At 68.1% G+C, this 227,002-nt stretch carries 207 protein-coding genes, 1 tRNA gene and 2 pseudogenes (2 of these 210 running past the window's edge); 68 read left to right on the top strand and 142 right to left on the bottom strand.

Annotation, left to right across the window (positions count from 1 at the left end):
• Together truA and HWY45_RS01235 are read right to left on the bottom strand one after the other, a co-directional pair.
• Positions 1–742, bottom strand: the 5' portion of a protein-coding gene (gene truA, locus HWY45_RS01230; RefSeq protein ID WP_059563515.1) for a tRNA pseudouridine(38-40) synthase TruA. It extends 71 nt beyond the left edge of the window; only the first 742 of its 813 coding nucleotides appear in the window; it begins with the start codon at positions 740–742; its stop codon lies beyond the left edge, outside the window.
• Positions 742–2,748, bottom strand: a complete 2,007-nt coding sequence (locus tag HWY45_RS01235) for a FimV/HubP family polar landmark protein (RefSeq protein WP_059884286.1) — start codon at positions 2,746–2,748, stop codon at positions 742–744. The genes truA and HWY45_RS01235 overlap by 1 nt, the downstream gene beginning before the upstream one ends.
• 968 nt (positions 2,749–3,716) lie before the next feature.
• On the opposite strand from HWY45_RS01235, the gene flgE reads away from it, so the two are divergent.
• Positions 3,717–4,961, top strand: coding sequence for a flagellar hook protein FlgE (gene flgE, locus HWY45_RS01240; RefSeq protein ID WP_059884287.1), 1,245 nt, complete (start codon positions 3,717–3,719; stop codon positions 4,959–4,961).
• 104 nt (positions 4,962–5,065) lie between these two features.
• On the opposite strand, the gene asd is transcribed toward flgE, so the two are convergent.
• From asd to HWY45_RS01275, 7 genes are all read right to left on the bottom strand, one after another.
• Positions 5,066–6,187, bottom strand: a complete 1,122-nt coding sequence (gene asd, locus HWY45_RS01245) for an aspartate-semialdehyde dehydrogenase (RefSeq protein WP_059566036.1) — start codon at positions 6,185–6,187, stop codon at positions 5,066–5,068.
• Between the two features lie 82 nt (positions 6,188–6,269).
• A complete protein-coding gene (locus tag HWY45_RS01250) occupies positions 6,270–6,389 on the bottom strand; it encodes a hypothetical protein (RefSeq protein ID WP_059884288.1) in 120 nt (39 codons plus the stop codon).
• A gap of 95 nt (positions 6,390–6,484) precedes the next feature.
• A complete protein-coding gene (gene leuB / locus HWY45_RS01255; protein ID WP_059884289.1) occupies positions 6,485–7,552 on the bottom strand; it encodes a 3-isopropylmalate dehydrogenase in 1,068 nt (355 codons plus the stop codon).
• 74 nt (positions 7,553–7,626) lie between these two features.
• Entirely contained in the window at positions 7,627–8,277 is a 651-nt protein-coding gene (gene leuD, locus HWY45_RS01260; RefSeq protein ID WP_059884290.1) for a 3-isopropylmalate dehydratase small subunit, read from the bottom strand.
• 68 nt (positions 8,278–8,345) lie between these two features.
• Positions 8,346–8,456 (bottom strand): entericidin A/B family lipoprotein, encoded by a 111-nt coding sequence (locus HWY45_RS01265; RefSeq protein WP_059566047.1) that lies wholly within the window; start codon positions 8,454–8,456, stop codon positions 8,346–8,348.
• Between the two features lie 36 nt (positions 8,457–8,492).
• Entirely contained in the window at positions 8,493–9,902 is a 1,410-nt protein-coding gene (gene leuC, locus HWY45_RS01270; RefSeq protein ID WP_059808516.1) for a 3-isopropylmalate dehydratase large subunit, read from the bottom strand.
• A gap of 23 nt (positions 9,903–9,925) precedes the next feature.
• Entirely contained in the window at positions 9,926–10,186 is a 261-nt protein-coding gene (locus HWY45_RS01275; RefSeq protein WP_150998211.1) for a hypothetical protein, read from the bottom strand.
• A 497-nt stretch (positions 10,187–10,683) separates the two neighbouring features.
• On the opposite strand from HWY45_RS01275, the gene HWY45_RS01280 reads away from it, so the two are divergent.
• From HWY45_RS01280 to HWY45_RS01315, 8 genes are read left to right on the top strand one after another with little or no spacing between them, the layout of a single operon-like run.
• A complete protein-coding gene (locus tag HWY45_RS01280; RefSeq protein WP_196483095.1) occupies positions 10,684–11,664 on the top strand; it encodes a 3-oxoacyl-[acyl-carrier-protein] synthase III C-terminal domain-containing protein in 981 nt (326 codons plus the stop codon).
• Positions 11,661–12,674: an NAD-dependent epimerase/dehydratase family protein gene (locus HWY45_RS01285; protein WP_059884291.1), complete on the top strand. Its 1,014-nt coding sequence runs from the start codon at positions 11,661–11,663 to the stop codon at positions 12,672–12,674. The genes HWY45_RS01280 and HWY45_RS01285 overlap by 4 nt, the downstream gene beginning before the upstream one ends.
• Positions 12,652–13,458, top strand: coding sequence for an MBL fold metallo-hydrolase (locus tag HWY45_RS01290; RefSeq protein ID WP_059884292.1), 807 nt, complete (start codon positions 12,652–12,654; stop codon positions 13,456–13,458). Before HWY45_RS01285 ends, HWY45_RS01290 begins: the two co-directional genes overlap by 23 nt.
• Positions 13,458–14,759 (top strand): F390 synthetase-related protein, encoded by a 1,302-nt coding sequence (locus HWY45_RS01295; RefSeq protein ID WP_059884293.1) that lies wholly within the window; start codon positions 13,458–13,460, stop codon positions 14,757–14,759. Before HWY45_RS01290 ends, HWY45_RS01295 begins: the two co-directional genes overlap by 1 nt.
• A complete protein-coding gene (locus HWY45_RS01300; protein WP_059884294.1) occupies positions 14,756–15,358 on the top strand; it encodes a phosphatase PAP2 family protein in 603 nt (200 codons plus the stop codon). The genes HWY45_RS01295 and HWY45_RS01300 overlap by 4 nt, the downstream gene beginning before the upstream one ends.
• Complete coding sequence (locus HWY45_RS01305) at positions 15,358–16,470, top strand: sterol desaturase family protein (RefSeq protein WP_059884295.1); 1,113 nt, start codon at positions 15,358–15,360, stop codon at positions 16,468–16,470. The genes HWY45_RS01300 and HWY45_RS01305 overlap by 1 nt, the downstream gene beginning before the upstream one ends.
• The gene (locus tag HWY45_RS01310; protein ID WP_059884296.1) at positions 16,470–17,582 is read left to right on the top strand and encodes a fatty acid desaturase family protein; all 1,113 of its coding nucleotides are present in this window, start codon (positions 16,470–16,472) and stop codon (positions 17,580–17,582) included. Before HWY45_RS01305 ends, HWY45_RS01310 begins: the two co-directional genes overlap by 1 nt.
• A gap of 11 nt (positions 17,583–17,593) precedes the next feature.
• Complete coding sequence (locus tag HWY45_RS01315; RefSeq protein WP_081069874.1) at positions 17,594–18,631, top strand: TetR/AcrR family transcriptional regulator; 1,038 nt, start codon at positions 17,594–17,596, stop codon at positions 18,629–18,631.
• 28 nt (positions 18,632–18,659) lie between these two features.
• On the opposite strand, the gene HWY45_RS01320 is transcribed toward HWY45_RS01315, so the two are convergent.
• The 3 genes from HWY45_RS01320 to HWY45_RS01330 form a co-directional block, all read right to left on the bottom strand.
• Positions 18,660–19,676, bottom strand: coding sequence for an NADP-dependent oxidoreductase (locus HWY45_RS01320; protein WP_196482920.1), 1,017 nt, complete (start codon positions 19,674–19,676; stop codon positions 18,660–18,662).
• A gap of 77 nt (positions 19,677–19,753) precedes the next feature.
• Positions 19,754–20,038 carry an antibiotic biosynthesis monooxygenase family protein gene (locus HWY45_RS01325; protein WP_059884298.1) on the bottom strand — a complete coding sequence of 95 codons (285 nt, stop codon included), beginning with the start codon at positions 20,036–20,038 and terminating at the stop codon, positions 19,754–19,756.
• A gap of 24 nt (positions 20,039–20,062) precedes the next feature.
• Positions 20,063–20,815 carry an acetoacetate decarboxylase gene (locus HWY45_RS01330; RefSeq protein WP_347468739.1) on the bottom strand — a complete coding sequence of 251 codons (753 nt, stop codon included), beginning with the start codon at positions 20,813–20,815 and terminating at the stop codon, positions 20,063–20,065.
• Positions 20,816–21,034: 219 nt separating this feature from the next.
• Here HWY45_RS01330 and HWY45_RS01335 point away from each other — a divergent pair, with 219 nt between their 5' ends.
• From HWY45_RS01335 to HWY45_RS01350, 4 genes are all read left to right on the top strand, one after another.
• Positions 21,035–21,979: an AEC family transporter gene (locus HWY45_RS01335; RefSeq protein ID WP_059884299.1), complete on the top strand. Its 945-nt coding sequence runs from the start codon at positions 21,035–21,037 to the stop codon at positions 21,977–21,979.
• A gap of 369 nt (positions 21,980–22,348) precedes the next feature.
• Positions 22,349–23,389: an NADP-dependent oxidoreductase gene (locus HWY45_RS01340; protein ID WP_059884300.1), complete on the top strand. Its 1,041-nt coding sequence runs from the start codon at positions 22,349–22,351 to the stop codon at positions 23,387–23,389.
• A 51-nt stretch (positions 23,390–23,440) separates the two neighbouring features.
• Positions 23,441–24,124 (top strand): type 1 glutamine amidotransferase domain-containing protein, encoded by a 684-nt coding sequence (locus tag HWY45_RS01345; protein ID WP_059884301.1) that lies wholly within the window; start codon positions 23,441–23,443, stop codon positions 24,122–24,124.
• Between the two features lie 229 nt (positions 24,125–24,353).
• Positions 24,354–26,567, top strand: coding sequence for an FUSC family protein (locus HWY45_RS01350; protein ID WP_059884302.1), 2,214 nt, complete (start codon positions 24,354–24,356; stop codon positions 26,565–26,567).
• Between the two features lie 37 nt (positions 26,568–26,604).
• Here the strand turns inward: HWY45_RS01350 and actP are convergent, their stop codons facing one another.
• The 6 genes from actP to HWY45_RS01380 all read right to left on the bottom strand — a co-directional run bounded on the left by actP (position 26,605) and on the right by HWY45_RS01380 (position 34,548).
• The gene (actP, locus tag HWY45_RS01355) at positions 26,605–28,275 is read right to left on the bottom strand and encodes a cation/acetate symporter ActP (RefSeq protein WP_059884303.1); all 1,671 of its coding nucleotides are present in this window, start codon (positions 28,273–28,275) and stop codon (positions 26,605–26,607) included.
• Positions 28,272–28,589 (bottom strand): DUF485 domain-containing protein, encoded by a 318-nt coding sequence (locus tag HWY45_RS01360; protein WP_059884304.1) that lies wholly within the window; start codon positions 28,587–28,589, stop codon positions 28,272–28,274. Before HWY45_RS01360 ends, actP begins: the two co-directional genes overlap by 4 nt.
• A 344-nt stretch (positions 28,590–28,933) precedes the next feature.
• Positions 28,934–29,326 carry a BON domain-containing protein gene (locus tag HWY45_RS01365; RefSeq protein ID WP_059566022.1) on the bottom strand — a complete coding sequence of 131 codons (393 nt, stop codon included), beginning with the start codon at positions 29,324–29,326 and terminating at the stop codon, positions 28,934–28,936.
• Positions 29,327–29,383: 57 nt separating this feature from the next.
• Entirely contained in the window at positions 29,384–30,340 is a 957-nt protein-coding gene (locus HWY45_RS01370; protein WP_059884305.1) for a LysR family transcriptional regulator, read from the bottom strand.
• Positions 30,341–30,518: 178 nt separating this feature from the next.
• Positions 30,519–31,517, bottom strand: a complete 999-nt coding sequence (locus HWY45_RS01375; RefSeq protein ID WP_059884492.1) for an NAD(P)H-quinone oxidoreductase — start codon at positions 31,515–31,517, stop codon at positions 30,519–30,521.
• Positions 31,518–31,758: 241 nt separating this feature from the next.
• On the bottom strand, positions 31,759–34,548 hold the full coding sequence (locus tag HWY45_RS01380; protein WP_059884306.1) for a winged helix-turn-helix domain-containing protein: 2,790 nt from the start codon (positions 34,546–34,548) through the stop codon (positions 31,759–31,761).
• A gap of 332 nt (positions 34,549–34,880) precedes the next feature.
• Here HWY45_RS01380 and HWY45_RS01385 point away from each other — a divergent pair, with 332 nt between their 5' ends.
• Complete coding sequence (locus HWY45_RS01385) at positions 34,881–35,300, top strand: nuclear transport factor 2 family protein (protein WP_059884307.1); 420 nt, start codon at positions 34,881–34,883, stop codon at positions 35,298–35,300.
• Between the two features lie 13 nt (positions 35,301–35,313).
• Here the strand turns inward: HWY45_RS01385 and HWY45_RS01390 are convergent, their stop codons facing one another.
• A complete protein-coding gene (locus tag HWY45_RS01390; protein WP_059884308.1) occupies positions 35,314–36,993 on the bottom strand; it encodes a fatty acid--CoA ligase in 1,680 nt (559 codons plus the stop codon).
• Between the two features lie 392 nt (positions 36,994–37,385).
• On the opposite strand from HWY45_RS01390, the gene hchA reads away from it, so the two are divergent.
• Positions 37,386–38,267 (top strand): glyoxalase III HchA, encoded by an 882-nt coding sequence (gene hchA, locus HWY45_RS01395; RefSeq protein ID WP_059884309.1) that lies wholly within the window; start codon positions 37,386–37,388, stop codon positions 38,265–38,267.
• An 81-nt stretch (positions 38,268–38,348) separates the two neighbouring features.
• Here the strand turns inward: hchA and HWY45_RS01400 are convergent, their stop codons facing one another.
• Entirely contained in the window at positions 38,349–38,759 is a 411-nt protein-coding gene (locus HWY45_RS01400; protein ID WP_059884310.1) for a hypothetical protein, read from the bottom strand.
• A 10-nt stretch (positions 38,760–38,769) separates the two neighbouring features.
• Positions 38,770–40,155, bottom strand: a complete 1,386-nt coding sequence (locus tag HWY45_RS01405) for an MFS transporter (RefSeq protein ID WP_059884311.1) — start codon at positions 40,153–40,155, stop codon at positions 38,770–38,772.
• Positions 40,156–40,402: 247 nt separating this feature from the next.
• On the opposite strand from HWY45_RS01405, the gene HWY45_RS01410 reads away from it, so the two are divergent.
• A complete protein-coding gene (locus tag HWY45_RS01410; RefSeq protein ID WP_059884312.1) occupies positions 40,403–41,317 on the top strand; it encodes a LysR family transcriptional regulator in 915 nt (304 codons plus the stop codon).
• 9 nt (positions 41,318–41,326) lie between these two features.
• Here the strand turns inward: HWY45_RS01410 and HWY45_RS01415 are convergent, their stop codons facing one another.
• The 10 genes from HWY45_RS01415 to HWY45_RS01460 form a co-directional block, all read right to left on the bottom strand.
• Positions 41,327–42,859: an amino acid permease gene (locus HWY45_RS01415; RefSeq protein WP_059884313.1), complete on the bottom strand. Its 1,533-nt coding sequence runs from the start codon at positions 42,857–42,859 to the stop codon at positions 41,327–41,329.
• 124 nt (positions 42,860–42,983) lie between these two features.
• Positions 42,984–43,448, bottom strand: a complete 465-nt coding sequence (locus HWY45_RS01420; RefSeq protein ID WP_059808572.1) for an Lrp/AsnC family transcriptional regulator — start codon at positions 43,446–43,448, stop codon at positions 42,984–42,986.
• A gap of 99 nt (positions 43,449–43,547) precedes the next feature.
• Positions 43,548–44,306: a dimethylarginine dimethylaminohydrolase family protein gene (locus tag HWY45_RS01425; RefSeq protein ID WP_059808909.1), complete on the bottom strand. Its 759-nt coding sequence runs from the start codon at positions 44,304–44,306 to the stop codon at positions 43,548–43,550.
• Between the two features lie 282 nt (positions 44,307–44,588).
• On the bottom strand, positions 44,589–45,890 hold the full coding sequence (gene gltA / locus HWY45_RS01430) for a citrate synthase (protein ID WP_059884314.1): 1,302 nt from the start codon (positions 45,888–45,890) through the stop codon (positions 44,589–44,591).
• Positions 45,891–45,944: 54 nt separating this feature from the next.
• On the bottom strand, positions 45,945–46,217 hold the full coding sequence (locus HWY45_RS01435) for an FAD assembly factor SdhE (protein ID WP_031400668.1): 273 nt from the start codon (positions 46,215–46,217) through the stop codon (positions 45,945–45,947).
• A 12-nt stretch (positions 46,218–46,229) separates the two neighbouring features.
• The gene (locus tag HWY45_RS01440) at positions 46,230–46,931 is read right to left on the bottom strand and encodes a succinate dehydrogenase iron-sulfur subunit (RefSeq protein ID WP_010089182.1); all 702 of its coding nucleotides are present in this window, start codon (positions 46,929–46,931) and stop codon (positions 46,230–46,232) included.
• 21 nt (positions 46,932–46,952) lie between these two features.
• Positions 46,953–48,728, bottom strand: a complete 1,776-nt coding sequence (gene sdhA / locus HWY45_RS01445; protein WP_059566009.1) for a succinate dehydrogenase flavoprotein subunit — start codon at positions 48,726–48,728, stop codon at positions 46,953–46,955.
• 3 nt (positions 48,729–48,731) lie between these two features.
• A complete protein-coding gene (sdhD, locus tag HWY45_RS01450; RefSeq protein WP_006487767.1) occupies positions 48,732–49,100 on the bottom strand; it encodes a succinate dehydrogenase, hydrophobic membrane anchor protein in 369 nt (122 codons plus the stop codon).
• 3 nt (positions 49,101–49,103) lie between these two features.
• Entirely contained in the window at positions 49,104–49,520 is a 417-nt protein-coding gene (gene sdhC, locus HWY45_RS01455; protein WP_059566008.1) for a succinate dehydrogenase, cytochrome b556 subunit, read from the bottom strand.
• A 172-nt stretch (positions 49,521–49,692) separates the two neighbouring features.
• Positions 49,693–50,496, bottom strand: coding sequence for a GntR family transcriptional regulator (locus tag HWY45_RS01460; protein ID WP_059566044.1), 804 nt, complete (start codon positions 50,494–50,496; stop codon positions 49,693–49,695).
• A 297-nt stretch (positions 50,497–50,793) separates the two neighbouring features.
• Between HWY45_RS01460 and HWY45_RS01465 the strand changes: the two genes are divergently transcribed.
• The 6 genes from HWY45_RS01465 (at position 50,794) to HWY45_RS01490 (ending at position 60,255) form a co-directional block, all read left to right on the top strand.
• On the top strand, positions 50,794–51,777 hold the full coding sequence (locus HWY45_RS01465; RefSeq protein WP_059566007.1) for a malate dehydrogenase: 984 nt from the start codon (positions 50,794–50,796) through the stop codon (positions 51,775–51,777).
• 182 nt (positions 51,778–51,959) lie between these two features.
• Complete coding sequence (locus HWY45_RS01470; RefSeq protein ID WP_059884315.1) at positions 51,960–52,964, top strand: HpcH/HpaI aldolase/citrate lyase family protein; 1,005 nt, start codon at positions 51,960–51,962, stop codon at positions 52,962–52,964.
• A 179-nt stretch (positions 52,965–53,143) separates the two neighbouring features.
• Complete coding sequence (locus tag HWY45_RS01475; protein ID WP_059566005.1) at positions 53,144–53,656, top strand: hypothetical protein; 513 nt, start codon at positions 53,144–53,146, stop codon at positions 53,654–53,656.
• A 23-nt stretch (positions 53,657–53,679) separates the two neighbouring features.
• The gene (locus HWY45_RS01480; protein WP_059808582.1) at positions 53,680–55,131 is read left to right on the top strand and encodes a bifunctional 2-methylcitrate dehydratase/aconitate hydratase; all 1,452 of its coding nucleotides are present in this window, start codon (positions 53,680–53,682) and stop codon (positions 55,129–55,131) included.
• A gap of 52 nt (positions 55,132–55,183) precedes the next feature.
• A complete protein-coding gene (gene acnA / locus HWY45_RS01485; protein WP_059884316.1) occupies positions 55,184–57,901 on the top strand; it encodes an aconitate hydratase AcnA in 2,718 nt (905 codons plus the stop codon).
• A gap of 620 nt (positions 57,902–58,521) precedes the next feature.
• Positions 58,522–60,255: a S53 family peptidase gene (locus HWY45_RS01490; protein ID WP_059808586.1), complete on the top strand. Its 1,734-nt coding sequence runs from the start codon at positions 58,522–58,524 to the stop codon at positions 60,253–60,255.
• Between the two features lie 72 nt (positions 60,256–60,327).
• Here HWY45_RS01490 and HWY45_RS01495 read toward each other — a convergent pair whose 3' ends face one another.
• The 4 genes from HWY45_RS01495 to HWY45_RS01510 form a co-directional block, all read right to left on the bottom strand.
• Positions 60,328–61,167, bottom strand: a complete 840-nt coding sequence (locus tag HWY45_RS01495; RefSeq protein WP_059566001.1) for an ABC transporter permease — start codon at positions 61,165–61,167, stop codon at positions 60,328–60,330.
• A gap of 31 nt (positions 61,168–61,198) precedes the next feature.
• Positions 61,199–62,461, bottom strand: coding sequence for an ABC transporter permease (locus tag HWY45_RS01500; RefSeq protein ID WP_059566000.1), 1,263 nt, complete (start codon positions 62,459–62,461; stop codon positions 61,199–61,201).
• A 107-nt stretch (positions 62,462–62,568) separates the two neighbouring features.
• The gene (locus tag HWY45_RS01505) at positions 62,569–63,615 is read right to left on the bottom strand and encodes an ABC transporter substrate-binding protein (protein WP_059565999.1); all 1,047 of its coding nucleotides are present in this window, start codon (positions 63,613–63,615) and stop codon (positions 62,569–62,571) included.
• Positions 63,616–63,688: 73 nt separating this feature from the next.
• Complete coding sequence (locus tag HWY45_RS01510) at positions 63,689–64,807, bottom strand: ABC transporter ATP-binding protein (protein WP_059884317.1); 1,119 nt, start codon at positions 64,805–64,807, stop codon at positions 63,689–63,691.
• 108 nt (positions 64,808–64,915) lie between these two features.
• Here HWY45_RS01510 and pdxR point away from each other — a divergent pair, with 108 nt between their 5' ends.
• Entirely contained in the window at positions 64,916–66,442 is a 1,527-nt protein-coding gene (gene pdxR / locus HWY45_RS01515) for a MocR-like pyridoxine biosynthesis transcription factor PdxR (protein WP_059884318.1), read from the top strand.
• Between the two features lie 24 nt (positions 66,443–66,466).
• Here pdxR and HWY45_RS01520 read toward each other — a convergent pair whose 3' ends face one another.
• The 5 genes from HWY45_RS01520 to HWY45_RS01540 all read right to left on the bottom strand — a co-directional run bounded on the left by HWY45_RS01520 (position 66,467) and on the right by HWY45_RS01540 (position 72,123).
• A complete protein-coding gene (locus tag HWY45_RS01520; RefSeq protein ID WP_059884319.1) occupies positions 66,467–67,513 on the bottom strand; it encodes a lipase secretion chaperone in 1,047 nt (348 codons plus the stop codon).
• A gap of 3 nt (positions 67,514–67,516) precedes the next feature.
• Entirely contained in the window at positions 67,517–68,611 is a 1,095-nt protein-coding gene (locus tag HWY45_RS01525) for a triacylglycerol lipase (RefSeq protein ID WP_059565995.1), read from the bottom strand.
• Between the two features lie 231 nt (positions 68,612–68,842).
• Positions 68,843–70,981: a TonB-dependent copper receptor gene (locus HWY45_RS01530; RefSeq protein ID WP_059884320.1), complete on the bottom strand. Its 2,139-nt coding sequence runs from the start codon at positions 70,979–70,981 to the stop codon at positions 68,843–68,845.
• Between the two features lie 80 nt (positions 70,982–71,061).
• Positions 71,062–71,427, bottom strand: coding sequence for a DUF2946 domain-containing protein (locus HWY45_RS01535; protein ID WP_059884321.1), 366 nt, complete (start codon positions 71,425–71,427; stop codon positions 71,062–71,064).
• A 159-nt stretch (positions 71,428–71,586) separates the two neighbouring features.
• On the bottom strand, positions 71,587–72,123 hold the full coding sequence (locus HWY45_RS01540) for a cytochrome b (RefSeq protein WP_059808605.1): 537 nt from the start codon (positions 72,121–72,123) through the stop codon (positions 71,587–71,589).
• Positions 72,124–72,353: 230 nt separating this feature from the next.
• Between HWY45_RS01540 and HWY45_RS01545 the strand changes: the two genes are divergently transcribed.
• Positions 72,354–72,992, top strand: a complete 639-nt coding sequence (locus HWY45_RS01545; RefSeq protein WP_059884493.1) for a Pr6Pr family membrane protein — start codon at positions 72,354–72,356, stop codon at positions 72,990–72,992.
• Between the two features lie 46 nt (positions 72,993–73,038).
• Here HWY45_RS01545 and HWY45_RS01550 read toward each other — a convergent pair whose 3' ends face one another.
• Positions 73,039–73,782 carry a peptidoglycan DD-metalloendopeptidase family protein gene (locus HWY45_RS01550; protein ID WP_059808608.1) on the bottom strand — a complete coding sequence of 248 codons (744 nt, stop codon included), beginning with the start codon at positions 73,780–73,782 and terminating at the stop codon, positions 73,039–73,041.
• Between the two features lie 397 nt (positions 73,783–74,179).
• Here HWY45_RS01550 and HWY45_RS01555 point away from each other — a divergent pair, with 397 nt between their 5' ends.
• Positions 74,180–74,500: a hypothetical protein gene (locus HWY45_RS01555; protein WP_059808611.1), complete on the top strand. Its 321-nt coding sequence runs from the start codon at positions 74,180–74,182 to the stop codon at positions 74,498–74,500.
• A 140-nt stretch (positions 74,501–74,640) separates the two neighbouring features.
• On the opposite strand, the gene HWY45_RS01560 is transcribed toward HWY45_RS01555, so the two are convergent.
• Positions 74,641–74,991 carry a DUF4148 domain-containing protein gene (locus tag HWY45_RS01560; RefSeq protein ID WP_059565989.1) on the bottom strand — a complete coding sequence of 117 codons (351 nt, stop codon included), beginning with the start codon at positions 74,989–74,991 and terminating at the stop codon, positions 74,641–74,643.
• Positions 74,992–75,197: 206 nt separating this feature from the next.
• The gene (gene gndA, locus HWY45_RS01565) at positions 75,198–76,610 is read right to left on the bottom strand and encodes an NADP-dependent phosphogluconate dehydrogenase (protein WP_059884322.1); all 1,413 of its coding nucleotides are present in this window, start codon (positions 76,608–76,610) and stop codon (positions 75,198–75,200) included.
• On the opposite strand from gndA, the pseudogene HWY45_RS36680 reads away from it, so the two are divergent.
• Positions 76,599–76,691: pseudogene (locus HWY45_RS36680) on the top strand (6-phosphogluconate dehydrogenase); the annotation flags it as partial. The gene gndA and the pseudogene HWY45_RS36680 sit on opposite strands and share 12 nt — an antisense overlap.
• A gap of 14 nt (positions 76,692–76,705) precedes the next feature.
• Here HWY45_RS36680 and HWY45_RS01570 read toward each other — a convergent pair.
• Positions 76,706–77,344, bottom strand: coding sequence for a DUF938 domain-containing protein (locus tag HWY45_RS01570; RefSeq protein WP_059884323.1), 639 nt, complete (start codon positions 77,342–77,344; stop codon positions 76,706–76,708).
• Entirely contained in the window at positions 77,341–78,246 is a 906-nt protein-coding gene (locus HWY45_RS01575; RefSeq protein WP_059884324.1) for an NAD-dependent protein deacetylase, read from the bottom strand. Before HWY45_RS01575 ends, HWY45_RS01570 begins: the two co-directional genes overlap by 4 nt.
• Positions 78,247–79,704: 1,458 nt before the next feature.
• On the opposite strand from HWY45_RS01575, the gene HWY45_RS01580 reads away from it, so the two are divergent.
• On the top strand, positions 79,705–80,661 hold the full coding sequence (locus HWY45_RS01580) for an LLM class oxidoreductase (protein WP_059884325.1): 957 nt from the start codon (positions 79,705–79,707) through the stop codon (positions 80,659–80,661).
• A 43-nt stretch (positions 80,662–80,704) separates the two neighbouring features.
• Here HWY45_RS01580 and HWY45_RS01585 read toward each other — a convergent pair whose 3' ends face one another.
• From HWY45_RS01585 to HWY45_RS01605, 5 genes are all read right to left on the bottom strand, one after another.
• A complete protein-coding gene (locus HWY45_RS01585) occupies positions 80,705–81,634 on the bottom strand; it encodes a LysR family transcriptional regulator (protein ID WP_059808625.1) in 930 nt (309 codons plus the stop codon).
• Positions 81,635–81,728: 94 nt separating this feature from the next.
• Complete coding sequence (locus tag HWY45_RS01590) at positions 81,729–82,097, bottom strand: GNAT family N-acetyltransferase (protein ID WP_230946923.1); 369 nt, start codon at positions 82,095–82,097, stop codon at positions 81,729–81,731.
• Positions 82,098–82,231: 134 nt separating this feature from the next.
• Positions 82,232–82,447, bottom strand: a complete 216-nt coding sequence (locus HWY45_RS01595; RefSeq protein ID WP_150998218.1) for an SGNH/GDSL hydrolase family protein — start codon at positions 82,445–82,447, stop codon at positions 82,232–82,234.
• Positions 82,440–82,880: a nuclear transport factor 2 family protein gene (locus tag HWY45_RS01600; RefSeq protein ID WP_059884327.1), complete on the bottom strand. Its 441-nt coding sequence runs from the start codon at positions 82,878–82,880 to the stop codon at positions 82,440–82,442. Before HWY45_RS01600 ends, HWY45_RS01595 begins: the two co-directional genes overlap by 8 nt.
• Positions 82,881–82,922: 42 nt before the next feature.
• The gene (locus tag HWY45_RS01605; RefSeq protein WP_059884328.1) at positions 82,923–84,944 is read right to left on the bottom strand and encodes an oxidoreductase; all 2,022 of its coding nucleotides are present in this window, start codon (positions 84,942–84,944) and stop codon (positions 82,923–82,925) included.
• A gap of 154 nt (positions 84,945–85,098) precedes the next feature.
• Between HWY45_RS01605 and HWY45_RS01610 the strand changes: the two genes are divergently transcribed.
• Positions 85,099–85,635, top strand: a complete 537-nt coding sequence (locus HWY45_RS01610; RefSeq protein ID WP_059808637.1) for a PadR family transcriptional regulator — start codon at positions 85,099–85,101, stop codon at positions 85,633–85,635.
• 14 nt (positions 85,636–85,649) lie between these two features.
• Here the strand turns inward: HWY45_RS01610 and HWY45_RS01615 are convergent, their stop codons facing one another.
• Positions 85,650–86,108 (bottom strand): Lrp/AsnC family transcriptional regulator, encoded by a 459-nt coding sequence (locus tag HWY45_RS01615; RefSeq protein WP_059565978.1) that lies wholly within the window; start codon positions 86,106–86,108, stop codon positions 85,650–85,652.
• A 133-nt stretch (positions 86,109–86,241) separates the two neighbouring features.
• On the opposite strand from HWY45_RS01615, the gene HWY45_RS01620 reads away from it, so the two are divergent.
• Positions 86,242–86,871 (top strand): LysE family translocator, encoded by a 630-nt coding sequence (locus HWY45_RS01620; RefSeq protein WP_059884329.1) that lies wholly within the window; start codon positions 86,242–86,244, stop codon positions 86,869–86,871.
• A 59-nt stretch (positions 86,872–86,930) separates the two neighbouring features.
• Here the strand turns inward: HWY45_RS01620 and HWY45_RS01625 are convergent, their stop codons facing one another.
• Together HWY45_RS01625 and HWY45_RS01630 are read right to left on the bottom strand one after the other, a co-directional pair.
• A complete protein-coding gene (locus HWY45_RS01625) occupies positions 86,931–87,911 on the bottom strand; it encodes an NADPH:quinone oxidoreductase family protein (protein WP_059884330.1) in 981 nt (326 codons plus the stop codon).
• Positions 87,908–89,596: a long-chain fatty acid--CoA ligase gene (locus tag HWY45_RS01630; protein WP_059884331.1), complete on the bottom strand. Its 1,689-nt coding sequence runs from the start codon at positions 89,594–89,596 to the stop codon at positions 87,908–87,910. Before HWY45_RS01630 ends, HWY45_RS01625 begins: the two co-directional genes overlap by 4 nt.
• A gap of 106 nt (positions 89,597–89,702) precedes the next feature.
• On the opposite strand from HWY45_RS01630, the gene HWY45_RS01635 reads away from it, so the two are divergent.
• Positions 89,703–90,521, top strand: coding sequence for an IclR family transcriptional regulator (locus HWY45_RS01635; protein ID WP_059884332.1), 819 nt, complete (start codon positions 89,703–89,705; stop codon positions 90,519–90,521).
• Positions 90,522–90,549: 28 nt separating this feature from the next.
• Here HWY45_RS01635 and HWY45_RS01640 read toward each other — a convergent pair whose 3' ends face one another.
• The 5 genes from HWY45_RS01640 to HWY45_RS01660 all read right to left on the bottom strand — a co-directional run bounded on the left by HWY45_RS01640 (position 90,550) and on the right by HWY45_RS01660 (position 96,030).
• Complete coding sequence (locus HWY45_RS01640) at positions 90,550–91,335, bottom strand: SDR family oxidoreductase (RefSeq protein WP_059884333.1); 786 nt, start codon at positions 91,333–91,335, stop codon at positions 90,550–90,552.
• A gap of 34 nt (positions 91,336–91,369) precedes the next feature.
• Positions 91,370–93,196: an acyl-CoA dehydrogenase gene (locus tag HWY45_RS01645; RefSeq protein WP_059884334.1), complete on the bottom strand. Its 1,827-nt coding sequence runs from the start codon at positions 93,194–93,196 to the stop codon at positions 91,370–91,372.
• A 422-nt stretch (positions 93,197–93,618) separates the two neighbouring features.
• A complete protein-coding gene (locus HWY45_RS01650) occupies positions 93,619–94,050 on the bottom strand; it encodes a PaaI family thioesterase (protein ID WP_059884335.1) in 432 nt (143 codons plus the stop codon).
• A gap of 315 nt (positions 94,051–94,365) precedes the next feature.
• Entirely contained in the window at positions 94,366–95,631 is a 1,266-nt protein-coding gene (locus tag HWY45_RS01655; protein WP_081069877.1) for an MFS transporter, read from the bottom strand.
• Between the two features lie 6 nt (positions 95,632–95,637).
• A complete protein-coding gene (locus tag HWY45_RS01660) occupies positions 95,638–96,030 on the bottom strand; it encodes a RidA family protein (RefSeq protein ID WP_059565969.1) in 393 nt (130 codons plus the stop codon).
• Between the two features lie 115 nt (positions 96,031–96,145).
• On the opposite strand from HWY45_RS01660, the gene HWY45_RS01665 reads away from it, so the two are divergent.
• Positions 96,146–96,988: a TrmB family transcriptional regulator gene (locus HWY45_RS01665; RefSeq protein WP_059808658.1), complete on the top strand. Its 843-nt coding sequence runs from the start codon at positions 96,146–96,148 to the stop codon at positions 96,986–96,988.
• A 93-nt stretch (positions 96,989–97,081) separates the two neighbouring features.
• On the opposite strand, the gene HWY45_RS01670 is transcribed toward HWY45_RS01665, so the two are convergent.
• From HWY45_RS01670 to HWY45_RS01710, 9 genes are all read right to left on the bottom strand, one after another.
• Entirely contained in the window at positions 97,082–97,396 is a 315-nt protein-coding gene (locus HWY45_RS01670; RefSeq protein WP_059565967.1) for an H-NS histone family protein, read from the bottom strand.
• A 64-nt stretch (positions 97,397–97,460) separates the two neighbouring features.
• Positions 97,461–98,747 carry an MFS transporter gene (locus tag HWY45_RS01675; RefSeq protein WP_059884337.1) on the bottom strand — a complete coding sequence of 429 codons (1,287 nt, stop codon included), beginning with the start codon at positions 98,745–98,747 and terminating at the stop codon, positions 97,461–97,463.
• Between the two features lie 135 nt (positions 98,748–98,882).
• The gene (locus HWY45_RS01680; protein ID WP_059565965.1) at positions 98,883–99,785 is read right to left on the bottom strand and encodes a LysR substrate-binding domain-containing protein; all 903 of its coding nucleotides are present in this window, start codon (positions 99,783–99,785) and stop codon (positions 98,883–98,885) included.
• Between the two features lie 586 nt (positions 99,786–100,371).
• A tRNA-Ile gene (locus tag HWY45_RS01685) sits at positions 100,372–100,447 on the bottom strand.
• A gap of 125 nt (positions 100,448–100,572) precedes the next feature.
• Positions 100,573–102,984 carry an RNA polymerase sigma factor RpoD gene (rpoD, locus tag HWY45_RS01690; protein ID WP_081067786.1) on the bottom strand — a complete coding sequence of 804 codons (2,412 nt, stop codon included), beginning with the start codon at positions 102,982–102,984 and terminating at the stop codon, positions 100,573–100,575.
• Positions 102,985–103,072: 88 nt separating this feature from the next.
• Complete coding sequence (dnaG, locus tag HWY45_RS01695; protein WP_059884339.1) at positions 103,073–104,959, bottom strand: DNA primase; 1,887 nt, start codon at positions 104,957–104,959, stop codon at positions 103,073–103,075.
• 72 nt (positions 104,960–105,031) lie between these two features.
• Positions 105,032–105,478 (bottom strand): GatB/YqeY domain-containing protein, encoded by a 447-nt coding sequence (locus tag HWY45_RS01700; RefSeq protein ID WP_059884340.1) that lies wholly within the window; start codon positions 105,476–105,478, stop codon positions 105,032–105,034.
• Positions 105,479–105,641: 163 nt separating this feature from the next.
• Positions 105,642–105,854 carry a 30S ribosomal protein S21 gene (rpsU, locus tag HWY45_RS01705; protein ID WP_006479415.1) on the bottom strand — a complete coding sequence of 71 codons (213 nt, stop codon included), beginning with the start codon at positions 105,852–105,854 and terminating at the stop codon, positions 105,642–105,644.
• A 76-nt stretch (positions 105,855–105,930) separates the two neighbouring features.
• Positions 105,931–107,172, bottom strand: a complete 1,242-nt coding sequence (locus HWY45_RS01710; RefSeq protein WP_375782222.1) for a BaiN/RdsA family NAD(P)/FAD-dependent oxidoreductase — start codon at positions 107,170–107,172, stop codon at positions 105,931–105,933.
• Between the two features lie 94 nt (positions 107,173–107,266).
• Here HWY45_RS01710 and tsaD point away from each other — a divergent pair, with 94 nt between their 5' ends.
• Complete coding sequence (gene tsaD / locus HWY45_RS01715) at positions 107,267–108,307, top strand: tRNA (adenosine(37)-N6)-threonylcarbamoyltransferase complex transferase subunit TsaD (protein ID WP_059565960.1); 1,041 nt, start codon at positions 107,267–107,269, stop codon at positions 108,305–108,307.
• Positions 108,308–108,413: 106 nt separating this feature from the next.
• Here the strand turns inward: tsaD and folE2 are convergent, their stop codons facing one another.
• From folE2 to HWY45_RS01735, 4 genes are all read right to left on the bottom strand, one after another.
• Positions 108,414–109,223 (bottom strand): GTP cyclohydrolase FolE2, encoded by an 810-nt coding sequence (gene folE2, locus HWY45_RS01720; RefSeq protein WP_059808669.1) that lies wholly within the window; start codon positions 109,221–109,223, stop codon positions 108,414–108,416.
• A gap of 154 nt (positions 109,224–109,377) precedes the next feature.
• Positions 109,378–111,282, bottom strand: coding sequence for a 1-deoxy-D-xylulose-5-phosphate synthase (gene dxs, locus HWY45_RS01725; RefSeq protein WP_059884341.1), 1,905 nt, complete (start codon positions 111,280–111,282; stop codon positions 109,378–109,380).
• An 81-nt stretch (positions 111,283–111,363) separates the two neighbouring features.
• A complete protein-coding gene (locus HWY45_RS01730) occupies positions 111,364–112,248 on the bottom strand; it encodes a polyprenyl synthetase family protein (RefSeq protein WP_059884342.1) in 885 nt (294 codons plus the stop codon).
• Positions 112,245–112,538 carry an exodeoxyribonuclease VII small subunit gene (locus tag HWY45_RS01735; protein ID WP_059565957.1) on the bottom strand — a complete coding sequence of 98 codons (294 nt, stop codon included), beginning with the start codon at positions 112,536–112,538 and terminating at the stop codon, positions 112,245–112,247. The genes HWY45_RS01730 and HWY45_RS01735 overlap by 4 nt, the downstream gene beginning before the upstream one ends.
• 270 nt (positions 112,539–112,808) lie before the next feature.
• Between HWY45_RS01735 and HWY45_RS01740 the strand changes: the two genes are divergently transcribed.
• Together HWY45_RS01740 and HWY45_RS01745 are read left to right on the top strand one after the other, a co-directional pair.
• A complete protein-coding gene (locus HWY45_RS01740; RefSeq protein ID WP_059884343.1) occupies positions 112,809–113,915 on the top strand; it encodes an aromatic ring-hydroxylating oxygenase subunit alpha in 1,107 nt (368 codons plus the stop codon).
• A gap of 110 nt (positions 113,916–114,025) precedes the next feature.
• Complete coding sequence (locus HWY45_RS01745) at positions 114,026–114,895, top strand: sulfurtransferase (protein ID WP_059884344.1); 870 nt, start codon at positions 114,026–114,028, stop codon at positions 114,893–114,895.
• Positions 114,896–114,938: 43 nt separating this feature from the next.
• Here HWY45_RS01745 and HWY45_RS01750 read toward each other — a convergent pair whose 3' ends face one another.
• The 3 genes from HWY45_RS01750 to polA form a co-directional block, all read right to left on the bottom strand.
• Positions 114,939–115,814, bottom strand: coding sequence for a dienelactone hydrolase family protein (locus tag HWY45_RS01750; RefSeq protein WP_059884345.1), 876 nt, complete (start codon positions 115,812–115,814; stop codon positions 114,939–114,941).
• A gap of 271 nt (positions 115,815–116,085) precedes the next feature.
• Positions 116,086–117,420, bottom strand: a complete 1,335-nt coding sequence (locus tag HWY45_RS01755; RefSeq protein WP_059565953.1) for an NAD(P)/FAD-dependent oxidoreductase — start codon at positions 117,418–117,420, stop codon at positions 116,086–116,088.
• Positions 117,421–117,703: 283 nt separating this feature from the next.
• Complete coding sequence (polA, locus tag HWY45_RS01760; RefSeq protein ID WP_059884346.1) at positions 117,704–120,457, bottom strand: DNA polymerase I; 2,754 nt, start codon at positions 120,455–120,457, stop codon at positions 117,704–117,706.
• Between the two features lies 1 nt (position 120,458).
• Between polA and HWY45_RS01765 the strand changes: the two genes are divergently transcribed.
• Both HWY45_RS01765 and HWY45_RS01770 read left to right on the top strand, forming a co-directional pair.
• Positions 120,459–121,211: an LOG family protein gene (locus HWY45_RS01765; protein ID WP_059565951.1), complete on the top strand. Its 753-nt coding sequence runs from the start codon at positions 120,459–120,461 to the stop codon at positions 121,209–121,211.
• Positions 121,212–121,597: 386 nt separating this feature from the next.
• Positions 121,598–121,888, top strand: coding sequence for a hypothetical protein (locus HWY45_RS01770; RefSeq protein WP_059808679.1), 291 nt, complete (start codon positions 121,598–121,600; stop codon positions 121,886–121,888).
• 457 nt (positions 121,889–122,345) lie between these two features.
• Here HWY45_RS01770 and HWY45_RS01775 read toward each other — a convergent pair whose 3' ends face one another.
• Together HWY45_RS01775 and HWY45_RS01780 are read right to left on the bottom strand one after the other, a co-directional pair.
• Positions 122,346–122,498: a PA0050 family protein gene (locus tag HWY45_RS01775; RefSeq protein WP_167361397.1), complete on the bottom strand. Its 153-nt coding sequence runs from the start codon at positions 122,496–122,498 to the stop codon at positions 122,346–122,348.
• Between the two features lie 349 nt (positions 122,499–122,847).
• Positions 122,848–124,374: an AMP nucleosidase gene (locus tag HWY45_RS01780; protein ID WP_059566041.1), complete on the bottom strand. Its 1,527-nt coding sequence runs from the start codon at positions 124,372–124,374 to the stop codon at positions 122,848–122,850.
• Positions 124,375–124,505: 131 nt separating this feature from the next.
• Between HWY45_RS01780 and HWY45_RS01785 the strand changes: the two genes are divergently transcribed.
• The 5 genes from HWY45_RS01785 to HWY45_RS01805 all read left to right on the top strand — a co-directional run bounded on the left by HWY45_RS01785 (position 124,506) and on the right by HWY45_RS01805 (position 127,995).
• Complete coding sequence (locus HWY45_RS01785; protein WP_059565949.1) at positions 124,506–124,901, top strand: hypothetical protein; 396 nt, start codon at positions 124,506–124,508, stop codon at positions 124,899–124,901.
• Between the two features lie 113 nt (positions 124,902–125,014).
• On the top strand, positions 125,015–126,013 hold the full coding sequence (locus HWY45_RS01790) for a homoserine kinase (RefSeq protein ID WP_059884347.1): 999 nt from the start codon (positions 125,015–125,017) through the stop codon (positions 126,011–126,013).
• Entirely contained in the window at positions 126,004–126,816 is an 813-nt protein-coding gene (locus HWY45_RS01795; protein WP_059808687.1) for a BPSS1780 family membrane protein, read from the top strand. The genes HWY45_RS01790 and HWY45_RS01795 overlap by 10 nt, the downstream gene beginning before the upstream one ends.
• A 168-nt stretch (positions 126,817–126,984) precedes the next feature.
• On the top strand, positions 126,985–127,437 hold the full coding sequence (locus tag HWY45_RS01800; protein WP_059884348.1) for a MarR family winged helix-turn-helix transcriptional regulator: 453 nt from the start codon (positions 126,985–126,987) through the stop codon (positions 127,435–127,437).
• Between the two features lie 138 nt (positions 127,438–127,575).
• On the top strand, positions 127,576–127,995 hold the full coding sequence (locus HWY45_RS01805) for an organic hydroperoxide resistance protein (protein WP_059565945.1): 420 nt from the start codon (positions 127,576–127,578) through the stop codon (positions 127,993–127,995).
• Positions 127,996–128,103: 108 nt separating this feature from the next.
• Here HWY45_RS01805 and HWY45_RS01810 read toward each other — a convergent pair whose 3' ends face one another.
• Together HWY45_RS01810 and HWY45_RS01815 are read right to left on the bottom strand one after the other, a co-directional pair.
• The gene (locus tag HWY45_RS01810; RefSeq protein ID WP_006399432.1) at positions 128,104–128,280 is read right to left on the bottom strand and encodes a DUF3563 family protein; all 177 of its coding nucleotides are present in this window, start codon (positions 128,278–128,280) and stop codon (positions 128,104–128,106) included.
• 81 nt (positions 128,281–128,361) lie between these two features.
• Positions 128,362–129,477: an extracellular catalytic domain type 1 short-chain-length polyhydroxyalkanoate depolymerase gene (locus tag HWY45_RS01815; RefSeq protein ID WP_059884349.1), complete on the bottom strand. Its 1,116-nt coding sequence runs from the start codon at positions 129,475–129,477 to the stop codon at positions 128,362–128,364.
• 251 nt (positions 129,478–129,728) lie between these two features.
• Here HWY45_RS01815 and HWY45_RS01820 point away from each other — a divergent pair, with 251 nt between their 5' ends.
• The 4 genes from HWY45_RS01820 to HWY45_RS01835 all read left to right on the top strand — a co-directional run bounded on the left by HWY45_RS01820 (position 129,729) and on the right by HWY45_RS01835 (position 132,772).
• On the top strand, positions 129,729–130,427 hold the full coding sequence (locus tag HWY45_RS01820; RefSeq protein WP_059884350.1) for a phosphatase PAP2 family protein: 699 nt from the start codon (positions 129,729–129,731) through the stop codon (positions 130,425–130,427).
• Positions 130,428–130,578: 151 nt separating this feature from the next.
• The gene (gene modA, locus HWY45_RS01825; RefSeq protein WP_059808699.1) at positions 130,579–131,379 is read left to right on the top strand and encodes a molybdate ABC transporter substrate-binding protein; all 801 of its coding nucleotides are present in this window, start codon (positions 130,579–130,581) and stop codon (positions 131,377–131,379) included.
• 15 nt (positions 131,380–131,394) lie between these two features.
• Entirely contained in the window at positions 131,395–132,069 is a 675-nt protein-coding gene (gene modB / locus HWY45_RS01830) for a molybdate ABC transporter permease subunit (RefSeq protein ID WP_059565941.1), read from the top strand.
• 1 nt (position 132,070) lies between these two features.
• Positions 132,071–132,772, top strand: a complete 702-nt coding sequence (locus HWY45_RS01835) for a sulfate/molybdate ABC transporter ATP-binding protein (RefSeq protein WP_059884351.1) — start codon at positions 132,071–132,073, stop codon at positions 132,770–132,772.
• 70 nt (positions 132,773–132,842) lie between these two features.
• Here HWY45_RS01835 and HWY45_RS01840 read toward each other — a convergent pair whose 3' ends face one another.
• From HWY45_RS01840 to HWY45_RS01850, 3 genes are all read right to left on the bottom strand, one after another.
• Positions 132,843–133,679 carry a TOBE domain-containing protein gene (locus HWY45_RS01840; protein WP_059884352.1) on the bottom strand — a complete coding sequence of 279 codons (837 nt, stop codon included), beginning with the start codon at positions 133,677–133,679 and terminating at the stop codon, positions 132,843–132,845.
• 51 nt (positions 133,680–133,730) lie between these two features.
• A complete protein-coding gene (locus tag HWY45_RS01845; RefSeq protein ID WP_059884353.1) occupies positions 133,731–135,362 on the bottom strand; it encodes a CHAD domain-containing protein in 1,632 nt (543 codons plus the stop codon).
• Positions 135,363–135,488: 126 nt separating this feature from the next.
• On the bottom strand, positions 135,489–135,872 hold the full coding sequence (locus HWY45_RS01850) for a tautomerase family protein (RefSeq protein WP_059565937.1): 384 nt from the start codon (positions 135,870–135,872) through the stop codon (positions 135,489–135,491).
• Positions 135,873–135,981: 109 nt separating this feature from the next.
• Between HWY45_RS01850 and HWY45_RS01855 the strand changes: the two genes are divergently transcribed.
• From HWY45_RS01855 to HWY45_RS01875, 5 genes are all read left to right on the top strand, one after another.
• Entirely contained in the window at positions 135,982–136,839 is an 858-nt protein-coding gene (locus tag HWY45_RS01855) for a LysR family transcriptional regulator (RefSeq protein WP_059565936.1), read from the top strand.
• Between the two features lie 39 nt (positions 136,840–136,878).
• Positions 136,879–137,808, top strand: coding sequence for a DMT family transporter (locus HWY45_RS01860; RefSeq protein WP_059884354.1), 930 nt, complete (start codon positions 136,879–136,881; stop codon positions 137,806–137,808).
• A gap of 64 nt (positions 137,809–137,872) precedes the next feature.
• Complete coding sequence (locus HWY45_RS01865; protein ID WP_059884355.1) at positions 137,873–138,652, top strand: sensor histidine kinase; 780 nt, start codon at positions 137,873–137,875, stop codon at positions 138,650–138,652.
• An 82-nt stretch (positions 138,653–138,734) separates the two neighbouring features.
• On the top strand, positions 138,735–140,078 hold the full coding sequence (locus tag HWY45_RS01870; protein WP_059565933.1) for a hemolysin family protein: 1,344 nt from the start codon (positions 138,735–138,737) through the stop codon (positions 140,076–140,078).
• Positions 140,075–140,656: a thiamine phosphate synthase gene (locus HWY45_RS01875; RefSeq protein WP_059884356.1), complete on the top strand. Its 582-nt coding sequence runs from the start codon at positions 140,075–140,077 to the stop codon at positions 140,654–140,656. Before HWY45_RS01870 ends, HWY45_RS01875 begins: the two co-directional genes overlap by 4 nt.
• A gap of 117 nt (positions 140,657–140,773) precedes the next feature.
• Here HWY45_RS01875 and HWY45_RS01880 read toward each other — a convergent pair whose 3' ends face one another.
• Positions 140,774–142,408: a DUF3459 domain-containing protein gene (locus tag HWY45_RS01880; RefSeq protein WP_059884494.1), complete on the bottom strand. Its 1,635-nt coding sequence runs from the start codon at positions 142,406–142,408 to the stop codon at positions 140,774–140,776.
• A gap of 602 nt (positions 142,409–143,010) precedes the next feature.
• On the opposite strand from HWY45_RS01880, the gene HWY45_RS01885 reads away from it, so the two are divergent.
• Complete coding sequence (locus HWY45_RS01885; RefSeq protein WP_059884497.1) at positions 143,011–143,718, top strand: class I SAM-dependent methyltransferase; 708 nt, start codon at positions 143,011–143,013, stop codon at positions 143,716–143,718.
• A gap of 82 nt (positions 143,719–143,800) precedes the next feature.
• Positions 143,801–144,469, top strand: a complete 669-nt coding sequence (locus tag HWY45_RS01890) for a glutathione S-transferase (RefSeq protein ID WP_059808726.1) — start codon at positions 143,801–143,803, stop codon at positions 144,467–144,469.
• Positions 144,470–144,497: 28 nt separating this feature from the next.
• Here the strand turns inward: HWY45_RS01890 and HWY45_RS01895 are convergent, their stop codons facing one another.
• Complete coding sequence (locus tag HWY45_RS01895) at positions 144,498–145,151, bottom strand: DUF1345 domain-containing protein (protein ID WP_059565929.1); 654 nt, start codon at positions 145,149–145,151, stop codon at positions 144,498–144,500.
• A 136-nt stretch (positions 145,152–145,287) separates the two neighbouring features.
• Between HWY45_RS01895 and HWY45_RS01900 the strand changes: the two genes are divergently transcribed.
• On the top strand, positions 145,288–146,019 hold the full coding sequence (locus tag HWY45_RS01900; protein WP_059884357.1) for a metallophosphoesterase: 732 nt from the start codon (positions 145,288–145,290) through the stop codon (positions 146,017–146,019).
• Between the two features lie 12 nt (positions 146,020–146,031).
• Here the strand turns inward: HWY45_RS01900 and HWY45_RS01905 are convergent, their stop codons facing one another.
• Both HWY45_RS01905 and HWY45_RS01910 read right to left on the bottom strand, forming a co-directional pair.
• A complete protein-coding gene (locus HWY45_RS01905; RefSeq protein ID WP_059884358.1) occupies positions 146,032–146,739 on the bottom strand; it encodes an RES family NAD+ phosphorylase in 708 nt (235 codons plus the stop codon).
• Positions 146,730–147,149, bottom strand: coding sequence for an MbcA/ParS/Xre antitoxin family protein (locus HWY45_RS01910; protein WP_059565926.1), 420 nt, complete (start codon positions 147,147–147,149; stop codon positions 146,730–146,732). Before HWY45_RS01910 ends, HWY45_RS01905 begins: the two co-directional genes overlap by 10 nt.
• 255 nt (positions 147,150–147,404) lie before the next feature.
• On the opposite strand from HWY45_RS01910, the gene HWY45_RS01915 reads away from it, so the two are divergent.
• Positions 147,405–148,187 (top strand): ABC transporter substrate-binding protein, encoded by a 783-nt coding sequence (locus HWY45_RS01915; RefSeq protein ID WP_059884499.1) that lies wholly within the window; start codon positions 147,405–147,407, stop codon positions 148,185–148,187.
• Positions 148,188–148,286: 99 nt separating this feature from the next.
• Here HWY45_RS01915 and HWY45_RS01920 read toward each other — a convergent pair whose 3' ends face one another.
• From HWY45_RS01920 to HWY45_RS01990, 15 genes are all read right to left on the bottom strand, one after another.
• Positions 148,287–149,258, bottom strand: a complete 972-nt coding sequence (locus HWY45_RS01920; protein ID WP_059808735.1) for a type II secretion system F family protein — start codon at positions 149,256–149,258, stop codon at positions 148,287–148,289.
• Between the two features lie 52 nt (positions 149,259–149,310).
• Positions 149,311–150,288: a type II secretion system F family protein gene (locus tag HWY45_RS01925; protein ID WP_059884359.1), complete on the bottom strand. Its 978-nt coding sequence runs from the start codon at positions 150,286–150,288 to the stop codon at positions 149,311–149,313.
• A 48-nt stretch (positions 150,289–150,336) separates the two neighbouring features.
• Entirely contained in the window at positions 150,337–151,701 is a 1,365-nt protein-coding gene (locus HWY45_RS01930) for a TadA family conjugal transfer-associated ATPase (protein ID WP_059808920.1), read from the bottom strand.
• Positions 151,702–151,721: 20 nt separating this feature from the next.
• The gene (locus HWY45_RS01935) at positions 151,722–152,930 is read right to left on the bottom strand and encodes a CpaE/TadZ family protein (protein ID WP_059808741.1); all 1,209 of its coding nucleotides are present in this window, start codon (positions 152,928–152,930) and stop codon (positions 151,722–151,724) included.
• A 21-nt stretch (positions 152,931–152,951) separates the two neighbouring features.
• A complete protein-coding gene (locus HWY45_RS01940) occupies positions 152,952–153,413 on the bottom strand; it encodes a TadE/TadG family type IV pilus assembly protein (RefSeq protein ID WP_059808743.1) in 462 nt (153 codons plus the stop codon).
• Positions 153,410–153,913, bottom strand: a complete 504-nt coding sequence (locus HWY45_RS01945; RefSeq protein WP_059808746.1) for a TadE/TadG family type IV pilus assembly protein — start codon at positions 153,911–153,913, stop codon at positions 153,410–153,412. Before HWY45_RS01945 ends, HWY45_RS01940 begins: the two co-directional genes overlap by 4 nt.
• 44 nt (positions 153,914–153,957) lie before the next feature.
• On the bottom strand, positions 153,958–155,214 hold the full coding sequence (locus tag HWY45_RS01950) for a pilus assembly protein TadG-related protein (RefSeq protein WP_059884360.1): 1,257 nt from the start codon (positions 155,212–155,214) through the stop codon (positions 153,958–153,960).
• Between the two features lie 24 nt (positions 155,215–155,238).
• Complete coding sequence (locus HWY45_RS01955) at positions 155,239–155,538, bottom strand: hypothetical protein (protein WP_059884361.1); 300 nt, start codon at positions 155,536–155,538, stop codon at positions 155,239–155,241.
• Between the two features lie 20 nt (positions 155,539–155,558).
• Positions 155,559–157,595, bottom strand: a complete 2,037-nt coding sequence (locus tag HWY45_RS01960; RefSeq protein WP_059884362.1) for a type II and III secretion system protein family protein — start codon at positions 157,593–157,595, stop codon at positions 155,559–155,561.
• 101 nt (positions 157,596–157,696) lie between these two features.
• Positions 157,697–158,539: a Flp pilus assembly protein CpaB gene (cpaB, locus tag HWY45_RS01965; protein ID WP_059565916.1), complete on the bottom strand. Its 843-nt coding sequence runs from the start codon at positions 158,537–158,539 to the stop codon at positions 157,697–157,699.
• A gap of 35 nt (positions 158,540–158,574) precedes the next feature.
• On the bottom strand, positions 158,575–159,975 hold the full coding sequence (locus HWY45_RS01970) for a P-loop NTPase family protein (RefSeq protein ID WP_059808754.1): 1,401 nt from the start codon (positions 159,973–159,975) through the stop codon (positions 158,575–158,577).
• Positions 159,976–160,015: 40 nt separating this feature from the next.
• Positions 160,016–160,555, bottom strand: a complete 540-nt coding sequence (locus HWY45_RS01975; protein ID WP_059565914.1) for an A24 family peptidase — start codon at positions 160,553–160,555, stop codon at positions 160,016–160,018.
• 31 nt (positions 160,556–160,586) lie between these two features.
• The gene (locus HWY45_RS01980) at positions 160,587–160,769 is read right to left on the bottom strand and encodes a Flp family type IVb pilin (protein ID WP_059566038.1); all 183 of its coding nucleotides are present in this window, start codon (positions 160,767–160,769) and stop codon (positions 160,587–160,589) included.
• 111 nt (positions 160,770–160,880) lie between these two features.
• Positions 160,881–161,093 carry a Flp family type IVb pilin gene (locus tag HWY45_RS01985; RefSeq protein WP_059884363.1) on the bottom strand — a complete coding sequence of 71 codons (213 nt, stop codon included), beginning with the start codon at positions 161,091–161,093 and terminating at the stop codon, positions 160,881–160,883.
• A gap of 90 nt (positions 161,094–161,183) precedes the next feature.
• The gene (locus HWY45_RS01990; protein WP_017330183.1) at positions 161,184–161,354 is read right to left on the bottom strand and encodes a Flp family type IVb pilin; all 171 of its coding nucleotides are present in this window, start codon (positions 161,352–161,354) and stop codon (positions 161,184–161,186) included.
• 1,055 nt (positions 161,355–162,409) lie between these two features.
• On the opposite strand from HWY45_RS01990, the gene HWY45_RS01995 reads away from it, so the two are divergent.
• The 4 genes from HWY45_RS01995 to HWY45_RS02010 are packed head-to-tail and all read left to right on the top strand — an operon-like array spanning position 162,410 to position 166,523.
• Positions 162,410–163,648 (top strand): glycosyltransferase family 87 protein, encoded by a 1,239-nt coding sequence (locus HWY45_RS01995; protein ID WP_059884365.1) that lies wholly within the window; start codon positions 162,410–162,412, stop codon positions 163,646–163,648.
• Complete coding sequence (locus HWY45_RS02000; protein ID WP_081069878.1) at positions 163,645–165,027, top strand: glycosyltransferase family 87 protein; 1,383 nt, start codon at positions 163,645–163,647, stop codon at positions 165,025–165,027. The genes HWY45_RS01995 and HWY45_RS02000 overlap by 4 nt, the downstream gene beginning before the upstream one ends.
• Before the next feature lie 23 nt (positions 165,028–165,050).
• Complete coding sequence (locus HWY45_RS02005) at positions 165,051–166,115, top strand: glycosyltransferase family 2 protein (RefSeq protein ID WP_059566169.1); 1,065 nt, start codon at positions 165,051–165,053, stop codon at positions 166,113–166,115.
• A gap of 9 nt (positions 166,116–166,124) precedes the next feature.
• Positions 166,125–166,523, top strand: a complete 399-nt coding sequence (locus tag HWY45_RS02010; protein ID WP_059884366.1) for a GtrA family protein — start codon at positions 166,125–166,127, stop codon at positions 166,521–166,523.
• Between the two features lie 59 nt (positions 166,524–166,582).
• On the opposite strand, the gene HWY45_RS02015 is transcribed toward HWY45_RS02010, so the two are convergent.
• Positions 166,583–168,076: a sigma-54 dependent transcriptional regulator gene (locus HWY45_RS02015; RefSeq protein WP_059808760.1), complete on the bottom strand. Its 1,494-nt coding sequence runs from the start codon at positions 168,074–168,076 to the stop codon at positions 166,583–166,585.
• Between the two features lie 444 nt (positions 168,077–168,520).
• Complete coding sequence (locus HWY45_RS02020; protein WP_059884367.1) at positions 168,521–169,441, bottom strand: metal-dependent hydrolase; 921 nt, start codon at positions 169,439–169,441, stop codon at positions 168,521–168,523.
• A gap of 474 nt (positions 169,442–169,915) precedes the next feature.
• On the opposite strand from HWY45_RS02020, the gene HWY45_RS02025 reads away from it, so the two are divergent.
• The 4 genes from HWY45_RS02025 to HWY45_RS02040 all read left to right on the top strand — a co-directional run bounded on the left by HWY45_RS02025 (position 169,916) and on the right by HWY45_RS02040 (position 173,522).
• Entirely contained in the window at positions 169,916–170,257 is a 342-nt protein-coding gene (locus HWY45_RS02025; RefSeq protein WP_059808766.1) for an FKBP-type peptidyl-prolyl cis-trans isomerase, read from the top strand.
• A 23-nt stretch (positions 170,258–170,280) separates the two neighbouring features.
• Positions 170,281–171,054, top strand: coding sequence for a helix-turn-helix transcriptional regulator (locus tag HWY45_RS02030; RefSeq protein ID WP_059808769.1), 774 nt, complete (start codon positions 170,281–170,283; stop codon positions 171,052–171,054).
• 344 nt (positions 171,055–171,398) lie between these two features.
• Positions 171,399–172,451 (top strand): GNAT family N-acetyltransferase, encoded by a 1,053-nt coding sequence (locus HWY45_RS02035; protein ID WP_230946916.1) that lies wholly within the window; start codon positions 171,399–171,401, stop codon positions 172,449–172,451.
• Positions 172,452–172,514: 63 nt separating this feature from the next.
• Positions 172,515–173,522 (top strand): fatty acid desaturase family protein, encoded by a 1,008-nt coding sequence (locus HWY45_RS02040; RefSeq protein WP_059808775.1) that lies wholly within the window; start codon positions 172,515–172,517, stop codon positions 173,520–173,522.
• Positions 173,523–173,570: 48 nt separating this feature from the next.
• Here the strand turns inward: HWY45_RS02040 and HWY45_RS02045 are convergent, their stop codons facing one another.
• Positions 173,571–174,041: a winged helix-turn-helix transcriptional regulator gene (locus HWY45_RS02045; protein ID WP_059884369.1), complete on the bottom strand. Its 471-nt coding sequence runs from the start codon at positions 174,039–174,041 to the stop codon at positions 173,571–173,573.
• 153 nt (positions 174,042–174,194) lie between these two features.
• On the opposite strand from HWY45_RS02045, the gene HWY45_RS02050 reads away from it, so the two are divergent.
• Positions 174,195–175,427 (top strand): MFS transporter, encoded by a 1,233-nt coding sequence (locus HWY45_RS02050; protein ID WP_059884370.1) that lies wholly within the window; start codon positions 174,195–174,197, stop codon positions 175,425–175,427.
• Positions 175,428–175,437: 10 nt separating this feature from the next.
• Here HWY45_RS02050 and HWY45_RS02055 read toward each other — a convergent pair whose 3' ends face one another.
• The 10 genes from HWY45_RS02055 to HWY45_RS02100 all read right to left on the bottom strand — a co-directional run bounded on the left by HWY45_RS02055 (position 175,438) and on the right by HWY45_RS02100 (position 188,243).
• On the bottom strand, positions 175,438–176,601 hold the full coding sequence (locus tag HWY45_RS02055) for a glycosyltransferase family 4 protein (RefSeq protein ID WP_059808782.1): 1,164 nt from the start codon (positions 176,599–176,601) through the stop codon (positions 175,438–175,440).
• Positions 176,601–177,785: a glycosyltransferase family 4 protein gene (locus HWY45_RS02060; protein WP_059884371.1), complete on the bottom strand. Its 1,185-nt coding sequence runs from the start codon at positions 177,783–177,785 to the stop codon at positions 176,601–176,603. Before HWY45_RS02060 ends, HWY45_RS02055 begins: the two co-directional genes overlap by 1 nt.
• Positions 177,782–179,251 carry an O-antigen ligase family protein gene (locus HWY45_RS02065; RefSeq protein WP_059884372.1) on the bottom strand — a complete coding sequence of 490 codons (1,470 nt, stop codon included), beginning with the start codon at positions 179,249–179,251 and terminating at the stop codon, positions 177,782–177,784. The genes HWY45_RS02060 and HWY45_RS02065 overlap by 4 nt, the downstream gene beginning before the upstream one ends.
• 11 nt (positions 179,252–179,262) lie before the next feature.
• Positions 179,263–180,399 carry a glycosyltransferase family 4 protein gene (locus HWY45_RS02070; RefSeq protein WP_059884373.1) on the bottom strand — a complete coding sequence of 379 codons (1,137 nt, stop codon included), beginning with the start codon at positions 180,397–180,399 and terminating at the stop codon, positions 179,263–179,265.
• 43 nt (positions 180,400–180,442) lie between these two features.
• The gene (locus HWY45_RS02075; RefSeq protein ID WP_059566182.1) at positions 180,443–181,402 is read right to left on the bottom strand and encodes a glycosyltransferase family 2 protein; all 960 of its coding nucleotides are present in this window, start codon (positions 181,400–181,402) and stop codon (positions 180,443–180,445) included.
• Positions 181,403–181,468: 66 nt separating this feature from the next.
• Complete coding sequence (locus HWY45_RS02080; protein ID WP_059884374.1) at positions 181,469–183,694, bottom strand: polysaccharide biosynthesis tyrosine autokinase; 2,226 nt, start codon at positions 183,692–183,694, stop codon at positions 181,469–181,471.
• Between the two features lie 65 nt (positions 183,695–183,759).
• Positions 183,760–184,941, bottom strand: a complete 1,182-nt coding sequence (locus tag HWY45_RS02085; RefSeq protein WP_059566184.1) for a polysaccharide biosynthesis/export family protein — start codon at positions 184,939–184,941, stop codon at positions 183,760–183,762.
• Positions 184,935–185,378: a low molecular weight protein-tyrosine-phosphatase gene (locus HWY45_RS02090; protein WP_059884375.1), complete on the bottom strand. Its 444-nt coding sequence runs from the start codon at positions 185,376–185,378 to the stop codon at positions 184,935–184,937. The genes HWY45_RS02085 and HWY45_RS02090 overlap by 7 nt, the downstream gene beginning before the upstream one ends.
• Positions 185,379–185,394: 16 nt before the next feature.
• Positions 185,395–186,807, bottom strand: coding sequence for a UDP-glucose dehydrogenase family protein (locus tag HWY45_RS02095; RefSeq protein ID WP_059884376.1), 1,413 nt, complete (start codon positions 186,805–186,807; stop codon positions 185,395–185,397).
• A gap of 59 nt (positions 186,808–186,866) precedes the next feature.
• Positions 186,867–188,243, bottom strand: a complete 1,377-nt coding sequence (locus tag HWY45_RS02100) for an undecaprenyl-phosphate glucose phosphotransferase (RefSeq protein WP_059808935.1) — start codon at positions 188,241–188,243, stop codon at positions 186,867–186,869.
• 426 nt (positions 188,244–188,669) lie between these two features.
• On the opposite strand from HWY45_RS02100, the gene HWY45_RS02105 reads away from it, so the two are divergent.
• Entirely contained in the window at positions 188,670–190,196 is a 1,527-nt protein-coding gene (locus HWY45_RS02105; protein ID WP_059884377.1) for a mannose-1-phosphate guanylyltransferase/mannose-6-phosphate isomerase, read from the top strand.
• 95 nt (positions 190,197–190,291) lie between these two features.
• On the opposite strand, the gene HWY45_RS02110 is transcribed toward HWY45_RS02105, so the two are convergent.
• The 12 genes and pseudogenes from HWY45_RS02110 to rrtA form a co-directional block, all read right to left on the bottom strand.
• Positions 190,292–191,239 (bottom strand): transposase, encoded by a 948-nt coding sequence (locus tag HWY45_RS02110; protein ID WP_059566188.1) that lies wholly within the window; start codon positions 191,237–191,239, stop codon positions 190,292–190,294.
• Positions 191,240–192,061: 822 nt separating this feature from the next.
• A complete protein-coding gene (locus tag HWY45_RS02115) occupies positions 192,062–192,643 on the bottom strand; it encodes a DUF3501 family protein (RefSeq protein ID WP_059566189.1) in 582 nt (193 codons plus the stop codon).
• A gap of 26 nt (positions 192,644–192,669) precedes the next feature.
• The gene (locus HWY45_RS02120; RefSeq protein WP_059884504.1) at positions 192,670–194,007 is read right to left on the bottom strand and encodes a heterodisulfide reductase-related iron-sulfur binding cluster; all 1,338 of its coding nucleotides are present in this window, start codon (positions 194,005–194,007) and stop codon (positions 192,670–192,672) included.
• Positions 194,008–194,134: 127 nt separating this feature from the next.
• The gene (locus HWY45_RS02125; protein ID WP_059884506.1) at positions 194,135–194,557 is read right to left on the bottom strand and encodes a rubrerythrin family protein; all 423 of its coding nucleotides are present in this window, start codon (positions 194,555–194,557) and stop codon (positions 194,135–194,137) included.
• A gap of 142 nt (positions 194,558–194,699) precedes the next feature.
• Positions 194,700–194,903: a hypothetical protein gene (locus HWY45_RS02130; protein ID WP_059884378.1), complete on the bottom strand. Its 204-nt coding sequence runs from the start codon at positions 194,901–194,903 to the stop codon at positions 194,700–194,702.
• 80 nt (positions 194,904–194,983) lie between these two features.
• Positions 194,984–198,253 carry a filamentous hemagglutinin N-terminal domain-containing protein gene (locus tag HWY45_RS02135; RefSeq protein WP_059884379.1) on the bottom strand — a complete coding sequence of 1,090 codons (3,270 nt, stop codon included), beginning with the start codon at positions 198,251–198,253 and terminating at the stop codon, positions 194,984–194,986.
• 127 nt (positions 198,254–198,380) lie between these two features.
• A complete protein-coding gene (locus HWY45_RS02140) occupies positions 198,381–200,078 on the bottom strand; it encodes a ShlB/FhaC/HecB family hemolysin secretion/activation protein (protein ID WP_059884380.1) in 1,698 nt (565 codons plus the stop codon).
• Between the two features lie 583 nt (positions 200,079–200,661).
• Positions 200,662–201,930 carry an RNA polymerase sigma factor gene (locus HWY45_RS02145; RefSeq protein WP_059884381.1) on the bottom strand — a complete coding sequence of 423 codons (1,269 nt, stop codon included), beginning with the start codon at positions 201,928–201,930 and terminating at the stop codon, positions 200,662–200,664.
• Positions 201,927–202,343, bottom strand: a complete 417-nt coding sequence (locus tag HWY45_RS02150; RefSeq protein WP_059884382.1) for a VOC family protein — start codon at positions 202,341–202,343, stop codon at positions 201,927–201,929. Before HWY45_RS02150 ends, HWY45_RS02145 begins: the two co-directional genes overlap by 4 nt.
• 26 nt (positions 202,344–202,369) lie before the next feature.
• The gene (locus HWY45_RS02155) at positions 202,370–202,792 is read right to left on the bottom strand and encodes a YciI family protein (RefSeq protein ID WP_059884383.1); all 423 of its coding nucleotides are present in this window, start codon (positions 202,790–202,792) and stop codon (positions 202,370–202,372) included.
• Positions 202,793–202,916: 124 nt separating this feature from the next.
• On the bottom strand, positions 202,917–203,270 hold the full coding sequence (locus HWY45_RS36685; protein WP_059566196.1) for a YciI family protein: 354 nt from the start codon (positions 203,268–203,270) through the stop codon (positions 202,917–202,919).
• Positions 203,271–203,441: 171 nt separating this feature from the next.
• Positions 203,442–203,966 (bottom strand): annotated as a pseudogene (gene rrtA / locus HWY45_RS36690) (rhombosortase); the annotation flags it as partial.
• Between the two features lie 208 nt (positions 203,967–204,174).
• Here rrtA and HWY45_RS02165 point away from each other — a divergent pair.
• From HWY45_RS02165 to HWY45_RS02180, 4 genes are all read left to right on the top strand, one after another.
• A complete protein-coding gene (locus HWY45_RS02165) occupies positions 204,175–206,118 on the top strand; it encodes an ExeM/NucH family extracellular endonuclease (protein WP_059884384.1) in 1,944 nt (647 codons plus the stop codon).
• 315 nt (positions 206,119–206,433) lie between these two features.
• A complete protein-coding gene (locus HWY45_RS02170; protein WP_059884508.1) occupies positions 206,434–206,820 on the top strand; it encodes an ElaB/YgaM/YqjD family protein in 387 nt (128 codons plus the stop codon).
• Between the two features lie 49 nt (positions 206,821–206,869).
• A complete protein-coding gene (locus tag HWY45_RS02175; protein WP_059884385.1) occupies positions 206,870–207,454 on the top strand; it encodes a BPSL1445 family SYLF domain-containing lipoprotein in 585 nt (194 codons plus the stop codon).
• Positions 207,455–207,633: 179 nt separating this feature from the next.
• Complete coding sequence (locus HWY45_RS02180) at positions 207,634–208,686, top strand: AI-2E family transporter (RefSeq protein ID WP_059810548.1); 1,053 nt, start codon at positions 207,634–207,636, stop codon at positions 208,684–208,686.
• Positions 208,687–208,723: 37 nt separating this feature from the next.
• Here HWY45_RS02180 and HWY45_RS02185 read toward each other — a convergent pair whose 3' ends face one another.
• The 17 genes from HWY45_RS02185 to HWY45_RS02265 form a co-directional block, all read right to left on the bottom strand.
• A complete protein-coding gene (locus HWY45_RS02185) occupies positions 208,724–209,197 on the bottom strand; it encodes a hypothetical protein (protein ID WP_059884386.1) in 474 nt (157 codons plus the stop codon).
• Positions 209,198–209,344: 147 nt separating this feature from the next.
• Positions 209,345–210,361, bottom strand: a complete 1,017-nt coding sequence (locus HWY45_RS02190) for an NADP-dependent oxidoreductase (protein WP_059566229.1) — start codon at positions 210,359–210,361, stop codon at positions 209,345–209,347.
• Between the two features lie 64 nt (positions 210,362–210,425).
• Entirely contained in the window at positions 210,426–211,214 is a 789-nt protein-coding gene (locus HWY45_RS02195; RefSeq protein ID WP_059566202.1) for an SDR family oxidoreductase, read from the bottom strand.
• A gap of 147 nt (positions 211,215–211,361) precedes the next feature.
• Positions 211,362–212,678: an Nramp family divalent metal transporter gene (locus HWY45_RS02200; protein ID WP_059810550.1), complete on the bottom strand. Its 1,317-nt coding sequence runs from the start codon at positions 212,676–212,678 to the stop codon at positions 211,362–211,364.
• Between the two features lie 80 nt (positions 212,679–212,758).
• Positions 212,759–213,568: a polysaccharide lyase family 20 protein gene (locus tag HWY45_RS02205; protein WP_059884387.1), complete on the bottom strand. Its 810-nt coding sequence runs from the start codon at positions 213,566–213,568 to the stop codon at positions 212,759–212,761.
• A 103-nt stretch (positions 213,569–213,671) separates the two neighbouring features.
• Positions 213,672–214,160: a glycosyltransferase gene (locus tag HWY45_RS02210; protein ID WP_059884388.1), complete on the bottom strand. Its 489-nt coding sequence runs from the start codon at positions 214,158–214,160 to the stop codon at positions 213,672–213,674.
• Entirely contained in the window at positions 214,157–214,597 is a 441-nt protein-coding gene (locus HWY45_RS02215; RefSeq protein WP_059884510.1) for a glycosyltransferase family protein, read from the bottom strand. The genes HWY45_RS02210 and HWY45_RS02215 overlap by 4 nt, the downstream gene beginning before the upstream one ends.
• Positions 214,597–215,712 (bottom strand): glycosyltransferase family 4 protein, encoded by a 1,116-nt coding sequence (locus tag HWY45_RS02220; RefSeq protein ID WP_059884513.1) that lies wholly within the window; start codon positions 215,710–215,712, stop codon positions 214,597–214,599. Before HWY45_RS02220 ends, HWY45_RS02215 begins: the two co-directional genes overlap by 1 nt.
• A gap of 45 nt (positions 215,713–215,757) precedes the next feature.
• Positions 215,758–217,119 (bottom strand): UDP-glucose dehydrogenase family protein, encoded by a 1,362-nt coding sequence (locus tag HWY45_RS02225; protein ID WP_059884389.1) that lies wholly within the window; start codon positions 217,117–217,119, stop codon positions 215,758–215,760.
• Positions 217,120–217,128: 9 nt separating this feature from the next.
• Positions 217,129–218,448: an O-antigen ligase family protein gene (locus HWY45_RS02230; protein WP_230946914.1), complete on the bottom strand. Its 1,320-nt coding sequence runs from the start codon at positions 218,446–218,448 to the stop codon at positions 217,129–217,131.
• Positions 218,441–219,256, bottom strand: a complete 816-nt coding sequence (locus tag HWY45_RS02235) for a glycosyltransferase family 25 protein (RefSeq protein WP_059884511.1) — start codon at positions 219,254–219,256, stop codon at positions 218,441–218,443. The genes HWY45_RS02230 and HWY45_RS02235 overlap by 8 nt, the downstream gene beginning before the upstream one ends.
• Before the next feature lie 10 nt (positions 219,257–219,266).
• A complete protein-coding gene (locus tag HWY45_RS02240) occupies positions 219,267–220,598 on the bottom strand; it encodes a flippase (RefSeq protein WP_059884391.1) in 1,332 nt (443 codons plus the stop codon).
• 2 nt (positions 220,599–220,600) lie between these two features.
• On the bottom strand, positions 220,601–222,847 hold the full coding sequence (locus tag HWY45_RS02245; RefSeq protein WP_081069880.1) for a polysaccharide biosynthesis tyrosine autokinase: 2,247 nt from the start codon (positions 222,845–222,847) through the stop codon (positions 220,601–220,603).
• Positions 222,848–222,886: 39 nt separating this feature from the next.
• Positions 222,887–223,339: a low molecular weight protein-tyrosine-phosphatase gene (locus HWY45_RS02250; protein ID WP_059566210.1), complete on the bottom strand. Its 453-nt coding sequence runs from the start codon at positions 223,337–223,339 to the stop codon at positions 222,887–222,889.
• Complete coding sequence (locus HWY45_RS02255; RefSeq protein WP_230942488.1) at positions 223,336–224,442, bottom strand: polysaccharide biosynthesis/export family protein; 1,107 nt, start codon at positions 224,440–224,442, stop codon at positions 223,336–223,338. Before HWY45_RS02255 ends, HWY45_RS02250 begins: the two co-directional genes overlap by 4 nt.
• Positions 224,443–224,881: 439 nt before the next feature.
• Entirely contained in the window at positions 224,882–226,297 is a 1,416-nt protein-coding gene (locus HWY45_RS02260) for an undecaprenyl-phosphate glucose phosphotransferase (protein ID WP_059884519.1), read from the bottom strand.
• A gap of 678 nt (positions 226,298–226,975) precedes the next feature.
• Positions 226,976–227,002, bottom strand: partial view of a helix-turn-helix domain-containing protein gene (locus tag HWY45_RS02265; RefSeq protein ID WP_059566213.1) — the end only. Its footprint extends 921 nt past the window's final position; only the last 27 of its 948 coding nucleotides appear in the window; its start codon lies beyond the right edge, outside the window; the stop codon is at positions 226,976–226,978.

The following is a 227,002-nucleotide window of genomic DNA, read 5'->3' on the forward strand; positions in this document are numbered from 1 at the left end:
CGAATTCCGCAGGATAGCCGACATGGGCAAGATACAGCCCGTCGGCCATGAAGGTCGGCGCCGCGCGGTTGCGGTCGCGGCCGGCGAGCACCTCCGCGAGCCACTCGGCCGGATAGCGGCCGCGCCCGACCGCGACGAGGCAGCCCATCAGGTTGCGCACCATGTGGTGCAGGAACGCGTTGGCGCGGAACCGGAAATGAAGGAAGTGGCCCACGCGCCGGATGTCGATCTGGTACAGGTGCTTGACCGGCGTCTTCGACTGGCATTCCGACGAACGGAACGACGAGAAGTCATGCTCGCCGATCAGGCACGCCGCGGCCTCGCGCATCGCGTCGTCATCGAGCGGCGTGTGGATCCAGCCGGCGCGGCTGTCGAGCATCGGCGAACGGACCGGATGCACGTACAGCGCGTAGTAATAGGTGCGCTCGAACGCCGAGAAGCGCGCGTGGAACGCGTCCGGCATCGGCTTCGCCCATTGCACCCCGACCGTCGGCGGCAGGAACGCGTTGGTGCCGCGCACCCATGAAAAATCCGCGCGGTCCAGCTCGGTATCGAAGTGCACGACCTGCCCGAGCCCATGCACACCGGTGTCGGTGCGCCCCGCCACCGTCGTATGCAGCGGCGTCTGCGCGAACTCCGCCAGCGCGCGCTCGAGCGCGTCCTGCACGGTCTTGCCGTGCGGCTGCGACTGCCAGCCGCAAAACGCCGCGCCGTCGTATTGGATGCCGAGCGCGATCCGCATCACGCCTCGGCCGCCAGTTTCGCGAGTAGCGCGCGCGCATCGTCGCGCGTCGCCGCGTCGTTCGCGTCGACGACTTCCTGCAGCAGCGTGCGCGCGCCGGCGACGTCGCCCAGTTCGACGTATTCGCTCGCGAGGTCGAGCTTGTTGCGCGCGATGCGCGCCAGCTCGTCGGGTGTGAGCGCCGGCAGCGCCGCGCCGGGCGCGGACGGCAGGTCGAGATCGAAATCGAGCTTCAGCGCGCCGAATTGCGCGCCGCCAAGCGGTGCAAACGCGGGGGCCGACGACGTCGCGCCCGAACGGCCGTGCAGGAATGCGCCGTCATCCCACTCCAGCGCGTCGTCCTGTTCGGCAAGATGTTCCGGGGTCGGATCCGCGGCACCGATAGGCGGGCGCGGGGCGGCTTGACCGTTAGTTGCGACTTGCTCATCGGCAGACAGCGCTGCCGTCGTGGCCGTGTCGTGCGCCGCCGGCGTCGATTCGTCGAGCACGCGCGGCGGCAGCGGCATGTCGAGGCTGCCGAGCGCGGTGATCGCGCTCTGCATGATCGCGTGCTGCGTGTCTGCTGCCGACTGTATCGCAGGCACCGTATCGACCGGCTCGTCAGCGGTCTTGTCCACATTGGCGGCAGCGTCCGGCGCGTCGTGCACATGCGCCGCAGGTTCCGCTTGCTCGGGCTCGACGGACACCGGCACAACCGGCACGTCGGGATGCACGTGCGCCTCGGCGGCCTCGGTCTCTGCCGCCGCCGCGGTCGCCGCCGCCAAATGCACGTCGGCCGCCGCATCGCGCGACACCGGCGTCTCGGGCTGGATCGGCAGTTCCTGTACCGGGGACGGCGTCACGTCGTCACTGCCGGCAGCGCCGGTTGCGGCGCCGGCGGCTGCCTCGTCGCGACGTGCGTTGCGGCGCTTGCGCCACAAGAAACCGGCGACCAGCACCACCGCCGCACCGGCCGCGGAAGCCACACGCCAGTCGAGCTGCCCTGCCGCTCCCGCCTGCGTCGGCGCCGGCGTCACGGCGGGACGCGCGGGCGCCGTCTGCGGCTGCGCCGCACTCGACGCGACGCCGCTTGCCGCGGCCGCATCGGCATTCGACGCCGCGGCGGATGCGCTTGCGTCGTTCGCGGCCGCACGCGGCGCGGAAGGCGCAGGCGCGTTGCCCGCGCCGGCCGTCGCGCCCGGCTTGCCGATGCCGTGCTTCTGCAGTTCCATCAGCACGCGATTCTTCAGCGCGAGCAACTGCTGCAGGCTGGACGGACGCGGTTGCGACGCGGCGGCGGCCGGCGCCGCATTCGGAGCGGCATTCGGGCCGGCGGCCATGCTGCCCTGCGCGGACGGCACCGTCGCCTCGCTGGCGGATGACGGCGCGGACTGAATCGCGCCGCTCCACACGTGCGGGCCGCTGCTCGCGCCGGCCGCCGGCGACGCCGGCTGGACGGCCGGTGCGGATGCACCGTGAGCCGCGGACGCACCGACGGCGGCCGACGCGCCTGCCGCCGTCGCCGCATGTGCGTCGCTCGGCTGCACTGCGTGGGCGGCAGACGCTGCGGAGGTCGCCAGCGCCGCCGACGCGGGATGCGCCGCCGAACCGGGGTGCGCGGCCGAAGCCGCGGCGGCCGATGCAGGCGCCGCCCCGGAAGCCGCCACAGCGCCGGATGCGACCGCCGCACCCGTCGCATCGAGCGCCGGCAGCGTCAGCGTCGCGCCGACCTTCAGCCGGCTGGGATCGCGCTTCATGAACGCCTGCGGATTCGCGTCGAACAGCGCGCGGCCCGCGCGCGCCAGCACGCCCGGATCGCTCGACTGCGTGGCCGCCTTGGCAAGATCGTTGAGGGACTGGCCCGGCTGGACCGTCACGGTGAGCGGCGCGGCCGCGCCGGCTTCGGCCGCCGCGGCGTCGCCTGCGGCCCAGGTCGAGGCGGCCGCGCCGAGTGCGAGGACCGCCAGCGCGCCGCACACGGCGCGCGACAAGCGAGATTGACGCGGAAACATGGAAATTCGGGACATCGTTGGCTCTATCGCCACGCTGGCGCGCGGCTCGGATTCGCGTTTGGAAGCGTCAAAAAAGTCGCCGCAGAAATGCAAAAGCGCCGCGCAGAACGCGACGCTTTCCGCTGGTCTGCGCGTCGTAACCGCGTAGTTTACTTCACGCGCCCGGATTCGGGCCGAATTCGTCCCCGGTTGACGCGCATCGGGCCGTGCGCCCGCGACGTTTCAGGGAGCCCGACGCACCGGCGGCACAACCTGGGCCGCCTTGCCTGCCATGCCATCGTCAGATCCGCCGCGCCCTGAATGACTCACAAACACACGCCCACCAAGTACAACAATTTCGTAGATCAACCTCCCGCCGAGAACGATTCCATCCGCCTTTGCTCCGCAGCGCATCCTCTCCTCGTGCCAAAGGAATCGATGCAAGAAAGCCCCGGCCATGAAACGGTTCGGGGCTTTCACGTTTTTGCGCCGGGCATGTCGCGCGGCCGGCGTCGTATCGCGCGCACCGGGCCTGCCCCAAACCGCCAGCACAAAATCTGTAGTCCGAGAATAAAACACCATCGCCACCATCAATAATTCGCCGCGCTTGCCGTTAATAAAATCACGGCCGAAAATTCAAATAAATCCCGCGCCGCGCAACGAATCACATTCCAATTATTTCCAATCGATCGATCAGAAGGCAATTCCCGCCTCTAATCGGAGAATTGACCATTCATCCTACGAAACACCCCGCCCAGCAAGGCTTACAAGCCCATCATCGCGCCCGGATTCCTTCAAAAAAACGACCTTTCGTTTGCAATTCGCCCACATTACACAAATTTACACAAATCCCCGAACGACCAACATTACGATCTGTTTCAAATAAAAATCAGCGCAATCCGACCATGACCGATCAGTCGGACTGACGCCACGACAAATCAAGGGAGTATTACCGCGCAGTCGCACGACTGCATTTATTTACCAGCTCGTTACGGGGACCGAACATGGGCTATCAGCAAGGCTTGAGCGGTTTGGCCGGGGCGTCGAACAATCTCGACGTGATCGGCAACAACATCGCGAACGCGAACACGGTGGGCTTCAAGCAAAGTCGCGCGCATTTTTCCGACATGTACGCGAACTCGGTCGCGACGTCGGTCAACACCCAGATCGGCATCGGCTCGGGGCTCGCGTCGGTGGATCAGCAGTTCGGCCAGGGCACGATCAACACGACGGGCAACGCGCTCGACGTCGCGATCAACGGCAACGGCTTCTTCCAGATGTCGAACAACGGCGTGGTCACGTATTCGCGCGACGGCACGTTCCATCGCGACAAGAACGGCTTCATCGTCGACTCGCATGGCCGCAACCTGATGGGTTACGGCGCGGCCGCGGGCGGCGTGATCAACACCGCGGCAACCGTGCCGATGCAGGCGCCGACCACCAACCTCGCGCCCACCGCGACGACCAGGATCACCGGCCAGTTCAACCTGAACTCGCAGGACAAGGTGCCGGCCAAGGCGCCGTTCTCCGCGACGGACAGCACGACGTACAACTACTCGACGTCGATCCAGGTGTACGACTCGCTCGGCGGCGCGCAGCAGGTCGACATGTATTTCGTGAAGAGCGCGGCGCCGGCCGGCACGTGGCAGGCGTATGCGGGTGTGAAGGGCCAGACGCCGACCAATCTCGGCACCGTCGCGTTCAACACGTCGGGCCAGATCGCGAGCACGACGCCTGCGGCGCCCGTCACCGGCTCGACCGGCCAGTTCCAGTTCACGATCCCGGCCACCGGCGGCTCCGCGACGCCGCAGCCGCTGACGCTCGATCTGAACGGCACGACCCAGTACGGCGGCAAGAACGGCGTGAACAACCTCGCGCAGGACGGCTTCGCGAGCGGGACGCTGACGACCTTCTCGATCGGCGCCGACGGCAAGCTGTCCGGCAACTACTCGAACGGCCAGAGCGCGGTGCTCGGCCAGATCGCGCTCGCGAACTTCAACAACCCGAACGGCCTCGTGAACATCGGCGGCAACCAGTACGCCGAGAGTTCCGCGTCGGGCGTGCCGCAGATCTCCGCGCCGGGCAGCACGAACCACGGCACGCTGCAGGGCAGTGCGCTGGAAAACTCGAACGTCGACCTGACGACCCAGCTCGTCGCCCTGATCACCGCGCAACGCAATTACCAGGCGAACGCGCAGACGATCAAGACGCAGCAGGCCGTCGACCAGGCGGTGCTGAACATGCGCTGACGCGCCCATGAAAAACGCGCCGCGCCGGACCGTGACATCGTCACGACCGGCGCGGCGCGCTTGCTTGGACCATCCGGCCCACGGGCCGGATGCCCCTGTCGGGCTTACTTGTCGAGCAGGATGCGCAGCATGCGGCGCAGCGGCTCGGCCGCGCCCCACAGCAGCTGGTCGCCGACGGTGAACGCCGACAGGTATTCGCCGCCCATCGCGAGCTTGCGCAGGCGGCCGACCGGCACCGTCAGCGTGCCGGTGATCTTCGCCGGCGACAGGTCGCGCATCGACGCTTCACGCTCGTTCGGCACGACCTTCACCCAGTCGTTCGCCGATGCGAGGATGCCGTTGATCTCGTCGAGCGGCACGTCCTTCTTCAGCTTGATCGTCAGCGCCTGCGAATGGCAGCGCATCGCGCCGATCCGCACGCACAGGCCGTCGACCGGGATCGAGCCCGGCTCGCCCATCGCCGGCTTGCCGAGGATCTTGTTGGTTTCCGCGCCGCCCTTCCACTCTTCCTTCGACATGCCGTTGCCGAGATCCTTGTCGATCCACGGAATCAGCGAGCCCGCGAGCGGCACGCCGAAGTGGCTGGTCGGCATCGCATCGCTGTTCATCGTGGCCAGCACGCGGCGGTCGATGTCGAGGATCGCCGACGCCGGATCGGCGAGCTGCTCCTGCACCGCGCCGTTCAGCGCGCCCATCTGCGACAGCAGCTCGCGCATGTTCTGCGCGCCCGCGCCCGATGCGGCCTGGTAGGTCATCGCGGTCATCCAGTCGACGAGGTTCTCGCGGAACAGGCCGCCGAGCGCCATCAGCATCAGGCTGACCGTGCAGTTGCCGCCGACGAAGTTCTTCGTGCCCTTGACCAGCGCGTCCTTGATCACGTCGAGGTTGACCGGATCGAGGATGATGACCGCGTCATCCTTCATCCGCAGCGACGACGCCGCGTCGATCCAGTAGCCGTTCCAGCCGGCCGCGCGCAGCTTCGGGAACACGTCGTTCGTGTAGTCGCCGCCCTGGCACGTGATGATCACGTCGCACTTCTTCAGCTCGTCGACGTTGGTCGCGTCCTTGAGCGTAGTCTCGTTTTTCGCGAACGACGGCGCCTTGCCGCCCGTGTTGCTGGTGCTGAAAAACACCGGTTCGATCAGGTCGAAATCGCCCTCTTCCTGCATGCGCTGCATCAGGACGCTGCCGACCATGCCGCGCCAACCTACGAGACCTACGTTCATGACTAACCCTTTGAATGGAGCTTCCCCGCCATTTCCGCCCCCGGCGTGACCGCGCGGGGAAAAAGGCGGGCACGACGGACGATCAGCGTTTAATGATCGTTTTCGTGGTAATGGTTTTCGTGATGACGATGGCGCGCATAACCGCACGGGCAGTGTTGCCGTGGGTTTTCAGGACCGGGGAGATCAGGGAAATCAGCGCCATCGTTCGAGTCTACACAAACCTGTCTGGCCGCACAACGGCCAACCCGGCACGAACGGGCCATTGCTTCGGCCGCGTTCGCACCCTTTACATATTTCTTACAGCGCCGCAACCACCGCGTCGCCCATCGCCGCCGTGCCGACCTGCTTGCAGCCCGGCGTCGCGATATCGCCTGTGCGATAGCCCTGCTCGAGCACCGTCTGCACCGCGCGCTCGATGCGATCGGCCTGCTCGGCACGATTCAGCGAGTAGCGCAGCAGCATCGCGGCCGACAGGATCGTCGCGAGCGGGTTCGCGATGCCCTTGCCCGCGATGTCCGGCGCAGAGCCGTGCGACGGCTCGTACAAGCCCTTGTTGTTCTTGTCGAGCGACGCCGACGGCAGCATGCCGATCGAGCCGGTCAGCATCGACGCCTCGTCCGACAGGATGTCGCCGAACATGTTGCCGGTGACGATCACGTCGAACTGCTTCGGCGCCTTCGCGAGCTGCATTGCCGCGTTGTCGACGTACATGTGCGACAGCTCGACGTCCGCGTATTCCTTCGACACGTCGATCATGATGTCGCGCCAGAACTGCGACGTTTCGAGCACGTTCGACTTGTCGACCGACAGCAGCTTCTTCGCGCGCTTGCGCGCCGCCTGGAACGCGACGTGCGCGATGCGGCGCACTTCCGGCTCCGAGTAGCGCATCGTGTCGAACCCCTCGCGCGCGCCGGCGAACGGGCCGTCGGGAGCAGCGCGCACGCCGCGCGGCTGGCCGAAGTAGATGTCGCCGTTCAGCTCGCGCACGATCAGGATGTCGAGGCCCGCGACCAGCTCGGGCTTCAGCGGCGACGCGTCGACGAGCTGCGGATAGCAGATCGCCGGGCGGAAGTTCGCGAACAGCTCGAGATGCTTGCGCAGGCCGAGGATCGCCTGCTCGGGGCGCAGCGCGCGCTCGAGCGAGTCGTACTTCCAGTCGCCGACCGAGCCGAACAGGATCGCGTCGGCTTCCTTCGCGAGCTTCAGCGTCGCGTCCGGCAGCGGGTGGCCGCTCGCCTCGTAGCCCGCGCCGCCGACCGGCGCTTCCTCGAGGGCGAACGTCTCGTCGAGTGCGTTCAGCACCTTCACCGCTTCCTTGACGATCTCCGGACCGATGCCGTCGCCGGGCAGCACTGCAATCTTCATGCGTTATTCCTGACTGGATGGGTATTGAATGCGGGACGGCGGGCGCGCCGTGCACGCCCGCCGCAAGGATGGTGTCAGCCGACCAGCTTGTTGTTCAGCCACGGCTGCTTCGCGAGCCGCTCGGCCTCGAACTGGCGGATCTTGTCGGCGTGACGCAGCGTCAGGCCGATGTCGTCGAAGCCGTTCAGCAGGCAGTACTTGCGGAACGCGGCGACGTCGAACGCGTACTCGCGGCCGTCCGGCGCGCGCACCACTTGCGCGTCGAGATCGATCGTCAGCTGGTAGCCGTTGAACGCGTACGTCTCGTTGAACAGGTGATCGACCTGCTGCTCGGTCAGCACGATCGGCAGCAGGCCGTTCTTGAAGCAGTTGTTGAAGAAGATGTCGGCGAAGCTCGGCGCGATGATCGCGCGGAAGCCGTACTGCTGCAGCGCCCACGGCGCGTGCTCGCGCGAGCTGCCGCAGCCGAAGTTCTTGCGCGCCAGCAGCACCGATGCGCCCTGGTAGCGCGGCTGGTTCAGCACGAAGTCCGGGTTCAGCGGACGCTTCGAGTTGTCCTGGCCCGGCTCGCCGTGGTCGAGGTAGCGCCATTCGTCGAATGCGTTCGGGCCGAAGCCGGTGCGCTTGATCGACTTCAGGAACTGCTTCGGGATGATCGCGTCGGTATCGACGTTCTCGCGATCGAGCGGCGCCACGACGCCGGTATGCACAATGAATTTTTCCATGATCCGTCTATCCGATGGGTGGGCCGGCACTCAGCCGGCGCACGTCGACAAGGTTCCGGCGCCGCGCGTCACTCGGCGGCGCGCTTGATCGCATTGCCGGCCGCGTTCACGTCCTGGCCGAAGCCCGCGACGGTGTTGCAGCCCGCGAGGCCGAACAGGAGCCCCGCCAGTGCCAGCATGCCGGCCAGCCGGCCGATGATCGATGCGTTCACGCGTCACCCCAGCTTGCGAATGTCGACGAAATGGCCTTCGATGGCGGCCGCGGCCGCCATCGCCGGGCTGACGAGGTGCGTGCGGCCACCCTGCCCCTGCCGGCCTTCGAAGTTGCGGTTCGACGTCGATGCGCAGCGCTCGCCCGGCTCCAGGCGATCGGCGTTCATCGCGAGGCACATCGAGCAGCCCGGCTCGCGCCATTCGAAGCCTGCTTCCGTGAACACCTTGTCGAGCCCTTCGCGCTCGGCCTGCGCCTTCACGAGGCCCGAGCCCGGCACGACCATCGCGAGGCGGATGTTCGACGCGACGCGGCGGCCGAGCTTCTTCACGACGTACGCGGCCGCGCGAATATCCTCGATGCGCGCGTTCGTGCACGAGCCGATGAAGATCTTGTCGACCGCGATCGCCTCGATCGGCGTGTTCGGCTCGAGCGCCATGTAGGCCAGCGCGCGCTCCATCGCGTCGCGCTTGACCGGATCCTTCTCGCGTTCCGGATCGGGCACGCGGCCGTCGATCGACGTGACCATTTCCGGCGACGTGCCCCACGTGACCTGCGGCACGATCTCGGCCGCGTTCAGCTCGACGACGCTGTCGAACTGCGCGCCGTCGTCCGACTTGAACTGGCGCCAGTATTCGACGGCCTGCTCCCATTCCGCGCCGGTCGGCACGAACGGACGGCCCTTCAGGTAGTCGATCGTCGTATCGTCGACGGCGACCATGCCGGCGCGCGCACCCGCCTCGATCGCCATGTTGCAGACCGTCATCCGGCCTTCCATCGTCAGCGCGCGGATCGTCGAGCCGCCGAATTCGATTGCGTAGCCCGTGCCGCCCGCGGTGCCGATCCTGCCGATGATCGCGAGCACGATGTCCTTCGCGGTGCAGCCGCGCGGCAGTTGGCCCTCGACCTTCACGAGCATGTTCTTGCTCTTCTTCTGCAGCAGGGTTTGCGTGGCGAGCACGTGCTCGACTTCGGACGTGCCGATGCCGTGCGCGAGCGCGCCGAACGCGCCGTGCGTCGACGTGTGCGAATCGCCGCACACGATCGTCATGCCCGGCAGCGTCGCGCCCTGCTCGGGCCCGATGATGTGCACGATGCCCTGGCGCACGTCGTTCATCTTGAACTGGGTGATGCCGAAGCTGTCGCAGTTCGCGTCGAGCGTGTCGACCTGCAGCTTCGAGACCGGATCGGCGATGCCATGGCTGCGATCCGTGGTCGGGACGTTGTGGTCCGACACGGCGAGGTTCGCGCTGATGCGCCACACCGGGCGCTGCGCCATCTTCAGCCCTTCGAACGCCTGCGGGCTCGTGACTTCATGCAGCAGCTGACGGTCGATATAGAGCAATGTCGTGCCGTCTTCCTCGGTGTGGACCACGTGGGAATTCCACAGTTTGTCGTAGAGCGTCTGTGCCATGGGTATGCGGGGTCGTTGTGACTTCAAGGCTTGCGGATGCGGTCGATTATGCCACGCAGATCGCGCTCCGGCGCAGGCAAAGCGCGAAAAAACCCATTAAAAACAGTGGTTTGGCTGGTAGTGGCAATACCTGTATCGGTATTACCCGGCAGGGGGCGGTGGCGAACCGCGGCAGAAGCGGGCAAGACTCGCCGCCCGGTCCGAGACGAGAAACGGGTGCTTCCCGCAAAGGCCTGCACCCCATTATCGGGAAAAGGCAGCGACGGCTCGATATCGCGACTCATCAGCACGGCGCGATCTTGCAGGTCTCATGCAAAGAGCCGAATAGGCGTCACAGATTCCTCGCAATTTTCGATCGACTTGATTTCACGTGCGACGCCGGACCATTTCAACGCGCGGATTTTCACGAGCATCACACTGCGCACCGGAAAGTACCGAAAGGTGAACTTTTTCAATTACGCCGCCCTGAAAGCGACCGATTTTGTTAGCATGCGGACCGCTTGCCGTATCGCGTCCCGGCTGCAAGCGACGTGGGCCGGCCACGGTTGCCCTGCTTTAAAGGCGCAGGCCACGGGCGGATCGATATTCGAATCCGTCCATGGAATAGCGCAATAACGTTCAAAATGATAATCAAACCGAGAGAAAGAAAGGCGCCCTGTTTCATCGAATACTTTGCGCCTGATATCCATTCCGCCGAAGTCCGTCATCGCCTTTCAAGGCCGAGAATCGCGTGCCGCGTTCACGCATGACCGCGCGCATCCCGCTTCCACCGTTCCCCGCCATGCTGCCCATCCAGATCATCTGCACCGGCAAGGCGCTGCCGTCGCGGCGCGTCTCGTCCAGCGCGCTTGACGCGTTGCTCAAGCACCCGCCGGGTTTCTCGCGCAAGAAGTCGGGCATCGACGTCCGCTACTACGCCGAAGATGCCGAAACGCAATCCGGGCTTGCCGCGGCCGCGCTGCGCGACGCGCTGCACCGCGGCCAGGTCGCCCCCGCGTCGATCGACCTGCTGCTGTCCGCGTCGGGCGTCGGCGAGCAGGCGCTGCCCAGCACCGCGAGCCGGATTCTCGGGCCGGCCGGGCTGCCGGCCGGCACCGCCGCGTTCGACGTGAACGCGAGCTGCCTGAGCTTCGTCGTCGCGCTGCAGGTCGCGGCGAGCCTGCTCGCGAGCGGCGCGTACCGGCGCATCGCGATCGTCGCGTCGGACCTTGCGTCGCGCGGCATCGACTGGAACGACCCGGAAGCATCGCTGATCTTCGGCGACGGCGCGGCCGCCGCGATCGTCGAGCGCGGCGATGCGGCCACCGGCATCGAGGCATTCCGGATGGAAACCTATCCCGCCGGCAACGCGTTCTGCGAGATTCGGGCGGGCGGCACGCGCCGCAATCCACGCAACGGCGCCGAGCCGGCCGACTACCTGTTCCGGATGGACGGCAAGCGCGTGTTCCGGCTCGCGTCGACGGTAATCGGCGGCTTCCTCGAGCAGCTGTTCGGCGGCAACGCGCGCGCAGCGCGCGACGTCGACGTCGTGATCCCGCATCAGGCGAGCCACCTCGCGATGGAACACATTCGCAAGCGTCTCGGCATGCGCCCCGACTCGCTCGTCGACATCTATGCGCAGCACGGCAACCAGGTCGCGGCATCGATCCCGACCGCGCTGCACGAAGCGATCGAGCAGGGACGCTTCACGCGCGGCACCCGCGCGCTGCTGATCGGCACCGCGGCCGGACTGACGGTGGGCGGAATGGTGCTCGTCGCATGAAGATCCTCGTCACCGGCGCGACGAGCGGGCTCGGCCGCAACGCCGTCGACGCACTGCTGGCGGACGGCCGCGCCGTGCGGGCAACCGGCCGCAATCTCGAAGCGGGCGACGCGTTGCGCGCGGCCGGCGCGGAGTTCGTGCCGGCGGAACTCGCAACGCTCGACGACGCGCAGGCCGACGCGCTGCTGCGCGACGTCGACGCGGTGTGGCACTGCGCGGCGCTGTCGTCGCCGTGGGGCCGGCGCGACGACTTCGTCGCGTCGAACGTGACCGCGACCCGCCGGCTCGCGCAAGCCGCCGCCGCGCGCGGCGTGCCGCGTTTCGTGCACGTATCGACGCCGTCGATCTACTTCGACTACCGGCATCACCGCGACATCGACGAGTCGTATCGCGCCGCGCGCTTCGTGAATCACTACGCGGCGACCAAGGCGCAGGCCGAAGACGAACTGTGCGCGCTCGCCGGCGCGCATCCCGGCACGACCTTCGTGCTGCTGCGCCCGCGCGGGCTGTTCGGCCCGCACGACCGCGTGATCGTGCCACGCATCCTGCAGCTGCTGCACGCGCGACGCGGCGTGCTGCCGCTGCCGCGCGGCGGCGCCGCGCTCGTCGACCTGACCTACGTCGGCAACGTCGTGCATGCGCTGCGGGTCGCGACGCATGCGCAGGTCGCATCGGGCGCCGCGTTCAACATCACGAACTTCGAGCCGTGCACGCTCGCGTCGCTGCTCGCGCGCCTGCTCGGCGACGCGCTGCAGCTGCGCTACCGGATCCGCGCGCTGCCGTATCCGCTCCTGGACGCGCTCGCGCGCGTCTCCGAGCTGGGCGGCTACGTGCGCGGCCGCGAGCCGCTGCTCACGCGCTACGGGATCGGCGCGCTCCATTTCGACATGACGCTCAGCAACGCACGCGCCGCCGCGCTGCTCGGCTACCGGCCGCCGTTCTCGATCGACGACGGCATTCGTCTCACCGCGGACTGGATTCGTACGCATGGCAACCATTACGGCCTTTGAAGCAGGCTACTGCACCCATCCCGGCTGCGTCGCGCTGCGCGGCGCCGGCTTCTCCGCGTGCGCGTTCCCGTCGCGCTGCTACCTGCTGCAGGCGAACGGCCGGCGCTGGCTGTGGGACACCGGCTACGCGTCGCACTTCCTCGACCACACGCGGCGCGGCGTGTTCGCGCTGTACCGCAAGGTGACGCCCGTGTACTTCGACGCCGCCGACGCGATCGCCGCGCAGCTCGCGCGCGAAGGCCTGCGGCCCGCCGATCTCGACGGCATCGTGGTGTCGCACTTCCACGGCGACCACATCGCGGGCCTGCGCGACTTCCCGGACGTGCCGATGATCTGCTCCGGGGACGGCTGGCGCGCGACGCGCCCGCTGCGCGGCATCGCGGCGCTCAGGCGCGGCTTCGTGCCGGGCCTGATGCCGGACGACTTCGACACGCGCGCGCGCTTCGTCGAGAGCTTCGAGCGCGTCGCGCTGCCCGCGGAACTCGCGCCGTTCGAGCACGCCTACACGCTGCCGAATGCCGGAGGCGACATCCTGCTGGTCGAGTTGCCCGGCCACGCGGCGGGCCATCTCGGCGCGTTCGTCGCGACCGACAGCGGCTGGGTGCTGCTCGCGTCGGATTCGGCATGGTCGCCGCAGGGCTACCGCGAGCCGCGCGGACCGTCGCGGATCGCGCACCTGATCATGGACGATCCGCGCGCCTATTACGCGACGCTCGACCGGCTGCATCGGCTCGACGCCGGCGGCCGCGCGACGATCCTGCTCACGCACGAGGGCGCACTGTGATGCAGCCGCACCGCCTGCTGTGGGCCTACGCCCGCACCCGCACGCGCCGCTTCGCGGACCGCACGGCGCTCGAGCGCCACCAGGCGCGCGGGCTCGACCGCTTCGCACGCACCGTGCTCGCGCGCAGCCCGTGGTTCGCGCCGTACGCGAGCCAGCCGCGCGACGCATGGCCGCTGATGGACAAGGCGGCGATGCTCACGCGTTTCGATACGATGAACACCGCGGGGCTGACGCTCGACGAGGTGCTCGCGTGCGCGCATCGCGCCGAGCAGTCGCGCGACTTCAGCCCGATGCTCGGGCACTACAGCGTCGGCCTGTCGTCGGGCACGTCCGGCAGCCGCGGCGTGTTCGTCGCGAGCCCGGCCGAGCGCGCGACATGGGCCGGCGTGCTGCTCGCGAAGCTGCTGCCGCAGGGGCTGCTGCATCGCGAACGGGTCGCGCTGTTCCTGCGCGCGAACAACCGGCTGTACACGGCGGTGCGCACGCCGTGGCTGTCGTTCGCGTTCTACGACCTGTTCGAGCCGTTCGAGTCGCTGGTCGCGCAGCTCGACGCGTACCGGCCGACGATCGTCGTCGCGCCGGCCCAGGTGCTGTGCTCGCTCGCGCTCGCCGTGCGCGAGGGCCGGCTGGCCGTGCGCCCGGCTCGCGTCATCGCGGTCGCCGAAGTGCTGGAGCCGCTCGACCGCGTGCTGCTGGCCGAAACGTTCGGGCGCGTCGACGAGGTCTACCAGGCGACCGAGGGCTTCCTGGGCGCGACGTGCACGCACGGCACACTGCACCTGAACGAGGAATTCCTCCACGTAGAACCGCAGTGGCTCGACGACACGCGCTTCGTGCCGGTCATCACCGATTTCACGCGGTCCACACAGCCGATCGTCCGCTACCGGCTCGACGACGTGCTCGCGGTGCGCCGCGCGCCCTGCCCGTGCGGCAGCCCGGCGCTCGCGATCGAGCGGATCGAGGGACGCTGCGACGACATGCTGGTGCTGCCCGGCCGCGACGGGACGCCGCGCACCGTGTTCGCCGACGTGTGCGCGCGGGCGCTCGCGCAGGCGCTGCCGCTGCACGCCGACTACCGGCTGACGCAGACGGCGCCGGCCGCGCTCACGCTCGCGGTCGACACGGGCGCGGACGGCGCGGCGTCCGGCACGCTCGCCGCCTGCCGGCAGCATCTCGTCGACGTGTTCGCGCGGCTCGGCGTCGCCACGGACGCGCTCACGTGGACACTGAGCCCGGCCGTGCCCGCACGCGACTTCACGCAGAAGCGGCGCCGCATCGTCCGCGCGAAGGAGGCGCGATGATCACGCTGCCGCCGCGACTGCGCGCGATGGCGCTCGGCTGGGGCGCGGTCGGCGCCGCCTATACCCTGTCCGGCGTCCTGCAGGGCCCCGGGACGGTGCTCGCCGAAAGCGCGCTCGACCGGCTCGTCCCGTTCGACCCGCGCGGCGTGTGGCTCTACCTGTCGTTCTTTGCGCTGATCCCGTACGCGTATCTTCGTGCGGACGCCGCGCGCGTGCCGTGGCTGATGCGCGCGATGCAGTTCAGTGCGCTCGCGTCCGGCATCGTCTTCGTGCTGTTCCCGACCACGCTGCATTACCCGCCGGTCGGCGGCACGTCACCGAGCGCCGTCGCGCTGCGGCTCCTCGCGGCGGGCGATTCCGCGCAGAACTGCCTGCCGTCGCTGCACGCGGCACTGACCTGCCTCGCCGCACGCGCGCTGGTCGACGCACGCCGCCCATGGCGCAGCGCGCTCGTCGTGCTGTGGAGCGCGGCGATCACCTGCTCGATCGTACAGACGCGCCGCCACCTGGCGCTCGACATTTCAGCGGGCGTGCTCGTCGCGCTCGTCTGCGGGATGCTCGCCGCAAGGCTGCCCGCGTTCTCCCGGAGGCTGACCTGATGAATGTGTTCGCTTTACCGCTCGCCGTGATGCTGGCGCTCGTCGTCGCCGACGTGGCCGGCCTGCGCTGGCTGCGCGGGCAGCGCGCGCCGTGGCGCGACGTGATCTTCAACCTGAATTCCGGGCACATCGTGCTGTGGCTGTTCCGCGGCGTCGAGGTCGCGGTGTTCGCGTGGCTGTCCGCACACGCGAACCTGCACTGGGTCGACCGGCTCGGCACGCCCGGCGTGTGGATCTTCACGTTCTTCGCATGGGATTTCTGCTTCTACTGGTTGCACCGGCTGCATCACAAGATCCCGCTGATGTGGGCGGTCCATGTCGTCCACCACGAAGGCGAGCATTTCAACCTGTCGCTCGGCGTGCGCAATTCCTGGTACTCGTCGCTCACGTCGATCCCGTTCTTCGCGGGCCTCGCCGTGCTCGGCGTGCCCGTCGAGGCGTTCGTGCTGGTGGGCGGGTTCCACTATTCGGTGCAGTTCTACAACCATAGCGGCACGATCTACCGGTCCGGCTGGCTCGACCGCTTCTTCGTGACGCCGGCGAACCACCGGGTCCATCACGGCCTGAACCCGGAATACATCGACAAGAACTTCGGCGGCACGCTGCTGATCTGGGACAAGCTGTTCGGCACCTACCAGCCCGAGCTGCCGCACGCGCCGATCCGCTACGGCGTGCATGATGCGGTGCGCACCGACAACCCGTTCTGGGCAAGCAACATCCCGCTACTGCGCTACCTCGGGCTCGCGACGCCCCGGCTGCCCGCGCGCGATCCGCTGCGGCTCGGCGACGGCTGGATCGCGATGGGCGGGCTCGCGCTGTTCGCGGTCGTCATCTATTACGTGCACCGGCAAGGCACGTTCCCTGCGCCGCAGGAGCCGCTGCTGTTCGGCTGGATCGCCGCGCAGACGATCGCGCTCGGCGCGCTGTCGGACGGACGCGCGTGGGCGCGCGCCGCATGGAGCACCGCGGCGCTCGCTATGCCGCTCTGCTTCGTCGGCGGGTTCGGCTGGCGCGACCCGCTCGGCTGCGCGCTCGTCGCGCTGGTCGGACTGCACGGCGCCGCCTGCCTGTTCGCGCGCGAGCGGCACCGCACGATGCTCGGAGCACGCTGATGGACCCGCGGCCCGCCACCCGCGTGTGGCCCGAAGGCACGCCGCCGTTCGACGCCGAGCTGCGCGCCGCATCCGCCGCCTACCTGCGCGGGGCGGACGACCACCGCTACGCGGACGCGCGGCAGTGGCTCAAGGGCGCCGCCCTGCTGACCGCCGCGCTTGGCGCAGGCGGTTTCGCGCTGACGGCCGGCGGCCCGGCGCGCTTCGCGCTCGGGTACGTCGCGTTCGTGATGCTGTTCGCGGTGCTCGCCATCAACTTCATGCACGACGCCGCGCACGGCACGCTGATCGGACCGCCTCGCGTATCGCCCACCTCGGGCCGCCGGCTGAACGCGTGGATCGCGCGCGCGGTCACCGTGCCGCTCGGGATCGAGCCGGCGTACTGGCGCGTGCGCCACATCGCATTTCATCACCCGTACGCGAACATCGAGGGCCGCGACCTCGATCTCGAGGAAAACTTCTTCCTGTGCCAGACGCCGTTCCAGACACGTCGCCCGCACCATCGCTACCAGCACCTGTATTGGCCGCTGATCGCGGCACTGTCGATGCCGTACATCGGCTGGATCTACGACTGGTCGGATCGGCTCGGCAAGACGCCCGTCGCGCGGCACCGCCCGCTGCCCGGCGTGCGCGGCTGGCTCGTGTTCGTCGGCGCGAAGCTCGCGCACTTCGCGCTGATGCTTGCGCTGCCCGTCTGGGTCCTGCACGGCATGGGGGTCGGATGGGGCAGCGTCGTTGCCGCCTACGTGCTCGCGCAGATGTGCGCGTCGTGCTTCGTCGTCGGGCTGCTGCTCGGCACCCACTGGGCCGACGTCGCGTTCTACCGCGCGCCCGACTGCGAACCGCTGCCGCACGGCTGGCGCGAGCACGGGCTGCATACTGCCGTCGACTGGCTGCCCGAGCCGCGCTGGCTCGCGTTCTGGCTCGGCGGGCTGCACCGTCACGCGACCCATCATCTGTTCCCGACCTGGCACCATCGCCACTGCGATGCACTCGCGGCACTCGCCGCGCCGATCGCCGCACGCCACGGCGTGCCCTATCGGGTGCTCACCTACCGGGAGCTGATCGTCGCGCAGCGGCGGTTCCTGAAGCACATGGGCGGCGCGGACTGAGCCGGATCGCGATGGCAATCGATCGCGAGCTGGGGCACGACGAGGTGATCGATGTCCGGCATGCGAGCGATACGAATCCGGCAAGCTCCCGGCCCGCTCAGCCTCGGCGAACCTCAAAGTCAGATCCTGAAAATAGGCCAATCGACCTATATTTTGGTGAATCGCAAACACGCACCGCGCATCCCGCCGCAGTTCTCAGCGATCGAAAACAGGACGGCGTCTTGCTCGGGATGAGTCGACTGACCGACAATGGCGCATCGCGAGCGCCGGAATCCACCGATTCCGGCGCGCCAGGAAACGCATCCATCCCGATGGAACAGATGAGCCACGACGACGAGCAGAACAAGCCCCGACGAAACACGCACGCCGGCCGACGACCGGACGCGCCTGCGGAACCGCAGCCGGGCGAAGGCCCGCGCACGCTGACCGAGCGCGGGCGCCAGACCGTCGCCCGCATCCTGGCGAGCGCGATCGACATCTTCGTGAAGGAAGGCTACGGCGGCCTGAGCATGCGCAAGGTGGCGACGAGCGCCGGCCTGGCGCTGTCGAACCTGCAGCACTACTTCCCGTCCCGCGAAGACCTGTTTGCGGCCATCATCACGGAAACCATCGCGACGTATTCGCGCTCCTACGACGGCATCCGGACCGACGCGACACTGTCGCCGGAAGCGCGGCTGGAAAAGGTCGTGCGGCTGCTGATCGAGGATGGCAAGCTGCCCCGGACCCAGAGCCTGTTCGTGAACATCCAGGCGCTGGCCCACACGCACGAATTCGCGCGCAAGAGCGTGGAGGACGCGTACCAGTTCCAGCGCCGCGTGATCGGCGCGTTCGTGTCGGACGTGAACCCCGACCTGACGCCGCTCGAACTGTCGCGCAGGGCCGCGCTGATTACCTGCCAGATCGAGGGGCTGTTCGTGCTGATCCCTCAGCGCAACCGGTTTCCGTCGGACATCAAGGGGATCGAGGACGAAGCGGTGAAGGCCATCGTGGCGCTCGTGCGCGCGCCGGGCGAACGCAGCGCGGCAGCGAAGCCGAAGGCGGCCCGATAGCCGGACGCCACGCCGGCCCTCCGCCGGCTCACGCGATCCTGACCAGCATCTTGCCGGTGTTGGTGCCGTTCATCAGCCCGATGAACGCATCCGGCGCGCGGCGGATGCCGTCGACGATCGTCTCGTCGAACACGACCTGCCCGCCCCGCAGCCACGCGGCCATCTCGTCGACGAACGCGTCGCGATACTGCCGATAGTCGTGCAGCAGGAAGCCCGTCAGCGTCAGGCTGCGATAAACGATGTTTTCCATGAAGCGCGGCCCCGGTGCCGCACCGACATCGTCGTAGCGCGAAATCGCGCCGCAGATCGCCGCGCGCCCGCCGTAATTGAACGTCGCGAGCGCGGCTTCGAGATGATCGCCGCCCACGTTGTCGAAATACACGTCGATGCCGGCCGGGGCCGCCGCCCTGAGCTGCTCGAGCACGGGCGCGCGGCGATAGTTGAACGCCGCGTCGTATCCGTAGCGATCGCGCACGGCCGCCACCTTCGCGTCGCTGCCGGCCGAACCGATCACGCGCGCGGCGCCCTTGAGGCGCGCGATCTGGCCCGCGAGCGAGCCGACCGCGCCGGCCGCCGCGGACACGAACACGACGTCCTCCGCACGCAGCCGCGCGACCGCGAGCAGGCCGACGTACGCGGTCATGCCGGTCGCGCCCAGCGCGCCGAGATGAACGCTGGCCGGCAGGCCCGGCACCTCGTCCACCCGCGCGAAGTCTTCCGCCGCGGCCTGCGCGACATCGCGCCAGCCGTACCGGTGCAGCACGAGGTCGCCGGGCGAGAAGTCGCCCGACGCGCTTTCGACCACCCGGCCGATCGCGGCGCCCGTCATCGTCTCGTTCAGCTTGAACGGCTCGACGTACGACGGCCGATCGTCCATTCGCCCGCGCATGTACGGATCGACCGACACGTAGTCGTTGCGGACCCGGATCTCGCCGGCCGACAGCGGCGGCAGCGGCACCTCGACCGTTGCGAAATCGGCGACGACCGGCTGGCCGTTCGGCCGCCGCGCCAGTTGAATCTGCGTGCTGATATCGGTGAGCGCCACCGCGCGATCTCCTTGCGTGAATGTCCGAACCCAAGCCGGTCGACGCCGCGCTCGCGCACGGCGCCGCACCCGGCGCATCAAACCTCGCTCACATGCTCGACCGAAGGCGGGCCGGCGAAGAACGGCCCCGCCAGCTCGCGCCAGCGCTGGAAATCGGCGGTCCGGCGAAACGCGTCGTGCAATTCGACGCTCTCCCACTGCACCATCAGCCGATAGCGGTCGGGGTGCTCGATGCCGCGATAGAGCCGCACGCCGTGACAGCCGGGCGCACGCTCGATCAGCGGCTTCGCTTGCGCAACCGCGCGCTCGAATCCGGACGCGCTGTTTTCGATCAGGTCGATCTGGGCGATTTCAATGACCATGACAAGTGACTCCTCGGTTCGCCATCAGGCGAGGTAATCGTGGACGACCCTGCCGTACGGCAGCGTCGTATCGCAAATCGTGTGCGTGACCGACACGATCTCGCGCACCGGCAGCTCCGCGAGCGGCGCGCGCGCATGCGGAAACAGCTCGAGCGTGCCCGGCCCCGTCCACGCACCCTTCACGACGACGTCCTGGTAGTCGATCCGCACGAGCTCCAGTATGCGTGGCTTGCCGTCCACGTGCGGAATGATCTTGAGCACGACGCCCGGCGTCGTGAGTGCCTGTCTTGCCCGGTCGAAGTCCATTTCCCGATGCTTGTACGCCATCGTCGCCTTCGCGACGAGGCTGCCGCTGTAGTCGAGCGTGCCGACCAGCGTGTCGGTCTGCAGCGCGAGCATCGGCGAGCCGAACTTCTTCGGCAGCCCCCAGATCTCGCGGCCGTCGAGGATCGCGTTGACGTTGCCCGCGTACATCGACGGGCGGAAGCTGACGGCCTCGCCGTCGAGATAGGCGGAAATGCTCTGGCTGATCTCGTAGTAGTCGCCGAGGCCCGGCGCGACCATGTACAGGAACGCGATGCTGACGAGCGGGTCGCGCAGTTCGAGCGGCTCGGGCACCAGTTGCCGGATCCGCTCGAGATCGGAGCGGTAGGTGACCGTCAGCGCGGGCCGGTCGAGAAACTTGTCGGGCGCGGGCGGATACGGCGGCGAATTCAGCGGCATTGCGAAGGCCCGTTCGATCACGTCCTGCCTGCTCAGCCCTGATGCGTTGTCCATGGCAATTCTCCGGAAGCGAAAACGATGGCCGGCACGACGCGCCGGCCCACGGCGTCGGCCGGCGCGCTGCCGGCCCGTCGACGCGTTGCGCCCACCATAGCGCCGCGCCGCCGCGCGCTGTACCCCCGTTCCGGGGGGGTCAAAAAACGCCGCCGGCGCATCAAGGTGGCAGCGGCGCCCGTGCTGCGCGGCGCCCCTGTTACCCGATCCGGACCCGCCATGACTTCCGAACTCGCGCACGCACTGGTGCCGTTCTTCTTTTCGATCGCAATGGGCTATTTCGCCGGGAAATCCCACGCCGGCAACCTGCCGATCGTGTCGATCAACACGATGCTGGTCGACTACGCGCTGCCGTTCGCGCTGTTCGTCTACACCGCGAAGATGCCGCGCGCGGCGCTCGCGAGCCACTTCGCGCCGATCGCCGTGATTACGATCGTCATGCTCGTGCCGTACTTCGCATCGCTCGCGCTGTCGAAGCACGTGTTCCACGTCGATGCGAGCCGCCGCGCCGTGCGGGCCGTGACGGTCGGCATGCCGAACTTCGCGGCGGTCGGGCTGCCGCTGCTGGTCGCCGTGTACGGCGAGTCGAGCACGCTGACCGTCGCGTTCGCGATCACGATCGCGTCGGTGGTGATGTCGCCGGCCTGCCTGATCCTGCTTGAACGGGCCCGAAGCGCCGGGCGCCCGCGCCAGCCGCAGGCGCCGCTGCTCACACACGCGCTGCGCAACACGTTCACGAGGCCGGTGGTCGTCGCGCCGCTCGCCGGCATCGCATTTTCGTTGCTCGGCTGGCATCTGCCGGCCCTGATCGGCCAGTCGCTCGGCATCATCGGCGGCACGACGGCCGGGCTCGCGCTGTTCTCGACCGGCCTGATCCTCGCCGCGCTGCCGATCCGCCTGAATGCGGAGGTGTTCGTCGCGCTGCTGCTCGGCCATCTCGTGCAGCCGCTGCTCGCGTGGCTGTGCGTGCGGCTGTTCGCGGTGCCGGCGCCGCTCGCCGGGCAGCTCGTGCTGCTGGCCGCGATTCCGTGCGGCTCGTTCGGCATCCTGTTCGGCCTCGCGTACGACATCGACGATCCGACCGCGGGCGCCACGCTGGTCGCGTCGAGTGTCGCGTCCGCGGCGACGCTGACGGTCACGATCTATCTGCTGCGGTTCATCTAGGCGTGTCGTCTTGCGCCGCATGGCCCGCGCGACGGAGCCCCCCGAATGGGGAGGCCCGGCTCGTCTGCCCGGAATTTACTAGACGACTGGTCTACTTGGCACGTATGATCCGCTGCATGAACCGTCCCGACCGCCACGCTGCCTGCATCCAGGGGGCACGACTCCCGGCTCTCCATCGCCCTGCCGCCGTCCGGGCGGCGATGCCGGACCGCCGTGCGAGCCGGACGCCGGGACGTCGGAGGTCATTCGGCGCTTTTTTTGGATCATCTTGTAGACGACTGGTCTACTTTTACGCGCAACCGAACCCGCGCGTCGCACCGGCCGGCGCGCCCTAACCGCCCGGCGAACACCGCAATCCCGAGGTCACCCATGTCACACCCCGAAACAGTCAATCGCCGGCTCGTGCTGGCCAGCCGCCCGGCCGGCGCGCCGGTCGCGCAGAACTTCCGCCTGGAGACCGCCGCGGTTCCCGCGCCGTCCAGCGGCGAAGTCCTGCTGCAGACGCTCTACCTGTCGCTCGACCCCTACATGCGCTGGCGCATGAGCGACGCGCCGTCCTATGCGCCGCCGGTCGCGCTCGGCGACGTGATGGTCGGCGGCACGGTCAGCCGTGTGGTCGCGTCGAAGCACCCGGCGTTCGCCGTCGGCGACCTCGTGCTCGCCGATAGCGGCTGGCAGGACTATGCGCTGTCGGACGGCACCGACCTGATGCCGCTCGGCACGGCGCTCGAGCATCCGTCGCATGCGCTGGGCATCCTCGGGATGCCGGGCTTCACCGCCTATACGGGCCTCCTGAAGATCGGCCAGCCGCAGCCCGGCGAAACGGTCGTGGTGGCCGCCGCGAGCGGCGCGGTGGGCGCCGCCGTCGGCCAGATCGCGAAGCTGAAAGGCTGCCGCGTGGTCGGCATCGCGGGCGACGCCGAAAAATGCCGCTACGTCACCGGCACGCTCGGCTTCGACGTGTGCCTCGACCGGCGCGCGCCGGACCTCGCACGGCAACTGGCCGACGCCTGCCTGAACGGCATCGACGTCTATTTCGAGAACGTCGGCGGCCCGATCTTCGACGCCGTGCTGCCGTTGCTCAACGTCGGCGCGCGCGTACCGGTGTGCGGCCTGATTTCGCAATACAACGACAGCGAATTGCCGCCGGGCCCCGATCGCCTGCCACGCCTCACCGACACGCTGCTGAAGAAGCGCATCCGCATGGAGGGCTTCATCATCCTCGACCACTACGCGAGCGGCTATCAGCCGTTCCTGCACGACATGCGCGAATGGCTGAAGGCCGGCCACGTGACGCCGCTCGAGGACGTCGTCGACGGCCTCGAACGCGCGCCGGACGCACTGATCGGGCTGCTCGCGGGCAAGAATTTCGGCAAGGTCGTCGTGCGTATCGCGCAGGCTGGTGCCTGACGCAATGCCGCACGACGTTTTTTCATTCCCCTCCTCTCATCGACACACACCATGAAACTGCTTTTCGTCCTGACCTCCCACGACACCCTCGGCTCGACCGGCGAGAAAACCGGCTTCTGGCTCGAAGAATTCGCCGCGCCGTACTACGTGCTGAAGGATGCCGGCGCGGACATCACGCTGGCCTCCATCGCCGGCGGCCAGCCGCCGCTCGACCCGAAGAGCGCGGACGCCGCATTCCAGACCGATGCCACCCGCCGCTTCGACGCGGACGCCGCCGCACGCGCGGCGCTCGCGGCCACGCACAAGCTGTCCGACGTATCGATCGACGATTTCGACGCGGTGTTCTATCCGGGCGGACACGGGCCGCTGTGGGATCTCGCCGAGGATGCCGATTCGATCGCGCTGATCGAGCGGGCCGTCGCGACGGCCAAGCCGGTCGCGGCCGTGTGTCACGCGCCGGGCGTGCTGCGCCATGTGAAGGCGCCGGACGGCAAGCCGCTCGTCGCCGGCAAGTCCGTCACCGGCTTCTCGAATTCGGAAGAAGAACTCGTCGGCCTGACCAACGTCGTGCCGTTCCTCGTCGAGGACGAACTGAAGGCGAACGGCGGCCGCTATTCGAAAACCAACGACTGGGAGCCGTACGTCGCGATCGACGGGCTGCTGATCACCGGCCAGAACCCCGCGTCGTCCGAGCTGGCGGCCAAGGCGCTGCTCGACGTGCTGAAGCAGGGCTGACGGCCCGGCACCGCATCGCCCGCGAAAACCGGATCGGCGTGGTCGCCGGTTTTCCGCGGAGCGGGCGGCGCCGCTCGCGGCAAGTGCGCGCCGCGTCGATCCCGATTCGGGAAAAGCGTTTAACGTCACGCGCAACACTCGAACGCCTGCCGCGCCCCTACAATCCCCCCGTCAATTCGCCCACCGGCATCCGCGCAGCATCATGCATGCAGGATGCACCCAGCCCCTCATGCGCGCCTCGCCTCCAGAATCACCCTCACACATTTCGGATAACCAAACGCTTTCGGCTCTCGCCGATACCGCCCGCGACTGGGCACGCACGAGCGGCGTCACGTGGCTCTACGTGTTCAAGACGCTGCTCGCCGCACTGCTGGCGCTCGGCGTCGCGATGAAGCTCGAGCTGCCGATGCCGCGCACGGCGATGACGACCGTGTTCGTGCTCATGCAGCCGCAGAGCGGGATGGTGCTCGCGAAGAGCCTGTACCGGATCTGCGGCACCGTGGTCGGCTTGCTGGCGATGCTGGTGCTGATCGGCCTGTTCGGCCAGACGCCCGAACTCTTCCTCGGCGCGACGGCGCTGTGGATCGGCGTATGCACGGCCGGCGCCGCGCGCAACCGCAACTTCCGCACCTACGGGTTCGTGCTCGCCGGCTACACAGCCGCGCTGATCGGCATTCCGTCGTGGCAGCACCCGGACGCCGCGTTCCTGTCGGCCATGACGCGCGTGACCGAGGTCACGATCGGCATCCTGTGCTCGGGCGCCGTCAGCGCGCTGGTCTTCCCGCAGCACCTGAGCACGCAGCTCCATCGCGCGAACCGGCGCGGCTTCATGCAGTTCGCCGACGACGTGCGCACGGTGCTCGGCGGGCGCACCGAGCGGGCCTTTCTCGAAGCGCTGAACCTGCGTGTGGTCGACGAAACCGTTCATTCGGAGGCGGCCCGCAGCGCCGCCGTGTTCGAAACGCCGGACACCCGCCTGAGCAACGGCCGCCTGACCCGGCTCAATGCGGAATGGATGGCGGCGTCGACGCGCCTGCACGCATTGAGCCAGCGGGTCGCGCGGCTGCACGCCGGACAACCCGGCCCGGCCGCGGCGGCCATCGACGGCTGCCTGTCGGAACTGGCCGCGCGAATCGATGCGGCACGCCAGCGCGCGCCGGACGACGCGCACGTGTTCGCCGAAGCGCTCGTCGCATCGCTCGAAGCCTTCCGGGCGGCGCTGCCCGGCCGCGCGGACGCAGTGCGAACGCGCGTCGATGCGGCCCGCGCCCCGGCGCTGCAGGAATTCGACACGGCGATCGAACTGCTCGACCGGTTCGTCGACAGCTACGTCGCGTACGCGCGCACCTGCGTGTCGCTCGCGTCGGCCGCGCACGCGCGCGAACAGTGGCCGGCCCGCTTCGAACCGCGCACCAATCCGCTCGTCGCGGCCGTCGCGGGCACGCGCGCGATGCTGCTGACGCTCGTGCTCAGCCTGTTCTGGATCGCGACCGCGTGGCCGTCCGGCGCGCTGCTCGTGCTGAATGGCGGCGCCATCTGCGCGCTCGTCGCATCGTCCGCGCGGCCGTCCCGGACGGCGTTCCAGATGGCGATCGGCACGGCCTGCGCGTCCGCGATCGGGCTCGTCGTAATGTTCTTCGTGTATCCGGCGATCGACGGCTTCCCGCTGCTCTGCGTCGTGCTCGCGCCGCCGCTCGCGCTCGGCTGCTGGCTGACGACGCGCCCGTCGCTGGCCGGCTACGGCGTCGGCTACTGCATCTACTTCTGCTTCCTGACCGGCCCCGACAACGTCGTCGCATACGACCCGACCTCGTTCATCAACGACGCGATCGCGCTGGTGCTGTCGATGCTGATGGCGGCGCTCGCGTTCGAACTGTTCCTGCCGCCGACGATGCGCGCGCTGCGCCGGCATCTGGTCGCGGACCTGCGCGAGCAGGTCGCGTTCGCCTGTACCGGCGCGCTTGCGACGCTGCGCGCGCGCTTCGAGAGCCGCACCCGCGATCTCATGTATCAACTGCGGACGATTTCGCAGGACGATCGCGCGGCGATCGGCGAATCGCTCGAATGGTTTCTCGCGGTGCTCGAAACCGGCTCCGCGGTGATCGACCTGCGCGATGCGATGGCACAGGCCGCATCGCAGGCCGGATCGGATATCGCGCCCGTGTGGCTGGCATCCGCCGATCAGGCATGCCGCGCGATCCGGGCGCTGTTCCAGGCGCCGACGCCGGCCCGCGCCGCCGACGCCACGCGCGCGGCGCAGGCCGCGATCGATGCGCTGCGTCGGCGGATGGCGCAGGAAAGCGGCACACGACAAAGCGCGCCGCATCTCCAGGCGGCGCTCGCGAGCCTGCATTTCATGCTCAGCGCCATTGCCGCGCCCGATTCGCCGCTGCCCGTGCCGCAGCAGGCCGCGCAAGTCGTCGCAGGAGACGGAAAGCGTTGATGAACGCGCCATGCACACGGCACGCCGCGCCGCACGCTCAATGGCGCGCCGCCTGCTCCGCGCCGAGGCCGGTCTGCGCGCGCACGAACTGCGCATCGAACGCGTGCCGTTCGTCGTTCGCCGCCCGGCTCCGGTCGCGCGACGACACCACGATGCTCACGAGAAACGCCAGCGGCATCGTGAACAGCGCCGGATGATCGTACGGAAAGATCGCGGCCGGATGCCCGAGCACGGCCTTCCACACCGCCGGCGACAGGATCACCAGCCCGACCGACGACACGAGCCCGGCGAAGCCGCCCCACACCGCGCCGCGGCTCGTCAGCCCCTTCCAGTACATCGAGAGCACCAGCGGCGGGAAATTCGCCGACGCGGCCACGTTGAACGCCAGCGCGACCAGGAACGCGAGGTTCTGCCCTTTGAACACGATGCCCAATGCCACGGCGATCGCGCCGATCGCGAGCGTCGTCCATTTGGTCACGCGCACTTCCGCGTCGCCGCTCGCGCGCCCCTTGCACAGCACGTTCGCGTAGATGTCGTGCGACACCGCGGACGCGCCGGCCAGCGCCAGCCCCGACACCACGGCGAGGATCGTCGCGAACGTCACCGCCGCGAGGAAGCCGAGGAACAGGTCGCCGCCGGTCGCGCGCGCCAGATGCATCGCGACCATGTTGCCGCCGCCGAGCAGCGTGCCGCCCGCGCGGCCGCCTTCGAAGAACTGCGGATCGGTGCCGACGATCACGATGCTCGCGAGGCCGATCACGAACATCGCGACGAACATGTAGCCGATGCAGGTGCTCGCGACGAACACGCTCTTCCTCGCCTCGCGTGCGTTCGGCACCGTGAAGAAGCGCATCAGCACGTGCGGGAGCCCGGACAGGCCGAACACCGTCGCGAGCGACAGCGACACGGCCGACACCGGGTCCGCGAACAGCCGCCCGGGCCCGAGCAGCATGCTGCCGCCGTGGTGAACCGCCACCGCCCGCGCCGCGAGCCGTTCGAAGCTGAAGTCGAAATGCGCGAGCGCGAGCACCGTGAGCAGCGTGCCGCCGAACATCAGCAGCACGGCCTTGATGATCTGCACCCACGTGGTCGCGATCATGCCGCCGAACGTCACGTACACGATCATCAGGAGTCCGACGCCCACCACCGCATAGGCGTAGTCGATCCCGAACAGCAGCTGCACGAGCTCGCCCGCGCCGACCATCTGCACGATCAGGTAGAAGAACACCACCGTCAGCGAGCTGGTTGCCGCCATCCAGCGCGTGCTGACCGGATCGAGCCGGTAAGCGATGATGTCGACGAACGTGAACTTGCCGAGATTGCGCAGCCGCTCGGCCATCAGGAACAGCATCACGGGCCAGCCGACGAAGAAGCCCACCACATAGAGCAGGCCGTCATAGCCTTTCGAATAGACGAGGCTGACGACACCGAGCAGCGTCGCGGCGGACATGTAGTCGCCCGCCACCGCGAGGCCGTTCTGGAATCCGCTGATGCCGCCGCCCGCGGTGAAGAAGTCGTTCGCCGTCTTTGTGCGGTTCGCGGCCCACCAGGTGATGCCGAGCGTGATGCACACGAACGCCATGAACATCGCGATCGCCGTGAGGTTCAGCGGCTGCCGCCGCGCCCCCTCCACGGCCGGCCCGGCCCATGCGAATCCGCCGGGCGCGAGCGCGATCAGCGCCGCCGCAAGTCGTGCCGGGCCCGTCATTTCGTCACCTCGCCGAGCAGCGCGTCGTTGAGCCGTTCGAACTTCCCGTTCGCGCGCCAGACGTACAGCCACGTGAACGCCCAGCCGACCACGATCACCGCGATCGCCGCCACCACGCCGACGGTCGTCACGTGCCCTGCCGCGACGGGCGCACGCAGCAGCCCGGGGCGAAACGCCACGCAGGCAGCCAGCGCGAAATACGCACCGAGCACGCCTGCGATCAACGACCAGGACAGGCGGGCGCGGCGCGCCGCCAGTTCGCGAAACGTCGCGTGCGCGCGAATGCGCGAGACCGCGCTTGCATTCAACTCCATGAGTCTCCTCCATTTTCAGTTGACGGATCGACAGCTTCGCCGCCGCTTCGACCGAGCTTTTCGTTGTTCTAATGGTATGCGCCGGCTGCATTTCGGCAGCGGCATGCATCGGGCTTCGCGAAGCGTGCGGCACCTCGAACCGCGCCACCGGATCGGCGGCGAGCGGGTATCGGGTGGAACGAGCTTAGGAGCGGGGCGGCGCAAATGCAGCCCCTCGCTTGGGGGGTGTGACGGACCGCCTGACCGGCGGCGTTGTCGCGTCGTTCACGCAAAAAGGCCCGGCCGGCGGACCACCGCCTTGCCGGGCCGGGCATCGTGCCGCGATGCGCGTCACGCGGGCCGCGTCATTGCCCGCCTTCGAGCCGAAGCCCGAGCTTGCTCGTCACCGACGTCACGCCCTGCACGCCGCGCGCCGCCTCGACCGCGGCGCGGTCCTGCGACTGGTCCGTGATGACGCCCGCCAGCGTCACCTCGCCCGTCTTCGCCTTCGCGAACACCGTCACCTGCGCATCGCCGATGCCGGGCGATTTCATGATGGCCAGGCGCACCTTCTTCGCGAACGCGCGGTTCGCGGCGCGCTCCGCCTTCTTTGCGGCTTTCGGCGACGCCGGCGCCGGCGCGGCTTGCGCCGCCTGCGCGCCCGGCGCCGCGGCATCGGGCGCGGCGGATTGCGCGTAACACGCCAGTGACGACGCCATGGCGACACCGGCGACAACGATCATGCTGCGTACCTTCATCTTCCCCTCCTCCACGTGACAAGAACCAACGGAAAACGGCGGATGCGCGCCCGCTTGCTACACCTCGCTGCGAGCCTGCATCGCCATCGCCTCCAGCGCCTGTTCGTCCGCGCTCAACGCGGGCGGCAGCGTGCTGCGCAGGTGATCGAGAAAGGTTCGTACCTTCGCATCCATGAACTGCCGCGACACATAGATCGCATAGACGTCCAGCAGCTGCAGCCGGTAGCCCGGCAACACCCGGACGAGCCGCCCGCTTCTCAGCTCGTCGAGCGCCGAATAGATCGCCAGCGAGCCGATGCCGCGCCCCGCGCGCAACGCCACCATCATCGCCTCGGGCGCGTTCACCTGGAACGGGGCCATCAGCACCGAATGCGATACGACGCTGCCGTCCTCGCCATGCAGCAGCCATTCGCCGTTCGGCTCGGCCGGCGTGTCGAGACGCAGGCACGCGTGCGCGTCGAGATCGGCCGGCGTCGACGGCGTGCCGTGCGTGTCGAGGTAGTCCCGCGATGCAACGAGGATGCTGTGGCTCTTGCCGTACGTGTGCGCGATGTATGCGGAATCCGGCAGGCTCGACGCGGTCAGGATCGAGATGTCGTAGCCTTCCTCGACCAGGTTCGGCATGCGCTGCGAATAGGTGATCTCGACCGACACGTCGGCGAACCTTTCCTGGTACGCGACGATCGACGCGGTCACGTGGCTCTGGCCGAGCCCCGGCATCGTGTGGATGCGCAGCCGGCCGTACGGCCGCACGAGCGCGTTGCGCGCCTCGGCGTTCGCCTGGTCGACGTCGCTCAGGATCGACGACACGCGCTCGAAGTAGCGCCGCCCGCTGTCGGTCAGCGCGATCTTGCGCGTCGTCCGGTGCAGCAGCCGCGTTTGCGCGTACTCCTCGAGGCTGGCGATCGCCCGCGACACCTGCGCGATCGCCACGTCCGTCTGCTTCGCGACCGCGGTGAAGCTGCCCGCCTGCGCAACGCGGACGAAGGTCCGCATGTTTTCAAGCATGTCCATTCCGATCCATCGCCTTTCATTGCGCCCGAATGACGTCCCGGGTGCGTGGCCCGTGCGCTGAACCGGATTGTCGGCGATTCATGCGCGCGCAATCACCCCCCGCACGGGGGGCTGTCGCGCTGCCCGGCAGTGTGAAACGCTCGTCAGGATTGCTTGCGGCCGGCGGCCATTGTTCAGATCAGTCGCGCTGCCCGGCCGCCGTCTTCAGCACGATCTTGCCGATGTGCAGGCCGGAATCCATCAGCTCGTGCGCGCCGCGCGCATCGCGCAGGTCGAACTGGCGATGGATCAGCGGCTTCACCGTGCCCTGCTTGATCAGCGGCCACACCGCGGCTTCGAGCTCGTGGATGATCTGCGCCTTCTCCGCGTAGGTGCGCGAACGCAGCGTGGAGCCGATGTGCGTCAGGCGCTTGGTCAGCATCGGGAACAGGTCGAGTTCCTTCGCGGGCCCGTTGATCACGCCGATCTGCACGATCCGCCCGTTCATCGCGGCCGCCGCGTAATTGCGGGCGACGTAGTCGCCGGCGATGATGTCGACGATCACGTCGACGCCCTTGCCGTCGGTGAAGCGCTTGACGGCCTCGACGAAATCCTCGTTCCGGTAGTCGATCGCGAGATCCGCGCCGAGCCGCAGGCTCGCGTCGCGCTGCGCGTCGGAGCCGACCGTCGTGATGATCGTCGACGCGCCGAACGCCTTCGCGAGCATCGTCGCCGTCGTCCCGATGCCGGACGCGCCGCCGTGGATCAGCACCGATTCGCCGCGCGCCAGCTTGCCGCGCTGGAACAGGTTCAGCCACACCGTCATGAAGGTTTCCGGCATCGCGGCCGCCTCGACCATGTCGAGGCCTTCGGGAATCGCCAGCGTGTTGCTCTCGTTCGCAACCGCGTACTCCGCGTAGCCGCCGCCCGGAATCAGCGCGCAGACCTTGTCGCCGATCGCGAAGCGCGTGACGCCCGCGCCGAGCGCGACGACGTCGCCGGCGATCTCGAGGCCGGGAAGATCCGACGCCCCCGGCGGCGGATCGTACAGGCCCTTGCGCTGGAACACGTCCGGGCCGTTCACGCCGGCCGCGTGAATGCGGATCAGGACTTCGCCGGCCGCCGGCGACGGCACCGGGCGCGTCGTCGGAACCAGGACTTCGGGGCCGCCGGGGCGCACGATTTCGACGGCGCTCATCTCGGTCGGGAGTGCTTTCATTTGATCATTCACGATTCGATCCTCTGCAGTACGCCGATGCGCGCTCGAATCCGGGGACCTCCCCGTTTCGCCGCATCGCGATGAAGAGGCAGTCTATCGATCGACCCGCGCGATCGCACGTCGTGAATTGCCGATCGACGGATGCAAATTTGCATCACGCCGGGCGCAAGGCGATTCGGCCTGCCGATTCGTCGAAGGATTGAAGCCGGTGCCGGGGCGCTCACGCGTCGCCGTCGTGCATGCGCGAACGCGGCAGGTCGAGCGCGAGCCCGCTGCGCACCGCCTGGATGCGCGACGTGACGTTGAGCTTTTCGAAGATGTTCTTCAGGTGCCACTTGATCGTCTCCGGCGCGACGCGCAGCGCGCGGGCGATCTCCTTGTTCGACAGCCCGCGCGCGACATAGTCGAGGATCTCGACTTCGCGCGCACTCAGGTTGCCGGCCGTCTGCGCCGTCTCGGACCGCGCGGCCTGCGCACCGGCCGACTTGCGGTGCGCATCGAACGCCTGCGCCAGCTCGCGCACGTACCACGCGCTGACCTGCGGAAAACGCTCCGCCTGCGCCTGCATGCGCGCGATCAGCCGCTCGAGCACCGCGCCTTCGTCGATGAACGTGCGCACGAGCCCGTTGCGCTGGCCGTATTCGAGCGCCTGCGCGAGCACGTCGAGCGCGGCGTCCGCGTGCCCCGCCTGCTCGAGCGCCGCCGCGCGCAGCGTCGCGGCCTGCGCGGCGAGCCAGTCGAACCCGCGCGCCGCGACCTGTTCGTGCACGGCCGCCATCAGGCTCGCCGCGTCGTGTTCGCGCTGGTCGCCGAGCAGCAGCCGCGCCTGCGCCGATTGCGCGATCTGCCACGTCTCGACGTAGCTCGACACCGCATCGGGCGGCGCGGCCGGCACCAGCGACGCAAGCGCATGCCCGAGCCGGTTCGCGCGCGTCAGGTTGCCTTCCTTCAGGTACAGGCGAATGCCGGTCGCCATGCACGCCACGCGCAGGCGCAGCCATTGCCGGCCGCAGGCGACATGGTCGGCCTCGTCGAGAATCTCGTGCGCGCGCACGGCCTGCCCGGCGTCGAACGCGAGCAGCGCGGCGGTCTGCATGAAGCGCTGCAGCGGCCCCAGCGAGCACGCCTGCATCGCGATCTGGAAGCGCTCGCGCTGCGCTTCCCGCACCTTCGCGAGGTCGTTCCATTCGTAGTAGATCGACGACAGGTAGCCGGCCGACAGCGCCGTCGCCGCGGACAGCCGCCCCGCCGCGCGCTCGGCCGACTGCAGTGCCGCCTCGAAGGTCTTCGACGCGTCGTGCAGGCGCCCCGCGACGAATTCGGCCAAGCCCGACATGTTGCGCCGGTACACGTTCGCATAGAGCGGCACGTCGCCGTGCGCGGCCCGCTCCGCACGCGCGCGCAGCGCCAGCACGTCGTCGATGCGCCCCGCATAGCTCAGCCCGAAGATCAGCGTGGTCTGGCCGATCTGCTCGATCCACGAGCCGGGCTTCGGGCCGGCCGCCATCACGCGCTCGCCGAGATGCAGCGATTCGGCGCTGCGATCCGACAGGGCCGCGATCAGCGAGCGCACCGCGAGCAGCTCGGTCGCGGTGACGTCGTCCGTGCCGAGCCGCCCCGCGTCGATATCCGCCTCGATCGCTTCGAGCGCGTGGCGCGCATCGACCGTCTGCATCGCGAGCGCCAGCGCCCACGCATGGGCGACGCGCAGGCGCAGCCGCCCCTTCGATGCATGGTCGGGCAGCCGCGACACCCAGTCGAGCACCGTGCGCACGTCGCTCGCCGCGATGAACTTCATCGCGCACGCCTCGACCCACGCCGCGGCCGCGTCGAAATCGCCGGCCGCGAGCGCGTGCCTCACCGCGTCCGGCCACTGGTGGCGGCCCGCATGCCATTCGCTCGCGCGCCGATGCAGCGCGGCGATCGTCCCGGGTTGCCGCAGCGCCAGTTCCTCGCGCAGATACTGCGAAAACAGCGCGTGATAGCGATACCATTCGCGCCCGCCATCGATCGACTTGATGAACAGGTTGTGCACGCTCAGCCATTCGAGGCAGTCCGCGCCGTCGCGCGCGCCGGTCAGCGCGTCGCACAGCGGCGGCGTCATCCGGTCCAGCACCGCGGTGCAGAGCAGGAAATGCCGGATCGCGTCCGGCACGTGCGTCATCACGTTCTCGTTCAGGTAGGTGGCGATGCCCGCGCGCGCGTTGCCGACCTGCTCCGCGACGCGCGCCGCGTCGTTTTCGTCGCTTTCGTCGCGCAGCGCGAGCGCGGCGAGCTGCAGGCCCGACACCCAGCCTTCGGTCGCCGCGCGCAGCCGTTCTAGGCTGGCCGCGTCGAGCGCCTTCCCGGCCACCCGGTCGAAGAACGCGCGGGTTTCCTGTTCGTCGAAGCGCAGGTCGTCCGCGTCCACGCGCACGAGCTGGTCGCGCGATTCGAAATGGCTGAGCGGCAGCGCCGGCGTCGCGCGGCACGACAGCACGACGTGCAGGTTCGACGGCGCGTAGCGCAGCAACCCGAACACCGCGTCGTGTATCACCGGCGACGCGAGGCGGTCGAAATCGTCGAGCATCACGAACAGCTCGACGCCGGCCGCATCGAGCTCGTTGAGCAATTCGTCGAACACGACCTTCAGCGGAATCAGCGCGCGATCGCGCAGCAGGCGCTGCGCGCGGCTGCCGATGCCGCCCGTCGCGACGACGATCGACTCGATCAGGTATGACGAGAAGATCGACGGGTTGTCGTCGTCCGGGTCGAGGCTGACCCACGCGACCTTCACGCCCGTCGACAGCAGCACGTTGCGCCACTCGGCGAGCAGCGTCGTCTTCCCGTAGCCGGCCGGCGCGCTGACGACCGTCAGCCGGCGCTCCAGGCCGCGCCTCAGCCGCCCGATCGGAATCGATCGCGGCACGAGCTCGCGCGCCAGCGCCGGCACCAGCTTGGTGCGCACCAGCACGTCGATCGCGTCGGCCTCGACGGACAGCGCCGCCTGCCTGCTTTTCCTGGACGTCATTGTCGCGATGTTCTCCCGATGGCAACCGCACTCGGGCGCCCGGCCGGCGCGGGCGGCCGCGATGTTCCGCGTAACAGCATAAACATACGATGCCGGCCGCCGATAGTCAGGGTTCTCCTGACCGGGCCATGCGGCATCGTCCGGCCGGTCGCGCCGGTCGCGCCGGTCGAATGCAAAGGCTCGCATTCTTGTCGATCGGCCGCCGGCCGATCAGCCCCCCATTCGGGGGGTTACGCCGATGCGGGCCGCCGCTTCATGCTGGGCGCTCGACGATGCGGCCGGCATGCGCCCGCTCGCGTCCACCGTTGCGCGCCCGTGCGCAGGGAGCCGCCATGAATTGCAGCGAAATCGCCGAAGCGTTCTTCGATCGCTATCGGCGCCACGACATCGACGGCATGCTCGCGCTGTGCGCCGAGCATGCGACGATCGACTACGTGCCGCTCGATGCGGCCGGGCCGGCCGCCGTGCAGGGCAAGGCGATCTGGGCATCGCTGATCGACGCCTTTCCGGATCTGTCGAACGAAATCACCGCGCTCCACCCCGACAGCGCCGGCCGTCACGTGACGGTCGAGGTGACGATCGGCGGCACGCAGGCGCGCGATTTCCTCGGCATCGCGAATCGCGGCCATGCGTTCTCGCTGAAGCACGCGTTCATCCTTGAACTCGACGCCGCGGGACGCATCGCGCGAATCCGCGCGTACTGGGACAACGCGCGGCTGTTCGACGATCTCGGCGGGACGACGCGCGGCTGACCGCGCGTGCGCGTCACGCGTCCTGGTAGCGCTCGCGCAGCGCCCGCTTGTTGATCTTGCCGACGCTGGTGCGCTCGATCGACGCGACGATCAGCAGCTTCTCCGGCACCGCGTAGCGCGAGATCAGCCCGCGATCGGCGACGCCCTTCACGTGCGCCTGCAGCTCGGCCGGCCCGACGCGCCCGACATGGGTGTCGGCCAGCACGACGAGCGCCAGCGGCCGCTCGCCCCACTTCGCATCCTTGACGCCGATCACCGCGGCTTCGCGCACCGCCGGATGCCGCGACAGGATGTCCTCGAGCGCCAGCGACGACACCCACTCGCCGCCGGTCTTGATCACGTCCTTGATGCGGTCGGTGATCTGCAGGCAGCCGTCCTTGTCGATCACGCCGATGTCGTTCGTATGCAGATAGCCGCCTTCCCACAGCGCCGCCGACGCGGCCTCGTCGCCCAGATAGCCGTCGGTCGCCCACGGCATGCGCACCACCACCTCGCCGCTCGAGCGGCCGTCGTGCGGCACGTCGCGCAGGTTCGCATCGACGATGCGCAGGTCGACGAGCGGCAGCGGCAGCCCCGTGCGCGTGCGGCGCGCGACGTCGTCGCCGCACGGCGCGTCTGCGCCGCCAGCGGGCGGGTCGACCTGCGCGATCGTCATCAGCGGGCAGGTTTCCGACATCCCGTAGCCGGTATACACGTCGATGCCGCGCGCGAGCGCCGCACGCGCCAGCCCGTCCGACAGCGGCGAGCCGCCGACGAGCACCTTCCACGACGACAGGTCGACCGACGCCGACGCCGGGCTGTCCAGGATCATCCCGAGCAGCGTCGGCACGCAATGCGAGAACGTGACCGACTCGCGCGCGATCAGCGCGAGCAAACCGTCCGGCGCATAGCGGCCCGGATACACCTGCTTGAGCCCGAGCGCGGTCGCGATGTACGGCATGCCCCATGCATGCACGTGGAACATCGGCGTGATCGGCATGTACACGTCGTCGCGGTGCACGCGCCCGCGCTCGCGCGCGCTCGACAGCGCCGCCATTCCCGCGAGCGTGTGCAGCACGAGCTGGCGATGGGTGAACGCGACGCCCTTCGGCAGCCCGGTCGTGCCGGTCGTGTAGAACGTGGTCGCGCGCGTGTTCTCGTCGAAATCGGGGAACACGAAATCGGGCGAGCCGCCGGCCACCAGGTTTTCGTACTCGTCGACGAAGCCGTCGGGCAGCGCCGTCGGCTCGCCGTCGCCGATCAGCACGAAGCGGCGCACCGTCTCGAGCCGCGCGCGCAGGCCGTCGAGCAACGGCAGGAAGTCGCGATGGACGAGCACGATGCGCGCGCCCGAGTGGTTCAGCGTATGGAGCAGCTGGTCGGGCGACAGCCGGACGTTCGCGGTCATCAGCACCGCGCCCATCATCGGCACCGCGAAGTAGCACTCGAGGTAGCGGTGACTGTCCCAGTCCATCACGGCCACCGTGTCGCCGGGCGCGACGCCGGCCGCCGACAGCCCGCTGGCAAGCTGCCCGACACGGTGCCGGAACGTCCAGTAGTCGTACCGGACCTGGTCGCTGTAGACGATCGCCTGCTCGGGCCGCGTCGCGAGCGGCGTATGCAGCAGCTGCTTGATCAGCAGCGGGTACGCGCAGGCGGACGATGCCGGGGCCGCCGGCGCAGGCGTGGACGACTCATTCATGAATGCCTCCATAAGCGGACGACGATTGCCGATGCGGCCGCGCCCGCCGCCGACACCGGTGACCGGGGTCGTGCTGCGGGGCGCGTCGGACCGCGAAACCGTGGCGTCTCCTCTTCATTCCTATGCGGGAATGCATGCGAAACGGCCGGCCGGAAGCGGTGCGCCGCCCGAGCCGGAATGTCGACCACGATACCCAGCGGCCACCGGCCGGACACCCCCCCTGTCAGGGGGTGAGCCGGCGCCGCGCGCGCCATGCAGAAGGATCGCGTTCGTGTCAGCCCACCTGTTCGGGGGGGACGCACGCGCCGGACGCAACGGTAAGATTCGCCCGAAGGCGTCCCGCGGCGAGCGCGTGGGCGCCCATTGCGGCCCGCCGTAAGTTCCAACCCGAGAAAGGAGTAGCCATGACTTCCGAACGCCAGGACCTGGACAAAGCGCCCACCCCCGATCCCGCCGAGAACAATGCGTTCTTCCCTTCGCCCTACTCCCTGTCGATGTACACGTCGTCGAAAACGGACTTCGACGGCACGGATTACCCGAATCCGTACCGGGGCGGCAAGTGGAAAGTCCTGATGATTGCGAGCGACGAGCGCTACATCCTGATGACCAACGGCAAGATGTTCTCGACCGGCAATCACCCGGTCGAGATGCTGCTGCCGATGTATCACATGGACAAGGCCGGCTTCGAGATCGACATCGCGACGCTGTCCGGCAACCCCGCGAAGCTCGAACTGTGGGCGATGCCCGGCGAGGACGAGGCCGTCCAGGGCACCTACCGGAAATACCTGCCGAAGCTGAAGGCGCCGCTGAAGCTGTCCGACGTGCTGGAAAGCAGCCTCGGCGCGGATTCGCCGTATATCGCCGTGTTCGTGCCGGGCGGCCACGGCGTGCTGGCCGGCATCCCGCACAGCCGGGAAGTCAAGCGCACGCTGCAGTGGGCGCTGGACCACGACCGGCACATCGTCACGCTGTGCCACGGCCCGTCGTGCCTGCTGGCGTCGGCCGTCGACGAGGATCCGGACCGCTATCCGTTCAAGGGCTACGAAATCTGCGTGTTCCCCGATTCGCTGGACAAGGGGGCGAACCTCGACATCGGCTACATGCCGGGCCCGCTGCCCTGGCTCGTCGGCGAAAGCCTCGAGAAGCTCGGCGTCACGGTGCTGAACCGGGACATCACCGGCCGCTGCCATCAGGACCGCAAGCTGATCACCGGCGACAGCCCGCTCGCGTCCAACAATATCGGCAAGCTCGCCGCGGCGGCGTTGCTCGAGGCCGTCGCGCGGTAAGCGTCCTGCGGGCGCTGCGTCGCGCCGCGGCCGGCCGTCGATCCGCCGGCGCGACGCAGCCCGCTCTCGACGCGCTCGGCCTCACTCCGCCGCCGGCGTCTCGTGCAAATGCCGCCACACGATGCGTCCGCGAGCGTCGCGCTCGAACACGGCGGTCGAGCGCCGCACGGTGCGCCGCCCTGCGTCGTCGGCCTGCGTCTCGCGATAGCCGATCGCCGCGCCGCCGTCCCATTCGGCGATCACCTGCAGCGCGTCGATCTCGATCCGCAGCCCGGGGCGCGCGCCGTGCCCCTGCGAGAACAGCGCGTCGACACCTGCGAAATCGATCGCCGCGCCCTGCAGCGTGATCATCGTGAACCGCGGCGAGAAACGGGCAAGCAGCCGCGCGAGCACCGGCGCGGACCGCCCGCCGGCCGCGTGGCCGGACAGCCATTGCTCGATATCGACATGCGCGTCGACGACTTCCTGGAAATACGGATTCGGCAGGTTCATGGGTGGTCCTTCACGATTGTCGGGAAACCGGTTGTGCGCTGCTCGAGCCGCGCGGCGCAAGCCGTGCGACGAGCAGCAGCGGGATCAGCGTCAACAGCGCCGCCAGCACGAAGCTTTGCCGGTAAGGCAGCAGCGCAGCGCCGCCCGCGGCGAGCGACGACAGCCCGTTGAACGCGCTGCCGAGCACCGCCACGCCGACACAGAAGCTCAGTTGCCGATTCAGGTTCCATAGCGCGCTCGCGTCGCCCATGCGGTCCGCCGGCACGTCGATGAACGCGGCGCTCTGCGCGGTGCTCGTGCACAGGCTCGCGCCGAAGCCCATCGCGGCGAACGCGGCCACGCGCCCCGCTTCGAACGCGGCGAGCGGGGTCGCGAGCAGCAGGATGCCCGCGCAATCGACCGCGATCCCGCATGCGAACAGCGGCCTCGGGCCCCAGCGCGCGAACCCGCGGCGTGTCGTCGCGATCGCGCAGCACGACGCGATCGCCCACGGCAGCATCAGCGCGCCCGCATGCGCGGCGCTCAGCCCCAGTTCGTTCTGCAGATACAGCGCGGCGACGAGATTGACGCCGGCGAACACGCCCGGCACGCACAGATAGACGACGACACCCGCGCGCAGCAGCGGCTGCGCGAGCAGCCGCAGGTCGAGCAACGGCGCGGCCGCACGACGCGCGTGCGCCACGTAGCCGAGCCCGGCGGCGCCCGCGGCCATGAGCATCGCGAGCGCGAGCCGGCCCGCACCGGGCCGGCCGGCAAACGTCAGGCCGAGCAGCAGCGCGACGAGCGCGGCGGCGCTCAGGCCGAGCCCCGGCCAGTCGAGCGGCGCCGGCCGCGCACCCGCGCGGTCGGCCGGCAGCCACGCGAATGCGAGCCCGCCGGTCGCAACTGCAAGCGGCAGCATGCCGACGAAGATCGCGCGCCACGACATCCGGTCGACGATAAGCCCGCCGATCGCGGGCGACAGCGCCGGCACGAGCAGCGCGACCATCATCACGACCGACGTCAGGTGCGCGCGTGCGTCCGGCGGATACGCGCGATACGCGAGCGCCTGCCCGACCGGAATCAGCAGGCCGCCGCCGAGCCCCTGCGCCAGCCGCCACGCGAGTAGCGCGCCGATCGACGCGGCACGCGCGACACCGAGGCTCGCGAACCCGAACAGCAGCAGCGATGCGATCAGCACCCGCCGCTCGCCGAAGCGGCGCGCGAGCCATGCGCCGAGCGGAATCACGACGGTCAGGCCGAGCACGTACGTGTTGCCGACCCACGCGAGCTGCGCGACCGATGCGTGCAGCTCGCGCTGCAGCGCCGGATACGCGGCGTTGAGCATGAACATGCACGCGAGATCGATGGCGAACCCGAGCAGATAGACGGCGGCAACCCTGGAACGAGCGGACATGTCGGCGGAAATCGAACGAAACGCCGCAGTTTAGGGGCCGGCCGCGGCGCCGGTAAGGCTGGCGACGCGAACAGTCCCGTCGAAAAATCATGACAATCCGGGGCGGCACGCAGGGCGGCAGCGGCGGCTAAGCCCCACGCCAAGGCGGCGCTCAGCGCGGCAAACGGCGGCAATGCCCCACGCCGCCGCACATTCCCGGTACCCTTCGCTCCGGACTTCGTTTTCAAGCAGGGTGATCGACACAACCATGGTGAGCCTCGATCGTTTCGCGATCTTCCGCGCCGTCGTCGAAGCGGGATCGTTCACGGCCGCCGCGGCCGCGCTGAACCAGGCGCGCGCGGCCGTCAGCTTCAACGTGAAGCAGCTCGAAACCGAGCTCGGCGTGACGCTGCTCACGCGAACGACGCGCCGGGTCGCCTTGACGGACGCAGGCGAACGCTTCTACGCGCGCTGCGTGCGCGTGCTCGACGAAGCCGACGGCGCGATCGACGACGCACGCGGCGAGCACGGCGGCATGCACGGCAGCCTGCGGGTGACGTCGACGGTCGAATACGCGTCGCGGGTCGTCGCGCCCGCGCTGCATGCGTTCACGCAGCGGCACCCCGCGCTGCGGGTGCGGCTCGACACGCATACGGCGCAGGCGGATCTCGTGCGCGACCGCTTCGACGTCGCGATCCGGCTCGGCCGCTCCGAGCAGTTCCGGGATCTGCCGTATCGCGGCGTGTGCCTCGGCACGTATGAAGTGCGGCCGGTGATGACGCCCGGCCTGGCCGCACGCGCCGGCGTGCCGCGCATCGACTCCCCCGACGCGCTGGCCCGCCTGCCGCAGCTCGGCCACAGCCGGCTGGAACGGATCGCCGCATGGCCGCTCGTGCACCGCGACGGCAGCGAGCAGGTGTTCCGGCCGGCCGCGAAGCCGCAGCTCGTGGTGGACAACGCGTCGGTGCTGCAAGCGCTTGCGCGGCAAGGCAGCGGCGTCGCGCTGCTGCCGGAATGGCTGGTGCGCGACGATCTCGCGAGCGGCGCGCTGGTCGACGCGCTGCCCGATTACCGGTTTCCGCGGCAGAGCGTGTACGCGCTGTACGTATCGACCCCGCACGTGCCGCAGAAGGTGCGCGCGTGGGTCGATTTCATGAAGGCATATTTGAAGAAGGCGGGCTGACGCGCCGGCTCACCGGCCCGGGCCGTGCGCCCCCGCCGCCGCATCCACCGCGTCGACCGACCGGTTCAGCCACGGGCCGATATCCATCTCGTCGTAGCGCACGAGCCGGCTGTTGCGGGCCCGCCGGTAGCCCCACCAGATCGCGACGAACAGCGGAATCCACACGTAGATCGACAGCACCTCCATCCAGTCGATCTTCTCCGCGAAAAACGCCTGATAGTCCTGCCCGAGCGAGATCGCCACGCAGATCGCGATCGCGAACAGCGGCCCGAACGGAAACCACTTCGCGCGATACGGCAGCTGGTCGAGCCGGTAGCCCTGCTTCAGCAGACCCTTGCGGAAGCGGTAGTGACTGACCGCGATGCCAAGCCACGCGATGAAGCCCGTGATGCCGACCGTGTTCAGCAGCCACAGATAGATCCGCTGGTTGTTCGCCAGCGACGTCAGGAAGCACAGCCCGCCGACCGCCATCGTCGCGTACAGCGCATTGCGCGGCACGCCGCCCGGCGACAGCGTCGCGAACATCGCCGGCGCGCGGCCCTCGGTCGCGAGCGTATACAGCATCCGCGTGGCCGCATACGTGCCGGAATTGCCCGCGGACAGCACCGCGGTCAGGATCACGACGTTCATCGCGCCGGCCGCGATCGGAAACCCCGCGTGGCTGAAGACCAGTGTGAACGGGCTCACGCCGATGTCGGTCACGTCGCTCTTGAGCAGGTTCGGGTCGGTGTACGGAATCAGCAGGCCGATCACGAAGATCGCCAGCACGTAGAACAGCATGATCCGCCAGAAGATCTGCTTCACCGCGCGCGGGATCGTCGTGCGCGGGTTCTCCGATTCGCCGGCCGTGATCCCCACCAGCTCGGTGCCGAGGAACGAAAACCCGGCGATCAGCGCGACGCTCATCATCGCGTGCACGCCGCCGACGAACGGCGCATCGCCGATCGTGAAGTTCCGCCAGCCTGCCGCGTGGCCGGCGCCGATCGCACCTGCCGCGATCAGCAGCCCCGCGGCGATGAACGCGATCACCGTGACGACCTTGATCAGCGAGAACCAGTACTCCGATTCCCCGAAGCCGCGCACCGACAGCGTGTTCAGCAGGAAGATCAGCACCAGGAACGCGGCGCCCCACCAGATGCCCGGCACGCCGGGAAACCAGTAGCGCATCACGATCTGCCCGGCGACCAGCTCGATCGCGATCGTCACCGCCCAGCTGTACCAGTAGGTCCAGCCGAGCGCGACGCCGAAGCCCGCGTCGACGTATTTCTCGCCGTAGACCGCGAACGAGCCCGACACCGGCATCAGCGCGGCCATCTCGCCGAGCCCCGTCACGACGAAATAGACCATCAGCCCGATCACCACGTACGCGGCGATCGCGCCGCCCGGCCCGGCCTGCGCGACCGATGCGCCGGAGGCGACGAACAGCCCCGTGCCGATCGAGCCGCCGATCGCGATCATCGCGATATGGCGGCTTTGCAGGCGGCGCTTCAGCGTCGTCTGCGGCGATGCGATTCCTGCGTCAGTCGCTTGCATGGCGTCCATAGCATTCACCCTGAAAGAGTCGGTCCGTCCAATTTGATTCGGGATGCAGATCATCAGGCGCGGCTTCGCGCGCCGATTGACTGCAATATTCAGGTTCCGGCTGAAGCGGTGCCGCCCGGCGGCGTCACGCGGCGCTGCGCTTGATCACCTGCAGCTCGGCCGTCGTCACGATTTTCTCGATCCGGTAGCGCGGGCTCTCGAGCCACGCGTTCGCGATCCGGCGATACTCGTCGAGATCGTCGCACGCGAGCCGCACCAGGAAATCGAAGGTGCCGCTGACGAGCCAGCAGTCGAGCACCGCCGGGTTCGCGCGCATCTCCTCCTCGAACGGCGCCTGCGAGCGGCCGTGGTCGGCGAGCACGATCTGCGCGAGCACGACGATCGACTTCTTGTCGCGCGGCGCATGGATCACCGCACGATAGCCGGCGATCACGCCCATCGCCTCGAGCCGTTCCACGCGGGCCTGGCACGGCCGCGGCGTCAGGTTCACGAGCTCCGACAGCTTGCGGTATGAAATGCGTCCGTCGTTGCGCAGGATGTCGAGGATCCGGAGATCGATCTTGTCGAGCTGCATCTTCTTGTCGGGCATCCGGGTTCGCTCCAGTCGGGTCGTGGCTTGCGCACGCGGCGTCTGCCGCCTCGCACGCGCGCCACATTATCCGGCCGAACCGCACCGCGTGCCAGCCGGCTAGAACCGCAGCGACAGGCAGGTCAGCCCGCCGTCCATCTTGCGGAACTCGCTCGTGTCGATCACGCGCAGCGGCAGGCCGAGCGTCTCGAGGCGCGCGTGCACGCGCGGGTAGCCGGCCGGCGTGATCAGCGCGTCGTTCACGCGCAGCGTATTGCCCGCGTACTCGTCGGCCGGTGCGACCACGATCCGGCGGAACCCGGCAAACGCCGGGTGCGCATCGAGCGCTTCGTTCACGAGCAGCGTGTCGTCGCCCACGCTGTTGACGACCGACTTCAGGTGCAGGCCCTCGCCGACCGGCACCGCGACGACCGTATAGCCGTACGGCGACACCAGCGCCTCGAACGCCGCGATGCCGGCGGCATCCGTGCGGCCGGTCAGGCCGATGAAGAAGCGCTTGCCGACCAGCATCACGTCGCCGCCGTCGAGCCGGCCGTCGCGCATCGGCAGCAGCTCGCGGTGCGCGGCGAGCGGCGTGGCGATGTGATCGATCTCGCCGCGCCGCGCGGGCGCGCCGGGGCGCGTGATCACCGCGAATTCGGGCGTGACGACGGCGACGTCCTCGACGAAGTGCGCGTCGGGAAACGCATCGAGCGGCGGCAATTCGGTGATCGCGACGCCGAGCGTGCGCAACGTGTCGCAGTACGCGTCGAACTGCGCGAGCGTCTTGTCGTGGTCGGGCGCGCCGAGCAGCGCGGTGGTGAGGCCCGCGCCGCACGATGCGGCGGGCCGGCGAACGATGGCTTGCGTGAACTGCATCGACTCCTCCTTGGAATGGGGCGCGGCCTGCGCGATCTGCCGCGCGACCGCCCCGGGTGCCAAACCATTATCGGGAGTCAAAATGGGCCAGTTGCGTCGATTTCGGCCGTGCGCGCAGCCGATTCCGTCGAATTCGCGCACGCGGGGCGACCGATTCGGCCGCCTGCCCGGGCGCAGGCCGCCCGAAATGCAAAACACCCCGGCGGGCTGACCCACCGGGGTGTTCTGGTGTTGCGATTGCCGGACGCGAACGGCCGTTCGGCCATTCGCGCCGCACGCGGCTTAGCGTGCGTTGATCGGATTCGCTTCGCGCAGCGTATCGCCGATGAACAGCTGACGCGGACGGCCGATCTTCTGTTCCGGATCCGCGATCATTTCGTTCCACTGTGCGATCCAGCCGATCGTACGTGCCATCGCGAAGATGCAGGTGAACATCGACGTCGGGATGCCCAGCGCGCGCTGGACGATGCCCGAGTAGAAGTCGACGTTCGGGTACAGCTTGCGCGACACGAAGTACTCGTCTTCCAGCGCGATCTTCTCGAGCTGCATCGCGAGCTTGAACAGCGGGTCGTCGTGCAGGCCCAGTTCGTTCAGCACTTCGTAGCACGTTTCGCGCATCAGCTTCGCACGCGGATCGTAGTTCTTGTACACGCGGTGGCCGAAGCCCATCAGCTTCACGCCCGAGTTCTTGTCCTTCACCTGCTTGATGAACTCGGGGATGTTGTCCGGCGTGCCGATCTGCTCGAGCATGTTCAGCGCGGCTTCGTTCGCACCACCGTGCGCCGGGCCCCACAGACATGCGATACCGGCCGCGATACATGCGAACGGGTTCGCGCCCGACGAGCCGGCCAGGCGGACCGTCGACGTCGATGCGTTCTGCTCGTGGTCGGCGTGCAGGATCAGGATGCGGTCGAGCGCGCGGACGAGCACGTCGTTGACCTGGTATTCCTCGCACGGGTTCGCGAACATCATGCGCATGAAGTTCGCGCTGTACGACAGATTGTTCTGCGGGTACACGAACGGCTGGCCGATGCTGTACTTGTAGGCCATCGCGACGAGCGTCGGCAGCTTCGCGATCATGCGGATCGCCGACACTTCACGGTGACGCGGGTCGTTGATGTCGAGCGAGTCGTGGTAGAACGCCGACAGCGCGCCGACCGCGGCGACCAGGATCGCCATCGGGTGCGCGTCGCGACGGAAGCCGCGGAAGAAGAACTGCATCTGCTCGTGGACCATCGTGTGCTTCGTGACGGTCGCGACGAATTCCTTCTTCTGCGCTTCGTTCGGCAGTTCGCCCTTCAGCAGCAGGTAGCAGGTCTCGAGGAAGTCGGCGTTCTGCGCGAGGTTGTCGATCGGGTAGCCGCGATACAGCAGTTCGCCCTTGTCGCCGTCGATGTACGTGATCGCCGAATTGCACGACGCCGTCGACATGAAGCCCGGGTCGTACGTGAACTTGCCGGTCTGGCCGTACAGCTTGCGGATGTCGATCACGTCCGGGCCCATCGTGCCCTTGTAGATCGGCAGTTCGACGCTAGGCGAGTTGTCGCTGAACGATAGCGTGGCTTTAACATCAGACGGAGTCATGGCACATCCTCAATCGAAATAAAGAAACGGGATTCGATAACGGGCGAAACGCGGTTACACGTTGCGCAGCATCTCCAACAGCCGGTGAATGTCCGGGCTGTCTAGGTCGCCTTCTGGTTCCTTGCGCGCGAGGAGCAAGTCCATCAGGTCGTTGTCGCTCAGATCGAGCAGGCGCGACAACGCGCCTACGTCTGCATCGGTGAGGTCATGCTCGTATCTGCCGAAGAAACGCTCGAAGATGATGTCGTTTTCCAGCAGACCCCGCCGCGCGCGCCAGCGAAGGCGCGCGCGGCGGTGCGGGTCGGATTGATGCGAATCGTCGCTCATTGCAACCCGGCCTTAAACCGCACGGCGAACCATCAGTTCCTTGATCTTGCCGATCGCCTTCGTCGGGTTGAGGCCCTTCGGGCACACGTCGACGCAGTTCATGATCGTATGGCAACGGAACAGACGGTACGGATCCTCGAGGTTGTCGAGACGCTCGCCGGTGGCGGTGTCGCGGCTGTCCGCGATGAAGCGGTAAGCCTGCAGCAGGCCGGCCGGGCCGACGAACTTGTCCGGGTTCCACCAGAAGCTCGGGCACGACGTCGAGCAGCTTGCGCACAGAATGCACTCGTACACGCCGTCGAGCTCGTCGCGTTCCTGCGGCGACTGCAGGCGCTCCTTCTCGGGCGGCGGCGCGTCGTTGATCAGGTACGGCTTGATCGAGTGGTACTGGTTGAAGAAGTGCGTCATGTCGACGATCAGGTCGCGCACGACGGGCAGGCCCGGTAGCGGGCGCAGCACGATCTTCTGCGGCAGGTCGTTCAGGTTCGTCAGGCAGGCGAGACCGTTCTTGCCGTTGATGTTCATCGCGTCCGAACCGCACACGCCTTCGCGGCACGAACGGCGGAACGACAGCGTCTCGTCGACGGCCTTCAGCTTGACCAGGGCATCCAGCAGCATGCGCTCGTGCTGGAGATCCAGTTCGTACGTCTGCATGCGCGGCGCTGCGTCCTTGTCCGGATCGTAGCGGTAGACTTCAAAAATGCGTTTTGCCATTTCAGATTCCTTTGATTCGGCTTAGAACGTACGGGCCTTCGGCGGTACGGACTCGACCGTCAGCGGTTTCATTTGAACGGGCTTGTAGTCGAGGCGGTCGCCTTCGCTGTACCACAGCGTGTGGCGCATCCAGTTCTCGTCGTCGCGGTGCTCGTAGTCGCTGTGCGCGTGCGCGCCACGGCTTTCCTTGCGGGCTTCCGCCGAGACCATCGTCGCGCGGGCGACTTCGATCAGGTTCTCCAGCTCGAGCGCTTCGACGCGCGCGGTGTTGAACACCTTCGACTTGTCCTTCAGGTGGATGTTTTCCACGCGTGCCTTCAGGCCGGCCATCTGGTCGACGCCTTCCTTCAGCAGCGCCGACGTGCGGAACACGCCTGCGTGCTTCTGCATCGTCGCGCGGATGTCGTTCGCGACGTCCTGCGTGTATTCGCCCGACGTCGACTTGTCGAGCTTGTTCAGGCGCGCCAGCGAGAATTCGCCTGCGTCGGCCGGCAGCGGCTTGTGATCGCGCTGGTTCTTCACGTGCTCGACGATGTGGTTGCCGGCCGCGCGGCCGAACACCACGAGGTCGAGCAGCGAGTTCGTGCCGAGGCGGTTCGCGCCGTGCACGGACACGCACGAGCATTCGCCCACTGCGTAGAAGCCGTTGATCGGCTCCTTGTGGTCGCGCGACGTGCCCACGACCTGGCCGTGGATGTTGGTCGGGATGCCGCCCATCTGGTAGTGGATGGTCGGGACGACCGGGATCGGTTCCTTGATGCAGTCGACGTTCGCGAACTTCAGCGCGATTTCGCGGATCGACGGCAGACGCTTCATGATCGTCTCGGCGCCGATGTGCGACAGGTCGAGCAGCACGTGGTCCTTGTTCGGACCCACGCCGCGGCCTTCCTTGATTTCCTGGTCCATCGAGCGCGACACGAAGTCACGCGGCGCCAGATCCTTCAGCGTCGGCGCGTAGCGCTCCATGAAGCGCTCGCCGTTCGCGTTGCGCAGGATGCCGCCTTCGCCGCGCACGCCTTCGGTGATCAGCACGCCCGCGCCGGCCACGCCGGTCGGGTGGAACTGCCAGAATTCCATGTCCTGCAGCGCGATGCCCGAGCGGGCCGCCATGCCGAGGCCGTCGCCGGTATTGATGAACGCGTTGGTCGACGCCGCGAAGATCCGGCCTGCGCCGCCCGTCGCGAACAGCGTCGTCTTGCCTTCGAGGATGTAGACGTCGCCCGTTTCCATTTCGAGGGCCGTCACGCCGAGCACGTCGCCGTCCGCGTCGCGGATCAGGTCGAGCGCCATCCATTCGACGAAGAACTGCGTCTTCGCCGCGACGTTCTGCTGGTACAGCGTGTGCAGCAGCGCGTGACCGGTACGGTCGGCAGCCGCGCAGGCGCGCTGCACCGGCTTCTCGCCGTAGTTCGCGGTGTGGCCGCCGAACGGGCGCTGGTAGATCGTGCCGTCCGCGTTGCGGTCGAACGGCATGCCGAAGTGCTCGAGTTCGTACACGACGTTCGGCGCTTCACGGCACATGAACTCGATCGCGTCCTGGTCGCCGAGCCAGTCGGAGCCCTTGATCGTGTCGTAGAAGTGGTAGTGCCAGTTGTCTTCGCTCATGTTGCCGAGCGACGCGCCGATGCCGCCCTGTGCGGCGACCGTGTGCGAGCGGGTCGGGAACACCTTCGACAGCACGCAGACCGACAGGCCCGCGCGCGACAGTTGCAGCGCCGCGCGCAAACCGGAGCCGCCCGCGCCGACGATCACGACGTCGAACTTGCGACGCGGGAGGGAATTTTTGATTGCAGCCATTCTTTACACTCTCCAGAGAATCTGCGCGGCGTAGCCCGCACATGCGAGCAGCCAGACGATGGTCAGCGATTGCAGCAGCAGGCGCACACCGACGGGCTTCACGTAGTCCATCCAGATGTCGCGCACGCCGACCCATGCGTGGTAGAAGAGGGAGAGCAGCATCACGAAGGTCGCGAGCTTCATCCATTGCGCGGCGAAGATCGATGCCCAGCCTTCGTACGAGAAATCATGCGCGCCGAAGAACAGCACCAGCAGGATGACCGTGTAGACGGCCATGATCGTGGCCGTCACGCGTTGCGCGAGCCAGTCGCGCAGGCCGTAGTGTGCGCCGACGACGAGGCGCTTCGAGCCGATTCGGTTGTTGGCTGCCATTTCTTAGAATGCTCCGAACAGTTTGAGGGCCATGGCGATCGTGAGGGCGATCGAGACGACGAACACGACGACGGCCGTCTTCTTGCCGCTTTCCTTCGTGACCGCGTCGTGGTTGACGTCCATCAGCAGGTGACGGATGCCGGCGCAGAAGTGATGGAAGAACGCCCACGACAGCGCGAGGACGATCAGCTTGACGACGATGTTGGAGAGGAAGAACTTGAAGCCTTCGAAGCTGAGCTCGGAGGTGAGGCTCTGGTCGAAGAGGAACAGCAGGAACGGCAGGAACAGGAACAGCAGCGCGCCGCTGACTCGATGGAGAATCGACAAGATCGCTGCCAGCGGCATGCGATATTTCATCGTGATATCGCCGAATCCGATGTTCCGGTATTCCGGCCTCGGCTTTCTTACTGCGTCAGTCATGCTAGACCCCTACTTATGTTGTCACACTAATCCGCAATTTTAGCGCCTTTTTATATCGCGCTGCAGCGAAAACCTGCTCAGGATCGTTACGCGACACGGAATAAAGGCGGCCCGAAACATGCTTCGCGCTACATGGGGATGGCGAATGCATCCGGCGTGAGCCACTTCATTTCTAGCTCAAGTCGTTCTGATAGTAGTACCCGGTGGTGACGTACCAGCCGCGGCGCACTTCCACGGGCCGATCGCCGTACGTGTACGACACGCGCTCGACCGACAGCAGCGGGAAGCCCGGCGGCACGTGCAGCAGGTCGGCCACCGCCGGCTCCGCGGCCACCGCGCGGATCTTCTCCGACGCGCGGATCATGCGGGTGCCGAACTCCGTCTCGAACATCGCGTACAGCGGCCCCTTGTACTCGCTCAGCCGCTCGAACGTGAGCCCGCGAAACATCGCGCCCGGCAGCCAGATCTCGTCCAGCACCGTCGCCTCGTTCTCGAACTCCAGCAGGCGGCGCACCTGCACCACCGGGTCGGCCGGCTTCAGGTCGAGCTGGCGGGCGATCTCGGCCGGCGCGCGCATCCGCCGGCACTCGAGCAGGCGGCTCACGTGCGCGTGCTCCGCGCCGTCGTCGGCGAGCAGGCGCAGGAAGCGGAATTGCGCGCGGTCTTCATTGTGCGTCGCAACAAACGTGCCCTTCCCCTGCCGGCGAACCACCAGGTTTTCCGCGGCCAGCTCGTCGATCGCCTTGCGCACGGTGCCCTGGCTGACCTTGTAGCGGGCCGCGAGCTCCACCTCGCTCGGGATGATCTCGCCCGGCTTCCATTCGCCCGTTTCCAGGCTCTGCGTGATCAATGCCTTGATCTGCTGGTATAAAGGGCTGAACGTCGGCGACGGCGCCGGCGCGACCTCGGCCGCGCCCGGCTGCCCTGGGCCGCCTGCGCCGGTCGGATTCGCGTTGTTCGCCTGGTTCGATGTCATGGCGCGCATTTCATCACAAACCCAGGTTTTTCGTCCACTCAAATTCCGCAAAACATCTGTCTTATATAAGACATATGATACTGTTTGACTTTGGGCCCGTCGGCTCCTACACTCCGGGGCGAGCAAGGGTTCGCGAGTCGCACGGCGCGCCCCCGGCCACGTGCCTCGGCCCGTCTCCAGGTCACCGCGCAAGCAACCGCGAGTCCTCCGCCCTGCTTCAATGCAACGCTTCGCATAACGCGCATAGAATGGCGTTTTCACGAGCATCCCTCGCTTCACCCGTCCTGGAGATTTTCAATGGCTAAGCCCGCTAAGCGCGTTGCCGTCACCGGCGCCGCAGGTCAAATCGCTTACTCGCTGCTGTTCCGCATCGCGAACGGCGACCTGCTCGGCAAGGACCAGCCGGTCATCCTGCAACTGCTCGACCTCCCGCAAGCCCAAGCCGCCGTCAAAGGCGTCGTGATGGAACTGGACGATTGCGCGTTCCCGCTGCTCGCGGGCGTCGTGATCACCGACGATCCGAAGGTCGCGTTCAAGGACGCCGACGTCGCGCTGCTGGTCGGCGCCCGTCCGCGCTCGAAGGGCATGGAGCGCAAGGACCTGCTGTCGGCGAACGCCGAGATCTTCACGGTCCAGGGCGCGGCCCTGAACGAAGTCGCGAGCCGCGACGTGAAGGTGCTGGTCGTCGGCAACCCGGCCAACACGAACGCGTACATCGCGATGAAGTCGGCGCCGGACCTGCCGAAGAAGAACTTCACGGCGATGCTGCGCCTCGACCACAACCGCGCGCTGTCGCAGCTCGCGGCCAAGTCGGGCAAGCCGGTCGCTTCGATCGAGAAGCTCGCCGTGTGGGGCAACCACTCGCCGACGATGTACCCGGACTTCCGCTTCGCGACCGCCGAAGGCGAATCGCTGCTGAAGCTGATCAACGACGACGTGTGGAACCGCGACACGTTCATCCCGACCGTCGGCAAGCGCGGCGCGGCGATCATCGAAGCGCGCGGCCTGTCGTCGGCAGCGTCGGCGGCGAACGCGGCGATCGACCACGTGCGTGACTGGGTGCTCGGCACGAACGGCAAGTGGGTCACGATGGGCATCCCGTCGGACGGCTCGTACGGCATCCCCGAAGACATCATCTACGGCGTGCCGGTCGTGTGCGAAAACGGCGAGTACAAGCGCATCGAAGGCCTGGAAATCGACGCGTTCTCGCGCGAGAAGATGGACGGCACGCTGGCCGAGCTGCTCGAAGAGCGCGACGGCGTCGCTCACCTGCTGAAGTAAGCAGGCGCCGGCCGGGCAGCCCTTGGGCTGCCCGGCCTCGGCGCGGGGCGGCGGCGGCTGCCGCCCCGCCCCCCGATCCGATCCGGATGCGTTTTGCCGCGTGCGCGGTGCGCCGCGCAGGCCCAGAACGTGCCCGAATCCGATTTTCTCCACGTTGGCCCGCCTCCTTGACGTAGAAGAAGATGTCCGCGCTCACTCCTGCCGAAGTGCTGTACGACGGGGCGTCCCCGCCCGCGATCCTGCCATGCTGCGACCACTATGCGGGCAGCGAGAAGCTGATGCGCAAGTCGCTCGCGCTGCAGGCCGAACTGGGCCCGGTGTTCGACATCACGCTCGATTGCGAGGACGGCGCGGCCGTCGGCCAGGAAGCCGCGCACGCGGAGCGGGTCGCCAGCCTGCTCGGCAGCGCCGAAAACCGCTTCGGGCGGGTCGGCGCGCGGATCCACGACTTTTCCCACCCGCACTGGCGCGACGACGTGCGCATCATCCTGCGCGCGGCGCGCCCGCCGGCCTACCTCACGCTGCCCAAGATCGCCAACGCCGCCGACGCGGCCGAGATGTGCGCGTTCATCGAGGGCACGCGCCGCGAGCTCGGCATCGCGCAGCCGATTCCGGTCGACGTGCTGGTCGAAACCCACGGCGCGCTCGCGCACGCGGCCGCCCTCGCCGCGCTGCCGCTGGTCGGCACGCTGAGCTTCGGCCTGATGGATTTCGTTTCCGCGCACCACGGCGCGATTCCCGACACCGCGATGCGCTCGCCCGGCCAGTTCGAGCACCCGCTCGTGCGCCGCGCGAAGCTCGAGATCGCCGCGGCCTGCCATGCGCACGGCAAGACGCCGTCGCACAACGTGACGACCGAGGTGCGCGACATGGGCGTCGTCGCGAACGACGCGCGCCGCGCGCGCGACGAGTTCGCGTTCACGCGGATGTGGAGCATCCACCCGTCGCAGATCCGGCCGATCGTCGACGCGTTCGCGCCGCGCACCGACGAAGTCGCGCTCGCCGCCGAGATCCTGCTGGCCGCGCAGGCCGCCGACTGGGGCCCGACGCGCCACGGCGACACGCTGCACGACCGCGCGAGCTACCGCTATTACTGGTCGGTGCTGCGCCGCGCGCGGGCGACCGGCCAGGCAGTGCCCGCCGAGGCCGCGCCGCTGTTCGGCAAGGCCGCCGCGCCCGGGGCGTGAATCGGCCATCTGGTTGCCAATCGACAAAAAACGTAACGGAGCCCGAAAACCTGAAATATGCGTGGCCAAATAGGTGAAAATAGCGGCCGCTGCGCGCTTCCGGGGCGCGTGCAGTTCAATCCGGCCGGCTGCCTGACGCTGCCGGCCTTGTCAACTGATTTTCGAAAGGTTCTGACTCCATGAAGAAACTCCTGATCGCTACCGCCATCGGCGCCCTGTCCGCCACGATGCTGGTGTCGGCTCCGAGTGCGTTTGCCCAGGAAGCGGGCACGACCGCGAAGAAGGCAACGGCCAAGCGCCCGGCACCGGCCAAGCGCATCATCCCGCGCAGCAAGAAGGCGAAGGCCGCCGCCGCCGCGAAGGTCGATTCGGTGCCGGAAGGCGCAACCAAGTGGTCGTGCAAGGAAGGCCTGTCGTTCGACCTCGCCGGCGACATGAAGCGTGACCAGGTGATCACGGTCCACTGGGCGAAGAAGAACTACAAGCTGCCGCGCCAGGCAACGACGACGGGCGCGGACACGTTCTACGATCCGGCCGCGGGCTTCAAGCTGGTCGTGATCCCGACCAAGGCGATGCTGTTCAGCGACGCGAACGGCGGCGAGCGCCTCGCGGACGAGTGCGTGACGCCGGAAATGGCGCAGGGCTCGCCGGCGCCGACGCAGTCGAACGAGCTGAAGCCGGTCACGAACTAAGCGCGTTCCCCCCAGGCGCCTCGATGCCCGCCCCGGTCTCCAACGTCCGCCCCGCCCCGGATACGGTACTCGTCGACATCGTCGACTACGTGCTGAACACCGCGGCCGACAGCCCGCTCGCGCGGGAGACGGCGCGACATTGCCTGATCGACACGCTCGGCTGCGGGCTCGAGGCGCTGTCCTACCCCGCGTGCACCAAGCTCCTGGGGCCCGTCGTGCCGGGCACGATCGTGCCGAACGGCGCGAAGGTGCCCGGCACGGCGTTCCAGCTCGATCCGGTCCAGGCCGCGTTCGACATCGGCGCGATGGTGCGCTGGCTGGACTTCAACGACACCTGGCTCGCCGCCGAATGGGGGCATCCGTCCGACAATCTCGGCGGGATCCTGGCGACGGCCGACTGGCTGTCACGCACCGCCATCGCCGCCGGCAAGCCGCCGCTCGCGATGCGCGACGTGCTCACCGCGATGATCAAGGCCCACGAGATCCAGGGCTGCATCGCGCTCGAGAATTCATTCAACCAGGTCGGGCTCGACCACGTGCTGCTCGTCAAGGTGGCGTCGACCGCCGTGGTCGGCCAGCTGCTCGGGCTCACGCGCGACGAGCTGCTGAACGCGGTGTCGAACGCGTTCGTCGACGGCCACGCGCTGCGCACCTACCGCCACGCGCCGAACACGGGTTCGCGCAAGTCGTGGGCGGCCGGCGACGCCACGTCGCGCGCGGTGCGCCTCGCGCTGATCGCGAAAACCGGCGAGATGGGCTACCCGTCGGCGCTCACCGCGCCGACCTGGGGCTTCTACGACGTGCTGTTCAAAGGGCAGCCGTTCCGCTTCCAGCGCCCGTACGGCACGTACGTGATGGAAAACGTGCTGTTCAAGATCGCGTTCCCCGCCGAATTCCATGCGCAGACGGCCGCCGAAGCGGCGCTGCAGCTGCACGCGCAGCTCGCCGCAGCGGGCCGCACGACCGACGACATCCGCCGGATCACGATCCGCACGCACGCGGCCGCGATCCGCATCATCGACAAGCAGGGGCCGCTCGCCAACCCGGCCGACCGCGACCACTGCATCCAGTACATGGTCGCGGTGCCGCTGCTGTTCGGCCGGCTGACGGCGGCCGACTACGAGGACGCGGTCGCGGCGGACCCGCGCATCGACGCGCTGCGCGCGAAAACCGTGTGCGTCGAGGATCCGCAGTTCACGAAGGATTACCACGATCCGGACAAGCGATCGATCGCGAATGCGCTGACGATCGAGTTCGCGGACGGATCGACGCTTGCCGAAGTGGCGGTCGAATACCCGATCGGCCACCAGCGACGCCGCGCCGACGGCATCCCGCTCCTGGTCGAGAAGTTCAGGACCAACCTCGCCCGCCGCTTCCCGGCAAAGCAGCAACAAGCGATTCTCGACGTGTCGCTGGACCAGGCAAAGCTCGAAGCGATGCCGGTCAATGAGTACGTCGATCTGTATGTGATATAGCCGTCATCTACAGGACTCTTTGTTTCCTAGACTTGAACCCAGGAAAATCACCATGGCCCACAATCTCCACAAGACCCTCAAGGAATTCGACAGCGGTTCCGGCAAAGGCAAGTTCTACTCGCTGCCGCAGCTCGGCAAGGAACTGAAGACGAAGATCGAGCGCCTGCCGGTGTCGATCCGGATCGTGCTCGAGTCCGTGCTGCGCAACTACGACGGCAAGAAGATCACCGAGGAGCACATCGAACAGCTCGCGAACTGGAAGCCGGCGGACAAGCGCGTCGACGAGATTCCGTTCGTCGTGTCGCGCGTCGTGCTGCAGGACTTCACGGGCGTGCCGCTGCTCGCCGACATCGCGGCCATGCGCGGTGTGGCGAAGCGCGCGGGCAAGAACCCGAAGAAGATCGAGCCGCTGGTCCCGGTCGATCTCGTCGTCGACCACTCGGTCCAGATCGACTACTTCGCGCAGAAGGACGCGCTCGACCTGAACATGAAGCTGGAATTCCAGCGCAACAACGAGCGCTACCAGTTCATGAAGTGGGGCATGCAGGCGTTCGACACGTTCAAGGTCGTGCCGCCGGGCATCGGCATCGTCCACCAGGTGAACCTCGAGTACCTCGCGCGCGGCGTCCACCAGAAGAAGGACGCGGACGGCACCGTCTACTACCCGGACACCCTCGTCGGCACGGACAGCCACACGACGATGATCAACGGCATCGGCGTGGTCGGCTGGGGCGTGGGCGGCATCGAGGCGGAAGCCGGCATGCTCGGCCAGCCGGTGTACTTCCTGACGCCGGACGTCGTCGGCGTCGAGCTGAAGGGCCAGCTGCGCGAAGGCGTGACGGCCACCGACCTGGTGCTGACCATCACCGAGATGCTGCGCAAGGAGAAGGTCGTCGGCAAGTTCGTCGAGTTCTTCGGCGAAGGCACGAAGTCGCTCTCGCTGCCGGACCGCGCGACGATCGCGAACATGGCCCCGGAATACGGCGCGACGATGGGCTTCTTCCCGGTCGACGAGAAGACGATCGACTACTTCAAGGGCACGGGCCGCACGAAGGCGGAAATCGCCGCGTTCGAGAACTACTTCAAGGCGCAGGGCCTGTTCGGCATTCCGAAGGCCGGCGACATCGACTACACGAAGACGCTGACGCTCGACCTGCTCACGGTCGCCCCGTCGCTGGCCGGCCCGAAGCGCCCGCAGGACCGCATCGAGATCGGCAACGTCAAGTCGACGTTCACCGACCTGTTCTCGAAGCCGGTCGCGGAAAACGGCTTCGCGAAGAAGGCGGACGACCTGAACACGCAGTACACGACGAGCAACGGCGTGGACGTGAAGAACGGCGACGTGCTGATCGCCGCGATCACGTCGTGCACGAACACGTCGAACCCGAGCGTGCTGCTGGCCGCGGGCCTGCTCGCGAAGAAGGCCGTCGAAGCCGGCCTGACCGTCGCACCGCACATCAAGACGTCGCTCGCGCCGGGATCGCGCATCGTCACCGAATACCTGACGAAGACGGGCCTGCTGCCGTACCTGTCGAAGCTCGGCTTCGAAGTCGCGGCCTACGGCTGCACGACCTGTATCGGCAACGCGGGCGACCTGACGCCGGAACTGAACGAAGCGATCGTCAAGAACGACATCGTCGCGGCGGCCGTGCTGTCGGGCAACCGCAACTTCGAGGCGCGCATCCACCCGAACATCCGCGCGAACTTCCTGGCATCGCCGCCGCTGGTCGTGGCCTACGCGATCACCGGCAACATCACGCGCGACCTGATGACCGAACCGGTCGGCCAGGGCAAGGGCGGCAAGGACATCTACCTCGGCGACATCTGGCCGACGAGCGAGGAAATCCACGCGCTGCTCAAGTACGCGCTCGATCCGAAGAAGTTCGAGGACAACTACTCGAAGCTCACCAAGAAGGGCGACCTCTGGAGCAAGATCGAAGGCGAATCGGGCCAGGTCTACGACTGGCCGAAGTCGACCTACATCGCGGAGCCGCCGTTCTTCGGCACGGAATTCTCGATGGAGCCGGCCGACGCGATCGTCACGGTCAAGGGCGCGCGCGCGCTCGGCATCTTCGGCGATTCGGTCACGACCGACCACATCAGCCCGGCAGGCTCGATCAAGGAAGATTCGCCGGCCGGCAAGTGGCTGAAGGAGAACGGCGTGCAGAAGGCCGACTTCAACAGCTACGGCTCGCGCCGCGGCAACCATGACGTGATGATGCGCGGCACGTTCGCGAACGTCCGGATCAAGAACCTGATGATCCCGGCGAAGGCCGACGGCACGCGCGTCGAAGGCGGCCTGACGATCCACCAGCCGAGCGGCGAACAGCTGTCGATCTACGACGCGGCGATGAAGTACGTCGATGCGGGCACCCCGACCGTCGTGTTCGCGGGCGAAGAGTACGGCACCGGCTCGTCGCGCGACTGGGCGGCCAAGGGCACGCAGCTGCTCGGCGTGAAGGCCGTGATCGCCCGCAGCTTCGAGCGGATCCACCGTTCGAACCTGGTCGGCATGGGCGTGCTGCCGCTGCAGTTCAAGGGCTCGGACAGCATCCAGTCGCTCGGCATCACCGGCGACGAGACGTTCGACATCGAAGGCCTGGGCGACGACTTCAAGCCGCAACAGGACGTCACGCTCGTGATCCACGGCAAGAACGGCGAAACGAAGCGCGTGCAGGTGCTGCTGCGCATCGATACGCCGATCGAAGTCGACTATTACAAGCACGGTGGTATCCTGCCGTTCGTGCTGCGCTCGCTGCTCGCAGCGTAAGCGCCTGCTTTTGCAGGTGCCGTGGCCGCTTCGGCGGCTGCGGCCGATTTGGAAGCCCGGCCTCGCGCCGGGCTTTTTTTCGTCCGCGCCGGAAATAGAGCGTTCGCTCTAAAGCGGGCGCGCGACGCCCGATCCGAAAGCCGCCTGCAAGACTATCGCGCGCGCTGTTCCACCATTCGGCACAACCCGGGCGGCATCGGCCGGTTTCCCGCGCGCGGGACGTCCCGCGCCGCTGCGGCGGCGGCCTGCCGCCGCGCCACTGACCACATAGTGCGCGGCGGCGTTGCGAGCGCAATGCCCGGCGCGCACCGATCGCCTGCGTTGCGTGCGCCGCTGTAACAGGTGGGCCGCCGCCGCGACGAATCCGCCGCCTGCCTCAACGGCACACGCGCTGCCCGCATTCACGCAATCGCCGCACGCAGCCGCACGCCGGCCGCCCGGCCGAACCGCCCTGCCCGCCATGCCGGCGACGCCCCCGCGGCCGGGATCCTTGTCAGATCTGACAGCTGGGAAATCTGGCAGCTACTTGCGGCACATCGACGCCCTACGCTCGTCTCCGCTCGCGGCCCCACAAGGGCCGGGGGTCCCAACCAAGTCGTCTTTCCTCATAAGGACACCCGATGAAACGGAATGCCTGGTTTTCGCTTCCCCTCCCGTCTCCGCGCCTGCTCGCGTGCGTGGGGCCGCTGTTGCTCGCCGCCGGCGCCGCGCACGGCGCGACGGACTGGGTCGACACGCATACGAAGGCCTTTCTGACCGGCCCGCAGCTGCTGGCGCGCAGTGCGGCGCCGTCGCTCGAACTGGCCGCGGGCGAAACGACCAACGTCGTCGTGAGCCTGAAGCTGCGCAACGCCGCGCAGCTCAAGCAGCTCGCCCGCGACGTCAGCCGGCCCGGCAGCGCGCATTACCGTCAGTTCCTCACTCACGAACAGTTCCTCGCCGACTACGCGCCGACCGACGCGCAGGTCAAGACGGTCGTCGACTATCTGCGCAAGAGCGGCTTCGTCAACATCGAGGTCGCGCCGAACCGGCTGCTCGTGTCCGCGAGCGGCACGGCCGGCACGATCAAGACCGCGTTCAACACGTCGCTCGTGCACTTCCAGTACGCGGGCCGCTCGGGCTTCGCGAACGCGTCCACCGCGCAGGTGCCGCGCGCGCTCGGCGACGTCGTCGGCTCGGTGCTGGGGCTGCAGAACGTCGCGCGCGCCCATCCGCTGCTGCGCATCGGCAACGTGTCGAAGCCGACGCCGCTCGCCGCCGGCACGGCAACCGGCCACTATCCGAAGGAATTCCCGGGCCTGTACAACGCGACCGGCGTGCCGACCGCGGCCGGCGTGACGGTCGGCATCATCACGATCGGCGGCGTCGCGCAGACGCTGCGCGACCTGAAGACCTTCACGTCGAGCAACGGCTACGGCACGGTGTCGACGCAGACCGTCAAGACCAACGGCACCGGCGGCACCTACAGCGACGACCAGGACGGCCAGGGCGAATGGGACCTCGACAGCCAGTCGATCGTCGGCGCGGCGGGCGGCCAGGTCGGCAAGCTGGTGTTCTACATGGCGGACCTGAACGCGTCGGGCAACACCGGGCTCACGCAGGCGTTCAACCGCGCGGTGTCGGACAACACGGCGAAGGTGATCAACGTGTCGCTCGGCTGGTGCGAGACGGATGCGAACGCCGACGGCACGCTCGACGCCGAGGAGCAGATCTTCACGACGGCGGCCGCGCAGGGCCAGACGTTCTCGGTGTCGTCCGGCGACGAAGGCGTGTACGAGTGCAACAACCGCGGCTATCCGGACGGCGCGAACTACACGGTGTCGTGGCCGGCCTCGTCGCCGCACGTGCTCGCGATCGGCGGCACGACGTTGTACACCACCTCCTCGGGCGCGTTTTCGAACGAGACGGTATGGAACGAAGGGCTCGACGGCAACGGCAAGCTGTGGTCGACGGGCGGCGGCGTCAGCACGATCCTGCCGGCCCCGTCGTGGCAGTCGGGCAGCAACCGCCAGCTGCCGGACGTGTCGTTCGACGCCGCGCAAAGCACCGGCGCGCTGATCTACAACTACGGCCAGCTTCAGCAGATCGGCGGCACGAGCCTGTCCGCGCCGCTGTTCACGGGCTTCTGGGCGCGCATTCTCGCGGCGAACGGCACGGGCGTCGGGTTCCCGGCCGGCAACTTCTACAGCGCGGTTCCGTCGCACCCGTCGCTGGTCCGCTATGACGTCGTGTCCGGCAACAACGGCTATCAGGGCTATGGCTACAAGGCCGCCACGGGCTGGGATCTGACGACCGGCTTCGGCAGCCTGAACATCGCGAACCTGAACCAGCTGGTCAAGTCGGGCGGGTTCTGAGCGATGCGTGACGCATGACGCGTGGGTATGACGAACGGCGCGCGGCCCACCCGGCCGCGCGCCGTTTGCCCGTCAGGACACCGCGCGCCGCGCATTGCGCCCGCGCAGCCATTCGAGCGCGAGCAGCAGGCTCGTCGAGAAGATGATCAGGATCGTCGCGAGCGCGGCGATCGTCGGGCTGATGTTCTCGCGGATGCCGGTGAACATCTGGCGCGGCAGCGTCGTCTGATCGGCGCCGGCGAGGAACAGCGTGACCACCACCTCGTCGAACGACGTCGCGAACGCGAACAGCGCGCCCGACATCACGCCCGGCGCGATCACCGGCAGCGTCACGCGGAAGAACGTCGTGACCGGATTCGCGCCGAGCGACAGGCTCGCGCGCACCAGGTTGTGATTGAAGCCCTGCAGCGTCGCGGCCACCGTCGTGACGACGAACGGCACGCCGAGCGCCGCGTGCGCGGCGATCAGCCCCGTATAGGTGTTCGCGAGGCCGAGCGGCGCGAAGAACAGGTACATCCCCACCCCGACCACGACCACCGGCACGATCATCGGCGACAGCAGCACCGCCATCAGCAGCCCCTTGCCGCGGAAGTCGGCCTTGGTGAGCCCGATCGCCGCGAGCGTGCCGAGCACGGTCGCAACCACGGTCGCCGACGGCGCGACGATGAAGCTGTTCTTCGCGGCCATCCGCCACTCGTCCGACGCGATCAGGTTCTCGTACCAGCGCATCGAGAAGCCCGGGATCGGATACACGAGGAACGTGCTCGACGAGAACGACAGCGGCACGATCGCGAGCACCGGCAGGATCAGGTACAGCAGCGTCAGCACGACGAGCACGCGCAATGCGACGTACCACGCGCGCTCGACGAACGACATGTGCGGCGCGAACAGCGGCCTGGCGAGCAGTTTCATGTTCGGATTCCCCTTCCCTTGTTCCCGCGGCTCAGCCGAGGCTCACGTTCGAGCGCGTGAAGCGGTTGTAGATCGCGTACAGCACGAGCGTCGCCGCGAGCAGCAGCCCGCCGAGCGCACACGCCATGCCCCAGTTGATCGTCACGTTGGTGAAGTACGCGACGTAGTAGCTGACCATCTGGTCGTTCGGCCCGCCGAGCAGCGCGGGCGTGATGTAGTAGCCGATCGCGAGGATGAACACCAGCAGCGCGCCCGCGCCGATGCCCGGATAGGTCTGCGGCACGTACACGCGCCAGAACGCGGCGAACGGATGGCTGCCGAGCGACACGGCCGCGCGCTGGTAGGTCGGCGGAATCGCCTTCATCACGCTGTACAGCGGCAGGATCATGAACGGCAGCAGGATGTGCGTCATCGAGATGTACACGCCTACGCGGTTGAACAGCAGCGCGAGCGGCTGCGCGATCAGCCCGCTGCCGATCAGCGCCTTGTTGACGAGCCCTTCGCTCTGCAGCAGCACGATCCACGCGGCGACGCGCACCAGCACCGAGGTCCAGAACGGAATCAGCACGAGGATCATCACGAGGTTCGCGCGGCGCTCCGACAGCGTCGAGATCCAGTACGCGAGCGGATAGCCGAGCAGCAGCGCGAACAGCGTCACCGCGACGCCGATCACGAGCGTGCGGCCGAAGATCGCGAGGTAGATCGACTGGTCCGGATCGGCCTGCACGAGGTTGCCGAAGCCGTCCTGCTTGTGATCGAGCGCGGCGAGCAGGTAGAACGGCGAGTACGCGCTGCCGTTCTTCGCGATCGCCTGCCAGTACGTGGCGTCGCCCCAGCGCGCATCGAGCTCGACGAGTTTCGCGCGCTGCTGCGCGGGCGACAGCGCCTGGCCGTCGTCGCCCTTGAGCGGCATCGCGCGCGCCGTCTTCGCGACGAGCGAGCGGTAGCCGGGAATCTCGGTGTTGAGCCGCCGCGCGAGCGCGCCCATCGCCTCGCTGTCCGCCACCCGTGTCATGTCGGCGGCAAGCGCCGCATACGCGGCATCGGCGGGCGGCGCCTTGCGGTCCCAGCCGGACAGCGCGGCCACCGTCTTCGGCAGCGCGGTCGCGATTTCCGGGTTCTGCACCGCGCGCGTGAGCAGCGCGCCGATCGGCACGACGAAGATGAGCAGCACGAACAGCGCGAGCGGCGCGACCAGCAGCAGCGCCATCGCGCGCTTGCGGGATTCGGCGGCCTTCAGCTCACGTTTCAGCGCGGCAGTCGACGGCGTCGACGAAGAGGAAGCGATCGTCATGGTATTCAACGGTTCTCTCCGGCCGGACCAGGGGCCGGCGGCATGCCGCGCGACGCGTCGTGTTGCGCTCGCGTCGCGCGGCCGGTTGCGTCAGGCCTGCAACGCGATCACTTCGACGCCCATGCGGAGAAGCGCTGTTCGAGCTCGTCGCTGTGGTCGGTCCAGAACCCGATGTCCTGCAGCACCGCGTTCTTGCCGTTGCTCGGCGAGTTCGGCAGGTTCGCGAGCGTCTTCGCGTCGAGCGCCTTGATCGCGGCGATGTTGGCCGGGCCGTACGAGATGTGCTGTGCGTAGTCCTGCTGCGGCTTCGGCGTCAGCGAGTACGCGATGAACTTCTCGGCGAGCGCCTTGTTCGGCGTGCCCTTCGGAATCGCCCAGTAGTCGAGGTCGTAGATGCTGCCGTTCCACACCACCTTCAGGTTCTTGCCTTCCTTCTGCGCGGCGCTGATGCGGCCGTTGTACGCGGTCGACATCACGACGTCGCCGGCCACCAGGAACTGCGGCGGCTGCGCGCCCGCCTCCCACCACTGGATGTTCGGCTTCAGCTCGTCGAGCTTCTTGAACGCGCGGTCCTGGCCGGCCTTCGTGCCGAGCACCTTGTAGACGTCCTTCGGCGCGACGCCGTCGGCCATCAGCGCGAATTCGAGGTTGTAGCGCGCGCCCTTGCGCATGCCGCGCTTGCCCGGGAATTTCTTCACGTCCCAGAAATCGGCCCAGCTCGTCGGCGCGGTCTTCAGCTTGTCAGCGTTGTACGCGAGCGCGGTCGACCACACGAAGAAGCCGACGCCGCACGTTTGCGGCGATTCCGGAATCAGCTCGGACTTCTTCGCGATCTTCGACCAGTCGAGCTTCTCGTACAGGCCCTCGTCGCAGCCGCGGTTCAGGTCGCCCGATTCGACCTCCACCACGTCCCAGTTGACGTGCTTGGCCTCGACCATCGCCTTCACCTTCGCCTGCTCGCCGTTGTATTCGACGGCGGTCACCTTGGTGCCCGTCGACTTCTCGAACGGCTGGTTGAACGCGACCTTCTGCGCATCGCCGTTCGCGCCGCCGAAGTTGACGACCGTGATCTCGGCCGCCGATGCCGACGCGCCGAATACCGCCAGCGCCAGCGCGAACGCGGTGCGGCGTGCGGTAAAGCTTGCTCGATTCATGATGGTTCCTATCGTGGTGGAAGTGAGCCGTTGTTATTGACGACGTACTGTGGGAAAAATCGTGAAACCGCGCTTACGCGAACACGCGCAGGTGCTCGGGCGCGAACGCGAGCCCGACCGGCGCGCCGGGCGCGAACGCGTCGAGCGCGCCGGTGCCGAGCGGCACCTTGACGAAGCATTCGTCCTGCCCCGGCACCGCGCAGCGCATGCGCACGTGGTCGCCGAAGTAGATGAGGCTGCGCGCCTCGCCGGTCAGCAGGTTCGCGGCCGCGCCGTTCGCATGGCCATTCGTATGACCATTCGCGGCATGCGGCGCGAGATTCATGCGCTCCGGACGGATGCACGCGACCGCGTCCGCGCCGGCCACGGCATTGCCGACGTTGCGGCCGACGAGCCTGGTGCCGTCGCCGAGGCGGAATTCGCAGAATTCGCCGTCGACGCGCGCGATCGTGCCGCGCAGCCGGTTGCTGTCGCCGATGAAGTTCGCGACGAATTCGTTGCACGGCGATTCGTACAGGCGGTCGACGGTGTCGAGCTGCTGCACGATGCCCTTGTCGAACACGGCGACGCGGTCCGACATCGTCAGCGCCTCGCCCTGGTCGTGCGTCACGTACACGAACGTCACGCCGAGCTTTTCATGCAGCGCCTTCAGCTCGTACTGCATGTGCTCGCGCAGCTGCTTGTCGAGCGCGCCGAGCGGCTCGTCCATCAGCACGAGCTGCGGCTCGAACACGAGCGCGCGGGCCAGCGCGATGCGCTGCTGCTGGCCGCCCGACAGCTGCGCCGGGTAGCGCTTCGCGAAGCGTTCCATCTGCACCATCTTCAGCGCATGCGCGACGCGCTCGGCGCGCTCGCCGGCCGGCAGCTTGCGTACCGTCAGCGGATACGCGACGTTCTGCTCGACGGTCAGGTGCGGGAACAGCGCGTAGTTCTGGAACACCATGCCGATGTTGCGCTTGTGCGGCGGCACGTTGTTCAGCAGCTCGCCTTCCAGGCGGATCTCGCCGCCCGTCGGGAACTCGAAGCCGGCCAGCATCATCAGGCAGGTGGTCTTGCCCGAGCCGGACGGCCCGAGCAGCGTCAGGAATTCCCCGCGGCGGATATCCAGGTCGAGCGATTTGACGACGAGCGTCTCGCCGTCGTAGGTCTTCCGCACACCGCGAAAGCTGACGATCACTTCATCGGTCTTCATCGAGGCTGTCCCCTTGCAACGCGACACGCATTATTGAGATGCAGACGACTATACGGCTGGCACGGTTCTATACTAGGGAACCATTTCAATATTCCTAGTAGGACCACTTTGGATACCGTGATCCTTGCCGACTGGCTTGCCGCGCGCATCGACCGCAGCTCGTCCGAGCCGATGTACCGCCAGTTGCTGCAGCTGATGCAGCAGGCGATCCTGACCGGAGAATTGGGGCCAGGCACCAAGCTGCCCAGTTCGCGCACGCTGGCCACCGACCTGTCGATCGCGCGCAATACCGTGCTGCATGTGTACGACCAGCTCACCGCCGAGGGCTACGTGCTGACGACCACCGGCAGCGGTACCTATGTCGCCGACACGCGCCCGGACGCCGCGGCGATGCACGCGCCGGGCGCCACGCCGCCGCCGCCCGCGAACGGCGCGGCAGCGCCGCAGGACGGCGCGCAGGGCGGCCTGTCGATGCGCGGCCGCCAGTTGATCGAACATGCGGGCGTGTCGCGTCGCCAGTGGGGTGCGTTCATGCCGGGCGTGCCGGACGTGTCGGAATTTCCGAGCCGCACATGGAGCCGCCTGCAGGCGCGGCTATGGAAGGAGGCGAACCCGGAGCTGCTGACCTACGCGCCGGGCGGCGGCTACCGGCCGCTGCGGCGCGCGCTCGCCGATTACCTGCGCGTCGCGCGCTCGGTGAAGTGCTCGCCGGACCAGGTGATCATCACGACCGGCATCCACCAGTCGATCGATCTCGCCGTGCGCCTGCTGTCCGACATCGGCGATCGCGCGTGGGTCGAGGAGCCGTGCTACTGGGGCGTGCGCAGCGTGCTGCAGGCGGCCGGGCTGACGCTCGCGCCGGTGCCGGTCGACCAGGAAGGGCTCGACCCGCGCGCGAGCGACCTGCAGCATCCGCCGCGGCTCGTGCTCGTCACACCGTCGCACCAGTATCCGCTCGGCATGGTGATGAGCCTCGCGCGGCGCCGGATGCTGCTCGAATACGCGCGGCAGACCCGCTGCTGGATCATCGAGGACGACTACGACAGCGAGTTCCGCTACGGCAGCCGCCCGCTCGCGTCGCTGCAGGGGCTCGACGACGGCGGCCGCGTGATCTACGTCGGCAGCCTCGGCAAGATGCTGTTCCCGGGCCTGCGGATGGGCTATATGGTCGTGCCGGAGCATCTCGTCGACACGTTCCGCACCGGTTTGTCCGAGCTGTACCGCGAGGGCCAGCTGATGCAGCAGGCCGTGCTCGCGGAATTCATCATGGACGGCCACCTGACCTCGCACGTGCGGCGCATGCGCACGCTGTACGGCGAGCGCCGGCAGCTGCTGATCGATGCGATCCATGCGCGGTTCGGCGACGCACTGCCGGTGATGGGCGACGAAGCCGGCCTGCATCTCGTGCTGGGCCTGCCCGATGCGTGCGACGATCGCGCGGTCACGCAGAGCGCGTTCGACGCGGGGGTGATCGTGCGGCCGCTGACGAGCTACTACAGCCAGGCCGACGCCGCACGGCCGGGCCTGCTGCTCGGCTATGCGTGCGTCGCGCACGAAAGCATCGGCCCCGCGTTCGACACGCTCGCGGCGACGATCGAGCGCCACCTGCCGTCACGCATGACGCGCGCGGCGTGAAGCCGCGCGCGCCGCTGCAGCGGCCTACTGCGCTGCCGCTGCGGCTGCCGCGCCGCGGTCGAGCGACGCCGCGCGCACCGCGTCGCCCGGTTTCGTGAACATGCGCTGGCGCAACGCCGCGATCTCCGCGTCGCGCTCCTGCGACGTCAGCCCCAGCGCGACGATCTGCGCGCGCTGCGCCGCATAGTCCGCGTAGCGGCGCTGCCACGCGTCGTCGTCCTGCTGCATGCGCGCGACGCGCTCCGCGACTTCCGGGCCGAGCGTCTGGGTCAGTTGCGCGCGCATCGCGTCCGGCGTCGCACCCGATTTCTGCAGCTGCGCAATCTGCGCGATCGCGGCCTGCTGCTGCGCGACGCGCTGCCGCTCCGCGCGCGCGTCGGGCGGCAATTGCTGTTCGAGTGCAGCGAGCCGCTCCGCCTTCTGCGCATCGGTCAGCGTGCGATCCTGCGCGATCTTCAGCCGCGCGAGGTCATAGCGCTGCCGCCATTGCTCCGCGCCGAAGAACGGCTCGTTCCACTCGCCGAGCGCGCGACGCGCGATCGACGCGCGCTGGTCGAGCGCGAGCTGCAGCGTGGCGAGGTCGGACTTGTCGGCCACCGCACCCGCGCCCGGCAGCTTCGCCAGTTCGGCCAGGTACACGCGATACCGGTGCCACACGTCGAGCGCCTCCACCTGCGCGACGGTGCCGTCGAGCTGCGCGGCGACCTCGCGTGCGACCAGTGCGTCGAGCGCAGGCGCGTTCAGGTCGCTTTGCGCGGTCAGGCAATAGTCGAAGAAATCGCGCACCGCGCGCGTTTTCGCCAGATGGCCGCCCGGATCGAGCGGCAGCCGCGGCGCGCTCGATCCGGCCAGCGGCGTCGGCAGGCCCGCGCCTGCGCTTGCGGCAACCGGCTGCGCCGCCGCGAGCGTGCCGGCGGACGCGACTGCATCCGCCGGTGCGCGAGGCGCCGCCGCGTCATGCCGCAACGCGATGCCGCGCCCGATCCACACGCCGCCCGCGACGACCAGCGCCACGGCGGCGGCCGTCACGACGCGCCGCGTCAGCGGCGCGCGTTCGTCACGTGCCGCCATCGGTCAAACGCCCGCGAGCTTGAGGCGGTTCGCATGCGTGCGGATCACCGCGACCGGGTCTTCCGCGTAGGCGCCGCGCACGCCGAGGAGCTGGTTGATCTCGTCGACGTGGTTCCACTTGTAGCGCGTGCTCAGCACCTGTCCGAACAATGCGCTGCACTTCGACACGACGCCGTCGTTCTCGCCCGAGCCGCGATTGACCATCACGGTGCCGCTGCCGAGCAGCGCGAGCGTCGACGCGTCGAGCGCATTCGCCGGATCGACGACCGGAATCGTGCTCGTGTCCGTCGCGCCCGTCACGCCCAGCGCCGAAAACGTCGGCTGGATCGCGGTGCCGGCCCACGAATACAGCAGGTGCGTATTGCCGCCCACCGTCTCCGTCGGCGCGCCGGTCTGGCACGAGCCGGGCGCGCCGAGGCCCGCGCTCGGATAGTTCTGGTTATAGGTCGCGGCCCGCGCCGTGGTCAGCGTCTGCAGCGCGGCGAGCGCGTCCTGGTTGGTGTTGTGCGTGCTGTTCGTCAGCGCGCCGAACACATTGACGAACGCCGCGATCACCGTCGACGACAGCCCGGTCGGATCGTAGGCCAGCACGCCCTGCACGAAATCGGCGAACTCCGAGCCGCGATGCGGCGTGCCGATCGTCGTCACCGACGCGACGAGCTCCGGCGCGACGGCCGCGACGTAGCGCGAACTCAGGCCGCCCTGGCTGTGGCCGATCAGGTTGACCTTGGTCGCGCCGGTTTGCGCGAGCACCTGCTTCACGTACGCGAGCAGTTGTTCGCCGCGGCCGTTCGGGCCGTCGTCGCTCTGGAAGCCCGACAGGTTCGCGACGTACACGTTCGCGCCGCGCTGCTGCAGGTCCTGCTGGATGCCGTAAAAATAATCGAGCACGCCCGCGTACTTGTCGGTGCCCGTCAACCCGTGCACGAGAATGATCGGATAACGCGTCGCCGCATAGTCGTCGGCCGGCGCGGTCGCCGCCACCGCCGCGCGCGTGGTCGCGGCCGTCGCGAGCGCGGTCATGCCCGCGAACGGCGCGGCGCTCATCGCGCATGCCACTACCCCTGCCACCACCCTGGAACGCATTGCTCTGGCCATGCTTTTCTCCTGTTATTGGTGCTGCTGGTGCGAGAGAGATTGCCTCGACGCGCCGGCGCCCTCGTGCGCGGCGCGTCGAATGCGGGAGTGAAACATGACTGACGAATGTTTGTGCCCCCGTTAGATACGGTTCTCTAGTCGGTTGACGCGAGCGGCCGAAACCGGCGGGGCATCTCCCGTGCATGCGTTTGCTGCGTCGCACACACGGGATGCGCGCCATTCATGCGCCGCTCACATCTTCGCGCTGACCCGCACCCACGCGGTACGGCCCGGCTCGTTCACGGGGGTCCTGGCCGGATAGCCGAAGCCCGCGTTGCCGGCGAGGTTCAGGTGCTCCGTATAAGCCTTGTCGAGCACGTTGTCGACGCCCACCGACACCTGCACGGTCTTGCTCACGTTGTATTGCGCGTGCAGCGACAGCACGCCGAAGCCCGCGCTCGAACCGAAGTCCTTGCCGACCACGTTGCCCTGGTTCAGCGCATAGCGATGCTGCGGTGCAACGACCCGCCACAACCCGCCCGCCGACCACGCGCCGCGCGTGTATTCGAGCCCGAAGCGCGCCTCGAGCGGCGGCATCTGCGGCAGCGGGTCGCCGCTCGTCGCGTTGCGTCCCCATGCATACGCGAGCGACGTCTCGACGCGCAGCGGCGCGACCGGCCGCCACGCGAGCCCGGCCTCGCCGCCCATGATCTGCGCGTTGACGTTGGTCGACTGCGTGGTCATCCCCATCTTGCCGGCCGCGTAGTTGAACAGGATGTAGTCCTGCACGTAGCCCGCGTAGCCGGACACCCACGCGTCGAGCTTGTCGCCGCGGTACTGCGCGCCGATGTCGAGCTGCGTGGTCTTCTCGGGCTGGACCGCAGAGAACGCATTGACCGCGCCGTCCGGCCCGCGCTTCGCGGAGAACAGCTCCCAGTAGTCGGGGTAGCGCTCCGTATGGCCGATGCCCGCATACCACGTGACCGGCAGCGCCGCAAGATCGCGTTCGTAGCGGACGAAGCCGCTCGGCAGCACGCGCGAGCGGTTGTCGTCGAAGGTCGGGTTCGCCTTGCTCATCATGCCGCCGGTCGTCGGCCGCTTGTCGCGTGCGCTCGCATAGTCGACGCGCGCGCCGCCGATCACGCGCGACGCATCGCTCGCATACCAGGTCAGCTCGCCGAACGCGCCCGCGTTCCACATCGTCGCCTGCGCGTCCCACGGCTGGTCCCCGTAGCTCTGCCGCCCCATCGCCCCGCGCGAATCGAGCCGGTTCGACTGCGCGTCGACGCCCGTCACCAGCTTGAAGTCGCTGCCGAAACGGAACGTCGCCGCGGCGCGCGCGCCGAACGTGCGGCGCCGCACCTCCGACGCCATCCGCATCGGCATGCTGCTCGTCGGGTCGGGCTGCCGCAGCGTGTAGTTGTCCATCACGTGGTCGGCTTCGTTGTAGTACACGCGCGCCTCGATGCGCTCGAGCACGTCGCCGATGTGCCGCTTGTCGAACGACAGGCCGAACGTCTCGCGGCGGAAATGCGCGCCGTCCATTCCGCGCCCCGCGTAGCGCGCATAGCCGTCGCCCCCGCCGGCCGTCAGCTCGACGCGCGTGTGGTCGTCCGGCGTCCAGCCGAGCGCCGCGTCGGCATTCCACTTGTCCCACTGTGACGGCACGGTGCGGCCGTTGCCGTCCTTGTAGTCGTCGGAATGCGCGTGGTTCGCGGTCACGCGGCCGTACACGTCCGGCGTGCCGGCCGTCACGTCGAGGTTCTGGTCGTTGCGCCCGAACGAGCCGCCGACGACGCTGCCGTCGAAGCGCATGCCGGGCTTGTCGAAGCGCGGCGTCACGCGCTCGAACAGCACCGTGCCGGCCGATGCGCCCGGCCCGTACAGCACCGTCTGCGGCCCCTTCACCACCGTCACCTTGTCGTAGCTTTCCGGCGCGATGTACGACGTGGGCGCATCCATCCGGCCCGGGCACGCGCCGAGCGTCGGCATCCCGTTCGCGAGGATGTTGAGCCGCGAGCCGAACATGCCGCGCAGCACCGGGTCGCCGTTCGTTCCGCCGCTGCGGATCGACGTGAAGCCGGGAATCGTCTTCAGGTAGTCCGCGCCGTCGCTGGCGGGCAGCGGCTGGCGCGGCTTCTTCGGATCGGTGACGACGACGAGCGGCGTCGTCAGCGGCGACGCGACGACCTCGACCGGCGGCAGCATCTCGGCCACGCCGGCCGGTGCGGCCGCCGCCGTATCGGCTGCGCGTGCAGCGTCGGTGGCCGCGCTGGCGGCCGTCATCGCGCTGGCGGCCAGCGCGGGCATCGTGAGTTTCAACATCAGCGGCAGGCGCCGCATACCGGCATTGCGCGGCGACGGTTGCGCGCGCAATTGAAAAATTGTCATGATCAAAGCCCGAGTAACGCCCTCCACGCGATCGTCGGATCGCACGGATATCGGCGGAAAGAAGAACGAGGAGAACCGCGTCAGGCGTTCACGGGCGGCGCGCGCGGGTACGCACGCGGATAGCGGCCGACGCGGGCCGCGACGGCGACGGGCGCGGCCGCGGATGCATCGGCGAGGAAGGCGGTGGGAAGCGGCGCGGCGGTGACGCCGCCGAGCGCCGGGGTATGCGTGAAGAAGCTGCAGTAGCCGCACGCATCGAGATGCAGTGCGTGATGCGCGCGATCCGCGCCCGGCGCGCGATGCCCGCCATGCTCTGCACTGCAGACAATCGCGTCGGGTGTCGACGCCTGCGCGACGCGCCATTGCGACACCAGTGGCGCGGCAATCGCGAACCAGATCGCGAGCATGCCCAGCCAGGCAGTCAGTGTGCGATGTCGGTTCGGCATGCGGGGTGTCGAGTAAGCGGAATGTAAAAGCAGACCGGATGTTACAGAATGTTCAGCGCCATGACCAGCCCGCGCGGGCCCGCCAATGCACGGGGGCGCATGGTTGTTCGTGCAACCATGCGCCCCCGGGGTGCGACGCAGCGGAGGAGCCGGCGCGGCTCACGGCGCCATGCGCTTGAGCATGCCGTCCCGCAGGAAGAAGTGGTGATAGAGCGCGGCGAGCGCATGCAGGCCGATCACGAAATAGAACGCGTTGCCGATCAGCTCGTGCGCGTCCTTGATGGCCGGCCGCAGCGCCTTGTCGGGCCCGAACAGCGTGAACGAGACGCCGAGCCAGTCGAGCGACACCGGCTTGCCGCCGAGGTTGATCATCATGATGCCCAGCAACGGCTGCGCGATGATGAACGCATACAGCGCGAGGTGCGTGAGCTTCGCGAGCCATTGCAGCAGCGCGGGCTGCGGCACCGGCGCCGGCGCGCGGCTGGCCGCTCGCCAGACGATCCGCAGCACCGACAGCACCAGCACCAGCGCGCCCGCGGTGAGATGCACGTTCATCCAGAACACGCGGCTGTCGCTGCCCTTCGGCCCGCGGATCTCGATCGCCAGATAGGCGAGCGCCACGAGCAGGAAGATCGCCCAGTGAAAGAAGATCGTGGGCGTGCTGTATCGCGCCTGTCTGGCGAGGATGTTTCTCATGCGTGGTCTCGTCTCGTATGCGGGGATGGGGCCGATGCCGTGGACGCAGGCCAGCGCCCGGCATGATGCAGCGATTGTAGCGGCACGGGTGGCGGGTTTGGACCGACGCGATCAAATATCCGACGATATTGCCGCGCCGTTGCGCGCACGAAGGCGACGCGGAAACACGCGACGCGCGGGCGCGACTGTGGCACGATGGAAACTTGTTTGCGTCGATGTCGTGCAGCGCCATGAGCAAAGCGTTCTTCGTGACAGCCTACCGGCTGATGGCCGCGCTGCTCGCCGTGTCGACACCGCTGCACAGCATCGCGGGCCGCTGGGGCATGCCGACGTTTCATCTCGGCAACTATCTCAGCTACTTCACCCAGCTGAGCAGCCTGTATGCCGCCGCCATGCTGCTGGCGGGGCTGTGGCGAGTCACCCGCCCGGGGTCCGCGCGCTACGAATCGATGCGCGGCGCGGCCGTGCTGTACATGCTGATCACCGCGATCGTCTACGAGCTGCTGCTCGCGCAGCACGACGCCATCCAGCACATCACGCCGGCCTACAACAACTGGGTGCTGCACCGCATCGTGCCGCTCGTCGTGCTCGGCGACTGGGTCTACGTCGAGCCGCGCAAGCCGATCCCGTGGCAAAGCGCGGTGACGTGGCTCGGCTTTCCGGTCATCTATCTCGCCTACACGCTCGTGCGCGGCGCGTGGGAAAACTGGTATCCGTATCCGTTCGTCGACCCGCGGCCCGACGGCTACCTGCCCGTCGCGCTGCAATGCACGCTGATCGCGCTCGGCGCGAGCGCGCTCGCGATGGCGATCCGCTGGCTCGGCAACCGGGCGAGGCCGGCCGCGACGGTCGGGGCGAACGAAGGTTGAACGGCGTGCGTGCGCGCATGGCGGCACGCACGCCGGCGCGATGCGCTCAGCCGCCGTTCCTCGGCAGGAAGCCCATCGGATCGACCACCTTGCCGTTCTGCCGCACCTCGAATTCGAACGTCGCCCGCCCGCTCGCATCGGTGCCCATCTCGGCGACCGGCTGTCCGGCCCGCACCGCATCGCCTTCGTTGACGAGCAGCTTGCCGTTGTGGCCGTACGCGGTGATCAGGCCGTTTTCGTGCTTCAGGATCACGAGCGGGCCATAGGCCTTGACGCCCGAGCCCGCGTACACCACGCGGCCGTTCGCGGCGGCGCGCACCGTCACGTCGGGCCCGGACGCGGCGATGGTGATCCCGCGCGTCTTGCCGGCCGAGAACGGCGCCGTCACGACGCCGGACGCAGGCCACGCGAGCGCGCCCGGCTGGGCCGCTGCCGCCGGCTGCGGCGCGAGCGACGTCGTCGCGGGCGGCGGCGCGACGCGCAGCACCTGGCCGGGCCGGATCATGTCGGTCGGCGCCATGTGGTTCCAGCTGGCCACGTCCTGCACGCGCTGGCCGAATGCGCCCGCGACGCTCGCGAGCGTATCGCCCGGGTTCACGCGGTAGTAGCCCGCGAGCACGCCCCCGGACGTGCTCGCCGTGGGCGCCGACGGCCGGTACGGCTGCCAGCTGTCGGTCCACGGCGTCATCGTGCAGCCCGCCAACGCGGCGGCCACGACGGTGACAGCAGCCAGCGCCGCGCGCGGCAACCCGCGTTGCGCGGAAAAGTGGATGGGATTGATGTTGCTCAAGCGTACCTCCCGGATTTGCGTCGGTGCGACGCCCACCGCCCTCCGGCATGCGTCGCACCGTGTCCGGCGCGGCGGCCGGACCAACCAGAATCCGACCGCAGCCGCGGCCGGCAGTTTCCATGTAGGGGATCGCGCGCGGGTTCGCAGGCCCGTTTCGCGTCGTCCCGACCGGCAAAGATACCATTTGCGGCGGTCGGGGCTGCGACAAGCGCCCCGACCGGCCGCCGTCCCGCACGCGTCATCGCCCGCCGGCGCCGCATGCACGCGGCGTTCCGGCCCGGCCGGCGGCCGCGCCCGGGATGCCTCGCCAGCCCCCCGCCGGCCCGGCCGACCGCTCGCGATCCGTCACCTATACTCACTGATGCTCTGCCCGATCCGACGACAAGAGGAGACCCCCATGAACAACGCGACGTTTCTTTCCGTGCAGCTCGATGCCGAGGATTTCGCCGGTTCGAGCGGCCTCGTCGAACTGCTGAACCGGCACCTGCTGTTCGCGACCGACGTCGCGGAAGCCGCCGACGCGCTCGTACAGCTGGCGAGCGTCACCCACCTGTCGGGCGGTGCGCGCCGCAGCGTCGAGCTGCCGGTCGCGGCGATCGAGCGGCTGCGCGACGCGCTCGATACGCTGAGCGGCTACGACGAAACCTGGCTGATGGCGCTGGAGCCCGCCGACAAGCTGTTCAGGGATATCGGCCGCGGCCGGCGGCCGCTGCACTGACGTGCGGCACGTCGTCACGGCCGGGCCCGAAATGAAAACAGCCCGTCGTTCCATATCCTGGAACGACGGGCTGTGACGACAACCGGGTACGGGTGTTTCGACTCCGGCGGGCAGCCGGCGCGGCCTTCCGGCCGCTTCGATCAACGACCCTTGTAGACCGGCGCGCCGTCGGCGATGCGCTTGACGCCGTTCGGCCAGCGCGATTCCGACGCGACCGGTGCACCCGATTCCTGCTGGGCGGCCGGTTGCGCACCGTAGCCGCTCGTATCGGCAGCGGCGACGTTCTGTTGCGGGTTCAGGCGCGCTTCGGCGGCGAGGATGCCTTCCGGATAGTTCGTGCGGTCGCTGCCCAGCTTGTAGCCGGCCTTTTGCAGCGCGACCAGATCGGCCTTGACCTGATCACGGGTGACCGGGCCATTCTGTTGGGCGAAAGAGACTGCCGGGACAGCGAGGACGGCAGCAGCGGCGAACGTTGCGATCAGCGATTTCATGACTTACCTCCGTGATTTTTTGCTCCGCCGCACACACCGTGTCTGCAGCGATGGAACGAAGTTTAGTCCCGTGATCACTTAGGGAAAACCATGAATCTACAAAAACACTGTTTCGCCGTAGCTAACAATTCCGGAATCCGATATCCAGAAACCCTATCGATAGAATAGATTTTCGCAACAATTGCCGCCGCGCTGCCTTACACCGCTTACGACCAGTTCGCGTGGAAGCTGCCCGGCTTGTCGGTGCGCTCGAACGTGTGCGCGCCGAAGAAGTCGCGCTGCGCCTGCACGAGGTTCGCGGGCAGCCGCGCCGAACGATAGCTGTCGAAGTACGCGACGGCCGACGCGAACGCCGGCACCGGCACCCCGGCCCGCACCGCCGCGATCACGACCTCGCGCAACGACGCCTGGTAGTTCGCGGCGATTTCCTGGAAGTACGGGTCGAGCAGCAGGTTCGCGAGCGCCGCGTCCTTCGCGTAAGCCTCCGTGATCTTCTGCAGGAAGCGCGCACGGATGATGCAGCCCGCGCGGAAGATCTTCGCGATCGTCCCGAGATCGAGGTTCCAGCCGTATTCCTCGGACGCGGTGCGCAGCTGCGCGAAGCCCTGCGCGTACGAGATCACCTTGCTCAGGTACAGCGCACGGCGCACGGCTTCGACGAACGCCGCGCGGTCGCCGGCGAGCGGCGTCGCGGCCGGGCCCGACAGCACCTTGCTGGCCGCCACGCGCTCCGTCTTCAGCGACGACAGCACGCGCGCGAACACCGACTCCGTGATCAGCGGCAGCGGCACGCCGAGATCCAGCGCGTTCTGGCTGGTCCACTTGCCGGTGCCCTTCTGCGCCGCGCGATCGAGAATCACGTCGACCAGGTGCTGGCCGGTTTCGTCGTCCTTCTTCGCGAAGATCTTCGACGTGATCTCCATCAGGTAGCTGTCGAGCTCGCCCTGGTTCCACTCCGTGTAGACCGCGCCCAGCTCGTCGTTGGTCAGGCCCGCGACGCCCTTCAGCACCGCATAGCTCTCGGCGATCAGCTGCATGTCGCCGTACTCGATGCCGTTGTGGACCATCTTCACGTAATGGCCCGCGCCGTCCGGCCCCATGTAGGCCACGCACGGCTCGCCGTCCGACGGCGCCTTCGCGGCGATCTGCTTGAGGATCGGCTCGACGAGGTCGTACGCGTCGCGCTGGCCGCCGGGCATGATCGACGGGCCGCGCAGCGCGCCCTCCTCGCCGCCCGACACGCCGGTGCCGATGAAGTGCAGGCCCGACTGCGCGAGCTCCTGGTTGCGGCGGATCGTGTCGGTGAAGTGCGTGTTGCCGCCGTCGATCAGCACGTCGCCCTTTTCGAGCAGCGGCTTGAGCGCGGCGATCGTCGCGTCGGTGGCTTCGCCCGCCTTCACCATCATCAGGATGCGGCGCGGCGTCTCGAGCGATGCGACGAATTCCTCGAGCGTGTAGGTCGGCACCAGGTTGCGGCCGGGGAATTCGGCGATCAGTTCGTCGGTTTTCTCGCCGCTGCGGTTGTATACCGACACCGCATAGCCGCGGCTTTCGATATTGAGTGCGAGGTTGCGGCCCATTACCGCAAGGCCGATCACACCGATTGCTTGTTTGCCCATCAGTCAATTCTCCGGAAAAAACAGGGCGCGACCCGAACGGGCCGCGCGCACAGGCGAAAGGATAAGGGAAACGCGGCCGCGATGCGCGCCGGGCGTTACTGCTCGGCGTGCGGCAGGCGCCGGAAAACGACGCTCAGGTTGTTGGCGGGCATCTCGACGACCTCGATGCAGTCGAGCCCGCGATCGAGGCCGAGCGCGACGACCGCCTCGAGATCGCGCACGCCCCACGACGGATCGCGGCTGCGCAATTGCGCGTCGAACGCTTCGTTCGACGGCGCGGTGTGCCGGCCCTCGCGCCGGTACGGGCCGTAGAGCACCAGCACGCCGCCCGGCCGCAGCACGCGCGACGCGCCGGCGAACAGCGCGTCGGCGCAGGCCCACGGCGCGATGTGAATCATGTTGATGCAGACGATCGCGTCGAGCACGGCGAACGGCCAGGCCGCATCGCGCACGTCGAATGCGCGTGGCGCGTCGACGTTCGGCAGCCCCGCGTGCGCGACCCACGCGGCGATCGACTGGCGCGCCTGCGCGTCGGGGTCGCTCGGGTGCCAGCGCAGCCCGGGCAGCCCCGCCGCGAAATGCACGACGTGCTGGCCGGTGCCGCTGGCGATTTCGAGCACGTCGCCGCTGGCCGGCAGCACGCGCCGCAGCACGTCGAGAATCGGCGCGCGGTTGCGTTCGGCCGCGGGCGCTGAAAGCCGCAGCGACGGATCGACTGGGGTCGTGCCGGTCATGGTGCGATGTGCTCCGTAGTATCAAGGGGTTCGAGGCCGAGCCGCGCGTTCAGCGCATCGAGCGCGGGCGCGCAATGCGCCTCGACCTTCAGCGTCAGTATCGGATCGGCGCGCGTGTGGCCGAGATTGAGTGCGGCGACCGGCTTGTTCTGCGCCTGCGCCCACACGCAGAAGCGGTAGCCCGAGTACACCATCAGCGACGACCCGACGACCAGCAGCGCATCGGCCGCGTCGAGCGCCTGCGCGGCCGCGGCCACGCGCTCGCGCGGCACGTTCTCGCCGAAGAACACGACCGCCGGCTTCAGCAGGCCGCCGCACGCCGGGCACGCCGGAATGCGGAAGCGGTCGAGCGCATGCCATTCGAGATGCGCGTCGCCGTCGGCAGCCGGCTCCGCCTGCGCGCCGAGCAGTTCGGGGTTCTCCGCTTCGAGCACGGCCTGGATCGCCGCCCGCGCATGCTGCGCGCCGCACGCGAGACAGGTCACGCCGCCGATGCCGCCGTGCAGTTCGATCACGTCGGTGCTGCCCGCACGCTGGTGCAGGCCGTCGACGTTCTGCGTGACGAGGCGTTCGATGCGCCCGGCGGTGCCGAGCCGCGCGAGCGCGACGTGCGACCGGTTCGGCCGCGCGCGGCCGACGACCGGCCAGCCGATCATGCTGCGCGCCCAGTAGCGCCGCCGCGCCGCGTCCGAGCCGAGGAACTCCTGAAGCTGGATCGGCGGGGAGCGCATCCATTGGCCGTTGCGGTCGCGATAGCCGGGAATGCCGGAATCGGTGCTGATGCCCGCGCCCGTCAGCACCAGCAGGCGCGGGTGGCGCTCGACGAACGCATGCAGCGCATCGAGCGCGGCCGGATCGACGGTGACGGCAGGAGACGTGGCGGATGCGACAGGGTCGGTCATGACGGCGGCAGGTGAGCGGGCGGAATCGGCCGGTCGGACATTCGCGCGGCCGGCCTGCAGGTCCGCTCATCATACCGAACCCCGGCGCGCGCCGACGTCGATGGTGCCGATGGCACGCCACGCAAACCGGCGCGGCTGTCACGTCGCCGCGCACAAAAAAAGGCGCCCATCCGCCAAAGGGTGATGGGCGCTTGAACAATTGATCCATCGGGGTTGTGGATCAACTGGAAACCTGGCGCTGCTGCATCCGCGAAGCCGTGCTGGGCGGATGGTCCCCGGTCAACGCCAATCGTTGCGTGTCATACGCGTCGCCGCACGCTGTCTACCCTCCCCATTCGCTCCGGTTGCCCGGATGCCTGACCGGCGATGCGACCGCCGCACGCACGCCGAAACCGGAGAGCGTTCGTGCAGCCTGCGCGTCGAGATGACCGTTCATGTCGTGTCGATCGCCGTTTCGTCTCCCGATGTCTGTCAAGGTGCCTCCCTTCGGCAGGCGCGTTCGGTTTCGGTTTTGAATCACACCGCCCGGCTGTCGCGCTCGATGCCGCTTCGGGTCTGCCGCGCCGCCCGCCGACATTTCGCGCGGCGTGCGAGACCCGCACCCTGTTCATCAGGATGACAAATCAATTTCTGGATGGCCGTCCGTCGGCCGGTGCCTGTCTCGATGCCCGTCAATGCCGGCGGACGGCGCCTGGCCGGGGGGCCGCGCGCGCGACGCATGCGTGAGACGGACAGTTGAAACGGACGCGGATTGTCGGACGGGATTCGGTGCCGAGCGTGATCAGGTCACCTCGAGCAGAAGTGGGTTGGGCACCCGAGATATTCGGCGCTTCATGCTTGCAACACGGCGCGTTGCGATTCGATCTTTTTTCATTCTCTTGTCCCCGATTCAAATACTCCCTGACCATCGGCATGCGAACGTCGATCCGGTTCGGTCGACCTGCACGCCGGCAGCACCCGGGTATATGCAAGGAGCGCACCATCTCGCGCAGCGCCATGCCTGGCGGGGCTCCGCAATCGGACGCCGCGAAACGCGGGCGCCCGGACGCGGCGAATGTTTCAGAGTTGAAACGCAGTGGCGGGGAAATCGTTTCGGGAGCGGGCGGCAGCGGGCGAAGCCCAGCGCCGACGCGGGCCGCCCCATAAAAAATATCCCGGCTCGGGAATCGAGCCGGGATGCAATCCGCCAACATTCGGAGTGGTGCGTCCGGAGCGAGAGGAAGAGCCCCGTCCGCGCGGCGGTCAGTTCGCTGCGATTTTATGCCGGCAGGTTCTCGCGAGGAATGGCCGCATCCGCCAAATCGCGGTGCGGATCGGACATCGGCACCATACCGCCCGCGCCCGCACTGCCCGCACGCCATCCGCGCAAAACCGCTAGCATTCGGCAAGCACGATCGCGTGCGGTTGCCTATCCGTCGCATGCAACCGCGCCACCCTTATCCTTCAGCGAGAAGCAAGATGACCACGCCCGCCCCCCGCCAACCCGGCATTGCGCACCGCGTCTTTTCCGCAGGCCGGCTCACGATCGGGCTGACGCTCCCGCTGCTGCGCAGCGGCGACATCGTCGCGGACTTCCACGAACAACTCGAACTCGCGGCGTTCGCCGACACGCTCGGCTTTCGCGCGCTGTGGGTGCGCGACGTGCCGCTGAACAGCGCCGACTATCTCGATCCCGTCGGCCATCTCGACCCGTGGGTCCTGCTCGGCGCGTTGGCCACGCGCACCCGCGACATCGCGCTCGCAAGCGGCGCGATCGTGCTGCCGCTGCGACATCCGCTGCACATCGCGAAGGGCGCGCTGTCCGTCGGCACGCTGTCCGGCGGACGCTTCATCCTCGGCCTCGGCTCCGGCGACCGGCCGCCCGAATACGCGGCCTTCGGCATCGATGTCGATGAGCGCCGCGAACGGTATCGCCGCCACTGGGAGGTCGTCGCCGCTGCGCTCGGCCTGCCGTCGCGCGTCACGCCCGACCGGGCTCCACCTGACGCACCCGAATTCACGCTGCTGCCGCGCAGCGCCGACGCGATTCCGCTGCTCGCCGTCGGCTCCGGCGGACAGAGCGTCGACTGGATCGCCCGGCATTCGCTCGGCTGGATGACCTACCACCGCGATCCGGACACGCAGCGCGCGCGCCGCGACATGTGGCGCGGCGCAGTCGAGCGGCTCGCGGAACCGGGCTTTCGCGCATTCGGCGTCGCGATGCGGCTCGACCTCGACGCGCATCCCGATGCGCCGGCGACGGCGCTGCCGCTCGGCTATGCAAGCGGCCGGCATGCGCTGCTGCGCGTGCTGCAGGACATGCGTGCGGCGGGCACGCATCACGTGAGCCTGAACCTCGGCTCGAACCGGCCCGTGCGCGACGTGCTCGAGGAAATCGCCGCGCACGTGCTGCCGGCGTTTCATGAAGACGCGTGACGATCAGGCCACCCGTTGCTTCGACACTGGGATCCGCGCCCCGTCACGTGCGCGCCGCCCACTCCACCGCCTGCCGCCCCGAGCCGTTGCCGCCGATCGCGTCGATCAGGTAATCGACGAACGACGCGATCCGCGACGAGAGCGCCGTATTCCGGTAGTACACGGCATGGATCGGCTGCCGCACGTCCTGCGTGTGGCGCGCGAGGACCTGCACGAGCCGTCCGGCCTCGCGATCCTGCGCGGTCATGAAATCCGACAGGCAGACGATGCCCGCGCCTTCGAGCGCCAGTTGCCGGAGCGTCTCGCCGCTCGACGACCACACGTCGGGCTCGATGCGGTACGGTTCGCCGTCGGCGCCGAGGATCGGCCAGACGTTCAGCGATTCCGGTTGGTTGAAGCCGAGCAGCGCATGCTCGGCGAGATCGTCGACCTTGCGCGGCTGGCCGTGTGCCTCGAGATACGCGGGGCTCGCGAGCATCCGCAGCCGGCTGTTGGCCACCATCCGGCTGCGCAAGGTCGAATCCTTGAGCCGGCCGATCCGGATCGCGACGTCGGTGCGCCGCTCGAGCAGGTCGATGATGCCTTCGTTGCTGTTCAGCTCCAGCTCCACCTGGGGAAAGCGCTCGCGATAGCCCCGCACGAGCGGCACGATCACGTGCAGCATGAACGGCGACGCCGCATCGACCCGCAGCCGCCCCGACGGCTGCTCCTGGCGCGCAATCATCTGTTCTTCCGCGCTTTCGACCGATTCGATGATCGCGCGCGCATCCTGCAGGAACGCCCGCCCCTCCTCGGTCAGCGCGAGGCGGCGCGTGGTCCGCCGCAGCAGCGTGGTCTTCAGCTTTTCCTCGAGCCGCGCGAGCGTGCGGCTCGTCGCCGACACGGTCAGGTCGAGCTGCTGCGCGGCCGCGGTGATCGAGCCCGTGTCGACCACGGTCGCAAAGGCCTGGAGTTCGTCGAGCGTGACTTTCATTCTTGCGTTGAAATCAAAGCGATCTGCTTTATAGGCTGATTCTTGTTCAAAAGTAAAGCGGGCAGCCGCGTTCGCTTTCCAGCGCGCCACTGCGCTATTCCGGCGCCCTGACGTAGTAGATGTCCCACTCCGCCTCGTCGACTTTCCGGAATCCGTGCCGCTGGTAGAAGCGGTTCGACGCGCTTTCATGCAACGCGCCGACCTTGACCGGAAGCGCGCGGGCCTCGGCGTCGGCCACGACCGACGCGAGCACCGCCGCGCCGATCCCCTTTCCCTGGTGCGCCGGCAGGATGTACAGATGTTCGAGCGTCACGAACGCCGCGTCGGGCTTGGCGAGAAAGAATCCGACGGTCGCGCCGTCTGCCACGATGTACTTGCAGTACGCGGGATCGAAGGACGCCAGGAAGCGCGCGCGTGCCCGCTGCGGATCGAAGCGGCCGATGCGCTCGAGGCTCTCGCGCATCGCGGCGATGCGAATCGAGATCAATGCTTCGACATCGTCGTGCGTCGTGCTTGGCGTAGGTCAGGTTCATCTGCCGGCTCTCCTCGCGGCCTCGCGACGCGGCGCCATGCCGGATCGGGATGCCTCGGCGATTGTCAGCGATTCACGCACGCATGTCGAACCCCGGATGCTCGCGACGATTCGCGCGCCCGGATCCGCGCAGCCAGCGGGTTCGCCCAATGCCGGTACGCAAGCTCGCCGGGATGAAAACCGTCGCTCGCGAGCGCATCGGGATGCAGCGGCAACGCGACCGACAGCACCTCGCAGTTCGGCCGGTCGCGCACGGGTCGCCGGGCAGCAGCGTCAGCCATCGACCTTGTAGCCGGGCAGCACCTGCCCCAGCCGCGCGCCCATCTCCGCGCCGAGTGCCTGCAGCGCGTTGAACGGGCGGATCATCACCTCGAATTCGACGATGCGTCCGTCGGTGTCGAAGCGGATCATGTCGATGCCCTTGAGCTGCTTGTCGCCGACCGTCGCGCTGAATTCGAGCACCACGCTCATCCCGTCGCCGCTGCCGAATTCACGGTGATAGGTGAAGTCCCTGAAGATCGTGATCACCGTCTGCAGCGCCATCAGCAGCGCGGGTGCCGGACCGTAAGGCTTGAACGCCATCGGCGAGCGGAACACCGCGTCCGGATGGACGATCGAGGCCAGCGTGCTCAGGTCCTTGCTTGCGACCAGCGCATGCCAGGTTGCGAGGGACTTCGCGACAGCGGGATGGTGCGGCGTGAATGCTTCCGTCATGGCGTGCTCCTTGTCGTCAGGCAGGAAAAGGTCGATCGGGTGTCAAAGGGTGGCGGCGAGCGTGGTGCCCTGATGGATCGCGCGCTTCGCGTCGAGTTCGGCCGCCTCGCACGCGCCGCCGATCAGGTGCACCGGACACCCGGCCGCCCGCAACTGTTCGGCGAGTTCGCGCAGCGGCTCCTGCCCCGCGCAGATCACCACGTGGTCCACCGGCAGCGTCTGCGGCACGCCGCCGATCGTCACATGAAGACCGTCGTCGTCGATGCGGCGGTATTCCACCGACGACGACATCGCGACGCCGCGCGCCTTCAGCGCCGCGCGATGAATCCAGCCGGTGGTCTTGCCGAGCCCGTCGCCCACCTTCGACGGCTTGCGCTGCAGCAGGTGCACCTGCCGCGCCGCCGGCTCGGGCTGCGGCGCGCGCAGGCCGCCGGCCTGCGCATACGCGGTATCGACGCCCCATTCGGCGAAAAAACCATCCCGGTTCAGGCTCGTGCCGTGGCCGCCGTGCGTGAGAGCCTCGGCCACGTCGAAGCCGATCCCGCCCGCGCCGACGATCGCCACGTTGCGCCCGACCGCCTTGCCGTCGCGCAGCACGTCGAGATAGCCGAGCGCCTTCGGGTGGCCGATGCCGTCGATCGGCGGCGTGCGCGGCACGACGCCGGTCGCCAGCACCACCTCGTCGAAGCCGCCCTGCAGCAGCAGTTCGGCGCTCGCGCGGGTCTCGAGCCGCAGGTCCACGCCACGCAGCGCGATCTGCCGGCGAAAGTAGCGCAGCGTCTCGTCGAACTCTTCCTTGCCGGGCACCTTCCGCGCGATGTTGAACTGTCCGCCGATCTCGGCGCCGGCCTCGTACAGCGTGACCGCATGGCCGCGTTCGGCCGCCGTCACCGCGAAGCTGAGCCCCGCGGGCCCGGCCCCGACCACGGCGATCCGCTTGCGCGCGGGCGCCGGGCGGATCACGAGCTCGGTTTCATGGCACGCGCGCGGGTTCACGAGGCAGGACGTGATCTTGCCGGAGAACGTGTGATCGAGGCATGCCTGGTTGCAGCCGATGCAGGTGTTGATTTCGTCGGCGCGCCCCTCGCGGGCCTTGCGGACGAATTCGGCGTCGGCCAGGAACGGCCGCGCCATCGACACCATGTCGCACACGCCGTCGGCGAGCAGCCGCTCGGCGACCTCCGGCGTATTGATCCGGTTGGTCGCCACGAGCGGAATGCCGACCTTGCCCATCAACTGCTGCGTGACCCACGCATACGCGGCGCGCGGCACCTTGGTCGCGATGGTCGGCACCCGCGCCTCGTGCCAGCCGATGCCGGTATTGATGATCGTCGCGCCGGCCGCCTCGATCGCCTGCGCGAGCCGGATCACTTCGTCGAGCGTCGAGCCGCCTTCGACGAGATCGAGCATCGACAGCCGGTAGATGATGATGAAATTCGCGCCGACGCGTTCGCGCACCCGCCGCACGATCTCGACCGGAAAGCGGATGCGGTTGTCGTACGCGCCGCCCCATGCGTCGTCGCGATGGTTCGTGCGCGCGGCGATGAACTCGTTGATCAGGTAGCCCTCGGAGCCCATGATCTCGACGCCGTCGTAGCCCGCGTGCTGCGCGAGCGCCGCGCAGCGCACGTAATCGGCGATCGTCTCCTCGACCTCGTCGCCGCTCAGCGCGTGCGGCGTGAACGGATTGATCGGCGCCTTCAGCGCGCTGGGCGCGACGAGCGCCGGGTGGTACGCATAGCGGCCGAAATGCAGGATCTGCAGCGCGATCTTGCCGCCCTCCGCATGCACCGCGCGCGTCACGACGCGATGCTGCCCGGCGTCCGCCTCCGTCGTCAGCATCGCGCCGCCCGGCGCCGGGCGGCCGCGCTCGTTCGGCGCGAAGCCGCCCGTGACGATCAGGCCGGCTTCGCCGCGCGCCCGCTCCGCATAGAACGCCGCCATCCGCTCGAAGCCGTTCGGCGCCTCCTCGAGGCCGACGTGCATCGAGCCCATCAGCACGCGGTTTCTGAGCGACGTGAAGCCGAGCTCGAGCGGGGTCGTCAAGTGGGGATAGCGGGTCATCGGTCGTGTCTCCGTATTTATGCAACAAGTTGCACAGATACTAGCGCGCCGCTTTCGTTCATGCAACATGTTGCATAAACAGGGCCTTGCCCTTTAACCCTGTGTCCCCGATATGGCAAGATGCGTGCAGTCCCGTGAATTCGACCGATTCGACATGTCACTGCCTCACGCACTCCTCACCGCGCTGGCCGAGCGCCCCGGCTCCGGCTCGGAACTCGCCGGCCGCTTCGATCGCTCGATCGGCTATTTCTGGCAAGCGACGCACCAGCAGATCTATCGCGAGCTGGGCCGCCTCGAGGAGATGGAATGGATCGAATCGCTGCCCGCCGAATCCGGACGCGGCCGCAAGCGCGCGTACCGAATCCTGCCGGCCGGCAAGAAGGAGCTGCGCCGCTGGATCGCCGAGCAGGAAGACCCGACGCCGCTGCGCGACGCGCTGATGGTGCGGCTGCGTGCGGAAGCGGTGCTCGGCCCCGCCGGCCTGGAGGACGATCTCACGCGGCGCCTGGCGCTGCATCGGGAGAAGCTCGACCTGTATCGGCAGATCGAGGCGCGCGATTTTCCGGCAGAAACGGATTCACGCGCGAAACGCCTGCAGCACCTGGTGCTGAAGGCCGGTATCGCGCAAGAGGCGTTCTGGGTCGAGTTCGCGCAGGAGGCGCTCGACATCCTGCGGCTGCCGAAGGGATAACCGACCCGCCCGTTCTACCGCCTGCCGCGTTCGCCGGCCTGCGGCCTTCGAATCGGCCTCGGCGGAATGCTGTGCGACAGCACGATCGACGTGCGCGTTTCGCCGAACACGTTGATCTTCGCGATCAGCGCTTCGAGCTGGGGGATGTCGCTCGCGACGACTTTCATCACGTAGGAATCGTCGCCGGTCACGTGCAGGCATTCGATCACCTCGGGCATCGACTCGAGCTGCTTGAGCAGGCGGCTCTTTTGCGGCTGCCCGGTCGTGATGCCGATCAGCGCCATGATTTCATAGCCCGCCTTCTTCGCGTTGACGCGCGCGACGAAGGCCTCGATCACGCCGGCATCCTCGAGCTTTTTCAGGCGCTCGGCCGTCGCGGGGATGGAAAGACCGACCTTGCGCGCAAGGTCCGTCTGCGACACGCGCCCCGCTTGCTGCACCTCATCCAGGATTTTCCAGTCCAGCGCATCCATTTTTAAGTGTCCCGGCCAAAAAACGTGAAGAACATCGAACGGATTCGTACAATCGCCTTAAAAACAGCATAGCGGGTCACATTCGGCAGAGCTAGTATGAAACCCATTCATCGGCCCGCCTTCCGCCATCGCCATGTCCATCTTCCTCAAGTCGTTCTTCATCGGCCTTTCCATCGCCGCGCCCGTCGGTCCGATAGGACTGCTGTGCATCCAGCGCAGCCTGCTCGGCGGATGGCGCATCGGTTTCGCGACCGGCCTCGGCGCCGCAACCGCCGACGGCATGTATGGCCTGATCGGCGCGCTGGGCGTCAGCGTGCTGATCACGTCCCTCACGTCGGCCGGACCGTGGCTGAGCCTGCTCGGCGGCATGTTCCTGTGCTATCTGGGCGTCAGGACCGTGCTGGCGGCGCCGGCTGGCGCGCAGGCGGCGGCCGGCCCGATGGACGCCGCCCGCTCCTACGGGTCGACGTTCCTGCTGACCGCGTCCAACCCGATGACCATCCTGTCGTTCATCGCGATCTTTGCCGCGCTCGGCACGGGCGTCGCCGCAAGCGGGCAGAAGTCCGCCGTGATCGCGCTCGTCGTGTCCGGGGTGTTCGTCGGCTCCGCCACCTGGTGGCTGGCGCTGAGCGGCGCGGTGTCGCTGGTTCGGGAGCGGATATCGGAAAAGGCCATGCGGATCATCAACTACGCGTCCGGCATCACCGTGCTGGGTTTCGGCCTCTACCAATCGTATCTGGGGTCGATGGTCATTTCCGCATGACGCGGAACAGTTCCGCACGTCGCGCGGCCCGTATCCGCCGGCCGCGCGACGCCGCCGGATCACGCGTCCGGCAGGATCACCACCTTGCCCTTGACCTGCCGGTTCGCCATCCGCGCGATCGCGTCGGCCGCGCCGGCGAGCGGCACGCGCTCGGTGATCATCGGCCGCACCTTGCCCGCCGCGAACCATTCGGCGAGCAGCCGCATGTTGGCCGCATGCTGCGCGGGATCGCGACGCACCGCGTCGCCCCAGAACACGCCGAGGATGTCGCGCTCCTTGAGCAGCGCGAGGTTCAGCGCGATCTTCGGGATTTCGCCGGCCGCGAAGCCCACCACCAGGAAGCGGCCGCGCCACGCGGTCGCGCGTAGCGCCGCCTCGCTGTACGCGCCGCCCACCGGGTCGTAGACGACGTCGGCGCCGCGCCCGCCGGTCAGCGCGTCCACGCGGCGGCGCAAGTCTTCGGTCGCATAGTCGATCGTCTCGTCGGCGCCCGCGTCGCGGCACAGCGCGAGCTTGTCCGCGCTCGACGCGGCCGCGATCACGCGCGCGCCGAGCGCCTTCGCGATCTCGATCGCCGCGAGCCCGACGCCGCCCGCCGCGCCGAGCACGAGCAGCGTCTCGCCCGGCTGCAGGCGCGCGCGCTGCTGCAGCGCATGCAGCGACGTGCCGTAGGTCAGCACGAGCGCCGCGCCCTGGTCGAACGCCATCCCCGGCGGCAGCGCGGCGATCTGGCGCGCGTCGGCCACGCACTGCTCGGCGAACCCGCCGAAGCCGGTCGACGCGATCACGGCGTCGCCGGGCCGCCACGCGCTCACGCCTTCGCCCACCGCGTCGACCACACCGGCCAGTTCCGCGCCGGGCGAGAACGGCAGCGCCGGCTTCACCTGATACAGCCCCTGGACGATCAGCGCGTCGGGGAAATTGAGCGACGCCGCCTTCACGCGAATCCGCACCTGGCCCGCGGCCGGTTCGGGCACCGCCACGTCCTCGAGCCGCAACCGGTCGATCGGACCGAATGCGGTACACAGCAGAGCTTTCATGTTTTCCTCTCTCCTTGCGCGGCCTGGCGTGCCGCTTCCTGTTCCTGCAGCTGGCGCCACAGGATCTTGCCGCTGCCCGATTTCGGCAGCGCGTCCACGAATTCGACGACGCGCGGCGCCTTGTACGACGCCATGTGCTCGCGCGCCCACGCGATGATCGCGTCCTCGGTCAATTCGACGCGCCGCGCGGGATCCGCAACCACGACCGCCTTGACCGTCTCGCCGCGATACGGGTCGAGCGCGGCGATCACGCACACCTCCTGGATGTCCGGATGGCCGTACAGCAGCGCCTCCACCTCCGCCGGCCACACCTTGTAGCCGGCCGCGTTGATCATCCGCTTGAGGCGGTCCACCATGAAGAAGTAGCCGTCCTCGTCCATGTAGCCGAGATCGCCGGTGCGCAGGAACGCCTTGCCGTCGATCTCGACGAAGGCGTCGCGCGTCGCGTCGGGGCGGCCCCAGTAGCCGCGCATCACCTGCGGGCCGTGCACGACGATCTCGCCCGTCTCGCCGCGCGGCACGGCCTCCAGCGTGATCGGATCGACCACCCGCGCATCGACGTCGAACACCGGAATGCCGAGGCATTGCCGCTTCGGCTGCTGCGGCGGATTGATATGGGTGGCCGCAATCGTCTCCGACAATCCGTAGCCTTCGACGTACTCGATGCCCACGCGCTCCGCGAGCCGCTGCACGACCGCTTCCGGCATCGCCGCGCCGCCGCCGCTCATGCGGCGCAGGCTCGACAGGTCGAATGCGTCGAGGCGCGGGTTCCACAGGAAGTCGACCACCATCGTCGCGATCGACTGCCAGTTGGTCACGCGGTAGCGCTCGATCGCCCACGCGGCCGCGTCGCGATCCCAGCGCGGCAGCACCACGACCGTCGCGCCGCTGAACAGCGGCCCGTTCATGCCGCCCTGCATGCCGGTGACGTGGAACAGCGGCAGCACCGACAGCGTGATCGTGTCCTGCGTCTGGCCGAACCAGTTCACGCCGCCCACCGCCGTGCACATCGCGCCGCGGTGCGTATGCATGCAGCCCTTCGGCTTGCCGGTCGTGCCCGACGTATACGGCATCACGCACAGGTCGTCCGGCCCGGTCGCAAGCGGGCCCGGCGCGAGCCGCGCGGCCAGCATGTCGCACCAGCGCGTCACGCCCGGGCCGTCCGCGTCGCGCGGCGCCATGACGAAATCCGGCGGCGCGAGCCCCTGCGGCGGCCGCCGCACGTAATCGCCATAGGTCGCGACGACGACGTGTTCGAGCCCGCTCGTGCCGACGAGCGGCCGCACGCGCGGATACAGGTCCTGCGCGACGATCATCACGCGCGCGCCGCTGTCCTCGACGTAGTGCCGCAGCTCGTCGGTCAGGTTCATCGGATTGATCGGCACGACGACCGCGCCGGCGCGCAGGATGCCGTAGTACGCGATCATCCATTGCGGGCTGTTCTGCATGTTCAGCAGCACGCGATCGCCCGCGCGCACGCCGTGGCGTTGCTGCAGGAAACCGGCGACACGCTCGGCCTCGTCCTTGAACTCGGCGAAGGTCACCACGGTGTCGTAGAAGACGATGAACGGCTTGTCCGGATAACGTGCCGCCGCCACCTCGGCGTTATGGAACAGGTTCGTTTCCGGCAACGTCAGATGGCCGGACAGATGCGCCGGCCAGTTCGGCGACCTTTCGCTGGACATGGTTCCGCTCCGTTTCAGTGATGAACGCGCCGGACGCTTTCCGGTAGAATCCCCGCAGCCCGCCGCGTGGCATGCGCGGGCTTTCTCCATCCCGCACCGCACGCCCATGGGTAATCCGAAGCGCGACGCCATCACGCTGCTGTCCGTCCCCGACGAAGACCATCCGCAATTCATCACCGCGCTCGCGCGCGGGATGGCGGTGCTGCGCTGCTTCACGCGCGGCGAGCGCTTTCTCGGCAACCAGGACATCGCGCGGCGCACGCACCTGCCGAAGCCGACCGTATCGCGCCTCACGTTCACGCTCACGCAGCTCGGCTACCTGCATTACTCGGCAGAACTGGAAAAGTATTCGCTCGGCATCGGCGTGCTGAATCTCGGGCAGGCGTTCCTGCAAAACAACGAGGTCGTCGACATCGCGCGCCCGTTCCTGCAGGCGTATGCGGAATACACGCAGGCGGCGGCGATGCTCGGCGAGTTCGACGGCAAGCAGATGATCCTGCTCGACGTGTGCCAGGGCGACCCGCTGTTCCAGCTGCGGCTCGAGCCCGGCTCGCGCGTGCCGCACGGCTCGACCGCGCTCGGCCGTGCGCATCTCGCGGCGCTGGCGGCCGCGCTGTTCGAGCGCTATCTGCAGACCACCCGCGCGAGCAGCCCGCCGGACGAATGGCCGGCGCTGGAAGCCGGGATCGTCGCCGCGCGCGAGGACTACGAACGGCTGGGCTTCTGCCTGTCGCTCGGCGACTGGATGCCGGACCTGTTCGCGGTCGGCGTGCCGATGGTGTCGGCCGATCGCTCGCGCATCCTCGCGTTCAACTGCAGCGGCCGCGCGTCGACCGTCACGCGCGCGCGCCTGATCGACGATTTCGGCCCGCGGCTCGTCGCGCTGCGCGACGAAGTGTTCGCGCGCGTCGGCGGCCGCTTCTAGTCGATGCGCGCGCGGCATCGGTGCGGGCTCAGACCGCACTCACGCCGCCGTCCACCGCGAGAATCTGCCCGGTGATGTGCCGGCCCGCCGGCGACGCGAACAGCAGCAACGCGCCGGCGAGATCGCCGTCGGCGCCGAGCCGCTGCAGCGGCGTCTGCGCGACGAGCGTGTCGACACCGATTTCCGCGAGCAGGCCGTTCGCCATCTTCGTCGGAAAGAAACCCGGCGCGAGCGCGTTCACGTTGATCCCGTACTTGCCCCACTCGCCCGCGAGCGCACGCGTGAAGTTCACGACCGCACCCTTGCTGCTGTTGTACGCGATCGTCGTCATCGCGCCGGGCGGGTTGCCGCGCAGCCCCGCGATCGACGCGACGTTGACGATGCGCCCGCCGCCGCGCGGAATCATCGAGCGCTTGCCGATCTGCTGCGTCAGCAGGAACAGGCCGCGCACGTTCAGATCGAACACCTTGTCCCACGCGTCGGCCGGATAGTCCTCGGCCGGCGCGCCCCACGTCGCGCCCGCGTTGTTGACGAGAATGTCGACGTGCCCGAGCTGCGCCAGCGCTTCGTCGACGATCCGCGCGATATCGTCGTCCTGCGCGCCGTTCGCGGCAATCCAGCCGGCGTCGATGCCGAGCTCGGCCAGCGTGCGCTGCGCGTCGCGCAGCTCGTCGGCCTTGCGCGCGGTCACGATCACGCGCGCGCCGGCCTGGCCGAGCGTGCGCGCAAGCTGCAGGCCGAGCCCGCGTGAGCCGCCCGTGACGAGCGCGGTCTTGCCGGTGAGATCGAACAGCTGCTTGATGGCTTCATGCATCTTCAGTTCTCCGGAACAGGTGTGCGGTGCGCACTCAGAACCACGCATCGCGCACATCGAGCGTCGTCGTGTCGACGCTCGCGAGCAGGTCGAGCTGCGCATCCACCTTCGGCAGCTCCCAGCGAAAGAAGTAGCGGGCGGTGGCGCGCTTGCCGGCGTAGAAGTCGCCGCCTTGTCCGTGCGCAGCCAGCATCACGTCGAGCCACAGCCACGCAACGACCAGATGGCCGAACGCCTCCAGATAGACACTCGCGTTCGCGAGCCGCACTTGCGGATCGTCGATCGAGCCCAGCTGGCGCGTGACGTCGCAGAGCCTTGTCCAGCGCCGCGCCAGCGCATCGGCGTGCACACACGCGTCGCCGTCCACGGCCCGTGCGCGCTCGACCGTCGCCGCGACGCGCATATCGAGCGCGCGCAGCGCGGCGCCGTCGTCCTGCACGACCTTGCGGCCCAGCAGGTCGAGCGCCTGGATGCCGTGCGTGCCTTCGTGAATCGGGTTGAGACGGTTGTCGCGATAGAGCCGCTCGACCGCGTAGTCGCGCGTGTAGCCGTAGCCGCCATGCACCTGGATCGCGAGGTCGTTCGCGGCCAGGCACCACTGCGACGGCCAGCTCTTCGCGATCGGCGTCAGGATGTCGAGCAGGCGCCCGGCATCGGCGCGCACGTCCGCGTCGGCATGTGCACGCGCGTCGTCGACGCGCCGCGCGCAGTACAGGATCAGCGCAAGGCCGCCTTCGACATACGCCTTCTGCGCGAGCAGCATCCGGCGCACGTCCGGATGCGCGACGATGGGCGCCTGCGGCGCGGCGGCATCCTTGCCGGCCGGCCCGAGCGGACGCCCTTGCGGCCGGTTGCGCGCATAGTCGAGCGCGTGCAGGTAGCCCGTATAGCCAAGCGCCACCGCACCCGCGCCGACGCCGATGCGCGCCTCGTTCATCATGTGGAACATGTATGCGAGGCCGTGGTTCGGCGTGCCGACCAGATAGCCGATCGCGCCCGCGCGGCCTTCCGGACGGTACCGCGTGCCCTCGCCGAAGTTCAGCAGGCAGTTGGTCGTGCCGCGATAGCCCATCTTGTGGTTCAGTCCCGCGAGCACCACGTCGTTGCGCTCGCCGCGCTTGCCGCCGTCGCCCGGCAGATACTTCGGCACGATGAAGAGCGAGATGCCGCGCGTGCCGGGCAGCAGCCTGCCGTGCTCGTCGGGAATCTTCGCGAGCACGAGATGGACGATGTTCTCCGCCAGTTCGTGTTCGCCGCCGGAGATCCACATCTTGTTGCCGGTGAGCCGGTAGCGCGGGCCGAGCGGCGATTCGCACTCGAAGTCCGCGCGCGTCGTGATGTCGGACAGCGACGACCCGGCCTGCGGTTCGGACAGGCACATCGTGCCGAAATAGCGCCCTTCCAGCTCCGGCCGCGCGAATGCGTCGATCTGCGCGGGGCTGCCGTGCGCGACGAGCAGGTTCGCGTTGGCGACGGTCAGGAACGGATAGGCGGCCGTGGCGATGTTCGCGGCCTGGAAGAACAGGAACGACGCCGCTTCGACGAGCTTCGGCAGCCGCATGCCGCCGAGCGCCTCGTCATGGCCCGCGGCGATCAGGCCCGCGCCGGCGAACGCGCGCACGGCCGGCTCGACTTCGGGAATCAGCGTCACGCGCTCGCCGTCGAAATGCGGTTCCTCGCGATCGCCGCGGGCCGCGTGCGGCGCGAACAGGTCGGCTGCGATCCGCTCGCTGGTGTCGAGCACCGCATCGAAGGTTTCGCGATTGTGCTCCGCATAGCGCGGCAACGACGCAAGCGCTTCGGCATCGAGCCACTCATACAGCAGGAACGCGAGGTCGCGCCGCGACATCAGCAGGCTCATCGCGCGGCCTCCCTGCGTGCGCGAACTGCGGCAGGCCACCGCTCGCATCGCGCGCTACGCGCATCTGCGTCGGCATGCGTGCATTCGATCGATGCATGCTCCATCACGTGCGTCTCCTGTCGGGCGGCGCGATCGCGTGCGACCCGCTAGTTCCGTTTAGCGAAACTTAATGAATGGCAATACGGCCGGAAAAGCTGTCGAAAAATTTAGCACTGTCGTTCGGAAATCGCAATGCTCGATTCGTCGCACAACAATATTTGCGTATTTGCAATAATTTGGCCGATTCCCGTCGGGCTGTGACAAGACGAGCTGGCTACGCGGTGACAAGTTTCGCTTACCGAAACTTTCCCGAGAATGGGTGGAAGGCGCAGTACGAAGGCGAGACTCACGGGCCGGGGCCGTGCGTTGCCCCACCCAATCCGCTAACCGTTGTCGTCAAGCACGAGAAAGACTGCCCCGGCGCTGGCCACGGGCGTAGCGCCGACCTTGATCACGGCGTTGGCAAACGCGAGGCGCCGCTCTGTCTTGACGATGCTGACATGCGCCTCGACCCAGTCGCCCATTTTGGCCGTCCCGACATAATCGATCGTCAGGCTCGCCGTCATCATGCGCAGCGGCGGCGTTTTCGACATGCTGGTGACATAGCCGATCGACACGTCGGCCAAGGCCGCGACCAGCCCGCCGTGAATGGTTCCTGACGCGTTGGCGTGCTTGTCCTGCACACGCAGCCCGACCACGAATCCATCCTCCATCGGCTTGTAGAAGTACGGACCCGTCGCATCGAGAAGCGGGTTCGTGCGGAAGAGCGGCTGGAATCCTTCTGCGCAGCCCGCATCGTCGGGGAGTGAGGTCATACGGCCTCCCGGTCCCGATGCGCAGGCGGGGTGTTGCGAGCCGTCGCCGACATGGCGAGATCACGTGCGAAAGCTTCGTTCCGAGGTGTCATGCGCTGCCCCTCCTGTTGCCGGCCCGTTGGCAGGCTTTGGGTAACCCGAAGGTTACCGCCCCTCACCGAATCACGACGTGAAGTTTCCGCCGGCCAGAAATCCGCCGATCTTTTGGGACGCAGCACGAAATGCGTCCGGGCCGTACTTCATCAGACTGGGTTGATCCGGTGAATGCCCTCTTGCGCACCCCTTCGGGGCAGACCGTTCCAGCGTGAGCTGCGGTCAAAGGCCCTTGCCGTCACTTCCGACCGATTCCGAAAGCTCCGGTATGCCGTCTTTGGATCGCGCTTTCCGGGCCGTAAGATTGCTCATGAGCGTGACGCCGAGACCAACGACGGCAATCACCACGGCCAGCTTGCAAACCGCGCTCCAGCCATGGCGTTCAAGGATCACCGGCCCGACGATCGAACCCACCGCGCCCGCTGCGTAATACGCGAGCATATAGATGCTGTAGATCCGGCTGCGCGAGGCTGCGTCGATCGCCAGGAGCCGCGTCTGGTTCGCGACCTGGGCAGAAAAGCAGCCGATGTCGAACAGCACCACGCCCACCGCGATTCCCGGGATCGAAGACGAAGCCAGCAAGATGATCGCCACGCCGGCGATCACCAGCAGAAACCCTCCGGCGATCACCGGCCTCGCCCCCCGGCGATCGGCCAGCCGGCCGGCCGCGCGCGTCGCAAACAAGCCCAACGCGCCCGCGAATCCGAACATCCCGGCCTGCGCGGCGTTGAGGTCGAGCGGCGGCCCCGCGACGGCGACCACGAGCGTGATCCAGAGCATGCTGAACACGAAGAACCAGCATGCTCCGACGAACATGCCCTCGCGAAGCAACGGATAGCGCCGGACCAATGCCGGCAACGAGCCGAGCAGTTCCCGATAGCGTTCCTTGCTGCGCGTCTGGTCCACCGGCAGCAGTCGATAGGTCAACACCGCAAGAACCAGCGCGATGACGGCGCTCACCACGAGCATCGCGCGCCAGCCAGCACGCTCGGACAGCGCGCCGCCCACGAAGCGGCTCAACAGGATGCCCGCCGACATGCCGGTGCCCACGGTGCCCACCGCCTTGCCTCGCTCGTCCGGCGCAGCGGCTCGAAACGCAACGGTGGCCAGATGAACGGCATTCGTTGCCATCGCACCGATCACGCAGCCCACCAGCGCCAGCGCATACAGCGACGGCGCGAGCGCAGCCAGTCCGAGCGCGACCGTCAGCACCGCGAACTGCAGGAACACCAGCCGTGACGGCGAGACCTTATCCCCGACCGGGACCAGCAGGAGAATGCCGAGCATGTAGCCGATCTGCATGCTGCCCGCCACGAGGCCCGTGGTCGCGAGCGGGGTATGGAATTCCCGTGCTATTTCCGGGAGGGCGGGCTGGAGCGTGTAATTGTTCGCGATGGCAGCGCCGGCGGCCGTCGCGATAAAGGCACTCAACCCGCGCGCAGGCGCTCTGGCGACAGCTCGATCATGTTCCTGCTGCGGTGTCTTCATGACGGGTTACGCGCCGGCGTCGCGCTTCACGGCCGTGAGCTCGATTTCGATCAGGATCTTCGGATCGACGAACGGCGCAACGTGCAGCAGCGTCAGCGCCGGACGGATATCCCCGTAGACCTCTCCGTGCGCACGCCCGGCCTCCTTCCAGTTGGTGATGTCGGTGACATAGAGACGGCTCTGAACGACATCCTGGAAGCTGAATCCGGCATCGGCCAGTACGGTGCCGAGCTTTTGCAGAATGTTCTTCGTCTGCGTATACAGGTCGTCGCCGACGATCGAGCCATCCGGACCGCTCGACGCGGTGGCGGAGATATACAACGTGTTGCCGGCCTGCACTGCCCGCGAATAACCGATCGTCGCTTCCCAGCTCGAGCCGGACGAATACAGCTTATGCATGATGCGTTCTCCGTTAGGGTGAAAGATCTCCGCACACTCAACTACTACAGTAGTTACACACTCAACTACAGCGGTAGTGTAGACGATCCACAGGTCGCATGCTAGTCTTTCGAGCATGACAACGAACATTTCAAGCGACCTGATTCAGGCATTGATACGCGTCGGGTTTTCGCAGTACGAATCGCAGGCCTATTGCGCGCTGCTTCGTCGCTCGCCCGTCAATGGACACGAAGCGGGGAAGCTTTCGGGCGTGCCGCCATCCAAGATCTACGAAACGCTGCAGCGCCTCGAGGCGAAAGGCGCGGTCCTGCTGCATCGTTCGGAACCGGTGCTCTATGCAGCCGTGCCCTATCGCGAGGTGCTTTCCCGCATCCGCTCGACCGTCGACAAGGATCTCGATCTGATCGAGCAGGAATTGACACGCTTGCCGGCAACGCGCGAACCCGGTCTCGTCTGGTCGCTACGCGACAAGGAAGCGATCGTCGAGGCATTCAAAAGCGCGATAGAGAGCGCGCAAACGTCGTTGTTTGCCGCGCTCTGGGACGCCGAATTGCCGCTGCTGAGAAACAGCCTTGAAGCCGCATCCGCGCGGGGGGTGGATGTTCACGTCGCGATCTACGGCGCGGAAACGCTGGACGGGCCGCATTGCTACGACTTGCGGGAGTGTGGCGCGAGTGCGCAAAAGCGGCTGGAGGGGCGCCGCCTCTCCGTCGTCGTGGCCGACGAAAGGAGCGCGGTCACCGCGGAATTCGACTCGATCGCAATCGACGAGGCCGTCATCACGAACAATCCCGTCATCAGCCTGCTGGCTGTCGAGTACGTCAAGGCCGATGTGATGGGGCGCGTCCTGATCAACGCAATGGGCAAGGACGCATTCGAAGCCGCATATCAGAGCCCGGACATGCGCGCGCTGCTCGGGCTGGCGCGCCCTGCCGCGCCATCGAGGCGAGGCGACTGATATCGACGGCGGCAAGCCGGGCGCAGTCGAGCGCCCGGCAACGCGCGCGCCGGACACGTTCGGCGCGTCCGGCCATCGCGCGTCGCGCCGACGCTATGCGGTGATCAGGAACAGGTCGCGGTTCCTGCCCGCGATCCACTGAGGCGGCTTGCCCCGACCGGTCCACGTCACGCCGGTTTCCGGGTTGCGATACTTCGGGGCGACCGGGCCGCGGCGCTTCCTGCGGCCGCCGTTCGGCCTTGCCCGGCCGAAGATGTCTTCCGCGGAAATGCCGTACTGAAGGACGATTTGCCGTATTGCCTGGATCGCATCCGCGGCTTCCCTCTTGCGTGCAATCTCGGCCGCCTCGACAACCGACTTCAATCTGGCCTGGAGCTCTTGAAATGTTTCAGGATTCCGTTCGCTCATTTTTTTATTCCATTCATAGAAATGTCCATCCGGAACGATGCACCGCTCCGGCAACATGGCTGTCTTACTCTTTGTGCGGGGCCCAGCATGCGGTTGCGACAAGACTGAGGAGCGCCGTCCCCATCACATAAAACGCGGGAGCGAGATTGTTCTGCGTTGCCGCGATGGCCCAGGTGAGAATCGCCGCGGAAAATCCGCCGAACGTAATGACGGCCAGGTTGTATGAAATTGAAATCCCTGTCGAGATGATCCGGCGAGGAAACGTCTCGCTCAGTGCCGCGAGGATGGGCCCTTCATAGCTGGCGATGACGAGCCCGAAGACAATCTGGAATAGCAGCAGCGAATGCAGCCCCGGCTGCGTGTTCAGCAGCTCGAACATGGGGTACGCAACCACGATGGCGACGACCAGCGCCCCCAAGAGGAATCGACGACGCCCGTATCGATCGGAGAGGTGACCGAAGATCGGCGTGACGAACAGAACGATCGATGCGCCGACGAGCACGGCGACAAACCCGGTCGAGGCCGGCAAATGCAGCACCTTCGTCGCATAGGTCGGGATATAGAACAGAAGGACATACGAACAAACGGTCCAAAATATCACCAGCCCGAACCCCGTCAGCGTCTTTCCCTTCCAACGACGCGCAATCTCGAGCACCGGCGTGCGCTCCCGGATGTGCGCATTTTCCTCCGCGGATCCATGCACCTGGTTACGGATATAGATGCCGAGCGGCCCCAGGCACAAACCGATCAGGAACGGAATGCGCCACCCCCATGACTCGACTTGATCCGGGCTGAGATACTTGACGAGCACCACCGCAAGAATCGACGCAAGAATAATCGCAAAGCCGATACTCGCCTGAATCCAGCTGGTGTAATAGCCCACCCGCTCGGCAGGCACGTTGTCCCTGAGGAATCCGGTGGCGCCGCCCATCTCGCCGCCGGCAGAAAACCCTTGCAGCAGGCGCGCGCACACGATCATCAAAGGCGCGAAAATGCCGGCATCCTTGTAGGTCGGCGCAAAAGCAATCAGGCCCGTACCGACAGTCATCAACGTGATCGTGATGACCAGGGTGGCACGGCGCCCGAATTTGTCCGCCATCCCTCCCAGGACAATGCCGCCCACCGGCCGCATGAAGAACCCGACGCCGATCGTGGAAACGGACAACAGCAGGGACAGGTTGTCATCCGATGCAGGAAAGAACAGCTTGGCAATAATTACGGAAAAGAAGCCATACGAAATAAAATCGAACCACTCGAATCCATTCCCGATGATTACGGCAATGACCGCCTTTGCCCGCCCTTGCGTGGCAAAGTCCCGATTACTTTCCGCCGCATCAACAATGCTGCTCATATTATTTTACCCTCGGATTTTAATGTTCTGGCGCCATTGGCAATGATCGCTGCCGCAGCCAATGGTACGGGTTTTTCCCGATGATTTACTCTGAATTTTTTTCCAGCAAGGCTGACTTCCTGGAATGCACGATTTTCATCGCTGCCGCATCCGCTGCAGCAACCACTCCCGGAATCGCGCCACGGCTGCCGTATCGCGCCGATCCTCGGGCCAGACCAGCTGGTACGCGCCGCCGAAGCTTGCGCTTGCATCCGACGCAGGCACGAGATCGGCGCTTTCAACCAGCGGCGTGATCATCTGGTTCCATCCGAGGAGGACGCCATGGCCTCGCAGCGCAAGCTGCAGCAATACGGGATAGCTATTGGCCGTGATCGTACGCGTCGGCTTGTATGCGATCTCGCCGTCGCACAAATGAAACCAGTCGCGCCAACTCATCCATTGACGCTGCTGCTCCTCCGCGACCAGCAATGTCGCGCTCATCAATTCGAGCGGCAACACGCGCCGCCCTCCCAGATAATCCGGCGAGCAATAGGCCCGCACCTCTTCCTCGATGATGCGGATGCCGCTCATGCCAGGAGGGGGAACATCGCGGATGTAATAAACGCCGATATCGAATTCCGCGGGATTCAGATTGAAAACGCCTTCCCGAACCAGGATCCGGATCGCCACATTGGGATACTCGCGGCTGAAATCGGCGATGACAGCCGTCAAGAACATGCCGGCCGTGCCGGACGCGCACGCAATCGTGATGCTGTGGGGCGTCGGCTCCTTCATGACGAGCGCCGTGGCCTCGGCGCAGCCGACGAGCATGTCGTGAATCCGGTCGGCATAGGTTTGCCCGGCGCGCGTCAGATGAAGCGTCTTTGCGTCACGCACGAACAGCTGCATGCCGAGGAAGCTCTCCAGCTTGACCACCTGCTTGCTCACCGCGCCTTGCGTCACGTTCAGCTCCTCGGCCGCGCGCGTGAAGTTGCCATGCCGTGCGGCTGCATCGAAGAACACAAGGCATTGCAGGGGCGGAATCGGATGAATTTTCATACGCGTTCGATATGACGTGTATTTACCGACGTGCGATCCAAAGTGCATGCAAACACTCGATCGCACATCTTTCAATGTTCGGAAAAGTCGTTCAAACGATGATTTCTTCGAAATAGCTTTCAGTTATCGTCAACGGATAACATGTCGGCTCCATCCGAACCCGATATGCTGCCATGAATCAAACAACCGGGTTATGAGCCGCTTGGCGACATGCGGCGCGCTCGCGGGAAGTCAATTCATGAATAACAGACCATTTACGAGCAGGCGCATCAATTAATATGAATAGTTACGTCTGAATTTTAATAATATTAAATTATCACGATGCCGAAAGGCGGCGATGCTCCGCCATCTATTCCCATGCGCTCAAATTCACTGAATTATCGTAGCCTTTGTTACCTTTCGAGCGCATCTCACTTCGAGCTTATGTGCGACCGGAGCATATCCGAGGACCGCATCATCCTTCTTGACACTCACCTCTAAAAATATCGGCCGAGCGCAATTCTTTCCATTCGGAAAGAAAAAAACCCACGAAGCCTTTCGGCATCATGGGTTTCTTGATTTTCCGGAACAAGCCGGAAATGGAGTCTGGTGGGCCCGGCGGGGTTCGAACCCGCGACCAATCGATTATGAGTCGACTGCTCTAACCGCTGAGCTACAGGCCCTGAAGAAGTGAGACGTGCTGCACGCCACCCGGGCGGAGACGCCGGGCCGGCATTGTATCAATAAAAGGGACAAACGCCACCGGTACCGTATCGATACCGGCGGCGTTCAGAGAGAACGCTGGAGATCAGTTCCCTTCGAGGAACGACTTCAGCTTGTCGGAACGGCTCGGGTGACGCAGCTTGCGCAGCGCCTTCGCCTCGATCTGACGGATCCGCTCACGGGTGACGTCGAACTGCTTGCCGACTTCCTCGAGCGTGTGATCGGTGCTCATCTCGATACCGAAACGCATCCGCAGCACCTTCGCCTCGCGCGGCGTCAGCGAATCGAGGACGTCCTTCACGACATCGCGCATGCTCGCGTGCAGCGCGGCATCGGCCGGCGCGACCGTGTTGTTGTCCTCGATGAAGTCGCCGAGATGGGAATCGTCGTCGTCACCGATCGGCGTTTCCATCGAGATCGGCTCCTTCGCGATCTTCATGATCTTGCGGATCTTGTCTTCCGGCATTTCCATCTTCTCGGCGAGCGTTGCCGGATCCGGCTCGAGACCGGTTTCCTGCAGGATCTGCCGCGAGATGCGGTTCATCTTGTTGATCGTCTCGATCATGTGAACCGGAATCCGGATCGTGCGCGCCTGGTCCGCGATCGAGCGCGTGATGGCCTGACGGATCCACCACGTCGCATACGTCGAGAACTTGTAGCCGCGACGGTATTCGAACTTGTCCACCGCCTTCATCAGGCCGATGTTGCCTTCCTGGATCAGGTCGAGGAACTGCAGGCCACGGTTCGTGTACTTCTTCGCGATCGAGATCACGAGACGCAGGTTCGCCTCGGTCATCTCACGCTTCGCCTGGCGCGCCTTCAGTTCGCCGGCCGCCATCTGGCGGTTGGTTTCCTTCAGGTCCTTCAGCGGCAGCACGACGCGCGCCTGCAGGTCGAGCAGGCGCTGCTGCTGTTCGCGGATCGCCGGGATGTTGCGCGACAGGACCGCGCTGTACGCATGCCCTTCCGCCGTGACCTTCTCGGCCCAGTCGAGATCCGTCTCGCTGCCCGGGAAGCGCGCGATGAACTCCGAACGCGGCATGCCGCACTTGTCGACGACGATGTGCAGGATCTGGCGCTCGACCTGGCGCACCTCGTCCACCTGCGCACGCAGCGTGTCGCACAGGCGCTCGACGGTACGCGCGGTGAAGCGGATCGTCATCAGCTCGGTCTGGATCGTTTCCTGCGCCTTCAGGTAGGCCTTCGACTTGTAGCCTTCCTTCTCGAACGCACGGCGCATCTTGTCGAACCATTCGCTGATCAGCGCGAACTTCTCGAGCGATGCGCGCTTGAGCGCCTCGAGCTGGGCGGCGTTGGCCGACGCCTGCGCGGCGCCGTCGTCGTCGTCCTCTTCTTCCTCTTCCTCGCCCTCGTCGGCTTCCTCGTCCTCGTTCTCGATTTCTTCGGCAGCCTTCGCGGAGAAGCCATCGGTGTCGGTATCCGACGCATTCGGATCGAGCAGGCCGTCGACCAGCTCGTCGACGCGGCTTTCCTCGTTCGCGACGCGCTCGGCCATCGCGAGGATGTCGGCGATCGTCGTCGGGCACGCGGAAATCGCCATCACCATGTGGCGCAGGCCGTCCTCGATCCGCTTCGCGATCTCGATTTCGCCTTCGCGCGTGAGCAGCTCGACCGTGCCCATCTCGCGCATGTACATCCGGACCGGATCGGTCGTACGGCCGAACTCCGAATCGACGGTGGACAGCGCAACTTCCGCTTCCTCCTCGACTTCGTCGTCCGACGAAGCCGCCGGCGCATTGTCGTTCAGAAGCAGCGTTTCCGCGTCCGGTGCCTGCTCATAAACCGCCACGCCCATGTCGTTGAACGTGCCGATGATGCCTTCGAGCGCTTCCGTCTCGGTGAAGTTGTCCGGCAGATGGTCGTTGATTTCGGCATACGTCAGGAAGCCGCGCTCCTTGCCGAGCTTGATCAGTGCGCGCAGCTTCACGCGGCGCTCTTCGAGCTCCTCGGCCGTGCCGGGCGTGCTCGTCGCGAACGCTTCCTTCAGCAGCGCCTTCTCCTTGGCGCGGCGATCGCGCACCTTGGCCTTGCCCGTCGCTGCCGCAGCAGGCTGCTCGTCGCTCTGATTTGCGTCGTCATCGACGGATACTTCGTTCAGCTTTTTCGTCATGGAGTTCGCCGTACCGGCTAAATCGACTCGCGGCTGCTGGACGACAGCCGGTTGAACCGTGGGTGCATGAGTAGTACGTACTGCCGCTTCGTCCGCCGCGGCAGCCGTGTCCCTTGCGCTTTTCGCACTGACCCGCTTCGCCGCCGGCTTGGCCGGCCCGGAGGCGGATCTGGCGGCAGCCCGTGTTCTGGCTGCCTCCACCGGCGCAGCGTGAGCGGCGCCGGCCGCGGTTCTTTTTCCTGCAGCTGCCGACGTGGCGGAAGACACCGTCCTGGCGGAAGAAGCAGATTTGGCCGCTGTGACCTTCGTGGTCGGCTCCGTCGAGCCCTTGCCTGCTGCTTTCTTTCCGCCTGTCGTCTTTGCCATTGCGAATCTCGCCTCTGCTTAGAAAACAAACCGCTGGAAACCTTATATTATAGCACGCTGAGGTACCCTCTCCTGGCGCCCCGGCCGCTCACAGCCCGAGCCGACGCTTCATGTCGGCCCGCTGCTGGTTCAATTCCGTCAATTCAGCCAATTCCTCGGGTGTGAAACCGGATTGCCGCGAAAGCCTGTCGAGGCGCTCGCAACATGCGTCGTAACGCATCTTGAGCACCGCCGCCTGAAGCTCCTCCCCTGCAATCCGTTCCTGCTCGCGCTGCCGCTCGAGCACCGTCTCGTCGTCCGGATTCTGTAACAGCAGATCGCGGACGTTTTCATCATAGTCCAGAATTTCACGGAAGATTTCCTCGTAAGTCGCTGCATTCGAGGACATCCTCAACACATCTGACAACAATCTGAACTCCGCGCCGTCGCCCAGCGCGCGCGCATGATCGACGACTTCGCCGAACAGCTCGCCGATGCGCGGCAGCGACCGCAGCGTCGCGATCTGCTCGTCGTCGAGCAGCGACGCGACGCGCGGATGCATCACGAGGTTGCGCAACGCGCGCTTCTCGTTGTCCGTCACGCGGCGCCTGTCGCTGCGCGCCGGCGCCTGGCGCGGCGGCGCCTCGATTCGCGTATCGACGTCGGACAGCCCTGCGACCTCGTCGAACGGGATGTCGAGCCGATCCGCGATCATGTGCATGATCTGCGCGCGCAACGCGTTCGCGGGCAGCGCCTGCAACAGCGGTTTCGCATCAAACAGCGCCTTCGCCCGGCCTTCCGGCTGATCGAGCGCCTTGCCGGCGATCGCCTCGTTCAGCAGGAACTGCGACAGCGGCATCGCCCGCTCGACCTGCGCGGAAAACGCGTCCGCGCCGAATTCGCGCACGTAGCTGTCCGGATCGTGCTCGGTCGGCAGAAAAAGGAACCGGATCGTCCGGTTGTCCGCCGCGTGCGGCAGGCACGCCTCGAGCGCCCGCCGCGCCGCACGTCGCCCGGCCGCGTCGCCGTCGAAGCTGAAGACGACCGTGTCGGTCTGCCGCATCAGCTTCTGCACGTGAATCGGCGTGCACGCGGTGCCGAGCGTCGCCACCGCGTTCGGGAAGCCGAGCTGCGCGAGCGCGACCACGTCCATGTAGCCTTCGACGACGAGCACGTACTTGCGCTCGCGAATCGCGAGCCGCGCCTCGAACAGCCCGTACAGCTCGCTGCCCTTGTTAAATAGCGGCGTTTCCGGCGAATTCAAATACTTCGGCTCGCCGCTGCCGAGCACGCGGCCGCCGAAGCCGATCACCTGCCCCTTCACGTTGCGGATCGGGAACATGATCCGCTCGCGGAAGCGGTCGTAGCGCCGCGCGACGCCCTGCGCGTCGGTCTTCTCGCTGACGATCACGAGCCCGGACTCGACGAGCGCGTCGTCGCGATAGTCAGGGAACGCGGCCTCGAGGTTCTGCCAGCCATCCGGCGCATAGCCGAGGCCGAAACGGGCCGCGATCTCGCCGGTCAGGCCCCGCTTCTTCAGATACTGGATGGCGGTCGGCGCGCCGCGCAGTTGCTTGCGGTAGTAATCGCATGCGGCGGACATCGCGTCGGACAGCGCCGTCGCCACCGATTTCGAGACGGACGGCTGCGCCGGATAGTCGCCGCCGCCACCACCGCCGCCGCCGCCGCCGCGCATCGGCGACGGCTCGTGCGGCACGGTCAGGCCGACCGATTGCGCAAGCTCCTGCACGGCTTCCGGGAACGTCAGCCCCGCATGCTCCATCAGGAAGCCGATCGCCGTGCCGTGCGCGCCGCAGCCGAAGCAGTGATAGAACTGCTTGGTCGGGCTGACGGTGAACGACGGGCTTTTCTCGTTATGGAACGGGCACAGCCCCATGAAGTTCGCGCCGCCCTTCTTGAGCTGCACGTACCGGCCCACCACGTCGACGATGTCGACGCGGTTCAGCAAATCCTGCAGGAACGAATGCGGAATCACCGTGGGATCAAACGGAAAAAAGACATGCGATGGCCCGGTGTGTGCGATCGGCACGCACCGGGCGCGGAGGTTTTACTTCGAGAGCGCAGCCTTGACGAGCGCGGAAACGGCGGTCATGTCGGCGCGGCCGGCGAGCTTGCCCTTCAGCACGCCCATCACCTTGCCCATGTCCTGCGGGCCGGCTGCGCCGACTTGCGCAACCGCGGCCTGCACTTCGGCGGCCACCTCGGCCTCCGATAGTTGCGCAGGCATGTAACCGCTCAGCACCGCCAGCTCGGCCTGCTCCTTCGCGACGAGGTCGTCGCGACCCGCGGCCTGGAACTGGCTGATCGAATCCTTGCGCTGCTTGATCATCTTGTCGATCACGGCCGTGACGGCGGCATCGTCGAGCGTGATCTGCTCGTCGACCTCACGCTGCTTGATCGCGGCCAGCAGCAGGCGAATCGTCGCAAGGCGCTCGGCTTCCTTCGCGCGCATCGCAGCCTTCATGTCTTCGCTGATCTGCTCTTTCAAACTCATCTTTCACCCGGAAATGGAAACGTGAAACCGACGCCCGCCAGTGGGCGTCAACACAAAAACCCGCTTGGGACACTGTCTCAAGCGGGTTGCTCGAATCCGGCATCGGCGACTCGCGACGGAGCCGCCGGTGCGCCGCTCAGCGAACCGCGCGGCGCTCAATCGTTCAGTACAGCTTTTTCGGCAGCGTCTGGCTGCGGATACGCTTGTAGTGACGCTTCACTGCAGCGGCCTTCTTGCGCTTGCGCTCGGCCGTCGGCTTCTCGTAGAACTCTCGCGCACGAAGTTCGGTCAGCAGACCGTTCTTCTCGATCGTGCGCTTGAAGCGACGCATCGCAACTTCGAACGGCTCGTTTTCTTTAACGCGAATGATCGTCATGACCCGACACGCAAAAAAGTTGGCAGGGAAAGATTACTGAGTATAGCAGAGCCTTTGCACAAAGGGCACTACCGCGTCAAGCGCCGCGTGCAAACTCCGCGGCCGCCTGCCCGGCCGCCACGCCGGACGCCCACGCCCACTGGAAGTTGTAGCCGCCCAGCCAGCCGGTCACGTCCATCGCCTCGCCGACGAAGAACAGGCCCGGCACGCGCGCACTCATCATCGTCGCCGACGACAGCTCTCGGGTATCCACGCCGCCGCGCGTGACTTCCGCCTTCTTGTAGCCCTCGGTGCCATTCGGCGTCAGCGTCCAGCCGGCCAGCGCCTCGCCGACCTGGCGCAGCGCCTTGTCCGGCAGATCGGCCAGCCGCGCGTCGGCGGCCACGCGATGCGTGTCGAGCCAGACGTGGGCCAGCCGCGACGGCACCCACTCCGCGAGCAGCGAGCCGACCTGGCGCTTCGACTCACGCTTGGCCTCGAGCAGGTCGGCCACCGCGTCGCGCTGCGGCAGCAGGTCGACGCGAATCGGCTCGCCGGGCTGCCAGTAGCTCGAAATCTGCAGGATACCGGGCCCCGACAGCCCACGGTGCGTGAGCAGCAGATCCTCGACGAATTCGCCGCCGCGCTTCTTGTCGCCGGTCGACACGCGCACCTCGAGCGACACGCCGGACAGCGCCGCGAACGGCGCCCAGTCATGCGGCGCGAACGTAAGCGGCACGAGCGCGGGCCGCGTATCGACGAGCTTGTGGCCGAACTGCTTCGCGAGCCGGTAGCCGAAGTCGGTCGCGCCGATCTTCGGGATCGACAGGCCGCCGGTGGCGACGATCAGCGCGCGCGCGGCAATCTGGCCCGCCTGCGTATCGAGCGTGAAGCCGTCGGCCGGCGCGTGGCGCACCGCGTCGACGACGACCGGCCGGCGCCATGCGATGCCGCCCGCGTCGCACTCGTCCTTCAGCATGTCGATGACCGCGTCGCTGCCGTGGTCGCAGAACAGCTGGCCCTTGTGCTTTTCGTGCCAGGTCACGCGATGGCGCTTGAGGAGCGCGAGAAAGTCGCGCGGCGTATAGCGCGCGAGCGCCGAGCGGGCAAAATGCGGGTTGGCCGACAAGTAGTTGTCCGGGCCGGCGTACAGGTTCGTGAAGTTGCAGCGGCCGCCGCCCGAGATGCGGATCTTCTCGGCGAGGCGCGGCGCGTGGTCGACCAGCACGACCCGGCGGCCGAGCTGGCCGGCGACCGCCGCGCTCATCATGCCGGCGGCCCCCGCGCCGATCACGGCGATGTCATAGGTTTCCATGGCGCGGATTGTACCGCCCCGCACCGCCGCCAGCGGCCGGAAGCGCGTGCCTGCTATACTTTTCGGTTACGTTGACATTCCGGGGCAGCCCGCAACGCGGCACGCCCCGCCCCACACCATGCTCGTTCTCGGCATCGAAAGCTCCTGTGACGAAACCGGCCTCGCGCTCTACGACACGCAGCGCGGGCTGCTCGCGCACGCGCTCCACTCGCAGATCGCCATGCACCGCGACTACGGCGGCGTCGTGCCCGAGCTCGCGTCGCGCGACCACATCCGCCGCGCGCTGCCGCTGCTCGAGGAAGTGATCGCACAGAGCGGCGCGCGGCGCGAGGATATCGACGCCATCGCGTTCACGCAGGGCCCGGGGCTCGCCGGCGCGCTGCTCGTCGGCGCGAGCATCGCGAACGCGCTCGCGCTTGCCTGGAACAAGCCGACCGTCGGCATCCACCACCTCGAGGGCCACCTGCTGTCGCCGCTGCTCGTCGCGGAACCGCCGCCGTTCCCGTTCGTCGCGCTACTCGTGTCGGGCGGCCATACGCAGCTGATGCGCGTGACCGACGTCGGCGTGTACGAGACGCTCGGCGAAACGCTCGACGACGCGGCCGGCGAAGCGTTCGACAAGACCGCGAAGCTGATCGGCCTCGGCTACCCGGGCGGCCCGGAAGTGTCGAAGCTCGCGGAAACCGGCACGCCGGGCGCCGTCGTGCTGCCGCGCCCGATGCTGCACTCTGGCGATCTCGACTTCAGCTTCAGCGGCCTGAAGACGGCCGTGCTGACGCAGATGAAGAAATTCGAGGCGGCGAAGCTGTCGGGCGACGCACTCGAACGCGCGAAGGCCGACCTCGCACGCGGCTTCGTCGACGCGGCCGTCGACGTGCTCGTCGCGAAGTCGCTCGCGGCGCTGAAGAAGACCCGGCTCAAGCGCCTCGTGGTCGCGGGCGGCGTCGGCGCAAACCGCCAGCTGCGCGCCGCGCTTTCGGCCGCCGCGGCCAAGCGCGGCTTCGACGTGCACTACCCCGACCTCGCGCTCTGCACCGACAACGGCGCAATGATCGCGCTCGCGGGCGCATTGCGGCTCGCGCGCTGGCCCGAACAGGCGAACGCCGACTACGCGTTCACCGTGAAGCCGCGCTGGGATCTCGCGTCGCTCGCGCGCTGAGCCGGGCCGAACACCGCGCCGCGCATCGCGCGCGCCGCATGCAAGTCGCCAGCAAACAAAAGGCCGCTCGAGCGGCCTTTTTGCTGATACGAGGACGTGCGCTGCGTTACGCGGCGTGCCGCTTGTCGCGCTCGATCAGCGCATACGCGCTGTGATTGTGGATCGACTCGAAGTTCTCGGCCTCGAGCACGTAGGCCACGATGCGCTCGTCGCGATCGAGCCGCTGAGCAACGTCGCGCACCAGATCCTCGACGAACTTCGGATTCTCGTATGCGCGCTCGGTAACGAATTTCTCGTCCGGGCGCTTCAGCAGGCCCCACAGCTCGCAGGACGCCTCTTCCTCGGCCATCCGGATCAGCGCCTCGACCGGCACGTCCGCCGCCAGTTCGGCATCGATCGTCACGTGCGAGCGCTGGTTGTGCGCACCGTACTGCGAGATCTTCTTCGAGCACGGGCACAGGCTCGTGACCGGCACCAGCACCTTCATGAACAGGCGCGTCGCACCGCCGCGGGTGTCGCCCGCGAGCGTTACTTCGTAGTCCAGCAGACTCTGCACGCCCGACACGGGCGCCGTCTTGTTCACGAAATACGGGAACGTGACCTCGATGCGGCCCGCCTCGGCCTCGAGCTTCTCGAGCATCGCCGCGAGCATCGCGCGGAACCGCTCGGTCGTCAGCGGCGCGCGGTGCTCTTCGAGCAGCGCGACGAAACGCGACATGTGCGTGCCCTTCTGGTCGGCCGGCAGATGGACGTCGAGGTTCCAGACACCGACCGTCGGCTGCACGTCGCCGCTTTCGGTGCGCACCGTCAACGGATGCCGGACCGCCTTCACGCCCACGCGCTGAATCGGAATCTGACGAGTATCCACCGTGCTCTGCACGTCGGGCATCACGAAGGCGGGATTCATCTGGTTCATCTTGTTCAATCCTTGTAAGCCGCGCGTTCGACGACGCGCGCGCCGCGTCATGCGGCAGCCGGAAAAGCAACATGGGCCCGCAGGCCCATGTTTTCCGCATCAATGAAGACCGGTTTCGCCAGTCGCAGCCGCACCGCCCGGAGGCGGCGCCGGCTTACGCGACGCGCTTGGCCTGACCGGCGACGTCGGCCGCCGGATTCAGGAAGCGTTCGCGAATCGATTTCGCGATGCCCGCGCCGTCGAGGCCGCATTGCGACAGCAGCTTCGCGGGATCACCATGATCGATGAACTGGTCAGGGAGGCCCAATTGTAGTACGGGTCGGATAACCCCACTCTCCATCAGGGCTTCCACGCAGGCCGAGCCCGCACCGCCCATCACGCAGCCTTCCTCGGCCGTGACGATGAAGTCGTGCGTTTCGGCGAGCTCGCGCACGAGCACCGCGTCGACCGGCTTCACGAAGCGCATGTTCGCGACGGTCGCATCGAGTTCCTCGGCCGCAGCCAGCGACGGCGCAACCATCGTGCCGAATGCGAGGATCGCGACCCGCTTGCCTTCCGGCTGCGACGTGCGGCGACGCACCTCGCCCTTGCCCAGCGGAATCTCGGTGAATTCCTTCACCGTCGGCACGCCGGTGCCCGCGCCGCGCGGATAGCGCACCGCGGTCGGGTTCGGCTGCATCAGCGCGGTGTGCAGCATCTGGCGGCATTCGTCCTCGTCGGACGCCGCCATGATCGTCATGTTCGGGATACAGCGCATGAACGACAGATCGTACGCGCCCGCGTGCGTCGCACCGTCGGCGCCGACGAGGCCCGCGCGGTCGATCGCGAACACGACCGGCAGGTTCTGCAGCGCGACGTCGTGGATCAGCTGGTCGTATGCGCGCTGCAGGAACGTCGAGTAGATCGCGACGACCGGCTTCAGGCCTTCGGTCGCGAGACCGCCCGCGAACGTCACCGCGTGCTGCTCGGCGATGCCGACGTCGTAATAGCGATCCTTGAAGCGCTTCTCGAATTCGACCATGCCCGAGCCTTCGCGCATCGCGGGCGTGATGCCGACCACGCGCGAATCGCGTTCCGCCTCGTCGCACAGCCATTCGCCGAACACTTGCGTGTAGGTCTTCTTCGCCGGGGTGGACGACGGCTTGATACCCTCGGCCGGGTTGAACTTGCCCGGGCCGTGGTAGAGCACCGGATCGGCCTCGGCGAGCTTGTAGCCCTGGCCTTTCTTCGTCACCACGTGCAGGAACTGCGGGCCGCGCAGCTCCTTGATGTTCTGCAGCGTCGGGATCAGCGAATCGAGATCGTGACCGTCGATCGGGCCGATGTAGTTGAAGCCGAACTCCTCGAACAGCGTGGCCGGCACGACCATGCCCTTCGCATGCTCCTCGAGCTTGCGCGCGAGTTCGAGCACCGGCGGCGCAACGCTCAGCACGCGCTCGACGCCCGCGCGCGCGGCCGCGTAGAAGCGGCCCGACATCAGGCGCGCGAGATGGCGGTTCAGCGCGCCGACCGGCGGCGAGATCGACATGTCGTTGTCGTTGAGGATCACGAGCAGCTTCGCGTCCTCGGACACGCCGGCGTTGTTCATCGCTTCGAACGCCATGCCGGCCGTCATCGCGCCATCGCCGATCACCGCGATCGAGAAGCGGTCGTCGCCGTTCAGCTGGCTGCCGATGGCCATGCCGAGCGCGGCCGAGATCGACGTGCTCGAATGCGCGGTACCGAACGTGTCGTACTCCGATTCGGAGCGGCGCGGAAAGCCCGAGATGCCGTCGTACTGACGCAGCGTGTGCATCTGGTCGCGGCGGCCCGTTAGGATCTTGTGCGGATAGGTCTGGTGGCCCACGTCCCAGACGATGCGGTCGTTCGGCGTGTTGAACACGTAGTGCAACGCGATCGTCAGCTCGACCGTCCCGAGGTTGGACGACAAATGGCCGCCCGTCTTCGACACGCTGTCGAGCACGAACGAACGCAGCTCGTCGGCGAGCGGTTGCAGTTGGCGACGATCAAGGCGGCGCAGATCGGCCGGATCGTCGATAGTTTTCAGCAAGTCGTACATCGTCGTTCCATTGTAGGAAATCAAACGCGCCCGCATTCTGTTGCACGCACCGTAGCGTGTGCGCGGCGGCGGGCTTTCGCGTCAGCTGACCCGGTTCACCACCAGGTCGGCAAGTTCGGCGAGACGCTGGGCGCGCGCGCCGAAGGGTTGCAGCGCAGCGTGCGCATCGGCGCGCAGCTGGGCGGCCAGTTCGCGCGACGCGTCGAGGCCGAGGATCGACACGTAGGTCGGCTTGTCGTTCGCCGCGTCCTTGCCGGCCGTCTTGCCGAGCGTCGCCGAATCGGTCGTCACGTCGAGAATGTCGTCGACGACCTGGAAGGCCAGGCCCACCGCGCCCGCATAAACGTCGAGCGCGGCCATCGTGTCCGCGGACGGCGTCTCGCCCGCCAGCGCGCCCATGCGCACGGCGGCGCGCAGCAGCGCGCCCGTCTTCATCCGGTGCATCGTCTCGAGCTGCTCGCGCGTCAGCTTCAGGCCGACGCTCGCCAGATCGATCGCCTGCCCGCCGGCCATGCCGATCGAGCCGCTCGCCAGCGCCAGTTCGCGCACGAGCGCGGCCTGCTGCACCGGCGCCAGCGCGGCGGAATCCGTCAGCGCGACGAACGCCTGCGACTGCAGCGCGTCGCCGACCAGCAGCGCGGTCGGCTCGTCGTACTGCACGTGCACGGTCGGCTTGCCGCGCCGCAGCGCGTCGTCGTCCATGCACGGCATGTCGTCATGCACGAGCGAATAGACGTGGATCATCTCCAGCGCCGCCGCCGCCGCATTGCGTGCCGCCTCCGTCGCGCCGGTCAGTTCGCCCGCTGCATGGCACAGCAGCGGGCGCACGCGCTTGCCGCCCCCGAGGACTGCGTAGCGCATCGCTTCGTGGAGTTGCGTGGGCACCACAGTTTCGGCCGGCAGGTAGTGGCCGAGTGCATCCTCGACGCGGTCAAGCACAGACCGCATCCATTGTTCGAATGTCATAGATCGTCGTCTTCGCCGTCCGTGGCGGCCGCGCCGGCCGAAAGCGGCTTCAGGGTCGCGCCGTCGAGCACGCGCACCTGCTGCTCCACTTTCTCGAGCTGCTGTTGGCAAAACGCAACGAGTGCCGCCCCACGGCGGTATGCCGCGAGCGAATCCTCGAGGCTCAGCGCGCCGCCCTCCATCCGGGCAACCAGCGCCTCGAGCTCCGCGAGCGCCATCTCGTAATTGTCCGGCAACGCTTCGGCGCCATTGCCGGGCGGCGTGGCGCCTGGGGATGCGGTTTTCGCCATGGACGAGGTGTCAAATTTCAAAACAAGTCGGACATTCTACGGCAAAAGAGAAATTTCCGACCTGCCGACTTGGTGCGCCAGACGCACGCTCCGGCCCCACCTGTGACGCACATTGTGCGCCCGCGAGGCCTCGGCGCACAAAAAATTGACACAAATCAGGCACTTAATACTGGCCTCGCCGAGGGAACCGGGTATAATTCTCCGTTTCCCTAAATCGATTTTTCGATGGTTGGGTTGTTCACTGCTTTCACGCTATCACCGGGAGTGGGAATGTCCAATCTGAGCGATGCGCTTCAGTTGAAGTCGGCTCACAGCCAGCTTCCAGTCACTGCATACTTCGATGAGGCGCTGCTAGCGCGCGAAATCGAAACACTCTTCAAGAAAGGACCTCGCTACGTCGGGCACGAATTGATGGTGCCCGAGGCGGGGGATTATTTCGCGTTGCCGTCCGAGCAGGAAGGCCGCGTGCTGGTGCGCAACCCGGCGAACCAGATCGAACTGCTGTCGAACGTGTGCCGTCACCGGCAGGCGATCATGCTGAACGGGCGCGGCCACACGCAGAACATCGTGTGCCCGCTGCACCGCTGGACGTACGATCTGGAAGGCCAGCTGCTCGGCGCGCCGCACTTCCCCGACAAGCCCTGCCTGAACCTCGGCAAATCCCCGCTGCAGAACTGGCAGGGGCTGCTGTTCGAGGCGGCAGGCCGCAATGTCGCGCGCGATCTCGCGAACCTGGGCACGAAGCACCACTTCGATTTCTCCGAGTACCAGTTCGATCACGTCGAAGTCCACGAGTGCGACTACAACTGGAAGACGTTCATCGAGGTCTACCTCGAGGATTACCACGTCGTCCCGTTCCACCCGGGCCTCGGCAACTTCGTGTCCTGCGACGATCTCAAGTGGGAGTTCGGCGACTGGTACAGCGTACAGACGGTCGGCGTGCACAACGCGCTCGCGAAGCCGGGCAGCGCGACCTACCAGAAGTGGCACGAGCAGGTGCTGAAGTTCCGCAACGGCGTGCCGCCGGAGTTCGGCGCGATCTGGATGGTCTACTACCCTGGCCTGATGATCGAGTGGTATCCGCACGTACTGGTCGTGTCGTGGCTGATTCCGCGCGGGCCGCAGAAGACGACCAACATCGTCGAGTTCTATTATCCTGAGGAAATCGCGCTGTTCGAGCGCGAGTTCGTCGAGGCGGAACGCGCCGCATACATGGAAACAGCCATCGAGGACGACGAGATCGCGATGCGCATGGACGCCGGCCGCCGCGCGCTGATGGATCGCGGCGAATCGCAGGTCGGCCCGTACCAGAGCCCGATGGAAGACGGCATGCAGCACTTCCACGAGTTCCTGCGCCGCCACCTGGGCGACCTTTGACGCCGGCATGTGCTTTCGGCATCACGATGCATGAGGAAAAGACGGGCTTCGGCCCGTCTTTTTTTGTTTAGACTTAGACCATCAGGCCGTTTGCTCAATCAGGAGCCGTCATGCCACATACTCATTACACCACGCTCATCTCTGCGGCCAACCTTGCCGAGCGCCTCGCCGCCGCACCCGCCAGCGTCGTCGTGTTCGACTGCCGCTTCGATCTCGCCGATACGGGCGCGGGCGAAGCGGCGTATGCGGCCGGGCACATTCCGGGCGCGCAGTACCTGCATCTCGACCGCGACCTGTCGGGCCGCAAGACCGGCACCAACGGCCGTCACCCGCTGCCGTCGCGCGACGCGCTCGTCGCGACGCTCGCCGATCGCGGGCTCAGGCAGGGCCAGCAGGCTGTCGCGTATGACGCGCAAGGCGGCGCGTATGCAGCGCGGCTATGGTGGCTGCTGCGCTGGCTCGGGCACGATTCGATCGCCGTGCTCGACGGCGGCCTGCAGGCATGGGAAGCGGCCGGACAGCCGCTGACGATCGAGACGCAGCACCCTTCGCGCGGCGACTTCCGCGCGCAGGCGCCGCTCGAATCGACCGTCGACGCGCAGGCCGTGCTCGCGAACCTCACGGCCCGCACGCGCACCGTGATCGACGCGCGTGCCGCCGATCGCTATCGCGGCGAAAACGAGACGATCGATCCGGTGGGCGGGCACATCCCCGGCGCGCTCAACCGTTTTTTCAAGGACAACCTGGGCGCCGACGGCCGCTTCAAGACCGGCCATGAACTGCGCGAGACGTTCTCGACCTTGCTGGCCGGCACCGAGCCGAATCGCGTGATCCTGCAGTGCGGCTCCGGCGTGACTGCATGCCACAACGCCCTTGCGATGGAGATCGCGGGGCTGCACGGCGCGTCGCTCTACCCCGGCTCGTGGAGCGAGTGGTGCGCCGATCCGTCGCGACCGGTCGCCACCGGCCCCAACCCGTAAGCGTCCGTCACCCGCGCGGCGGCGTCACGCGCCGCCGCGCCGCTCACACCACGCCGTAGCGATGGAACCACGCGAGCGCGCGCTTCCAGCTATCCTCGGCGTCTCCCTTTACGTAGCTCGGGCGGTAATCGGCAAAGAACGCGTGGCCCGCATCGTCGTAGACGACGATCTGCGATTCGCGCGCCAGCTTCGAGTCGCTCTTCGCGATGCGCTCGCGCATGGCCGCGAGCGACGCCTGCGTGATGTTCGCGTCCTTCGCACCATACAGGCCGAGCGCCGGCACCTTCAGCGTGTCGGCGTGGTCGACAGGGTTGAACGGTGTCATCTCGTCGGTCGTGCCCTCGACGAACCCGTACCATGCGACTGCCGCACGCACGTGCGGGTTGTGCTCCGCATACAGCCACGACTGGCGCCCGCCCCAGCAGAAGCCGACCACACCGAGACGGCTCAGGTCGCCGCCGTTCTTGCCGGCCCACGCAACCGCCGCATCGAGATCCTCGGAAACCTGCCGGTCCGGCACCTTGCTGACCACGTTCGCGACCAGATCCTGGATCGTCTGATACTTCGACACGTCGCCCTGCCGCGCGAACAGGTCGGGGGCGATCGCCAGGTAGCCGAGCTTCGCGAAGCGGCGGCAGATGTCGGCGATGTGCGCATGCACGGCGAAGATCTCGTGAATCACGATCACCACCGGCAGATTGGTCTTGTCCTTCGGTTGCGCGCGATAAGCCGGTACGCTCGCGTCGCCCGAGCGGATCTCGACGGTGTCGACGTCCAGCCCGGCGCTGTCGGTCGCGATCGTCTGTGCCGACACGGGCAACACAGCGGCCGCGAAGGTGCTGCCCAACGCGGCCTGCATGAACTTGCGGCGCGAGAACGGAACGTGAGGAACCAGGCTGTCGACTTCGGGTTTCAACATGAATGCACTCCTCGATTGAGCGTCGCTTGCGGTGCGCGGCGCTGATGTCGCGGACGGTAGGCACGCCGCCGCAAGCGGTAACCCGCACACGATGCACAATAATCCGCCCGCGCGTCAACCATGTGCGCGCGCAACCACGAAGATTCGCTGGCCCGGCGCATGCCGCCAGCACTCGGCCGGCGCCCACTGCAGTGCACCCGGCCGAAATGCAACGGGCGGGGAATCCGCTCGTCGCGCATTCCCCGCCCGCCTTGAGTGCGTGTTCGCGCCGTCAGTGCAGCTTCACGCGCGGCAGCGTCGTGCGCCGCAGCCAGTGCGCGACGGTGTCGAGCACCATCCGCGGATAGCCGTGCAGCGCCGCGACGTGCAGCCGGTACAGCGACATGTACATGAAGCGCGCGAACAGGCCTTCGATCAGCATGCTGCCGCCGATCAGCCCGCCCATCAGGTTGCCCACCGCGCTGAAGTGGCCGAGCGACACGAGCGAACCGAGATCGCGATACGTGAACTCGGGCAGCGGCTGACCATCCAGCCTGCACGCGAGCGCCTTCAGCAGGAAATTCGCCTGCTGGTGCGCGGCCTGCGCGCGCGGCGGCACGTTGCGCTCGTTGCCGGGCCACGCGCATGCCGCACAGTCGCCGAGTGCGAATACGTTGTCGTCGTTGACCGTCTGCAACGTGCGGCGCACGTCGAGCTGGCCGAGCTTGTTGACATCGAGGCCGTCGAGCTTCGCGAGCACGGACGGCGCCTTGATGCCGGCCGCCCAGACGGTCAGGTCGGCGCGCACCGCCTTGCCGCTCGCGGTGCGAACCACGCCCGGCGCCACCTCGGTCACGCGCTCGCCGAGCAGCAGCCGCACGCCGAGCTTCTCGAGCAGCTCGGCCGTCGCGGACGACACGCGCTCCTGCAGCGCCGGCAGAATGCGCGGGCCGGACTCGATCAGCACGATGCCGACGTCGTGCCGCGGGTCGAGCTTGTGCAGGCCGTAGGCCGACAGCACCTGCGCGGTATTGCGAAGTTCTGCGGACAGCTCGACGCCGGTCGCGCCGCCGCCGACGATCGCCACCTGGATGCGCGGCTCGCCCGCTGCCGATGCATCCGCCGGCGCGGGGTTCTGGTGCTCGGCGCGCATGCACGCGGCGATCAGCCGCTTGCGGAAGCGCTCGGCCTCCGCGACGGTATCGAGCGCGATCGCGTTTTCCTGCGCACCCTGCACGCCGAAGAAATGCGTCGTGCTGCCGATCGCGATCACCAGCGTGTCGTAGTCGAGCGTGCGCTCCGGCAGCAGCTCCGCGCCGTCGCTGTCGTTGACGGGCGACAGCGTGATCCGCTTCGCGGCACGGTCGAGGGCCGTCAGTTCGCCCTGCTGAAATTCGAAGCCGTGCCAGCGCGCCTGCGCGGCATATTCGAGTTCCTGCGTGAACGGATCCATGCTGCCGGCGGCAACCTCATGCAGCAGCGGTTTCCAGATATGCGTCGGATTGCGGTCGACGAGCGTGACGAGTGCACGCGCCGGACGCTTGCCGCGCGCGCCGTATCGATCGCCGAGCCGTGTCGCCAACTCCAGGCCGCCCGCGCCCCCGCCTACGATGATGATCCGATGCATCTGATACCCCCTTGCGATTCAAAACTGGCTGCAGCCGCGCGATAGGTCGCGCAGCCGCGCACTTCGTGGCGAACCAGTTCGGACATCATCGATGCGTAGTTCGAACGACATCGATGAGTCCGCCCCCGGAGCAGCGAAGCGCGCCGCGCTTCGCCATCAATACATGCCATGTGTGACATGCATTGTCCGGGAGCTTGCACCTTGACGACAAGCAAACCCTGTCGATAAGTGACATCGCTGCAACAATATGTCGCAGGTCACAAGGGGCGCGTATCGGCGCCGGTCAGTGAGCCTCTTCCCAGTTCGCGCCCGCACCGACCTCGGCGACGAGCGGCACCTTCAGCTTCGCGACGCCGCACATCATTTCCGGCAGCTTTTCGCGCACGCGCGGCAGCTCGGCGTCGGGCACCTCGAGCACCAGTTCGTCGTGCACCTGCATGATCATCCGCGACGCAAGGCCGTCGCGCGTCAGCCATTCGTCCACCGCGATCATCGACAGCTTGATCAGGTCGGCCGCGGTGCCCTGCATCGGTGCATTGATCGCCGCGCGTTCCGCCGCCTGGCGGCGCGGGCCGTTGCCGCCGTTGATTTCCGGCAGCCACAGGCGGCGGCCGAAAACGGTTTCGACGTAGCCCTTCTCCTTCGCGGCCGCGCGCGTGTCTTCCATGTACTGCGCGACGCCCGGGTAGCGCGCGAAATACCGGTCGATGTACAGCTTCGCCGCATCGCGCGTGATGCCGAGGTTCGACGCGAGGCCGAACGCGCTCATCCCGTAGATCAGCCCGAAGTTGATCACCTTCGCGATCCGGCGCTGGTCGGCATTGACCTCCAGCGGCGTCACGCCGAACACCTCGGCGGCCGTCGCGCGATGGATGTCCTCGCCTTGCGAGAACGCGCGCAGCAGCGACGCGTCGCCGGAAATGTGCGCCATGATCCGCAGTTCGATCTGCGAATAATCGGCCGACACGATGCGGTGGCCGGGCGGTGCGATGAACGCCTCGCGGATCCGCCGGCCTTCGGCCGTGCGCACCGGAATGTTCTGAAGATTGGGGTCGTTCGACGCCAGGCGGCCCGTCACCGCGACGGCCTGCGCATAGTTCGTGTGCACGCGGCCGGTTTCCGGGTTCACCATCCGCGGCAGCTTGTCGGTATAGGTCGACTTCAGCTTCGACAGCCCGCGATGCTCGAGCAGCAGCTTCGGCAGCGGGTAGTCCTCGGCCAGCTTCTGCAGCACCTCCTCGTCGGTCGACGGCGCGCCGCTCGGCGTCTTCTTGACGACCGGCAGCTGCAGCTTCTCGAAGAAGATCTGGCCGATCTGCTTCGGCGATCCGAGGTTGAACTCGCCGCCGGCCAGTTCGTACGCCTGTGCTTCGAGATCGACGAGCCGCTTCGCGATCTCGGTGCTCTGCGCTTCCAGGCGCGCGTCGTCGATCAGCACGCCCGTGCGCTCCATCTTGCGCAGCACGCGCGACACCGGCATCTCGATCTCGCGATACACGCGCTCGAGGCCCGGCTCGCGCGCAACCTGCGGATACAGCGCGTGATGGAGCTGCAGCGTGACGTCCGCATCTTCGGCCGCGTATTCGGCGGCCTGCGCGAGCGCGACTTCGTCGAAGCCGATCTGCTTCGCGCCCTTGCCCGCCACGTCTTCGTACTTGATCGTCTTGACGCCCAGATGACGCAGCGCGAGGCTGTCCATGTCATGTGTGCGATGCGATTCGAGCACGTACGATTCGAGCAGCGTGTCGTGCTCGATGCCGTTCAACTCGATCCCGTAGTTCGCGAGCACCTGCGCGTCGTATTTCAGGTGCTGGCCGACCTTCTTGCGGTCGGCCGATTCGAGCCACGGCCTGAGGCGCGCGAGCACCTCGTCGAGCGGCAGCTGCTCGGGCATGTCGGGGCCGCGATGCGCGACCGGCAGATAGGCGGCCTTGCCGGGCTCGACCGAGAACGACAGGCCGACGAGCCGCGCGGCCATCGGGTCGAGCGACGTCGTTTCCGTGTCGAACGCGGTCAGCGCGGCCGCGTCGATCTTCGCGAACCATGCATCGAACTGCGCCCAGGTCTGGATCGTGTCGTATTCGCGTGCGACGTTCGCTTCGACCACGGGCGCGGGCTCGCCGTCCGGCGCGTCGATGCCGTTGCCTTCGGCCGGCGCGCTGTCGATCTCGCGCAGCCACGTCTTGAAACCGTAGCGCGCGAAGATGTCGCGCAGCAGGTCGCGTGCCTCGCCGTCCGTCGCGAGCGTCGCCTCGATCGATTCGAGATGCGGCGCGAGATCGCATGCGGTCTCGACCGTCACGAGCTTGCGGCCGAGCGGCAGGAAGTCGAGCGCGCGGCGCAGGTTGTCGCCGACCACACCCTTGATCTCGCCCGCATGCGCGACGACGCCGTCGAGGCTGTCGTATTGCGTAAGCCACTTCACGGCCGTCTTCGGGCCGCACTTCTCGACGCCCGGCACGTTGTCGACCGTATCGCCGATCAGCGTCAGGTAGTCGACGATCCGCTCCGGCGGCACGCCGAACTTCGCGATCACGCCGTCGCGATCGAGCGTCTCGTTGGTCATCGTGTTGACGAGCGTGACGTGGTCGGTGACGAGCTGCGCGAGATCCTTGTCGCCCGTCGACACGACCACCTTCATCCCGTGCCGCTCGGCTTCGCGTGCGAGCGTGCCGATCACGTCGTCGGCCTCGACGCCTTCGACCATCAGCAGCGGCCAGCCGAGCGCGCGCACCGCGCCGTGGATCGGCTCGACCTGCAATGCGAGATCGGGCGGCATCGAAGGCCGGTTTGCCTTATAGTCGGCATAGAGGTCGTCGCGGAACGTCTTGCCCTTTGCATCGAACACGCAAGCGCTATACTCTGCACTGACTTCCTTGCGCATACGGCGCAGCATGTTGATGATTCCGTAGAGCGCTCCGGTCGGCTCCCCGCCAGGGCCACGCAAATCAGGCATCGCATGGTAAGCCCGATACAGATAGCTCGAACCGTCAACCAATAGCAGGGTCTTACCTTCCAGATTTCGTTCTTCAGGCATTATGAACAAGAGAAAAGTGATTCCGAGTCTGCGTTCGCTCGCAGATCAAGAACGCGCGACGGCCAAGAAGGCGCGCGCATCGTGGCAGATGTTCACGATTATGGCAGAGTTTATCGAGGCGACCGAGTACCTGTCGGAGATCCGCCCTGCCGTCAGCATCTACGGTTCTGCCCGTCTCAAACCGGATACGCCGCACTACAAGCTCGCGGTACAGATCGCGCGCAAGCTGTCCGACGCCGGCTTCGCGGTGATCTCCGGCGGCGGCCCCGGCATCATGGAAGCCGCGAACAAGGGCGCGCACGCCGGCAAGGCGCCGTCGGTCGGCCTGAACATCGAGCTGCCGCACGAGCAGGCCGGCAACCACTACCAGGACATCTCGCTGCGCTTCCGCCACTTCTTCACGCGCAAGGTCACGTTCGTGAAGAACTCCGATGCGGTGATCGTGATGCCGGGCGGCTTCGGCACGCTCGACGAGCTGTCGGAAGTGCTCACGCTGATCCAGACGAAGAAGTCGCGCCTCGTGCCGATCATCCTCGTCGGCAGCACGTTCTGGCAGGGGTTGCTGCAGTGGTTCCGCGATCAGCTGATTCCGAACGGCCTCATCAATGCGGAAGACATGGACCTGATGCAGGTGATCGACGATCCCGACCAGGTGCTCGACGCAGTGCTCGCGTTCTATGAGGACCAAGGCGAGGAGGAAGGCGACGAATCGCATCCGCCGCGCCCGGAAGAAGACCGGATGTTCTACCTGTAAATGGCCCGGCCCGAGCCTCGTCACCGGGGCTCGCCGGACACGCCACGCGCTGCCGGAACGCCGTGTCCGGCAGCGTGCAATTTGCTTCATTTTGTAACGCCACGCGAAACCGGCCGACTCGAGAACGTCAAATCCGGCGGCCGTTCGCCGCATGCTGCGCCACAGCAAATGCAGCATTGCGGCGCGCCATTGTCAAATCACCTCGTCCCGCCCAACCCTGCGTGGGTGCCGCACCGCCAATCTGCGGTAACAGAACCCGTTCGCTTTTCCCGCCGCGCAACGGCACACTGCGGTCTAACGGTGCGCATGGCGGAGCGGAACAGGTCCGCTGCCTACGGCGATCCGCTTCGTCGCGCCGCGATCTCCACACCATTCGGGAAAACAACATGAAACGCTCGCTGCTCGCCGCCGCCCTCGCAGGTCTCGGCATCTCGCTGTCCGGCATCGCCCATGCCGTGAACGTCGACGTGAACATCGGCACGCCCGCCCCGGTCGTCGTCGCACCTGCGCCCGTCGTGGTCGCGCCGGCGCCCGCGGTCGTGATCGGCTGGCACGGCGACCGCTACTGGGACGGCCACCGCTACTGGGAGCGCCGCGAGTGGGAAGACCACCGGCGCCATCGCGGCCACGGCGGCTATCACTGCCCGCCGGGACATGCGAAGAAGGGCGAGTGCTGAGCGACACGGCACGATCGACCGACAGACAAGGCCGCCCGCGCGCTTCGGCGCCGGGCGGCCTTGTCGCGTCCGGCGGCGCGGCGGCCGCGCCGATGCTGCCAGCGGCGACACGGACGAATACGGTCGACGCTTCCAAACGATCATTCCGCGTTCCCGCGGATCCCGGTGTGTCCGGGCACGCCTTCATGGCGTCGCCCAATGCGGAGGCCGTGGCGGTCGCTAACGAGGAACCGAGAAAATTCAAGGAACGGCGCGGCTGATCAAGGATGAGATCCCCGAGATGCTGACTGCCCACTTCCGGCCCGACCGTGTCCTGAGCGGGGTGTCCCGAGGCTGCGGGCGTCCCGCCCGGCTTTGCGCAGCAGAGAGGGGCTCCCTCCCGCTGTTGAAGTATTTGTTTCCCCGTCGCGATCCAATCGCGGGTGAGGCGCGCCCATGGCCGGGCGCGCCTGTTTCATCACTTGCCCGGCAATGTGCACACACACTTGGTGGGGCCGATTACCGCGACCAGCCCACAAGGGTTCTTGGACGGTCCGATCACCGCGCATTGGGCCATGGCCGACAGGGACGAGGTAAGCATCAGGGAAGCCAGCAGGATTTTGATTTTCATCGGGTATGTCTGCTCTCAATATGATGGGAATCAATCGGATTCGACTGTTCGTCGATCCTTGGTGCGAGCGTTGGGTAACGCCGCGCATGAGAGCCTATTCCTGATGATAAGGATTACAAATAGTAAAATCGCCAGATCTCGGCTGAGGGCGGCTGGTGGCTCGCGTTGTGCCGGGACGCAGTGGGCAGCGGCCGATCAGCAGATTGCGCCCGGCCACGAAGGCCGCGATGCGGTCGCGGCGAGCGTCAACGCGGTCCGGCAGGTGGCGCAGGCACGCGGCCGGACAGCGTGCGCGCGCCGGCCGCCGTGAAGCCCGGCGGGGCATCGACATCCCCGCGGGCCGCGCGCTTTACTGGAACGCCACTTCCGCGAAGCTCCGCAGCTTCCGACTATGCAGCTTGTCGAGCCCGTTGGTTCGCAGGATCTCCATCGCCTTCACGCCGATCTGCAGATGCTGGTCGACCTGCGCGCGATAGAACTGATCGGCCATGCCCGGCAGTTTCAGTTCGCCATGCAGCGGCTTGTCCGACACGCATAGCAGCGTGCCGTACGGCACGCGGAAGCGGAAGCCGTTCGCGGCGATCGTCGCGCTCTCCATGTCGAGCGCGATCGCGCGGCTCTGCGACAGCCGCTGCACCGGCTCGCGATGATCGCGCAGCTCCCAGTTGCGGTTGTCGACGCTCGCGACCGTGCCGGTGCGCATCACGCGCTTCAGCTCCGTGCCGTCGAGCCGCGTGACATCCGCGACCGCGCGCTCGAGCGCCAGCTGCACTTCCGCGAGCGCCGGGATCGGCACCCACAGCGGCAGGTCGGCGTCCAGCACGTGATCCTCGCGCACATAGCCGTGCGCGAGCACGTAGTCGCCGAGGCGCTGCGTGTTGCGCAGGCCCGCGCAGTGGCCGAGCATCACCCACGCGTGCGGGCGCAGCACCGCGATGTGGTCGGTGATCGTCTTTGCATTCGACGGCCCGACGCCGATGTTGACCATCGTGATCCCGCTGCCGTCCGCGCGCTTCAGATGGTACGCGGGCATCTGCGGCAGGCGCGGCGGCGCCGAGCCTTCCGACGGCTCGCCACCGAGATTCTCGTTGTACGTGACGACGTCGCCCGGCTCGACGAACGCGCTGTATTCGCTGCGGTACGCGCGCACCTCGGGATCGTCGCTCTCCGTCATCATCATGCGGCCGAGCTTCACGAACTCGTCGATGTAGAACTGGTAGTTCGTGTACAGCACGTAGTTCTGGAAGTGCGTGGGCGACGTCGCGGTGTAGTGGCGCAGCCGGTGCAGCGAGAAATCGACTCGCGCGGCCGTGAACAGCGCGAGCGGGTGCGGCTCGCCCGGCGCCGGCTCGAACGTGCCGTTGACGATGCGGTCGTCGAGGTACGACAGGTCGGGCGTATCGAACACGTCGCGCATCGCGAGCAGGCTGTCGCGATCGAGTTCGCCTTCGAGGTGGATGCCTTCCGGAAACGCGAAATGAATTGGAATCGGCTGCGACGACACGCCGACCTCGATCTTGACCTGGTGGTTCTTCGCGAGCAGGCGCAGCTGCTCGCGATAGTAGTTCGAGAAAAGATCCGGCCGGGTCACCGTCGTCTCGAACACGCCCGGGCCCGCGACGAAGCCGTACGAACGGCGCGAATCGACGTGCGTGTTGACGTCGGTGCGCACGCGCACGAACGGGTAGCACGCGCGCACGTGCTCGGTGATCGGCTCGTGGCGGCGATAGCGCGCGAATGCATCGCGCAGGAAACCGGCGTTGGCTTCGTAGATCGCGGACAGCCGCGCGACCGCGCCGATTGCGTCGTCGAATGCTTCGACCGGCGGGCTTTCCGGGGTCAGCATCCGGTGTCTGCGGCTCAAATCGTTCTTCATTTTCATCACCTCGTCTGATCGACCGACATTACCACGGAACCTTGCCGGGCTGATGGTCGCGCCCCGCGCGCGCGGCAGCCGGAAGGCGCGCAGTATTTGCTAAAATCGAACGGTTAATTGGGAGAGTCACAATGAAGCCGCTCATTCTCGTCGCCGCTGCCGCCGCGTTTGCCGCCGCCAGCGTCGCCTACGCCGCCGGCGGCACGCCGAGCGCCGACGCACAGGCCCAGGCCGATGCCAACGAAGCCGCCGGCCTGCCGGATCTCCGGAAGATCAACCGGCCCGGCGCCGAAGTCACCTCCAAGGTCGATTTCAGCGACATCCGCCGCACGCCGAGCTTCCACGAAAAAAGCAAGAACGGCACGGAAGTCACCGAGTACCGCGATCGCGGCAAGCCGGTCGAGATCGACGTGAAGTCGAACTTCGGCACCCGCTACCAGATGAGCGCGTCGCCGGACACGTCGCCGAAGCCGCACGACGCGAGCATTCCGATTACGCGCCTGCCGTCGGTCAACCTGCGCTACTGACGCATGGCCCGCGCCGCGCCGGCACCGGCCGCGGCGCACACGGCTCTCCCCGCATCTCCTTTTCCGCGACGCATGCGCCCGCGTGCCCGCCAACCTGACTCGACGCATCTCGCATGGCCGTTTTCACCGCTGTTTCCGACACCGATCTCGCGCACTGGATGCGCCACTACGCGCTGGGCGACGTCGTCGCGTTCCGTGGCATTTCGTCCGGCATCGAGAACAGCAATTTCTTCCTGACGACGACGCGCGGCGAATACGTCCTCACGATCTTCGAAAAGCTCACGGCCGAACAGCTGCCGTTCTATCTCGACCTGATGCGCCACCTGGCCGGCCACGGCGTACCGGTGCCGGACCCGGTGCCGCGCGACGACGGCACGCTGTTCGGCGAGCTGCACGGCAAGCCGGCCGCGATCGTCACGAAGCTCGACGGCGCGACCGAGCTGGCGCCCGGCGTCGAGCACTGCATCGAGGCGGGGCAGATGCTCGCGCGCATGCACCTGGCCGGCCGCGACTACCCGCGCACCCAGCCGAACCTGCGCAGCCTGCCGTGGTGGCAGGAGAACGTGCCGACGATCGCGCCGTTCGTGGACGCCGACCGGCTCGCGCTGCTCGAAAGCGAGCTCGCGCACCAGACGCGCTTCTTCGCCTCCGCCGACTACGCGGCGCTGCCCGGCGGCCCGTGCCACTGCGACCTGTTCCGCGACAACGCGATGTTCGCGCACGCGGCGCCCGGCACGGGCCACAGCGTGCGGCTCGGCGGTTTCTTCGACTTCTATTTCGCGGGCTGCGACAAGTGGCTGTTCGACGTCGCGGTGACCGTCAACGACTGGTGCGTCGACCTCGCGACGGGCGTGCTCGACAACGCGCGCGCGGACGCGCTGCTGCGCGCGTACCAGACCGTCCGGCCGTTCACCGCCGAGGAGCGCCGCCACTGGGGCGACATGCTGCGCGCCGGCGCGTACCGCTTCTGGGTGTCGCGCCTGTACGACTTCTACCTGCCCCGCGCGGCCGAGATGCTCAAGCCGCACGACCCGGGCCATTTCGAACGCATCCTGCGTGAGCGTATCGCGTATACGCCCGTGCTTCCCGAGACCCAATCCGCATGCAACTGATCGAAGTCCCCGCGAAGACGGGCTATGTCTGGTTCCGTCAAGGCATCTGGCTGTTCCGCCGCAACCCGCTCGCGTTCATCACGCTGTTCTTTACTTATCTGCTCGCGATCACGCTGGTGTCGATGGTGCCGGTGATCGGCGCGGCGCTGCCGCTGCTGTTCATTCCCGGCATCGCGGTCGGCTTCATGGCCGCCTGCCGCGACACGGTCGCCGGCAAGCCGGTGATGCCGACGATCCTCGTCGACGGCTTCCGCTCGTATGGCCATGTCGCGACCCAGCGGCTGCTCGTGCTCGGCGTGATCTACGTCGTGTCGATGGTGCTCGTGTTCGCCGCGTCGTCGCTGGTCGACGGCGGGGCGCTGTTCAGCGCGATGATGGGTGCGACGGGCGAGACGAGCCCGACGCCGGAAACGCTCGCCGCGCAAGGCACCGTCGGCGCGCTGTTCCTTGCAACCGCGCTCTACCTGCCGGTCGCGATGCTGTTCTGGTTCGCGCCGGTGCTCACCGCGTGGCACGACATCCCGCCGGCGAAAGCGATGTTCTTCAGCGTCGTCAGCTGCTGGCGCAACCGCGGCGCGTTCACGATCTACGGCCTGCTCTGGTTCAGTGTCGCGCTCGGCACGTCGCTGGTGCTGTCGCTGGTGCTGCAGGCGCTCGGCGCCGGGGCGTATGCGCTGACGCTGATGATGCCGGTGACGATCATCATCGTCACGATGCTGTACTGCTCGTTCTATGCAACCTACCGCGGCTGCTTCGGCGTGCAGGAACCCGGCGCGCCGGCCAAGCCGTCGTCGGGCCGCTGACCCCGCTTTCGGCCGGCGCACCCGCCGCCGGCCGCCCTGCATCCCCCCTCTTTTCACCGGCACCGGGCAACGGACGCCCCGATCCCGCGCCCCCTGTTCAAGCGTATCGTTTGAGCGCAAAATCATTTGCATACAAATTATTTGCGCCAACACCGCACACCCTGAATCATGGACCGCCCGCCTGCACTGCCGCAGACACTCGACGAGCAATTGTGCTTCGCGCTCTACTCGACTTCGCACGCGATGACGAAGGCGTACAAGCCGCTGCTCGACAAGCTGTCGCTGACCTATCCCCAATATCTTGCGATGCTCGTCCTGTGGGAGCGTGACGATATCGCCGTCAAGGACATCGCCGCGCGGCTCGATCTCGATCCCGCGACGGTCACGCCGCTGCTCAAGCGCCTGGAAGCGCTCGGCTACGTCGAACGCGTGCGCAGCGCGGCGGACGAGCGCGTCGTGAACGTGCGCCTGACGAAGGACGGCCGCGCGCTGAAGGAAAGAGCGCGCTCGGTGCCCGCCGACCTGTTTTGCGCGATGCAGCAGACGCCGGAATTCCTGGTTCGCTTGCGCACGGACCTGAAGCAGCTGCGCGACGCGCTGTCGGCGTCGTCGGACCACTGACAACCCGAGCCCGGCCCTGCCGGGCAATTTTTTCAAAATTTGATTTGCACACTAATGATTTGTGTTCTATATTTGTCTCGTGGCCGGCAGCAACGTGACTGACGGACCGCTTCCCACCCATTCGACAGGAGCAGGACCATGAACATTCTGTACAAGACGAGCGCAACGAGCACCGGTGGCCGCGACGGCCGTGCGGTTTCCGCCGACAACAAGCTGGAAGTGAAGCTCGCCGCGCCGCGCGAACTGGGCGGCACCGGCGCCGAAGGCACGAATCCGGAGCAGCTGTTCGCAGCAGGCTACTCGGCCTGTTTCCTGAGCGCGATGAAATTCGTCGCCGGCCAGAACAAGCAGGCGCTCCCGGCCGACACGCAGGTCACGGCCGAAGTGGGCATCGGCCCGAACGATGCAGGCGGCTTCGGGCTCGACGTCGAGCTGCGCGTGTCGCTGCCGGGCCTCGACAAGGCCGCCGCGCAAGCACTCGTCGAGAAGGCGCACCACGTGTGCCCGTACTCGAACGCAACGCGCAACAACGTGCCGGTGCGCCTGGTCGTCGCCTGACGCGACGCGCGTGCCCCATGCAAAAAGGGCGCGTGCGGCTCGATGCCGCACGCGCCCTTTTTGCGTGACTTGCCGGATCAGCGGGCCAACCGGCCCGCCTGGTGTCGCTTAACGTGCGCCGAACGAATACGGGCGATTCATCGCCGCTTCGCGATCGATCTTGCGCATGCGGAATTCGAGATCGTAGATGTCGGTGGCTTCGGACAGGTACGCCTCGGCACGCTCCTTCGCGGCCTGCTCGGCGTTCTTGGTCAGCATCAGGAAGAGGTGGCTCAGCAGGTACATGATCGATCTCGCAAATCCAGAGGTTCTTGACTAGGGTTTTCCCGAATTATAGGGAAAACCCTAGTCATTGACCAGCGTCGATCAGATGGTGCGTCGTTCCGCCGCCACAGCACGACGATGCCCCTCGAAAAAGGACCAGATCATCTCGCTCGCATCCGGGCCGACTGCCGCGTGGAACGGCACGGCCTCGTCACCGCCCGCCCATGCGTGGTCGAGCCCCTTGACGTGGCACAGGCGGACGACGGATGTACCGCCGCGGCGGTAATCGCAGACCTGCATGCCGGACTCGCGCGCCTCGACCCGCTCGCCGCCGCGCAGCGCGCCGCGGCTGTCCGCCAACCGGTTCAGGCGCAGGAACTGGGTCGCGAGCTGATCCGCGTTCTTCGGCGACACGACGTGGTCGCCGTCGCCGTGCACGATCAGCGCGGGCATGCCGGGGTGCGCCTGCTTGCCGACCAGCGCATCCACGGCCTCGATCGGGCTCTGGCGCAGGCCGCGCCGCATCACGTCCATCGCGGCGATGCCGGAATTGGCTTCGCCGAAGGCCGGTCCGGAATGCAGCGCGATCGCCGCGAAGCGCTCGGGGAAATGCAGCGCGAGCAGCGACGCGAGGCCCGCGCCGGCGGACAGCCCCGCAACGTAGACGCGCGACGCATCAAAGCGGTATTCGCCGACCAGCTTGTCGACCAGCGACGCGATCGCATGCGCTTCGCCGCGGCCGGCGCGCTCGGTGTCTTCATACCAGTGCCAGCAGCCGTGCGCATGCGCGCGCAGCGATTGCTCCGGATACAGCACCGCAAATCCGTACCGGTCGGCGAGCAGGTTCATCCGGGTGCCCTGCGCGAATTCGTCGATGGTCTGCTGGCAGCCGTGCAGCATCACGACGAGCGGCATGCCGGGGCGCCGGCGGCCAGGCGGCAGGTACAGGCCGTACGCGAGCTGCTGGACCAGCCGCCCGATCGCGGGCGCCATCGGCTGCTCGGCACGCGTCCACTCGCCGGCCGCCCACGCGGCGGCGCGCGGCCGGACCCGCGACTCGCGCGCGGGTGGCGGGGACAGATCTACGATAGCGGGCGACACTGCGGCCTCGATCACGTCGAGCGCCACGCGCTGCGCGTCGCGCGTCGCGCGTTTGGCGGGCGGGGACAGCATGCGTTTCATGCCGCCCAACCACATTTTCGTCAGACTTTTCGTCATCGATCGGGGCTCGCATTCAAGAAAATTGGGGGCGCTACAAGGAGCGCTTCGTTCGGCTTTGTGCAATGCACCATAACACCGTTTCTGGGATTTTTCCTGCGCAAGGATAGTTCCCGCAGGCGCAAAAATCGGGCCCCATGCATGTGCGACGCTATACTGGCGTTTCGCCGCTTGTATCCGTTGTAGTCGCTCTTCCCGGCTCGCGCGTTGATTAAGCATCCGTCCCGCCCCTGCTCGTTTTTCCTGCCCCGATGTTCGACCTTCCGTCTCACCTGTGGATCTCGATCACCGCGTTCGGTGGCGCCGGCCTGACGTTGCCGCTCGCCGTCACGATCGCCGTCTGGCTCGCGCTCGGCTATTCGTGGCGCCGCGCCGCCGCATGGCTCGCCGTGCTCGCGGGCGCGATCGGCGTGGTCGCGCTCACGAAGATCGCGTTCCTCGGCTGGGGCATCGGCATCCGCGCATGGGATTTCACCGGCTTCAGCGGCCATGCGATGCTGTCCACGTCGGTCTACCCGGTCGCGCTGTTCCTGATGCTGATCCGCACGCGTACGCCGGTGCGGCTGCTCGGCATCGCGCTCGGGCTCGCGGCGGGCATCGCGGTGGGCGTGTCGCGCGTCGCGCTCGCCGCGCATTCGCCGTCCGAATCGGTCACCGGCTGCATCGTCGGCGCGCTCGCCGCGCTGATCTTCATCGCCGGCTCGTGGCACGCGCAGCCGCACCGCTGGTCGGTGCCGGCCGTCGTCGCGAGCCTCGTGCTCGTCACCGTCGCGCTGCACGGCATCTCCGTGCCGTCGCACCGCTGGGTGACCAAGGTCGCGCTGCAGCTGTCCGGCCACGAGCGGCCGTTCGTGCGCGCGCGCTGGAAGGCCAATCCGAACTATCGCCCGGCGTCGCAGCCGTCGTCGCTGCAGCGCACCGATTCGGCGCCGCCGCCGCTGCACGCGTAAGCGACAATCGGCCGCACCGCGCGCGCCCCGCGCCCGGCCTTCGTTCTCCCCCTCAACATGCGCATGCCGTCCGTCGCATGCGCGGTATGTCGAGCGTTATAACCCGCCCTATATTACGATTACGGTTTCCTCCATTCGAACGACGCTCACCATGCGCACATCTGTCCGCCCGCTTCGCCGCACCCTGCTCCGCCTGCTGCCGCTCGCCGCGCTCGCCGCCGGAATCGGGTTCAACGCACCTGCCTGCGCGGCCGGCGAACTGGTCGTATCGGCGGCCGCCAGCCTGACGAATGCGTTCAAGGCGGTCGGCGACGCGTACGAGAAGCAGCATCCGGGCACCAGGGTGCTGTTCAATTTCGGCGCATCGGACGTGCTGATGCAGCAGATCGTCAAGGGCGCGCCGGCCGACGTGTTCGCATCCGCCGACCAGAAGGCGATGGACCGCGCGGCCGACGAGAAGGTGATCGCGCCCGGCACGCGGCGCGATTTCGCCGCGAATTCGCTCGTGCTGATCGTGCCGGTCGACAGCCGTGCCGCCGCGCCGGCGTCGCTGCACGACCTGGCGGCGCCCGGCGTGAAGCGCGTCGCGTATGGCGACCCGGCGTCGGTGCCGGTTGGCCGCTACACCGAAGGCGCGCTGCGCGCGGCGGGTGTCTGGGACGCGGTCAGCGCAAAGGGCGTGCTGGCCGCCAACGTGCGCCAGAGCCTCGATTACGTCGCGCGCGGCGAAGTCGACGCGGGCTTCGTGTTCGGCACCGACGCAGCGGTAATGCCCGGCCGCGTGAAGGTCGCGCTGACGGTGCCGACCCAGACCGCGATCACCTATCCGATCGCGGTGGTCAAGGACAGCCAGCACGCCGCGCAGGCCCAGTCGTTCGTCGATTTCGTCACGTCGCCGCAGGGCCAGAAGGTGCTCGCGACGTTCGGGTTCAAGCCGGCCGCCGGCAAGTAAGAAGCGAGCTGTGACATGCATGACGCCTGGGTTCCGCTGCTGCTGTCGCTGAAGGTGGCCGGCTGGGCGACCGCGCTCGACATCGTGCTCGGTGTCGCGGCCGCGTTCGCGCTGGCGCGCTGGCGCTCGCCCGCGCGCGACGTGGTCGACTCGCTGCTGACGCTGCCGCTCGTGCTGCCGCCGACGGTGCTCGGCTATTACCTGCTGGTGCTGCTCGGGCGGCGCGGCATGGTCGGCGCATGGCTCGACCAGCTCGGCATCCAGCTCGTGTTTACGTGGCAGGGCGCGGTGATCGCGTCGATGGTCGTCGCGTTCCCGCTGATCCTGAAATCGGCGCGCGCGGCGTTCGAAGGCGTCGACCCGCAGCTCGAGCGCGCCGCGCGCACGCTCGGCCTCGGCGAAGCCGCGGTGTTCTTCCGCGTGACGCTGCCGCTCGCCGCGCGCGGCATTCTCGCGGGCGCGCTGCTCGCGTTCGCGCGCGCGCTCGGCGAATTCGGCGCGACGCTGATGATCGCGGGCAACCTGCCCGGCCGCACGCAGACGCTGTCGGTCGCCGTCTATGCGGCCGTGCAGGCCGGCGACGACGGCACCGCCAACCTGCTCGTGATCGTCACGTCGATCACCTGCGTGGTGGTGCTGCTCGCGGCGGGCCGCCTGGTGCCGTCGCGCACCTTGAGCGGGGCACGTTGAGATGAGCCTCGCCGTCGACATCCGCAAGACCTACGCGACCGCGGAGCGCCGTTTCACGCTCGACGTGTCGTTTACGGCAGCGACGCAGCGCGTCGTGCTGTTCGGGCCGTCCGGCGCGGGCAAGAGCCTGACGCTGCAGGCGATCGCGGGGCTGCTCGCGCCCGATGCCGGCACCATTTCGCTGAACGGCGAGCCGCTGTTCGACGCGGCGCGCCGCATCGACGTGCCGACCCGCGCGCGCCGCGTCGCCTACCTGTTCCAGGATTACGCGCTGTTTCCGCACCTGAACGTGCGCCAGAACATCGCGTTCGGGCTGACGCCCGGCCTGCGCAACCCGCGCGCGAAGGCGCTGCCGCCCGAAGTCGCGTACTGGCTGCGCGCGTTCGAGCTGGATGCGCTCGCTGGGCATTTTCCCGCGCAATTGTCCGGCGGGCAGAAGCAGCGCGTCGCGCTCGCCCGCGCCCTGATCGCGCAGCCGCGCATCCTGCTGCTCGACGAGCCGTTCGCGGCGCTCGACGGCGCGATGCGCCGGCGGATGCGCGACGAACTCGCCGAATTGCAGGCGCGGCTCGACATTCCGATGGTGCTGATCACGCACGATCCGGACGACGTCGCCGCATTCGGCGACCAGGTGGTGCAGTTGAGCGAAGGACGTGTGCTGGCGGCGAGCCCGCACGCGGCGTGGCCGACGCGCGTCGTGTAGCGACGTCGTGTAGCGATAGGGCGGCGCGCTCGCGCAACGTCCGTCATCCACTGCGGCGCTGCACCGCGCGTTACGCCGTCACCGCGAGAATCACGCTCGACGCCTTGAACAGCGCGATCGCCCGCTGACCGGCGACGAGCCCCAGCGCGTCGACGCTGTCGTTCGTGACGACCGCGGTCAGCGTGCCGCCGCCGTCGAGCGCGAGCGTCACCTCGCCGTTCACCGCGCCGCCCTTCACCATCTCGACCGCGCCATGCAGCTGGTTGCGCGCCGACACCTTGACGGCGGGCGCGCCGTCGTCGACCGCGAGCATGACCCACGACGCCTTGACGAGCGCGCAGGCGTCCGCGCCGACCTGCAGGCCGAGCGCCTCGGTGCTTTCATGCGTCAGCACCGCGACGATCGCCTGGCCGCCGGGCAGCGCCAGCGCCACCTCGTCGTTGACGGCGCCGCGCCGGATCGACGCAACCTTTCCGAACAGCTGGTTGCGCGCGCTGGTTTTCATGCCGATTCTCCCGATCAGCGCCCAGTCGACGTCGAAGCCGGCCACCGCCGCGCTCGCCGATTCGATGAAGCGGCGATGCTCGCGCTCGATCGTGCGGAACGCCGCGATCAGCGACGTCGCGCGCGGCGTCAGCGCCGTGCCGCCGCCGCCCTTGCCGCCGGCCGCGCGCTGCACGAGCGGCTCGCCGGCGAGGTTGTTCATCGTATCGATCGCGTCCCACGCGGCCTTGTAGCTGATGCCGACCGCCTTCGCCGCACGCGTGATCGAACCAGTCTCGCCGATCGCCGCGAGCAGCGCGATGCGGGCCGTGCCGCCGAGCGTCTGCGCGCCCGCGCGCAGCCACAGTTCGCCGCCCAGTTCGAGCGGCTCGGTGAAGGGAGGCGATTGCGAATCGGTGCTCATCGGTCGGCGTGGACAGGACGGGCGGACATTATAGGCAGCGCGTGGGCGCGCCTAGCCGGACAGCTTCGGCGGGCGCAGGCCGGCGAGCAGCGCCTCGGCGTCGCGCGCCGCGCGCTGCTCGAGCGCCGCGCCATAGCCGCGCACGAAGCCGAGTTGATACGGCGGCGCGGCCAGCTGCTCGAGGTGCTGCAGCGCGACGATCGTATCGTTCGCCTCGCCGAGCACGGTCTGCACGCGCGCCAGCGTCTTGACCGTCTCGGTGCGCGTGCGGCGCGACGCCAGCGACGCGAAGAACTCCAGCGCGTAGCGCAGGCGTTTCGCATCGATCCGCACCTGGTGGCGCGCGATGGTGTCGAGCGTCGTGAGCGACGGCGCGCCGTACAGATGACCGAACAGCCGCCGCACACGCTTGGTCGCGTGCCGCTTCAGCGATGGCGCGGTATCTTCCGCGGCGGGCGGCAGCACGAACGCGGCGAGCCATTCGAGCCAGCCGATCGTGAGCCGCACATACCGCGCCGAATGCAGCCCCTGCCGCAATTCAACGCGCGCCGCCACGCACTGCGCGCGCGCGGCGTCGAGCGTGCCGGCCCATTCGCTGCTGTCGCTGTCGCCGTCGGCGGCGATCAGCGCGGGCAGGCTCTCGGTCGAGAACACGTCCCAGTCGCGCACCGTGCCGAGCAACGCGGCCAGCCAGCACAGGTCCGCGTCGAACCTGTCCTGCCAGCCGGCGTTCGCATAGCGCGGGAAGAAACGCATCAGCGTGCGCAGGCGGCGCAGCGCGACGCGCATCTGGTGGATGAACTCGGGGTCGTCGCGCTCGAGCACGCCGCTTTCGTTGCCGAGCCACTGCGCGGCGATGTCGCCCGACAGCGCGAACAGCGCCGCGCGCTGCGTGCGCACGCCGCTCAGGTCGACGAGCTGCGCCTTCACCGGCGCGGCCGCCGCCAGCGTGCCCGCGCACGCGCGATCGATCACGCTCGTCAGTTGCACGAACGCGGGCCACGCGCCGCTCAGCTCGCGCGCGGCCGCGAACAGCGCGCGCAGCGCGGCGGCGCGCGCGTCGGGCGCCTCCCAGTCCGGCGCCGCGAGCCGCAGTTCGCAGTAGCGGCGCGGTGCGTCGTCGATGCCGTGGATCGTGACGTCGTCGAGCGTCATCTCGACCACCACGCCGCTGTCGTCGGCCCAGCGGCCGCGCCGCCGCTCGCTGACGAGCCGCACGCGTGCGGCCTCGCCGAATGACGGCACGGCGGGTTCGGCGGACGTGACGATTTCAGGCGCGACGGCGGCTTCCGCGTCGGCATCGGGCGTTGCGCCCGGTTCGGGCGAATCGTTCGATTCCGGCGATGCAACGACGATGCCCGCATGCGCCGCGTCGAAGATCTCGCGCAGCGTCACGCCGGGCGCGAGCGGGCGCGTGCGTGCCGCAACGACGCGCCGCTCCTTCGCGGTGGATTCGACCCAGGTCCACCATTGCGCGCCGGGGCTCGGCTCGGCCTCGACGACCTGGCACGGCTCGATCGTCACGCGTTCGACGCCGCGCCTCATCCTGACCTGCGGGCAGATCCGCCACGCCCGGCCGAGCTCCGCGCCGAACTCGCGCTGCGCGCCGCGCGCGCGGCTCCCCGGCGCGGCCGGCCAACCCTCCAACGACATGCACAACACGACTTCCAGCACACGCGACATGGACGCTCCCGCTCATGATGAGTCGCCGGCGCCTCGCTCGCGCCGGCGTCGCTCGTGATGCAGGGTCCATGGTACACGGCTCGATATCGCGCGCGGCCGCCCGGCCGAGGCGCCGCGTGCCGAGGATCAAACGACGTACTGGGCGATGCCGTTGCCGAACGACCAGTCTTCCTTCAGCACCTCGACGAGGCTGATGAACACGTCCTGCGGCCGCACGCCGGGCTGCTGCGCGAGGTGCTCGACGATCGTCCGGTACAGCGCCTGCTTCTGCTCCAGCGTGCGCGTGTTGTTCGCCGTGATCTGGATCATCACGAGATCGTCGCTGCGCTCGATGTCGAGGTAATGGCGGCCGAACACGAAGTTCTCTTTCGCGTGCTCGGTCACGACCATGAAGATGTCGTCCTCGGGCACGTTGAAGGTGCGCATCAGCGCGCGATGCACGCCGTCGACGAGGGCGGCGCGATAGTCGGCCGGCTTGCCTTCGCGCAACGCGATTCGGGTGAAAGGCATGGTGGTGCTCCTGATGGTGACGTTGATGGAGGGAAACGCGACGTCAGGTTAAGCCCGCCGAACTATAATAAACAGTCATCAATGCATATTTCATCCATTTACACTGGAAATGAAAGTCCTTGACCTCGATGCGGTGCGGGCGTTCGTGCTGGTCGCCGATCTCGCCAGCTTCACGCGCGCGGCCGACGCGCTCGGCACCACGCAATCGGCCGTCAGCCTGAAGCTGAAGCGGCTGGAAGCCCACCTCGGCAAGCCGCTGCTCGCACGCACGCCGCGCGTCGTGAAACTCGCGGCCGACGGCGAGGTGTTCCTGCCCGCCGCCCGCGCGCTGCTGGACGCGCATGACCGGGCGCTCGGCGCGATCGCGACCGGCACGCACCGCCTGTCGCTGGGCGTCAGCGAGCACGTCGCGGTGCCGGACCTGCCGGCCGTGCTCACGTCGCTGCACCGGCAGGATCCGGGCCTGTCGCTCGAGATGCACCTCGGCACGTCGACGAACCTGCTCGCGCTGTACGACGAGCGCCGCCTCGACGCCGCGATCGTGCGCCACGAGCCCGGCGAGGACCCGCCGCGCGACGACGCCACGCTGCTGTTCACCGAGCCGCTCGTATGGCTCGCCGCGCCGGACTGGGCGCCGCGCGCGGACGAGCCGCTGCCGCTCGCGGTGCTGGCCGGCCCGTGCGGGGTGCGGGCCGCCGCGCTGCGTGCGCTCGACCATGCGGGCCGGCCGTGGCGCGAACGCTTCACGGGGGGCGGCGTGGCGGCGGTCGCGGCCGCCGCCGCCGCGGGGCTCGCGGTCTGCCCGCTGGCCCGGCGCGTCGCGCCGCGCACGCTGGTGGACGTCGGCGCGAAGTTCGGCCTGCCGCCGCTGCCGCACTCGCAGGTCGTGCTCTACACGCGCGTGCGCGACGCCCGCTCGGCGGCCGCGCTCCGGCGTTTTGCCGACAGCCTTGCAATCTCGGCGTAAACTGTCGGGTTTCGTCAGTCCTCCGCCTTACGAACCGTCATGACGCCCGCCGCCCGCCAACACCTCCGCGCCAACCTGCTGATGCTCGCCGCCGCCGCGATCTGGGGATCGGCGTTCGTCGCCCAGCGGCTGAGCCTCGACGTGATCGGGCCGTTCCTGTTCACCGGGCTGCGGTTCCTGCTCGGCGCGCTCGTGCTCGTGCCGCTGCTGGCGCTCAACACGGCGGCGCGCGCGCAGCTCGCGGCGATCCGCCGCGCGCCGGCGCGGCTGCTGCCGGGGCTGGCGCTCGGCGCGCTGCTCGCGGTGTCGATCTCGCTGCAGCAGATCGGCCTGCAATACACGCGGATCGCGAACGCGGGCTTCATCAGCTCGCTGTACGTCGTGATCGTGCCGCTGATCGGCGTGTTCGCGCGCCACCGGATCGGCGCCGGCACGTGGTTCGGCGCGCTGCTCGCGGCGATCGGGCTGTATTTCCTCAGCATCGACGAGCATTTCTCGGTGCTCTACGGCGACTGGTTCCAGCTGGCCGGCGCGATCATCATCGCCGCGCACGTGATGGCGGTCGGCCACCTCGCGCGGCGCTACGATCCGCTCGTGCTGGCGTTCCTGCAGTTCGCGACCTGCGGCACGCTGTGTCTCGCGGCCGGCCTCGCGGTCGAGCCGGTCAGCGTCGCGATGCTGCGCGGCGCGCTGCCGACGCTGCTGTACGGCGGCCTGCTGTCGGTCGGCGTCGGCTATACGCTGCAGGTCGTCGCGCAGCGCGATGCGGCGCCCGCGCACGCGGCGGTGATCTTCAGCATGGAAGGCGTGTTCGCCGCGATCGCGGGCTGGGCGGCGCTCGGCGAGACGCTGACGCTGCGCGCGCTGCTCGGCTGCGCGCTGATGCTCGCGGGGCTGCTCGCGTGCCAGCTGCTGCCGGGCAGCGACGCGAGAAACAAGGACGAAGACGAGGACGCCGTTCCGGCGTGACACGCACGATCCCTATAATGGCGGTTCCCGATTCACGACCAACCGCTTTCGACAGGCCCGCTCCGTGACGTCCGTTCCCGCCGATCCCGCCGCCGACCTGCTGCGCGAACGCGCAGCGCACTATGCCGCGCAGGCGGCGCTGTTCCTGCGCGACCAGGCGCTGTCGACTGCGTCCCACGACCTGCGCAGCCCGCTCAACGCGATGCACAGCTGGGCGTACGTGCTCGAGCGCCAGCTCGCGAATGCCGATCCGGCGCTGCAGCGCGCGCTCGCCGGCATCCGCACCGGCATCGACCAGCAGGTGAAGCTGATCGACGACGCGCTCGACGCGCCGCGCGCCGAAACCCGCACGCTCGCACTCGCGCCGCAGCCGTTCGCGCTGCGCCCGCTGCTCGACGACGTGCTCGCGCTCGCCCGCTTCGCGCTGGCCGATGCGCGCCAGGTGACGCTCGACGCCGCGCTGCCCGACGGCGCGCCGCACGTGCGCGCCGACCGCGAACGCGTCGCGCAGGCGCTGTGGACCCTGCTCGTCACGGCGGTCGAGGCGAGCGCCGCCGGCAGCCGCGTGGCGTTCTCCTGCACGCGCGACGGCGCGCGGCTCGTCGCCCGCGCCGCCTGCGACGTGAATGCCGGCGCGCTCGCCGACCCGGCCGCCCCTCACGTATTCGAGACCTTCGCGCGCCGCGAGATGCTGCGCGAGCGCGACGCGAAACGCGTCGCGTGGACGCTCGCGCTGGTGCAGCGCGTCGCGCTCGCGCACGGCGGCACGTTCACGCACGATCCGTTCGCCGACGGCGCGGCGGTCGCGCTCACGCTCACCCTTCCCTGCGAGGCGCCCGTGTAAGCACCCGGCGACTCGACGCACAAATATTACGTTTGCCTTTCCGGCCCTATACTGACGGGCCTGTCATTACCGGAGCAATTCCTTGGTTCAGATCTTCGCGCTGATCGGCGCGTTGTTACTGGTGGCCCTCAACGGCTTTTTCGTCGCGGCCGAATTCGGCCTCGTCAAACTCCGCGCGACGCGCGTCAAGACCCTCGCCCGCAAGCGCGGCCTGCGCGGCCGCATTCTCGGGATCGTGCACGGGCGCCTCGACGCCTACCTCTCCGCGTGCCAGCTCGGCATCACGCTCGCGTCGCTCGGCCTCGGCTGGATCGGCGAACCCGCGTTCGCCGCGCTGATCGGCCCGCTGCTCGACCTGATCGGCATCCATTCCGAGCAGCTCGTACACCTGATCTCGCTGATCTTCGCGTTCTCGCTGATCTCGTTCCTGCACATCGTCGTCGGCGAACTCGCGCCGAAATCGATGGCGATCCGCCAGTCCGAGAAGGTCGGCCTGTGGGTCGCGCTGCCGCTCTATGCGTTCTATTGGGCGATGTACCCGGCGATCTGGGTGCTCAACAGCAGCGCGAACGCGGTGCTGAAGTTCGCGGGCCTGTCGGCCGACCACGGCGGCGACGCGCACTACTCGACCGACGAGCTGAAGCTGATCCTGCGCAGCCGCCGCAGCAGCGCCGGCAAGCCGGGCCAGGCGGCCCGCGGCGCGTACAGCAACGACGAATGGAACACGCTCGCGCATTCGCTCGACTTCTCGTCGATGACCGTGTCCGACCTGATGCGGCCGGCCCACGAGATGATCGGCCTGCGCCGCGACCTCCCGCTGCCGGACAACATGGAGATCGTCGCGCGGCACCGCTTCAGCCGCTATCCGCTGTTCGAGGACGCGTCGCGCGAACAGGTGAGCGGGCTGATCCACCTGAAGGACCTGCTGCTCGCCCGCCATGCGGGCGCCGCGCTGGAAGACCTGTCCGACTACGTGCGCCCGGTGCAGTACGTGAAGCCCGACACGCCGGCGCTCGAGCTGTTCCGCCGTTTCCGCAAGGGCGCGCCGCATTTCGCGCTGGTCGGCGACAAGGGCCATAAGCCGATCGGCTATCTGACGCTCGACAACCTGCTCGGCGCGCTCGTCGGCCAGATCCACGACGAGTTCCGCCAGGGCGACGCCGACTGGACCCGCCTCGACGACGGCACGCTGATGGGCAAGGGCAGCCTGCCCGTCGTGTCGCTCGAGCAGGCGCTCGGCATCGACATCGACGAGGGGCGCGCGGAATCCGTCGGCGGCCTCGTGATCCACGCGCTGAGCGACCTGCCGACCGAAGGCCAGCGGGTGGCGTTCGACCGCTTCGACGTCGTCGTGAAGAAGATGAACGGCCCGCGCATCGTGCTGGTGCGCGTCTATCCGAAGGTCGCGAAGGAAGCCGACGAGTGACCCCGCTGCCGCGCTGCTGCGTGATCACGCCGGAGCCGGCCTCCGCGTCGGACGCGGATTGCCGCGCGTTTCTCGACCGGCTGTCGGCCGTGCTCGCGCGCGGCGAGACGCTCGTGCAGCTGCGCGTGAAGTCGTTCGACGCCGCCGCGTTCGCGCGGCTCGCGGCCGACGCGCTCGCGCGCTGCGACGCGGCGGGCGCGCAACTGATGCTCAACGGCAGGATCGATGCGGCCGGCGTGACGGCGCTCGCCGGCGCCGGCTGGCACCTCGACGGCGCGGCGCTGCATGCGTCCGCGCAACGGCCGCTGCCGGCCGGGCGGCTCGTGTCCGCCGCGTGCCATACGCTCGACGACCTGCAGCACGCGGCGCGCATCGGCGTGGATTTCGTCACGCTGTCGCCGGTGCTGCCGACGCTCAGCCATCCGGGCGCGCCGGCGCTCGGCTGGGCCACGTTCGGCGCATGGGTCGCGCAGGTCGCGCTGCCCGTCTATGCGCTCGGCGGAATGACGCGCGCGCAACTCGCCGACGCGCGCCGCCACGGCGCGCACGGCATCGCGGGTATCCGCGGCTTCTGGTAGCGCAATCGCGCGCTCAAGCGCTCAAGCGCTCAAGCGCTCAAGCGCTCAAGCACTCAAGCACTCAAGCACTCAAGCACTCAAGCACTCAAGCACTCAGGCACTCAGGCACTCAGGCATTCAGGCGCGCATCCCGCGCAACATGCGATCGTCGATGCGGCGCACGTCGTGCGTCAGCGCGTACTCGTTGACGTCGCCCGTCAGCCACGCGACCAGCGAATACGGCGGCAGTTCGCCTTCATCGACCCGGTCGCGCGCGCGGCCCGGCGTCTCGAACACCACCATCCCCGCCGGGGCGTCGAACGGCACCGCCTCCGGCGACAGGTTCAGCGCGATGCTGAGCGTCTCGCCGTCGGCGAGCCGCCACGCCGCGAGCAGCGCATCGGCTTCGCCGGTGCTGCTCGTGCGCAGCGTATGCGCATCCTCCGGCCGGCAGTCGGCCAGCCGCGGCGCGATCAGCTTCGCCCGCACCGCGAGCGCCGACTGCACGAAATGCGCGCGCTCTAGATCGCGCGCGGTTTCGTCGAAGATCAGCGGAATCTGCGGCGTCAGCAGCGACAGCGCGAGCGCGGCCAGGCCCGCCTCACGATCCTCGCCGCAGTCCCGCAGCGCGCCGTCCGACAGCACCAGCGACGTCAGCGGCAGCGCGGTGTCGGCCGTGCCGCCTTCGCCGGCGGCCGTCGACGGCTGGAACGCGGCGCCGGCGGCCGTCAGCGCCCGCGCGAGCGTGTGGATCGACTGATGCGCGGAAAAGCCTTCGTGGCCGGACACGTCGCGGCCCGTCAGCCGGTGCAGCGCGCGTTCGCCGCAGCCGTTCCATTGCGCGTCGAAATGGGTGTCCGCGAGGTGCGCGGGATGGCGCTCGCTGCCGAGCACCAGGTGCACCAGCCGGTCGGCCTTCACGGCCGCGCGCACGCGGTCGGCGATCTCGCGCAGCCACGACACGCCGATGCGGTCCGCTTCGCGCAGCCGCAGGCCGTCGCAGCGGTATTCCTCGATCCAGTACAGCGCGTTGTCGCAGAAGAAGTCGCACACCTCCGGATAGTCGAGCGCGAGCGGCGACGCCTGCAGCGGATCGTCGCGGGTGTGGAAGAACGGCGCCGCGTAATGACGCAGCGCCTCCGTGCCGCTGCCGAAACGCGCGTAGTCGAGTTCGAGCAGCACCGCGAGGCCGTAGCCGTGCGCATCGTCGATCAACGCCTTCAGCGCGTCGGGGCCGCCTTCGGCCGCCAGCGGCGCGAACGGCAGGCTGTCGTGCGGCGACGCGAGCAGTTCGAGCGCGGTCACGCCGAGATGCGCGAGCTGCGGCAGCCGGCGGCGCACGCCGTCGAAGCCGCCGGCCGCATGCGGCCGGATCGCGTACAGCGCGATGTCTTCCCACGGGCGGCCGCGCCAGAACGTGTGGCGCCACGTGAACGCGCGCGGGTCGACCACCTCGCTCGGGCCGTGCAGCCCTTCGGGCTGCGAACGGGATGCGGGATCGGGAATCGACACCGCGTCATCGAGGCGATAGCGGTAGCGCGCGCCTGCGCCGCAGTCCGCGAACACTTCGAACCAGTTGGGGCCGGCGGGCGTCATCGGCATCGCGGTGAAGCCGCTGCCGGTGTCGAGCTCGAGCTGGACCTGCGTGCAGCCGGGCGCCCACACGCGGAAATGCGTGCGCGGCGACGTGCCGGCCGCGCCGCACGGCTGCGCGCCGAACGGCAGACAGTGAATGAAATGATGCGCATACGGATCGTGCGGACAATCGGACATCGTGCGCTCCTCGTGCGTGCCGGGCTGCACGGATGCGCCGTCGATCGGCGCAGGGAGGGCCTGGCATGCGGGTCGCCAAGCAGGAGGGAGGAAAGCAGTATGCGCCGGTTTTCGCGGCGGCGATCCGTACGACCGGACATTATTAATTGCGTATTGACCCCGGGGTTCCGGGTTCCGGGTTCCGGGTTCCGGGTTCCGGGTTCCGGGTTCCGGGTTCCGGGTTCCGGGTTCCGGGTTCCGGGTTCCGGGTTCCGGGTTCCGGGTTCCGGGTTCCGGGTTCCGGGTTCCGGGTTCCGGGTTCCGGGTTCCGGGTTCCGGGCTCAGGGCTCAGGGCTCAGGGCTCTCCCGGCACCGGCTCCCGGCACTGGCACCGGCACCGGCACCGGCTCCCGGCTCCCGGCTCCCGGCTCCCGGCCCCTGCGCTTCGCGCGAGCGCGCCGATGCCCGCGCATCGCGCATCGCGCATCGCGCATCGCGCATCGCGCCGCAACAAGGTAGTCGCGATACCGGAATGGCCGCTCGCCTTGTTGGCCATCGGCGTCGCGCTTACGCTCTGCGGCATCGCGCGGGCACGCCGTCCGCGCCCCCGCCGAGGACCCGCCATGTCGCTTCCCGCCAGCGCCGCGAAATTCGATCCGGCGCGCGCCGCCGAATACGCCGAGCAATCCCGCATCGCCCTCGCCGGCTACGACGCGTGCCACGAACTGGCCGCCTGCATGCTCGCGTCGACGATCGGCCGGCCGGACGCGCAACTGCTCGTCGCGGGCGCGGGCGGCACCGGCCAGGAAATCCTCGTCGCCGCCGCGCTCGAACCGGGCTGGCGCTTCACCGCCGCCGACCCGTCCGCGCCGATGCTGGCGCTCGCGCGCGGCAACGTCGAGGCCGCCGGGTACGGCGCGCGCACGCGCTTCGTCGAGGCCGAAGTCGACGCGCTGCCCGACACGGCCGCCTTTGACGGCGCGACGCTGATCGGCGTGCTGCACCACTTGCCCGGCGACGACGCGAAAGCCGCGCTGCTGCGCGCGATCGCGCGGCGGCTGAAGCCCGGCGCACCGCTCGTCGTCGCCGGCAACTACCGGCACTATGCGGCGCACCCGCGCCTGCTCGACGCGTGGCGGCAGCGCTGGCGGATGAAAGGCGCGACGCCCGACGTGGTGGACGCGAAGCTCGCGAAGATCCTGCAAGGCGCCGATCCGCCCGCGACCGAGGACGCCATCCACCGGTTGCTGCACGACGCCGGGTTCGACGCGCCGCTGCGCTTTTTCGCGAGCCTGTTCTGGGGCGCGTGGATCGCGGTGCGGCGCGCGTGACGGCACACGGGCCGCGAATGGACGTGCCGCCCGGTGCGCACACCCTCTATGATGAGGTTCCCGCCCCTGCCCCGGCCCGCCCATGCTCACCGTCCACCACCTGAACAACTCGCGTTCGCAGCGCGTGCTCTGGCTGCTCGAGGAACTCGGCGTGCCGTACGAGATCGTGCGCTACGCGCGCGACCCGAAGACGATGCTCGCGCCGCCCGCGCTGCGCGCGATCCATCCGCTCGGCAAGTCGCCGGTCGTCACCGACGACGGCCGCACCTTCGCCGAATCAGGCGCGATCGTCGACTACCTGGTCGAGCGCTACGGCGCGGGCCGCCTCGCGCCGCCGCCGGGCACGACGGAGCGGCTCGACTACACGTACTGGCTGCATTACGCGGAAGGCTCGGCGATGCCGCCGCTGCTGCTCAAGCTGGTCGCGCTGCGGATCGCGAACGCGCCGATGCCGTTCTTCGCGCGGCCGATCGCGCGCAAGATCGCCGCGACGCTGCAGTCGAGCTTCATCGATCCGCAGATCGCGCTGCATCTCGGCTACCTCGACGACACGCTGCGCCGCACCGGCTGGTTCGTCGGCGACAGCTTCAGCGCGGCGGACATCCAGATGAGCTTCCCGCTCGAAGCGGCGACCGCGCGCGGCGGCGGCAGCGCGCATCCGGCGATCGCGCGCTTCCTCGACACGATTCATGCGCGGCCTGCCTACCAACGCGCGCTCGAACGCGGCGGCCCGTACGCGCTGCTCGCGTGACGCGCCGCCGCGCGCCTGCGACGGCGGCTCAGCTCAACAGCCCGGCCGCGACGTTGATCGACAGGCCCAGCACGGCCATGTTGAAGTAGAACGAAAGAATCGACTGCGACAGCACCGCGCGCCGCGCCGGGCGGCTGCCGAGCGACACGTCGGCGGTTTGCGACGCGACCGCGATCGTGAACGAGAAGTACAGGAAATCCCAATAGTCGGGCTCGAGCTTGCTGTCCGGAAAGCGCAGCGCGCGCTCGCTGGCCGGCGACCCGTAGTAGAGCCGCGCGTAATGCAGCGTGAAGATCGTCGGGATCAGGAACCACGCGCCGAACAGCGTCGCAGCCGTCACCGCGTAATGGCCGAGCCCGGCGCGAAAGCCCACGTTCTTCGCGGTCGCCAGCTCGATCGCGATCGCCGCGACGCTCGCGACGGTCGCGACGCAGATCACCGTCAGCACGGTGGTCGCGTTCTGATCCTCGCGCATGGCGATCTCGCGCACCTTGTGATGGTGCGCGGTCACCATGCGTATCCACATCATCGCCAGGTACAGCCAGATCGCGACGTCCCAGCCGACCAGCGCCCGGGCGCCCGGGCGCAGCGGCGCGGGCAGCAGGAGCGCGCCGAGCACGCCCGCCACGAGCGCCGCCATCAGGCGCGGCCGGTTGCGTAATACCTGCGGATAAAGGGTCATCGTGGGTGTCCGAAAGCGAATGGAAAGGCGCCGGGCGGCGCGCGAAGGCCCGCTGCGGGCCGCCCGGCGGGTACCGCCCCGATTATCGCCATTCCGGCTCGGCGTGGCGACCGATGCCAGCGCCTAAGATAAGAAGATGACTGCCGCCCCCACCCTCTGCCGCCACCCCGCGAACACGGCGGGCCGCGATTTCGTCGTCGGCGATCTGCACGGCTGCCTCGGCCCGCTGCGCGCGCTGCTGCACGACGTCCGCTTCGACCCGGCCCGCGACCGCCTGTTCTCCGTCGGCGACCTGGTCGACCGCGGCCCCGAATCGGAAGCCGCGCTCGACCTGCTCGATCGCCCGTGGTGCCACGTCGTGCGCGGCAATCACGAGGAAGTGCTGTGCCTCGTCGCGCGCGGCCAGCTGCCGGCCGACGCGTGGCGCGGCATCGGCGGCGACTGGGGCGCGGACCTGCCGCCGGAGCGCCTGCACGCGCATGCGGCGCGGGTCGACACGCTGCCGCTCGTGCGTGTGATCGGCGACGGGCCCGCGCGCTTCAACGTGCTGCATGCGGAATTCTTCGGCCCGGATGCCGCGCTCGATACGGGCAGTTACGCGCCGGACGTGCGCGAGCGGCTGATCTGGGGGCGCGATCTCGTGCAGGGGCTCGCCGATCCCGTCCGGCAGGACGGCCTGTCGCTGACGTGCAGCGGCCATACGCCGGTGCGCGCACCGCTGCGGATCGGCGCGCAATGGTTCATCGACACGGGCGCGTTCGCGCCGGCCGGCCGGCTCACGCTCGTCGAGCCGCGCACCGGCAAGAGCTGGTCGGTGTCGCAAGCCGAGGCGCGCGAGCGGCATGCGGGCGAGTGGGCGTTGCCTTGACGCCGGCGGCCGCTACCCCACCTGGCTCAGCTCGAACACCGCATCGACCGCGTGGCCGTTCCAGTTGTATTCGAGATAGGCCGCGTGATGGCAGTCATGCAGGATCGCGGTGCGAAACGCCGCCAGGCATTCGCCGAGCGGATCGCGCACCGACGGATAGACGACGCCCGCCCCGCCCGCGTCGCGCACCGCCCGCCCGAGCGCCTGCCCCGCACCGTAATCGACCGGATGCAGCAGCGCCGGATCGCGCTGCGGCCACGCGCGCACGTCGGCCACCTCGCCCTGTGCGGCCACCGTATACAGCCGCATCTGCTGGCGCATCGGCGGCTCCTTCGTCGCGGCCAGGAACAGCGCGCTGTGGTAGCGGGTTTCCGCGATCGCCGTGTCGCGGGAGCGCGCGCAGTAGAACACGCCGTAGCTGCCGTCCGAGAAACGGCTGCCCTGCGGATTCAGATGCGTGAAGGCGGCCATGATCGGCCCCCAGCCGAGCCCGTAGCGGCGCTCGGCGGGCGGCACGAGGTCGAGCGCGCCCACTTCGTTGCGGATGCGGTCGTTGGTCAGCGATTCGAGCGCGTACAGCACGTCGAAATCGTCCGCCGACGCGACGCGGTCGAACAGGTTGATCGCCGGAAAGCGGGTGGGAATGACGCGATAGGCGGGCGCCCAGTCGAGGGCCGTGACCGGCCACTGCAGCGATGCGTCCGGAACGTTCACGCCCATCCGCCCCGCATCGCGTCGAGGTATTGGCGCACGGCGACGAGATCGCCGACGTTGCCGGCCAGCATGCGATCCAGCGCGCGCTTGCCGCCGAACGGCGCCGCGTCGTTCGGGCGCTTGACCCACGCGTCGGCGGCGGCCGGCTGCGGCAGCAGGATCTGCAGCGCCTTGTAGATGCCGAGCAGCAGCGACAGGCGTTCGAGCGTGTCGCGCGGCAGGCGCGCCGATTCCGGCGCCGCCTTCCACTTGAAGAACGTCGAGCGGCCGGGCGACCCGAGCAGCACGATCTGCTCGTCGATCGTCAGCGCCCAGTCGCGCGCGATGTTGAAGAACGCGCGCAGGCCGGCCGCCGACATCTGCGCGACCGAGGCCTGCGGCGGAACGGAATGCGGAAGGTGGGCGGGCTGGGACATGCTCGTTAGTCTCAAAACGAATTCACTAACAACATTAGTCCATTCTCGTATTTTTGCAAGGGTCGCCCCCCGTCGTCGCTTCGGTCACGTCTCTCGGCTCGCCTCATTCGCGCCGAATCGATATTTTTTGTCCATTCTGGACTCCGATTTTATTTTCTGTCTTAATGGCAGTGCGGAGGCCTAGCCGTCTCCACGCCCAGTCCGGCTGAACCGCGTCGTATGGAACCGGAAAGACCACGCCAAGGAATGCACACCATGAAGAGACTGATTGCCGCCGTTTCGATCGCCCTGCTCGCCGCATCCGCCGGCACCGCCGCCGCGAAGGACTGGACCACGCTGCGCTTCGGCACCGACGCGAGCTATGCGCCGTTCGAGTCGAAGGCGCCCGACGGCAAGCTCGTCGGCTTCGACATCGATCTCGGCAACGAGATCTGCGCGCGCCTGAAGGCGAAGTGCGTATGGGCGGAGAACGATTTCGACGGGATGATCCCGGCGCTGAAGGCGAAGAAGTTCGACGCGGTGCTGTCGTCGATGTCGATCACCGCGCAGCGCGCGGAGCAGATCGCGTTCACGACGAAGATCTACAACCAGCCGACGCGGCTCGTCGTGAAGAAGGGCTCGCCGCTGCTGCCGACCGGCGAATCGCTGAAGGGCAAGTCGGTGGGCGTCGAACAGGGCACGACGCAGGAAGCGTACGCGAAGGCGTACTGGGCGAAGCAAGGCGCGAACGTCGTGTCGTACCAGAACCAGGACGGCGTCTATGCGGACCTGCTGGCCGGCCGGCTCGACGCCGCGCTGCAGGACGAGGTGCAGGCCGCGATCGGCTTCCTGAAATCGCCGCGCGGCGCCGGCTACCAGTTCGTCGGGCCGGAACTCGTCGACGAGAAGGTGCTCGGCGTCGGCGCGGGCATCGGCCTGCGCAAGGAGGACGCGGACCTGAAGGCGAAGATCGACCGCGCGATCCTCGACATGGTGAAGGACGGCACCTACAGGCGGCTCGCGTCCAAATACTTCGACTTCGACATCTACGGCGGCTGACGCGGCCCGCCCCCGCCCCACCAAAAAGACGCGGCCGGACAAGCCGGCCGCCTCCCCTCCCCGCCGCCGTGATCCGGCGGCGCCCGTCGTCCGGAATTCTCAGCCGCCGCTCATCGACGCGAAGGTCGGCAGCAGGATCCGGTAGATGTGGATGAACGCCGGCCCGAGCAGCACCGTCAGCAGGGCCGGAAAGATGCAGAAGATCAGCGGGAACAGCAGCTTCAGCGCGATCTTCGCGGCGCGCTCCTCCGCGCGCATGCGCCGCCGCGTGCGCAGCATGTCGGACAGCACGCGCAGCGAATCGCCGATGCTCGTGCCGAAGCGATCGGCCTGGATCAGCATCGCGCAGAACGATTCGATGTCCTCGACGCCGGTGCGCAGCGCGAGATTGCGCAGCGCGGCTTCCTTCGTGAAGCCCGAGCGCATTTCGAGCAGCATCAGGTCGAGCTCGCTCGCGACCACCGGGCTGCGGAACTTCAGCTCCTCACACACCTTCAGCAGCGCGGAATCGAGGCTCAGGCCCGCTTCGACGCAGACGGTCAGCAAGTCGAGCGCGTCCGGGAAATCCTCGAAGATCACGCGCTGGCGCGTCGCGATCTTGCGCGACAGCACGGCGTTCGGCAGGTAATAGCCGATCGCGCCGAACAGCACGAGGATCATCGACAGCGTGTAGCGGCTCTCCGCGAGCTTGGTCGTGATCAGCGCCGGCAGCAGCATGGTCGGCAGCGCGATCGCGAGCAGCGTCTTGCAGGTGAAGTACACGCTCGCGGCGTTCGGCGTGCGCCAGCCGGCGTTCATCAGCCGGATCCGCAGCGGCGATTCTTCCCAGCCTTCCTTCGGCACCGACAGCTTCGAGATCGGCTTCGAGATCTCGGCCAGCTTCGCGACCCATTCGGCCGTGGCGCCGCCCGCCCCGTCGCCGCCGAGCGTCGCCGCGCCACCGCCCGCCTGCTGCAGGCGGCGCTGCATGTTGCGCGGCACGAAGACCAGCAGCGCCACCAGCGCGCCGGCGAAGACCGCCGCGAACAGCCCGGCGAGCATCAGGATTTGCATCGTGTTCAGGTTTTGCATGACAGCTCCTCGATCAGGTCGTGAGGCATCCGGTCGTATCGCGCGCCGCGCGTCAGACACGGATCCGGATGATCCGGCGCATCCACAACACGCCGAACGCCATCGACACCAGCGTGGTGGCGACCATCTTGATCCCGGCCGGGTCCTGCCAGAGCACCGCCAGGAATTCGGGGTTCAGCACCATCATCGCGCCGGCCGTCGCGAACGGCAGCAGCCCCAGCACCCAGGCCGACATGCGCCCTTCGGCCGACAGCACGCGAATCTTGTCGAACAGCTTGAAGCGCTCGCGGATCAGCGCGGCGATGCTGTCGAGCAGCTCGGCCAGGTTGCCGCCGGTCTCGCGCTGGATCAGCACCGCGATCACGAAATAGCGCAGGTCGCGCACCGGCACCCGCGTCGCGAGGTTCATCAGCGCGTCGTGCAGCGACACGCCGTAGTTGATCTCGTCGAACGTCACGCGGAATTCGCTGCCCATCGGTTCGGAAAACTCGTCGCTGACCATCCCGATCGCGCTCGTGAACGCGTGGCCGGAGCGCAGCGCGCGGGCGATCATGTCGCATACGTCGGGCAGCTGGCGCTCGAGCTTGCGCATCCGGCGCCCGCGGTTGCGCATCACGAACAGCATCGGCAGGCTCGCGGTCGGCAGCGCGACGAGCGCGGCGAGCAGCAGCGGCAGCGTCGTGAAGCTGAGCGCGAGCAGCGCGATCGGCGGCAGCGCGAGGGTGATCCCGGCCAGCTTCGCGACCGACCAGCTCATGCCCGACTGCTGCAGCAGCAGGTCGACCGACTGGATGCGCGGCATCGCCATCAGCATCCGGTCGAACGGCTTCGCTTCGTTGAGCATGCGCTCCTTCAGGATCGACAGCCGTTCCTTCTGCACCTGCCCGCCCGCTGACATCGCGCGGATGCGCGCCTCGATGCGCTTGGCCGACACACCGTGCCGGGCGTTCCACCACTGGTAGATGCCCTCGAACATCAGCACGACCGCGACGAACAGGAGAATCACAAACGCGTAGAAGATCGGATCCATGGTCATTCCTCGTCATCGGCGCCCGGCCGGCCTGCGCCGGCCGCGCCGTCAGTTCGCCTCGTAGTGACGCGACGGGTCGTAGAGCGCGTCCGGCAGGTTGATGCCGAATGCCTGCAGGCGATCCGCGAACTTCGGCCGCACGCCGGTCGCGGTGAAGTGCCCGCGCACCGTGCCGTCCTTGTCCATGCCCGTGCGCCGGAACGTGAAGATCTCCTGCATGTTGATGATGTCGCCTTCCATGCCGGTCAGCTCCGAAATGCTGACGATCTTGCGCTTGCCGTCGGTCAGGCGCGCCGCCTGCACGACCACCGAGATCGCCGACGCGATCTGCTGGCGCATCGTCTTCGGCGGCAGCGACAGGCCCGCGATGCTGATCATGTTCTCGAGGCGCGTCAGCGCGTCGCGCGGCGTGTTCGCGTGGATCGTCGCGAGCGAGCCTTCGTGGCCGGTGTTCATCGCGTTCAGCATGTCGAGCGCTTCGGCGCCGCGCACTTCGCCGAGGATGATGCGGTCGGGGCGCATCCGCAGCGCGTTGCGCACCAGCGTGCGCTGCGTGATCTCGCCCTTGCCCTCGATGTTCGGCGGGCGCGTCTCGAGGCGCAGCACGTGCGGCTGCTGCAGCTGCAGTTCGGCCGCGTCCTCGATCGTCACGATCCGCTCGTATTGCGGGATGAAGCCGGACAGGATGTTGAGCAGCGTCGTCTTGCCGCTGCCGGTGCCGCCCGACACCAGCACGTTCACCTTCGCGCGCGACAGCGCGTCGAGCAGCTCCGCCATCGGCGGCGTGATGCTCTGGTAGCGCACGAGATCGTCCATCTTCAGCGGGCACACCGCGAAACGCCGGATCGACATCAGCGGCCCGTCGATCGCCGACGGCGGGATGATCGCGTTGACGCGCGAGCCATCCGGCAGGCGCGCGTCGACCATCGGGCTCGATTCATCGATGCGGCGGCCGACGCGCGACACGATCTTCTCGATCACCTTCATCAGGTGCGCGTCGTCGTAGAACGTCACGTCGGTCAGCTCGAGCTGGCCGTGCCGCTCGACGTAGACCTGCTTGTACGTGTTGACCAGGATGTCCGACACGCTCGGGTCGCGCAGCAGCGATTCGAGCGGGCCGAAGCCGAACATCTCGTCGTACACGTCGATCGCGAGCTGGCGCCGCTCGATGTCGTTCGCGGGCATCTTGTCCTCGTCGAGGATGCGCGCGATCAGCATCGTGATCTCGTGGCGGACCTGCTCCTGCGGGAGCCGCGACAGGCGCTCGAGCTCGACGCGCTCCAGCACCGCGGTATGGATCTCGCGGCGCAGCTTCTGGTACGCCTCGCGCACCATCGCGCCGCCGGCGCCGAGGTCGGAACGTGCCGCCAGCGGCGGCATCCGTTGCATGGACAACTGTTCGCGCAGTGACATGATCGACTCCTCGATTGAATTCACATGGACTTGAGTTTCGGCGTCGCGCCGCGGCCGAACAGCCGGGCGATCAACGGTTCATTGCGCTCCGCGCCGCGCCCCGCGCGCACCTCGCCTTCGACGAGCTGCTTCGCGCACGCCTGCAGCGTGCGGGCCACCGCGCAGTTGCGCACGAGGCGCGAGATCGGGTGCCCCTGGTTGACCGATTCGAGCACGCTTTCCTGGTCTTCCGGGATCACGAGCGACGCATGCATCCCGAGCACTTCCTCGAGCGCGGCGCGCGTGCGCTCGCCGGCGCGCGTGTTGCGGTTCACGATCAGGCGCAGGCGGTCGAGCGAGTAGCCGAGCGACATCAGGATCTCCTGCAGCCGGCGCCCCGCGCGCACGTGCGGCATGGTCGGCTGCAGCACGAGCTCGATCACGTCGCTGCGGTCCAGCGCGACCATCGACAGGGGGTTGAGGTTCAGCCCGACATCGAAGATCACGAAGTCGTAGCGCGGCGCGGCGACGCCGAGGATCCATTCGAGCGCGTCCTCGCGCATCTCGGCCGCCTTCACCGGGTCGCCCGCGCCGGCGAGCACATGGAAGGTGTCGCTGACGCGCGCGACGCTCGCATCGAGGAACGCGCCGTCCAGGCGCTCGAGCTGCGTGCAGAGCTGCGGCAGCGTCGACGGCGGCGTTTCGTCGGTGACGAGGAACGCCGCGTCGCCGAACTGCTGGTTCAGGTCGATCAGCAGCACGCGGCGCTTGAAGGTCTCGGCGATCTCGTACGCGACGTTGCTGGCCACGAACGTCGTGCCCGAACCGCCCTTACACGACATGAACGACACGATGCGGGTGTCGTTGCCGTCGCGCCGGGTGCTCTGCGCGGCCGCACGCTCCAGCGCGTCGGTGAGCGCATGGACTTCGAGCGGCCAGGCCAGCACGTCGCGCACGCCCGCCCGCATCGCGTCGAGCAGCGTGTGCGGCGACGCATCGGCGGTCACGAGCATGCAGGTCAGGCCCATGTGCAGCCGGCACATCCGTTCGATCGCCGACAGCTCGGCCGCGTCGAGCGACGTGCCGTCGATCATCAGCACGTCGAACGCATCGAGCCCGTCGGTGCGATGCTCGATCTGCGACGGCCGGCCGGCCGCGCGCGTCACGCGGTAGCTGCCGCAGTCGGAGACGAGCCGCGCGATCTGGGTAAGACGCCCCGTATCGTCGGAGGCCACGAGGATGTTGATCATGTTGTTCGCCTCGTCATTCGGTTAATTGCAGACCGTTCCGCCGGTTGACGACATCAGGCTCTCGCGAGGGAGCGTGGTCGTGAACGACGGCATGGGGACGTTGATCTTTACGAACGGGATCAGCGTCTTGATCGTGATGCCCGTCACTTGCAGCGTGACGAACGTGCAGGTGTTGCGCGCGGTGGTCGGATCGGAATCGCAGCCCGACGGCGTATAGGTGAGCGTCACGTTGCTGGCCTTCAGCAGCGGCATCAGCGTCGTGATGCGCTGCTTGATCACGGTGGCGTCCGCATCGCACACGGTCGCGGTGCGCGCGCCGAGGCGCATCGCCTCGCTCGCGGTATTCCAGTAGAACAGCACGCGGCCGAATTCGCAGATGCCGATCAGCATCGTGCAGAAGATCGCGGCGACCAGCGCGAACTCGACGACGGTCGCGCCGCGTTGGCCGCGGCGGCGCAGCGGGGAACGGGTGCGCGGGTTCATGACACTTGCCTCATCACGGTGACGATGTTGCCGAAGGTGATCTGCGGCAGGCCGTAGAACGCCGGGATCGGCACGTACTTGTAGCCCTTGATCTTGACCTCGACCAGGTTGATGCTCCCGGACGGCGCGCCGCCCGCCGCGCCGTTGTTCGAGTCGTAGGTGATCACGTTCGCGAACTGCGCCGGGTCGGACGCATCGCTGCAGCCGGTGCTGTGCGACGCATCGCAGATCACCACGTTGGTCGTCGCGAGCCCCGGCGCGAGCTCGGTGCCTTTCGCGCCGCAGGTCGTGCTGCCGTAGACGGCGAGGCACTGCGCCTCCGCGAGCGGATAGGCGGGATCGCTCGACAGGTAGGTCGACAGGTAGCGCGCGGCGTTGCGCGTCGACTTGGTCAGCGCGTCGTACTGGTAGATCGCGCGGCCGAACTCCGCGACGCCGGTGACGAGCAGCACGAGCGGAATCATCACGAACGCGAACTCGACCGCGGCGACGCCGCGCATCCGGGAACGACGGGACAGGGGCTTCTGGTTCATGATCGTCTCGGTTATTGAAGGAGCACCGGCACCATCGGCCCGACGGAATTGGAATTGCCGGGCACGCCTTCGGTCGCGCACGGGCTGCCTGCCATCGACGACGAGCCGCGATACTCGAGGTGCACCGGGCCGGCGCCGCCGCCCGACGCCATCGGGTCGAGCATCAGCACGCAATCCCACTGCAGCACTGACGCGCTGTGACCGCTCAGCAGCTGCGTGCAGTCGACTTCGGGCGCCAGCACCAGGCGGCGATCCGCGCCGCCCGTATAGTTGCCCGCCGAATACGAGCCGCCCGTGCTGATACCGCTCAGCGTGTCGCCCTGGTAGCTGGCGAAGGTCTGGCGCTTGGCCACGAAGTCCGCGTACGCGTCCCTTCCCGCCAGCCAGGTGCTGGACGTGTACGAATAGCCGGTGAAATCGGGCGTGCCGTCGGCCGGCCCCTTGAACGGGTTGTGATAGATGCCGAAGCGGGTATTCCACGCATCGCCGCTCGAGATCTTGTTCCCCGGCGAGCCGATGCTGGAGCCGATCGCCGGCAGGTTGCAGTAGTTGCCGGCCAACTCCTTGGTAATCTCCGACGCGCTGTTCGAGCCGTCGAGCGCGGCCCAGCCGAAGTTGCCCGCGCCGTAGGACGGCGGCGAGCCCGTCTTCGATGACATCCAGTCGCCGATGTTGTAGGTGGCGCCGGCCACCGGCGGGCTCACGGCGGTACCTGCCTTGCAGATGAACACGGGAATCGCGCAGGTCGTCTGCGACGGCCCGACGGTCGCGACCGCGGTGGCCGACACGGCGGCATTCGCGATGTTGACGCCCGGGATCACGTTCAGCGCCTGGATGAACCAGTTCGCGATGTTGCCCTGCGCCGTCGTGCATTTCACGTACTTGATCGCCGACGGCTTCGACACCGAACCCTTCGGCAGGAACGGATTGGTCAGCGCATCGCTGAACGTGACGTTCGAATCCGTATTCAGCTGCACCGCGTTCTGCTGGAACAGCGCGAAATTCTGGTGGCCGGCGGTAATGCCGGCCGCCTCCGAAACCGACAGGTTCACCGTGGCGCCTGTCAGGTCACGCGCAGCCGCCAATGCACAGGCATCGGCGCTGTTCTGCAGTTCGCTGCGCGTGACGTACAACTTGCCAAGATCCAGCGCGAGGCCGACGAACCCGATCAGCACCGCCAGCACGATTGCGACGATGACCGCCACGGCGCCGCGCTGGCGGCGCATGCCGCGAGCGGCGAGTCGAGCATGTTGAGCAACGCGGGACATGGCAATCTCCCTGAGCAGCTGTCGTTATTGGTTACCGGACTTGCTGATGCCGATCACGAACGCGTTCGACTTCGGCTCGGGCGCCTGGAACGACTTTTCGTAGTTGTCCAGCGCGGCGGCCGCCGCGGCGCCCGACACGGCCGGCTTGGCCGGCGCGTGGTCCGCGGCGTGCGGATCGATGATCTGCGCTTGCGTCACGGCGCGCACCGATTCGCCGAACCGGGTGTCCCACACCGGCGTCGACGTCATGCAGCCCGCGAGCGCGGCGGCGAGCGGCGCGGCCAGGGCCATGCGGCGCACGATTACGAGGTAGGCGGATTTCATGAGCTTCCCCTTGTCTGTCTTCAATGATCGGTGGACGACGGCGCGGCATTCGCGCGGGCGACCTGCTGCGTGCGGCGCTTCGCGGGCGCCGGCTGGGCCGGCGCGGCCTGGTTCGCCGCGGCGATACGCGCCGCGGCCGCTTCGATGCGGGCGATGCGGGCCGCCGTCGCGTCATCCGCGGCGGGCGCGGCGTTCGGTAAGGCCGCTGCCGGCGCCGACTCGGCCTTCGCCGGCTCCGGTGCGGGCGCCGGAGCGGGCACCGGGGCGTGCGTCTCGACGAGCGGCTTGGCCGGCACATCCTGCGTCGCGACCGGCACCGCCGACGTCACCGCCTTGGCGGCCGCATCGGCCTGCGGTGCGCGCGGCGCGGGCAGCGCGGCGGTGGCGGCAGGCGTGCTCTGCTGCTTCGGCGCGGGAGCCGGCGCGGGCTCCGGTTCAGGCGCCGGCGCCTGCGATTGCGGCATCGGCTGCGCCGGCGCGGCTTCGCTGGCGGGCATCCGGCCATGCTTGCGCAGGCCGCCGCGTCCTTCCATGTTGCCGGTGGCGAACACGTCCGCTTCGTTGGTCCGCGTGAAGCTGTCGGTCGGCAGCGGCACGTCGGCGGTCTGCAGCGGCTTCACCAGGTGCGGCGTGATGATGAAGATCAGCTCGGTGCGATCCTGCTGGAACGACGTACTGCGGGCCAGCGCGCCCAGCACCGGGATTTCGCCGATGCCCGGCACGGCCTTCAGCGAGCCCGACACGTTGTCCTTGATCAGCCCGCCGATCGCGAACGTTTCGCCGTCGGCCATCTGCACCGTCGTCGACGCGCGCCGGGTCGTGATCAGCGGCAGGATCGACGCGCCGGCGACGTTGGTCGCGGTGAGCGTGACGCCCGTCTGCGACAGCTCCGACACTTCCGGCGCGACCTTCAGGCTGATGCGGCCGTTCGACAGCACCGTCGGCAGGAACTTCAGCGCGACGCCGAATTCCTCTTCCTGCAGCGTGATCGTCGTGCCGCCGCCGGTATTGCTCTGCGGCACCGGGATGAAGATCTTGCCGCCCGCGAGGAAGGTCGCTTCCTGGCCGCTGATCGTCACGAGGTTCGGCTCCGCGAGGATCTTGACGAGGTTGTCGGTGTTCTGCGCATCCACCGCGACGCTGAACGGCCGGTTGTTCGCCTTGTTCGCGACGATGCCGCTCGCGACGCCGGCCAGCAGGTTGCTCACCAGCGCGCCGCTCCACGAGCCGAAGCCGCCCTGGATGTTGAACGCCGAGCCGAGCTGGTTGATCAGCGTCTTCGACACCTCGGCGACCTTCACCTCGAGCATCACCTGCTGCGGCGCGGTCACGGTGAGCATGTTGAGCACGTTGCCGCCCTTGTTCTCGCCGTTGGCGCCGTTGCCGCTGCCGCTGTTCGCATAGGCCTTCGCGATCGCGGCAGCCTGCTGCGCGGCCTGCGAGCTCGACACGTTGCCCGCGAGCACGATCGTGTCGGCCGCGGTCGATACGTGGATGTCGCGCTCGCCCGGCATCAGCTGCGCGAGCGACGCCTGCAGGCCGCCCGCGTCGGCGCCCACCGCCACGTCGATGATCCGGCACGCACCGCTCTTGCCCTGCACGATCATGTTGGTCGTGCCGACCGACAGCCCGAGGATGTAGAGCGTCTGCGGCGACACCATCGTCGCCTGCGCGACCGCCGGATTGCCGATCGTGCGGTTGCGCACGGGCTCGGGCATCGGCACGAGCATCGACTTGCCGAGCGGCACGCTGACCGACGTCGATTCGCGCACCGCACCGACGCAGTTCGGCCCGCGCAGCGGCCCGGCCGCGGCGGCGGCGGCCCCGGCGGCGGGCGCCGGCGTCATGCTGATCGTCATCTGCATCGGCCCCTTGCCCATCGCCGCCGGTGCGCTCGCCGGGCCGCCCTTCATCAGGGCACCCGCCTCGGCGCCGACCTGCGCGACCGCGCTGTAGACGTTGAACCAGCCGGCGCACAGCAGGGCTGCGGCCATCGCGCCGTGCAGGGCGCGCGTACGCGCCGGCCCGGCTCCAGAACGTTGCGGTTTGATCTTCATTTCGTCTGATCCCCCGAGTGCCCGGCGAACCGCCGGGCTTGACTGTCAAAGGCCGCCGCTTGCGGCGAGCGGCCTGGATGCTGCACGTGTTGTTGATGGATTCAGAAGCATTCGACGCTGCCCGCGACGCCGGCCAGCACGCCGATGCAGTCGCGCCGCGCGGCCGGGGCCGCATGCGACGCCACGTGCACGCGCACCGTGCGGGTGCGCACCACCGGCGCCGACGCGACGACCGGGGCCGCCGGCTTGCCGAGCAGCGTGAGCTTGGTCGCGCCGTCGGTGTTCAGCGTCTGCTTGTCGACCTGGTTGCGCAGCACCAGCGACAGCGTGCCGACACTGCGCGCGACGTCGAGCTTCTCCGCCTGTTCGGGCGACACTTCGAGCGTCACCGCGTTGACGACCTTCGGCGCCGTATCGTCGCGGCTGACCTGCTGCGCGACCGCCAGCACCAGGATGTGCTCGAGCACGATCTTCGAGATGCTCTGCTGGTTGTCGGTCTTGCCCGGCTCCTGCGTGTTGACGATCACGTCGACGTAGTTGCCCGGCAGCGCGAAGCCCGCTACGCCGACCACGTCGTTCACGCGCACCGTGATCGCGCGGTTGCCCGCGCCGATCACCGCGGACAGCCCGCCCTTGGTGCCGAGCGGCGCGAGCTTCGCTTCGAGCACGGGCTCGCCGCGCGCGAGGCTCGTGCGCACGACGCGCCCTTCGAGCGGCTTCGTATCGGTGAACGCGCCGGGCGGCACGCTGCCCGTCGGCCAGCTGACGGTGCGGATCTGGGCCGGCCCGATCGGTTCGCCCAGGCTGAGGTCGGTGGCCGCGACGGCAACCTGCGTCACGGCGCTGGTGGACGTTTGCACGAGCCACCGCGATGCGAACGCGACGGCGGCGAGACCCGCCACCATGGCGATGATCAGCATCGTGATTGCGCGACTGTTTTTCATGGCAATGCTCCTCGACAGATCGTGAATGAAACCGCTCAACCGGAGATCAGCGTGCGGCCCAGGCGGTCGCCCGCCGGCGGATGCGTGCTGTCCCGCTCGGGTGCGGAACCGAAGTAGCCGGCCCACGCCTCATGCAGCGCCTCCTGCGTGACTTCCATCGGATCGCCGCGATAGCGCGCCGATGCGGCGACGAGGCGCAGCAGGTCGCCCGGAAAGCAGGCAAGGAAGGCCTTGCCGGTCGGCAGATGCAGCCGGTGCGCGAGGTAGTCGAACGCGTCGTTGGCCGGCACGAGGCCGAGCGACCGGCACATCGCGTCGAACACCGCGTGGTAGTCCTCGATCGGCATCGGCCCGACGTAGAGCTTCGAGCCGAGGCGGCGCAGGAACGCGTCGTCGCCGAACTGCGACGGCGCGATGTTGCTCGAGAACACCGGCCACACGTCGAACGGCACCACGAAGCGGTTGCCCGAATCGAGCGTCAGCAGGTCGACGCCGCGATCGAGCGGCCGCAGCCAGCGGTTGAGCAGGTCGCGCGGCTCGACGCGCTGGCGGCCGAGATCGTCGACGATGTACATGCCCATGTTGGCCTTCATGTGCGGCGGCGCCTGGTAGCAGCCGGACGAATCGACGCGCCGCAGGTCGAGCTCGTCGAGCGTCAGCTCGCCGCCCGACAGCACCATCGGGCGTTCGCACAGGCGCCAGCGGCGGTCGACCGACTGCCCGTCCGGCTGATGCGCGGCATCGACGTGAACGAGCGGGTCGTAGACCTGGATGATCTCGTCGCCCGCGTAGATCGCGTACGGCACCGGCACGTCGCCGCGCATCATCGTGCCGAGGCGCTCGGCGAAAAACGTCTTGCCGCTGCCCGCCGGCCCGTGGATCAGCAGCGGCCGGCCCGCGTTCAGCGCGGCGGCAGCGGCTTCGATGACGGCCATGTCGAACACGATCCCCTCGAACGCGACCATCACGTCGGCGGGCGCGATGCGCTGCTTGCGGATCGAATGCGCGTCGACCATCTCGAGGTACGCATCGAGCGTGACCGGCGCGGGGCCCGCGTAGTTGCTGCGCGCCTTCTCCTCGATCGCGAGCACGCGGCCCGCGTCGGTCAGGCGGAACGACACGTCGAGATCCGTGGTGCCGCGATGCGTGATCTCGACGAGGTGTTCGCGCACGAGAAACGCGAGCACGTCGTCGAGCACCGAGATCGGCAGGCAGTGCCGCTCGATCAGGTCGGCATATTCCGAGCGGCCGTGCATCAGCGTCGACTTGAGCACCAGCCCCGCGACGAAGGTCTCGTGAAGCCCGGTGTCCGCGAGCGTGCGCGGCGCGCGCGGCAGCCGTGCGTGGAGTTTCGTGTGAGACTCGCGCGACGGCGCCGGATCGGGCAGATGAGCGATCTGCGCGTCGCGTCTCGGCTCGTTATGGTCTGCGGTCATGATCGCTCCGTTGTCAGCATCGATTGCGCAGGCGGCCCGCCTACACGGCGGCCGCGAACAACATCCCCAGCGTGCCCGCGGCGATTGCGACGCCGTACGGCAACGCCCCCACCGACGCGACCTGCGCCGGCATCTCGGCCGCCATGCCCTGCTGCCTGAGCGCGGCACGCGCCAGCAGGTAGCGGACATTCACGAACAACTGTCGCGCGCGGCCACGCCACAGCACCACGGCCAGCGCGCCGGCCCCGCCCGCGACGAAGGTCGCGAGCACGATCCAGGCGGCGAGCCCGGGGCCCACCCACGCGCCGATCGTCAACATCAGCTTCACGTCGCCGGCCGCCATCCCGCGCATCAGGTACAGCGGCATCAGCAGCGCGAAGCCGGTCGCGGCGCCCGCCAGCCACGCGAGCGCACCGGCCCACAGCCCCAGCAGCACGCATTGCGCGACCAGTGCGCCGGCGAGACCGACCGCGAGCAGGCGGTTCGGAATGCGGCGGCACGTGAGGTCCGTGCTGGCTGCGACGATCACGAGTGCCGTGACGCACAGCGGAATCGGGTGGGACGGCATGACAGGCAACATGACGGGCCTCTTCGTGCGTGCTTGGGTGATGTCAGGTCGCAGCCGTGATGCGGGCCGCGACGTCCTGGTAAAGGTTGCCGAGCGACGTGCCGAGCGACATCACCGCGAACACGATGGCCATCGCAATCAGCGAACCCAGCAGTGCGTATTCGATCGACGTGACGCCGCGTTCGTCCTCGATCCATTTCGATACCGCGTTCTTTCCGGTTTGCATGGCGATCTCCGTTGCTTCAGCGATCGAACCGTGGCGCATGCGCGGCGTGTCTGCCGATACACGTCCGGGCCGGCCAGCCCGGACGCCAGACCGCGCGCCATGTCATGTGCGCTACAGTTCGTTCCCCACAGTCGTGAACACGCCGTTCAGGTCCTGGCCGACGATCTGCACGGCGCCGATGATCACCACCGCGATCAACGCGGCGATCAGGCCGTACTCGATCGCCGTGACGCCGCTGTCGTCCCGAAGGAAGTTCGAGCGGCGGATACGGGCCAGCAGGCCGCGCAGGCCGCCGGTGTGCTGCTCAAGGACTGTCTGCTTCATGACATGCTCCTCATCGCGTACTGAAAACGTCACCAATCGATTCAGGAAAGTGACGGGCGAATCAACCTGTGAACTCGCCCGTCGGCGGGTTCACAGTTCGTTGCCGATCGTCGTAAAGACGCCATTGAGATCCTGGCCGACGATCCGCACCGCGCCGATGATGACGACGGCAATCAGCGCGGCGATGAGGCCGTATTCGATGGCGGTCACGCCGTCTTCGTCACGGACGAACTTCTTCACTTGTTGAACGAGCTTGGACATGGTTATCTCCCTTCGGATAGCTAAAGAAAACCCCTTGTCACCGTTGACTCGGGGGGAACTGCTCTGCTGCTGGCACTACAAGAAAATCAGAACGTGAAGATCGGACGCAGCGGCACGGGTGCGCGTGCGCACATGCCTTTGCGGGCCGATTCGACGAACGAGGAAATGCGTCTCGGGTGCGCATGCTTGGCGATCTGCCGGATGCGCCTGCCGCCCGAAGCGGACTGGATGCCGGTCGACGCGTGTCGGCCGGACGAATGGAGCGCAGACGTCCGGCCATGTGCCGTGGCGCTGCGTTGGCGGCTCGCGGGCCGCGCCGTGCTTTGGTCGATCATTTTGTTACCCCCGACTTCCGTCTTTCGCATTCTTTTGGCAACCGGACGATGCCGGCGCCCCGCTGGTCAGACGGCGACTTGCCCAGTGAGACCGGATGCGGCGCTGTTCCGCCTGGTTCCGGGCTCCAACCCCGTGGGTAACGCCGGCTTCGATCCTGGTGTAGTCGATGTCTGGATCGGCCGGACGTCGTGTCGTCGACTTCCGCGAGTCACCTTTCGCAAGGAGCGGGCCAGCCCGTGCCCGATCCAGTCTGCACAAGGGGTTCGGGTCGGCGCACCTGCGCCCGGGGGGGGCACGGGCCGCCGGAAGTTGCGCTTCTGATACATCGATACCGCCGCGCGCCGCCGCGCACCGCGCGCAAAGCCCCGCCGCACAAGGCTCAAAAAATTTTCTCGGGATTTTCCCGGAGCCGCGCCGCCGCGCGCGCCGGGCGGCCAGCGTGCAGGTTCGCATCACCGGGACACGCGAAATGTTTCAGCCCCGAAACACGATCGCCCGAATGGCGGCATCGACGGCCGTGCGCGGCACCGATTTCGCCGGATTTTCCTTTTTTAAACAGGCGGTTAAACCTGGGGCGATTTGCATCGACGGGCGTTTTTTTCTAACAATGGAATGGCCGGACGCAGACAGAAAGCAAACATGCTTCGACGTCCGGGCGATACCACGACAGATAAACGGGCTGCCGCAACCACGCAGCCCTCACCTGCAGGCGGGGCATCATGTACGCAGCAAATCGGGGAGCGCGCTATCGCGCGCGGCGCACTACGCACTGGCTGACGGCCGATCGCATCGTGCCGTACAGCTGCGCGATGCTGGTGCTCATCGCGCTCACGCTCGGCGCGTGGGCGTGGACGACGCATGGCTTCACCACCAACACGGCGATCCGCCCGGGCGTCGATTTCGCGGTGTTCTGGACCGCATCCGACCTGATCCTGCACGGGCAGGTCGCGACGATCTACGATTTCCATCGGTTTTCGCAGGCCGAGCTGCTGCGGTTCGGCGCCTACCTGCACAACGGCTTCCTGCCGTGGCTGTATCCGCCGACGATGCTGCTGCTCGTCGTGCCGTTCGCTTTCGTGCCGTTTCTGCCCGCATTCTTCCTCTTTTTCGCGGGCAGCTTTCTATGCTATGCGCGCGGCGTCGCCGGCCTGTCCGGGCTGCGCACGCACCTCGCGCGCCCCCATGCCGTGACGCTCGTGGTGCTGGCGTTTCCCGGCGTGTTCATCGCGATCGTCAGCGGCCAGAACGGGCTGCTCACCGCCGGCATCGCGGCGCTCGCGCTGCGCCATCTCGAGCGGCGGCCGGTGGTCGCGGGGCTGCTCGTCAGCCTGCTGGCGATCAAGCCTCAGCTGGCCCTGCTGTTTCCGCTCGTGCTGATCGCGACGCGCAACTGGCGCGCGTTCGGCGCCGCCGCGGCCGGCACGGTGCTGTTTGCCGGCGCCAGCGTCGCGCTCGGCGGCGGCACCGCGCTGCGCGGCTTCGCGAACGGGATGTCGCTGGCGCGCGAGATGGTCGTCGAATACGGCGTGTCGTACTGGCAGGTGTCGCCTTCGCCGTTCGCGGCGCTGCGGCTCGCCGGCGCATCGCTGCCCGTCGCGTACGCGGCGCAGGCCGCGGTGGCGCTGATCGCGGCGACCGCCGCGGTGGCCGTGTGGCGCCGCACGCACGACATGCGCCTGCGCGGCGCGGCGCTCGCGGTGGCGACGCTGCTGACCACGCCGTATCTGTGGCACTACGAACTGCCGTGGCTCGGCATCGCGGTGTTTTGCCTCGTTGCATACGGCCTCGACGAAGGCTGGCTGCCCGGCGACCAGCCCGTGATCGTGCTCGCGTGGCTGCTGCCCGCGTTCGAGTTCGTCAATCGCCTGCTGCTGCTGCCGCAGTTCGGGCCGGTCGTGCTGCTGAGCCTGCTGTTCGTCGTCGTGCGCCGCGCGTCGTTCGCGCCGAGGACGGCATGATGCAGATCCGCCACCCCGAGCGCCACGCGCTGCCCGCATTCGACCCGCATCCCGAGCTGCCGGCGGCTGGCCCGCGCCGCCGGCCCCACTGGCTGTCGCTGCGCCGCGTGCGCACCTATGCGCAGGTCGCGCTGTACTGTTACCTGCTGTTCGTCGCGATCTACGTCGTGCGCCTGTTCGGCCCGCATGGCGACACGCTGCCGGCGCCCGTGGCCGACTTCGCGCCGACCTGGAGCGCCGCGTGGCTCGCCGCGCACGGGCAGGCGCTCGACGCGTGGCGCGTGGCGGCGCTGCACGCGGTCGAGGTGCACGCGATTGCGTCGCTGCACGGCGCACCGGCCGGCCTGCCGTGGCGCTATCCGCCCGCCACGCTGCTGCTGGCGACGCCGCTCGGCTGGCTGCCGTACGCGGTCGCGGCGATCGTGTGGCTCGGCGGCGCGTGCGCGCTGTTCGCCGTCGCGATCCGCCTGATCGTCCAGCGCCGCTCCGCCGCGCTGTGCGCATGGGCGTTCCCCGGCATGTTCATCGTGACGGTCACCGGCCAGGACGGCCTGCTCACCGCGTCGCTCGCCGGCTTCGGCCTGTTGCTGCTGCAGCGGCGCCCGATCGCCGCCGGCGTCTGCTTCGGGATGCTCAGCATGAAGCCGCAACTGGCCGTGCTGTTTCCGCTCGCGCTGCTGTGCGCCACGCAATGGCGCGCGCTCGCCGCGTGGGCCGCAACCGTCGCCGGCCTCGCCGCGCTCGCGACGCTCGCGTTCGGCGCGGATGCGTGGAGCGCGTTCGCGCAGGCGATCGACGCTGCGCATCGCACGGCCGGCGCGCTGCCGGCGCTGCTCGTGCGCACGCCCACCGCGCAGGCCCTGGCGGCGCTGGCCGGCTGGCCGCCGATCGTCGCGCTGTCGCTGCAGGGGCTCGCGATCGCATGCGCGGTCGCGGCCGTCTGCTACGCGTGGCGCGGCAGCTGCACGTATGCGCTGCGCGCCGCGACGCTGACCTGCGCGACCCTGCTTGCCGCGCCGTCGCTGATCGACGGCGATCTCGCGTGGTACGGCATCCTGATCGCCTGGTATGCGCGTCACGCGTTCGCATTCGGCTGGCGGCGCTTCGACCGCGAATGGCTCGCGCTGCTGTGGGCCGCGCCGCTCGCGGGCCTCGCCGTCGCGCATCTGCACGTGCAGTTCATGCCGCTCGTCGCAGCCGTGTCGCTGCTGCTGCTCGTCACGCGCATCGCGCACGAGCGGCACGACGCGCCCTGCATGCCGGACGCGCACGACAGCGCGACCGACACCGATTTCACGCACGCCGTGCGGCCGCGCCACGCGCCGCCACGGCTTCATCGATTCGACCGCCAGCCGTTGCCGTTCGGCATCCGGCACTGAAGCGGCGTTCACAGGGGTAAGTCATGCGGGCTCTCATCCATCCACCGCTCATCTCGCTGGTCGTGCCGTTCTACAACGAAGGCGAGGCCGTCGAGCACTTCTTCGATGTCGTGATGCCGCTGATGAGCGGGATCGACGGGATCCGCTTCGAGATCGTCTGCGTCAACGACGGCAGCCGCGACGACACGCTCGACCGCCTGATCGCGATCGGCACGAAGGACCGGCGCGTGCGCGTGATCGACCTCACGCGCAACTTCGGCAAGGAGGCCGCGCTCACCGCGGGCATCGACGAGGCGGTGGGCGACGCGGTGATCCCGATCGACGCGGACCTGCAGGACCCGCCGTCGCTGATCCCGGTGATGATCGAGCACTGGCGCGGCGGCGCGGAAGTCGTCGCCGCGCGGCGCACCAACCGCGCGTGCGATTCGTTCGCGAAGCGCACCGCCGCGAAGCTGTACTACCGCGTGCACAACGCGCTGTCGGAAGTGAAGCTGCCGGAGAACGTCGGCGATTTCCGGCTGATGGACCGCCAGGTGGTCAACGCGCTGCGCAGCCTGCCGGAGCGGCGCCGCTTCATGAAAGGCCTGTTCGCATGGGTCGGCTTCCGGACGGTGATCGTCGACTACGAGCGCGAGGCGCGCAGCGCCGGCAAGTCGAAGTTCTCCGGCTGGAAGCTGTGGAACTTCGCGCTCGAGGGGATCACGAGCTTCAGCACGGTGCCGCTGCGCAGCTGGACCTACATCGGGCTCGGCATCGCCGCGCTGTCGTTCCTCTACGGTTCGTTCATCGTCACGCGCACGCTGATGTTCGGCAATCCGGTGCCGGGCTATGCGTCGCTGATCTCGGCGATGCTGTTCATCAGCGGCATCGAGCTGGTGGGCATCGGCGTCGTCGGCGAATACATCGGGCGGATCTACTACGAATCGAAGGAACGGCCCGTCTATCTCGTGCGCCGCCGCTACCAGGCGCGCAGCAAGGTGACGTCGCTGCCGGTGTCGCGCGATTCGCTGCGCCAGGCGTCCGCCGCCGCGCGGGCCGACCTCGCGCGCCGCCGCTCGCTGACGCGCCATCGCGTCGCCGCCCGCTGAGCCGATGCCATGGAACCCGACGTGATCCGCGCCGTCTATGCCGCCGAACGCGCGCGGCTGTTCCGCTTCGGCGTGTCGGGCATCTGCTCGACCGCGATCCATGCGCTGATCGCATCGGCGATGTTCGCGCTGCTCGACGCGACGGCCGTGACCGCGAACGCCGTTGCGTTCGTCTGCGCGACGGTGTTCTCGTATCTCGCCAATACGCTGTGGAGTTTTTCGTCGAACGTGCAGTGGCGCAACCTCGCGCGCTTCGTCGCGGTCGCGCTGTCCGGCCTCGTCGAGACGATGCTGCTCGCGCGCGGCACCGACGCCCTCGGCCTCGCGCACGGCTGGAGCATCGTCGCGGTGGTGCTGTTCGTGCCGCCGGTGACGTTCGTGCTGCACCGGCTCTGGACCTATCGCTGAAGCCGGCACGCGCCGGACGACGCCGCGCGCGGCGGGCCGCTGCCCGCGGCCGGCGCCGTTCAGCCGACGCGGCGATGGCCCGCGTCGCCGGACGGCGGCCCGGGCGACGTGCCGCCGTCCTTCCCGCCGTTGTCGCCGTTGTCGTGATCGTTCAGCCCGTGCTCGATCATCATCCGGTAGAGCGTCACGCGCGAAATGCCGAGTTCGGCGGCCGCCTTGTTGATGCGGTGATCGTTGCGCAGCAGCGCGTTCTCGATCGCGGTGCGCTCGGCCAGCGCGCGCGCCTGTTCGAGCGTCACGGGCTCGGTCTCGCCGGGCGACTCGAGCCCGAGATCGTGCGGCGTCAGCAGCCGGCTCTCGGCCATCACGATGCCGCGCCGCACGCGGTTGATCAGCTCGCGCACGTTGCCCGGCCACTCGTAGCGGCGCATCGCGTCGAGCGCGGCCGACGTGAAGCCGCTGATCTTGCGGCCGCTGTCGGCCTTGTATTTCTGCAGCACGTAGTGCGCGAGGATGTCGATGTCCTTGCCGCGCGCGCGCAGCGGCGGCTCGTGGATGCGCAGCACGCACAGCCGGTGATAGAGATCCGCGCGGAACCGCGCGCCCTCCACCGCGCCGTCGAGATCGACGTGCGTCGCCGAGATGATCCGCACGTCGACAGGGATCGATTCCTGGCCGCCGAGCCGTTCGATCTTGCCTTCCTGCAGGAAGCGCAGCATGCTCGCCTGGCTTTCGAGCGGCATGTCGCCGATCTCGTCGAGGAACAGCGTGCCGCCGTTGGCCGCCTCGATCCGCCCGGCGCGCCGCTGGCTCGCGCCGGTGAACGCGCCGCGCTCGTAGCCGAACAGTTCGGATTGCAGCAGGTGATGCGGAATCGCGCCGCAGTTGATCGCGACGAACGGGCCCTTCGCGCGGCTGGAGCGCTCGTGGATCGCGAGCGCGGTGAGTTCCTTGCCGGTGCCGGATTCGCCGGAGATGAACACGCTCGCATCGGTCTTGGCCACCTTGCGGATCGTGCTGAACAGCTGCTGCATCGCCTCGCAGTTGCCGATCATCCCGTGCTCGCCGATCGACGCCGCATAGGCCGCGCCGTCGACGCGGTCGAGCGCCGCCATGCCGCGCGCGTGGCCGAGCACGTGGGAAATCCATTCATACGGAAGCGGCAGCGTCACGTAGTCGAAGCAGTAGCTGCGAATCAGTTCGCGCACCACCGGGCTGATCGTCACGCCGGCCCGCGCGATCGAGATCCAGCCGATCGCCGGCTGGCTCAGGCACGCCTTCAACGCGGGGAAATCGCGCGACGTGAAGCCGGTAAAGTCGATCAGGCCGGCGGCCACGCCCACGCCGGACGTCATGTTCTGCGCGGTGCCGGCGGTCTTCGCGATCGTGATTTCCCAGCCGAGCGAGCGCAACTGCTCGAGCAGCGGCTCTTCGGGCGAGCGCGCGATCACGAACAGCTTGCGCCCCGCTTCGGGCGCCGTGATGGACACCGGCGGCACGCCGAATGCCGTGGATGCCGCGTCCCTGGTTGGCTCGGGTGACTTTGAAGCCATCGTTGTTCCCCGCTTAGCGTTGGTATCGCGCTTCGGATTCCCGCCGCGGCACGCGACGGACCAGACGGTGATACCGACATATTCGCCGGATTTCCGTCTGAATAAAATACCCGCCGCAATAATCGCGTCGGTGCGAAGCCTGCCTTGAGCGGTATATCGGCGCCGGCGCGATGCGGCTAGATGGGTGTTATCCCGGTGGCGGGGTGGGCGCGAAACGGGCTGGCGCGGCGGCACGATGCCCGCGCCGCACCCATGCCGCACATCTCGTGCCGGCGAAGCCCGATTTCGGGTCGGAACGGTTCCGCATGGGCGCGGCGGCGCGCCCGCCGATCCGGTTGATCGAGGTCAATCGTCTGACGCACCCGGCTGACGTGCGGGCGCAACACGACGGCGCCCTGCCCGTTTGCAATATGACGACGTCAAGGGCCCAGCAACGGCCCAACGTCAGCGGCCCGACGTCAGCGGCGCCGGCACGTTCGCGCGGCCGCGCCCGGGCGGCGCGGCGTCGTGCCCGCCATACGCGGCGACGAGCGCATCGACCCGCGCGAGATGATGGCGGTTGTCATGGTCCCACGGATGGAAACCGGGCCGGAAGAAGCTCAGCCAATCGCCCGCAATACGCGGAAACAGCCCCCGGCGCGGCCCGTACAGGAACGCGATCATGCTCAGCGTGCCGCGCACGCGCTGCCGCTTCGCGTCGGGGTCGCGCGACAGCAGCGCGCGGTGCATCAGGTACACCGTCGGCCAGAACGTCAGCGTCGTCACCGCGTAGACGCCCACGCGGATCAGGTAGCGCCGCAGGCCCGGCTTCATCGCCGCGTTCCACACGTCGAACGACACCGACTTGTGCTCGGTTTCCTCGAGCGCATGCCAGATCCACATCTGCCGGTAGCCGTCGACCGAGCCGGCGAGCCGCGACGGATCGCGCAGGATCCAGTCCGCGAGCATAGCGGTGTAGTGCTCGGCGGCGACCGTATGCGCGAGCTGCACCGAATGCGGCAGCGTGCGCTTCACGTAGTCGAGCACCCACCAGACGCGCTTGTCGAGCTTGCGCGCGGGCAGCCGGTTCGCCTGCAGCAGCTCGTTGTATTCGACGTGCTCGCGCGTATGCATCGCTTCCTGGCCGATAAAGCCGAGCACCTGCTGCCTGAGCAGCGGATCGTCGACGCGGTCGCGATAATTGCGCACCGAATCCATGAAGAAACGCTCGCCCGCCGGAAACAGCAGCGACAGCGCGTTGAAGAAATGGGTCACGTGCGGGCCCTTGCCGTGCCAGTTCTTCGCGCGCTCGACCGGCAGGTCGAAGCGCAGGTCGCGACGCACCGGCATCACCTCGGCCGCGGCGGCGGAAGCGGCTGATTTCATGTTGTTCGTCTCCGGTCGCGGCGGGCATTGCGCCGGTTCGCGACATCGATAATCTTGACATTGACAGATGTAAAGATAGGCCGCGGCGACGCGCACATGCAAGCCGCGCGATAGATGCGCGCTTCCAAACACCTTGCAGGGAATACGACGGAAAAGCCGGTGTGCAAGTGACGCGAACGCAGGCGGGAATTCGAACGCGATCGGGCATCGGCGGCCGGCCGGCGGGCCCTGCCGCGGCGCCTGTCGGCGCCCGCCGGATGCAGGCAGCGCGCGCCTCGCGCAAGCCGGCGCATGACCGGCATCGCCGCCGCCGCGCAGCGGATTCATACGCGCGCAGGCATCGCATGCGCGCCGTGCGGGCCGGCCCGCCTGCACCCGATTCAAACGCGCCCGTCGAGCACCACGCCTGCAGCGGCGGCGGTGCGCGCGCTCGCCTACAATGACGGTTTCACCCAACCCCACTCAGGAGTAGTCATGGCAGTCATCACGACCGATTCGGGCCTCAAGTACGAAGATCTCACCGAAGGCACGGGCGCCGAGGCGCAAGCCGGTCAAACGGTCAGCGTGCATTACACCGGCTGGCTCACCGACGGCCAGAAGTTCGATTCGAGCAAGGACCGCAACGACCCGTTCGCGTTCGTGCTCGGCGGCGGCATGGTCATCAAGGGCTGGGACGAAGGCGTGCAGGGCATGAAGGTCGGCGGCGTGCGCCGCCTGACGATCCCGCCGCAACTCGGCTACGGCCCGCGCGGCGCAGGCGGCGTGATTCCGCCGAACGCGACGCTCGTGTTCGAAGTCGAGCTGCTCGACGTCTGACGCAACCGAACGCCGTCCGCCCGATGGAAACCATCGCGTCCCCCGCCATTGCGCTGCGCCGCTACGACGCGTCGGAAGCGTCGGACGTGCACGACTTTCACCAGGTCGTGGTCGGCCTCGACGGCGCGATGGTGATGGCGGTGGACGGCGTCGGCCAGCGCATCGACCGGCATGGCGCGTGGCTGATTCCGGCCGGCTCGCGCCACGACTACGCGGGCCTCGGCGAAAACCGCCAGCTCGTGCTCGACCTGCCCGCCGCATCGCTCGCGGTGCCGCAGCGGCTGTTCGACGGCGCGCGCGCCGTGTCGATCGATCCGCGCCTCGCCGCGCTCGTCGCGCAGGTCGCGGCGGCCGCCGCGCGCTTCGACGCGCCGGCCGGCGACGCGCAACGCGCCGCCGCGCATCGCTTCCAGTGGCAGGCCGCCGCGCGGCTGTGCGGCGCCCTGCTCGGCGACGGCCGCCTCGCGGCGCCCGCGGCGGGCCTCGATTTCGCGCGCATCGACCAATGGCTGCGCGCGCGGCTCGCCGAGCCGCTGCGCATCGCCGACCTCGCCGAGCATTGCGGCTACGGCATGCGCCGCTTCCACCAATTGTTCGTCGACGCATTCGGCGAAACCCCGCACCGCTACCTGCAGCGGCTACGCCTCGACGCGGCGGTGATCCTGCTCGCCGACGGCCGGCATGCGCTCGCGGATATCGCCGGGCAGGTCGGTTTCTCCGACCAGAGCGCGTTCACACACGCGTTCACGAAGCGGTTCGGCATCGCGCCGGGCCGCTGGCGCGGCGATCGTCACTGAAAAGCCGTCGCACCGGCCACCCTGCCTCTCGCCCCCCGCTTCTCGCTTCTCGCTTCTCGCTTCTCGCTTCTCGCTTCTCGCTTCTCGCTTCTCGCTTCTCGCTTCTCACGGTTGAAATTCGGCACGTCGAAAATCAATCGCGAATCAAATCCGGACTCCGCAAAATCAGCATTATTTCCCTCGAAATAATTAACCTGATTGTATATACAACTTAAACAAAAACAACCTCAATCCTTAAACAATCCAATATGTAACAATTTGCTACAAACTGCGACGATTTACCCGGCCGCACTTTATATTCCGCCATATTCATCGAGAGCCAATCAATCGATCTGATTTTTTAAATGAATCACACTTCAGAAAACATTATTTCCGAAAGTTTTATCGACAGAAATAATGAAAATGCCGTGACATTCAGGATTCGCCGCGCGACCGTTGCCGACGCCCGTCGCATCTGCGCGCTATTCGAAAAGGAATATGGCGATTCGTCGCATCCGTGCCTCGATGAGCATTATGTCCGCGAGGCGATTTCAAGCAGATCGGAAGTCTGGTTCGCCGCCGAAGTGGAAATCGACACGCTGATCGGCTGCATGAGCGTCAGTTACAACGCTCAGAATCGTTCGTGGGAATTCGGCCGCGGCATGATTTCCCAGCATTACCGGAAAATGGGCGTCATCTCGGCGCTGATGCAGGCGGCCATCGATTCGATGCCCTCCTCGACGCACGACCTGACTTTCGTGGTTGCCCGCAATTACGCGTCGCTCCAGGCCCTGCGCAATTACGTCGACGTGATTCCCGTCGGCCACGACGGCTCGCCGAACATGGTGCGCGGCATCCGCGAGCATCACGCGGTGGCGATCGGGTCGTTCGGCGCGGGCCGGCATCCGCATTACCTGCCCGCCGCGCCGGTATTCAGCGAATCCGCGTTCCTGCGGCGGCAGGTGTTCGAGCCGCTCGGGCTCGGCGCGACGGTCGGCGTCTATCCGAATACGTTCTTCTGGGGGCACGGCGATCTGTTTTCCGACCAGTTCACGTATCGCCAGGACGAGCGGGTCGACGCGATCTACCTGTGCCAGCACGCACGCGGCGACAGCGCGACGATGGACGAAGTGATCGGCGACCTGCACCGTTTCCTCGCGCGGCACGGCGGCTCGCAGCAGTACGTGGGCGCGATCGTGCTCGCCGACAAGCTCGACCTCGTCAAGGCGATGCTCGAGATCGGCTTCGCGATGACCGCCTATCTGCCGGCGTGGCACTGGCACCGCGGCGCGCGCTACGACTGCGTGCTGCTCGCGCGCCGCGAACACGGCTTCGCGAACAAGAACGGGCTCGACGCCTACATCGATTCATTCGATGCGGCTTACCGGGATATCGGCCGCCACATCCTGGCCGCCTGATGCATCGGCCCGGCACGACCGGGCTTTCTGCTTGACCCATACCGAGGAACGACTGAGGTTCGAATGACGAAAGACGAATGGCTGTCCGTGAAGAAGCAATTGCCGCAAGGGCCGACAGGCGCCGCAACGATCGCGCTCTGGCTGGCCGATCTCGCGCTGCTCGCCGTGGCCTGGGCGATGTGGCACAGCGGCGGCTGGTGGTGCGTGCCGGCCTACCTGGTCGGCATGCTCGCCGTGCTGCATTTCTACCTGATCATGCACGAGGCGACGCATGCGGCCGTGTCGCGCGCGGCCTTCGTCAACGACGGCATCGGCCATGTCTGCTCGTGGATCATCGGCCTGCCGTATCTGCCGCGCCGCAGAAGCCACCTCGGCCACCATGCGTGGACCGCGCATCCGACCGGCGACCCCGAAAACAAGAAGATGATCGAGAAATTCTCGGTGATGACGGAAAAAGAGGCGCGCACGCTCGAATTCATGTGGCGGCACTGGATCCCGATGATCGCGTTCAACCATATCTTCAGCCACTGGATCGCGTCGTTCCAGCCGCAACGCTCGCGCGCGGAGCGCGGGAAACCGAACCGGGAATGGGCGTATGCGATCGCCTACCTGATCGGTTACGCGGCCGTCGGCGCGATCGCGTTCGCGTCGGGCGTGCTCGGCGAACTCGTCGCCTTCGCCGCCCTTCTGTGGCTCACGCTGCTGCTTGCCGTCGAAATGCTCAACCTGCCGCATCACGCGGAGATTCCGCTGCTCGCCCATGACGCGCAGCGCCCCCCGCTCTGGGAGCAGGACGTCGTGTCGCACAGCTGCGCGAGCGTGCCGATCTGGTCGCGCTGGGTGATCCTGAACTTCAATCTCCACGTGGTCCATCACGCGTACCCGTGGCTGCCGTGGCACGACTTGCCGCGCGCGCAGCAGCTCGTCGACGCGATCCCGTCGGCCGAAGCGTCGTCGCAGCAGCACGAATGGGCGTTCTCGGTCACCAACCGGCGCCGGCCGCTGCTCAAGCTGATGGGCCACTTCTTCGACAAGCGCGGCGCCGCGCCGGCAACGGCGCCGGGAGACTGACGCCGCGCACGCCCGGCCGGGGCGCCCGCCTGCCCCGGCCGGCCGGATTCACCGCGCGCTTGCCGCGCCGTCGCCCCCGACCTTCCTGACGACGGTTTCCGCCGCCTTCACCGCGCTGCCGTCCTCGCGCCGCAGCGCCTGCTTGCGGACCGCCCTGCCGGTCTTGCGGTCGATCAGCACCGAATGCGGCTCGCCGCGCGCGAACAGGTTCGCCTCGCTCCACTGGCGCAGCAGCACGATCACCGGAAACAGCCCCTCGCCCTGCTTCGTCAGCACGTACTCCTGGTACGCGGTGCCGTCCGACGCGGGGACGGCCTTGAATATCCCTGCCTCCACCAGCATCCTGAGCCGGTCCGACAGGATGTTGCTCGCGACGCCGAGGCTCGCGCGGAAATCGCCGAAGCGGCACACGCCGTCGAATGCGTCGCGCACGATCAGCAGCGCCCACCGGTCGCCGACGATGTCGGTCGCGCGCGCCACCGGGCACGGTGAATCCGCGAGACTTTTCTGTTTGGCCATCTTCCCCTCCGCTATCGTGCCGGCCGCCACCGTGGCGACTCCGGCAAACGCCGCGCGGGCAGCCGCCCGCACCCCAACAAGTTGCATTTTAAAATTTCTTTTCCTACACTCCAACAACTTTCAATTTGCAACCAGTTTGCGTGAGGAACAACGATGGATTCATCCTGGAATTCGGCGAACGCGACCCATGCGGCGAACACGGCCGATGCAGGCGGCCGGCTGTCGACCGCCCGCATTGCGCTGCTGGCCGTGTGCTGCGCGGCGAGCGTCGCGAACGTCTATTACGCGCAGCCGCTGCTCGATGCGATCGCACGCGACTTCGGCATCGCGCACGCCGAGGTGGGCGGCGTGATCACCGCGACACAGCTCGGCTGTGCGCTCGCGCTGCTGTTCGTCGTGCCGCTCGGCGACCTGCTGAACCGCAAACGGCTGATCGCCGTGCAACTGGTGCTGCTGGCGGCCGCGTGCGCCGGCGTGGCCGCATCGTCGTCGCGGCTCGAATTGCTGGCCGCGATGGCCGGCGTCGGGCTGCTCGGCACTGCGATGACCCAGGGCCTGATCGCGTGCTCGGCGACGCTCGCGGGCGCGGGCGAGCGCGGCCGCGTGGTGGGCGCCGCGCAGGGCGGCGTCGTGATCGGCCTGCTGGCCGCGCGCTCGCTGGCGGGGCTCGTGACCGATCTCGCCGGCTGGCGCGCGGTGTATCTCGTGTCGGGGGCGCTCGCGATCGCGATGCTGGTCGTGCTGCTGCGGCTGTTGCCCGATACGGGTGCGCCGCGCGCGCGCATCGGCTATGCGGCGCTGCTGGCGTCGATGGGCGCGCTGCTGCGCCACGACCGCGTGCTGCGGGTGCGCGGCACGCTCGCGCTGCTGATGTTCGCGGCGCTCGGCATTTTCTGGAGCGCGATGGTGCTGCCGCTCAGCGCGCCGCCGCACGCCATGTCGCATACGGGCATCGGCGCGCTCGGCCTCGTCGGCGCGCTGGGCGCGGCGGCGGCCGCGCGCGCGGGGCGGCTCGCCGACCGCGGCCTCGGGCAGGCGACGACGGGCGCGGCGCTGGTGCTGCTCGTGGTGTCGTGGCTGCCGCTCGCGTTCACGCCTTCGTCGATTGCGCTGCTGATCGTCGGCGTGATCCTGCTCGACATCGGCGGGCAGGCGATTCACGTCGTCAACCAGAGCCTGATCTTCGACGCGCAACCGGATGCGAACGCGCATGCGCGGCTGGTCGGCTGCTACATGCTGTTCTATTCGGTCGGCAGCGGCGTCGGCGCGATCGCGTCGACGCTGGTGTATGCGCGCGCCGGCTGGACCGGCGTCTGCGTGCTCGGCGCGGCGGTGAGCGCCGCCGCGCTCGCGTTCTGGGCGGCGACGCGCAAGCGCGCGCGCTGACGCGGCACGCTCAACCGGCCTGGATCGCCTCGTCGTAGACGCCCGCGACCCGCCGCGCGATCACCGCATTGTCGAAGTGATCGCGCGCATAGCGCTTGCACGCCAGTTCGTCGGGCAGCGTGATCGCGCCCGACAGCGCCGCGCCCAGCCCGTCCGCGATCGCGTCCGCGCCGGTGGCGGGCAGCACCAGGTCGCCGGACAGCCCCGCGACCGCCTCCGGCAAGCCGCCCACCGGCGTGACCAGCACCGGCGTGCCCGATGCGAGCGATTCGACGGTGATCAGCCCGAAGCCTTCGAGCGCGACCGTCGGCACGACGCTGACCGTCGCCGCGCGGTACAGCGCCGCGAGATGCTGGTCGGGCACGAAGCCGAGCAGCTTCACGTTGTTCTGCAGCCCCTCCGCGTCGATGCGGGCCTGCAGTTCCTCGGCGAGCTTGCCCTTGCCGGCGATCAGCAGCAGCACGTCCGGGTGGCGCTGCTTCACGCGGCCGATCGCGTCGATCAGATCCTCGAGGCCCATGCGCCGCACGAGCCGCCGCACCGCGAGCACGATCGGCCGGTCCTGCGGCAGCTGCAGCCGGTGCCGCGCCTCGCCGGGCGTGAGCGGCGTGTCGAACTGCGCGGTGTCGACGCAGCCGGGAATCACGCGCACCCGCTCCGGATCGATGTCGTAGCGGCTCGTCAGGATCTGGCCGAACGCCTGCGACAGCACGATCAGCCGCGACGAGCGCGCGTAGACGGCCTGCTCGAGATAGCGCTTCGCGCGCTGCCCGAGCGACGCGGCGCCTTCGACCTGGCTCTCGTCGGCCCACGGCCCCTGGAAATGCGAGACCTGCGGGATCCCGCGCGTGACGTCGAGGCCCGGGAACGTGTACAGCGCGAAATGCGACGAGATCACGTCGGGCCGCTCGGTGCGGATCGTGTCGCGCAGCGCGCGGCGCGCGGCGAGCATGCGGCGCGCGAGCGGCTGCTCGGCCGGGCCGAAACCGCGGATCGCGCCGCCGGTGTCGCTCGCCACCTGCTCGGAGCCTGCGACGAGCCCGCGCACCGCGACGCCCGCGCCGGGCAGCGCGCCGACGAGCGAGTAGTACATCCGGTCGAGGCCGCCCGCGCGTTCGGGAAACCAGTGCATGCCGATTTGCAGCGATTTGATCGGCCGGGGGGAAAGAGACATCACGATTGCTCCTGCGTGACCGCATGCTCGACGCGCTCGAAGGCGCTCGGCTGCGAGGGTTGGCCGATGCGCCGGTAAAGCGCAATGTACTGGGCGCCCATGTGCGCCCAGCCGAAACGGGTCATCAGTTCGCTCGCCGCGGCGCCCATCGCGCGGCAGGTGTCGCGCGACGCCGCCAGCGAGCCGATCGCCTGCGCGAGCGCGGCCGGATCGTCCGGGTCATCGAGCACGATCCCGCACTCGCGCGTGATGATCTCGGCGCCGCCCGCCGTGCGCGCGGTGACGACCGGCAGGCCCGCCGCCATCGCCTCGAGCAGCGACAGGCTCATCGCCTCGTAGCGCGACGGAAACACGTAGGCGTCGGCCGAGCGCATCAGCGTCGGCATGTTCTTGACGAGCCCGAGGAAATGCACGCGCCCCGCCAGCCCGAGCGCGCGCGCCTCGTCCGGATACGGGCTGCCCGGCAGGTAGCCGGCCACCGCCAGGTGCACGTTGCCGGGCAGCTTCGCGAGCGCCTTCAGCACAGTGCCGAGGTTCTTGCGCGGCGTGCGCAGGTCGCCGACGAACAGCAGCAGGAACGCGTCGGCGGGCAGCTTGAACGCCGCGCGGTCGGGCAGCGCGTGCGCGAACGCGCCGCCGTCCACGCCGTTGTAGATCACGCTGATCTTGCCGGCGTCGATGCCGAGCCCGGCGATTTCATCGGCGACCTTCTGCGACACCGCGGTGATTGCGCGCGAGCGCCGGTATGCCCAGCGTTCGAGCGTGGTGTTCACGCGCGTGTACACGTACTGGTACGCGGACCACAGGCCCTTGGCCGGCCCGAACGGGTAGTACGGGCTCTTGAACCAGCCGCCGTGCACGAAGTGCGCGGTGTTCACGTCGGCCTTGATCCACGAGATGAAGCCGTTCACGTGCAGCACGTCGTAGTCGGCGCGATGCGTGCGCAGCCACCACGCGCTCTTCAGCGCGAACACCTGCTGCCTGACGAGGTTCGACGGCCAGAAGCGGCCGACCTTCACCGGCACCCAGCGCACCCGGTGGTCGGCCAGCAGCTCGGGCGCGACATGCGACGCGACGAGCGTCACCTCGTAGTTCTCGGCCAGCGCCGCGCGCGCGATTTCGTAGTTGACGCGGCCCTGCCCGTCGTTATGACGCACGACGTGCGTGACGATCGCGATTCTCAATGGTCGGCTCCCCGTTGACGCGCGGCGGCCACCTGGCGCTGGGTCTTCTGCCAGTGCGCCGCGGAAAGTATTGAAAAAATGGCGGTAAACAGCAGCAGCCCGCCGGTGCCGATCAGCGAGTTCGTGAACACGAGCATCGCGAACACGGACAGGCACAGGCTCAGGCAGGCGCCGACGAACTTGTCCTTGCGCAGCTTGAACGCCGCGCGCAGCGTGCGGCCGAGCAGCATCACGACGCCCGCCAGGTACAGCAGCGTGCCGGGCCAGCCGAGCACGAACGGCACGTTCATCACGCCGCTGTCGAAGCTGCCGTACTTGCCGAGCTCGCCGCTGTCGCTCGACAGCTTGGTCGACGCGCCGGTCGCGCCCATCCCTTCGCCGGCGACGTCGGTGAACGCCGTCTCCGCGAAGGTTGCGTAGAACTTGTTGCGGTCGTCGTAGCTGCGGTCGTCCTTCAGGTTCGTGATCGACTGCAGGCGCGCGCCGAGCCGGTCGGCCACCGGCCCGACGGTCAGCAGCGGAACGCACAGCCCGGCCAGCACCAGCCCGCTGACGAGGATCCGCATCCGCACGCGGTTGTTCGACTGCACGAGCTGGATCGCGAGTGCGATCACCCAGCCGCCCCACGTCGAGCGCACCAGACACAGCGCGAACGAAATGAAGCCGGCCGCCCCCGCTACCCAGCGAATCTTCTGCGGCGCCGCGAGCACGAACACGAGCGCGCCCATCATCGCGAACGCGAACGGCCCCGACGAGTTCATCGTGCTGAACACGCGCACGCCGTACGGCACCGGCTCGCCCTGCGAGCCCATCTGCGAGCCGACCATCCACAGCACGTCCCATTGCGGCATCACGAAGTACTGCACGACCCCGTACAGGCCCATCACGAGCATGCCCCACATGAAGGTGGACAGCAGCACGTCGCGGTACTCGGGATAGTCGCGCGCGTGGACCATGATGTGAAAGCCGATCAGCACCGGATACAGCCAGTTCGCGAGGTCGTAGGTCGCCGCCATCAGGCCGCTCGACACGATGCCGACCAGATACGCATAGCCGAGCCCGAACAGGATCAGCAGCACCGGAATCCCGCGCCGCTGCGCGAGCGCGCGGTAATGGCGCACCAGGCCGAGCGCGCAGATCATCGTCACCGCGAGCGGCGCGACCTGGATCAGGCTGGTCGGCGTGAACGCGCCCTTCGACCAGTCGGCGAGACGGCGCACCTCGGGGCTCAGGAACCACACCCACCACATGAAACCGACGTAGCGCGCCGGGCTCTTGAAATACAGCCACAGGCCCACCGCGATCGCCAGCGCCGGGAACGCGAGCGTCAGCAGCGTGCCCTGGTGCGCGGCGATCAGCACGGCCGTGACGGTCCACAGCCCGGCCTGCCCGGCCCAGTGCTTCGGTTCGGCGAACCAGCGGCGCGCGCGGCCCGCGGGCGGCGCGGCGGCAATCGACGTATTCATGGCACCCGCGCTCATCGCGACGACGGCCGGGAATCCGCGAGCGGCAGCGCCGCGCCGGCCGGCGCCGGCGTGCGGTGCCGGCGCAGCAGCTCGCGGGTGATCCGCACGTGCTGCGCGGCGAATGCCTGCGTCGTCAGGTCCTGCTCGCGCAGGCGCGCGGCGGCGGCCCGCGCGGTCGCCAGCGCGAAGCTCGGGTCGGCCGCGAAGCGGTCGGCCGCCTCGCGCAGCGCCTGCGCGTCGAACGGCGGCACGTAGGCGGCCGCGTCGTGCGGGAAGTAGTCGCGCAGCCCGCCGACATCGGACACGATCATCGGCTTGCCGACCGCGGCCGCCTCGAGCATCACCGTGATGCCCGACGCGTGGTGGTTCGGCCGCAGCGGCACGACGATCAGGTCGGCCCATGCATACAGTTCGTGCTGCTTGGCAAGCCCCGACGCCGAGCCGATCGTCACGTTCGGCGCGTGCCACTCGCGCGGCACGCGGCGGCGCGTCGCGAGCCGCACCTCGTAGCGCGCGTCGCCGCCGAACGCGGCGAGGAAGGTGCGCCAGTCGCGGTCGCGGTCGTTGCCGATCGCCGCGATGCGCAGCGGCCGGTTCGGCAGCCACTGCCGCGGATCGCCGATCGGGAAATCCTGCGTGTTCAGCCCGTAAAGCACGAACTGCGCATCGCGCTGCAGGTAGCGGCGGCACAGCTCCGCGTTGTCGCGCGCGAGCGTCGTCAGCACGTCGGCGCGCGCGAGCAGCTTGCGATACAGCCAGCGCCGCAGCCAGCCGTAGCTCGCCCACTTGTCGTACAGCCACACGCTTTGCGCGAGCAGCAGCGGGCGTTTGCCCTGCGCGCCCGCGAGCTTGAGCAGCAGCGCGGCGGCGAGGTGTTCCTGCTCGGTGTGCGTCCAGATCACGTCGGTGTTCAGCAGCGCCGCGCGATTGCGCCACGCATGCACGACGTCGAAACCGAGCCCCGCCTTCAGCGCGCGGCGCGCGAGGCTGACGACGCGGTTCTCGCGCGCGTCCTGCGAATAGCTGAGCCGGAATTCGTCCGATTCCGCGTGGTGATAGCCGTACAGGCAGCCGATGTCGTCGCCCTTGCGGTACGTACGCGGATCGGCGCCGTAAAACAGATGAACATGAACTTTCGTTGCGGTCATGCGAGCCCTCCGGGGGCGGCCGCGCGTCGTGCGCGCGGCCCGTTCAAGACGTCACCGGCGGCATCGCCGCGCGGTGGGGGGCAAGGTTCGCGCGGCGCGCGTCGCGGGCGCCGCGGCGCACCGCGCGCCAGTGCTCGCGCACCCGCTCGCGCCGCGCGGCGGGCAGCGCCAGCAGCAGGTGCGCAAGGCCCGGATAGACGCGCGTGCCGACCAGCGTCCACCACCACCACGCGATCTCGCGCCGCACCAGCGGCAGGTGCTCGCGCAGGATCAGGTGCAGGTTGTACGCGCCGTTGCTGATCGCGTTCAGCGACGCGGCATCGCGCCGGTCGTCGTCGAAGCGCTCGGCCGGAAAATGATCGACCGCGATCGCCGGGTCGTACACGAGCTTCCAGCCGTCGCGCTGCACGCGCATGCTGAACGCCATGTCGTTGTGCACCTGCGCGCCGGCGCCGCGCAGCCGCGTGTCGAAGCGCAGCCGTTCGATCGCGGCGCGGCGGTAGCTCATGTTGGCGCCCTTCAGCATGTCGACTTCGCGCGCGCCGCCGACGCCGAGGTGATGATTGCCGACGATCTTGCCGGACAGCGTGAGCTGGCCGACGCGCTCGCGCGATTCGTCGAGCACGCGGCCTTTCTCGTGGACCCAGTCGCGCCCGCCGACCGCGCCCACGCGCGGATCGGCCTCGAACGCCGCCTCGACGCGCGCGAGCCAGTCGGGGCGCGGCGCGGCGTCGTCGTCGGTGATCGCGACGATGTCGCCGCGCGCCGAGTCGAGCCCCTTGTTCAGCGCGGCGACCTGCCCCGGCACGTCCACCGGCACCACCTGCAGCGGCAGCGCGCCGCCGACCGACGGGTCGGCGAGGCGCTCGTGCGTCGCATCGTCTTCCGGGCGCGCGACGACGATCACCTCGTCGGGCGCCCGCGCCTGGCGCTGCAGCGCCTGCAGGCAGCGCGCCAGGTCGGCCGGACGCCGGTAGGTCGGAACGAGCACGGAAATCTTCATCTTCGGTTTTCTCCTGTCGACCGGCGCGGGCGCTTCAGCGCCGGCGCCGGTCCCATGCATTGCCGGTCAGGCGCTCAGGTATTCGTGGACGGCCGCATAGCCGCGGCCGTAGCCGCGCGTCTTCGGCGGCACGCCGTTGAAGATGCCGCCTTCCAGATCGACGCCCGCGGTGCGCAGCCGCTTGATCGCATCGGCGATCTCGCTTTCGGTGTGCATGCCCGAGCGCAGCACCAGGAACGCCGCGCCCGCCATGCGGCCGATGATCGTCGCGTCGGTCACCGCGAGCACCGGCGGCGAATCCACCAGCACGACGTCGTAGCGCTTGCCGAGGCCTTCGAGGTATTGCGGCAGGCGCGTCGACATCAGCAGCTCGGACGGGTTCGGCGGGCGCGTGCCGGCCGCGATGAACGACAGGTTCTGCACCGGCGTCTCGCGGATCGCATCCTCGAGCGCCGACTGGTCGCTCAGCAGCTCGGACAGGCCCGGCTGCGCGGTCAGGCCGAAATAGCGCTCGAGCACGCCGCGCCGCATGTCCGCGTCGATCAGCAGCACGCGCTTGCCGGAGTGCGCGAGCAGCACCGCGAGGTTGACCGTCAGGAAGCTCTTGCCGATGCCCGGCGTCGGGCCGGTCAGCACGATCACGCGGTTCTTCGCGTCCATCAGCGCGAACTGCAGCGCGGTGCGCAGGCTGCGCAGGCTTTCGACGCTCAGGTCCTTCGGGCGCAGGCTCGCGAGGATCGGCCGGGTGCGGTTGCCGCTCTTCGCGGCCTGCGCGTCGAGCCGCACCTGCTCGGCGCTTTCCGGCACGAGCCCGTACAGCGGCAGGTTGAACGTGCGCTCGACGCGGTCCGGATCCTCGATGCCCTGGAACAGGTTGCGGCGCAGGAACACGACGCCCGTGCCGAGGATCAGCCCGAGGAACACCGCGGCCGACAGGATCAGCACCTTCTTCGGCTTGATCGGGGCGCCCGGACGCAGCGCGGAATCGACGAGGTGGATGTTGCCGCCCGTCCCCGCCTTCTGCACCGACAGCTCCTGCACGCGGTTCAGCAACAGCACGTAGATGTCCTCGGCGACCTTCGCGTCGCGCTGCAGCTGCACCGCCTTCACCTCGGTGGCCGGCAGGCTGCGGAAACGGTTCGAGAACTTGTCCTTCTCCGCCTGAAGCTGGCCGAGCTGCTGCTTCGCGGCGATCACGAGCGGATGCGAATCGGTGAAGCGCTGCCCGAGCGACGCGAGCTGCAGGCGCTGCGCGGCGATCTGCTGTTCGTACTGCACGCTGCCCTCCAGGTAGACCTTCGCCTCGTCGCTCGCGTTGATCGAGCCCGACGTGCGCTGGTACTGGGTCAGCGCGGCCTCGGCGCGCTCGAGGTCCGACTTCAGGCGCGGCTCCTCGCCCTTCAGGAAGTCGAGCATCTTGGTCGCCTCGGCCTGCTTCGCGACTACGTGCTGGTTCAGGTACGACTGCGCGAGCGCGTTGGCGATCGCGGCGGTCATGTCCGGATCCTTGCCTTCGAGCGAGATCTGCACGACGCCCGTCTGCTTGCCCTGCTCGGACACCTGGATGCCCGTCTGGAACCCGGTGATCGCGTCCAGGTCGTTCTGGCGCACCACCGTGAACTGCGTGCCCGGGCGCGCGACCAGCTTCGTCACCGTGAGCGTCACGCCGCCGCCCTGCGCGGATTCGCCGACGCGGCCGCTGAGCAGCCGCCCGCCGTTCTGGTCGGCGAGCGAGTAGGTGCCGTTCGGCCCCGCGGTCAGCGTCAGCTTCTTGCCTTCGAGCGCCGGCACGACGGTGATCCCGTCGAGGTCCGCGACTTCGCCGCCCCACGCGTACGACTGCAGGCCGAGCCACGGCTTCGCCGGGTCGCCCGGGCTCGCGAGCCGCGCGGCGAGGCTGCCGAGCAGCGGGAATGTCTTCGGCGTAACCGAGAAGTTCAGCTTGAACTGCTCGACCACCGGCGTGACGACGCCGCGGCTCTTGATGATCTCGATTTCCGAATCGGTCGGCGCCTGCTGCGGGCCGCTGTTGATCACCGCGCCCGTCTGCGTCTGGGTCAGCGCCTGCGACGTGTTGTCGTTGCTTTCGACCCGCACGTGCACGTCGGCCTGGTACACCGGCTTCGCGATGTAGCAGTACACGCCGGCAAGCGCGATCACGGTCGCCGCGATGCCGAGCAGCAGCCAGATGTCGTCGAGGATCACCTGGAGCAACTGGCCGAGGACGACGTCCTCTTCCTCGGTCTTGACCGCCAGGCCCGCGTAGGTATGTTTCGCTTGCGTGTTCACCATTCGTTCCCGGTTGAGTGGTGCCGGGGCGCGCATGCCGCCCCGGCGAATAGCCGCCCCGCGCTGCGTCAGCGCGTGATCTGCTTCATGAAGAAGATCGTCTGGATCGTCGGCAGCACCTGCTGCAGCACGCGGTTGAACTGCACCGAGCTCGCCGTGCTCACGTAGACGACGTCGAGCGGCTGCAGCTGGAAGCGGCTCGACAGCATCAGCGCGTCAGGCTGCGTCATGTCGAGGCGGAACACTTCCGGCTTGGTCGGGTTGTCGCGCATCCCGCGCATCACGTAGATCTTGCGCGGGTTCGCGTCGGTGTCGAGGATGCCGCCGCCGGACGTCAGCGCGTCGGCGATCGACAGCCGGCCCTTCATCATCGGCACCGCGACCGGCGTCTTCACCTCGCCCATGATGTACACGCGGCTGTCGCTGCGGTCCGGCACGTTGACGATGTCGCCCGGCTGCAGCATCACGTTCTGCGTGATATCGCCGCGATCGAGCACGCCGTTCGCGTCGAGCGTGTAGAGCTTGCCGCCGCGCGTCAGGCGCACGCGCTGCAGGTCGGCCTCGCCGGTCGAGCCGCCCGAGCGCGAGATCGAGTCGACCAGCGTGAGCGGCACGTCGGACAGCGCGAGCGGGCCCGGCTGCTTCACCTCGCCCGTCACCTGCACCTTCTGGCTGCGGTACGACAGCACGCGCACGTCGAGCTGCGGGTTCTTCACGTAGCGCGCGAGGCCCGTGGCGAGTTCCTCACGCACCTGCATCACCGTCTTGCCCGCCACGCGCACGCGGCCGACGAACGGGAAGAAGATCGTGCCGTCGACGCCGACCGTCTGGCCGTACGGATCGGCCTGGCCCGGCAGCGCGGACGTATACGGCTGCTGCAGCGCGCCGGCCACCGTCTGCGTCGTGTTGCCGCCGCTCGAGAACGACTGGCCCTGCGGCGTCGTCAGCTCGGGGTGGTCCCACACCGTCACGCCGAGGATGTCCTGCGGCCCGATGTGATAGACGTATTGCGACGGATCGGTGAAACGCGACGGCGGCAGCGGGTGCGACATCTGTTGCTGCTGCTGGAGCTGATCCATGATCAGCTTCGCGTCGATGTAGTGGACCGGGTAGGTCTCGGTCGGCGTCTGACGCTCCTCTTCCTTCAGGCGCGACGCATCGAGATAGTTGCCCGGCGCGGTCGCGCAGGCCGACAGGAAGGTCGTCAGCGCAACGGCGAGCGCCACGGGGCGCAGCGTACGATTCAGCATAGTTTTTGCAGCCATCCTTGAACCAGGCGTTCGATCTGTGAGTAGCTTTCGCGATAGTCGGCCTCGGGGCCGCCATGCGGATCGGCGATTTCGGCGTCTTCCCACTTGCCGAGCAGGTGCACCTTGCCGCGCGAGAACGGGTCGACCGATTCGACCGCCGCGATCTGCGTGCGCTCGCTGACGAGGATCAGGTCGGCTTCGCGCACGAGGTTGCGCGTGAGCCGCCGCGAGCGGTGCGTCGTCGCGTCGACGCCCCGCTCGGCGAGCAGCCGGTGCATCACCGGATCGATGCCTTCGCCGACGTTCGCGTCGACGCCCGCCGAGTGGAACGCCACGCGCGGGCCGCCGCGCACCGCGGCATGCGACTTGAACAGCATTTCGGCCGCCGGGCTGCGGCACACGTTGGCGTGGCAGACGATCAGGATGTTTCGGAACATGGCGTGTATCCGGCCCTTACGCGTTCGCGCGCGCGGCGCCCGGAACGCGTGCGGCGACGGCCTGGCGCGAGCCCGGACGGCCGATCGGGTGATATTCGATGCCCTGCTCGGTCATCGTCTCCGGCTCGTACAGGTTGCGGCCGTCGAAGATCACAGGCGACTTCCACAGCCGGCCGAGCGCGGCGAAGTCCGGGCTCTTGAACGCCTTCCATTCGGTGACGACCACCAGCGCATCGGCGTCGCGCGCGACCTGCGATTCGTCGTCCGCATACGCGAGGCGCTCGAGCCAGCTCGGGTGGCTCGCGAGATCGAGCGCGATCACGCGCTGCGCCTCGCGCTGCGCGACCGGGTCGTACGCGGTGACGCGCGCGCCGCGCGACAGCAGCTCGGCGATCAGCGCGCGGCTCGGCGCCTCGCGCATGTCGTCGGTGTTCGGCTTGAACGCGAGGCCCCAGATGCCGAACGTGCGGCCCGTCAGGTTCTCGCCGAAGCGCGCGACGATCTTTTCGGCGAGCACGCGCTTTTGCGCGGCGTTCACCGACGACACCGCCTTCAGGATCTCCAGCGACTGGCCGTGCTCGTCCGCGGTGCGGATCAGCGCCTCGACGTCCTTCGGGAAGCACGAGCCGCCGTAGCCGCAGCCCGCATACAGGAAGTGGTAGCCGATGCGCGGGTCGGAGCCGATCCCGCGCCGCACGGCCTCGATGTCCGCGCCGAAGCGGTCGGCGAGGTTCGCGAGCTCGTTCATGAACGAGATGCGCGTGGCCAGCATCGCGTTCGCCGCGTACTTCGTGAACTCGGCCGAGCGCACGTCCATGTACAGCGTGCGCTCGTGGTTGCGGTTGAACGGTGCGTACAGCTTCTTCATCAGCTCGCGCGCGCGCTCGCCCGGCACGTCGTCGTCGCAGCCGATCACGATGCGGTCCGGCCGCGTGAAATCGTCCACCGCCGCGCCTTCCTTCAGGAATTCCGGATTCGACACGACCGAGAACATCTGTGCCTCGCCGCGCTTGGCGAGTTCGTCCGCGATCGCCGCGCGCACGCGCTCGGCGGTGCCGACCGGCACGGTCGACTTGTCGACCACCACCTTGAAGCCGGTCATGTGGCGGCCGATGTTGCGCGCGGCGGCGAGCACGTATTGCAGGTCGGCGGAGCCGTCCTCGTCGGGCGGCGTGCCGACCGCGATGAACTGCACGTCGCCGTGCGCGACCGCGGCCTCGATGTCGGTCGAGAAGCGCAGGCGGCCCGCGGAGCGGTTGCGCGCGATGATTTCCTTGAGGCCCGGTTCGTGGATCGGCACGCCGCCGTCGTTGAGGATGTCGATCTTGCGCTGATCGACGTCGAGGCAGAACACGTCGTGCCCGATGTCGGCGAGGCAGGCGCCGGTGACGAGACCTACGTAACCGCTGCCGATGATAGTCAGATTCATGATGTGTCGACCTCTTGACCAGTGATTCGAAAACCGGAAACCGGATGAAGCAGCCGCGCTCAGTACGCGTTGCTGCCGGTAAAGCCTTTCCACAGCGTCAGCGCGACGATCTTGATGTCGAGCCAGAACGACCAGTTCTGCATGTAGTAGAGATCGAGCTTCACGCGCCCCATCATCTTCTCGACCTGGTCGGTCTCGCCGCGAAAGCCGTTGACCTGCGCCCAGCCCGTGATGCCGGGCTTGATCCGGTAGCGGAACATGTAGCCCTTCACCAGATCCTTGTAGATGTCGTCGTGCGCGAGCGCATGCGGGCGCGGGCCGACGACGGACATCTCGCCCTTCAGCACGTTGATGAACTGCGGCAGCTCGTCGAGGCTCGTGCGGCGCAGGAAGCGGCCGACCGGCGTCACGCGCGCATCGTTCTTGGTCGCCTGCGTGACCTTGCCCGCCGTTTCCTGATGCACCTTCATCGAGCGGAACTTGTAGATCTCGAACTCGTTGCCGTCGATGCCCTTGCGCTTCTGCCGGAAGAACACGGGCCCGTGCGACGTCAGCTTGATCAGGCACGCGATCGCGAGCATCACCGGCGCGAGCGCCATGAGCGCCGCCAGCGCGAACAGCCGGTCGAACACGAACTTCGGCATGATCCGCACGTCGGTGATCGGCGACGCCGCCAGGTTGATCGCCGGCACGCCGAGCAGCTCGACCACCTCCTGGTTGAAGAACGACAGGCTGCGCACGTCCGGGATGAAGCGGATGTTCACGAAGTCGTGGCGGAACACCCGCACGATCCGGCTGATCTGCGGCTCCTCCGAAATCGGCAGCGCGAGCCACAGCTCGCGAATCGCGCGGCTGCGCACGAGCCGCTCCAGCGCATCGAAGCTGCGTTCGATCGTCACGCCGTCGAGCGTCGCCTCGCCGGCCGGCGCGCTTTCGTCGTACACGCACACCGGGTTGAAGCCGGCTTCCGGGCGGGCGCGCATCTGCGCGATCAGCCGCCGCGTCGCCGGCGCATCGCCGACGATCGCGACGTCGCGATGGTTGAAGCCGCCGCGCCGCAGCTGCCGCAGCACCGCATGCACACCGGCCTTCGACGCCGCGAGCAGCGCCACCGTCGCGAGCCCCCAGTAGCCGAGCCACAGGCGCGACAGGTCGCCCGACTGATGGAAGCTGAAGCTCATCAGGATGCCCGCGAGCTCGACCACGAGCCACGCGAACGCGACGCGCCCCATCAGCGCGACCAGCCGCTTGCCGCGCCACGACTGGTAGATCCCGAACGCCGGGAAGAACACGACGACGAGCACGCAGTCGAACAGCACCATCGTGCGCTGCAGGTCGTCGAGCCAGACGCTGCGCCCGTCGTGCAGCGCGGCGGCGATCACGGCCCCCGCCACGACCATCGCGATATCGATGATTCTCGCCAGCACGCTCAACATGTTCGCTTCCTCTTTGAACAGGCGTTTGCCGAACTGCTCCTTGCGCGGCCCCTGCCGCACATTCGATTCAAACGTTGCATGACGCTATTGAAGCGGTAAGAAATTGGCGCCTCAAGCGCACAAGTATTTCGAAAAATAATCGGCAATTCTTGCGCACCGAAGAGCGATTTATATCGGCATCTTTTCCCGGACCGGGTGGATATTCACCGGATTACCGGCATGCGCCACCGTCTTCCGACCCTTGCAGGGCGGGCGTCGCGCGGGATCATGCCGAATTATTTTTTAATTTTTTATTTGCGCGATCCGGTGCAGGGAAAAATTTCGCGATGCGAATCTCGACTGAATAGTGCGCGAGCCGAACGGTTTTATTGTCGATTTACTTCATGCTACAACGACAGGCACTGACATCAATCATGGAGTGCCATCATGAATGCTCCGGCCGTGACAGCCGATACGCGCTCATCCTCTTCCGCCGCCGCGCCTGCCGGCTCGCGCGTCGCGGTGCAGCCGGTGATCCTCGCCGGCGGCTCCGGCACGCGCTTGTGGCCGATGTCGCGCGAGCACTATCCGAAACAGCTGATCGGGCTGCTCGGCGAACATTCGCTGCTGCAGGCCACCGCATGCCGCCTCGACGGCCTCGCGACCGGCCATCCGGTGAGCGACGAGGTGCTGATCGTCTGCGGCGAGGACCATCGCTTCACGACCGCCGAACAGCTGCGCGCCACCGGCAAGCGCGCGTCGATCGTGCTCGAGCCGCTCGGCCGCGACACCGCGCCCGCGCTGACGCTCGCCGCGCTGCGCATCGTCGCGGGCGGCAACGACGCGGTGATGACCGTGATGCCGGCCGACCACGCGGTGGCCGACCATCCGCGCTTTCATGCGGCGGTCGCCGCCGGCGTGCGCAGCGCCGTGCAAGGCCGGATCGCGACGCTCGGCATCGTGCCGGACCACGCAGAGACCGGTTACGGCTACATCCGCGTCGGCCAGTCGCTCGGCCATGCCGACGCCGGCGGCCTCGACGTGCGGCGCCTCGACCGCTTCGTCGAGAAGCCGCACCTCGAACTCGCTCAGCAGTACGTCGAATCCGGCGAATACTGGTGGAACAGCGGCATCTTCATCGTGCGTGCGTCGGTATGGCTGAACGCGATCCGGCATTTCGAGCCGGCGATGCATGCCGCATGCGAACAGGCGATCGCGCAGGGCGAGGCCGACGGCGATTTCTTCCGCGTCGACCGCGACGCGTTCGCCGCGTCGCCGTCGAACTCGATCGACTACGCGGTGATGGAGCCGCTCGCGAACCTGCCGTCCGTGTGCGAAAGCGTCGTCGTGCCGCTCGACGCGGGCTGGTCGGACGTCGGCTCTTGGGACGCGATCTGGCAGATCCTGCCGAAGGACAGCGCGGACAACGTCGGCCGCGGCCACGTGCTGTTCGAGGACGCCGAATCCACGTTCGCGCATTCGGAAGGCCGGCTCGTCGCGTGCGTCGGCACGCAGAACCTCGTCGTCGTCGAGACGCCCGACGCGGTGCTCGTCGCCGACAAGTCGCGCGTGCAGGACGTGAAGAAGATCGTCGGCCGCATCAAGGCGGAGCGCGGCGCGGAAGCGACCGATCACCGCAAGGTGCATCGCCCGTGGGGCCATTACGATTCGGTCGACATGGGCGAGCGCTTCCAGGTGAAGCGCATCGTCGTGAAGCCCGGCGCGCGGCTGTCGCTGCAGATGCATCATCACCGCGCCGAGCACTGGATCGTCGTGCGCGGCACCGCGCGCATCACGCGCGGCGACGACACGTTCCTGCTGTCGGAAAACGAATCGACCTACATCCCGCTCGGCGTGTCGCACCGCCTGGAAAACCCGGGCAAGATGCCGCTCGAACTGATCGAGGTGCAGTCGGGCTCGTATCTCGGCGAGGACGACATCGTGCGCTTCGACGATACGTACGGACGCCAGTGACGACGACTGCCGGATGAACAAGGGCGCCGTCGACGACGGCGCCCTTTTTCGTTGCGGCTTCGCGCGCGGCGCGCGCGACACCTGGCTTACGCGGCTCAACCCACGCGATACACGAACTCGCGCCGCTCGGCCTGCACCGGATCGTTGCGGCCATCGGCCAGCGACGTCGAGCGGCGCTCGGCGATGAAGCGCTTGATGTCCGATTCCGCGCGCGCGAGCGCGGAAAGGCCCGCCAGCACCGGCACGCTTTGCGGCTCGCACGCCGGCTCGTGGCTCGCGCCGTGCCGGTCGATCCACTGCCGCGCCCATTCGAGCGCGAAGTGCTCCGCTTCCTCGGCGTCGGTGAAACGCGGGCCGATCAGGCCGGAGCGCTCGACGCGCCGATCGTCCTGCGCGATCTCCGCCCACGCGCGATACATCAGGTTCTGCACGGGCTGCGCGATGCCGAGGATCGTGTAGCCGCGATACTCGTCGACCTGCGGCTCGGACGCCGAAAAGCTCGCGGCCGTCGCGCGCGGATGACGCTCGTGCGCGGCCGGCGCGGCGCCCGGCACGTTGAATGCCGACGTGGCCGACCCGGCGGTTTCGCCGCGCGACGACACGGCCAGCGCCGCATCGTCGCCACGCCAAACGTTTGCTTGCGAAACCGGCAATTGCCACGATTCGGGGTTCTGCCAGAACACGCCGCGCAGGCGATCGTTTTCCGGCGCCGGTTCGGCGCGATGCGTCGGCGCGACCGGCACGGGCGGCGGCGGCACATAGGCGAACGTGCGCCCGCTGAACTGGGTCAGCACGTCGATCATCTGCAGCAGCGTCCCGCTCGCGAGCCACTCCTCGTAGCGGCGGCGGCAGGTGGGCCCGGACGGATAGCGTCCGGGCAGCTTCGACCATGCTTCGCCGGTCGTCAGAATCCAGAGCACCGCGTTGGCGACGACGCGCGGTTCCGCGCGCGGGCGCCCACGACGATTCAGCCGGATCGGTTCATCGGCGATCAGCGTCGAAAGACGAACCCACTCTTCATCGTTAAGCTCATCGAAGAACATAGTAGATCTCTCCACGCAGCCAGGCCGGGCTGCGATTGGCGGCGCCTTCGCGATCGCTCGCGGGGCGGCCAGGTTGCACATTAGGGTTATCCGGTTGTGCATGCCGGCGCGATTCCGCACTAACGCGGTGCCGCGCGTCCCGGCAATGACGCACAAATCCCGGTCTCACTCCATTGCGGGAATTTTTGTGCACGAAGCATACCATCCCTAGGGTTTATCTCAATATGACAATGACTTTATGTTACGTACTGAAACAACATGGCATCGATGCGCGATCCATTTATGCTTGAATTTTTTTACGAAATCTTTATTCGATGCACCGGAAAGCCCCGTCTGGAGCGGGTTTGAGAGGGTCGCAACCCCTGTCGTTTCTAACAGGCTTCCGGGCCGCCCCAGCCCTTTTCAGTAACATTCACCGAATTGCGGGATCGCAATCGGTAATTCATGGAAAATTTCTCAAAAAGATATTTTCCGATCGGTAATTCATTCGAATGCCAATCATTAGACTTTTCTCTACGTACAATCTTTATATTGTTTCTCTGCGGACAGTGACAAGGGTGTGACGCAGCACGAACGCGTTGCGAATGACGGTATGTAACGCCATGTTGCGACATGTTTCGACGGTGGCGCCGCGCGACGAATCATGCCTGACGGCGCAGGCCCATGCGATGCCGCGGCGCCTATGCTCGCCGGACACGCGCGCAGGCCGGACGCCTTTCTTCAGTTCATTTGATTCAGGTCAATTTTCGGCGAGCGGCGCGAGCCGAATTCATCGTTGTGCCAACGGAGTGTGTCGGCGGATGCGGGCGGCGAGCGCAGCGGCTAACGCAGATCGCTCACGAGCGACGCCGCGACGGCGTCGTCGATGCGTTGCGCCGGCACCGCGTAGCCCGGGTGATCGCAGCCGATCGACAGCGCGGCGCCCTGCCTGAGCGCGTCGCGCATCGGCGCGCCGAGTTCGAAGCGGACGAAGTGCACCGCGGACGTCTTCTCGTCCGTCTCGCGGTCGAGATCCTCGTCTGCGATCGCATAGACCGGCGCGTGGCCGTCGACCTGCAGGTACACGCGATCCTCGACGCCGATCAGCCGCGCCAGCGCCGCGCGCCGCTCGGCGTCGTGCTCGTATTCGATCTGCATCGTCGCCTTCAGGTTGGTGCCGTCGGGCACCAGCGGCCGATAAGCGTCCAGCTCGCTCTCGATGCCCGCCTCGTCGAAAATCTTCTCGATGTGCAGCATCTCCTGGACCTGGTAGCGGATCGTCGTCTCGTCCTCGAACAGGAAGCGCAGGTGATTGCCGAGCTGCACCGCGCGCTGCCGCTTGTGCGCGATGAGCCGCGCGTGTTCGGAGCGGCGGATCTTCGCGTAGGCCTCGAGCGTCAGCAGGGAATCGCGGTCGAGCGTCATGGAGTGTCCCTCTTGGTCGATCGGGTTCAAATGCCGTACGCGCGACGCAGCAGCGTGAGCGGATGCGCGAGCGGCGCATCGCCGAGCCCGGCCTCGCCGATGCCCTGCACGATGTGATGGCCCGCGAGCGCGCAGTCGGACGACACGACATCCGGCTTCGGCTCCGCCATCGCCTTGAACACGGGCCCGCCGATGCGCATCGCGTCCGCATGGAATTCCTTCTTCACGCCGAACGTGCCCGCATGCCCCGAGCAGCGCTCGACCACGTGCACGCGCGTATCGGGCACGAGCGACAGCACGTCGGCGGTCTTGCGGCCGATGTTCTGCACGCGCGCGTGACACGGCACGTGATACGACACGGTGCCGAGGCCGGTCTTGAAGTCGGTCTTCAGCAGGCCGTCGCGATGCCGCGCGATCACATATTCGAACGGATCCCAGAACGCGTCGGCCACCGCGCGCACGGCCGCGTCGCCGGGGAACATCAGCGGCAGCTCGCTCTTGTACATCAGCACGCAGCTCGGGATCGCGCCGATCAGCGCATAGCCTTCGCGCGCGTAGCGCTCGAGCACCGGAATGTTGTCGGCCTTCTTCGCGGCGACGCCGGCGAGATTGCCCTGTTCGAGCAGCGGCATCCCGCAGCACGCCTCGCTCGACACGAGCTCGTACGGAATGTCGTTGTGCGCGAGGATCGCGAGCAGATCGTGGCCGATGCCCGGCTCGTTGAAATTCACGTAGCAGGTGGCGTAGATCGCGACCTTGCCGGGCGTGCGCTCGCCGTCGCGCACCGGATGGCCGGCCGAGCGCGACGCCGTGCGGCGGAACTTGCGCGGCGCGAATTCGGGCAGCCACGCGTGGCGGTCGACACCGAGCGCCGCTTCGAGCGCATGGCGCGCGGGCGGCGTGCGGTTCACCGCGTTGACCGCCTGCGTGACGATCGGAATGCCCGCGAAATGGCCGAGCGCGTCGGTGTTCGACAGCACCTTGTCGCGCAGCTTCACCTCGCCGCGCCGGTAGCGCGCCGCCTTGCCGCGCAGCATCAGGTGCGGGAAATCGACGTTCCACGCATGCGGCGGCACATACGGGCATTTCGTCATGTAGCAGAGGTCGCACAGGTAGCACTGGTCGACGACCTCGCCGAACGCCGCCTTCGGCACTTCGTGGATGTCGCCGGTCGGCGTCTCGTCGACGAGGTCGAACAACGACGGAAACGCGCCGCACAGCGACACGCAGCGCCGGCAGCCCGCGCAGATGTCGAACACGCGGGTCATCTCGGCGTCGATCGCGGCCTGGTCGTAGAACGCGTCGGACTGCCAGTCGAGCGGATGCCGGGTCGGGGCTTCGAGGCTGCCTTCCTTGTGTGGCATGTGGCGCTCCAGCGCAACGGTGACGCGCACGCGCACACGCCGCCCGCGCGATGCGGGCGGAGGCGCGAGTGGCGCGGCGAGGTGGCGGCGAACGTCAGGCGCATGGCGGGCAGGCCCGCCGTGCGGCTCAGTCGACGAGCGCGTCGAGCGCTTTCGTATACCGGTTCGCGTGGCTGCGTTCGGCCTTCGCCAGCGTCTCGAACCAGTTCGCGATTTCGTCGAAGCCTTCCTCGCGGGCGGTCTTCGCCATGCCCGGATACATGTCGGTGTACTCGTGCGTCTCGCCGGCAATCGCCGATTGCAGGTTCAGCCGCGACGGACCAAACGGCAGCCCGGTCGCCGGATCGCCGACCGCTTCGAGATATTCCAGGTGGCCGTGCGCATGGCCGGTCTCGCCTTCGGCGGTCGAGCGGAACAGCGCGGCGATGTCGTTCTGGCCTTCGACGTCGGCCTTCGATGCGAAATACAGGTAGCGCCGGTTCGCTTGCGATTCGCCCGCGAACGCATATTTCAGGTTCTCTTCGGTTTTGCTGCCTTTGAGCTGAGCCATCTGCGCCTCCGTGCGTGCCGGCGCGCCGACGCGCCGGACCGAATCAGCGATTATGGGGAACGATGCACCCAGCACGAATCCTGCCGCCGGCATCGTGCTGTGTAATCTAGGCGCTCGGGCGGACATCCCCCAATTGGCTTTTTCAATGCCGCCGATAGCGATACTCGTGCGAACGATCGTGCCTGTCCACGAGCGCGGCGGCATCCCGGGCGACGCCATGCGCACCCATCTGACGGTCGACGTCGAACGACAACGAGGCGGTGCAACCTCGCACCGCCTCGTTGTTCATGATCCTGCGGGCAACGTCGCCGACCGCGCGGCACGCCCGGCAGGACAGGCTCGGCACGCTGGCCGATCGAGCGCGATTTACCGCGTGACGCTATCGGCCGGAGACGCGGTTACGCCGACGGCCTGCGTCCCGGCAGCTTACGGACGCGCCATGTTGCTGACGACCCGCCCCGGCCCCGACATCCGGACCATGCTGGACACCTTGCCGTAGCTGCTCGTGACGCCGAACAACCCGTTGTACAGGCGCCCCATCACGAATACCGAGTTGCCACCGTGCAACATGCCGCGGTTGGTTACGTTGCCCGTCGTGAAGACCGTGTGTTCCCCACGCAGCTCGCCGTTGTTGGTCGTATTGCCCGTCACCTGGACGTCGCCACCGCGGACGGTGCCATTGTTGGTCAGCGAGCCCACGAACTTCAGCGTGCCGTCGCTGTTCACCGCGCCCTGGTTGACGACGTTACCCATGACCTGAACGTCGCGGCCGTCCACCACGCTGCCGGCGCCGCTATTGGTCAGGTGGCCCATGATGCCGAGCACGCCTTCGCTGGTCACCGATCCCCGGTTGACGGCGTTGCCCATCACCTTGATGCTGCCGCCCCGGACAGCGCCGTCGTTGTTCAGCGAACCGTTGACTTTCAGCGCCCCGTCGCCGTTCACTGTTCCCTCGTTGACGACGTCGCCCGTGACCTGAACGTCGCGGCCGTCCACCAAGCTGGCGGCGCCGTTATTGGTCAAGTGGCCCATGATGTCGAGCGCGCCGCCGCTCGTCACCGATCCCTGGTTGACGACATTGCCTGCCACCTTGACGTCGCCGCCCCGGACAGTGCCGTCGTTGTTCAGCGAGCCCATGACCTCGAGCGCGCGTTCGCCGCCGATCTCCCCCCGGTTGTCGACATCGCCCGACAAACGAACGTCGCCGCCCCGGATGGAACCGCCGTTGCCGAGGTTCCCCGCCACGTCGACGGTATTGCCGCTGACGGTGCCGTCATTATCGAGCCCGCCCTGGATCGCCAGCGTGTCGGCCTGCACACGCCCGCTCCTTTCGATCCGGGCCGTACCGCTCGATGCGAGCGAAAGGCTGCCCGCCGGCGCATCGACCGTGCCGGCGATCCTGACGCCGGTCTTCGCCGATGTGCCGACCAGCGTGACGGCATCCGCATGCAGGCTGCCCGACTCGGATACGTCGATCGCCACGTCCGGCGTCACGCCGTTCGCCGGCCCGGACACGATCTGCGGCTTCACGCCCTCGATAGCCGCCGTTCCCTGCTGCGCGACCGCGACCAGCTTGTTCCCGTGCACCGCGCCATCGACCTTCAGGCCGCGCGACACGAGATCGAGCTGATCCATGCCGTACGCGTCGAGCCCGGCGCCCTCGATCGCGATACGGCCGTCGTCGGTCCGGAAGCGCGCGATGTTGCCTTGTCCGTCGAACTCCGTCGCTCCCGCGACGAGCGATACGCGGTTCGCGTTCACGAAGCCGCCGCCATTCACGCTGATCCCGTTCGGGTTGGCGACGATCACGCGCGCGCTTTGCCCGGCGACTTCGGTCGTACCTGCCAGCACCGACGCGTTGCCGCCCGTTACCTGGTTCAGGATGATCGATGCCGACCGGCCGTTGAGCAACGCGTTGCCGCCGATGTCGCCCGCCAGTTGCGTATGCGCACCGGCCACGCTGTTGTTCAGCACCAGGCCGGCCGCGCCGACGTTGTAGTCGAGGAACCGGTTGTGCGAGATGCCGGCGCTGTTTGCCTCGGCGATGTCGACGATCGGCGTGCCGTTCGCCGCGGACTTGACGACCGGGCGGTCGGCCGCGTTCGGGTCGACGACGAGTTGCGGCTTCGTTTCGGCGACCGGCGGTTCTGGGTCAACCGGCGGCTTCGTTTCCGCGACCGGCGGTTCCGGATTCACCGGCGGATTCGTTTCAGCAACCGGCGGTTCCGGGTCAACCGGCGGCTTCGTTTCGGCAACCGGCGGTTCCGGGTCAACCGGCGGCTTCGTTTCGGCAACCGGCGGTTCCGGGTTCACCGGCGGATTCGTTTCCGCGACCGGCGGTTCCGGATTCACCGGCGGATTCGTTTCAGCAACCGGCGGTTCCGGGTTCACCGGCGGATTCGTTTCCGCGACCGGCGGTTCCGGATTCACCGGCGGCTTCGTCTCCGCGACCGGCGGTTCCAGGTTCACCGGCGGCTTCGTCATGTTTTCGTCGATCGTTCCGGAGCCGGTCGTCTTTCCCAACACCGACACCTTACCGTTGGCCCCGACGACTCCTGGCGCTTCCTGATGGAGGTTACCCACGATGTCGACGCCGTTACCGCCGTAAATCGATCCGCTGTTGTTCACATCGGCCATCGCAAGGATCTTGCCGTCCGCGCGCAGGGTGCCCGTGTTCGCGACGCCCTTCATCAACGTCAACTTGCTGCCGGCAATCGTGCCGGCATTCTGCAGCTTGCCGTCGGCGTGCAATTCGCCGGCCGCAGCCAGGCGCCCGTCCGCCGACACCTGGATCTTGCCGTCCGACATCAGCTTGATCTCGCCGGTCAGCGCCTCAACCTTGCCGGCGACGTTCACGCCGACGCCAGCGGATGCGCCGCGCATCATGATCGAATCCGCGTGCATGCTGCCGAGCTTCGACACATCGATCGCGACATCGACCGCCCCGCTATCCGGCGATGCCTTGAATATCTCCAGGTTAGGATGCTCGATCGCCGCCACACCCTCTTGCGCGACCGCGACCAGCTTCTTCGCCTGCACGGCCGCGTTCACCTTGAGCGTGCGCGATACGAGGTCCAGCCGGTCCTGGCTGCTCGCGTCGAGGCCATCGCCGTCGATTGCGATGTGTCCGTCCTTGGTCTGGAACTGCGTAATGCCGCCGTTTTGATCCAGTTCCACCGTGCCCGCGACGAGCGACACGCGGTTCGCGTTGATGAAGCTCGCGCCGTTCACGCTGATCCCGTTCGGGTTCGCGACGATCACGCGCGCGTTTTGCCCCGCGACTTCGGTCGCGCCTGCCAGCATCGACGCATTGCCGCCCGTCACCTGGTTCAGGATCACCTGTGCCGAACGGCCGCCGAGTTGCGCGTTGCCGTCGATGCTGCCTGCCAGTTGCGTGTTCGTGCGGCCCACGCTGTTGTTCAGCACGAGGCCGCTCGAGCCGACGTTGTAGTCGAGGAAGCGGTTGGTCGAAATGCCGGCGGCATTCGGTGCGTTGATGTCGACGATCGGGGTGCCGTTCGACGCGACGCCGAGACCGGGGCGGTTGGCCGCGGACGGATCCGCTACGAGCGCCGGTTGCGCAGACGCGGTCTGCATCGCAAGGATCGGCATCGCGACCGTCAGCGCCGCAGCGAGTGCGGTGCGCGCGAACGGCGTCGCCGCGCGGTGGCGCGGATAGTGTTGTTGATTTTTCATGGTCTTTTCGGTTTCCAGAAAATGAATGAAGTGGCGCGGCGCAAGCCGCGCCGATGACGAACGAGCGTGCGTGCTTACATGGCTACTCCCCCCGTGACGTACGGCGGGCGCGGCGCGCCCGCAACGATCAGAAACGCGCAGTGAGCGAGACGTCGAGCGTGGGTCGCGCGGTTTGCAGCGCCCCGGGCTTGCGAAGCGGCACGCCGAGCGCAACGTCGTAGCCGAGCATCCGGTAGCCGCCGCGCACGCCGAACGCGGCGCCGATCAACGTGCGCCCGTCCCGGCCCGCGCCTTCGCGCGAGCCCACGCCCGTGACCGCGCCGGCGTCGAGAGCGGCATAGGCCTCGTGCGAGCTGAATAACGGCGCCGCCAGTTCGTTGCGCCAGAACCAGCCGCTGTCGCCGGCGAGCGTCTGATTGCCGTCGAAGCCGCGCACCGTGTAGCGGCCGCCGATCTGCAGGTATTCGGTCGATGGAAGCGCGCCGGGCGCGTACTGAAGCTGGAGGAATCCGCGATAGCCGAACGGGCGCGCGCCGATCCGGAACGGCGCGTCGGCGCCGAGCGTCGCGCTGTACACGCGATAGCGGCCGTCCCATTCGGGCCGGCCGTTGACGCGCCCGGGGAAGGCGCTCAGCCCGGCAAGGCTCGCGCGCATGCCGATGCTCGCGTCGACAGTCGCATGCGCGAGTTTCTCGCGATGCGCCGCGCTTACCTCATAACTGACGATGTCGTGGCGGAACACGTCGAGCTCGACGGGACCGAACCACGAACGGTCCTCGCGACGTGCAAGCCTGAAGCGCAGCGTCGTCTTGCCGTGACCGGAGCGATACGGCACGTAGCTGACGCCGGCTTCGTAGCGGCGGGTCCGCTGGACGAGCGGCGGCATGACCTCGCCTGGCAGTTCGGGCGCCAGCGTCTGCCGGCTCGTCCACTCGCTGATGCCGAGCGAGAACGACGCATATCCGACCGGCACGTTCCACGCCGCGCTTTTCGCTTGCGAGCCGAGCGACTTGTTGCGCAGCGCGGCGTCGGTGTTGTAGGTGACGATCAGTTGATCGTAGAGCCCTAGCGGCGAATCGATCGCGACGATCGCGCCGAGCTGGTTGCGGCCGGTTGCATCGAGCCCGCCGTTGTCGGCGGTCGCGACGAAGCGGACGCGGCGCGCATCGTCCGGATGCCGGACGACGATGTCGGTGTCGCCAAGCGACGCGCCCGGAACCAGGTCGAACGCGGCGGCCGACTGACCAGGCAGGCGGCGCACGTTCTCGAGCGCCTGATCGAGATCGCGCACGTTCAGCAATGCGTGCGCGCCGCGCGGAAACACGATGGGCGCCCAGCCGATCCGGCCGCGCGCATCGTCGATCGCCCCGATGCGGCCGGGCAGCACCTCGATGATCAGGCGTCCGGTCGACAGATCCTGCGGCGGAATGCTCACGAGCGACGTGATGTAGCCGCGCGCGACGAGGCGCTGCCCGACCCATTCTCGCAGCATGCTCAATCCGTTCTGTCCGATGCATGCGTGTTCGAACGGGGCGGCATTTCGCAGCCACGGGAATGCGTCGGCGCCGCGCCATTCGATTTCGTGAATGTCGAAACACGGCGTTTCCGCAGGAAAGCGCAACGCGCCGGATTCGCTCGACGGTTTCGCGGACAGCACGTCCGGCTGGTCGAGCACCTGCTGCCTGAGCTCGTCGAGTTGCTGGGCCTGATGACGCTGCGCACTTTGCGGCTGTACGCCGGACTGGGGCGCCTGCGCGACTGCGGCAACGGCGAACGTCAGCAGATTCACGGCGCACAGCACGCGCCCGGCGTTCACCGTCCGCATGATGAACCCCGCAAAACGACTGGCGCGATCGAATCGCACCAGGCCGCGCGACGACACGTGCGATGCGCGTGACCGCCGAACAGGCCCATGCGGTGCACATTGGCGGCCCTGATCAGCTCATCGTCATTTTTGTTAAATATCCTTAACACTTGAATTCCGCCAATCTCTCGACACGTCAATCGAGCGATGATTATGCGAAATCAAATTATCGAATTTCAATTAAAAACTACATTCCGACATTAAATTCGTACCAGTCCCATTCTTTTTAGTCGGAAAATTAGGATATTTATTTAAAACCATCAAAATATCGACCGATCTCCTGCGCATCGACTCACCGCGCATCGTGCGGCCCCGCGTGGCTTGGCGCGCTGCCGCTCCCGTGGAGACACGGCCGAACAACAGCACGCATCGAGCAATGCGATGAATTTCCCGAATGACGGAATACGTCCGAATGTCCGACCCCTGCCGACTTCATGTTGCATATAGCGTGGCGAATTGCACACCGCAATCGCCATCTCACCCGGCCCGCTCGGGCTCGCCGGCATTTCGCCCGCTGGCGCGCCGCGACGCCGCGCACTTCACTTCATGCGTCCGTCGCACGCTCGAGCAGCAATTCGCGCTCCCGCGCGTTGTGGGTCAGCTCCGCGGCGCGGCGGAACTCCGCTTTTGCCTCGTCGGCGCGGCCGAGCTTCGCGAGCAGGTCGCCGCGCACGCTCGGCAGCCAGTGATAGCGCGCGAGCGCCGGATCGTCGCGCAGCGCGTCGACGAGTTCGAGCCCCGCCGCCGGCCCGAACGCCATGCCCACCGCCACCGCGCGGTTCAGCTCGACGACAGGCGACGGCGCGACCTCGGCGAGCGCGTCGTACAGCGCGACGATCAGCGCCCAGTCGGTGTCCGACGCCTGCCGCGCACGCGCATGACAGGCCGCGAGCGCCGCCTGCAGCGCATACGGCCCGCGCACGCCGCCGAGTTTCGCCGCGCGATCGAGCGCCGCGAGGCCGCGCCGGATCAGCAGCGGATCCCAGCGGCTGCGATCCTGTTCGAGCAGCAGCACCGGGCGCCCCTGCGCGTCGGTGCGCGCGTGCATCCGCGACGCCTGCAACTCCATCAGCGCAACGAGGCCGAGCACTTCGCTCTCGTCCGGCGCGAGGCCGGCGAGCACGCGGCCGAGCCGCACCGCTTCGTCGCACAGCGCGGGGCGCGTCCAGTCGTCGCCCGCCGTGGCCGCGTAGCCTTCGTTGAAGATCAGGTAGATCACCTCGAGCACCGACGCGAGCCGCGCCGGCCGCGCGTCGGCGGCCGGCACCTCGAACGGCACGTGTGCCGCCGCGAGCGTGCGCTTCGCGCGCACGATCCGCTGCGCGATCGTCGGCTCGGGCGTGAGGAATGCGCGTGCGATCTCGCCCGTCGTCAGCCCGCCGAGCAGCCGCAGCGTGAGCGCGACGCGCGCATCCGTCGACAGCACCGGGTGGCACGCGGTGAAGATCAGCCGCAGCAGGTCGTCGCCGATGTCGTCGTCGCGCGCCTCCGCGAATGCATCCGCGATGTCGGGCTCCACGTGCGCGTCGAGCGCGTCGAGTTCATGGCCGAGCTGGCCGCGCTTCGCCGCATGCAGCGCTTCCTGGCGAACCCGGTCGAGCGCGCGGCGCTTCACGGCCGTCATCAGCCAGGCCGCCGGGTTGTCCGGCACGCCGTCGACGGGCCAGTGCTCGAGCGCCGCGACGAGCGTGTCCTGCGCCAGCTCCTCCGCGACGCCCACGTCGCGCACCACCCGCGCGGCCCGCGCGATGATCTTCGGCGCCTCGATCCGCCAGACGGCCTCGATCGCACGGTGCGTGGCCGCGTGCGTCACGACGCCTGCCCGGCCGCGGTTGCGTCCTGCTCGACGTACATCAGCTCCCACACGTGGCCGTCCGGATCGGCGAACGCATGGCCGTACATCCCCGGATACTCCTGCGGCGGCCGCGGCGTCGTGCCGCCCGCCGCGCGCGCCTTCGCGACGGCCGCGTCGACGGCATCGCGGCTGTCGCACGACAGGCACGGCAGCACCTGCACGTGCGTGGCCGGATCGACGATGGTCCGGTCGGTGAAGGTCTGGAAGAACGGCCGGACCAGCAGCATCGCGAAGATCGTGTCGCTGATTCGAATGCAGGCGGCCTGCTCGTTCGTGTACGCGGGCACGACCTCGAAGCCGAGCCCCGTATAGAACGCCTGCGCGCGCCGCAGGTCGGCCACCGGCAGGTTGATGAAGATCTGCTTGTGCATGACGTGTGCTCCTCGTCGCGTTGCGCTCAGGTGGAGAGGCCGAGATCGGCCCGGAGCTCGCGGAACCGCTCGACCGCGTCGCTCGGCGTGAGATCGTCCAGCTCCATCAGCTGGCGCACCTCGATCTCGCACGCCATCTCCGCCCCGAACGGCGCCGGGAAGCGGCGCGACCATTCGAGCGCCTCGTCGCGCGAGCGGACCTGGATCAGCGTGTAGCCTGCGATCAGTTCCTTGGTTTCGGCAAACGGGCCGTCGAGCACCTTGCCCTTGCCGCCCACGTAGCGCACGCGCCAGCCCTGCGCGCTCGGCAGCAGGCCCGTCGCGTCGAGCAGCACGCCCGCCTTCGCCAGTTCCTCGTGATAGGTCGTCATCACCTCGACCAGCCGGTTGTCCGGCGCCGCGCCGGACTCGCTGACCGCATTCGCCCGCACCATGATCATGAATCGCATCGTTCGCTCCTGGTTTCGATTGTCGGAGACGCCGGCTCATCGGCGCCTTACTCGAACGACGCGCGAATTGTGGCCGGATCGACATATGGCACAAAAATCAGGGTAAATACCTAGCCCCTGACGATCAGAGGAAGCACGGGCCGACCGCGCGAACCTCGACCGTGCACCACTGCGCGGCCGGGCACTGGCGCGCGATCTCGAGCGCTTGCGCGTGTGTGTCGACGTCGACGAGGAAGAAACCGCCGACCATTTCCTTCGCTTCCGCGAACGGCCCGTCGATGAGGCGCGTCTCGCCGTCGCGCACCTGCACGCGCGTGCCGCGCTCGGATGACTCGAGCGACTCGACCGCGCGCAGCACGCCGCGCGCCTTCAGCCCCGCGGCGAAATCCTGCATCCGCGCGTAGAGCGCCTGCCCTTCCGCCAGCGTGCGCTCGGCGCGCTGGCCGGTCGGCTCGACAATCAACAGCATGTACGCCATGAAGTTCTCCTCTGGATGATCGGGTGGTGGGGCCGCGCGGGCGCGGCGCCGGCGCGCCGCTCGCGCGTGCACCGTCGATGAGCCGCTATTCTGGGCCGGCGGCGCGCGGCGGTCCATTCGGCCATTCGATCTATCCCGACGGCGCCTCGACCACCACGCCAGCGTGCCCGCCCACGCCATGCCCGCAACCCAGCCTGCAGTGTGCGCGGCCGGCGCGACCGGGCCGCCGAGCCATGCCGCCTGCTCGGCCTGCGCACCGTGCAGCCCCTGCCAGCCGACCCGCACGGCCAGCGCGACGAGCGCGGCGAGCGCGATCCCCGCCGGAATGCGTCGGCCCGCCGCCGCCATCAGCGCGCAGGCCGCCGCGCCGTAGACGACGCCCGACAAGCCCGCGTAACGCGTGAGCTGCGGCGCACCGAACCACAGCCATCCGCCGGTTGCGCACGCAAGCACGGCGATCGTGCGCACGCCGCCCGCGTCACGCCCGGCAAGCCATGCGCACGCGGCAAGGCACGCAGCATCGAGCGAGGCATGCGCCCAGCCGAGATGCACGAATTGCCCGGTCACGATGCGCCACGCTTGCCCGGCCGCGATCGCCGCGCGGTCATGGACGAGCGCCTCGCGCAGCGGCGGCGGCAGGCACTGCAGGCCGAGCACGAGCACGCAGATCGCCAGCCAGCCGCGATCGGGCCGCATGCCGTTCCGGCCGGGCGCCGGGCATGTCGCTGTCGCGGGACGAATGTCGGTCAATGCACGCGCTCCCGGGAATCACACGAATCCGCACGATACCCGGCGCGGGCCGCCGGCCACCCCTTGGCCGAACGGCCAGTTCCGGTCATTTCATGACGGTTTGCTGTCACCATGCGCCCGACACCTTTCATTTTCTTTTCATCCGGGTCCGCCCATGCGCCGCTTGCTGCCGTCCCTCTCCCTGGCCGTCTCACTCGCCATGTCACCCGCGGCGCTCGCGGCCGCGCCGCCCGTCAGCGCCGGCTGCGGCGGCGCGACGACACGGATCGCCGATATCCAGGGCGGCAGCGGCCCATCGCCGCTGGCCGGGCAGACGACGTCGATCGAAGCCGTCGTCACCGCGGAGTTCGGGGGCGCCGACGGCTTCGGCGGGTTCTTCGTCCAGCAGGCCGATGCGCAGCGCCAGCACCGCCCCGGCGTGTCGGAAGGCCTGTTCGTCTATGCGCCGAAGGTGCGCGCCTCGGCCGGCGACCTCGTCCATGTGACCGGCAGGGTCGACGAGAAATTCGGCCAGACGCAGCTCACTTTGTCGGGCGGCATTGCCGTCTGCGCGCGCGGGCAGGCCGTCACACCCGCGACGCTGACATTGCCGGTCGACACCGCGTCCGCGTTCGCCGCCTACGAAGGGATGCTGGTGCGGCTGCCGCAGACGCTGACGGTCAGCGACACCTACGAACTCGGCCGCTACGGCAGCATCGCGCTCAGCAACGGCCGGCTGCGCACGCCGACCCATCTCGTCGAGCCGGCCCGGGCCGCTGCGCAGGCCAACGTGAACGCGCGCAACCGGATCGTGCTCGACGACGGCTCCAGCCGGCAGAATCCGGCCACCGCGCCCTATCCGCCCCCCGCGCTGAGCGCCGCGAACACGCTGCGCGCCGGCTATACGGTGCGCGGCGTCGAAGGCGTGCTCGAGATGCGTCACGATACATGGCGGCTGCAGCCGGTGCCGGGTGCGCCGCCGCCCGTGTTCCAGCCTGCAGGCAATCCGCGGGCCGGCGCGCCCGCGCGGCACGCCGCGGCCGATCTGCGAGTGGCGTCGTTCAACGTGTTCAACTACTTCAACGGCGACGGGCACGGCGGCGGCTTCGACGATCCCGCCAACCGCGGCGCGAGATCGCAGGCCGCGTTCGCCCGGCAGGAAGCGAAGATCGTCACGGCACTGCGTGCGCTGCGCGCGGACGTGATCGGCCTGATGGAGATCGCGAACAACGGCTACGGCGACGCGAGCGCGATACGGCGCCTCGCCGCGCAGCTCGGCGACAGTTGGCGCGTGGTCGAGCCGGACACGCCGCACCTCGGCGGCGACGCAATCGCGGTCGCGCTGCTCTACGACAGCCGCACGGTCGAGCCGGCCGGGCACGCGGCCACGCTCGCGCTCGACAGCCTGAACCGCCAGCCGCTCGCGCAGACGTTCCGGCGCATCGGCGGCACGCATGCCGTCACGGTCGCGGTCAATCACCTGAAATCGAAGAACTGCCCGCACGCGAGCGGCGCCGATCTCGACCAGGCGGACGGCCAGGGCTGCTGGAACGCAGCGCGCACGCGCGCAGCCGAACGCATCGCCGACTGGCTCGCGGCCACGCCGACGGGCGCCGCGGCCGACGGCGTGCTGTTGATCGGCGACCTGAACAGCTATGCGAAGGAAGACCCGATCCGCGCACTCGAAGCACGCGGCTACGTGAATCTCGCCGCGCGCTGGCTCCGCGACGAGGCGTACAGCTACGTATACGGCGGCGAGGCCGGCTACCTCGATCACGCGCTTGCGACACCGGCGCTCGCGGCACGCGTGAAGGCCGTGCACTACTGGCACATCAACGCGGACGAACCGATCGCGCTGCAATACACACTGGATTACAAGACACCGGAGCAGCAATCCAGCTACTACGCGCCGGATTCGTACCGCTCGTCGGACCATGATCCGGTCGTGATCGATCTCTCGCTCGCGGAGCGCGATATGCCGCCCACGCCGGATGGCAACACGACCGGCGCAGCCGCTGCCGGCCCGACGAGCACAGGCAGCGTGGACGCCGGGCTGCTCGCCACGCTCGCGGCAGCCGCCGTCGGCACGGCTGTGTGGCGCACGCGCGGCCGCGCATGATCGACTGCGCCCTTCGCTGCGCGCCCGCGGGCAAACATGCGAAGCGCCGAAATTACCGGCACACCTTACAAATCGCGTCACATTTACCTGCACCAAGCGCACGGCCCGGCACGCGCCCGCGCCATTTGCAACAAAACCGCACCGGCGGAGAAAAAAAATCCTCCCGCTGTCGGCCAAGCCTGGCGGGGCTTTCCGCCCGGTACTCCGACGAAACTGAAAGCTTGCCTCGAAACTCCCCCGCACTGCGCGAATCACACAGATTGCAGCGATTCTTCTTATCTTCAAATTGGCCTGATTCCAAGGAGGATGATGATCATGGCGCTCACCGACTCGCTCGAACACAAGCTTGACCGCGGCCTGTCCGACATCCGGCGCACCGGCCGCCGCATGGGACGCCACACCCGGGCCGCCGTGCGCGACCTGCATGCGGACGTGCAGGACGATCTGCGCGAACTCGTCGACGAACTCGACGATCTGCTGAAGAACGACGGCGACGGCGATATCGCCGCGTTGCGCAAGCGCGTGCAGGCGCGTCTCGACGAGGCGCGCAGCACGCTCGACCTCGCGTCGCATTCCGCGGCCGCCCGGCTGCGCGATTCCGCCGAACGCGTGTCGCAGGCCGTGCACGACAACCCGTGGCAAACCGCGGGCGTGGTCGCCGGCGTCGCATTCGTCGCGGGCCTGCTGCTCGCCCGCCGCTGATCCCCCCGGCATCCCGCCACGCTCAACCAGACAACGAAGGAGAACAAGCATGAATAAGACGCTCGTCATGAAAGCTGCTGCCGCCGTCGTGCTCGGCGGTCTCACCCTCGCCGGCTGCACCACCACGCCCGACAAGAGCCCACCCGCCGCCGCGAGCGCATCGAAGCGCGAATCGATCGACGCAAACGTGAACGCGACGCTGTCGCGCCTCTATTCGACGGTGCCGGGCTCGCGCGAACTGGTCGGGAAATCGCGCGGCGTGCTGGTGTTCCCGAATGTGCTGCAGGCTGGCCTGATCATCGGTGGCCAGTCCGGCAACGGCGCGCTGCGCGTCGGCGGCAGCACGGTCGGCTACTACAACACGTCGTCGCTGTCGGTCGGCCTGCAGGCCGGCGCGCAGTCGAAGGCGATCGTGTTCCTGTTCATGACGCAGGATGCGCTCGACACGTTCCGCAAGCGGGACGGCTGGTCGGCCGGCGCCGACGCGTCGGTCGCGGTCGTCAAGGTGGGCGCGAACGGCGCGGTCGACACGACCACGGCCACCGCGCCGGTCCAGGTGCTGGTGCTGACCAACGCGGGCCTGATGGGCGACCTGTCGGTGAACGGCACGAAGGTCACGAAGCTCGACCTCTGACGCGACGCGGCCGTGCGCCGTGTTCGCTTTCCGGCAACGCCGCGGCTTCGGCCGCGGCGTTTTCGCGCGTGCGCCGCCCCCGGCACCTATGACTGACGCGGCTTTGCGGGCATACTCCGGTTCGAGCCGTCCCGGCCGTGCGCCGGGCTTCCAGATTTCACCCTCACGCGAATGCCACCATGGTTAGCGGAAACGACCACCAAAAATTCTTCCACCTGCTGCTGTTCGTCGTCACCGTAGGACTCTGCTGGATCCTCACGCCGTTCTTCGGCGCGCTCTTCTGGGGCACCATCCTGGCGATCCTGTTCCAGCCCGTGCAGCGCTGGCTGGCCGCGCGCTTCGGCAAGCGGCGCAATCTCGCCGCACTCCTGACGATGACCCTGATCATCCTGATCGTGATCCTGCCGCTCGTGTTCGTCGCCGCGACGCTCGCGCAGGAAATCGCGTACGTATACCAGGAGATCAAGACCGCGCAGCCGAACTACACGCAGTACTACCAGGACATCATCCACGCGCTGCCGACGTCGATCCAGCGGCTGCTCGCGAAGTACGGCCTGACCAATCTCCCCGGCATCCAGAAGAAGCTGACCGACGGCGCCGCGCAGATCAGCCAGTTCGTCGCGGCCCAGGCCTACGTGATCGGCCAGAACACGTTCCAGTTCGTGATCAGCTTCGGCGTGATGCTGTACATGGTGTTCTTCCTGCTGCGCGACGGCGGCGAGATCGGCCGCCGCGTGCGCCGCGCGCTGCCGCTCGACGACGAGCACAAGCAGCTGCTGCTGTCGAAGTTCACGACGGTCGTGCGCGCGACCGTGAAGGGCAACATCGCGGTCGCGCTCGTGCAGGGCATGCTCGGCGGGCTGATCTTCTGGATCCTCGGGATCGAGGGCGTGGTGCTGTGGGGCTCGCTGATGGCGTTCCTGTCGCTGCTGCCCGCGATCGGCGCGGGCCTCGTCTGGGTGCCGGCCGCGATCTACTTCCTGATGATCGACGAGATCTGGAAGTGCGTGATCCTGGTGGCGTTCTGCGTCGGCGTGATCGGGCTCGTCGACAACCTGCTGCGGCCGATCCTCGTCGGCAAGGACACCAAGATGCCCGACTGGGTCGTGCTGATCTCGACGCTCGGCGGGATGGCGCTGTTCGGCATCAACGGCTTCGTGATCGGGCCGCTGATCGCCGCGCTGTTCATGGCCAGCTGGGATATCTTCGCGCGCGGCGAACAGGGCGAGTAATGGGCGCGGCCCTGACAGGGCCGCCGCCGCCCATCCGTCACGGATGGAGAATCTTCAGCACGACCGGGCCGGCCGCGTCCGCATCCGACGCGGCCACCGTCATCGTTCCGCCATACGGCCCAACCCGATACGCGCCGTCCGGCCGCGGCAGCTCATGCCGCTGACCGGCCGCATCGCGCCACGTCGCACGAATATCCGCGCCCGGCTGCACGCTCAGCGGCGCCCCGTGTGCGTCGGCCAGCACGACGCGTGCGCCCGGCAGCCGCCGGTCATGCGCATCGAACGTCACGTCCGCCGACGCGCCGCGCGCATCGTGACGCACCGCGCCGGACGGCGCCACGAGCGTCACGTCGTATCGATCGACGAGCGTCCCCGAGAATCGCACCACGCCGCCCGCTGCGTGCCGCTCCGCCGCCCATGCGCCCGATGCGCCGAACGCCATGCACGCGATGCACGCCGCGCCCGTTGCGCGCGCGATTGCCGTCGCCTTCCGCTGCCATGTCGTCCGCATCCCTCGCCCTCCTTCCGCCAACGCCTCGTATGTCGGCATTCACTGTACGGAGATGCGTCAGGGCAAGATATCGGACTAGTCTGAAAAATGGATTCCGGGAATCGGACTACGCGTCGACATGACGATCGTTGACAGTCGGTCGCCCGCCTACGCCTGCGGATCGACCCGCAGCACGAGCTTGCCGCGGTGATCGCCGTCGAACAGGCGGTTCAGCACGTCGGGCGCGTTCTCGAGCCCGTCCGCGACGGTTTCCTCGGCCTTGAGGCGGCCGTCCCGCAGCCAGCCGGCCAGCGTCTGCACGGCCTCGCGGCTCTTGCGGTAGTCGAGGATCAGGAAGCCGCGCATCGTCAGCCGCTTCGAGATCAGCACGCCGACGTCGTCGGCCGCGCGGCCGCTGTTGTAATTCGCGATCACGCCGCACAGCGCGACGCGCCCGCCGATCACCATCCGCGACAGCACCGCGCGCATCACCTCGCCGCCGACGTTCTCGAAGTTCACGTGCACGCCGTCCGGCGTCGCCGCCTTCAGCTGCTCGCGGAAATCGTCGGCCTTGTAGTCGACCGCCGCGTCGAAGCCGAGCGTCTCCGTCAGGTAGCGGCACTTGTCCGGCCCGCCCGCGATGCCGACCACGCGCGCGCCGTGGATCTTGCCGATCTGCCCGGCGATCGACCCGACCGAGCCGGCCGCGGCCGACACGACGAGCGTCTCGCCCGGCTGCACCGGCGTGATCTCGGTCAGGCCGTAATACGCGGTCAGCCCGCTCATCCCGCATGCGCCGAGCAGCGTCGGCAGCGGCAGGCCGGACTGCGCGGGCAGCTTCACGAACTGCGCGGCCTGCTCGGCCGGCACGACCGCATAGTCCTGCCAGCCGACGAGCCCCTGCACGAGATCGCCCGGCGCGAACCCCGCCGCGCGCGACTCGACCACGCGCCCGATGCCGAGCGCGCGCATCACCTCGCCGATCGCGACGGGTGGCAGGTATTGCGGCACGTCGCTCATCCACACGCGGTTGGTCGGATCCATCGACAGGTACAGCACGCGCACCAGGATCTCGCCGTCGGCGAGCGCCGGCACCGGCGTCTCGACCAGCGAGAAATGTTCGCGGCCCACGCGCCCTTGCGGGCGCGTCTTCAGCAGCAGTTGACGATTGACTGGCGTCGACACGATGTTCTCCTCCATGGATGTCAGGCCGGGCACGACACCGGCGCGCCCGGGCGAAGCGCGCGCGTCACACCGCGCACATGCCGCCGTCGATCACCAGTTCGGCGGCCGTCACGAAGCGGCTCTCGTCGGACGCGAGATACACGGCCGCATGCGCGACGTCGTCCGGCTCGCCGAGCCGGCGCATCGGGATGCCGCGCGCAAGCCGGCGCGTTGCGTCGCGCTCGCCGAGCTGCTTGAACAGCGGCTCGACGATCCCCGTGCGAATGAACGCCGGATGGATCGAATTGCAGCGCACGTCGAGCTCCTTGCGCGCGCAGTCGATCGCGATCGACTTGGTCAGCGACGCAACCGCCGCCTTCGACGTGTTGTACGCGGTGAACTCGGGTTCCACCTTGAACGCGGCCACCGACGAGATGTTGATGATCGACGCGGGCCGGCTCGCGCTCAGGTACGGCAGCGCGTACTTGCAGCCGAGCACGATGCTCTCGACGTTGATCTCCATCACGCGCCGCCACTCCTTCAGCTCGAGCTGGTCGAGCGCGCCGATCGAGCCGACGCCCGCGTTGTTGACGAGCACCGACAGGCCGCCCATCGCGTCGTTCGCCTGCGCGAGCAGCGCCTGCCAGCGTGCGTCGTCGCGCACGTCCTGCGTCGCGGCGAACGCGACCGGCGCCGCGTGGCCCGCGTTCAGCTCCTGCGCGAACGCGTCGAGCACCGCCGCGTCGGCAACATCCGTGAGGAACACCCGCGCGCCCTGCTCGACCATGCGGCGCGCGATCGCGCGGCCGAGGCCGCCCGCGGCGCCGGTGATGTACGCGCACTTGCCGGTGAGGCGTGAGGAAGCCACTGTCATCTGTCCCGCTCCTGTAATTGATTCGACGCCGCGGCAACCGACGCCCGGACAGCGTACGCGAATGCCGTCGATCGATGAAATGAATATTCGTTATGGCCGGTCATAGGCCGCGCTGATGACCGGCGGCGCGGCGCGCGCCCGCCCGCGTCACCCGATCGCGCCCGTGATCAGCAGCAGGTTCGTGCCGGTGATGAGCGCGAACAGCGTCCACGCGGCGGCCTGCATCCACGGGCCGATCGTGTGCTCGCCCATCTCCTTGCGATCGCTGACCGAGCGGATCAGCGGCCACATCGCGAACGGCAGCTGCAGGCTCAGCAGCACCTGGCTCCAGACGAGCAGCTGGCCGACCGCGCCGTCGCCGAGCCACAGCACGCCGATCAGCGCGGGCACCAGCGCGAGCGCGCGCGTGATCAGCCGGCGCTGGTAGCACGGGATCTTCATGTGCAGGAAGCCGTCCATGATCACCTGGCCGGCGATCGTCCCGGTCAGCGTCGAGCTCTGCCCGGACGCGAGCAGCGCGATGCCGAACAGCAGCGCGGCCGCGCCGCCGGCGATCGGCGTGATCAGCCGGTACGCCTGCTCGATGTCGGTCACGGCAGTCTGGCCGGTGGCGTGGAACGCGGCGCCCGCGAGGATCAGGATCGCCGCGTTGACCAGCATCGCGACGAACAGCGACACGAAGGTATCGATGCGCACCAGCGCGAGCGTGTCGCGGATCGTGCCGCGCGCGCCGCCGACCACGCGCCGCGTCTGCACGACCGACGAATGCAGGTACAGGTTGTGCGGCATGATCGTCGCGCCGACGATGCCGAGCGCGAGCACGATCGCGTCCTTGCGGTCGTGGCCGGGCGCGCCCGGCACGAGGCCGCGGGCCACCGCGTGCCAGTCGGGCGGCATCATCGCGACCTGCGCGACGAAGCAGAACGCCATCGTGCCGATCAGCCCGAGCACGATCGCCTCGATCTGGCGGAAGCCCTTGCCCTGGAGGCCGAGCACGATCATCGTGTCGAGCGCGGTCAGCACGATGCCCCACGCGACCGGCACGCCGAGCAGCAGCTTGAACGCAAGCGCGCAGCCGAGCACTTCGGCGATGTCGCACGCGATGATCGACACTTCGGCGGTGAGCCACTGGACGACCCGGCCGACCGGGCCGTAGCGGTCGTAGCTGGCCTGCGCGAGATCCTTGCCGGCAACGAGGCCGAGGCGCGCGGCGAGCATCTGCAGGAAGATCGCGGCGAGGCTGGAGCACGCGACGACCCACAGCAGCGCATAGCCGAACTGCGAGCCGGCCTGGATGTCGGTGGCCCAGTTGCCGGGGTCCATGTAGCCGATCGCGACCAGCAGGCCCGGGCCGAAGAAGCGCCGGAGCTTCGCGCGGCGGGACGCGGCGGCGTCGATCGTGATGCTGCCCTTCACTTCCGACGGGCAGAAGGGGGCGGTGGCGGTGGTGGGGAGGAGGGGCATGGCGATACGCGCGGCGGATTCGATTCCGGAATTGTACGGGCACCGGATACGGCATCTCGTCCCGCCGCGCGCGTCGCGCGCTAGCGGCCGCTCTTCTTGGCTGCCAGCGACACCTCGCCGAAGTACAGCTGGATGAAATCGATGTCCGTCGGCTCGTGCAGCCAGCCCGGCTTGTAGACGCCGAACTTGAGGTACGCATACAGGTCGCCGGGATACGCGTTCGGCAGCCCGTCGCCGCTGAACTGCATCACCCCGTTCTTCCAGAGCCGCGTGACGGCCGTCCGGCCGCTCGCGTCCGGCGCATACTGCAGCGCCCAGTCGACCCATTTGCCGCGATCGTCGGCCGCGCAGCACATGGCGATGCCGGAGCCGTGCGCGGTATTCGCGCCGCCGCGCACCGACAGCGTATATTGCGCGCCGGTCAAGGTGAGCATGAACGGCGGCGGCCCGCTGAGCCCGCTCTGGTGGATCTGCGTGATGATCTCCATCTGCTTGAGGTCGAACGCGAAATTGCGCGGCAGGTAGGTGCGCCAGCGGATCAGGTATTCGTGCCCGGGAGACAGGTAGACGTCTCGCGGCAACGTGAACTCGGCGCGCGGCGACCCGTTGGCCACTCGCGAGAAATTCTCGCTGCGGCGCATTTCCACGCGAATCGCCCGCCGCCCGGGCGCCACGGGGTCGCTGGTCGCCGTGACGTCGGTCGAATTCGGCGCCTGGATCAGCAGCTCGCCGAACCGGGTGCGATAGTCGGTCGCATAGACCTGGCGATAGTCGCCCGCGCGCAGTTCGTTCGACGGCCCCGCCGCATGGGCCGTGGACAGCACGCACGCCAGCCCGAGCACCGATGCCGCGCGTCGCAACCAGAAAGGCTTCCCGTTCTTGTCGTTCATTCTCGCCTCCTTTCGATAACCCTCGACCACACTCGGCCTCCACCCGGCGGCCGATCGCATGATGCGGTTCCGGCATCACATGCCGCGCGCAACCGCCCCCCGGTCACTGCGAATCCACCCAGTTTGCAAGCTTCCTGACCAGATCGAGCGAGCGCTCGCTGCCGGGTTCGGGATACGCGCTGCCCGACTCCCCGAGCGCGGCCTCGACGACGGTTGCGAAATCGCCGTCGCGCCAGCAGACGTGCATGCCCGGCAACCCGTCCAGGCTGCGTGCCGTATCGATCTGATGGTCATTGCGGTGTTCGTTCAGGCGATGCTCGCGCGGCACGACGACGATCGGCTTGCGCAGCCGCCGCGCCGTCAGGATGCTGCCCATCCCGGCGTGCGAGACGATCAGCGTCGCCCTCGCGGACAACGCATCGATCTCTTCCTTCGACAGGAAAGCGCGGTGCTTCATGTTTCTCGGAATATAGGCGGCGCCATCGCATGTCTGCGCGTAGATATTGACATTCGGGTGGTGCTCGGCCCATGCATCGGCGAGCCGGATCAATCGATCGAACGGTTTTTGCGTGCCCACGGTCAGCAAGATCATACGACGCCTCCCCAATACCGCACACGTGTCGTTTCGAGATGCTGCCACTGGGTCAACGTTTCGCTGGCGAAGTGGCGCGCGATCCGCCCGGACAGCGACAAGCGGGCCGAATTCGCGATGCTGTCGATCCACACCGTCTTCGCGCCCAGCATCCTGCCGAACACGACCGCGAACAGGCCGGGCGCGGCGCCGGTCGACACCACGATGTCGGGCCGCTCGCGCGCCAGAATCTTGATCACCTGACAGGCCAGCGCAACCAGCTTGACCGGCGTCTGCTTGTTGGCGTCGATCAGCCGGTATCCGTCGTTGCCGGCCTGCAGTGTCTTGTTGCCGGAAACGGCCCAGACGATCTCATGGTCCGCAAATGCGGACACCAGCAGCGACAGCTGGACGTAATGCCCGCCGTGAGAACATGCCAGCAGTATTTTCTTCTTCATCATCGGCTATCCATTCTCGATACACCAGGCATGCCGCCCCCCGAATTTCGCAGATCGCGATAAACATCCACATACCGGCCAGTAATGACCTGGGTCGAATAGCAGGCACGCGCATGGGCCAGGCCCGCCGCGCCCATCGCCTTCGCACGCGGGCGGTCGGCCACCAGCGCACCGATGCGATCCGCCAGCGCGACCGGGTCGCGCGGCTCCACCAGGAAACCCGTCTCGCCTTCCCTGACCAGGTCGAGGAAGCCGCCGAGGCGGGTGCCCACCACCGGCAGCCCGCACAGCATCGCTTCCAGCGTCGCGATCCCGAACGACTCGAAATGGCTCGGCATGCAGAACAGGCCGGCATCGCGCAGGAACGCAAACTTCGCGTCGCCGTCGAGCCAGCCCATGAAGTGAACCGCGTCGGCGACGTCATGTGCGGCGGCGCGGCCACGCCATGCGTCGAGGTCTCCGCTTCCCGCGAGCCGCAGCTCAACGTCGCATCCGCGCCGCTTCAGAATCGACAGCGCCGCCAGCAGATCGTCGACGCCCTTCAGCACGGTCAGCTTCCCGACGAATGCGATGTACGGCCGCCGGCCCGGCGCGTCGTCGGTTGCCGGGCCACCCGCCGCCTCTGCGGCGTGCGCCGCATTGCCGATCACGTACAGCGCGCCGGTGCGCTTGCCGTGCGCGGCCAGCTCGGCCCCGGTCGCCCGCGACACGCCGATCGCGGCATGCGCGCGACGCACGAAATGCCTGACGATCGCCTGCCCGATGCCGGGCGACTGCCTGAAAAACGGGTCGAATTCGCCGGAATGCATGTGAATGACCGTCTTGCGGCCAAGCATCCGCGCCAGCACGAACAGCACGTACTTGCGGTAGAACGACCCCCGCACCGCCACATGAAAGTGCACGACGTCCACCGGCCCCGACAGCACCATCAGGAATCGCGGAACATCGACCGCCACGAACAGCGCACGATCGCGCATGCGCTTGAAGCCGCGCGTCTCGAAGAACGAGAACGCGATGCCGTGGCGGCCGAACGCGTCACGCCGGGCGTCGAGCTCGCGCAGCACCGAGTTGATTCCGCCGGGCTGCTTCGGGCCGACATGAAGCACATGCAACATGGCGTCCGGCATCTTGCCCTCCCCTGAGACCATGCGCCCCATCGTTCAACGCCCTCGGCCGATACCGTGGTATTCGATGCCCGAGCGCTTGAGAATCCCCGGTTCGTAGAGGTTTCTTCCGTCGAAGATCGTCGGCGCCTTCATCGTCGCGACGAGCGCGTCGAAATCCGGACTTCGGTACGACTTCCATTCGGTCAGCGTGACCAGCGCATCGGCGTCGCACAGCGCCGCGTCCTGCTCGTCGACGAACGACAGGCGCGCGTGCGCGGCCGGCTCGTCCGCGAGGTCGCGCGCAAACGCGTGGCGCGCTTCGGCGATCGCGACCGGATCGTGCGCGCGAATCGTCGCGCCGTGCCGCAGCAGCGCCGCGATGATCGGCCGGCTCGGCGCCTCGCGCATGTCGTCCGTGTTCGGCTTGAACGCGAGGCCCCATACCGCGAACACGCGCCCCGTCAGGTCGCGCCCGAACCGGCGGAAGATCTTGTCCAGCATGACCGCGCGCTGGCGGTCGTTGACCGACGTGACCGCTTCGAGAATGGCCATCGAATAGCCGTATTCGCGGGCCGTATGCCGCAGCGCGTTGACGTCCTTCGGGAAACACGAGCCGCCGTAGCCCACGCCGGCGTACAGGAAGTCGTAGCCGATCCGCGGGTCGGAGCCGATGCCCCGGCGCACCGCCTCGATGTCGGCGCCGACCCGGTCGGCGAGATTGGCCAGCTCGTTCATGAACGAGATGCGCGTCGCCAGCATCGCGTTGGCCGCGTACTTCGTGAATTCGGCGGACAGCACGTCCATATGCAGCGTGCGGTCGTGATTGCGGTTGAACGGCAGATACAGCTCGCGCATCAGTTCCCGCGCGCGCAGCCCCGCTTCGTCGGTCCCGCTGCCGATCACGATCCGGTCGGGGCGCATGAAATCCTCGACCGCCGCCCCTTCCTTGAGAAACTCCGGATTGGAGACCACCGAGAACGCGTGGCGCGCATTGCGGTCCGTCAGCGCGGCCGCGATCACGTCGGTCACGCGCTGCGCCGTGCCGACCGGCACCGTCGACTTGTTGACGACGACCTTGAACCCCCGCATCCGCCGGCCGATGTCGCGCGCCACGGCGAGCACGTGCGTGAGATCGGCCGAGCCGTCCTCGTCGGGCGGCGTGCCGACCGCGATGAACAGCACGTCGCCGTGGGCGACGCCCGCATCCATGTCGGTCGAGAATTTCAGGCGCCCCGCCGCTCGATTGCGCGCGATGATGTCCTGCAGGCCGGGCTCGTAGATCGGCACGCCGCCGCCAAGCAGGATGTCGATCTTGCGGCGATCGACGTCGATGCACAGCACCTCGTTGCCGATGTCCGCGAGACAGGCGCCGGTCACCAGGCCCACGTAGCCGGTTCCGATAATGGTTACTTTCATGGTCGTGAATCAGATGCTCGGTGAATGGGAAGCTGCATCGCGCACGGGCCGCCGGGCGCGGCGGATCATCACCGCGATCAACGCCAGGTACGGGCTGACGACGGCGGACCCGAGCACGTGCCCCGCCGACGACGCCATCGCGATCAGCACGAAAAAGAACAGCCGTCCGAACCGGTTCGCGTTGCGGTGCTGGCCGCCGCGCGCGAAGACGCGCGTCAGCGACGCGAAATACATGACGAAGATCGGGAAGCCGAATGCCAGGATCAGGTCGGGCACGTCGATCTCCACCATGTAGCGCACCACCGGATGGCCGCCGGTCAGCAGCGCGATGTAGTGGTTCTGCTGGAGATCGGCCCACACGTTCGCGAATTTCAGGTTTCGCCCCGACAGCAGCAGCGTCAGGACCTTGTCGTTGCCGATGCGGCCGCCCCGGTATTCGAAGTAGCGCAGGCTCAGGTCGACGGCCGCGGTGACCTTCGGGATGAACAGGTACGCGCCCGCCGCCGCGCCCCCCAGCACCAGCAGCGCGACGCCCGCGTATCCGCTCGCCTTGAGCGCGTTGTGACGCGCGTAGAGATACGCGCACGTCACGCCCAGCGCGCCGAGCATCGCCCCTTTCGTGCCGGTCAGCGCGGCGGCGACGAGCATGCATGCGACCAGCGCCACGCTGCGCCACGTCCAGCCGCGCAGCAGCGCATGCAGGTAGCCGAAGCCGATCGCGGCAACGACGAGCGCCGCGGCTTCGTTCTGCGCGTAGATGATGCCCTTGTAGCCCGAGCGGATCTGCGTGTCCGCCTGGTAGCTGCGGAACATGTCGATCGACAGCGACGCGCCGATCACGATCGACAGCCCGTAGACCAGCAGCGACACGAACACCACCGACTCGATCTGCGCGAGACGCCGGTCGCTCAACATCAGCATGGCCGCCGGATAGACGAAGAACGTGAAGACCTTGAGCGCGAACACCATCTGTTCGAGCAGTTCGTGCCCGGTCAGCGCGCCGAGCACGAACGAGCCGAGCGTCGCGCACAGCACGAACGCGAACAGGATCGTGCGACGCAGCCCGGCCAGGCTCACCCGGCAGCCGGACAGCAGCGCGGCCATCAGCCCGGCGATCATCATCCCGCGCAGCAGCAGCGACACGCGCGCATCGGCGCCCTGCGTCGCGGCGCCCTTGGCCGCGTAGACGGACAGGAAATCCCCCAGCGGCGACAATCCGAGACCGATGACGAGCGCCGCCCACGCGAGGGTCGCGGCGGTGCGCGACGCGGATTGCGCGACGACCGGAATCGGGCGCGGCCCGTATGACATGGCGGGGCTGTTATTCATGGTGCGGAAACAGGCGATTGCGCGAGGCCGTCGCGGCCAGGGTCGCGACGGCAAGCCATCGGCAGCCCAGGCGCACGGCCCGCAGCGGCACGAGCGCCGCCTCGTGAAGGACATGACGCCGCGCCGACAACGCCGCGCGGCCCGACTCGATCGAACTCGGCATCGCGTCGAACGCTTCCCAGACGACGTACGGGCGCAATTCGGCGATGCGCAGCCCGCCGTGGTCGCGGTGCCACGGCCAGTCGTCGAGCAGCGTGCCGATCGCGCCGTCCGTATGGGCCAGCGCCTTGCGCGCGCCGGCCACGCTGATCCAGTAGCCGACCGAGCCGCTCGTCCACTGCTTGAACGGCACGCCGATGCGCAGGCGCTCCACGCGGGCCGCGCGCTTCAGCGGCTCATGCAGGTACGTGCGGGCGGCATGCCGGCGCGCGAGCTTCGAGCGGCCGAGCAGCACGAGATCGGCGCGCGCCGCGAGCGCGCGCCCCGATGCCGGCAGCACGGCGTCGAAGAACGCGCCGTCCAGCAGCGCGTCGTCCTCGAGCACGATCGCGTCGCGTCCGGCGCGCACGACCTGCGCCCATACCGACCGATGGCTGCGGAAGCAGCCGATCTCGCCACGGCTGAGCGGGCGGCCGTAGCGCGCGATCGCGCGGTCGCGATCCGTCATCACCGCGAACGCGTGATCATCGAGCCGGCGCGCGTCGAACGCGTCCTCGATGCGGTACGCGGCGCCGCGCGCCGCCATCGCACGCGCGATCGACGCGCGGCGCGGCGATCCGGCCAGTGAAATCACGTGGATATCGAACATGGCCGTCACCTCACGATCGCCAAAGCTGCATGAAGTGCGATCGCAGCTGCGGCGAACGCGCGATCCACATCACGTAGACGGCCAGCAGCGACGCCTCCGCCGTCAGGTACGCGAGCGCGGCCCCGCGCGCGCCGAAGCGCGGCACGAGCACGCAGGCCAGCAGCACGTTGAACGCGCCGGCCGCGAGCATCGCGCGCGCGCGCCGCGACGCGCCCCCGAACGGCACGAGCACCTGCAGGCCCACGAAATACGCGAGGTTGCCGAACAGCGTCGACAGGCAGAGCCAGTTGACGATCGTCGCGGCGTCGGCGAACTTGTCGCCGAGCACGAGCCGCGTCAGCACGTCCGACAGGGTTACGCACACCGCGAGCCCGATGCCGGTCGTGAGCGCCGTCGCGGCGAGACCGAATACCGTCAGGCGCGCCGCCGCGCGCGTGCCCTGCTCGTGCCGCTGCGCGAACAGCGCGGCGATGCGCGGATACAGCACCGAATTGATCTGCGCCGGCACCATGTTGCCGACCGTCTTCAGCTTGTCGGCGGCGGCGTACAGGCCGACCTGACAGGCGCCCGAAAAGCTGCCGAGGATCAGCGTGTTCGTCGCGCTGAACAGGCTGACGGACGCCGTGGAGACGAACATGTCCGTGCTGCCGGCGAGCTGCGCGCGCACGGCCGCCCACGTGCATCGCGGCTTGCCGAGCAGGCCGTGGCGATGCGCGGCGAGCAGCGAACCGATCGCGACCAGCAGCGCCGCGACGGCCTGGATGCCCACCGCGGCATTGACGTCGCCCGGCGATTTCACGAGCCAGAACGTGAGCGGCAGCGTCGCGAAGCGGCTGGCGAGCGCGATCGCGGCAAATGCCGAGAAGCGCTCGAGCCCCTGCAGCAGCCAGTTCAGCGTGAACACGTTCGCGGCCACGCCCAGCCAGCCGATTGCGAGCGCTGCGCCGAGCCCGTCCATCTGACGATCGACGCATGCGACCACGGCCAGCATCGCCGCCGACACGACGCAGAGGCACCCTTTCGCGCCGATCACCGCCCACACGAGCCCGTTCAGCGTGCGCCGGTCGTGCCGTGCCTGCGCGACCGCGCGCGGCCCGCTCAGGTTGAAGCCCCATTCGGTCAGCACCGTGCCGTACACCGTCAGCGCGGTCACGTAGCTGACCACCCCGAACTGCGACGGGCCGAGCACGCGCGTCAGGTACGGAAACGTGACGAGCGGCACGAGATAGCTGCCGACCTGCCAGAGCAGCATCGCGGCGAAGTTGCGCCCCAGTCCCGCCGCGGGCCGCTTCGGCGCGGCGGACGGCGGCGTGCGCAGCGGCAGGGTCTTGTCGATCGGCATGGTCAGGTCTGGTCCACGCGCCGCGCGACATCCGCGCCTTCGTATGCGTAGGCGCCGTAGTTGCCGTACTGCGCGGACCGCAGCCCCGGGCTGAAGCAGTTGAACACGACGCCCGACACCTTCGCGCCGACGCGATCGATCCGCTTCACCGATTCGAGGATCTCGCCCTGGCTCGTGACGCCCGAGCGCGCGACCAGCAGGATCGTGCCCGCATGCGACGCGAGCACCGTCGCGTCCGTCACCGGCAGCAGCGGCGGCGCGTCGAGCAGCACGACGTCGTAGCGGTGCGACACGTCGGACAGCAGGCCCGGCAGGCTGTTCGACAGGAACAGCTCGACCGGCTGGCCGACGCGCGGCCCCGTCGGCAGGAAGTCGACATGGGTGGACACGTCGCGCACGATCGCGTCCTCGATCTTGATTTCGCCGCGCAGCACGCTGGACAGGCCCTGCTGCGCGCGCACGCCGAACTCCTTCGCGAGGTGCCCGCGGCGCAAGTCGCCGTCGATCAGCAGCACGCGCTTGTTCGACTGCCCGAGCAGCGCGGCGACGTTGGCCGAGATGAACGACTTGCCGATGCCGGCCGACGGTCCGGTGATCAGCACGAGGTTGTTCTTGGGCCGGTCGAGCAACAGGAACTGCATCGCCGTGCAAAGGCTGCGCAACGCTTCGACGGCCGGCTCGTGCGGGCGGGCCAGCGACAGCACGGCGCCCGCCGCGCCTGTGCCGGCGGCGGCCAGGCGGCGCTGCGACGGGCTCTGCGGAATCGTCGCGATCACGTCCAGCTCGGCATCCCGCTCGATTTCGGACGGATCGGTCACGCCGCCGTACAGCACCGCGCGCGCGATCGCGACGCACACACCGACCAGCAGCCCGACGACCGCGGCCAGCACCACGACCAGCACCGGCTTCGGGCGCAGCGGTTCGTCCGGCACGATCGCATGGTCGATCACGCGCACGTTGCCGATCTTGCTCGCCGTCGCGAGACGCAACTGCTGGATGCTGTTCAACAGGCCGACGTAGATCTCGGTCTGCACGGTGACGTCGCGGCGCAGCCGCACGACATTCTGCTGGGCGTCGGGCAGCCGCGAGATCGCGCCCTCGAACGTCGACACGTTGGCCCTGGCGGCGGCGATCTGCTGATCGAGCGACGCGAGCTGCGGATGCTCCGGCGTGAACATCGATGCCAGCGCCTTGCGCTTTTGCTCGAGCTCGAACAGCGACGTCTGCGCGGTCACGGCCTGGCCGAGCATCGCCTTCGCCTGCTCGGTCAGGTCCACGACTTCATGCTTGTTCTGATACGCGTTCAGGCGATCCTCGACGCGCCGCAACTGCCCCTCGACCTCGGGAATCTGCGCGTTCAGAAACTGCAGCGATTTCTCCGCCGTAGCCGCCTTGCGATTCGCATTCTGTCGCACGTAGTTGTCGGCGATCTCGTTGAGCACGCCGGCGGCGAGCACCGGGTCGTCGCTCTCGTACTTCACGCCGATCACGCCCGACTGGTCCTTGCCCTTTTCGGTGATGGTCAGGTCCTTCTGCAGCTTGGTCAGCATCTTTTGCTTCGAGAAGCGCCGCACCACGAATCGCGCATTCGGGCGCGCGTCGATGGCCGCGACCAGCAGGCTCACGTCGCCCGCGGCGGTCTTCACGCGCAGCGGCACGCCGATTTGCCCGATCGCGTCGTCATCGAGGTCGCCGCCCGACAGCCGGTAGCGTCCGCCGCCGAGCGCCGTGACCGTGAACCGGTCTTCCCGGAAATCGCGCGGCACGTCGAATGCCGACACGGTGATGCGTTCCCGCCCCCACACGTATCCGCCGATGCCGAACAGGCCCGGCGTCGACAGCTTGCTGCTGCGGCGCGCGATCACGCCGCCGATCAGCGGGAAATGGTCGGGCCGCGCGTCGATGTACAGGCGCTGGTCGTCGACCACCGGTTCGGTCACGAGGCGCGACTGGAGGATTTCCATTTCGCCGTCGTCGGTCGACTTCACGTCGAACAGCGTGCTCAGGCCGCCGACCAGCCCGCTGGCCGCGCCGCCCATCATGTCGGCGCCGTTGCTTTCCACCTGCACGACGATGTCGACGCCGTAGATCGGCTTCGCGACGATCGCGTACAGGGTGCCGAGCGCGACGAACGACGCCGTCACCGCCGCGATCAGCTTCGCGTTCTTGATCACCATGTCGACGATCCCGCGCACGTCGACTTCGTCCGAGTCGCGCGAGAATCGAGGGGTCGGTTTGGGAGAGTTCATATTGACTTCTGATGTCCTGTTGAGGTGAGACGCGATCGCTCAGTACGGGCCGTTTCCGGCCAGGTTCCCGATACGCTCGACCCAGTCGTTGACGCCGTGCTCGATGAGCGTCATCGCGTAGTCGTAGCTGCGCTGCGAGCGCCGGTACGGATCCTGCACGTCGGACGGAAACGCTTCCGCGATGCGGTAGATGCGCCCGCGCGCAACCGGGTGAAACCGTTCGATCGCCTTGCGCTGCTCCAGCTCCATCACGAGGATCAGGTCGGCCGCGTGGCACATGCGTTCGTCGAGCCGCCGCGAGCGATGCGACGACATGTCGATCCCGCGCGCGGTCAGCATGCGTTCGGCTACCGGGTCGATCGTCATGCCGTCGCGCGCCGACAGGCCCGCCGACGACACGGCGACGTCGGGCAGCAGGCGCCGGAACAGGCCCTGCGCGATCGGGCTGCGGCACAGGTTGCCCTGGCAGACGACGAGCAGATGCCGGATCATTTCGTCACGACCGCCGCGGTGAGGCCGGCGTTGATCGCCGGCAGCAGCAGGCTCAGCACGCGGCTGAAGCGCACCAGGCCGTTGCCGTCCACGTAGACGACATCCTTCGGCTTCAGCTCGAACTGGTTCGCGAGCACCATCGACACCGGGGAACGCGCATCGAGATGGAACACCTGCGGCGCGTCGCCCTGCGCGCCGCGGATCACGTACAGCTGCGCCGCGTCCGCGCTGGCGCTGTTGAGGCTGCCGGCCTGCGACAGCGCCTCGCTCAGGCTCAGCCTGCCGGTGCGCAGCGGCAGCGCGGTCATCGGCTTGTTCACCTCGCCCATCACGTACACGCCGCTCTCCTCGCGCGGCACCACGCGCAGCAGGTCGCCGTCGCGCAGCAGGATGCCGGCCGGGTTCACGTTGCGCGCCAGCATGCCGGGCACGTCGAGCGGATACGACACGCCGCCGCGCACGAGCACGAGGTGGCTCTGGTCGGCGGTCGGCGCGAACCCGCCCGCGCGATTGACCGCCTCGTAGAGCGTCATCGGGATGTCGTTGATCTGGACGTTGCCGGGCGTTCTCACCTCGCCGTCGACGTAGATCTGCTTCGCGCGGAACGACGTCACGCGCACCGTCACCTTCGGCTTGATGAAGTAGCGCGCCAGCGCGTCGGACACGGCCTTGCGCGCCTCGTCGGTCGTCAGCCCGTCCACGCGCACGTTCCCCGCATACGGCACCTGCACGTTGCCGCCGTTGTCGACCACGAAGCCCTGCGGCGGATCGAACGGCCGGCCGTTCGGCGGCTGCTGCGTGCCTTGCGCCGCGGTCAGCTCCGGGTGGTCCCACACGGTGATCTGCAGGACGTCCCCCACGCCGAGCGTGTAGGGCGCGGGCCGGCCCGACAGCGTCTTCCACTGTTCGGCGCCGGTCGTTGCGGCCGACGCGTTCAGTTGCCGGATCAGCGTCGCGTCGATCTCCGAGATCGGCACCGGCATCGACGTCGCGGGCGTATGGGCGTCGCCCCCGGACACCGGCAAGGTCGCGGGTTCGGTCATCCGCATCCCGGGCGCGACGCCGCATCCCGACAACACGACACAGAACCCGAGCGCAAGCATCCTTGCCCGTTTGCCGCGCTGGCCCGGCACGACGACATCCGCCGATCGGCTATCCGAATTTCTCATTGGTCTGGTTTCACTCAAAACGTCATCCATGCAACCGTGTCGGCCTCGTCGCTCGCACGGTCTCCTTCCCGGCGCATCGCGCCGCCTGCTAGGGTCTGTTTACATATGGAACGTGCATGCGTTGCCACGAGAACGGCCGCTCGCGAGGCGCGCGACGCTGCGAATACTGGACGTATTCGCAAGGAGCGCAACGCGGCGAGCGGCCGTTCTCGTGGCAACCCCAAATTGAAAAACCATTCCACGGGAATGCCCGAAATCGCCCGCATGGCGGCGTCGCTCGTCGCTTGTTTGGCTCGGCCAAACGGCGCTCCTCACTTCTTGCCCTGCGAGCGATTTCGGGCATTCGCATGCACGTTCCATATGTAAACAGACCCTAATACGCGTTGCTGCCCACGAAGCCCTTCACGATCGTCGCCCCGACGATCCTCATATCCAGCCCGAACGACCAGTTCCGCAGGTAGTACAAATCGTGCTCGACCCGGCCCTGCATCTTCTCGATGCGATCGGTCTCGCCGCGATAGCCGTTGACCTGCGCCCACCCCGTGATGCCCGGCTTGATCCGGTAACGCTGGATATAGCCGTCGACGATCTTGCGGTACTGCTCGTCGTGCTCGATCGCGTGCGGACGCGGGCCGACCACCGACATGTCGCCGAGCAGCACGTTGATGAACTGCGGCAGCTCGTCGAGGCTCGTGCGGCGCAGGAAGCGGCCGACGCGGGTGATGCGCGCATCGTTGCGGGTCGCCTGCCGCACGACGCCCGGCTGCTCGACATGGGCGCGCATCGTGCGGAACTTGTAGATGCGGAACACGCGCCCGTCCGCGCCCTTGCGGCGCTGCGTGAAGAACACCGGGCCGCGCGACGTGCTCTTGACTGTGATCGCAATCAGGATCATCAAAGGCGCGAACGCGAGCAGCGCCAGCGCGGCGAAGCAGCGGTCGAAGATTTCCTTGCTGAGCATCGCGTGCGGCGGCAGCGGCGACGCGGCGAGATTGATCGCCGGCACGCCGATCACGTCGGTCACGCCGCTGTCGAACAGCGACAGCGCGCTGACGTCCGGCATGAAGCGGATGTTCACGAGCTCGTCGCGAAACTCGGACACGAAGCGCAGGATCGTGCGCTCCTCCGACAGCGGCAGCGCGAGCCACAGTTCGCGCAGGCCCTGCTGCCGCACGTGCGCGACGAACGCCGCGTAATCGTCGAACGCGTCGATGCCCGGCGCCGACACGCGCGCCGCCGGATCCACGTTGAACACCGCCGCCGCGCGGAACCCGCTCGCCGGCGATTGCGCGATGTTGCGCAGCATGCGCTGGCCATACAGCCCGCGCCCGACCACCGCGACCGAACGCAGGTTCATCCCCGCATGCCGCATCCGTCGCAGCACGGCGTGCACGGCGAACCGCACGCCGATCAGCGCAGCGCCGCTCAGGCCCGTCCAGTACGCGAACCACAGTCGCGACACGACGCCCGAGCGATGCAAGGAGAAGGTCACGACGAGCGCGGCGCCCTGCACGATCAGCCAGGCCAGCGCGAGTTGCCCGGCGAGCCGCAGCAGCGACCGGCCGCGCCACGACTGATAGACGCCGAACGCGGGAAACAGCGCCAGCGCGAACGCGCAGGAGAACGCGACGAACGACGCGTCGACCCGCATCGCCGCGACATCCGCGAAACGGATCTGCGCAGCCGCGAGCGCGCCGCCGACGATCACCGCCAGGTCGACCGCGCGCGCCGCCGCGCCTTGCGGGCTCGGCGCGACCGACCGGTATTCAACTTGAGGTTTCGTGTTCATTGCTGCCTCGCAGAGGTCCATGTGATCCCCGTTTTCAGGAGTCCTGCTTGATGGCCGCATCCATGCGCGGCCGGCCCGATGCGTGCACATCGGATCGAAAGACGCACCGCGCAGTCGCGGTTCGCGACGCACGAGCGCGCCCGCGCTCCGCCCTCAGGGCGAAACGGCTTGCAATACGACGCGAGCGTTAAAGGTCAGGCGTGCATGACCCGGCGCAGCTGCGCGCGGTGCACCCCATGTCGTTGACTCGGCAGGCTGAGACTGGGCATCGACTGTGCTTCCCCGGCGTCGATCCCGCGGTTCGGATAGCGGTTCATGGCTGGTCTGGTGTTATTGATGTTAAATAAAGCGGCACATTGGTGATGCAGCACATAACGTGCCAACAGTGAAATCCAGGATTCAACATCCTTTCGATCCTGCAGAAAGTCCCATGAAATCCGCGTTCTAGAAGAGATCCCTCAGAAACCGCTTCCGTGCCGGGGCAGCCATTTCGATTTTTGGCGGGCGGGCGTTACGTTACGCCATACGTAACGCATGACGTAACGGTCCTGCCGCCCCGGCGGTAATCGTCGGCAATGGAATTCCCGTGCGCCGCTGTGATCGCAACCCGGCGACGGCAAGAATCCGAAACGCGATCCTTGATTGCCGGCTACGCGAAACGCGTTGCCCGTCCCCGTGTCAACGCGCCAATCCGTACGATTGCGG

The sequence above is a fragment of the Burkholderia stagnalis genome (assembly GCF_902830275.1).
Lineage (GTDB): Bacteria > Pseudomonadota > Gammaproteobacteria > Burkholderiales > Burkholderiaceae > Burkholderia > Burkholderia stagnalis.

Coding starts and splice junctions, on each gene's coding strand:
- HWY45_RS02025 (WP_059808766.1), top strand. CDS start 169,916: ATGGCAGTCATCACGACCGATTCGGGCCTCAAGTACGAAGATCTCACC.
- HWY45_RS01500 (WP_059566000.1), bottom strand. CDS start 62,461: ATGACGATCGCTTCCTCTTCGTCGACGCCGTCGACTGCCGCGCTGAAA.
- HWY45_RS01945 (WP_059808746.1), bottom strand. CDS start 153,913: ATGCGCGGCGTCGCCGCGGTCGAGTTCGCGTTCGTGATGATTCCGCTC.
- HWY45_RS01345 (WP_059884301.1), top strand. CDS start 23,441: ATGAAACTGCTTTTCGTCCTGACCTCCCACGACACCCTCGGCTCGACC.
- HWY45_RS01755 (WP_059565953.1), bottom strand. CDS start 117,420: ATGCATCGGATCATCATCGTAGGCGGGGGCGCGGGCGGCCTGGAGTTG.
- HWY45_RS02020 (WP_059884367.1), bottom strand. CDS start 169,441: ATGAAATCAGCCGCTTCCGCCGCCGCGGCCGAGGTGATGCCGGTGCGT.
- HWY45_RS01630 (WP_059884331.1), bottom strand. CDS start 89,596: ATGTCCAGCGAAAGGTCGCCGAACTGGCCGGCGCATCTGTCCGGCCAT.
- HWY45_RS01845 (WP_059884353.1), bottom strand. CDS start 135,362: ATGTCGCGTGTGCTGGAAGTCGTGTTGTGCATGTCGTTGGAGGGTTGG.
- HWY45_RS01420 (WP_059808572.1), bottom strand. CDS start 43,448: ATGCCCGACAAGAAGATGCAGCTCGACAAGATCGATCTCCGGATCCTC.
- HWY45_RS01300 (WP_059884294.1), top strand. CDS start 14,756: ATGATCACGCTGCCGCCGCGACTGCGCGCGATGGCGCTCGGCTGGGGC.
- HWY45_RS01410 (WP_059884312.1), top strand. CDS start 40,403: ATGGTGAGCCTCGATCGTTTCGCGATCTTCCGCGCCGTCGTCGAAGCG.
- HWY45_RS02215 (WP_059884510.1), bottom strand. CDS start 214,597: ATGAAGAAGAAAATACTGCTGGCATGTTCTCACGGCGGGCATTACGTC.
- HWY45_RS02165 (WP_059884384.1), top strand. CDS start 204,175: ATGCGCCGCTTGCTGCCGTCCCTCTCCCTGGCCGTCTCACTCGCCATG.
- dxs (WP_059884341.1), bottom strand. CDS start 111,282: ATGTACGACTTGCTGAAAACTATCGACGATCCGGCCGATCTGCGCCGC.
- leuC (WP_059808516.1), bottom strand. CDS start 9,902: ATGGCACAGACGCTCTACGACAAACTGTGGAATTCCCACGTGGTCCAC.
- tsaD (WP_059565960.1), top strand. CDS start 107,267: ATGCTCGTTCTCGGCATCGAAAGCTCCTGTGACGAAACCGGCCTCGCG.
- HWY45_RS01360 (WP_059884304.1), bottom strand. CDS start 28,589: ATGGAGTTGAATGCAAGCGCGGTCTCGCGCATTCGCGCGCACGCGACG.
- HWY45_RS01305 (WP_059884295.1), top strand. CDS start 15,358: ATGAATGTGTTCGCTTTACCGCTCGCCGTGATGCTGGCGCTCGTCGTC.
- HWY45_RS01780 (WP_059566041.1), bottom strand. CDS start 124,374: ATGAAGAACGATTTGAGCCGCAGACACCGGATGCTGACCCCGGAAAGC.
- HWY45_RS02095 (WP_059884376.1), bottom strand. CDS start 186,807: ATGAATCTGACTATCATCGGCAGCGGTTACGTAGGTCTCGTCACCGGC.
- HWY45_RS01860 (WP_059884354.1), top strand. CDS start 136,879: ATGACGCCCGCCGCCCGCCAACACCTCCGCGCCAACCTGCTGATGCTC.
- HWY45_RS01315 (WP_081069874.1), top strand. CDS start 17,594: ATGGCAATCGATCGCGAGCTGGGGCACGACGAGGTGATCGATGTCCGG.
- HWY45_RS02050 (WP_059884370.1), top strand. CDS start 174,195: ATGGATTCATCCTGGAATTCGGCGAACGCGACCCATGCGGCGAACACG.
- HWY45_RS01985 (WP_059884363.1), bottom strand. CDS start 161,093: ATGAAGCAGACAGTCCTTGAGCAGCACACCGGCGGCCTGCGCGGCCTG.
- HWY45_RS01520 (WP_059884319.1), bottom strand. CDS start 67,513: ATGGCGGCACGTGACGAACGCGCGCCGCTGACGCGGCGCGTCGTGACG.
- HWY45_RS01615 (WP_059565978.1), bottom strand. CDS start 86,108: ATGGATGCGCTGGACTGGAAAATCCTGGATGAGGTGCAGCAAGCGGGG.
- HWY45_RS01840 (WP_059884352.1), bottom strand. CDS start 133,679: ATGAGCACCGATTCGCAATCGCCTCCCTTCACCGAGCCGCTCGAACTG.
- HWY45_RS01610 (WP_059808637.1), top strand. CDS start 85,099: ATGTCACTGCCTCACGCACTCCTCACCGCGCTGGCCGAGCGCCCCGGC.
- HWY45_RS01805 (WP_059565945.1), top strand. CDS start 127,576: ATGAACATTCTGTACAAGACGAGCGCAACGAGCACCGGTGGCCGCGAC.
- HWY45_RS01460 (WP_059566044.1), bottom strand. CDS start 50,496: ATGACATCGAACCAGGCGAACAACGCGAATCCGACCGGCGCAGGCGGC.
- HWY45_RS02245 (WP_081069880.1), bottom strand. CDS start 222,847: ATGAACTCTCCCAAACCGACCCCTCGATTCTCGCGCGACTCGGACGAA.
- HWY45_RS01920 (WP_059808735.1), bottom strand. CDS start 149,258: ATGCAAAACCTGAACACGATGCAAATCCTGATGCTCGCCGGGCTGTTC.
- HWY45_RS02000 (WP_081069878.1), top strand. CDS start 163,645: ATGATGCAGATCCGCCACCCCGAGCGCCACGCGCTGCCCGCATTCGAC.
- sdhD (WP_006487767.1), bottom strand. CDS start 49,100: ATGGCAGCCAACAACCGAATCGGCTCGAAGCGCCTCGTCGTCGGCGCA.
- HWY45_RS01280 (WP_196483095.1), top strand. CDS start 10,684: ATGCTGCCCATCCAGATCATCTGCACCGGCAAGGCGCTGCCGTCGCGG.
- HWY45_RS01730 (WP_059884342.1), bottom strand. CDS start 112,248: ATGACATTCGAACAATGGATGCGGTCTGTGCTTGACCGCGTCGAGGAT.
- HWY45_RS02155 (WP_059884383.1), bottom strand. CDS start 202,792: ATGCGATTCATGATCATGGTGCGGGCGAATGCGGTCAGCGAGTCCGGC.
- HWY45_RS02040 (WP_059808775.1), top strand. CDS start 172,515: ATGACGAAAGACGAATGGCTGTCCGTGAAGAAGCAATTGCCGCAAGGG.
- rpoD (WP_081067786.1), bottom strand. CDS start 102,984: ATGGCAAAGACGACAGGCGGAAAGAAAGCAGCAGGCAAGGGCTCGACG.
- HWY45_RS01375 (WP_059884492.1), bottom strand. CDS start 31,517: ATGAGCGCCGTCGAAATCGTGCGCCCCGGCGGCCCCGAAGTCCTGGTT.
- HWY45_RS01475 (WP_059566005.1), top strand. CDS start 53,144: ATGAAGAAACTCCTGATCGCTACCGCCATCGGCGCCCTGTCCGCCACG.
- HWY45_RS01580 (WP_059884325.1), top strand. CDS start 79,705: ATGACCACGCCCGCCCCCCGCCAACCCGGCATTGCGCACCGCGTCTTT.
- HWY45_RS02105 (WP_059884377.1), top strand. CDS start 188,670: ATGAATGCTCCGGCCGTGACAGCCGATACGCGCTCATCCTCTTCCGCC.
- HWY45_RS36685 (WP_059566196.1), bottom strand. CDS start 203,270: ATGGCGTACATGCTGTTGATTGTCGAGCCGACCGGCCAGCGCGCCGAG.
- HWY45_RS01970 (WP_059808754.1), bottom strand. CDS start 159,975: ATGACCGCAGACCATAACGAGCCGAGACGCGACGCGCAGATCGCTCAT.
- HWY45_RS01365 (WP_059566022.1), bottom strand. CDS start 29,326: ATGAAGGTACGCAGCATGATCGTTGTCGCCGGTGTCGCCATGGCGTCG.
- HWY45_RS02240 (WP_059884391.1), bottom strand. CDS start 220,598: ATGCCGATCGACAAGACCCTGCCGCTGCGCACGCCGCCGTCCGCCGCG.
- HWY45_RS01285 (WP_059884291.1), top strand. CDS start 11,661: ATGAAGATCCTCGTCACCGGCGCGACGAGCGGGCTCGGCCGCAACGCC.
- HWY45_RS01735 (WP_059565957.1), bottom strand. CDS start 112,538: ATGGCGAAAACCGCATCCCCAGGCGCCACGCCGCCCGGCAATGGCGCC.
- folE2 (WP_059808669.1), bottom strand. CDS start 109,223: ATGAACCAGATGAATCCCGCCTTCGTGATGCCCGACGTGCAGAGCACG.
- HWY45_RS01950 (WP_059884360.1), bottom strand. CDS start 155,214: ATGTCCCGCGTTGCTCAACATGCTCGACTCGCCGCTCGCGGCATGCGC.
- HWY45_RS01925 (WP_059884359.1), bottom strand. CDS start 150,288: ATGGATCCGATCTTCTACGCGTTTGTGATTCTCCTGTTCGTCGCGGTC.
- HWY45_RS01820 (WP_059884350.1), top strand. CDS start 129,729: ATGTTCGACCTTCCGTCTCACCTGTGGATCTCGATCACCGCGTTCGGT.
- leuD (WP_059884290.1), bottom strand. CDS start 8,277: ATGGAAAAATTCATTGTGCATACCGGCGTCGTGGCGCCGCTCGATCGC.
- HWY45_RS02100 (WP_059808935.1), bottom strand. CDS start 188,243: ATGTTGAGCGTGCTGGCGAGAATCATCGATATCGCGATGGTCGTGGCG.
- modA (WP_059808699.1), top strand. CDS start 130,579: ATGCGCACATCTGTCCGCCCGCTTCGCCGCACCCTGCTCCGCCTGCTG.
- HWY45_RS01595 (WP_150998218.1), bottom strand. CDS start 82,447: ATGGCTGACGCTGCTGCCCGGCGACCCGTGCGCGACCGGCCGAACTGC.
- HWY45_RS01670 (WP_059565967.1), bottom strand. CDS start 97,396: ATGAGCGAACGGAATCCTGAAACATTTCAAGAGCTCCAGGCCAGATTG.
- HWY45_RS01425 (WP_059808909.1), bottom strand. CDS start 44,306: ATGCAGTTCACGCAAGCCATCGTTCGCCGGCCCGCCGCATCGTGCGGC.
- HWY45_RS01585 (WP_059808625.1), bottom strand. CDS start 81,634: ATGAAAGTCACGCTCGACGAACTCCAGGCCTTTGCGACCGTGGTCGAC.
- HWY45_RS01955 (WP_059884361.1), bottom strand. CDS start 155,538: ATGAAATCCGCCTACCTCGTAATCGTGCGCCGCATGGCCCTGGCCGCG.
- HWY45_RS01740 (WP_059884343.1), top strand. CDS start 112,809: ATGTCCAATCTGAGCGATGCGCTTCAGTTGAAGTCGGCTCACAGCCAG.
- HWY45_RS01385 (WP_059884307.1), top strand. CDS start 34,881: ATGAATTGCAGCGAAATCGCCGAAGCGTTCTTCGATCGCTATCGGCGC.
- HWY45_RS01850 (WP_059565937.1), bottom strand. CDS start 135,872: ATGCCTTTCACCCGAATCGCGTTGCGCGAAGGCAAGCCGGCCGACTAT.
- HWY45_RS01940 (WP_059808743.1), bottom strand. CDS start 153,413: ATGAACCCGCGCACCCGTTCCCCGCTGCGCCGCCGCGGCCAACGCGGC.
- HWY45_RS01905 (WP_059884358.1), bottom strand. CDS start 146,739: ATGGGCGTGAACGTTCCGGACGCATCGCTGCAGTGGCCGGTCACGGCC.
- HWY45_RS01910 (WP_059565926.1), bottom strand. CDS start 147,149: ATGTCCCAGCCCGCCCACCTTCCGCATTCCGTTCCGCCGCAGGCCTCG.
- HWY45_RS01390 (WP_059884308.1), bottom strand. CDS start 36,993: ATGGAGGCATTCATGAATGAGTCGTCCACGCCTGCGCCGGCGGCCCCG.
- HWY45_RS02230 (WP_230946914.1), bottom strand. CDS start 218,448: ATGAATAACAGCCCCGCCATGTCATACGGGCCGCGCCCGATTCCGGTC.
- HWY45_RS01775 (WP_167361397.1), bottom strand. CDS start 122,498: ATGAAAATCAAAATCCTGCTGGCTTCCCTGATGCTTACCTCGTCCCTG.
- HWY45_RS01400 (WP_059884310.1), bottom strand. CDS start 38,759: ATGAACCTGCCGAATCCGTATTTCCAGGAAGTCGTCGACGCGCATGTC.
- HWY45_RS02055 (WP_059808782.1), bottom strand. CDS start 176,601: ATGTCTCTTTCCCCCCGGCCGATCAAATCGCTGCAAATCGGCATGCAC.
- HWY45_RS01265 (WP_059566047.1), bottom strand. CDS start 8,456: ATGCTGGCACTGGCGGGGCTCCTGTTCGGCCTCGCGGGCTGCAACACC.
- HWY45_RS01605 (WP_059884328.1), bottom strand. CDS start 84,944: ATGACCCGCTATCCCCACTTGACGACCCCGCTCGAGCTCGGCTTCACG.
- HWY45_RS02225 (WP_059884389.1), bottom strand. CDS start 217,119: ATGAAAGTAACCATTATCGGAACCGGCTACGTGGGCCTGGTGACCGGC.
- HWY45_RS02075 (WP_059566182.1), bottom strand. CDS start 181,402: ATGAAGATTTCCGTGCTCGTTCCGACCTACCGGCGTCCGGCCGACCTG.
- HWY45_RS01330 (WP_347468739.1), bottom strand. CDS start 20,815: ATGGACAACGCATCAGGGCTGAGCAGGCAGGACGTGATCGAACGGGCC.
- HWY45_RS01465 (WP_059566007.1), top strand. CDS start 50,794: ATGGCTAAGCCCGCTAAGCGCGTTGCCGTCACCGGCGCCGCAGGTCAA.
- HWY45_RS02200 (WP_059810550.1), bottom strand. CDS start 212,678: ATGCCCCTCCTCCCCACCACCGCCACCGCCCCCTTCTGCCCGTCGGAA.
- HWY45_RS02030 (WP_059808769.1), top strand. CDS start 170,281: ATGGAAACCATCGCGTCCCCCGCCATTGCGCTGCGCCGCTACGACGCG.
- HWY45_RS01975 (WP_059565914.1), bottom strand. CDS start 160,555: ATGTTGCCTGTCATGCCGTCCCACCCGATTCCGCTGTGCGTCACGGCA.
- HWY45_RS01895 (WP_059565929.1), bottom strand. CDS start 145,151: ATGACCCTTTATCCGCAGGTATTACGCAACCGGCCGCGCCTGATGGCG.
- HWY45_RS01340 (WP_059884300.1), top strand. CDS start 22,349: ATGTCACACCCCGAAACAGTCAATCGCCGGCTCGTGCTGGCCAGCCGC.
- HWY45_RS01590 (WP_230946923.1), bottom strand. CDS start 82,097: ATGCGCGAGAGCCTCGAGCGCATCGGCCGCTTCGATCCGCAGCGGGCA.
- HWY45_RS01435 (WP_031400668.1), bottom strand. CDS start 46,217: ATGAGCGACGATTCGCATCAATCCGACCCGCACCGCCGCGCGCGCCTT.
- HWY45_RS01625 (WP_059884330.1), bottom strand. CDS start 87,911: ATGAAAGCTCTGCTGTGTACCGCATTCGGTCCGATCGACCGGTTGCGG.
- HWY45_RS01545 (WP_059884493.1), top strand. CDS start 72,354: ATGAGCAAAGCGTTCTTCGTGACAGCCTACCGGCTGATGGCCGCGCTG.
- hchA (WP_059884309.1), top strand. CDS start 37,386: ATGACTTCCGAACGCCAGGACCTGGACAAAGCGCCCACCCCCGATCCC.
- HWY45_RS01990 (WP_017330183.1), bottom strand. CDS start 161,354: ATGTCCAAGCTCGTTCAACAAGTGAAGAAGTTCGTCCGTGACGAAGAC.
- HWY45_RS01855 (WP_059565936.1), top strand. CDS start 135,982: ATGAAAGTCCTTGACCTCGATGCGGTGCGGGCGTTCGTGCTGGTCGCC.
- HWY45_RS01380 (WP_059884306.1), bottom strand. CDS start 34,548: ATGACGTCCAGGAAAAGCAGGCAGGCGGCGCTGTCCGTCGAGGCCGAC.
- HWY45_RS01660 (WP_059565969.1), bottom strand. CDS start 96,030: ATGCATAAGCTGTATTCGTCCGGCTCGAGCTGGGAAGCGACGATCGGT.
- HWY45_RS01525 (WP_059565995.1), bottom strand. CDS start 68,611: ATGGCCAGAGCAATGCGTTCCAGGGTGGTGGCAGGGGTAGTGGCATGC.
- HWY45_RS01645 (WP_059884334.1), bottom strand. CDS start 93,196: ATGAGCCTGCTGATGTCGCGGCGCGACCTCGCGTTCCTGCTGTATGAG.
- HWY45_RS01275 (WP_150998211.1), bottom strand. CDS start 10,186: ATGAGTCGCGATATCGAGCCGTCGCTGCCTTTTCCCGATAATGGGGTG.
- HWY45_RS01800 (WP_059884348.1), top strand. CDS start 126,985: ATGGACCGCCCGCCTGCACTGCCGCAGACACTCGACGAGCAATTGTGC.
- HWY45_RS01900 (WP_059884357.1), top strand. CDS start 145,288: ATGACTGCCGCCCCCACCCTCTGCCGCCACCCCGCGAACACGGCGGGC.
- HWY45_RS01935 (WP_059808741.1), bottom strand. CDS start 152,930: ATGATCAACATCCTCGTGGCCTCCGACGATACGGGGCGTCTTACCCAG.
- HWY45_RS02085 (WP_059566184.1), bottom strand. CDS start 184,941: ATGCTGAATCGTACGCTGCGCCCCGTGGCGCTCGCCGTTGCGCTGACG.
- HWY45_RS02065 (WP_059884372.1), bottom strand. CDS start 179,251: ATGAATACGTCGATTGCCGCCGCGCCGCCCGCGGGCCGCGCGCGCCGC.
- modB (WP_059565941.1), top strand. CDS start 131,395: ATGCATGACGCCTGGGTTCCGCTGCTGCTGTCGCTGAAGGTGGCCGGC.
- flgE (WP_059884287.1), top strand. CDS start 3,717: ATGGGCTATCAGCAAGGCTTGAGCGGTTTGGCCGGGGCGTCGAACAAT.
- HWY45_RS01815 (WP_059884349.1), bottom strand. CDS start 129,477: ATGACGAAAAGTCTGACGAAAATGTGGTTGGGCGGCATGAAACGCATG.
- HWY45_RS01890 (WP_059808726.1), top strand. CDS start 143,801: ATGCTCACCGTCCACCACCTGAACAACTCGCGTTCGCAGCGCGTGCTC.
- HWY45_RS01665 (WP_059808658.1), top strand. CDS start 96,146: ATGACAACGAACATTTCAAGCGACCTGATTCAGGCATTGATACGCGTC.
- HWY45_RS01570 (WP_059884323.1), bottom strand. CDS start 77,344: ATGACCGGCACGACCCCAGTCGATCCGTCGCTGCGGCTTTCAGCGCCC.
- HWY45_RS02185 (WP_059884386.1), bottom strand. CDS start 209,197: ATGCGGACGACATGGCAGCGGAAGGCGACGGCAATCGCGCGCGCAACG.
- HWY45_RS02015 (WP_059808760.1), bottom strand. CDS start 168,076: ATGGCTTCAAAGTCACCCGAGCCAACCAGGGACGCGGCATCCACGGCA.
- HWY45_RS02140 (WP_059884380.1), bottom strand. CDS start 200,078: ATGCGGACGGTGAACGCCGGGCGCGTGCTGTGCGCCGTGAATCTGCTG.
- HWY45_RS01930 (WP_059808920.1), bottom strand. CDS start 151,701: ATGTCACTGCGCGAACAGTTGTCCATGCAACGGATGCCGCCGCTGGCG.
- HWY45_RS02260 (WP_059884519.1), bottom strand. CDS start 226,297: ATGAACACGAAACCTCAAGTTGAATACCGGTCGGTCGCGCCGAGCCCG.
- HWY45_RS01785 (WP_059565949.1), top strand. CDS start 124,506: ATGAAGCCGCTCATTCTCGTCGCCGCTGCCGCCGCGTTTGCCGCCGCC.
- gndA (WP_059884322.1), bottom strand. CDS start 76,610: ATGGGCAAACAAGCAATCGGTGTGATCGGCCTTGCGGTAATGGGCCGC.
- HWY45_RS01295 (WP_059884293.1), top strand. CDS start 13,458: ATGCAGCCGCACCGCCTGCTGTGGGCCTACGCCCGCACCCGCACGCGC.
- HWY45_RS02170 (WP_059884508.1), top strand. CDS start 206,434: ATGGCGCTCACCGACTCGCTCGAACACAAGCTTGACCGCGGCCTGTCC.
- HWY45_RS01770 (WP_059808679.1), top strand. CDS start 121,598: ATGAAACGCTCGCTGCTCGCCGCCGCCCTCGCAGGTCTCGGCATCTCG.
- polA (WP_059884346.1), bottom strand. CDS start 120,457: ATGCCTGAAGAACGAAATCTGGAAGGTAAGACCCTGCTATTGGTTGAC.
- HWY45_RS01250 (WP_059884288.1), bottom strand. CDS start 6,389: ATGGCGCTGATTTCCCTGATCTCCCCGGTCCTGAAAACCCACGGCAAC.
- HWY45_RS02195 (WP_059566202.1), bottom strand. CDS start 211,214: ATGACAGTGGCTTCCTCACGCCTCACCGGCAAGTGCGCGTACATCACC.
- HWY45_RS01995 (WP_059884365.1), top strand. CDS start 162,410: ATGTACGCAGCAAATCGGGGAGCGCGCTATCGCGCGCGGCGCACTACG.
- HWY45_RS01540 (WP_059808605.1), bottom strand. CDS start 72,123: ATGAGAAACATCCTCGCCAGACAGGCGCGATACAGCACGCCCACGATC.
- HWY45_RS01655 (WP_081069877.1), bottom strand. CDS start 95,631: ATGAAGACACCGCAGCAGGAACATGATCGAGCTGTCGCCAGAGCGCCT.
- HWY45_RS01560 (WP_059565989.1), bottom strand. CDS start 74,991: ATGAAATCGCTGATCGCAACGTTCGCCGCTGCTGCCGTCCTCGCTGTC.
- HWY45_RS02220 (WP_059884513.1), bottom strand. CDS start 215,712: ATGTTGCATGTGCTTCATGTCGGCCCGAAGCAGCCCGGCGGAATCAAC.
- HWY45_RS01915 (WP_059884499.1), top strand. CDS start 147,405: ATGAAGAGACTGATTGCCGCCGTTTCGATCGCCCTGCTCGCCGCATCC.
- rpsU (WP_006479415.1), bottom strand. CDS start 105,854: ATGACGATCATTCGCGTTAAAGAAAACGAGCCGTTCGAAGTTGCGATG.
- HWY45_RS02150 (WP_059884382.1), bottom strand. CDS start 202,343: ATGCACAAGCAGATCTTCATCAACCTGCCGGTGGCCGACCTGCGGCGC.
- HWY45_RS01370 (WP_059884305.1), bottom strand. CDS start 30,340: ATGGACATGCTTGAAAACATGCGGACCTTCGTCCGCGTTGCGCAGGCG.
- HWY45_RS01810 (WP_006399432.1), bottom strand. CDS start 128,280: ATGTACCTGCTGAGCCACCTCTTCCTGATGCTGACCAAGAACGCCGAG.
- HWY45_RS01835 (WP_059884351.1), top strand. CDS start 132,071: ATGAGCCTCGCCGTCGACATCCGCAAGACCTACGCGACCGCGGAGCGC.
- HWY45_RS02210 (WP_059884388.1), bottom strand. CDS start 214,160: ATGATCTTGCTGACCGTGGGCACGCAAAAACCGTTCGATCGATTGATC.
- HWY45_RS01350 (WP_059884302.1), top strand. CDS start 24,354: ATGCGCGCCTCGCCTCCAGAATCACCCTCACACATTTCGGATAACCAA.
- HWY45_RS01635 (WP_059884332.1), top strand. CDS start 89,703: ATGGGTAATCCGAAGCGCGACGCCATCACGCTGCTGTCCGTCCCCGAC.
- HWY45_RS01650 (WP_059884335.1), bottom strand. CDS start 94,050: ATGACCTCACTCCCCGACGATGCGGGCTGCGCAGAAGGATTCCAGCCG.
- HWY45_RS01405 (WP_059884311.1), bottom strand. CDS start 40,155: ATGTCCGCTCGTTCCAGGGTTGCCGCCGTCTATCTGCTCGGGTTCGCC.
- HWY45_RS01490 (WP_059808586.1), top strand. CDS start 58,522: ATGAAACGGAATGCCTGGTTTTCGCTTCCCCTCCCGTCTCCGCGCCTG.
- HWY45_RS02180 (WP_059810548.1), top strand. CDS start 207,634: ATGGTTAGCGGAAACGACCACCAAAAATTCTTCCACCTGCTGCTGTTC.
- HWY45_RS01790 (WP_059884347.1), top strand. CDS start 125,015: ATGGCCGTTTTCACCGCTGTTTCCGACACCGATCTCGCGCACTGGATG.
- HWY45_RS02205 (WP_059884387.1), bottom strand. CDS start 213,568: ATGAACGACAAGAACGGGAAGCCTTTCTGGTTGCGACGCGCGGCATCG.
- HWY45_RS02250 (WP_059566210.1), bottom strand. CDS start 223,339: ATGATCCGGCATCTGCTCGTCGTCTGCCAGGGCAACCTGTGCCGCAGC.
- HWY45_RS01325 (WP_059884298.1), bottom strand. CDS start 20,038: ATGGTCATTGAAATCGCCCAGATCGACCTGATCGAAAACAGCGCGTCC.
- HWY45_RS01600 (WP_059884327.1), bottom strand. CDS start 82,880: ATGACGGAAGCATTCACGCCGCACCATCCCGCTGTCGCGAAGTCCCTC.
- leuB (WP_059884289.1), bottom strand. CDS start 7,552: ATGAAGATTGCAGTGCTGCCCGGCGACGGCATCGGTCCGGAGATCGTC.
- HWY45_RS02035 (WP_230946916.1), top strand. CDS start 171,399: ATGAATCACACTTCAGAAAACATTATTTCCGAAAGTTTTATCGACAGA.
- HWY45_RS02045 (WP_059884369.1), bottom strand. CDS start 174,041: ATGGCCAAACAGAAAAGTCTCGCGGATTCACCGTGCCCGGTGGCGCGC.
- acnA (WP_059884316.1), top strand. CDS start 55,184: ATGGCCCACAATCTCCACAAGACCCTCAAGGAATTCGACAGCGGTTCC.
- HWY45_RS01535 (WP_059884321.1), bottom strand. CDS start 71,427: ATGCCGAACCGACATCGCACACTGACTGCCTGGCTGGGCATGCTCGCG.
- HWY45_RS02235 (WP_059884511.1), bottom strand. CDS start 219,256: ATGTTCGATATCCACGTGATTTCACTGGCCGGATCGCCGCGCCGCGCG.
- HWY45_RS02255 (WP_230942488.1), bottom strand. CDS start 224,442: ATGCTTGCGCTCGGGTTCTGTGTCGTGTTGTCGGGATGCGGCGTCGCG.
- HWY45_RS02120 (WP_059884504.1), bottom strand. CDS start 194,007: ATGCCACACAAGGAAGGCAGCCTCGAAGCCCCGACCCGGCATCCGCTC.
- asd (WP_059566036.1), bottom strand. CDS start 6,187: ATGAACGTAGGTCTCGTAGGTTGGCGCGGCATGGTCGGCAGCGTCCTG.
- HWY45_RS02135 (WP_059884379.1), bottom strand. CDS start 198,253: ATGAAAAATCAACAACACTATCCGCGCCACCGCGCGGCGACGCCGTTC.
- HWY45_RS01290 (WP_059884292.1), top strand. CDS start 12,652: ATGGCAACCATTACGGCCTTTGAAGCAGGCTACTGCACCCATCCCGGC.
- HWY45_RS02175 (WP_059884385.1), top strand. CDS start 206,870: ATGAATAAGACGCTCGTCATGAAAGCTGCTGCCGCCGTCGTGCTCGGC.
- HWY45_RS01510 (WP_059884317.1), bottom strand. CDS start 64,807: ATGAAGACCGATGAAGTGATCGTCAGCTTTCGCGGTGTGCGGAAGACC.
- HWY45_RS01750 (WP_059884345.1), bottom strand. CDS start 115,814: ATGTTGAAACCCGAAGTCGACAGCCTGGTTCCTCACGTTCCGTTCTCG.
- HWY45_RS01555 (WP_059808611.1), top strand. CDS start 74,180: ATGAACAACGCGACGTTTCTTTCCGTGCAGCTCGATGCCGAGGATTTC.
- HWY45_RS01440 (WP_010089182.1), bottom strand. CDS start 46,931: ATGGCAAAACGCATTTTTGAAGTCTACCGCTACGATCCGGACAAGGAC.
- HWY45_RS01235 (WP_059884286.1), bottom strand. CDS start 2,748: ATGTCCCGAATTTCCATGTTTCCGCGTCAATCTCGCTTGTCGCGCGCC.
- HWY45_RS02010 (WP_059884366.1), top strand. CDS start 166,125: ATGGAACCCGACGTGATCCGCGCCGTCTATGCCGCCGAACGCGCGCGG.
- HWY45_RS01470 (WP_059884315.1), top strand. CDS start 51,960: ATGTCCGCGCTCACTCCTGCCGAAGTGCTGTACGACGGGGCGTCCCCG.
- HWY45_RS02070 (WP_059884373.1), bottom strand. CDS start 180,399: ATGACCGCAACGAAAGTTCATGTTCATCTGTTTTACGGCGCCGATCCG.
- HWY45_RS01880 (WP_059884494.1), bottom strand. CDS start 142,408: ATGTCCGATTGTCCGCACGATCCGTATGCGCATCATTTCATTCACTGT.
- gltA (WP_059884314.1), bottom strand. CDS start 45,890: ATGACTCCGTCTGATGTTAAAGCCACGCTATCGTTCAGCGACAACTCG.
- HWY45_RS01495 (WP_059566001.1), bottom strand. CDS start 61,167: ATGAAACTGCTCGCCAGGCCGCTGTTCGCGCCGCACATGTCGTTCGTC.
- HWY45_RS01575 (WP_059884324.1), bottom strand. CDS start 78,246: ATGACCGACCCTGTCGCATCCGCCACGTCTCCTGCCGTCACCGTCGAT.
- HWY45_RS02115 (WP_059566189.1), bottom strand. CDS start 192,643: ATGACGCTCGACCGCGATTCCCTGCTGACGCTCGAGGCCTACGCGAAG.
- HWY45_RS01415 (WP_059884313.1), bottom strand. CDS start 42,859: ATGGACGCCATGCAAGCGACTGACGCAGGAATCGCATCGCCGCAGACG.
- HWY45_RS01310 (WP_059884296.1), top strand. CDS start 16,470: ATGGACCCGCGGCCCGCCACCCGCGTGTGGCCCGAAGGCACGCCGCCG.
- HWY45_RS01480 (WP_059808582.1), top strand. CDS start 53,680: ATGCCCGCCCCGGTCTCCAACGTCCGCCCCGCCCCGGATACGGTACTC.
- sdhA (WP_059566009.1), bottom strand. CDS start 48,728: ATGGCTGCAATCAAAAATTCCCTCCCGCGTCGCAAGTTCGACGTCGTG.
- HWY45_RS02090 (WP_059884375.1), bottom strand. CDS start 185,378: ATGTTCCGAAACATCCTGATCGTCTGCCACGCCAACGTGTGCCGCAGC.
- HWY45_RS01640 (WP_059884333.1), bottom strand. CDS start 91,335: ATGCATGAAGCCATCAAGCAGCTGTTCGATCTCACCGGCAAGACCGCG.
- HWY45_RS01960 (WP_059884362.1), bottom strand. CDS start 157,595: ATGAAGATCAAACCGCAACGTTCTGGAGCCGGGCCGGCGCGTACGCGC.
- HWY45_RS01885 (WP_059884497.1), top strand. CDS start 143,011: ATGTCGCTTCCCGCCAGCGCCGCGAAATTCGATCCGGCGCGCGCCGCC.
- HWY45_RS01745 (WP_059884344.1), top strand. CDS start 114,026: ATGCCACATACTCATTACACCACGCTCATCTCTGCGGCCAACCTTGCC.
- cpaB (WP_059565916.1), bottom strand. CDS start 158,539: ATGAAAAACAGTCGCGCAATCACGATGCTGATCATCGCCATGGTGGCG.
- HWY45_RS02080 (WP_059884374.1), bottom strand. CDS start 183,694: ATGGTGAACACGCAAGCGAAACATACCTACGCGGGCCTGGCGGTCAAG.
- HWY45_RS01680 (WP_059565965.1), bottom strand. CDS start 99,785: ATGAAAATTCATCCGATTCCGCCCCTGCAATGCCTTGTGTTCTTCGAT.
- sdhC (WP_059566008.1), bottom strand. CDS start 49,520: ATGACTGACGCAGTAAGAAAGCCGAGGCCGGAATACCGGAACATCGGA.
- HWY45_RS01620 (WP_059884329.1), top strand. CDS start 86,242: ATGTCCATCTTCCTCAAGTCGTTCTTCATCGGCCTTTCCATCGCCGCG.
- HWY45_RS02125 (WP_059884506.1), bottom strand. CDS start 194,557: ATGGCTCAGCTCAAAGGCAGCAAAACCGAAGAGAACCTGAAATATGCG.
- HWY45_RS01530 (WP_059884320.1), bottom strand. CDS start 70,981: ATGACAATTTTTCAATTGCGCGCGCAACCGTCGCCGCGCAATGCCGGT.
- actP (WP_059884303.1), bottom strand. CDS start 28,275: ATGACGGGCCCGGCACGACTTGCGGCGGCGCTGATCGCGCTCGCGCCC.
- HWY45_RS01765 (WP_059565951.1), top strand. CDS start 120,459: ATGAACAAGAGAAAAGTGATTCCGAGTCTGCGTTCGCTCGCAGATCAA.
- HWY45_RS01980 (WP_059566038.1), bottom strand. CDS start 160,769: ATGCAAACCGGAAAGAACGCGGTATCGAAATGGATCGAGGACGAACGC.
- HWY45_RS01335 (WP_059884299.1), top strand. CDS start 21,035: ATGACTTCCGAACTCGCGCACGCACTGGTGCCGTTCTTCTTTTCGATC.
- HWY45_RS01795 (WP_059808687.1), top strand. CDS start 126,004: ATGCAACTGATCGAAGTCCCCGCGAAGACGGGCTATGTCTGGTTCCGT.
- HWY45_RS01675 (WP_059884337.1), bottom strand. CDS start 98,747: ATGAGCAGCATTGTTGATGCGGCGGAAAGTAATCGGGACTTTGCCACG.
- HWY45_RS02005 (WP_059566169.1), top strand. CDS start 165,051: ATGCGGGCTCTCATCCATCCACCGCTCATCTCGCTGGTCGTGCCGTTC.
- HWY45_RS01700 (WP_059884340.1), bottom strand. CDS start 105,478: ATGAGTTTGAAAGAGCAGATCAGCGAAGACATGAAGGCTGCGATGCGC.
- HWY45_RS02110 (WP_059566188.1), bottom strand. CDS start 191,239: ATGTTCTTCGATGAGCTTAACGATGAAGAGTGGGTTCGTCTTTCGACG.
- HWY45_RS01505 (WP_059565999.1), bottom strand. CDS start 63,615: ATGAATCGAGCAAGCTTTACCGCACGCCGCACCGCGTTCGCGCTGGCG.